Genomic DNA, 224,603 nt, shown 5'->3' with positions numbered 1-224,603 from the left:
CACCGTCTGGCCTCTCGACCCGTCCAGTGACCCAGTGGAGCATCTCTGCGCCGCCGGTAGAGGGGTTCTAGTCCCACACACAAATACCCGCAACCCCTTTTTATGAAAAAGTCATAAAAACCATGCTTTATTATGAAAATTAAATTATAACAACAACTTACCGGATACCTGGCGTGAGCTAAAACTGGCTAATCTGCATGATCTTCGCGAAAATTGGGTCACAGCCACAACCAACCCCCATATTTTAATCGAGTCGTGGGTTTGAAGTGGCGAGTCGATCCCGACTCAACTGATTCATACTATGCAAATGAGCTACAACTGCCCAAATGGCTACGCGTCGGGGAGGATCGTACCGAAATGCCCGCCATGGAAAAGGAGTGGAGCACCAGCGCCAACATTCACACGTTCGACCTCACCCACAACGATCGTATGATCGCCTCCTTCATGTATCGCGTGGCGCCGACACTCAAATCGAGCAAGGCATCCCTCTATGAGGGGCACGCCATTTTTGCACTCACTATATAGGTGCGGCTCAAAGGCATGTGGGGTCTTGGCAAACCGTCCACTTAACTCCTGCTGATCCTTGGCGAGAATATGGATGGCGTAGTGCTCAGCATGAATGAAATGCACTGCACGCTTGGAGGCGTTGGCTGGCGACCACAGTACAAGAGGCGGATCAAGCGAAACGGACGCGAAACTATTTGCCGTGATCCCCATGGCCCCTTGCGGAGTCGCAACGGTCACAATCGTCACGCCCGTACCAAAGAGGCCCAGTGCGTCCCGAAAATCGCGGGCTGTTTTACGGCTGGGAATAAAACTGCTCACGTTGTAAATCCTTGGGTCACGAAGGTCATATTATCTCTTTCCGTAAATTCACCCGCCTATTGTGAAGTATCAGAAATGCTTGAAGCAATGCAATCCTAACCACTCTGCGCATACCACCCGTTCTGGTTTTCCCTTGCCGACAAGTCGATTATCCTCCTAAGTCACCCCAACGCCACGCAAACACCGGACGGGAAAACATGACAAATCACCTATACCAAAACGATCTTCCCGACGGACTCGACCTTGGACCCGTGGTGGCGATTGATTGTGAGGCCATGGGATTGCATCCACACCGTGACCGTCTTTGTTTGGTACAACTGTCAGGGGGCGACGGAAACGCGCATTTGGTGCAGGTCGCCTTGGGCCAAACCGAAGCACCAAATCTGTGCAAGGTTCTGACCGACCCAGACGTTCTTAAACTGTTTCACTTTGGACGATTTGATATTGCTGCGATGCACAACGCCTTTGGCGCTCTGGCAGCACCAGTATACTGTACAAAAATCGCCTCAAAGCTGGTGCGTACATATACAGACCGTCACGGCCTTAAAAATCTGCTTCAGGAATTGTTGAACGTCGACGTATCCAAACAACAGCAATCAAGCGATTGGGGGGCGCCGAAACTTACGGACGCGCAAATCGCCTATGCTGCCTCGGATGTTTTGTATCTGCATCGCCTGCGCAACAAATTGAACAAGAACCTTGAGCGCGAAGGGCGCGCAGAATTGGCCCAAGCTTGCTTTGATTTTCTACCGCAACGTGCCCTCTTGGATCTCGCTGGCTGGCCGGATCAAGACATCTTTTCCCACTAGGCCACTGGCCGCAGCGTGTATTCCTCCCTATATCACTTGTGGTAACGCAGGAAAAAACGAGCACGATGAAGAGCAATGAAAAATAATACATACTCAATATTCATCTTCTGGGCAAAAATCACTTTGCCTTTGCTCGCGCTCGCCCTCCTGTCGACCGTGTTTTTGCTGGCGCGCCCTATTGATCCTGGCAATGCAATCCCTTTCGCGAAAGTAAACGTCGAGGAACTCGCGCGGGAAAAAGGGATCACGGCCCCCAACTATTCAGGGATTACCCGCGACGGGACGACCATCTCAATCTCAGCCAACTCTGCAAAACCGCAACCAAACGGCGACCGCAGCACGATCACCACCGAAGGCTTTAACGCAGAGTTCGAGTTACCAGAGGGGGCCATCGTTACTCTTGAGTCCGAAACTGGGGTCATAAATACCGACACTCAAAGCGCCCGCCTTGAGGGGAACGTTCGTGTCGTGAGTTCAGTTGGATATGTTGTGAGGTCCGAGCAAGTCGACGCGTCCATATCCGACGCGCGTTTTTCCTCAACAGTGCCGATTTCTGCCGTTGGCCCTGGGGGGAAAATCACCGCTGGATCCATGGAACTCGTTCGACGTAATGAGAACTATCTTCTGGTTTTCAAAGACGGCGTAAAACTGATATACGATCCGAAAGGTTAACTCGGGGTGATTTACATGCGCGCTATTCTAGCGATCTTCTTACTGATTGGCTTTGCTGGTTCAACTTTCGCCCAAGGCACCCAAATTCCTTTTGGGGGCTATGAACACAACGCGAGCCTTCCCGTCGAAGTTATTTCCGATGCTCTCGAAGTCGATCAAGAGACGGGCAACGCCACATTCGTTGGCAACGTGGTCATCGGCCAAGGCGAGATGCGCCTGAACGCGAGCAAAGTTGTTGTGGAATACAAGACGGGTGCGGATCAAACTGGCGGAAAAATCAGCCGCATGGTTGCAAGCGGCGGTGTGGTACTGGTGAACGGCCCCGAGGCCGCAGAGGCAGACGAAGCGGTCTATTCGATAGATAATGCAGAAATCACCATGAGCGGGAATGTGATCCTAACTCAGGGAAATAACGCGCTGTCGTCAACACAAATGGTGGTTGATCTCAATACGGGGCGTGCCCAAATGACTGGCCGCGTCAAAACAATCTTACAGCCGGAAAACTAGAGTATGGCCACTCCCCCAAATCTCACGCTCGCCTCTGAAAGCCGCGACCACGGCCTGTCGATCCGCAATTTGCGCAAAAGTTACCGCCGCAAAACCGTCATTCGGGATGTGTCGATGGAGCTTGCGCGGGGCGAAGTTATCGCGCTTTTGGGGCCGAATGGCTCGGGCAAAACGACGTGTTTCTATTCCATCGCGGGCCTAGTGACGCCGGAAGGCGGCCAAGTCATGGTCGACGGGGTTGAGATAACGCTCCTCCCTATGTACCGCCGTGCAAAAATGGGGATCGGCTATCTACCACAAGAAAACTCGATTTTTCGGGGGCTTAGTGTCGAAGACAACATTCTCGCGATTCTCGAAATCTCGGTCAAAAATTCCCATAAACGCCGCGAACGCCTCGAGGAACTCCTTAACGAATTCTCTATTGGCCATCTGCGCCGCGCGCCCGCCTTGTCGCTGTCGGGCGGCGAGCGTCGCCGTGTCGAGATTGCGCGCTGCCTTGCGGCCTCTCCTGAATTTCTCCTTTTGGACGAACCCTTTGCCGGCGTTGACCCTATCGCTGTTGGGGAAATCCGAGAACTCGTCAGTAAGTTGAAGGACCGCAACATTGGCGTGCTCATCACCGACCATAATGTGCGCGAAACTCTCGAAATTGTTGACCGCGCCTATATTCTTCACGACGGGAAAGTTTTGATGAGTGGCACGCCAGATGACGTCGTACGCGACGATAATGTCCGGCGCGTTTACCTCGGGAAAGACTTCCGCGTCTCTTAACTAAACCTTAACGAATCAAGGGTTTGTGCGGAATGCTGCCGCTCTCCCTCACACCCCTATTGACACTTAAACGAATTAAGCGCCCAATGTATGGGATGTATGAAGAACCCCCCATCCTTTGGGCTTTGGCGCCAAGATACAGCCGAAAAACAAGTGCCTATGGCGCACCTTGCATCACGCTACCATTCTTTACTCGAACGTAACGGCCTAGATTCTAGGCTGAAGCATCCAATTTTCGAACCTTGGAGGATAAATGCAGTACCAAATTAGTGGAAAACAAATCGATATCGGTGAAGCTCTTCAAACCCATGTCAAATCTGAAATCGGCGAAATTGTAAAAAAATACGCTGAACGTCCGACCGATGCTCTGATCGTATTTTCCAAAAGCGCAAACGAATATGTTTGCGAATCCACGGTACATCTCTCAACCGGCCTTACAGCAACCGCTAGGGGGCATGCCCATGAAATATATGCCGCTTTTGATTCATGCGGTGAGAAATTAGAGAAGCAATTACGGCGCTATAAACGTCGTTTAAAGGATCATCATCGGGTTAGAACACAGCCTGTTGAACTTTCCTCAGCTTCCACGTATATCCTCGCCGGATCAGAAGCATCAGAAGAACTGGAACCGGAAGACCTGCAACCGATGATCATTGCCGAAATGGAGACGAAAATTGCGTCTCTCTCGGTAGGGGAAGCGGTCATGCAAATGGAACTTTCGGGAACTCCCGTTCTGGTGTTTCGAAATGAAGGAAACAGTGGCGTAAATGTGGTTTATCGGCGAGAAGATGGTAACGTAGGCTGGATAGACCCCACAACAACGAGCTAGGAAATCACCTAGACGACGTCCCGAGCAGAAGTGACAAAAATGGATTTATCAAGAATACTTAAGCCTGAAGCGGTGAAAGTAATCGCAAATGTTACTAGCAAAAAACGCCTCTTCCAAGAGTTGGGAGAGGTTGGGCATTCTATCTATGCCTTCCCTGCAAACGAAGCGGTTGATGCGTTGCAGGAACGGGAAAGTCTTGGACCAACAGGAGTTGGACACGGCGTAGCCCTTCCACATGCTCGCCTAAGGGGTCTGGATTCAGTTGTAGGGGTTTTCTTGCGCCTCGATCGTCGCCTCGATTTTGACTCAGTCGACCGGCAGCCTGTCGATTTGGTTTTCGCTCTCTTCGCGCCAATCGACTCTGGTGTTGAACACCTCAAGGCGTTGGCGCTTGTTTCACGGACGATGCGTGATGCAAAAATTTGCGAGAAATTGCGCGCAAACGACGATCCGGCCACGCTGCATGCCGTTTTGACCGAGCTTCAGCCCGCCCGCGCAGCTTAAGCGCGCCAGGCTGAAAACCCAAATGTCATATAGTCGCGTTGGTAGGCTTCTTGCGCGGCGGCTTCGATTTCTGAATCATAGATATCTTCCAACAAATAGGGAAAATCCTCCCTTTCTGCGCGGCATTCGGGATTTTCAACGCCAACTCTGAATGCAAGGAACTCTAAATCCGTTTCCAATGTGTCTTCGCGCAACACCATATCAGGTGCCGCAAAAACTCCGAAACCCTGAACAATCGACGCCTGACTTGACCACGCCATGTCATTGCGGAGAGCCGTTTGCCCAGAGAGATTTGCCTTCAAAAACTTAAGAAAACTTAAGAAGGCCGCCCTGTGTTCGTTTCGGTTATATGCGGGCGCATTGATATCATCCGGAATAGGCACATTGTGGACACGCTTCAGTGTTTTTCGAATTTGCGGAAACGAACCGGGCCCCGAGTTTAAAATCGTCCGACAAAACGCTGCGTGCGCTCGGGCTACGGGATGGCGCAAAACCGTAAAACTACGATGACCCACGTTTTCGCGCTTCCACTGGCGAAGGCCCTTTTGGGTAAATTTCTCTTCCAAAACCCCGTTCCCAAGCTCTGTGAGCCAATTTCTGACCCGCGTATTGGGCCCAGATGGCATCGGCATAAAGAGAAGCGGAATACCATTCGCTATGACATACCGATTCACGCTCGCACCGCGAATGGGCTCAAAGTTTGGGGTGCGCGAAAGTCCGAAATGATCCACCGATTGCAGCGCGCATTCCATTTCTCTTGGATTAGAGACTTTTTCCAGCAGTGGGCTCGGGTTCTGCTTTTTCAAGTTTTTAGAAAGCCCTGCCAATTCCTGTTTAATGCCCAGAAACTTAGCCAACCCATTTATGACATCCAAATCACGAATATCTTCATATCCAATATAAAACGCTGTCTGGCCAGTTGCCTGAAGTGCATGAAGTATGCGCAGTTGAAAACTTTTCAGTCGACCGAGGAAGACTGTAAAGTCAGTGGCATCAAATTTTATCTTGGCCGTTTTGTGATGGGTGACATTCGTGAGTTTCCACTGACCTGTGGCCTTGGCAATTTTCCAACTGATGTAACTTTCCACCGGATTGCGCGTCAGAATGATCTTTGCACATTTTTGGTCCTGCAAGATTGGATCGATAACCCGTGGATCATGGTCGTGGAAAAACCTAAACCCCGCCAGACCGGGGGCGTCGACGATTTTATGGAGAAGCCCTAATGGATCCCGCTCACGCTCAGCGAGGGACATACCGAGCAGCTCATCCCTGTTCGGGTACCCGATAAAATGCGGATTGAAGGCCTCGCCAACACAGGTAAGGCCGTCATAGGCATTGATGTTCGTCTCTAGGAAATTCGACCCAGTTCGCATTTCCGCCAAGACAACGAAATAGTCAAAATTGCTATTCATAAGGCTCTATTTCACCAGGTAAGGCTTGCGCGTGGCCGCAGCGCTATGGCGAGGATCATTCCCAGAGGGGAAATCCCCCATCAAATAGGGGTGCATCCCCTGGTTTTTCAAGTTTTGCAAGAACTGGCTAAATCCAGTCAAATCGACCATACGTGGCGCCTCTGTAAGGCGCCGGTTTGAGCGCGATCCTATGTCATCAATGATCATTTGCAACGGCTCCATGGGTGACTGAATAAAATCCGCCATCGTATAGATATGAACGCGCGCCTTCGTGTAATATGACCGCAGAATATCCAAATGATCGGCCTCAATTTTCTGATGCTCCGCCGAGACTTTGCGGATTTCAGAAAAGTTCAGATTCGAGTTAAACAAGGGCACCGACCATGCTCCGGAAATCACGGTAACACTCGCGTTTGGGTCACGGGCGAGGAACCAACTGATGTCCTGAGAATCGCGCGGGCCGAACTGAAAAACCTGCCGTTCTCCCCGTGTATTCCAAAGTAGGTTTCGCAGGAAATCTGCTGGTGCGTAATCCCGAAGCTCAGCACTATCAGAGAGGCATCCCGCAAAGGTTTTCTCGCGCCCCGCATATTCAACGCGTTCAGGTCCGAATAGATGCCCATGAACACGCGCACCAGTCGCCCGCGCCATCCAATCCTCAAAGTCCAGAAAGAGGTCCGAAAACCCCTCCAAAATAGTATATTGGGCTGCAGTGACACCGTTTTCCCAGCCCTCGTTTGGAAGTCGACTTTGCATCACAAGGCCGGCACGCCCCTGCGTGCGACGCTCAACTGCTTTGGAGAAAATACGGTCAATTTTACCTGGGTTTGGTTCGGCGACCTTCATCGCATGCTCTGAATCCGTGAGGAGCGCGTCATAAAGCTTGTTCGCCTTTGCCCATATTTTCCGTGCCACAAAACAATCAGAGCGGCGCAAAAGCTGTAGGTGATCGTCGTAGAAAATGTGAGGCTTGCCCTGAAAATCAAACTTAGAAAGTGTGAGAGACCGGCTTTCAATATTGGATGAATAAATACGTGCAAGCGTCTGATAGTAACTTTCGTCCGGAATCCAAACCCGCTTAAAGTAGCGATCATATTTATCTCGATCTGGATCTTCCAAAATTGCTGAGAGTGTCTGACGTGTTAGGCACCACCACTGAGACCCCATATGTGGTACCAACCCGAGGGGAACGCGGCGTTTGAACCTTAGGAGCCGCTGAATCTTAACGTACTTATCAAAGGCGCGACGATTGTGTTTCCAAGAGAAGGGAAACCGCAGGGTAAACCGCTCTTTATCCAACCCGCCGACGGTCCATGGGACATCGTCAGTGGTTGCGCTTTCGATGAAATCCGTTCGCGGTCGCTCTTTTAAATAGTCTACCAACTCACTTACGGGCCGAAGTGGGAGGCATGATCCAGACGCAAGATATACATGGCGAACTTCCGGAAAATTCGCGAGCATCATTTCCGACGCGGTTTGGGACGCAGCAACCAACGACCACCGCCCCCATTCGCACCGATGTCGTTCACAAAACATAACGTCTTCAAGGTCCGCCAAAGCCCGCACGAGACTCTTATAGCCCTCCTGTCCGACCGACTTATCAACGTGAATAACGACGGGACAATCGCTGGCCTGCCAATGGCGAGCAAGTTGGGCTGCGCGGTGCAGGTCGTCGTGAACAAGCATGACAATGCCAACGCTCATGCCCAGTTCCCCTTCGACATCAAACCCAAAATTTCGAGCTGCCTCCAGTTGATGAATTTTTCACTCCATTTGCACCAAAGGTCGGGATCTTTCGCTAGATTGGCGGCGTAAGCTTTGTACTCATGACTATTGGCGTAATGCTGTTTGCGCTGAAGTTCTTCGCTCGCCTTCGAGCCAAACGTATCCAAAAACTTCGCATGCATCAGACAACCGCTTGCCTTTTCGCCACCCCATTCGTCGTAAACGAGGTTTAGCCCGCGCGGCAAAAGCATGTGACTACTGCTTTTGTAGGCGTATTTTTTGTCCCATTTCACCAATGGAATTTTATTTAACGCAGGCGCGCGTTCCGGTGCATCGGGGAAGAAACACCGCGCCCTCGGACCACCTTGAATCCACAGGTTTCCGTATTGGCTGTTCTTTTTGTAGGTGTAATTCCCACTGTCAAACCAGCTCGCAATTTCAAACGGGTCTTGACCAGAGCGATACGGAACGGCGTCGATGCGTCCCTTAGGATACATGTCTAGCAGTGTTGCGGAAAAACTCTTCACCGAGGATGCGTCAAGCCAATCCGTAAGGGCACTTATGGAGCGGGAATCGCAAAACGGGAAAACTAGAAACTCATCAACATCAACCACAAGACTCCAATGGCCGTGCGCGTATTTCATTTGTAGATGGTTCAACCAATCAACGCCAAAACGCGACCGTTTGTAACTGTGCTTTGTGGTCCATACCGAAACGTCCGGCTGATCGGCAAGAAACTCACGTGATCCATCATCGCTGTCGTTATCAACAAAGAAAAAATGGTTCACACCCATGTTTCTGTAATAACGCAAAAAATAGGACAGGCGGATTTTCTCGTTTCGTATCGTCGAGAAAGACAGGATATCGCCAGGTTTCATGAGCGCGGTGCGATCCACAACACTGCGCAGTTCGTTCTTTTTGCGCATCGCCCTCAAGCGCCACCTTTTGCGCTCAACACGCAATCGATATGATGTAGCTATGCCCAATACGTTCCCCAAAACATCACAAGTGTTTGTCTTACCTGCAAATCAATATCACGCGACCTTTAAGACCTTATTGAAATGCGCCTCCCATGTGGGCATTTTTTTTAGATCAAATTGTAACGCTGTTTTTTCTCGCTTTCTACGCGCAAGTTTTTGTATCGCTAGCTCCCATAAATAGCGATCTGAAGTGTCTGCGTAAATGGGTATATCACCCAAAAACTCGCGATAGACCGGCAAATCTCCGCAAATAACGGGGGTTTGCTGAAGAATGGCCTCCGCAGGAGGAAGCCCATAGCCTTCAGCAATCGAGGGGAAGAGCATGCCCGCTGACCGCTCCACAATCTGGGCAACGGCCCGATCCGACAAATTATTAAACTCGACCACGTTTCTCGGCTTTAAATCCAGTCGTTTGAACACTGCTTCGTTTTTCCAGCCGCGCGCCCCGATAATGACCAATTGCGGCGAATTCGTTTTATTTTCCAACCCTTCCCATATGTCCAGCAGTAGGGCGTGGTTTTTTCTAGGCTCAATGGTGCCAACCGTCACGAAATATCCCTTATTGGGGTCGATTTCCGGCGGAAGCGCGCCCTCTGGTGGCGTGGGTGTCGTAAGCCCCAAATGCGCTACGATAGATTTAGGCACTCTACCCATTTTTGAAAAATGGCGTGTCGCGTCCAATTTGCTTTGCTCGGAATTAAAAATCACGAGGTCGGCAAACAACGACACGCGGGACATTTTTTGTTTGAATTTCTCAACACTAACATCCCTTTGAAATTCTGGATAATCCAAAGGAATTGTATCGTGAACGAGTACAGAAATTTGTCCGCCGTTTGCTTGTATAGCGCGAAACACCACATCACTGATGTTGCTGTGCCCCACATTCAAATAGGAAAACCCACGCGGTAAAACATCGACCAAACGGCGCACGTCCTTGGCGGATGCGACGGCCAAGCGTCGACAATCTGACTGCACGCGCAGCTGAATAGGGCTTTGTTTGAACCGAAACAGACTCTTTAGATCGTGCCGCCCCCAAGGCGTTTTTCCAGTCATCCGAGAGAGAAGTTCAAGCGTGCCCTCCTCGCTTAGGAGGGTAAAGCCACCCGAAATTCGTATGAGGGAAAAGAGCGGTATCGGATCACGCAATAATGCATGCAAATAGGCCATTTCGACACGATCCACCCCTGTCAGTGGCCCACGCCCTACACGGCTCACGAGACGAGATAAGTCGAGCAATCTTGCAGGAGGATTATTTCGTGTAGTGTCCGTTTTGGTGCCAACGCCAAGCATCAGTAATCATCGCCTCCAAAGTTGACCTCGTCGGGGTCCATCCAAGTTCTTTTTCGGCTCTAACACTGCCAGAAACAAGCTTCGTGCAGTCCCCCGCCCGTCGCGGTCCCTCGAAAAAAGGGACTTCGCGATTGGTGACCATTTTTGAGTTCGAGATCACCTCCCGCACAGAAAATCCCACACCCGTTCCAAGATTGAAAACGCGATTACCCTTTTCTTCTTCCAGCCACTTAAGACCCAAAACATGCGCGTCAACAAGGTCGCAAACGTGAACGTAATCGCGAATGCAGGTGCCGTCCGGCGTATCATAATCAGTCCCAAAAACAGTCAAAGCGTCCCGCTTTCCGTCGATCGCATCGAGCATCAGCGGTACGAGGTGTGTCTCTGGCTGATGGAACTCCCCAACTTCGCCCTCGGGGTCCGCCCCTGCAACATTGAAATAGCGGAAAATGACATGGTTCAACCCGTAACTTGCCCCGAAGTTAGCAAGAATATCTTCAATTGCTCGTTTACTCGCGCCATACGCATTAATCGGGACTTGCGGGCAATTTTCATCGAGAGTTACGTCGTCTTGCTCGCCGTAGGTTGCGCAGGTGGATGAAAATACGAAATTCTTGCAGCCTGCCGCGACTGTCGCTTCGATCAATACCAAGCTGCCCGCGACATTGTTGTGCCAATATTTTCCAGGGTCAGACATGCTCTCGCCAACTTGAGAAAGCGCGGCGAAATGCATGACGGCAATGGGGTTATAGCGCGCGAAAACACTGTCTAACGCGGCCCTATCCGTCAATTCTCCGCGTTCAAATGGCCCGAATTTAACGGCGTCTTCCCACCCCGTGCACAGATTATCAAAGGTTACGGGATTATAGCCTGCGGCTTTCAATGCTTTGCACGCGTGCGAGCCAATATAGCCAGCACCGCCCGTGACCAAAACATTTGTCATCCAACCGCCCCTAACTGAGCAGCTTTGCGACGGGCCATCATCGACGTAATGTAGGCCAACAATTCATCGCGCAAATCTTCGCGGGCAAGACCGAACGCGACCGTAGCTTGCAGAAACCCTGCTTTAGAGCCGCAATCAAATCGCTCCCCCTTGAAGCGAAACCCATGGACATCTCGCCCATGGGTGATTTCTTCGGCGATCGCGTCCGTAAGTTGCACTTCACCGCCCGCACCCTGCTTCATCTTGTTCAAAGTTCGCAAAACATCTGGGGTGATAATATAACGCCCAATAACGGCAAGGTTTGACGGCTCTTCTCCTAGAGGGGGTTTTTCCACCATCCCCTTAGCCGAAACGAGCTGACCTTTGTCATCCAATATGTCCAAAATCCCATAAGACGACGTTTTCTCCGGCGGTACCTCCATAGCCGCAACCATGCATCCGCCCGTTTCTTCGTAGGCCTCGACCATCTGCTGCAAACAAGGGGTTTCGGCGGCGATAACATCGTCAGGAAGAATGACCGCAATAGGCTCGTTCGACACAAGGCGACGCGCGCACCAAACAGCATGTCCAAGCCCCATCGACTTGTGTTGACGGATGTAGGCAATCGCGCCGCTCTCCATGTTAGTGTCTTTTAGCACCTCAAGAAGTTCGTCTTTGCCCTTCTTGCGCAATTCATTTTCGAGCTGCGGAGCGTGGTCGAAATAGTCTTCCAGAGCGCCTTTGCCGCGCGACGTCACAAAAATAAACTCTTTAATCCCCGCAGCACGTGCTTCATCAATTGCATATTGGATCAGCGGACGGTCGACCAAAGTCATGATCTCTTTTGGCACCGATTTCGTCGCCGGAAGAAACCGTGTCCCCAGTCCTGCTACAGGGAAGATTGCTTTTGTAACTTTACGTTTCATATTCAACTCAGAAAATTGTTTTAAACAGTCACTCATGCCAAACGAGCTGGCCTTACTTTAACCGCTTAAAAGTAAAAAAGGAATGTACCTCTACATCATTCGGGGCGTGATAACACAGTTTTGCATCCATAGGACCCACAAATTCCCCACTCGGAATATATGTCACTCAAAAAGCGCGAAACTGATTGCTGCGCGCTACCTCGTCCCTAACCCGACTGCGAAAACCATAAATTTGGAAGTACGGCTGGTTTCGGTTCGACTTGCCGAAAATCCCTCCGTTTTGCTCCCAAAACCCGTCTTCGGTAAAGGTAATACGGTGGAAAAGGGAAGTTGGACTGAGAACCACCAATGTGACCCTATTCTTGGCCGATACAAGAATTTTTGCTTGTTTACGGAGGCGTTTTCTTTGCCAAATACGACCCGAAAGCACGTGATGGTTATACGGGGTCTGCATGAATTTTTCGAAAACCGCGCCGTTGGTCGGCAATTCCGGAAGCGAAATCAGTTTTGCATTCGAACCGGATTGATGCCCCGCCTCCAAAGACCGCATCAAGCCAAGCACATCACTTGGCTCTAGCGCGCCGCTTTGCATAAACCGAAGGAGACGCTTTCGTTGCTCAATACGCTCCACACGCCACGCCATTTGCGCATCAACTTGATCGGCATATTTGCGATGAAACAGCGCAATCGACCGGCCAATATCGAACAGAGATTTCGGCACCCGCTCGCTATTGCGACGCTTGGAAGGAAGGTACCCATGGTGGACCTGCGCAAGTGGAACGATTGCCGTGGATCGACCCGCAATAGCCAAGCGCATATTCACGTCAGTTTCATCCAGGTAGAACGCAAAAACAGGGTCAAACCCGCCCATTTTCATCAATATATCTCGCCGAAACGCACAGTTTGTACCCTCGGTTTTTACGGCCTGACACTCGGGCGGAGAAAAAACCATAGGGTTCCGACTTGGGACCCGCAGAGGGCGCGTGCGCCCAGCGGTATCAACACTGCTCGCGCGCCACTGAAACGAAATGCCGTTGCGCCCCCGAACATAGCCTCCGGCGGCGGCCACATTTGGATCCCCGAATGGTTCGGTTAGGCGCATCAGCCAACTCGGTTCGGGAACCGCATCGTCATCGATAAAGGCAACAATCTCTCCGGCGGCCATCGCGAGCCCCAAGTTGCGGGCTTGGGAAATATTGGCTTCGTCAAAAAACGCTGTCTTAATCTGCGCGCTAAACGGGAGGTCAGCCACAACATCCAGCCCAGCCACGTCCGCCACGACGATCACCTCGAAATCTGGGTGGTTAAGTTGAGAAACCCCCAAAAGACAGCGCGCGAGAGCCTTGGGGCGCTCGCGGCTGACGATAATAATGCTTGCGGCGGGTGTGCTCATTTAAGCCTTTTTCAACGCGACGCCCGGTGCATAGGCAATGAAAAACGGATTGGCGTATTCTGCTTTGCCATAGGTCAATGGGGTGTGGTTATCGAAACGGACAACATCGCCCCCTGCGCCGAGCAAAACGGCGTGACCCGCAGCTGTGTCCCACTCCATCGTGCGGCCAACGCGGGGGTAAAGGTCAGCTTCGCCTGTTGCGATCAAACAGAACTTAAGCGACGACCCCGCGCTCTTGCTGTCTTTGATGGCGTATTTGTTGATGTAATCCTCAGTCGCCTGATCACGGTGCGATTTGGAGGCAACGATCATCAAGCCAGAATTGTTAGGGTTAGAGACGGATATTGCCTTAGTTGGCCCCACTTTATCCTTGGCGAAGTCACCCGTTTCTTCCACGGATTTCCCATCAGCACCGGTATAGAATAGCCGGTTTTTCGCGGGGGCATAGACAACGCCGCGAATGGGTTTCCCGTCAACAACATAGGCAATATTTACCGTGAAATCACCACGGCGAAGGACGAATTCTTTTGTGCCATCGAGGGGGTCCACAATAATGAAAGTGTCCGCTTTCTGTGCATGGGAGTCCGCTTGCTCCTCCGTCACGAGCGTCACATCGGGAAATTCCGCGCGAATACCTGCGGAAATAATTGCGTCCGCCGCTTCGTCGGCTTCGGTCACTGGGCTGTCGTCCGATTTGGTTTTAACCTCAAAATCGTCTGAATTGTAGATTTCCATAATTTTGTCGCCCGCTTCGAGCGCCAGACGGCGAAAAACGAGGGTAAGGTGGTCAAAATCCAAAAGGTTTCTCCTAAAACAGTGTATTCTTGTGTTTCTTTATCGCCCCCTTAATATCTCATGGTAAAGGAACAGCAAGAATTCCTTGCGATAGTAGCGCAATTCATTCCTTACAGCCCTCGGCAGGACAGCTAAAATATGTTTCAGGTACAACCGCAAAAACACAAAGGCCTTCACACAGCCATTGCTATCCTCGAACTTATTTACCATTCGACCGTGCGCGAAGTTCGGAAATCACACGGAAATGCCCTTATCGGCCTCTTATTGAATATGATGCAAACCGTCGTGTTGGTTGTTGCATTCTATGTGATGTTTTCAGTTTTAGGCCTGCGAGGAAGCGCCATCCGTGGAGACTTCCTGTTGTATATCATGTCGGGAATTTTCCTTTTCATGACCCACACCAAGGCGATGGGCGCTGTTGTGGGTGCCCCTGGACCTACCTCTGCGATGATGCTTCATGCGCCGATGAATACTGTTGTCGCAATTTGCTCGTCTGCCTTGGCGGCGCTTTATATTCAAATTTTGTCGGTGAGTGTTGTCCTGTTTTTGTACCACACTGCGATAACTCCGATCACGATCAACCAACCCGCCGGTGCTTTTGCCATGTTGTTGTTGGCCTGGGCGACTGGTGTGTCAATTGGAATGGTGTTTCTCGCCGCCAAGCCTTGGGCTCCAGGCTTTATCGGACTTGCAGCCACGATCTATGCTCGGGCGAACATGATCGCCTCCGGCAAAATGTTTCTCGCCAAAACGCTCCCTGGATGGATGCTGTCCCTCTTCGACTGGAACCCCCTCTTTCACGTTATCGATCAATGCCGCGGCTTTGTGTTTATCAATTACATCGCGACGGTGAGTTCCATCAGTTACCCGGTCAAAGTCACCATAGCCCTCACGATGATTGGGTTGATGGGAGAGTTCTATACGCGCAAACATGCGTCGATCAGTTGGAGCGCTGGTAGATAGTCATACCTCCGCCACCACCTTTCGCTAAAAATTTAGCGAATTTTCTGTTGAAAGGGGTGACATGACTCGTTTTTTTCCGGAAAAAACTCGCTGCTTTTGGGTTCAACGGCTTGCAGGCCTAAGGACCCAGCCCTATATACCCAAAGAAGCTTGATCAGGGGCAACTCTGGTTACCAATTGAATCGGAGCCGAGATGCCTAGCATGGGTCCGCGTTCCGCAACATCGCCTAACTCAAAAGGGGTACTACAATATGGCTAAAGTCATCGGCATTGACCTTGGAACTACAAACTCTTGCGTCGCCATCATGGATGGATCGCAACCACGTGTAATTGAAAACGCAGAAGGTGCACGTACAACGCCTTCGATAGTTGCGTTTTCCGACGATGAACGTCTGGTGGGCCAGCCCGCAAAAAGACAAGCCGTCACAAACCCAGAAAACACAATCTTTGGTGTGAAACGCCTTGTTGGCCGTCGCGCTGATGACAAGCATTTGGCCAAAGACAAAGCGAACCTGCCCTTCGACGTGATCGATGGTGGCAATGGTGACGCTTGGGTCAAAGTTAAGGGTGACAAATACTCACCGAGCCAAATCTCCGCTTTCATCCTTCAAAAAATGAAAGAAACCGCCGAGAGCTATCTTGGTGAAGAAGTGACACAGGCGGTTATCACCGTTCCTGCGTACTTCAACGATGCACAGCGCCAAGCCACAAAAGACGCTGGTAAAATTGCTGGTCTTGAAGTGCTTCGGATCATCAACGAGCCAACCGCTGCGGCGCTGGCCTATGGTCTGGACAAAAAAGAAACACAAACCATCGCGGTCTATGACCTTGGTGGCGGTACATTCGACGTTACCATCCTAGAAATTGACGATGGCCTCTTTGAAGTGAAATCCACAAATGGCGATACTTTCCTTGGTGGGGAAGACTTCGACATGCGTATCGTGACTTACCTCGCGGGTGAGTTCAAAAAAGAGAACGGCGTTGACCTGACCAAAGACAAGATGGCGTTGCAACGTCTCAAAGAAGCTGCCGAGAAAGCAAAAATCGAGCTTTCCTCCGCGAGCCAAACTGAGATCAACCAACCGTTCATTTCGATGGATCCAAAATCCGGCCAACCCCTTCACCTCGTGCTCAAACTGACACGCGCGAAATTGGAAAGCCTTGTTGGCGATCTGATCAAAGCTTCATTGAAGCCTTGTAAAGATGCTCTCAAAGACGCTGGCCTCTCGACTGGTGACATCGACGAGATCGTTCTCGTTGGCGGTATGACTCGTATGCCAAAAGTCATCGAAGAAGTGTCCAAGTTCTTTGGCAAAGAGCCAAACAAAGGTGTGAACCCAGACGAAGTTGTGGCCATGGGCGCTGCAATTCAAGCGGGTGTTCTTCAGGGCGACGTCAAAGACGTTGTACTCTTGGACGTGACGCCTCTGTCGCTTGGTATCGAAACACTTGGTGGCGTGTTCACACGCTTGATCGATCGCAACACAACGATCCCAACCAAGAAATCGCAAATCTTCTCGACTGCCGAAGACAACCAAAACGCTGTGACGTTGCGGGTGTTCCAAGGCGAGCGCGAATTGGCAGCGGACAACAAAATCCTCGGTCAATTCAACCTAGAGAACATTCCACCAGCACCGCGTGGCCTGCCCCAGATCGAAGTGACCTTCGACATCGATGCCAACGGTATCGTTGAAGTGGGCGCCAAGGACAAAGGCACTGGCAAAGAGCACAAAATCACCATCCAAGCTTCGGGTGGCCTCTCAGACGAGGATATCGAAGCAATGGTGAAAGACGCTGAAGAAAACGCGGACTCTGACAAAGAGCGCAAAGAGCTTATCGAAGCACGGAACCAAGCCGAAAGCTTGATCCACAGCACCGAAAAAGCCATGGAAGAGCACAAAGATAAAGTCGATCCAACAACGATCGAAGCTATCGAACTCTCCATTGCAGCGTTGCAAGATGATCTTGAGACTGACAATGCTGAGAAAATCAAATCTGGGGTTCAGAACGTAACTGAAGCTTCGATGAAGCTGGGCGAGGCAATCTATAAGTCTAGCCAAGAAGAAGCCCAAGAAGAGCCTTCTGGGGTCGACGAAGCTGGTAGCAAAGGTGATGACGACATCATGGATGCCGACTTCGAAGACTTGGACGACGATAAACGCTCCTAATAAGGCGCTCGCCTTTAAAACCGGCCCGAAACAAGTCGGGCCGGTTTTTGCGTTCCCAAAGGGGATAATAACATGTCAAAACGTGACTTTTACGAAACTCTTGGCGTCGCCAAAGGTGCTTCAGCGGACGAAATCAAAAAAGGATTTCGTACGAAAGCCAAAGAGCTACATCCAGATAGCAATCCCGACAATCCCAATGCTGAGTCCGAATTCAAAGAAGCGAATGCAGCTTACGAGGTCCTGAAAGACGCCGAAAAGAAAGCCGCCTATGACCGTTATGGCCATGCAGCTTTTGAAGGCGGAATGGGCGGCGCGCGTCAGGGACATCCTGGACAGGGCAATGGCGATTTTGCCTCTGCTTTCTCCGATGTGTTCGACGACCTTTTTGGCGATTTTATGGGCGGACGTGGCGGCGGTGGCCCGCGCACCCGTGCCCAACGCGGGTCCGATTTACGCTATAGCATGCGCGTTAACCTAGAAGATGCCTACACAGGTTTGCAGAAAACGATCACGGTTCCTACATCTGTGGGCTGTGAAAAATGTTCTGGAACGGGCTCGGAAAGCGGCGTTGAGCCAGTTGCGTGCCCGACCTGCTCTGGCATGGGTAAAGTCCGCGCCCAACAAGGGTTTTTCACCGTCGAACGCACCTGCCCAACGTGCTCGGGTACCGGTCAATTGATCAAAAACCCCTGCACGGAATGTAGTGGTGCTGGACGGACAGAAAAGAACCGTTCCTTGTCCGTGAATATCCCAGCAGGCGTCGAAACTGGTAATCGCATCCGCCTTTCTGGCGAAGGTGAAGCCGGTTTGCGCGGCGGGCCAGCTGGCGACCTCTATATCTTTATCGAAGTTGAAAATCATACGATTTTTGAACGCGATGGGGTAAACCTTCAGTGTCGCATTCCGGTAAGTATGGTTTCTGCGTCGCTTGGTGGTGACATTGAGGTGCCAACAATTGACGGCGGACGCAGTCGGGTTAAGATCCCGTCGGGAAGCCAATCTGGTCGCCAAATGCGTCTTCGCGGCAAGGGTATGCCCGCACTTCGCGGTGGGCCAACCGGCGATATGTTTATCGAGTTGGCCGTTGAAACGCCGGTAAACCTCACAAGTCGCCAAAAAGAACTCCTTCGGGAATTCGGTGGCATTGAGGCCGATAATAGCCCCGAAGAGAGTAGCTTTTTCTCCAAAGTTAAAACCTTCTGGGACGGTATGAAGAGTTAACTCAAATTAACTAAATTTTTAGAGAATCGTTTCAAGTTAGACTTATGAACTTGAAACGATTCTTTTCCGAAAGACCCCTGCCTATGTTCGATATGGATCTGGATGAGGTGCGCCAGCCGAGGAACTCGCAAGCGCAGGGTAGAAAGCCCAGTCATCGGCAAGAGAACTCTCAAGAGAAACAGCCAAGCTATATTCGCGACCATCGTAAACGCTTGCGGGAACGGTTCCTCCTTGGCGGGGCCACTGCCCTCCCCGATTACGAAATGCTCGAACTTGTCCTGTTCCGCGCCATTCCCCGACAAGATGTAAAGCCGCTTGCCCGTCTTCTGCTCGAAACGTTTGGCGACTTCAATCGGGTGATTTCGGCTCCACGAGAGCGGCTTTTACCAATCCGAGGTGTCGGAGAGTCCGTCATTTGTGAGCTGAAAATCATTGAAGCTGCCGCACAACGCCTCGCGCGCAGCCGTATCATGCAGCAACATGTGATATCGGGATGGGACGCCATTGTGGACTATTGCCACACGACAATGGCCCACCGCGAGACCGAGCAATTCCGCATTTTGTTTCTTGATCGCAAGAACGTTCTGATTGCCGATGAAGAACAAGCACGCGGAACCGTGGATCATGTGCCCGTTTACCCACGGGAAGTCGTAAAGCGCGCGCTTGAACTCAACGCCTCGGCGATCATTCTGGTTCACAACCACCCGTCGGGTGATCCCACCCCATCACAAGCGGACATCACAGTCACAGCGCAAATCAATGACGCGGCGCTGGCTTTGGGGCTCACATTGCACGACCACCTTATCGTGGGAAAATCCCGTGAACTCAGTTTTCGGGCTGAGGGCTATCTGTAGCAGCAGAATTTTCGGATGCTTCCAAGGGAGGTTCAGGTTGCTCTGGCGGGCGGAGGGGCCCAAGCCAAGTCTCAACACGCCGGTTGACCCTGCTGCCCCATTCCGTTTCATCACAGGCCATGGGCATCGCCTCGCCAAACCCTTTGGACGTGACGCCCATGCGATTGGGATCAAACAAAGTCGCTTCCCGCAGCACTGCCGTCTCCACGACCTGTGCACGGCGAAGCGCGATTTTCCGGTTTGCCGCCGCTCCTCCGTCACCATCGCTAAATCCAACAAATGTCACGGAACGGTCGCCAAAGATGCCCGCCTCAAGGACCTCGGCCAAGCGTTCAACATTCGCACGTGACTGTGCATCCAGACGCGAGGAGCCCGGCTCAAACCGAAAGGTTGTTGTCACCCGCTGTCCGTCTCGCAACTCAGCAACCATTTCTTGGAGATCGGAAAGCGAGGTTTCATTGCCTGCCTGCAGGATTGCATTCGCAAGTCGCTCCCCCTGTGAATTCATCGGTATCTCCAACGGGGTTTGGTTCACAAAACCATCATCGGCCACAATTTGGGCGGCTTCTGGTGTAGACAAAAATGCAAAAAACTCGCGGATGACTTTCGGGAAGCGACGATTGGGGACATAAAGGAATAACGGGGCTGTAAGGGGATAGTCTTCCGTTTTTACAGCTTCATGTGTCGCCTGAAACGGAAACCCGCAGCCTCCCAAAAGCGACATAGGTACGCTATTTCCCAAACTTGAAAGGCCGGTCAAACCCAGCGCAAAGGGGCTGCGAGAAACGGCGTCGCTCAGTGCTTCGTCGCGGGTGTGGCGCTGTGCGGACGGTGCGAATTGCTGATCTAGCGTCAACATCTCGCTGGAGATTTTTTGGAGCAAACCTGCGCCAGCGTCCCTTAGATGAAGCTCAATGGGAACGTCGATTCCCCCCAATTCTTGCCAATTTGAAATCTCTCCTGACAAAACTTTGGAAAGTTGACCAAGAGAAATGGCGGCAACTGGATTATTTTTTGCGATGATCGGAATGACGCCATCAAGCCCGAGAATTCTTGCATTTTTCGCAAGATTGAGATTCCCGAGGCCCGTCTCAATGGCCTTTGATTGCTCGGCGGCGGTAGCCTCCCGAAGGGAAACCGCAAGATCGGCGTCCTCTGCGAGGAATTGCTCCATCCCGTAATCGGAAGTTCCTAGATCAAACTGAATACGAGCGACCGCCGTTCCGCCATCTTTTTGGGCCAGAACAATCGTGAAATCGGTGTCCGAGGTAACTTCACGCGCCGCATCATACCCGTGCTTTTGCGCAAACCGTTCAAAAAGAGACGGGAGCAGTATTCCAGCCACTCCCTGCGCTCCTGCGATGGAAAGTTCCGCAACATACCCTTCGAGGTTCGGACAGGCGGGCCCCGAACAGTAAACGCCCGATCCATCGAGGGTCAGGACACCATATTCAGTGTCGACGCGATAGAATTCACCGTCATAACTGACCAGAGCCCCAGATAAAGTAACGCCGCCATCAAGAGATGACAAAGTCACATCTTGGGAGTGCGCCAACAGGGGCGTAAATACGAAAAGTGCGGCGCAAACCGCCGCACGAAGGATGTTCATACGCATGCCCGAAATAAAATTTAGTTCAGAGCGATTTTTAGGTCCCGAAGCAGATTATTCAACACCAAAAAGTCGCCAATGGCGTCACAATCCGGCATTGTCAGCCCTAAATCAACCACTTCTACACCCGTTGTCGATTTTGGTTGCATTACTTTGGCCAAAATCTCGCGGCCACAGTTAAAGGAAGTGATTTCCGCTTCGACAGAAAGACGGACAGCACCGTCACGGCGAATAGCCCCAGACGGGAAACTATATACTTCTGCGTGCATTGAATCGGGACTATCCCCTTCGCCAATTTGCGTCATGAAACCACCAAGCGCTCCGGTAGCATAAGCAACTTTTCGAGAAGAATTCTTCCAAACATGTCCTGCTTGGCCATAGTCGGCGCCAAACTCCAGCGCATGTATTTCTAAGCCCGTGCGGCCCTTCCACTGTAATGCAACCCGCTCAAAATCGTCAAAATCACTCACGTGCAAGGTCGTTACCGCACTTTGACCACCCGCGAACGTGACAGAAATAGTGGGGTCTTTTGACATCGCTGGATGTGAAAGCTCGGCCAAACCGACCGTAGTGGTTACCCCCGTTACCGCAAGTTCCCCTTGGCGAAGCACAAACGTTTCGCTTGGCGCACAGCTCGCCGAAAGCTTCACTGTGATCATTGCCGCCGGGCCCGCTAGAGCTTCGAGCTTGGTGGAGCAAGGCACGCCATAGGCGCTGTATGTCGGCGCTTTTTTAACTGGGTTGGGGCCGAGGGTATCGAGCATCCGTGCCGATACATTCGACGTATAACTTTTCAATAGAAGATGCGCCATGGTCGCCTCGGGAGCAAAAGGCAACCCGTGAGGGTCGTTTGCAGGGGCAGACGTGTGTTGGACCGTTTTTGGATCCACCAACGAAACACCAGCGCCTGTGCTCACTTGATCGGAGTCGGAGGGTGCAAAAATCGCATTGTTGCCCTCACTGTTCTGAAGCGCATAGCCAATGGAAAACGCTGCGGCAAAGCTCGCAAGCACGTAAACGAAATTTCCCTTCAAACGCATGGCTTCCTCCAATCGATTTACTCGACTCCTATCATTCAACCCAAAATGAGGCCGAATTTGGGCGCACTTTGGGCCATTCTCAGATTGCGACAGGGATTGAGAGCCATGACTGGAGATTGCGCCGCCCAAGACTTGAGCGACGCGCTTCTTAGATTTTACCGTGGCAATGTTTGAATTTCTCACCAGAACCACAAGGACAGAGATCATTGCGCGCGGGGTCGCCCCACGTTTCTGGATTGTTTTCGTTAAACCCCTCAGTGGTCGCTTTCGGCAATGCGGCCTGTTGCGCTGCCACAGCCGCTTGCTGCTGGGCTTTGTATTGCTCCAGTTGTGCGCGCTGCATGGTCTCGATTTCTTCGCGCGAGGGCAATCGTGCGAGTTGCTCACTGACTTCTTCGCGCAAGGTGTCGAGCAAAATCTCGAACAGTTGGAAGCTTTCAGTTTTGTACTCGTTCAATGGATCCCGTTGCGCATACCCACGAAACCCAACGACCGAACGAAGGTGTTCCAAAGTCAGGAGATGTTCGCGCCACTTCCCGTCGATTGTCCGCAGCAAAATCTGCTTTTCGATCCCGCGCATTTCTTCTGGGCCAAAATCCGCAGCCTTGGCGGCCATAAATTTGTCGGCAGCATCACACAAACGTTCCCGCACATCGGAATCATCTACACCTTCTTCGCGGGCCCATTCGATCACCGGAGCATCCACCCCGATTTTCTTAAGGATCTCAGCATAGAGGCCCTCTGTATCCCACTGTTCGGCATAGGATTTCGCTGGCATGTGAATGTCGACCAGATCATCAATGACCTGATGGCGCATGTCCTGCACGATTTCAGAGAGGTCTTGAGATTCCATAATTTCACGGCGCTGAAAGAAGATCGCTTTGCGCTGGTCGTTCATCACGTCGTCAAATTTCAGAAGTTGTTTCCGTTGGTCAAAGTTACGGCCTTCGACTTTGGCTTGTGCTTTTTCGAGGGATTTATTGACCCAGGGGTGCACAATGGCTTCGCCCTCTTTCATCCCGAGGCTCGACAAAACTTTGTCCAAACGTTCTGAACCAAAAATCCGCATCAAATCATCTTCGAGAGACAAGAAGAACGACGAGCGGCCTGGATCGCCTTGGCGACCTGAACGGCCACGCAACTGGTTATCAATCCGGCGACTTTCGTGGCGTTCAGTTGCCAACACAAACAGACCACCGGCCTCTTTGACTTTTTCTTTCTCTGCTGCAATCTCGGCTAGAAGCGCCTCTTTATCTGTGTTTGGGTCGGCGTCAAGCGCCTGCTCCAGCCGTAGGTCGGCGTTGCCGCCAAGCTGAATATCGGTACCACGCCCCGCCATATTCGTCGCAATCGTCACCGCGCCAAAACGGCCTGCATCGGCAACAATCTGCGCCTCTTTTTCGTGCTGGCGTGCATTCAAAACGTTGTGTGTAACGCCCGCTTCTTTGAGTAGACCCGAGAGGAATTCCGACTTCTCGATCGAAGTTGTCCCCACAAGGATCGGCTGACCCTTTGCGTGCGCTTCTTCAATAGCGATGACAACGCCTGCGAATTTCTCTTTTGCGGTCCGGAACACTTGGTCATGCTCGTCAATCCGAACAATCGGGCGGTTTGTTGGCACTTCAACAACGCCGAGATTATAAATTTCGGCGAACTCAGCCGCCTCAGTAAGCGCGGTTCCCGTCATGCCGGCGAGTTTGCCATACAAGCGGAAATAATTCTGGAACGTCACCGAAGCATGGGTGACGTTTTCGGGCTTGATATCGACGCCCTCTTTGGCCTCAATCGCTTGATGCAAGCCGTCAGACAAACGACGCCCCGCCATCATCCGACCGGTAAACTCGTCGATCAACATCACTTCGCCATCGCGCATGATATAGTCTTTGTCGCGGGTAAAAAGCTTGTGAGCTTTGAGGCCTTGGTTGACGTGGTGCACCACGGTCGTGCTTTCCGGATCATAGAGCGATTGCTCGGCGGGCAAGATACCGTGCTCATGCAACAAGGCTTCGAGGAAATCGTTACCGTCTTCGGAGAAAGTAACGTTTTTGGTTTTCTCGTCGTGCGTAAAATGCTCTTCGGTCAAGCTTGGGATCAGCTTGTCGATGGAAATGTACAACTCGCTGCGATCTTGGGCAGGTCCGGAAATAATCAACGGTGTCCTTGCTTCGTCGATCAAAATGGAGTCGACCTCATCCACAATCGCATAATGGTGGCCGCGCTGTGCCAATTGGCCCAATTCGGACCGCATGTTGTCGCGAAGATAGTCAAACGCCAGTTCATTGTTCGTGGCATAGGTAATGTCGCATTTATACGCGGCTTTTTTCTCTTCATCCTGCTGCTGTGGATAGACCACACCCGTTGTCATACCCAAAGCACTGTAAACTTGGCTCATCCACTCGGCGTCGCGTTTGGCGAGGTAGTCATTCACCGTCACAATGTGAACACCCTCCCGCGTCAAGGCGTTCAAGTAGGCCGCGAAGGTCGCCATGAGGGTTTTCCCCTCGCCCGTTTTCATCTCAGCGATATTGCCGCGATGTAGAAAAATACCGGCCATCAACTGGGTATCAAAAGCCCGCAAACCCAACGCGCGTCGCGCGGCTTCCCGCACATTGGCAAAGGCTTCGGGGAGAAGGTCATCGAGCTTTTCGCCCTTTTGAGCGCGCTCGGACAGTTCCAGTGTTTTCTCTTTGATGCCTTCGTCGGTCAGGGCTTCAAATTCAGGCTCAAGATCATTGATCTTTTGCACAAGCGGGCGTGTCGATTTGACCAGACGATCATTCGGTGAACCAAAGACTTTTTTGGTGATTTTTCCGATACCCAGCATAAATTCTCCGCTTGAACACTTCTATTGGTTGGTTCGTTTGAACCTTGCCTTGATCCGCCTTAAAAGCGGGCTTATCAAGGGCCAAATGACTGGCACGAAACGACAAGGCACTTTGGCGATGTAAGGGTCCAACCGGACACTGTCAATGTTAGGGGGCCTAATGGACAAATCTAAGGGTGAATTGATGTTAAAACACACTAAAATCGGTATCTTTGCAGTACTTCTGGCGACCACGAGCGTCGCTGTTGCCCAAGACACACCTCCAAAACCCGAATGGGGAACGGTTGTGGCAACAGTGAATGGCATGGATATCACAATCGGCCATATGATTATCGCCCGTGAAACGCTGCCACAGCAATACCTCACCCTTGAAGACGGCGTTCTTTTTGAGGGGATCTTGGAAAACTTGATCCAACAAAACATCCTGGCACAATCCGTTAAAGGCAATGTTTCCCTTCGTGACCAAACTGCGATGGACAACCAGACACGGTCCTATATGGCGGGTTCCGCCGTTGACGCGGTTCTAGCAACGGCCGTCACGCAAGAAAAACTTGAGGCGCTTTTCAACGAGACATATATCGGCGGCGAACCCGAGATGGAGTTTAATGCGGCCCATATTCTTTTGGAGAAGAAAGAGGAAGCTGATCTTGTAGTCCAACTGCTTGACGCCGGAAGTGATTTTGCCGAACTCGCACGCGAGAAATCTACCGGTCCGTCCGGCCCAAATGGCGGCAACCTTGGATGGTTCTCGAAAGGGGCGATGGTTCCGGCATTTGAAGAAGCCGTTATCGCGCTTGAAGACGGTACCTATTCCGCACCCGTTGAGAGCGAATTCGGCTGGCACGTCATTCATCGAATTGAAAGCCGCGTACAAGACGCCCCAACTTTTGAGGACGTTCGCGACGAACTTGAAGCAGAGTTGCAACAACGCGCACTTGCAGAAGCCGTCGAAGCCCTCGAGGGTAACGCCGAAATCACACGCACCGAAGTGGTCATCGACCCCACTGTTCTCCAAGACCCAGAAATCGTCGGAAAGTAACCTATGACACTCTCTCCACTCGCGCCCAAGGGCGGTTTTCCTGATCTTCCGGTTATTGAAGGTGTAACCTTTGCCGCCATTGCTGCGGGTGTACGATATCAAGGCCGCGACGATGTGATGCTTGCTCACCTCTGCGCGGGCACGGCGGTTGTGGGCGTGTTCACACGTTCCGCAACCCGCTCCGCACCTGTCCTTGATTGCGAGGCCAAGCTCGGCGCAGACAGCGGCGAAGAGGCGGCGTTTGTCGTGAACTCTGGCAACTCCAATGCCTTCACAGGCGGTCGCGGTATTGCCACTGTGGATGCCGTTACCGCATCTGTTTCACAGATTTGCAACGTGCCTCAGAACCGTGTTTTCATGTCCTCTACAGGCGTGATCGGCGAACCGTTGGATCCAGCTCGTATCACCAACAAACTCGCTGAACTCAAGGCAGGCCTATCCCCAAACGAAGCCAGTCGCGCGGCGCGTGCCATCATGACGACTGACACCTTTCCCAAGGGCGCCTTTGCCACCGTCGACGGCATCACCATCAGCGGATTTGCCAAAGGGTCTGGCATGATCGCGCCCGATATGGCGACAATGTTGGTCTATATTTTCACCGACGCCAAAATCGCCCAACCACGACTTCAGAAAATCCTCAGCCGCCTGACGGACAAAACCTTCAACTGTATCACGGTCGACAGCGACACCTCCACAAGTGACACATTGCTTTTGGCGGCGACGGGCAAAGGCCCCGAAGTTACCGACGAAGCTGCCTTTGAAGCGGCCCTCCACGGTGTGATGCTCGATTTGGCGCATCAAGTTGTGCGCGATGGTGAGGGTGCTACGAAATTCGTCGAAGTTGCGGTAACGGGTGCCATGAGCGATTCCGACGCCCATCTCGTGGCCATGGCGATCGCAAACTCCCCATTGGTGAAAACCGCGATTGCAGGCGAAGATCCCAATTGGGGTCGTGTTGTTATGGCTGTCGGGAAATCTGGCGCCGCTGCAGATCGTGATCTGTTGTCGATCTCGTTTGGCGATATATTGGTTGCGGAAAAGGGCTGGGTTTCCCCGAGCTACACCGAGGAAGAAGGTGCGACCTATATGAAGGGCGATTCCCTCGTCCTCGCGGTTGATATGGGCATCGGATCGGGTGTGGCCACCGTTTGGACCTGTGACCTCACCCACCGCTATATCGAAATCAACGCGGATTATCGGTCTTGAGTGTGCTTCTCGTCTCGGCGGTCGCCTTGATTGACCGAGACAGTCGGGTCCTTCTGGCACAACGCCCCGAAGGGAAATCCATGGCCGGGTTGTGGGAATTCCCAGGCGGAAAAGTCGAAGCAGGCGAAACGCCTGAGGTGGCTCTCATTCGGGAACTGTCTGAGGAGCTTGGGATTGAAACTTGGCAAAGCTGCCTTGCCCCCCTTACCTTTGCCAGCCACGCCTATGAAAAATTCCACCTTTTGATGCCGCTTTTCGCGTGCCGCAAATGGCAGGGAACGCCGCGCCCTCAAGAAGGGCAAACGCTCAAATGGGTTAAGGCAGCGGACTTAAGAAGCTACCCGATGCCACCTGCGGACATTCCGTTGATCCCTATATTGCGCGACTGGCTTTAGCGCCTTTCCACGCAGACACATCCAGACATAAAAAAGGGCCGATCAACTTAATGATCGGCCCTTAAGTTTTGATTACAACAAGCCCTAGGCGAGGTTGCGTTCAACTGTTTCGCGCTCAAAGATCTCGATAACATCGTCAGGACGAATGTCTTCGTAAGCTTCAAATGCCATACCGCATTCTTGGCCCGAATTGACTTCTTTGACTTCGTCCTTGAAACGTTTCAGCGTTTTCAGCGTACCTTCGTGGATCACAATGTTGTCGCGCAGCAAGCGAACGCCTGCGGAGCGGCGTGCGACGCCTTCGGTAACGATACAACCCGCAACGCGGCCAATGCCAGTAACCTTGAAGACCTCTTTGATCGACGCATACCCAATAAACTTTTCGCGAATTTCCGCAGAAAGAAGACCAGAGGCAGCAGCTTTAACATCGTCCACAAGATCGTAGATTACCGAATAGTACCGGATCTCGACGCCCTTTTGGTTCGCAGAATTGCGAGCCGATGCGTTTGCACGCACGTTAAAGCCAATAACCGGTGCGCCGGAAGCTTCAGCCAAACCGATATCTGATTCCGTGATCGCGCCAACACCAGAGTGTAGAACACGAACCCGAACTTCATCGTTGCCGATTTTTTCCATGGCTTGAACGATTGCCTCTGCCGAACCCTGAACATCGGTTTTCACCAAGATCGGAAGCTCGGAAACGCTCTTGTCGTCTTTTGCCTTCGCCATAAGTTGCTCAAGAGTTGTCGCGGCACCAACGGCGGCGCGCTGCTCTTTAGCGGCATGGGCACGGTAATCTGCGATTTCACGCGCCTGAGCTTCAGTCTCAACAACATTCAAAACATCGCCAGCCTCTGGTGTTCCGTTGAGGCCAAGAACCTCGACAGGAACCGAAGGTCCAGCTTCTTTGATACGATCGCCTTTGTCATCCATAAGGGCGCGTACGCGACCCCATTGTTCACCAACAACAAAGATATCACCCTGACGCAAAGTTCCGTTTTGAACCAGAACCGTCGCAACTGGACCACGTCCAACGTCAAGCTGAGCCTCAATAACCGCACCAGTCGCCGAGCGTTTTGGGTTGGCTTTGAGGTCAAGAATTTCCGCTTGCAGCGAAATCGCCTCAAGCAAATCATCAAGGCCCGTTCCATTGATGGCCGAAACCTCAACGTCTTGTACGTCACCAGACATTTTCTCGACGATAACTTCGTGTTGCAGCAAAGCTACACGCACTTTGTCTGGATCTGCATCCGGACGGTCGATTTTGTTGATGGCAACAATCATCGGCACACCCGCCGCTTTCGCGTGATGAATGGCTTCGATTGTTTGTGGCATAACAGCATCGTCAGCTGCGACCACAAGGATAACGATATCCGTCACTTGTGCACCGCGCGAACGCATGGATGTAAAGGCCGCGTGACCAGGCGTGTCGAGGAAACTCATCAACGAGCCGTCTTCGGCCGTAACCTGATAAGCCCCAATATGTTGGGTAATCCCACCAGCTTCACCAGCCACAACTTTAGACTTCCGGATCGCGTCAAGAAGCGACGTCTTACCGTGGTCAACGTGACCCATAACCGTAATGACTGGAGGGCGCGCAACCAGATCGGCCTCATCATCCACAACTGCCGCGATGACGTCTTCCACGTCAGATGCAGACACGCGCACGATTTTGTGGCCAAACTCTTCGATGATCAACTCGGCTGTATCCGCATCAATGGTTTGATTTTGCGTTACCATCATGCCCATTTTCATAAGCGATTTCACAACTTCGCCGACGCGTTCGGCCATACGGTTCGCCAGTTCGGAAACAACGATTGCCTCAGGAACTTTAACATCGCGCACAATTTTCTCGCGCTCGACTTGACCGCCCATTGCTTTTTGACGCGCGCGCTCTTGCTTGCGCTTCATCGATGCCATGGAGCGATGACGATTGTCACCACCACGAAGCGCTTGATTTAGCGTCAGTTTGCCCGAGCGACGTTTGTCTTCAGCGGCCTTCGCTGCTGGCTTGTCGGCGCGGTTATCGCGATCCGTCTTGCGCGGTGCAGAGAATGGACGCGCCGGAGCCCCACGATGGGTGTTCGTCGTGTCCGTAGCTTCTCCCGCGGGAGTTGCCGCCGCACGTGGCGTAGGCTTAGCCGCTTGCGCAGCGCTTTCAGCACGCTCTTTCGCGATTTCCGCTTCTTTCTTGATGCGGTCCTCTTCAGCTGCTTTTTCTTTGATCCGCTCTTCGCGTTCCCGCTCTTCAGCTTCTTTGGCGTCGATATCCGCACGACGTTTGGCGCGCTCTTCAGCGCGAGCCAGTTCGTCGGCTTCGCGTTTCGCTGCGTCTTCAACTTCGCGGGCTTTCGCGAGTTTCAACGCCGCAAGACGACGGTCCATTTCGACATCAGAGATGCCTGCGGGACGCCGTGAAGGATCCCCTACAGACGCGCTGCTTACATTTGCTTTACCTGCACCAGGTTTTGGCACGACAACGCGTTTGCGTTTCGTTTCCACAACAACGTTTTTGGTGCGTCCGTGGCTAAAGCTCTGCTTTACGTTTCCAGGACGTCCTGCGCCAGTGCGCAGACCCAGTGTTTTTTTGCCGTCACTATCGCTCATGTGGTCTTCGTACCCTTCTCGGTGGATATTCCACCGCCATTTGCGCGCACGCCTCTAAGGCGTTTGGCTTCCTCTACCGCACTTTTGGTGAGTCCACCAGTCGCAAGCGCGCCATGTATCACAATTTCCCGTCCAAAGGCCATTCCCAATTCATGTGCCGTAAGCATATCAATATAGAGATCGCGATCGTGCGGGGGGCGGAGCTTGGATTTTCCGCGCTCTGACCCGTCTGAAGCCTGAATCAAAACCGAAGCTCTTTCGGTCTCAAGCCAGCCTTTAACTTTTTCATATCCTGTCACAGCCCGGCCAGCCTTGCGTGCCAGCGAGATGTGATCCACCAGCCGCCGCACAAGTGCCGCTTCGATGTCTTCTACTAGAGTTTCTGGCACCACGACCGCCTGTTTGGCGGCGCGGGCAAAAAGCCCTTTTTTCATTGCCAATGCCAACGCCTTGCGGTCAGAAAGAACCCAGATTCCACGGCCGGGCAATTTACCCGAAATATCCGCATAGATCTTGTTTTCCGGGCCCACAACAAAGCGGATCATCCCGCCCTTGGGCTGAACCTCACCTGTTGCGATACATCGCCGTTCGGGGTTTTCCCGTTCGTTTTTTCGACCGCCGCGCGCCATTTGCGAAATCCGAAGCCCTTAAGCCTCGGCCTCCTCTTCTGAATCATCCGCATCATCTTCGCCTTCTTCAGTAGCGAGATCAGCAGGATCAACCCAACCCAATGTAATCCGAGCCGTCATTACAAGCTTTTGTGCTTCTTCGAGCGACATGTCGAAAGGTTCAAGAACACCTTCGTCTTTCTTACGCTCGCCGTTCTCGGTCGTCCAGCCACCGGCCAGTTCCCAATCCGCACAAGTTGCGAAGTCTTCGAGGGTTTTGACACCGTCCTGCGCAAGCGCAAGGATCATTTGGGGTGTCAAACCGTCAAATTCAATAAGCGATTCCTCAACACCCAACTCACGTGCCGTATCGAGTGCTTTTTTGCTGGCCGCTTCGAGATAATCCCGTGCCCGCGCTTGAAGTTCGCTCGACGTATCTTCGTCGATGCCTTCGATCACGGTCAACTCGCTGACGTCCACATAGGCAACCTCTTCGAGGTTCGTAAAGCCTTCAGACACCAAGAGCTGGGCAAAGAATTCGTCCAGATCAAGCGCTTCCATAAAGAGACCGGTGCGCGCTGCAAATTCTTTCTGACGGCGTTCGGATTCTTCGGTTTCCGTTAGAATGTCGATGTCCAAGCCGGTAAGTTGGCTCGCAAGACGCACATTTTGACCACGACGCCCAATCGCCAAGGAAAGCTGCTCATCAGGCACAACAACCTCAATGCGCTCGGCTTCTTCGTCGAGAACAACCTTGGTAACTTCGGCTGGCTGCAACGCATTCACAAGGAAGGTTGGCGCGTCTTCATTCCAAGGAATGATGTCGATTTTCTCGCCTTGAAGTTCGTTTACAACAGCCTGAACACGGCTACCGCGCATACCCACACAGGCCCCAACAGGGTCGATGGAGTTATCATGCGAGATCACAGCGATTTTCGCACGCGAACCTGGGTCACGCGCAACGGCTTTGATTTCAATGATACCGTCGTAAATCTCTGGAACTTCCATTTTGAACAGTTCCGCCATGAATTGGGGGTCTGTCCGGCTGAGGAAAATCTGAGGCCCACGCACTTCGCGACGCACATCTTTGATGTAGCAACGAATACGGTCGTTCGGGCGATAGCTCTCGCGGCCGATTTTCTCGTTGCGACGCAAAATGCCTTCGCCAGCACCCACATCCACGATGACGTTGCCGTATTCTTCGCGCTTAACAACACCATTGATGATGGTACCAGCACGGTCTTTGAATTCTTCGAACTGACGATCACGCTCGGCTTCGCGAACCTTTTGCAGGATCACTTGCTTGGCGGATTGCGCCGCGATGCGGCCCATTTCTACGGGGGGCACTTCGTCGATGATTTCGTTGCCAATTTCTGGCGCTTCTAGAAATTCACGTGCTTGCGCAACGGTCACTTCGGCTTGGTGGTTTTCCACCATATCGTCGGCAACAACTGTACGAACACGGGTAAACTTGGACCTGCCTGTTTTACGATCGATGTGAACACGAATGTCCATTTCGGCGCCATAACGAGATTTCGCCGCACGGGCCAAAGATTCTTCAAGCGCCTGAACAACCAGTTCAGGATCGATCATCTTTTCGCGTGCAACCGCATCGGCGGTTTGCAAAAGCTCTAGCTGGTTGGCTGAAGTAATTGCCATGTCTACTGCTCCTCAGAAACGTCAGTTTCAGTTTCAATCTCGTCAAAATCGTTTTCGTTCACGATGCCCGCAGCTTTACGCTGCTTGAGCATTTCCGTAATCAACTCATCCGTCAGAATAAGCTTGGCATCAGCCAACCACTCAAACTTCAGGCCAATTGTGCCTTCAGTGACGGTGATCAAAACCTCGCCATCTGCCGTACCCGCCAAAATACCCTTAAAGCGACGACGGCCATCAATGGCATCGGTCAATTCAAGCTTGGCCTCATAGCCGTTCCAAAGGTCGAAATCTTTCAAACGTGTCAAAGGACGGTCAATACCGGGGCTGGAAACTTCAAGCGCGTAAACGCCATCAATCGGATCTTCCACGTCCAAAGTCGCCGAAACCTCGGTCGAAACTTTGGCGCAATCGTCCACTTCCATGCTGCCGTCTGCCTTTTGAGCCATAATTTGCAGCGTTTTTTCGTCGCCACCCATCAACCGTACGCGCACCAATTCATACCCCAAGTCTTCGATGACGGGTTGAATCATGCCGGCGAGACGGCGATCAATCGCGGAACTTGCAACGAGATCAGACAATTTGGCTCCTTGATGTTAGACACAAAAAAACGGGCTGCGCGGCCCGTTGTGAAGTTCGGTGGGCATCAAGTTTGGAACTTAACGCGCCGCTGTTGAAAGCCATATACGCAGGTTTATCTGAGTCTGCAAGGCCTTCCTTGCAGAACTCAACTTTCAAGCGATTTAAGCCGGTTTTTGCGCTATGATAAAAACCACGCCTTTTTTCGGCTCCCACAACTCAACAACCTCAAATCCGGCCTCTTCGTGCATTTGTATTAAGTACGCGGTGTCAAAGAACTGAAGGGGCGGTAGGAGCCCAATAAGCATACCCGCTTGCATCACTGGCTTCATGACGCGGTTCATATTCTTTAGACTCGCCGAACTCGACACAATCATTCCACCGGGCTTGAGCAAATCATAAACGTGGCCAATCACCTCTTTATGGTTAGGCAAAAGATGCAAAATATTCATTGCCAAAACCATGTCAACTGAATTGGGTTGGCGCGAAATCGAATCAATCGGCTCGCACGTAAAGGTGAGGTTTTTCAATCCAGACCCTTTGAGTTTTCCCTTGGCAATCGCCACCATGTTTTTGGAAAAATCCACACCTTCATATGTCTTCACAAGTGGCGCGTGCAAAAGAGCGGTCGACCCTGTCCCGCACCCGATTTCCAAGACATCCATGTCAGAGCGGAAACATGCGCGCGTTTTTTCAAGCTTTTTTTGATAGGACGCTTCGTCCGAAATCGGGGACTTGGCATAGTTTTTCGCCATGATATTCCAAAAACCTGCGCCTGCGGCCATGTGATAGCTCCAAAATATAATAAATACTCGTTATAAATAAGCTGCTTAGTAAGAAGTTCAAGATAGAGATCTGCCTAGAGGCCAAGCATTGCTTTTTGTGGTCCCAAACCATGCATAACCCGAGTTAAAGCCCGCGTAATCTCTGGCTCTGACATCGCGTGTCCAGCCATCGCAACCATGGTCAATTCGCACTTGGGCAACCGCGCGGCGATACGTTGTGCCGCCTCTGGGGGGCAAACCATATCCTGTCGCCCTTGAACGATTGAAACACCAATATGATCGATTTTCGACAAATCACGCTCAATTTGCCCGTCAATTTCAAGGAACCCTTTGTTCATGAAATAATGGTTCTCGAGCCGCGCAAAAGCGCGCGCATACTCTCCGGGTGCGCCACCAGAAGTCCCGTTAGAGCGGATTGTCGCGAGTGAATTTTCCCAAGCAGCCCATTCTTGAGCGTATTTCGTTTGAACCGCGATATCTTCGCCAAAGAGTCGTCGATGGTAGGCTGCGATCATATCGCCACGCTCGTCTTCGGGAATTATCCGCTCAAAAGCGTCCCAAGCTTCGGGGTAAAAACGCGCAGCACCGCCTCCATAAAACCAATCAAGTTCGCGCTGCGTTGAGAGATAAACCCCTCGCAACACAAGATAAGCAGCGCTCTGAGGGTGGGTTTGGGCATAAATCAACGCCAAGGTCGCCCCCCAACTGCCACCAAATACGATCCATCTGGAAATGCCCAGCGCGGTGCGGATCTTCTCCATGTCGCTAACCAAGTCCCAAGTTGTGTTATTTTCAACCGAGGCAAACGGGCGCGACCGGCCACAACCGCGCTGATCAAACAGGATAATCCGATAGACAGAAGGATCAAAAAAACGCCGCATCATCGGCGAACATCCCCCACCGGGACCGCCATGCAGAACCACAACAGGCACCCCAACAGGGTTGCCGCACTGCTCGACATATATTTCATGTCCATCACCGACATCCAACTTTTGCCGATGAAACGGTTCAATCGGCGGAAATAGATAGTCGGATGCGCTGTTTTGGCCTGAGATTCTGTCCATAGATTGACTATATAGTTGCAGGAGCCGCCTTGCCCATGGCAAATCGCATGAAATCCTTGGAGGGACATATGGAAACCGCCACCAACACCATCGATCCAAATGAAGTCGCCAAATTTGAAGCCATGGCCACCGAATGGTGGGACCCAAACGGGAAATTCAAACCCCTGCACATGCTCAACCCCTGTCGGCTTGATTACATCACGCGTCAAATCGGTGCGGAATTTGATCGGGATTTAACACAGGACCTGCCTTTCGCGGGCTTGCGGATTTTGGACATCGGCTGTGGCGGCGGGCTTTTGTCAGAGCCCATGGCGCGCCTTGGCGCGACTGTGGTCGGTGCGGATGCCGCCGCGGGAAATATCCCCGTTGCGCAGGTTCACGCCCAAGCTCAAGACCTTGCCATAGATTATCGCCACACGACGGCCGAAGCGATAGCCGACGCGGGCGAAACATTCGACGTCGTCCTCAATATGGAAGTTGTCGAGCACGTGGCCGACCCACAAGGATTTCTGAGAGCCTGTCATTCGCTGCTTAAACCGGGAGGTTTGATGCTCTGCTCTACGATCAACCGCAATCCGAAAAGTTTCATGATGGCAATTGTCGGCGCCGAACACATCATGCGTTGGCTGCCTAAAGGGACCCATGAGTTCAGTAAATTCATTACACCAGATGAGCTTTACAAATTGATCGAAGGCGCGAACCTATCGCCGGTCGATCGCAAGGGTTTCGTTTTTAACCCGATTTTGTGGACATGGTCGCTTTCGGACAAAGACCTCTCGGTCAACTATGTGACCGCAAGCGTTAAACCCGACTAGCTTTCGTCGCTCAACCGGACGCGTAATTCGCGCAGAATCGGAAGGGCGGCGCGCACTCTTTCGACTCCAAGGTCACCAACCAATCCAGCCACAGATGGGGCAATCGCGGTAAGGGCGGCTTCGCAGGCGCGTTTGCCCGATGGGCTGATCGCCACGAATTTACGGCGCGCGTCATCCCAATCAGGACGAATATGCACATGTCCTGCGGCTTCTAGCTTGCTCAAAGTATTGGACATCGCGCCGCGCGTGACGGAAAACGATTTGGCCAATTGTGCGGGCGAGCGTTCGCCACTTACATGCGATAAATGATTGAGGACAGTGAAATGCGACAGCTCCATCCCACGGGGCAACGCCTTAGCGAGACGGCTGCGCGCTAGCTGGTCAGCCATGAAAATCTCACTAAATAGAGATATTGCCAAGGAATTGTTAGAGTCGTTCATGTGGGGTTTGTAAACGCCACGTCATTGTTTAGCGAGGGAATTTTGCGCCTCATCTCATCGACTTGGCTCAAATCAATATCCACAATCGTAACGCCAGCCTCGTCCCCTGCATCCGCAAGAACCTCACCCCAAGGCGAAACCACGAGCGAATGCCCATAGGTTTTACGCTTGGAGGCATTCGATTGCAGGTGATCGCCACATTGCGCAGCGGCAATGATGAAACAGCCTGTCTCGATGGCCCGCGCGCGCAACAAAACATGCCAATGCGCCGCGCCAGAAACCGTCGAAAATGCCGCAGGTTGAAGGATGATTTTCGCACCCGCTTTCGCTAATGCGCGATGCAAATGCGCGAAACGAACATCATAGCAAATCGTCAAGCCCACCCCGCCAAAATCTGTATTGGCAACGACGGCCCGATCACCCGGACGGTAACCTGCGCTTTCTTTGTAGGTTTCGGTCGGTGAAATCTCGACATCAAACATATGGATTTTATCATATCGCGCGACAATTTCACCCTGTGGGTTGATCAAAAACGAGCGATTGGCAAAGCGCGTCTCATCGGGAAGTTTTATCCCAAGCGACCCAATGGAAATCCAAACCCCTGCATTTCTGGCTTCCTGTTGGAGCGCGGCAAGGGTGATATCATCCTCTTCGAACTGCAAAACAGCGACCTGATGCGCCCGCGAATTTGAAACACAATTCGTAACTTCGGGTGTGGCAATGAACTCGGCCCCTTGCGCAATTGCTTGTCGGACAAATCCCACCGTCTCCGGCAAATTATTCGCCGGAGTATCGTTTGAATTCAGCTGACAAAGGGCGATGCGCATTTAGCTGGCCAAAAGCGCGTCAAGTTTGCCGCCCTGCTCTAGCGCGAAGAGATCGTCACAACCTCCGACATGGGTTTCGCCCACGAAAATTTGCGGCACCGTACGGCCACCGTTGGCACGTTGAATCATTTCCTGACGTTTTGCCGGATCGCGCGCCACGTCAAATTCGATAAATGTAATGGATTTGCTGGACAAAAGCCGCTTGGCAGCATGACAAAATCCACAAGTATTTTTAGTGTATAGCTCGACGGTCTTCATGATATTTCCTTCGTTTTCGGAACTATACAGACACTTAGGTATCCTGTGCAACGCGCGCTAGGGTTATTACATTTACCTCGCAAGCCTGTGATGCGAAACAGGCCCTTGCCGCCGCGTCAAAGGTTGCCCCTGTGGTCAAAACATCGTCCACCAGCAGGATCGGACGTCCATCAATCAAATGTTGCCGTTTCGGATTTACAGCAATCGCCCCGCTGACAGTAGCATTGCGTTCCTTGGGGCTAAGCCCGTCCAAACTCACTGTTCGGCGCATGCGCTTAAGCAGGTCGGGGCAATGCTCCAATCCCAGCTGGGTGGCGATCCCGCGCGACAAAAGCGCCGACTGATTGTATCGCCGCTTCAGAAATCGAGACCAATGTAGGGGAATTGGCACAACAATTGTATCCTCGTCAACTATATCCTCTGCCGCCCGTGCCATCCACTTTGAGGCAGGTGCGGCAAGTTCTTGACGATCTCCATGCTTCAATCCAAGAACCAGCTTGCGGCCAGTGTCTCTATACACAAATGCCGCACGACCCCGATCCCAAACATGTGGATGATCGCGGCATCCGTCACACTGCAGAATTTCGTCTGGTGCACTGTCGCCAAGAAGGGGCACCCCACAACAATCGCAAATTGTGCCCGTAATGAAATGCGTATCTCGCCAACATGATCCACACAGCGCCCCCTCGGAATCGACAAGATCCCCACAAGAAATGCATTGAGATGGGTAGAACAGGCGCACAGGACTTTGCATTTCATCAAAACCTTTCTAAATTGCGCCCAGCAAAGGACGCCAAATGACCAACTCACCCCCAAAACTTACCGACACCAAAGCGCTCGCCCTGCATCGTAATCGCATCCGAGGAACGGACGCCTTGTTTTTGCAACAAGTGGCCGCCGATGAGATTGAGGAGAGACTGAGTGAGGTTAACAGATCGTTTACAAACCCCACTGTGGTGACCGGATTCCCGCAAATTTGGGAAAAAATGCTCCCAAACGCAAAAATAGTACCCGAAGAAGACGTTTTAGCGCTGGAGGTTGGCGCTCATGATTTGGTGATTCATGCCATGGGGCTGCATTGGGCGAACGATCTGGTGGGGCAGTTGGTGCAGTGTCGCCGTGGGTTGCGGGCTGATGGGCTGTTCCTTGGGGCGATGTTTGGCGGGCAAACACTTTCCGAGTTGCGCTCAGTTTGGGCCGAAGTTGAGACGAAATTGACGGGTGGGCTGTCGCCTCGCGTTGCGCCCATGGCGGAAATTCGTGATTTGGGCAGCCTGCTGCAACGCGCGGGTCTTGCGTTGCCAGTGGCGGATTGCGTCACAAAAACAGTGACCTACAAAAGTGCGCAGCATCTGATGCAGGATTTACGCGAGATGGGAGAAGCAAACGCCCTAGTACATCGCCACAAGAAGCCCGTCACTCGCAGGGAAATTGAGACCATAAACGAGGCCTACGCCGCTCACTTTCCGGCGGATCTAGGGCGCATTAGAGCCACATTTGAACTCGTGTTCCTTACGGGTTGGGCACCTGATGAAAGCCAGCAAAAACCGTTGCGACCTGGGTCTGCTCAGACGCGCCTTGCGGACGCCCTCAATACTGTAGAATTTGAGATTCCGCGCAAGACATGAACCCTGCGACGAAATCACCGGATTGACCACGCTTGTTAAAAACCTCATGTCTAGCCGAAGCGACAGGAGAGCCAGTATATGAAACCAGCCAACCACCCATCCTTGCCGAGCCGTAAAATTGGCGTTTTAGTTGCCAACCTCGGGACGCCTGATAATTACGATTATTGGTCTATGCGCCGCTATCTATCGGAGTTCCTGTCGGACAAACGCGTGATCGACTACCCCGCGTGGAAGTGGCAGCCTTTGCTTCAAACCATTATCCTGACGAAACGCCCGTTTTCATCGGGCGCGGCGTATAAAAGCATTTGGAACCACGAAGCAAACGAAAGCCCGCTTCTGACGATCACCAAAAACCAGACAAAAGCCCTGAAACAGAGCCTGTCTGACGTTTTTGGCGACACTGTTATGGTCGATTTCTGTATGCGATATGGCAATCCGTCGACTCAATCAAAAGTGGATGAAATGGTCGCCGCCGGTTGCGACAAAATTCTATTCTTCCCACTCTATCCACAATACGCGGGCGCGACATCCGCAACCGCAAATGATGCGTTCTTCGCCGCCCTTGCCAAACAAGTTTGGCAACCTGCGGCCCGCACCGTTCCTGCCTATTTCGACCACCCTGAATACATTGAGGCTCTCGCAGGCTCGATTCGGCAGGCGTATAGCAAAATGGACAGGAAACCCGACATTTTACTCGCGTCGTATCATGGAATGCCCGAACGTTATTTGACACAGGGCGATCCCTACCATTGCCAATGCCAAAAAACGACACGCCTTCTAAGGGAGGCTTTAGGTTGGGACGAAAGCCAAATCATGACGACGTTTCAATCCAAGTTTGGCCCAGAGGAATGGCTTAAGCCAGCGACAGTCGAAGAGGTTGCGCGACAGGCGCAGTCGGGAAACAAAAGCATTGCCGTCATTGCACCCGCGTTTTCGGCGGATTGTATTGAAACCCTCGAAGAAATTAATGAGGAAATTAAGGAAGCTTTTGTTCACGCAGGCGGTGAAGGTTTCACTTATATTCCCTGCCTGAATGATGATGCATCGCACATCGCCGCGCTTACAACGATCATTCAGGAAAACCTAGCTGGTTGGGTCGACAAATAAAAAAAGGCAGAGAAAACCCTCTGCCTTTTGCATTACAATAAAGGGAGAAATACGAAGTTAAATCAACAGAACTTGAGTTCCATTCTTGGTCAGACCAAAAAGGGTCTCGATATTCTCATTATAGAGCCCAATGCAGCCGTTGGACGATTTCCGGCCAATTTTGCGTGTGTCTTGGGTGCCGTGAATACGGTAATACTGCCAAGACAAATAGAGCGCATGCGTTCCGAGTGGATTATCAGGCCCTGGACCGATATAACGCGGCCATTCGGGGTTGCGCTTCAACATATTCGGCGTTGGCGACCAGCTTGGCCCATCAACTTTGCGGATAATGGACGTACGCCCAAGACGTGTGAGATCGTCCGATTGGGGCACAGATGTCGGGTACAATTTATAAACCGACAAATCCTCGGACCAGAAGTGCAAAGCCCGCGATTGTGTGTCGACCAGAATCGCACCGTTGCGCGTGTCGGAAAAATACGGCCGCCAGTCGAGGGACCGGAAACTTGATATATTATGCCGTACCGTATCGTCAATTTCTGGTTCAACAGCGATTTGCGCATAGGCTGGCAACGCCAAACTGCCGGCGAGTGCGACCGAAGTACCGATGAAATTGCGACGGTTCACAAACTTTTTCTTCTGTTCAGGCATACTTCGACTCACTTTTCTGTTCAGGTGCTATAATATGGCGCTAAAGTCGCAGTCGCAATTCAAACAAACGTCATCAGGCCAAAAATCGCCTAACTTCATTTGATTGCTTGGGAAATCGTTGCTAAAGACAGTGGATGTGAATTTGGGAAAAATGTCATGAAAATATCTGTGCTCATTGCGGCCGTGTCAATTGTTGCGCTCGCGGCATGCGAACCAACGAATGTGGTACGAATTGGAGCAGATGGTAAACCCCTTCCGCCAATTTATAAAGTTCCAAGTTCAGGTGAAGTAGAGTTTACCGTTTTGGACTCTGTAAACTTGTTGCGCCAATCTTCCGGAGCAGCCCCCCTGAGCCTGGATTCCAAATTGACCGCCGCGGCTGCGACACATGCTCGTGACATGGCGGTTCAAAATCGCGCATGGCATTTCGGCTCTGATGGATCGTCACCGCTAGATCGCGTTGCGCGCACGGGATACAACGGAATTCTTGCCGGCGAGAATATTTCAGAGACATATGAAACCGAGCTAGAAACACTTTCCGCATGGATGGGTACCGCCGACAGTCGCCGCGTCATTCTGGATCCCGAAGCTAAGGACATGGGCTTTTCGTGGTACCAAGAACCAAGCGGTAAAATATGGTGGGCAATGGTGACGGGCCGCAATAGTTTCGGCGACTTCAATTATACATTCGCCGAAAATTAAGGGGCGACGGTGATTATTGTGTTGAGCTTAACCATTCGGTAAATCTCGACCATCTCTTGATTAGAGACCGAGATACAGCCCCAAGTCCAATCGGTTCCGCGGAAATTTTTGTTGCGACTCTCGCCATGGATAAAGATATCTCCACCAGGGCTTTTGCCTTGGGCGCGCGCCTCTGCGACATCATTTACATTCGGATAGCTTAGCCCAATCGACAAGTAGAAATCGCTGTTGGGGTTCCGGCGATCGATGCGGTACGAACCCTCTGGCGTCTTGCCGTCGCCCTCAAATTCTTTGTCACCGATGGGCGCAAAGCCTAAATCGATATTGTAAGACTTGAGGATTTTGCCATTATTCAAAAGGAACATTTTTCGCGCGTCTTTATAGACCGCAATGCGGGTAACTTCTGGGCCAGTATACGGTTGGACCGCGCTGGAACAGCCTGCCAAAATCAATACCACTACGCCTAAAAGCGCAAAGATCACTGCCCGCATTTTTTTGCCTACTCGTTCTTCTTTTCTTTCCTGATACTACAAATTTTGCGCAACGCAAAGCCTTCCTATGCGCGCCGCTTCGAAAATTTTGCAACAATTTCCACGTGGGGCGACCACCGAAATTGATCCACAACTTGAACCCAATCTATCTCGTACCCAGCGTTTTTGAGAACTACTGCATCGCGTGCAAAGCTCACGGGATTACATGAAACCATCGCGATCGCTTTCACACCGCTTACCGCGACCTCGGCAATCTGAGCCTCTGCACCGGCTCGAGGAGGGTCGATAACGACCGCATCAAAACCCTTAAATTCATCTGGCAAAAGGGGCCGCCGAAAAAGGTCGCGCGCTTCGGTTGTAACGTGCTTTAGCCCTGTCGCGAATCGCCACCCTTGATCCAAGGCAGCGACCATTTCTGCGTCGCCTTCAACAGCATGAACTTCAGCTATCTTCGCGACCGGAAGAGAAAACGTGCCGCAACCGGAAAACAGATCAAGCACGCGCTTGGAGCCAGAAACAATTTCTAACACAGCAGAAACCAATGCTTTTTCGCCTTCGCTCGTCGCCTGAAGGAACGTACCGCTTGGAGGATTTACGCGCGCATTTCCAAACATTTGGATTGGTGCATTTATTTCGCAAACGATGTTATCGTCCCACGTGAGGCGCGCCAATTCATGACGGTTAGCGATCTGCGCGAACTCAACGCGGGCGGCCTCATCCAGTGGTTTGCCACCCTTCGCGACAACGTCAACACCGCCCAAAGACTGGGTAACAAGGAAGCTGATTTCGCCTTTGCGCGACGCACCGGCAACAGTTAATTCCGTTAACCCGGGTATGACTTTTTTGAGCGCCGGATCCAAAAGTTGGCAATTTGGGACCTCAATGATTGTCCCCGTCCCACGGGTATGAAAGCCAATCATTGCGCCATTTTTGGTTCGCTTGCCAGCCAGCCCAGCGCGCCGCCTGGATCCTGGAGGTGAGGTCTGAATGGGCCGAAATTCGGCTTCCAAGCCCTGCCCTTCCAAAGCTGTTTTCACGACGTCCTGTTTCCAATTTGCAACAAAATCATCCGACGCGTGCATTAAACTACACCCGCCACAGGACTTGTAGTGGCTGCAAATCGGCTTCACGCGGTCAGTAGAGGGAGTGAGGATTCGCGGCGTTGGCATCTTGCCATCAACGACATCACCCTCCACCACTTCTCCGGGCAAGGTCATGGGAACAAAAACGGGGCCTGCAGCGATGCCATCGCCCAAGTGTCCCAAACGTTCGATTGTTAATTTCACCTTGCCGTCTCCTCAATGCCGATAAATCCACCGGACTGTCGATTCCAAAACTGGGCGTACATCCCATTTTGCTCCAACAATTCCGAATGGGTTCCTTGCTCGACTACGCGCCCTTGATCAAGCACTATTATGCGGTCCATCTTTGCAATTGTCGAAAGGCGGTGGGCAATTGCCAACACGGTTTTACCCTCCATGACGTTTTCAAGCGCCGATTGAATGGCCGCCTCAACCTCAGAATCCAGCGCACTTGTCGCCTCGTCTAAAACCAAAATTGGCGCATCTTTCAAAATGGCTCGCGCCAAGGCCACGCGCTGACGTTGCCCCCCCGAGAGCTTCACGCCACGCTCCCCTAGGAATGCGCCATAGCCTTCCCGCCCTTTATAGTCGACGAGATCCTGAATAAATCCATGCGCTTCTGCCCGTTGGGCCGCATCGACAACCTCATGCTCGCCGGCATCAGGCTTGCCGTACATAATGTTATCCATGGCCGAGCGATTAAACATCGCTGTCTCTTGGGTCACCATACCAATTTGGCGCCGAAGGCTTTTCTGCGTCACTTTCGACAGGTCCTGCCCGTCAATCAAAACACGCCCCTTCTCAGGATCATAGAGCCGCAACAGCAAGGAAACCAACGTCGATTTCCCTGCCCCCGAAGCCCCGACAATCCCCAGCTTTTCGCCCGCGTGAATGGTAAGATTGGTCTTGGATATCCCGCCCGTTTTACCGCCATAGGCAAACGTCACGCCTTCAAATTGAATCTCTCCCCTTGGAACCGCGAGCTCTGTGGCGGTATCCGCATCAACCAACACTGGCCGCACAGTCAGCGTGTTCATCCCGTCTTCAATCTCTCCCACGTGGGAAAACACGCCCATTAACGTAAACGAAACCCAACCCGTCATTTGGGCAAACCGAATGGCCAAGGAACCGGTGGTGGCGATATCACCCGCGCTCGCGGTGCCCTGAGTCCAGAAAAACAGCGTGGCGCCAACCATCACAACGGGCAAAATACCTGCGATGATCATCAGTCCAAAACGAAATTGCGCAGAAAGATAGCCAAAGTGCGTGGCCTTTGCGCGAAACTCCTTCATCGCTTGGATCGCGGCACGATCTTCGTGATCAGCATGCGCAAATAATTTAACGGTTTTGATGTTTGAAATTGTATCAACAAGTTGCCCCGTGACCCCCGTGCGCGCGCCGGCGCGGGCGCGCGCACGCACCCTGACGCGTGGCAGAAAGTGTCGGAGAAACAACCAATACATGACAAGCCAAAGCCCAAATACCAATGTAATCCGGTAATCCACGTCGGTAATGACAACAGCAGCCCCAATCACAGAGGTTGCGGCGAACACTAATGTGTTGAGGGTTTCGACAACGACCTCTGTGATAGACCCCGCAGCCTGCATTTGCTTTTGGGAAATTCGACCGGCGAAATCATTGTCAAAAAAGGTCACCGTTTGACCCAAGGTCCAGCGGTTTAATCGCGTCAATACCTGCGTAAAAACCCCAGGAGCGATGACAACAGACTGCATAAGAGCCGATAGACCCAATAGAATTGGCCGCAAAACGATTAGGAAGAGTAGCGCTATCAATAAAAGGCTGGAATTTCCGGAGAAAAAACTACTTGGATCTCCAGCGAGCGCAGCATCAATCACCATCCCCAAAAATAACGCGGTCGAAACCTCGGTAATCCCCGCCAAGGAGGAAATCCCCGCTCCTATACCCAGAGATTTATAGCTGCCGGACAAACACCAGTTAATGAATTTTCCGAGCTTCCGCGGAGGCGGTGAAGACGCTTGTGCGAAAGGGTCGATCATCTCATCAAGTTTCATTTTATTCCCAAATTAACTGGCTGTAATTAAAAATCCTTCACGCGTTCAATAAGTGCGTGTCGCGACAATACAAAATCCGAATTAATCCATTCTTGTTCTAATTTTCTGAGAGCGTTGCCAAGCGCGGCCCCAGATAAGTTTGGCATTAAATCCGCCGCACTTACATTAAAAACCTGTGCCGCACCTCGAGCAACCTCAGATTTGGCATCAGGGTGCGGTGGTGTTTCAAAAACTGCGCTGCGCAAAAGCAGCACATCCAAAGCAGACCCGGCACCAAGCCGATACCCAAGCGCCGCAGCGCCGCTCGTTGAGCCGATCTCATTCCTCAAAGTATTATATTGCTTTGCATCTCTCTTGCTCAAACGCAGCGATTGTTCGATCTCCTGCCCGCCAAGGGTGGCTAGCCTTCTTATGGGGTTTGGTTTCACATCGTTTTGAGTTTCAAAGTGAATCAAAATCGGTAGTGTCTTTGCGTCCATACCCACAACAAGCGCGCTTATAACGCCAGATTGAGCCATAGCGGCCATGGCCGGCGCAGGATCAGCGGCCGCCAAAATCTTCAACATCTCAGCGCCGATACGTTCGTTGGCCAAAGTCTCTATTCCGGCCAAATTCGCGCTACAGGCCGCCAAACCTTCAGCATCAATTCCTGTATTTGGATCGCCGTACCACGCATAAAACCGAAAAAAGCGCAGGATTCTGAGATAATCTTCGCGAATGCGGTCTTCGGCGTTTTCGATGAACCTAACCCGACGCGCAAGTAGATCTGGCAACCCGTTCAATGGATCCACAACAGTCCCCGCTGAATCCGCATAGAGCGCGTTCATCGTGAAATCGCGTCGCCGCGCATCGTCTTTAATGTTGGTCGAAAACGCTACAATAGCCCGTCGACCGTCCGTTTCGACATCACGCCTAAATGTGGTAACCTCGTAAGGTGTTTTGCCCTGAACAAGTGTGACAGTTCCATGCTCAATACCTGTTTCAATGGCACGAATACCGTTCTCCTGCGCGAGCGCTAAAACGCGGGTTGGCTCTGCATCTGTGGCGATATCAATATCATTTGTCGCAACCCCCAGCAGGGCATTGCGAACGCATCCGCCTACAAAATACGCCTGATGGCCCCCACTCTTAAGCATCGTAAAAATGGCTTGTGTCTTTGGGTTATCTAACCAACTTCCCTCAATGCGCATTGTTTAAACCGTCCGCCATCCGCCGTAAAACACGCGCTGTCGCACCCCAGATATAATAGGGTCCGAACGGCACTGTATAATAATTTCTCTCAACACCACGCCAGCTCCTAGACTGTACTTGGTAGCGTTCAATATCAAGCACATGCGCAAGAGGGACTCGAAAAACTTCAGCCACTTCACCCTGTTCCGGATTTGGTACGAATTCGGCTCTAACAAGGCCTAAAACAGGCGTCATTGTAAAGCCAGTGACGGTTTCATGTGGTGGAATCTGGCCCAAAACTTCGACATTGTCGCGCAAAAGTCCAATTTCTTCCTGCGCCTCTCGCAGGGCCGTCGTAACGAGGGTGTCATCCTCGGCATCGCGCTTCCCGCCAGGAAAGGCAATTTGGCCGGGATGGTGCTTAAGGTGAGATGCCCGTTTGGTCAAAATAAGCTGAAACCCACGGTCCGTTTCAATCACAGGCACAAGGACAGCCGCTTCACGCAAGGGACGGTTCGGGGGCAAAACGACATTTCTATTGAGATCAAAGTCAGAGGAGCCGCCCCGTGAGGCGGCATCCAGAATTGCTTGTAGAAGGTCTCTAGGCACTTGCCTCATCCGCATTTTTCACGACATCGCGTCCAACAGTAGCTGGATCTAACACATAATGCGCGCCACAAAACTGGCAGTCCGCAGTAATAGACCCGTCATCCTTTGTCATATACGCAAGGTCTTTCGGCGAATAGATCGACAGGGTTGTCGCGACCCGCTCGGCCGAACACGTACAACCAAACTCGACCGGCTGAGGATCATAAACGCGTGGCGCTTCCTCATGAAACAACCGCACCAGTAGCTGGGTTGGTGACACGATTGGCCCAATCAGTTCTAGCTGTTCAACTGAATCCAACAGAATGTTTGCGCGGTTCCAATTGTCTTCTTCATCCGGATCCAACATATCCGTTGCCGTCAAAAGCCCTTGATCGCCATTCGCCTCATCTTTTTTCGCAAACGGACTCGCTTTGGGCATATGTTGCAGCATCATACCACCAGCCCGCCAGCCTTCAACGCCGCCCTTTTCTGTCGAACGCCCGAAGATCAATTCAAACCGCGTGGCAAGTTGCTCGGATTGCGCGAAATACGTTTCGGCACATTCCGAGAGAGAATTTCCAGCGATCGGAGTGATCCCCTGATAGGGTTTCGTTCCTGCGCCCTGATCGATCAGGATCGCAAAATATCCGCTACCAAGCTGCGCGAAGGCGGGGCCATTTGGGTCAACTCTCTCCGCATCATAGCTTGCATAGGCGCGCACACGTCCCGCATCGCCCTCCTTTGAAGGGCCGTAATAGTCGGTCGCAATCAAGCGGACAGGACCACCAGTTCCGCGGACTTGTAGCGACAGTTTCCAGTTCGATTTCATCGTTTGACCGATCAGCGCCGTCAATAACGTCATTTCCGCAACCAACGCCTCAATAGCTGGCGGATAGTCGTGCTGTTCCAAAACGGAATTCAACACGCCATCAAGGCGCGCGACGCGTCCACGGATGTCGGCGCGGTCAAGTTGAAAAGGGAGGACTGTGTCGTCCCAAGCAATTTTATTTCCAATAGTCATGGGGATTCCTTACGCTCGTTGCGTTGGCTTACAGCGACTATATAAGGGGTGCAATCAACAGTCCAAGGGTAGAATGATGATTAGACGGTTCGGAGAAGCGCCACTGCGGGGAAAAACCTATGTCTTACGACCCGGAGCCTATGGTATTTTGGCGCGTGGTAACAAGCTGCTTGTGACCCTACAATCTAAGCCTTACGTGGAATTTCAGCTACCTGGTGGCGGCATTGATTTCGGAGAAAACGGGATTGCCGCCTTGCATCGCGAAGTGCGCGAAGAAACCGGTTGGAAAATATCATCCCCTAAATTCGTCGGGTCTTTTCGACGATTTGTGTTCATGCCCGAGTATGAAATCTGGGCAGAAAAACTTTGTCATGTCTTCGCAGCCCAGCCCGTCTATCGATTGAGTGCGCCAACTGAACCTTTTCATACCGCTCATTGGATGACGATTAGAGAAGCGTCGTCCCTTTTGGGTAACGAAGGAGACAGGTATTTCGTTAGCCGTCTTGATCATTGAGTGAAACGGGTGGGGGGGGGCCGAATTCCACCATGGCTGCCGAAACATCATCGGGAAATTCATTTTCTCCCGCGTATTCTTGTAAATCCCAAACGAGAGCTTCTAGCATCGCTGGCCCTTGGACATGTCGGTTTCTCCACAGAAGTGCTTCCAAGCCTTCTTCTTCGAGCATCTCATCAAGGGTGTTGGGACACTCTGTGATACCATCAGAGAGGATCAATAACCGATCACCTTGCAACAATGTTGCGCGACATTCTTCATAGGTCGCCCCTTCAATAAGCCCTACTGGCATCCCCCCATTGCCGACATACTCTATTGTACCGTCCGCCCTTTGAATCGCGGGATGAGGATGGCCGGCTTGGGTTAAAACCACTTCACCCGTGACCAAATTCAAAATAGCGAGAACCAGCGTGAAGTAGTGTTCTGTATCCATTTCCTCTAGGCATAGGCGATTGAGAAGTTCTGTCGCCACGGCTGGTGGCCTTGCTGCAAAACCTCCTTTGCCATTTTTCTCTAACGCAACGTTTTGCTTGGGGGACGCACCAGAGAGATACCCCGCCAATCGAGCCGTCATAAGGGCCGATGTGATGCCGTGCCCCGACACATCAATTGCGTAAATTCCAATTTCAGTGTCGCTAATAGGAAACATACCGACCAAATCCCCGCCAACATGGCCAGAAGGCCTTAACAATAGAGATATTTGAGCGGTTTCGAAGCTTCGATATCTTTCCTTCACTAGGGATTGCTGAAGTTTTTTTGCTTCAATTAGGTCACGATCCAACGTGTCATAAAGCGCTGATATTTCGTCCAGAGTGCGCGAAACCAACGCATTTTTTTCAATCAGCTCGCGCTCCATGCTCAAAATTCGCTCAGCGGCAGTGATTCTCGCACGTAACTCATTGGATGAAACGGGCTTTGTTAGAAAATCGTCGGCACCAACTTCGAGGCCATGCGCAACCTCCTCCTTCTCACTTTTGGAGGTCAGAAGGATGAAGTACCCATATTTTTTCTTGTCCAATTGGCGGAATATTTGGCAAAATTCCACTCCACTCATTCCCGGCATCATCCAGTCACTTAGAATGAGATCTGCACTATGAGTCTGAAGGATTTCAAGGGCTTCATCGCCAGACCCAGCTTCCAGAACGGAGAAACCCCACCGCTTCAACATCGTTGAAAGGAGGCGGCGCTGTGCACGACTATCGTCGACCACCAAAATACGTTTTATTGCGCCCTCAACTGCTTTGGGAATGGCGGCTTTTTCTATGTTGCTAAACATAATTGCGGACATTTTTTTGGTCGCTCCTAAAGGTTCTACCTCCCCTCCTGACACATGCAACTTAACAGTCGATGAAATCTAAAATTCGATAGGATTTAGTAATTTCAGTTACGTATTATTAAGTTTAGTCCAATAAATATACTTCGATTGGATTGGTTCCGGCAATAATTAGAGATGAGTTTTTGGAGTAGACAATGATCGATTGGGATCGCGTAAATGAACTTCGAGAAGAAGTGGGCATCGAGGACTTTCAGGAGGTAGCCGACCTATTTCTGGAGGAAGTCGATGAGGTAATTGAACGGTTGAAGTCGACTAACGGTACAATCTCCCTCGAAGAAGAGATGCATTTTTTAAAAGGCAGCGCCCTTAACTTGGGCTTCACACTCATGGGACAAGTTTGCCAGCAAGGAGAAAAGGCGGCATCCGGTGGGCGAAAAGAGGAAGTCGATTTGCCTCGATTATTTAAGGCGTATGAAGACTCCAAAGTGGAGTTCCTTGCAAATCAGCCATAGCTGTCGCATCAAATTAGGAATTCTGCAAGCGTTTGATCGGACGTTATATCCCGATATGCAAACCCAGCCTTTTCCATTTTTCCCAACAAAATAGGAAAATTCCTGGCGCTTCTGGTTTCAATACCAATAAGCACGCTTCCAAAGTTTCGAGCAGACTTTTTCATATACTCAAATCGAGCGATGTCGTCGTCTGGCCCCAGCATAAGCAGGAAATCCTTGAGAGCTCCTGGTCTTTGCGGAAGCCGAAGAATGAAGTATTTTTTCACTCCCAAAAACCGTTGAGCGCGCTCTTTAACTTCGGGGAGTCGCTCAAAATCAAAGTTCCCCCCTGACGTCACACATATTATTGTTTTCCCTCGGATTTCACCCGCAATATCTCCCAGAGCATCGATAGACATAGCCCCTGCGGGCTCAAGAACAACTCCTTCTACATTCAACATTTCAAGAATGGTCGAACAAATGCGATCTTCGGGTACGGACAAGACGTTTTCCAACTCAACCGTTGAAAGAGCCACAAAATTCAACGCTCCAATACGTGCGACTGAAGCACCGTCCACGAAGTTATCTACTCGGCCCAAAGTGACCGGTGCTCCGGTATTGAGAGCGGCGGTTAGGCTTTTCGCACCTTCGGGTTCGATGTATTTAAGCAATGTTTCGGATGCCTCAGACGCAAAATACTTAGTAACCCCAGCAGAAAGCCCCCCTCCTCCCACAGGGAGAATCATCATATCAGGCGCACGACCGAGTTGGGCCAAAGCCTCTACGGCAACACTCGCTTGCCCCTCGATCACATCCTCATCGTCAAATGGTGCGAGGAAATGACCACCCGCCTGTGCGCAATACACCTGAGCCGCGGCTAAAGTCGCATCAAAATAATCGCCCACCAAACGGATTTCGACGAAATCCTTCCCAAAAATTTCAGTCTTCTGAATCTTTTGTTGCGGTGTTGTGACGGGCATATAGATCACGCCCTTCACCCCAAAATGCTGGCAAACAAACGCGACGCCCTGTGCATGGTTTCCCGCACTCGCGCATACAAACAACTCTTGGGCTGGATCATTGGCCCGCACCTTGGACATCGCATTAAACGCGCCACGAATTTTATAACTCCGGACGGGGCTTAAATCTTCGCGTTTGAGCCAAATATCGGCGTCGAATTTCGCAGAGAGGTGATCATTGCGCAATAACGGCGTCGCGGGAAAGAGCGCCCGCATTGCTTCGGTTGCCGCACGGGCTTTTTGGGAAAAATCGTTCATGCCCCAAGATGTCGCGCGAATTGCACTTCAGAGCAAGGCCCTAAGGCAATTCGCGTCCTTCAATCGCCATGCCGTAGATTGTGGTCAATATACTCACGCCGACCATCGTACTGATCCAACCGATCACACCATTCTGGATTATCGTGGAGATCAGCCCGGTGGGGAAAAGTAGCCCAGTTAACCAATAAAGCGCGACTGATACGGCAAATACAATAAACGCGAGCGTCAAAATTGCCCCGCGCAATTCACTCGTCGCGTTCCACGCTTCCCTCAACGACATAGATTTACCTAACGCCACCGCAGGAAGAACCGGAGAAAGGCGATAGAATACGGCAAAGGCTGGAATATAAAGAAGAAATATGAGTATCATTTCGGCATTTAGCCCAAGGGACATCAATAATGGCCTTAGCACGTACATTATCGCTCCTACTATAAATCCTATAATAAACATGACAACGAAACCGACCAATCCAATCAATATGCCCCGCCAAAAATAACTGAGCACTACGCGCCCTTCGAAAGGTGGCAATACCCCGCCGCTATTTTCCCCAAGCAATACATAGCGGTGCCAAGACACTGCAATCCAAAGGCCAGCCACAATGGAAATTATGATACCAGCCAAACTCGAGAGGAGTACTGGGGCAGTTAATTCGCCTCCTACTTCGGCCATTTCAACCAACGGCTTAAGAAGAAAATATTGTGCGACAAGAACCGCCGAATAGAGAACGCCAGAAATCTGCAGGGATGCTTTGAAATCACTAAAAACCATTCTTATAGAATGGGTAAACATTTTCCAGCCAAGCATGATCTCTCCAACAGATTTTTTTCAATGTGTTAGCCCTATCAGCCCCAAAACCTATCGGTCAACGCACATCACATTTTTCAAAACCCTTCCGCTTTCTTTCGCTAGACTTGCCCCACCGCGCAAAACCCTGTAACGCCACGGCGATACCCATATGGAGAAGATCATGTCTGCGCCCAAAACCGCCCCCAAGAAAGTTGTTCTGGCCTATTCCGGTGGCCTTGATACCTCGATAATCCTCAAGTGGCTTGAGATCGAATACGGTTGCGAGGTTATTACCTTCACCGCCGATTTGGGCCAAGGCGAAGAGCTTGAGCCCGCACGTGCGAAGGCCGAGCTTTTGGGCGTGAAGCCTGAGAATATTTACATCGAAGACCTGCGCGAAGAGTTCGTACGCGACTTCGTTTTCCCAATGTTCCGCGCAAACGCACAGTATGAAGGGCTTTACCTTCTGGGTACGTCCATCGCGCGTCCACTTATTTCCAAGCGTTTGGTCGAAATCGCCGCCTCAACTGGGGCCGACGCGGTCGCCCACGGAGCGACGGGCAAGGGCAACGATCAGGTCCGGTTTGAACTTGCCGCTTATGCGCTCAATCCAGAAATCAAAGTGATCGCCCCCTGGCGCGAATGGGATTTACAAAGCCGCACCAAGCTCATTGAGTTTGCGGAACTGCACCAAATCCCAATCGCCAAAGACAAACGCGGTGAAGCGCCTTTCTCGGTGGATGCGAACTTGCTGCACACGTCCTCCGAAGGCAAAGTCCTCGAAGACCCCGCCATTGACGCGCCCGATTATGTGTACCAGCGCACGGTTCACCCCGAAGATGCGCCAAACACGCCCGAATTCATTGAGATTACCTTTGAAAAAGGCGATGCGACGGCAATTGATGGCGTTGAAATGTCACCAGCAACAATCCTGACCAAGCTCAACGAACTAGGCGGCAAACATGGTTGTGGGCGCCTCGACCTTGTTGAGGGTCGTTTTGTTGGCATGAAATCCCGCGGTATTTACGAAACACCCGGCGGCACGCTTTTGCTTGAAGCGCACCGTGGCATTGAATCCATCACAATGGATCGTGGCGCGATGCACCTCAAAGACGAGTTGATGCCAAAATATGCCGAGCTCATTTACAACGGTTTCTGGTTCTCTCCGGAACGCGAAATGCTGCAGGCCGCGATCGACCATTCTCAAGAACACGTGACCGGAACGGTGCGCCTCAAGCTTTATAAAGGTCTTGCGCGCACCGTCGGCCGCTGGTCGGATCACAGCCTCTATTCCGAGAGTCATGTGACTTTTGAAGAGGATGCTGGCGCCTATGATCAAAAAGACGCAGCGGGCTTCATTCAGCTTCAAGCCTTGCGCCTAAAACTTATCGCAATGCGCAATCGCCGCGTTAAATCACTTAAATAATGTCATGGGCTGCCGAATTGATTTTGGCAGCCCATTTTTTCGACCTAAGTGATTTTAGAACCCCGACTCCCCATATTTCATCCAGTAAAGACTGCTCAAGCTTGCGTGACATTCTGTTTCAAGGGATTGCAATGATTCCAAAATGAGCAAAAAGATTGGGTAACGAGGAGATCAATATGAAAAACCTATCGTACAGCTTTAAATCCATCACGCTGGCAATTGCCTTAACGCTTGGGTTTATCCTTCACTGCGATCCCGCAAGTGCTGGAAAAAGCGAGACGCTTGTGGTTGCCGGTGGCTGTTTTTGGTGTGTCGAAAGCGATTTTGAATCGGTGTCGGGCGTAATAGAGGCGGTGTCCGGCTATACGGGCGGGACTGTCGCCAACCCGACCTATAAAATCGTTTCTAAGGGTGGATCCGGTCACTTTGAAGCGGTCAAAATCACTTATGACAGCGCAAAAATTGACCGTTCCAAATTGCTGGATCTCTTTCTGCGCTCCGTCGATGTTACGGACGCGGGAGGTCAGTTCTGTGATCGTGGCGACAGTTACCGCACCGCGATATTCGTCTCTAATCAGGCGGAATTGGACATCGCCAACGCCGCAATTTCCAAAGCTCAAACGGAACTTGGACAAAAGATTGTCACACCAGTATTGAACGCAAAGACCTTTTATGTGGCCGAAGCGAACCACCAGAATTATTACAAAGGCAACAAACGGGTTCTTACACGTTTTGGTCCTGTGAAGCAGTCCACTGCCTATGAAAAATACCGCAAAGGATGCGGCCGCGACGCCAAAGTCCTAGCACTCTGGGGTAGCGCCGCGCCGTTTGCGCAGGGCCACTAACTTTGCTGACTAAGGAAAACATCGACCTCTACACGTGCGGGAATGGCTTCAGCTGCACCCGCGCGGGTAACTTTGATCGCTGCCGCTGCTGACGCCAACTTCAAGGCCTGCGCGACGTCAGCTCCCTGATCGCGTGCCGCCGCGAAATACCCCGCGAATGTGTCCCCCGCGCCTGTGGTATCAACAGGAACAACCGAAAAACTTTCGACGTTTAAGTTTGATCCGTTTCCATGCCATTGAGCGCCTTTTGACCCGAGCGTCACAAGGGTCTCTGGGACTGGTAGGTTTTCAATATTCGTCCCTAACGCGGCACAAAGCTGTGCTGCTTCGCCTTCGTTCATCGCAAGCATCGAAACAAAAGGCAAAACTGCCCGCACCGCTTCAATGGAAAATGGCGCAGCGGAATACACGACCCGAATACCCTTTTTTTGGGCCAACTCCGCTGCAAACGCTTGGTGCGATGTCTCGTTCTGCAACAATAGAGTATCTCCCGCCTTCCCGGCCTCCAAAGCCCGTGAAATCTCGCTTTCACTGAGGGAAACATTGGCACCGGGAAAGAGAACAATCGCGTTCTCGGCGTTTGCATCGACATTGATAATTGCATGCCCTGTGGGTGTTTGAATTTGCGAAACCCCGTCTACATTAACGCCCAATTCCGCAAGCTTTTCCCGCGCCCAAACACCATCGGGGCCTACAGCACCAATATGAAAAACATCCGAACCCGCTCGCGCTGCGGCAACGGACTGGTTTGTGCCCTTTCCGCCCAAGCCAATCGAAAAACCCGTCGCCGCCAAAGTTTCCCCAGGTAATGGCAAATGCGGTACTGAATAAACGTGATCCGCGTTTATGGATCCTAGATTAAAGACCGTCATTTTTTCTCCTTACAGGCAGCAAGTATCGCCATGTTTAGAATGTCACTCGATGTGGAAACTGTTGAGCAAATCTGGATGGATTGGTCAATTCCGGTGAGGATTGGGCCAATTACGGTTGCTCCGGCCATCTCCTGCATCAGCTTCACCGAAATACTCGCGGAATGACGCGCCGGAACCACAAGGACGTTGGCGGGCCCTGACAAGCGACTGAAAGGATAATGCGACATGGCCTGTGGGTTCAGCGCCACATCGACGGTCATTTCGCCTTCGAACTCAAAGTCCACGCCACGTTGTTCTAAAACTTTCGGCGCTTGGTGCATTTTTTCTGCGCGTTCCGAAACAGGGGAACCGAAGGTCGAAAAGCTCACGAAGGCAACGCGGGGTTCTAGTCCAAGCGTCCGCGCAACTTCTGCGCCGCGCTCCGCAATCGTTGCCAAATCTTCCTGATCTGGCCACTCGTGTACCAGTGTATCTGTGATCAACACGATGCGCCCATTCAACAAAAGCGCCGTCACACCCACGGCACCATCCTCGGCACGCGCATCAAATACATGGTTGAGAAGCCCCAAAACATGCGCAGATTTTCGGGTCGCCCCTGTCACCAAACCATCGCCATGCCCATGTGCCAACATAAGCGCAGAGAAGACGTGGCGATCCCGCGAAGCAAGCCGGTTCACATCCTGACGATCATGACCGCTACGCTGTAACTTATTGTAAAGATAGTCTTTATAAGTATCCAGATGCGGGGTGTTCGCGGCATTAACAATCTCCAACTCGCCGAAAGCATCCCCCATTCCTACGGACCCCAAAAGCTCCTCCACACCACTTTCGCGGCCAACGACAAGCGCTTTACCGAGACCCGAACGTTGGTAATTAACGGCGGCGCGCAACACGCGAATATCGTCGCCCTCGGCAAAAATCATTCGGGCCTGACGGGCCTTAGCACGCGCATTAATTGAGCGCAGAATGTGGGCCGTTGGGTCCATACGGGCCCGCAGGCTTTCCTCATATCCGACCATATCGACAATCGGACGTCGCCCAACCCCCGTGTCCATCCCCGCTTTTGCAACGGCGGGCGGCACGACATAAATCAAACGCGGGTCAAACGGCGTCGGAATAATATAATCGCGCCCGAATTGAAGTTTCCGACCATAAGCCATCGCAACCTCGTCAGGAACTTCTTCGCGCGCCAGATCCGCGAGAGCATGTGCGCAAGCGATTTTCATTTCATCGTTGATGGCGCGAGCACGGATATCGAGCGCGCCTCGGAATAAGTACGGAAACCCCAGAACGTTGTTAACTTGGTTCGGATAATCGCTGCGGCCTGTGGCAACGATGGCGTCTGGGCGCACGGCGTGAGCTTCTTCGGGAGTGATTTCCGGATCGGGGTTGGCCATGGCGAAAATTACGGGATCTTTCGCCATACTCGCGACCATCTCTGGTGTCACAGCTCCCTTTGCGGACACACCCAAGAAGATATCGGCGTCCTGCATCGCTTCTTCCAAGGTCCGCAGGTCGGTTACGGCCGCATGGGCGGATTTCCATTGGTTCATACCCTCGGTACGGCCTTGATAAATAACCCCTTTTGTGTCGCACATGATGCAGTTATTGTGCTGCGCACCCATGGATTTTATCAACTCCAAACAGGCAATACCCGCAGCTCCAGCACCGTTCAAAACAATACGGACATCCTCTATTTTCTTACCAGATATTTTCAACGCGTTGATCAATCCAGCCGCGCAAATAACCGCTGTTCCGTGCTGATCATCATGGAAAACGGGAATATCCATTTCCTCTTTGAGGCGTTGCTCAATAATAAAACACTCGGGTGCTTTAATATCTTCAAGGTTAATCCCGCCAAAACTGGGCCCCATCAAACGCACAGCATTGATAAAGGCCTCGGGGTCCTCGGTGTCCAACTCAATATCGATCGAATTCACATCCGCGAAGCGTTTAAACAGGACAGCCTTGCCCTCCATTACAGGCTTAGACGCGAGCGCGCCAAGGTTCCCTAACCCCAAAACCGCCGTTCCGTTCGTAATAACCGCGACCAGATTTCCCTTGTTTGTATAGTCATACGCGGCATCTGGGTTTTTGGCGATGGCCTCGCACGGAACGGCAACACCGGGCGAATACGCCAAGGATAAATCGCGCTGGGTGGTCATAGGGGTAGACGGCGAGACATCAAATTTTCCCGGTCTGGGCTCCATGTGATATGCGAGTGCGTCGGCGTCTGTGATTGTCATTTTTGTGGACATTTGGGCCTGTATCCTTTTGCAAGACTTTCATCCAATACAACTTCGCGCCAAGCGTCAACATTCGCCTTTCGTAAGGACGGCTGGCTTTGTAGAGTCGGGCCAGAATTATCTGGGGACGAGGCCGTGAGCACTGCAAATACAACTGTGACACCAATGATGGCGCAGTATCTTGATCTGAAGGCGCAATATCCGAACGCGCTGCTGTTTTATCGCATGGGCGATTTCTATGAGATGTTCTTTGATGACGCGATTGCGGGGGCCGCAGCGCTGGATATTGCTCTGACCAAACGCGGAAAGCATGAAGGTAATGATATTGCCATGTGTGGCGTTCCAATACATGCGTCTGAAGGGTATCTTCATACCCTAATCAAAAAGGGATTTCGCGTCGCAGTTTGCGAGCAAATGGAAAGCCCGACAGAAGCCAAAAAACGCGGATATAAGGCAATTGTTCGGCGGGATGTCGTGCGGCTGGTCACGCCAGGAACCCTGACTGAAGACAGCTTGTTGGACGCGCGCAAACACAACTACCTTGCCGCTTTTTCTGAGGTTCGGGATCAGGCAGCCTTGGCTTGGGTCGATATTTCAACGGGTGCGCTGCATGTGATTGAAACAAACGCCACTCGATTGGGGCCAGAAATGGCACGTTTGATGCCGTCCGAACTGGTTGTTTCTGAGTCAAATATTGAGGATTACTTCGAATTAGAGACTGATTTTGGTCTTTCGCTCACGCCGCTTTCCCGAGCCAGTTTCGATAGCTCCGCCGCCGAACAACGCATTTTGGCGCTTTTCAAGGTTGGCTCTCTGGATGCGTTTGGAGCCTTTACCCGCGCTGAAATATCGGCTCTTGGCGCGATTATCGACTATCTTGAGATCACCCAAAAGGGCAAACTCCCTCTCCTTCGCGCCCCGCAAAAAGAGACAACTGGTGGAACGGTGCAGATCGATGCGGCGACCCGTCGAAATCTCGAAATCACGCAAAGCATGTCGGGGGGACGCGAAGGTTCTCTGCTTTCTGCAGTTGATCGCACCCTCACCGCAGGAGGGGGACGCCTTCTGACGCGTCGTCTTTCGGCCCCATCCACCGACCTCAAAACCATTCATGCCCGACAAGACGCCGTATCCTTTACACTTGAAAACGGCGCTGTGGCCGACAGCATCCGCGAAGCCCTTCGTCGCACACCCGATTTGGACCGCGCCCTTTCGCGCCTCAGCCTTGAGCGCGGTGGCCCTCGAGATTTGGCGGCCATTCGCAACGGGTTGAACCAAGCGGAGCAGATCGGGAAATCTTTGCCGTCGACCCTACCCGAACTACTCCAGGTGGCAGCGGACGCATTTAAAAATCACACTGCGCTAATTGATCTTCTCGAACAGGCTCTCGTTGCAGAACCGCCGCTCCTTGCTCGTGATGGGGGCTTTATCGCACCAGGATATAACGAAGACCTAGACGAAGCACGAAAGCTTCGGGACGAAGGGCGAAGCGTTATTGCTGCGCTTCAAGCTGAGTATATCGAGACTGCGGGGATATCCGCCTTAAAAATCAAGCACAATAATGTGCTTGGGTATTTCATCGAAACAACGGCGGCGCATGCGGATAAAATGCTCGCGGCTCCTCTCTCGGAAAAATTCATTCACCGCCAGACAACCGCGAACCAGGTCCGTTTCACGACCCTAGAACTTTCAGAAATGGAGACCAAAATTCTGAATGCTGGTGGACGCGCGTTGGAAATTGAAAAGCGGCTCTATTCTAGCCTAACACAGTCGATTCTTGCGGAATCCGGCCCCATAGGAAACGCCGCGTCGGCGCTTTCAGAATTTGATTTATCGCTGTCTTTTGCGGATCTTGCGACTGGCGAGAACTGGTGCAAACCCTTGGTCGACAATAGCCGGTGTTTTGAGGTTGTCGCAGGACGGCATCCCGTCGTTGAACGTGCGTTACGCAAGCAAAGCGGCGCGCCTTTCGTGGCTAATGATTGCCAACTGACAACGCAGGCTGATGGCGCGCAGATTTGGCTACTGACAGGTCCGAACATGGCGGGTAAATCGACGTTCCTTCGCCAAAATGCCCTTATTGCGCTGCTCGCACAGGTGGGCAGTTTTGTTCCTGCGGACGGTGTTAAAATCGGCCTTGTGAGCCAGATTTTCTCCCGCGTTGGCGCCAGTGACGACCTTGCGCGGGGGCGATCAACGTTTATGGTCGAGATGGTCGAGACCGCTGCGATCCTCAATCAAGCAGACGACCGCGCGCTTGTTATTTTGGACGAAATCGGGCGCGGCACGGCAACATATGATGGGCTTTCCATCGCTTGGGCAACGCTCGAACACTTACACGACGCAAACAAATGCCGCGCGCTGTTTGCCACGCATTACCATGAAATGACCGCTCTTTCGGACAAGCTAAAGGGGGTGGAAAACGCGACAGTCACCGTGAAGGAGTGGGAGGGCGACGTCATATTTTTGCACGAGGTCAAAAAAGGCGCCGCGGATAGATCTTACGGGGTTCAGGTCGCCAAGCTTGCAGGTCTTCCGGAGTCCGTCGTCAATCGTGCACGCGTTGTTTTGGATGCGTTGGAAAAAGGCGAACGGGAGGGCGGCAAACAAAGGGCGTTTATTGACGATCTTCCGTTGTTTTCAATCCAGCCCACCCCTCCGCCGGTCGTGCAAAACTCGAGCGAAATAGAGGAGGCATTGGCGGATATTCATCCAGATGAAATGACGCCGAGAGAAGCGCTTCAAGCACTGTATTTCCTGAAAGAAAAGGCGCGACCCATCTAAGTGTCGCGCCCTAAACTTCAATGGTTTTGCAATTATTTAGGCTGTGAACTCACACCAACATGAGCCGGACGCAAGAGCCGATCATGAAGCATAAAGCCCTCGGCCATCACCTGAATGATGTCGCCAGCAACCGTGTTTGGAACGGGCGCTTCAAACATCGCTTCGTGGCGTTGCGGATCAAATCTCTCGCCAACTCCTGGCAAAATCCGTTCAATTCCATGCTTGGCGAATACGTTAAGAAGCTCGCGCATCGTCAACTCGATACCTTCCAAAAGGGCCGCGTTCGTAGCGCGCTGACCTTCATCAATTGCATCAAGTGCACGTTTCATATTGTCATAAACGGGCAGCATATCGCGCGCGAGCTTAGACCCGCCATAATTCTCGGCTTCGCGACGATCCCGGTCCGACCGTTTCCGCGCATTTTCCGCGTCTGCAAGGGCGCGCATAAAGCGATCCCGGAAATCGTCCCGTTCTTTGGTAACAATTGAAAGCTCGTCCGCCTCAGCGTCCGCCTCCAAAATATCGTCCGCATAAAGTTCGGCCTCCACGGCCTCTGGATCATCTAAAAATTCGTCGTTTCTAGGCTCTGCCATCTTACTTTTCCTTAGCCTTGATCTGAAATCAGGCGACCAACAAGTTGTGCCGTGTAGTCCACAATCGGCACAATACGTCCATAATTTAAGCGCGTCGGTCCTATGACCCCTACCGCGCCCACAATTTTTCGCTCAGCGTTCATATACGGTGAAACCACCAAAGAGGAACCCGAAAGTGAAAATAATTTGTTTTCCGAGCCAATAAAGATGCGAACACCTTCGCCTTCTTGGGTTAATTCAAGAAAATCGGCAATATCCCGCTTGCGTTCGAGATCATCAAAGAGCGAACGTATACGCTCCAAGTCCTTTTCATCGACCTCCCCCTCAAGAAGATTCGACCGACCGCGCACGATGAGGCGCTCATGCCGTTCACCTTTATTCACCCACTGCGCCAAACCGTCCTCGACCATCGCGCGTGCGAGAACGTCGAGTTCCTGCCGTCGCGAAGAAATCTCTCGCAAGATTACGGCCGAAAGCTCACTCAGTGTCTTGCCTTCGGCGACCGCGTTGAGGAAATTTGCCGCTTCGCGCATCGAACTCGGCGTTTGCCCGTGCGGGGGTGTAAAAACGCGGTTTTCGACGTGTCCGTCGGCAAAAACCAGAACAACCAGCGCACGATCCGGCCCAAGGCTGACAAATTCAATATGCTTAATCGGCGCTTCATGTTTTGGCGACAAAACAAGGCTCGCTCCATGCGTTAGGCCCGAAAGTGCGGAACCGACCCGATCCAACATACTGGTCATATCGCGCTCATTACTTCCCAAAGTCTCGTCAATACGCCGCTGGTCTTCGGTCGCAAGGTCGCCAACTTCAAGAAGCCCATCTACAAACATACGCAGACCCGATTGGGTGGGAATACGACCCGCAGAAACGTGCGGACTTCCGAGCAGACCCAAAATTTCGAGATCTTGCATCACATTGCGAATAGTCGCAGCCGATACTTTCTCGGTCATACTCCGCGTCAAAGTGCGGCTGCCTACGGGTTCGCCATTTTTCAAGTAACCCTCAACAACCCGACGGAAAACCTCCCGACTTCTCGCGTTCATATCCTTAAGAATTTCGGATTGTGTATTCATAGTCTCCCGCATTCAGCCCACAATAGTTGGCGATCTACATTAGATGGGTTTATGGGAGAACGTCAATCGCCCTTGCAAAATCTAAGGAAAGCAGGGTATCTGGACACGCCCATAATAAAGGATTTTCCCATGCGCCCCTCTGGTAGAAATGTAGATCAAATGCGTTCGATTTCGATCGAAACCAATGTCACCAAGCATGCAGAGGGCTCCTGTCTGATTAAGTGCGGCGATACGCATGTGCTGTGCACCGCGACGATTGATGAGCGTGTACCGCCTTTCATGAAAAACTCTGGCCTTGGATGGGTAACGGCCGAATACGGCATGCTTCCACGCGCCACCAACACGCGCATGCAACGTGAAGCAAAAAAAGGCCAATCGGGACGCACGCAAGAAATTCAACGGCTGATCGGCCGCTCCCTGCGGGCGGGTGTAGATCGTGTTGCCTTGGGCGAACGTCAGATCACAATCGACTGCGACGTCATTCAAGCCGACGGCGGAACCCGTTGTGCGTCAATCACTGGCGGCTGGGTGGCGTTAAAACTTGCTGTAAACAAGTTGATGAAAATTGGTGACGTTATTTCCGACCCCCTCACTGATCCGGTTGCCGCCATTTCCTGTGGTATTTACGCCGGCCAAGAGGTTCTGGATCTCGACTATCCTGAAGATTCCGAAGCGGGCGTGGACGGAAATTTCGTTATGACCGGCTCTGGTAAACTTATCGAAATCCAAATGTCGGCGGAGGGTTCGGTCTTTTCGCGTCAACAATTGAATGGACTTTTGGACTTGGCCCAAAAAGGTGTTGATGAACTCGTCGCTGCTCAAAAAGCCGCCACAAGCTAATGCGCAGTTTGACCGAGAAAAAAGTCGTTCTTGCGAGCCATAATGCAGGAAAGTTACGGGAAATTGCAGCGCTGCTTCTGCCCTATGGCATCGAAGTTGTGTCCGCAGGTGAACTTGGCCTTGAGGAGCCTGCGGAGACTGAAGACACGTTCGAAGGTAACGCGCGGATTAAGGCGCATTTCGCAGCCAAAGCATCAGGCCTACCTGCGCTTTCGGATGATAGCGGATTGTCAGTCGAAGCCCTTAATGGCGCACCTGGTGTTTACACCGCCGATTGGGCCGAAACACCAAATGGCCGCGATTTTCCGATGGCGATGAAAAAGGTTTGGGACATGTTAGAGGCCGATGGCGCGCCGCACCCACGGAGCGCCGCTTTCAACTGCACGCTTTGTTTGGCGTGGCCTGATGGTCACGACGAAATCTTTGCGGGCAAAGTCGACGGCACGCTCTCATGGCCAATGCGCGGAGAACTCGGGTTTGGATTCGACCCCATCTTTACCCCAAACGGCGAAACTGAGACGTTTGGCGAGATGGACCCCGCTAAGAAAAACGATATGTCCCATCGTGCCAATGCCTTTGCAAAGTTTAAAAGTATTCTGGAGACTTCTGTATGAAGCGGATTTCGACCGGTTCCGACTTTGAAAAAACCTTTGGGTATTCTCGCGCCATCGTGAAGGGAAATTGGTGCTTTGTATCCGGCACGACGGGATACGACTATGCAACGATGGTGATGCCAGACAGCGTGGCCGAACAAGCCCGTAACTGCTTCGCAACCATAGGTGCGGCCTTGATCGAAGGCGGCTTTGAAATGTCAGATATCGTACGCGTTCAATACACCCTCACTGACGCTGCATTGATAGACGAATTGCTACCAGAGCTCGGCGCGGCATTGTCCGAAGTGCGCCCTGCGGCAACCATGATTATTTCCGACTTGATCAAACCGGAAATGAAGATTGAAATCGAAGTAACGGCGATGAAAGTTTGATATGGAAGATTGGCAGAACGGCGGTTTCGGGCTCTATGTCCATTGGCCTTTCTGCCAATCAAAGTGCCCCTATTGCGATTTCAACAGCCACGTCTCTGCAGAGGTAGATCAAAAACGTTGGCTTAGAGCCTATTTGGCTGAATTAGACAGGGTTTCCGCTGAAATCGGACCACGCATTCTAAATACAATTTTCTTTGGCGGCGGCACGCCGAGCTTGATGGACCCTGAAGTCGTCGGTGCAATTATTGAGCGCGCTAAGCACCTATGGCCTATAGCAAATGACATAGAAATTTCACTGGAGGCCAACCCCACTTCAATTGAAGCTGGGAAATTCATTGGTTTTCGGGACGGCGGTGTGAACCGTATATCTATGGGATTTCAGGCTCTGAATGACATAGACTTAAAACGATTGGGGCGCCTTCATTCCGTCCAAGAAGGAAAGCAAGCATTTGATATTGCTAGACAAAATTTCGATAGAGTGAGTTTTGACTTGATATATGCCCGTCAGGATCAAACGCTATATCAATGGAAAGCCGAATTGAAAGAAGCGCTGGAATTATCCATAGATCACCTTTCTCTGTACCAACTTACGATCGAGGACGGTACCGCCTTCGGAGATAGACTAGCGCGCGGAGGTCTACGCGGTCTTCCATCGGATGACCTCGCATCTGACATGTTTTTTGTCACACAAGAACTTTGTGACGCCGCTGGCTTGTCGGCCTATGAAGTGTCTAATCATGCCAGAATAGGGTCTGAAAGCCGCCACAACCTCATTTACTGGCGCTATGGAGATTACGTTGGGGTCGGGCCCGGTGCCCATGGTCGCTTAACTCTCGGGGGGCAAAAATTCGCGGTCGAAACTTTTCGGCAGCCTGAAAAGTGGCTGACTAGCGTCGAAACGCGTGGCACTGGTGAATCACTGAGAGATACAATTCCCCAGCTAGAGCAAGCAACAGAGATGCTAATGATGGGGCTTAGGTTGGAGGAAGGAATTTCTCTCGATCGATTTGCGTCGCTTTCTAAGAAAACTCTAAGTCGCATAAAAATTGACGACTTGGTCGATATGGGAATGCTTGTTAACAACGGCGAACGTCTCAGAGCCACGAAACAAGGGCGTGTAATACTCAACGCCGTTCTACGCGCGTTATTGGCGGATGTTTAATTGAAGACCGTATGGCTGATACTGGGTATCGCGGCACTAACGCTTGGAATTATCGGAATAGCTTTACCCCTTCTGCCAACGGTGCCGTTTCTACTTCTAGCGGCGTTTCTTTTTGCTCGTTCATCTGAAAATCTCCACAACTGGCTCATTTACCATCCGAAATTGGGAGCCCCCATTCAAGATTGGAACGAGCATGGATCAATCAATATAAGAGCAAAAATCTATGCAACTCTCTCGGTAATTTTCACCTTTGCGCTATCGGTGTTCTTTGACCTTAAGCCATTAGTATTAGGCATTCAGGCTGTTTGCCTCCTATGCGTAATGGCTTTCTTGTGGACCAGGCCTAGCGCGTAGACGACAATATACGGCAAATTTCGTCTAATTGCTCCAGGGACTTATACTTGATTGAGACTTTACCGCTCTCTTTTCCTGCCAAATGGTCGATCACTGTATCCATCCCTAACGCCGCCGAAAGATCCCCTTCGATTGCCACAGTGTCAGCATCCTTCGAAGCCTTTGGGGACTTTTGATTCTTAGTACTATTGTCCCAAATTTTTACGAGCTTTTCAGTTTGGCGAACGGATAGCCCTTCAGCTACAATTTTTTTAGCCAATTCAGAAGCATTCGGGGCCGTAATCAAAGCGCGCGCATGACCTGTGGTCAACGAGCCGTCACGAAGTAGGGCCAAAACATCCTCTGGAAGTTGAAGCAACCGAAGGAGATTTGCGATATAGCTTCTACTTTTCGAAAGGGCTGACGCCACTTTTTCCTGTGTATGCCCAAATCTGTCCATCAATTGCCGATACCCAATGGCTTCCTCGACCGGATTCAAGTCAGCACGTTGAATATTCTCGATTATAGCAACTTCCAACACCTCTGTGTCGTCGAGCTCGCGTATAATTGCCGGGACTTTATGCAGCTGCGCGATCTGAGAGGCTCTCCAGCGACGTTCACCAGCGACAATCTCATACAAACCCTGTTTTCTTGGGTTCGGGCGAACGATAAGTGGCTGAATTACGCCCTTTTCCGTGATCGATCTAGCCAGGTCCTGAAGCGCCTCTTCGTCAAAATGCCGACGTGGCTGATCTGGATTTGGTTCAATAAGCTCAATTGGAATCGTTTGCTCAGCCCTAACTGGTGCCTCTTTCTCATCTTGTGGCGCAGGAATGTTCACATCCGCCATGAGTGCAGAAAGTCCACGCCCAAGACCGCGTCGTTCATTTTTCTTTTGCACCATGTGTTAAACCTTTGTTTTTAAACTGTTATGCCTTGAAACAAGTTCTCGCGCGACTTCAAAATATGCCAAGCTCCCCTTGGAGTTCGGATCGTAATCTACAACGGGCATCGCGTAAGATGGTGCCTCGCTGACCCGAACATTTCGTGGAATGACCGTTTTGAACACAAGATCGCCCAAGTTTTCCCGCGCATCTGCTTCCACCATTTGCGATAGATTATTTCTCTTATCGTACATTGTCAGTACAATACCCTCAATGCGAAGACCGGAATTTGCGGTTTCCCGAACTTCGCGTACGGTCATCATTAATTGAGACAACCCTTCCAACGCAAAAAATTCGCTTTGTAGGGGAACGAGCACCGAGTGCGCGGCGACCATTGCATTCACGGTTAGTATATTCAGTGACGGTGGGCAATCAATAAGAACATAATCGTAGTCGTATGAGGAAATTGCCGGCTGCCGCAACGCATCGTGAAGCAGAAAACTGCGCTTCTCATTAGCTAAAAGCTCGATATCCGCAGAACTCAGGTCTGTAGTGGCAGGGATTATATCCATATCTTCGACGGCCGTAGCCTGAATAACTTCTGAAAGGGACGCATCATGTACTAAGAGATCATAGGTCGTAGAAATTCGCTTTTCGCTTCCAATTCCTAGACCTGTCGAAGCATTTCCCTGAGGGTCCAAATCAACTAGAAGCACCCTGTAGCCAGTTTTAGCCAGTGCCGCTCCCAAATTAATGGATGTTGTGGTTTTTCCAACGCCGCCCTTTTGATTTGCTATCGCAATTATTTTGGGCTGACTGTGACTCAAAGCGTTAGACATTCGTGATAGCTCCAACTCTTAATATCATTGCGTCACTATCTGTCTTACTTGAAATATCTTCCAGTTCAAAATTCCATCTTTTACGGGCATCTTCAACTTCTGACCTGTAGGAAGCCCCTTTGGGAAAAAGCGCGATCCCATTCGGGGCCAGATGCAGATTAGCAAATTCCAAAAGTTTATCCAATGGAGCTAATGCGCGAGCTGAAAGTGTCTGTGCTTCAAGAGAAGGGATATTTTCCACCCTCTGGGCAATAATTTCGAGGCTAATATCAGCGGTTCGCGCTGCGGCCCTTAGGAAGGCTGCTTTTCTCTGATCGCTTTCTACCAAAACGAATTTCAATTCCGGCGACACGTCACATGCGAGAATGGCGGCGACAATACCAGGAAACCCCCCACCGCTACCAATATCCACCCATTTTCCGGACTTATTGCCAAATTCCAACACTTGCGCACTATCTAGAACGTGGCGACCCCAAATATCATCCACTGATTTTTTTGAAATCAGGTTTATTTTCGGGTTCCACTTTTCAACAAGTGCTACGAAATTATCCAATCGGTCCATTGTTTCACGTGAAACATCGAAATGCTGTGAAAAGTTTTTCCGGCCCTCTTGATCCATCAGGCCTTTTTCCGATCTAACTGCCTTGCACGCGCCAAGACCAACGTCAATGCTGCGGGGGTCATCCCTCGAATTCTACTCGCGTGGCCAATCGATTGAGGTCGAATTTCAATTAGTTTAGCCCTAATTTCATTGGACAAACCTGCTAATGACGCAAAGTCTATATTTTCTGGAATTCTAAGGTTTTCATCCCGCTTTACAGCCTCGACATCCTTTTGTTGCCGAGAAATATATACCGAATACAACGCGTCGCGGGCAACTTGAATCTGTATTTCATCGTCAATATCGATCAGATCCGGTTGGAGAAAAACCAAATGCTCGAAATTGACACCCGCAATCGAAAGCATTTCTGATCCCGACCTACGGACACCGTCCTTATTAATATTAACTCCAAGTTCGGCGATCGCCCTCGATGTAACTGACATTTTTTCCAACCGGTTAGTAGCAGATTTCAAACGTTCAATTTTACCTTCAAAAACACTTCGACGAGCATTTCCGACACATCCGAGTTCAATACCAACAGGCGTGAGTCTCTGATCGGCGTTGTCAGCGCGTAAAGACAACCTGAATTCCGCCCGCGAAGTAAACATTCGATAAGGCTCAGAAACACCAAGCGTCACAAGATCATCGATCATGACGCCTATGTAGGACTCCGCCCGACTAAAAATTACTTCCTCCTCGTCAAAGGCTCGCCTTGCAGCATTCAATCCCGCAACAAGACCCTGTGCGGCCGCTTCCTCATACCCAGTAGTACCATTTATCTGCCCTGCAAGGAAAAGCCCCGGTACATCCTTAAGTTCCAAAGTATGTTTTAACGCCAATGGGTCGACGTAATCATATTCAATCGCATACCCGGGCTGAAGAATTGCAACCTTTTCAAGTCCAACAATCGATCGAACATACGCCTCTTGCACATCTTCGGGTAATGAAGTCGAGATTCCATTCGGATACACAGTGAAATCGTCAACACCTTCGGGTTCCAAGAAAATCTGATGCGATTTTTTGTCGGCAAAGCGAACGACTTTATCTTCGATTGACGGGCAATATCGTGGACCTACGCCATCAATATGGCCGCCATACATCGCGGAACGACCCAGGTTTTCGCGAATGATATCATGCGTTTTTTCGTTGGTATGGGTAATGCCGCAAGATACTTGTTTCGCGGACACACTTTTGGAGAGAAACGAAAACATAACCGGCTCATCGTCACCCGGCTGTTTTTCAAGAATATCCCAATTGATAGTTCGCCCATCTAACCGAGGGGGCGTGCCTGTTTTCAAGCGTCCCAGCGGCAACCCAAATGAGTCAATTCGCTCTGCAAGCTGAACACTGGGTTTATCTCCCATACGTCCACCTGGCCGGCGCACGTCGCCAATATGAATAACTCCACGGAGGAAAGTACCTGTAGTCAAAATGACCGACTTTGATGAGAGTTCGGATCCATCCTGAAGCACAATGCCAGCCACTTTATGGCCATCCATTACAAAATCAATTGCCTCTCCGATGACCACCGTCAAATTCTGGGTTGCCTGAATTTCCTTGAGCATTTCGTTGCGATAAATTTTTCTGTCTGCTTGCGCGCGCGGGCCTTGAACAGCAGGGCCCTTACCGCGATTGAGCAGTCGAAATTGGATCCCTGCCTTATCGGCAACGCGCCCCATGAGTCCGTCGAGAGCATCGATTTCGCGAACCAAATGCCCCTTTCCCAAACCACCGATCGCGGGGTTACATGACATAACGCCGATCCCACTTAAATTAAGTGTTACCAGCGCAGTTCGGGCGCCCATACGTGCTGATGCATGCGCAGCGTCTGTGCCCGCATGTCCACCACCAACAACAATTACATCAAAATCCGAATGTTTCACGTGAAACACTCCCTATTTACCAAGACAAAAACTGCTAAATATCTCATCCAGCAGATGTTCAACATCAACACGGCCAACAATCGCATCAAGCCGCCTCACCACAGACCGAAGTTCTTCAGCTGCAAATTCGGCCCGTTCAGACCCTTGCAATACCTCAGCTCGTGCCGATTCTAAAGCCCCAATTCCATGCTCAATCGCAATCCTATGCCGTTCATGGGTCGCGGTTACTGCACCTTGTGCACGTTCAGATAGAATACGCGATATCTGGTGAACGAGACTAGAAACACCCTGCCCCGTTTTTCCTGAAACACCCCCATTCCCAGAAAGGTCAGCCTTGCCAGAAATAAGAATATCATCGGGGTGCTGAATTAATCCTGGATAGCCAGATTTGTCTACAGATAAAAGAACGCGCAGGTCGGCACTATTGGCACGCTCGATGGCCCGTTCAATGCCAATACCTTCGACAAAGTCCTCTGTCTCCCGTAAACCCGCTGTATCCAAAATCGTAACCGCCAACCCCTCAAGGTCCATCCGAACTTCGATAACGTCCCGCGTTGTGCCAGCAAATTCTGAAGTGATCGCAGCATCCCTACCCGCCAGTGCGTTCAGCAAAGTAGATTTTCCAGCATTGGGTGGGCCGACGATAGCCACTTCAAACCCCTCACGAATACGCTCAGAAATATGGCTTCCTGCAGATTCGGCCTTCAACTCTTCCTGAACGCCATTGATTAGTTCAAGCACTTCTGGCGTTACATCAATCGGAACATCTTCATCGGCAAAATCAATAGTCGCTTCGAGTAGAGCTGCCGAACGGATAAGTTTCCGACGCCACTCCTCCGCTTTTGCGCCCAGCGCACCCGATAGAACTTTCAGCGCTTGCCTACGTTGCATCTCGGTTTCTGCATCGATCAGATCTGCTAAGCCCTCGACTTGGGCTAAATCCAAACAGCCATTTTCCAAGGCACGACGGGTAAATTCTCCAGGTTCTGCGAGGCGAAAACCCTCAAATTCAGAAAGGGATTTCAAAACCGCGCGAATAATTGCTTGGGAGCCGTGCAAATGTAATTCGGTAATATCCTCGCCCGTAAAACTTTTTCCCGCCGCGAAACACAAAACCAACGCTTCGTCCAAAAGCACCTTCTGGGAATCGACGAGTTTGCGAACTACGCCTTCCCGCATTTTTGGAATGCGCGCACCAAAATGGGTAAGCGCCGAATGCGCATCAGGTCCGGAAATCCGAACGATTGCGACGCCAGCTTTACCCGACGCCGACGCAAGTGCGTAGATCGTGTCCATATATACAACCCATTGTTTTAAAACAATAAGTGATGAAAACCAAAAAGGCTCAGGTATTCATCGAATCAAAGAAGTCGGAGTTTGTTTTGGTCTGTTTCAGCTTGGAAATCAGGAATTCAATGGCATCGGTTGTGCCCATTGGATTCAAAATGCGACGCAGAACAAAGGTTTTCTGGAGGTCTATTTTATTCACCAGAAGTTCTTCTTTGCGCGTACCAGACTTCAGAATATCCATCGCAGGGAAGACGCGTTTATCAGCCACCTTGCGATCGAGAACAATCTCGCTGTTACCCGTGCCTTTGAATTCTTCAAAGATGACCTCGTCCATACGCGAACCCGTGTCAATAAGCGCAGTCGCAATAATGGTCAGGCTTCCACCCTCCTCGATGTTACGTGCGGCACCAAAAAAGCGCTTAGGGCGCTGCAAGGCGTTCGCGTCGACACCGCCTGTCAGTACCTTACCCGAGGACGGTACAACCGTGTTAAAGGCGCGACCAAGTCGGGTGATGGAATCCAGCAGGATCACAACATCACGTTTATGTTCGACAAGGCGTTTGGCTTTTTCGATAACCATCTCGGAAACGGCGACGTGGCGGGTTGCAGGCTCATCAAAAGTTGAGGAAACAACCTCGCCTTTCACGCTACGCTGCATATCGGTCACCTCTTCTGGGCGCTCATCGATCAGCAAAACGATCAAATAACACTCAGGATGGTTTTTCTCGATACTGGACGCGATATTCTGCAGCAAAACCGTTTTACCAGTGCGCGGCGGCGCCACAATCAGGGAACGTTGACCTTTTCCAATCGGCGCAACCAAATCAATGATCCGCGCAGAGCGGTCTTTTGTGGTTGGATCGTCGGTTTCCATGATCAAACGCTCATCAGGATAGAGCGGCGTCAGGTTGTCAAAGTTAATCTTGTGACGATTGCGTTCAGGCTCTTGGAAATTGATTGACGTCACTTTTGTCATCGCGAAATATCGCTCTGTGTCGCCGGGAGCCTTCACAACCCCATTTACCGTGTCGCCGGTGCGCATGGAAAACGAGCGGATCATCTCTGGAGACAGGTAAATATCATCTGGGCCGGGCAAATAGTTTGCCTCTGGGCTGCGCAAAAATCCGAATCCGTCCTGCAAAACCTCAAGAACGCCGTCGCCCGACACTTCCCAATCATCATCCGCACGTTCGCGCAAAATGTGGAACATGATCTCGCCCTTGCGCATAGTAGAGGCGTTTTCGATCTCAAGCTCTTCCGCCATAGACAACAGGTCTTTGGGCTTAAGCGCCTTAAGTTCAGAAAGATTAAGGGTGTTCTCACTCATGGGGGGTACGTCCTTGTCCGGCCAAAGATTTGGCACGCGGGCATTTAGGTTATGGATACAGAAAGCAAACGACCGGACGGCCGCCTAGGGGCTAAATAGGACGCATTTTTGCTTAAGTCAATATTTTAGAATGGGCGCGCAATAATTGATACGACGATAATAACCATTAGAACCGTCGGAACTTCATTCAGCATCCGAAAATACCGACCGGATTTTACGTTTTCGCCAGCTTCAAAGGCGCGGCGATACTTTGATAGCATTCCATGCACGCCACTTAATCCCAAAACACTCGCAAACTTCGCATAGGGCCATACAGCGCTCCAATCAACAATACCTGGGGTAAGCGCGAGTAATATTCCAAACACCCATGTGGCGATCATTGCTGGGTTTATGATGACCTTGAGAAGGCGTCGCTCCATAAGTTGAAAAAGCGCATCTGTTTCACTGCCCTTCTTAACGCTTTCGACATGATAGACATATAATCGTGGTAAATAGAACATTCCAGCCATCCAAGCGATAACCGAAATTACATGCAGGGATTTCACCCAAGGGTAAATCGACTGGAGAATATCAAACATGGGCACCTCGAGGTTTCATATCCTCCCTATAATAATAATAAAGTATTTATAGAAGGATGATGATTAAGTAGGGGTCGCTCTTTCTGTGGATTATTGATTTCTCCCCAGTTTCATACAAGTTCAGATTCTTTGATAGTCTAAGCGTTCTTGCCTGTGGGTAAGTCCCATTGCGCCATATAATTAGTAGCATTTGAGAAGTTAAAATGTGGATAGCTTGAGTATAGAATGTAGACATCTCTTGCATTTTTCAGTTGTACACCGCGACAAGTTATCCTCATCCACAGTGCATAAATGCTTTGTGAACCTTGACAAACTCAGTGAGATTGCCTGTTTTCGAGAAGAGCCCCAGTTATCAACAATTCAACCCCTGATTAAACGGGGGATTCGCCCACAGGATCGTCCACATGCCCTCTCCACTCATTTTGGCCTCAGGCTCTCAAATTCGTGCTGAGATGCTCACGAACGCCTGTGTTGAATTTACCGCGCAAAAGCCGCGTGTGGACGAAGAGGCGATAAAAGCCGCTCTTGTTGCCGAAAAAGCAGCTCCAAGGGATATTGCAGACGCACTCGCCGAGTATAAGGCCCGCAAGGTCAGTCAGAAAAATCCAGATGCGCTGACGCTTGGATGCGATCAAGTTCTCGACTTCAAGGGAGCCATATTCAACAAGCCCACGACCAAGGACGAGGCCATTGCACAATTGCGAGCCATGTCAGGTCAGAAACATCAACTTCTCTCGGCGGCTGTCATCTATCTCGACGGGAAACCCTTGTGGCGGCATGTGGGTGTTGTCCGCCTGCAAATGCGCACTTTATCCGACGCCTATATAGAGTCCTATGTAGAGCGGAACTGGGAAGAAATTCGCCACTGTGTCGGCGGATATCAGCTTGAAAAAGAGGGCGTGCGCCTGTTTACCCGTATTGAGGGCGACTACTTCACCGTTCTCGGCCTGCCCCTACTCGAAGTCCTGTCCTTTCTAACCCTACGCGGAGACCTTCCTTCATGAGCGAGACCAGAATTCCCCTCGCCGGCGTCATTGGCGCCCCTATTGCTCACAGCCGCTCCCCTGCCCTTCACGGCTATTGGCTCAAAAAATATGGGATCGCAGGGCAGTATATCCCGATGCACATTGAACGCGCAGACCTTGGGGAAGCGATCCAAACCTTGCCCAAACTCGGGTTCGTCGGCATCAATGTGACGATCCCCCACAAAGAAGCCGTTCTGGAATTCGCCGACCTTGTTACGGACCGCGCGTCGCTCATCGGAGCGGCCAACACTCTGATCTTTCGCAAAGATGGCAAAGTGCATGCTGATAACACCGACGGGTACGGCTTTATCGAAAACCTGAAACAAGGTGCACCCACGTGGCAACCAAAACTCGGTCCAGCAGCTGTTATCGGTGCTGGTGGTGCAGCGCGCGCGGTGATTGCCAGCTTGCTTGAGGTTGGCGTTCCGGAAATTCTCCTCGCCAATCGCACCAAAAACCGATCAGAAGCGTTGCGAAGTGAGTTTGGGCAAAAGGTGACCGTGGTTGATTGGGTTCAGGCGGGCAACATGCTCGAAGATGCCGCTACCGTCGTAAACACGACGTCGTTAGGGATGACGGGTGGGTCGGAGTTTCGCATTCCTCTCGATGGGTTGCGCAAAGGTACGGTCGTAACCGACCTTGTTTATACCCCTCTGCGCACCAAATTCCTTGATGATGCCGATTTAATGGGTTGCCAGACCGTGGATGGCTTGGGAATGCTCCTGCATCAAGCCGCCCCTGCGTTTGAGCGGTGGTTTGGCGTGCGCCCTGAAGTTGACGATGAATTGCGCCGCGCAGTTCTAGAAGCGTGAAAAATCCCTTCATACTTGGTCTAACCGGCTCAATAGGCATGGGTAAATCGACAACCGCCCAAATGTTTGCTGACTTGGGGTGTGCCGTTTGGGATGCAGATGCGGCAGTTGCGCGCCTGTATCAAAAGGGCGGATTGGCCGCTGTACCCTTGTCCGAAATCCATTCTAAGGCGGTTGTAAACGGAGCCGTAAGCCGCGACCGCTTGAAGGAATGGATTGCCACAGACCCTAAGGCCCTGTCCCGCATCGAAGCGATTGTGCATCCGCTTGTGGCCGCTGATCGGCAAGCCTTTGTTGAACAAAATACCGCCGACATCATCGTTTTGGATATCCCTCTCTTGTTTGAGAACGGTACACAAATGCAGATGGACGCGGTTGCTGTGGTTTCAGTCCCGTCAGAAATTCAGCGCAAACGGGTTTTGGCTCGTGGTACGATGAGCGAAGATACATTCAACATAATCCTCTCCAAACAAATGCCCGATGCGCAAAAACGTGCGCGTGCAGATATCGTCATCCCAACCCTGAACATCGACGAGACAAGACAAATCGTTGCTGATATTGTAGAGCGGATAAAAAAAGGGACGTTCCATGCGTGAACTCGTGCTCGACACAGAAACCACAGGATTTAAGCCTGAAGAGGGCGACCGCCTCGTTGAAATTGGCATTGTCGAACTGATGAACCAATTGCCAACAGGCCGGACATATCACCAATATATTAACCCAAAACGGGATATGCCGCAGGGGGCGTTCGAGATTCACGGCCTGTCGATTGAATTCCTTTCAGATAAGCCAGTTTTTGCGGATATCGCGCAGGATTTCGTGGATTTTGTTGGCAATGACCGCATGGTCATTCACAACGCGGCTTTTGACATGAAGTTCTTGAACGCCGAATTGGGCTGGGTTAACCGCCCTCTCCTACCGATGTCACAAGCGCTGGATACTCTGGCAATTGCGCGCAAACGGTTTCCCGGATCGCCCGCCTCCCTCGATGCGCTGTGCCGTCGATTTGGCATCGATAATTCGTCGCGTACCCTTCACGGCGCACTTCTTGACTCTGAGATCCTCGCGGAAGTGTATTTGGAGCTTATTGGGGGGCGTCAGCCAGATTTCGCCCTAAAAACCAGCGAGCAATCGCAGAATGACGGGTCGAATGGAGATTCTTGGCGTCCTAAGCGGCGTGAAACAGCTTTGCCAAGCCGCCTTACCGAGGAAGAAGCCGCCGCCCATGTTGAATTTATCAACAAAATGGGCGACGGCGCTATTTGGAAAAAGCTCTGATTTAGGAAACTGGAGCGGGGCTTGCAGCCGCTTCAGCTTGTGCGCGACGAGTAAGTTCGGCACGGTAAAGAGCAAGAAAATCAATCGTTTCAAGGTTCAGCGGTGGGAAGCCACCATCCCGTGTAACGTCGCCAACAATGCGGCGCACATAGGGGAACAACATCCGTGGGCATTCAATCAACAAGAACGGGTGCAGCTGGTCTTCAGGCACATTGTCGATGTGGAAAATCCCGCCGTAATCAAGCTCCATAAGGAACATTGGCTCGCCAGATTCCTTAACATTGCTGGTGATTTTCAGCTTCATGGAAACTTCGAATTGCTTATCTACAGTCCGTTTTTTCGCATCTAGGTTCACTTGAACCTGCACATCAGGCTGCGAAGCGCTGGTAATTCCTTTTTGCGCCACGATATTTTCAAACGAAAGATCGCGGATGAATTGGGCTAAAACTTGCATCGCGGGTGCAGTCGGTGCCGCCGCCGCTGGCGCTTCTGGTGCACCGGTTGTTTCTTCGGTCATTCCTTAGTTCTCCTAAAAATCGTAAATTCTAATTTCATGTATCAGGTTGGTGGGCGACGCTCAATCCTTGGTCCCGTTTGAAGGCGGGTCAATATGGGGCGCATCTGGTTCAACGCGCGCATAATCGCCGTCAATGACTCCCTCTTCGTCGGACTTGTAGCGCGGATTGTTTGAGAAGCCCGACGTGCTAAAGCTCTGAACGTTCATCCGGGACCCGACGAATTTGATCACTAAAGCCCGAAACGGCGGCAGTAGGAGCAAAATCCCGATACTGTCCGTGAAAAATCCAGGCGTCACTAGGAGCGCCCCGGCCAGCAGGATCATCGCGCCGTTTGCAATCGGAACCGTGGGGTCGCGCATCTCCTGAAAGGACGCCTGAAGCGACGAAAGCGCCATTGCACCCTGCACCCGCATCAAATACGACCCTACAACAGCGGTCAGAATTACGATGCCAATTGTTGGCCATGTCCCGATAATTCCGCCAACTTCGAGAAAAAGTGTGATTTCAATTATCGGAATTGCGATAAAAGCGATTAAAAGCCACATAAGACCCCCTAAGACTTTGCTTGCACCAGTTGTTTCTAGTGCTTCGGTACCTTACATATGTTCTCACAAGGAAAGTTTCCAACTATTTCCATTTTGGACGAGGTTTCGATGAACGGTGGCGGACTGCAACTTCTGGTATTGGCTGGAATCGCGATATTTTTAATTCTCAAGCTGAAAGATGTGCTTGGGACACGCGACGGGTTTGAGCCCCCTCGCGAGGACACCCTTGCGCCGAAAGCTGTCAAAGGGCCAACTTTTTCGGTGATTGAGGGTGGGCCAGATCGCGACATCGTCGATCACACGGACGACGCCGACACAATCGCCGCGATCACTCAAATGAAAAAGATTGAACCAAATCTTTCGATTACAGAGTTTCTAGGCGGCGCACGCGGTGCGTATGAAATGATTCTAATGGGTTTTGAGCATGGGGATTTGGACGATATTGCACCTTATCTTTCTGAAGACGTTCACCAGAGCTTTGTGGATGTTATCGCGGATCGCGAAGATCGTGGTTTGACCATCGAAGCGCAGTTCATCGGCGTGCGTGACTTGGCGCTTGTTGGCGCTGAATTTGATCCGAAAAGCTCAGTTGGTGAAGTAACGATTAAGTTTACCGGAGAATTGACATCTATTGTACGCGATAATTCGGGTGAAATTATTGAGGGCGATGCGACCACAGTGAAACGTCAGAAAGATGTCTGGACGTTTGCTCGGACCTTAGGTGCCGCCGATCCCAACTGGCAGCTTGTACAAACGGGCGGATAACGCGTGATATCGCGGCTAAAAATAGGACTTGGGGTGCTTCTGGCACCCTTTGTTGTTTCTGAGGCTTCAGCCGAGGCGACCGCGCGTGTTCTATCGTTTGATTCTCTTTCTGGTTGGCATTCGGACAATCACCAAGCTGCCCTTGAAGCGTATCAAGGGACCTGTTCACGGATGGAGGATCAGGAATGGGCCAGCCTTTGCGCGTTTGCCCAATCGAATCCGGATGCAAAAGCTTTCTTTGAGTTGTTCTTTCGGCCCGTCATAATTGAAAACGGGACTCCAACCCTTTTTACGGGGTATTTTGAACCCGAATTAAACGGCGCGCGGTTTCAAGACAGTGTTTATCGCTACCCGTTGTATCGCAGGCCACAAGAACCCTTCCTTAATTACACACGCCAACAGATAGATGAAACGGGAGCGCTGCGCGGTCTTGAGATTGCGTGGGTCGATAATCCCGTCGATGTTTATTACCTGCAAATTCAAGGGTCTGGCCGTGTGAACCTGACCGACGGAAGCAGTATCCGCGTGGGCTATAGCGGCGAAAACGGGCACCCAAATCGCTCCATCGCTCAGACGATGATTGATCAGGGGATTATACCTCGTAGCCAAGCTTCAGCTGCGCGGATTCGCGATTGGTTTGGCCGAAACCCAGGTTTTGGGCAGCAGATTCTTTGGTCGAACCCCTCGTATGTCTTTTTTCGCAAACTGTCTCTACCGTCGCACAAGGGGCCGCACGGCGCGATGAGCCGTCCGCTTACATCTATGCGATCTTTGGCTGTTGATCCTCTATACACCACCCTCGGTGCGCCAGTTTGGATTGAAAAATCAGGCAGCCCAAGCCTTCAGCGGCTTATGGTCGCTCAAGATAAAGGTGGAGCGATTAAAGGTGCTCAACGCGCAGATATTTTCTTTGGCACGGGGGAGGTTGCGGGGAAAATTGCAGGGCAAACCAAAGATGGCGGCAGGATGGTTGTTCTGATGCCCATTCAACTGGCATTTGCCATGGCTCCGGAGGGGGCTCAGGAATGAAAAAACCTCGCGGCTTAAGGCCGGATGAAGAAGAATTGTGGCAAACGGTTGCCATTCAAACCAATCCGCTTCACCCCATCCGCCAACCACAATCGTTGAGCGACAGAACCGTGCAAGCCACGCGCAAACCGTTGAAAATAAACAAATCAGGGCTACGGGCTTTCCATATCGGTGAAACGGTAATCCCGCATGTTAAGGGGCATGCCCTGCTCCCAAGCCTCGCAGACCGTATTTCGCAAGCGCCCGTTCAAATGGATCACAAAACCTTTGGAAAAATGAAAAAAGGCAGGCTCTCGCCCGAAGGAAAACTGGATTTACACGGGATGACTATGGCCAACGCCCACCCCGCCCTAAATCGGTTTATTCTGGATGCATATGCCGATGGAAGGCGTCTGGTTTTGGTTGTGACGGGCAAGGGCAAGTACCGTGACGAGCCCGGCCCAATTCCTGTTCCCTATGGGGTTCTTAAGCATCAAGTACCACAGTGGTTGATGATGCCGCCCCTTCGCTCTGCCGTGCTCCAAGTCAGCGAAGCCCATCTCAAACATGGCGGCGGTGGTGCTTATTATGTGTACCTACGCCGCCACAGATAACAAAGGTGTGGCACGGAACATTCCGATCCATACCCCAACAATTGCGACGACAAAATAGATCGCAATTCCAATCATTTGTTGTGAAAAATCAATCCCTTGATCAATCAATACCCCCGACAATCCGGGCCCAATCGCCGATGCAGCAACCATAACGGCCGCCGCCATTGCTTTGATTGATCCAAGGTTGCGCGTGCCATAAAACTCGGCCCAAAACGCGGGCAAAAGCACGGACGCCGCCCCTTGGGATAGCCCTAAAAAGGACATAGCGACCGCCATTTCAAACAAGGTGCCGCTTTGCGCACCGAGTATGAATCCGACGATCATCGGGACGAGGTACACGGCCAAGATGCGGGGCGTTGAAAACCGGTCAATCGCCCAACCCGCGGCGATCATCGAAAGGGAGCTTACGACCGTGAAAATGGGGAAAAGTGCCACAAAACTAATATGAGAAAACCCTTTAACTTCGCTAATGTGCACCTGTTGAAAAAAGAATGTCGTTATGAAGCAGGGCGGCCCAGCAATCGCCAAGATCATCAGCCAAAAAAGCCAGTGCTTCAGCGTTTGGTTGCGCGTCCAATCCACACCATTCATCCCCTTGGAATGTTCCATTTTGGCGAGGGATTGTGGAGTTCGTTCGTTACTGAGGAGGGCAAGGACAATTGGAAGAATGATAAAGGTCAAGCCTGCAGCCAAAACCCACAATCCGCGCCACGACATCCACGTCATAAGGAACACGAAAACAATCGGGAGCGCGGCCTCGCCCGTTTTGAAGCCAAGCGAAGCAATCGCCAAGGCCCGCCCACGCGTTGCGACGAACCAGCGCGCCATTGAAACCATTGCAGCGTGCGCCAACATGCCCTGACCCGTGAATCGAAGAGCAAAGATCACGAAGATGAGGGCTGTCGCATTTGGAACCGTGGCCATCGCGAGGCATGCGAGCGCCAGCAGTGCAAATATACCCGCGCATAAAGTACGGATACGCCAACGGTCTACCAAACCACCCGCCCAAACCATCAGGATGGCAGAAGCAGACGTTCCAATAAGATAGATCCCACCCCAAGCCCCATGAGAAAGATCAAATTCAGCGCGTATTGAACCCGCGAAAATTGCGATGAAATAAGTTTGCCCGAAACTTGAGACAAATGCGATCAAAAATCCGGCGGAAAGCCAACGGGCGTTGGCCAGTAAAAAGGAGGGGTAAGTCATACCATAACTTTGCTGTAAGGGAGCCTACCTTGTGGCGCAAAGATCGCGGAGCGAAAAGCCCTAATTGTTAGCGCTCTCGGGTGACAGCACGATACGCGTTAGGTTGTTGATTGAAATCGCAACGCTCGGGAACGGGCCGGGAAGCGTTTTCCCACTTACCGAAAGAACGGCCTCACGCCCTTGAATGAGTTGAATAAACTCAAGCGCTTCCGGATTTTCGAAGGCTGCCAAGTGGTTGCTCTTTTGAATTCCATCCAGAGCCGAGATATCCCAAACAACTGTTTCCAAATGCGCGATTGGCGTTACATCCTGAATATTTCCGAGGCGAGCGGTCTCGCCAGACACGCGCGCCGAGAGTTGCAGGGCGCGGTCACGGGAGGACGTGAAAATCACAAAGAAATCGGGAAGTTTCCCAATGCGCGACGCCTGACTTACGAATAAATCGACATCGAGGTCAGGGGCAATTAAGGCGACCCCCTTGATCATACGCGTGACTGCGCCTTCGTCCTCAATGGCGATGCTGCGCAAGGTTTCCATCGTGAGGGCGGCCCCAAGCGAGTGCGCTACAATAACGATTTCAGAAGCGCCCGCGTCTTTTACAGTTTCGAGAAATTCCTGAAAGCTGTCGCGCGCCGTCAGAACTGCGTCGCGATCATGGGCGTATCCAAAAGCACTTCCGGTGCTAGGCCATGCGAAATGCGCAACAACAGCATCCACCGAAAAATCATTTGAAATTTGAGCGGCACGGTAAAGCCCGTCGCCAAATGTGTTGTAAAAACCATGTACATAGACGTACACGCGCTTTTTTGCGGGCGATTTTTCTATAATTTGCTTACGCAGGGATGCCTTGAACGCAGTGTCGTCCGCGTAGGTGTATTTAGCCGTAACTGCAAAATTCTTTTCGGGATTAGGTGTCTTACCCAATGGCCATTCAATTTTTCCAGGCTCATGCAGGGGTGGAATGGATACGTCGTAGCGCACGTAATTGGTGGCGGTCGCGAGTGAACTGTTGAAAGTTCCATCGTTGGTAGGATTGCGCGTGGTGCCCACATAGATCGGCACAACGGCCCCCACATCGGCGCGATCAGTGTAGCTCAGGTCGTTTTGAACTGCACAACCAGACAAAACGACCAACCATAAGGCAAAAAGAACGCGCATAGTTTTAACCTTATTAGTCCTAGAGGACGTAACGACTTATATCGGCCGATTTTGCCAGCGCACCAAGATGTTGTTCAACGAATTCGGCGTCGACCACAATATGTTCGTCAGCTCGGTCGGGTGCCGTAAACGAAAGCTCTTCAAAAACCCGTTCCAAAACAGTGTAAAGTCGGCGGGCCCCGATGTTTTCGATGGTCCGGTTCACCTCGGCCGCGATTTTTGCAAGCGCAGCGATACCCTCTGGGGCAAAGGTCACATTGACTTTTTCGGTCGCCATGAGAGCCGTGTATTGCAGTGTAAGTGCGTTTTCGGTCTCAGTCAGAATACGTACAAAATCTTCTTCGGTTAGGGCTCGTAACTCAACACGAATGGGGAGGCGTCCCTGAAGTTCTGGCAGAAGATCGCTGGGTTTGGCCACGTGAAAGGCACCGGATGCGATAAACAGAATGTGATCGGTTCTGACGGGGCCATGTTTTGTAGAAACGACGGTGCCTTCGATCAAGGGCAAGAGATCGCGTTGCACACCTTCGCGCGAAACATCAGCGCCCCGCGCGTCAGAGCGTGCGCAAACTTTGTCAATTTCATCCAAAAACACGATGCCGTTCTCTTCGACACTTTCAAGCGCGCGTTTTACCACGATTTCATCATCAAGAAGTTTGTCGGCCTCTTCACCGAGAAGCACTTCAAAGCTTTGAGCGACGGTTAGTTTCTTACGGGTGGTGCGCCCGCCCATGGCCTTCCCGAATAGATCGCCAAGATTCATCATTGACGCGCCACCGCCAGGTTGTCCGGGAATGTCGAAGCCTTGCATCGGGTTTGAAGTGTCCGCAACTTCGAGCTCTATAATGGTGCCGTCCAACTCGCCGGAGCGGAGTTTCTTGCGAAACATTTCGCGGGTTTGTTCGCGCGCATCGGTGCCGGCAATGGCTTCGATCACGCGCTCTTCTGCGGCTTCGCGGGCCTTTGCGCGGACGTCTTCGCGCATGAAATCGCGGGTTTGGGTAATAGCGCTGTCCATGAGGTCGCGAATGATTTGCTCCACGTCACGACCAACGTATCCAACTTCAGTGAATTTGGTGGCCTCAATTTTAATGAAAGGAGCCTTCGCCAGTTTTGCCAGACGGCGGGAAATTTCGGTCTTACCGACACCAGTTGGCCCAATCATCAGGATGTTTTTGGGGTAAACTTCGTCGCGCAGATCGTCCGACAACTGATTGCGGCGCCAGCGGCTGCGAAGCGCCACGGCAACGGCGCGTTTGGCGTCACTCTGGCCGATGATAAAACGGTCAAGTTCGGATACAATTTCGCGGGGCGTAAGGTCGGTCATACGGACTCCGAGTAGGGGGGAAAGCGGTTTTTAAGGGGAAAATCGGGAAGCTTTTGCATGAGGGTTGCGCGGATTTGCACCCACCATGTGCCGAGAATTGTAATGCCGCCACCAAGCAAGAGCAGAGTAGCAACGATAGAGATATCGCCGTCGGAGGAGTTTTGAATGGCCATGGAAATAAGGATCGCAATGTACCCAATTCCAGCGGTCAAAAAAGAGCGTCGGTCGATGATCAAAGCCAAGATTGTTACCAGCACGAGAGCGAGAGCCGTGAGCAATGCGCCCAAGGTACCACCCAGATTAAAAAGCGATAGCGCGATCACATTCACAAGGGCAGGGGCGGCCAATATGTGCAGCCAAAAGGCTGAAGATGCGTAGCGGCTGATGCGATAGGGGTCTTTTAGATCAAACCAAATACCGCCCGCAAATGCCAGAAGGCCGAAGATTAGCGATCCATAAGCCATGGCCGATCCTGCGCCCAAATCAAACAGCGACGTGGGTAAATCAAAGATGAAGCGCCGGTCGTCAGACACTATTCCTGCAATAGAAAGGACGCTGACAATTCCAAAAACACCAAGGACGAACATCGAAAACGGGAGTTTGAAATAGGAGAAATACCAAGCCATGCCCACCATGCCGACAAGGCCAATCGTTAATCCTTGGCTCGCATTTGGTGTGGTTGCTCCCGAAATCCCAAGGAAAGTTACCGTCGAGACGGCCAGAAACAAGCCAAATCCGGCAGATAACGCGATACTTGGCAGGCTCATGCGGCGTTTTTTCGTGAAGTAGATCGCGAAAAGTGCCGTGAGGACGACGCCCACTATCGGCACGAAAACCCCGCCGCCAATTAGCCATGTGATCGCCAGCAGGCCCGAGAATAACAGGCCCAAGCCGACGGTCACAAAAATTTCAGAGAAGCCGCGAAAAAACTCGAACGGCTCGTCTTCTCCGGAGAGGAAATCGCGCACGCCCTGACGCGATTGGGCCATGGTGATCAATTTCGACGCTTGCACTTCGTTGAGGACACCAGCGGCCACTGCGGCGCGCACATCATCTAGGGTCAACTCGGCCATTTATACAGCTTCGATGGTTTCAACGGTCAATTTACCGTTGGTATAAACACAAATATCGGCGGCGATAGACATCGCCTTGCGCGCAATCGCTTCGGCGTCCAGATCAGAATCCATCAAGGCTCGCGCAGCCGCGAGCGCAAAGTTTCCACCTGATCCAATGGCGGCTACGTTATGTTCTGGCTCCAAAACATCGCCCGCGCCCGTGATAACCAAAATATCGGTACCATCCGTCACGATCAGCATCGCTTCGAGTTTTTGCAGGTATTTGTCGGTGCGCCAGTCCTTTGCCAACTCCACACTAGCACGCGCCAATTGTCCGGGGGTTGCTTCGAGTTTGGCCTCAAGCCGCTCAAGAAGCGTAAACGCGTCCGCCGTAGAACCGGCAAACCCAGCCACAACATCATGTCCACCGGGCGACAAACGCCGCACTTTGCGCGCAGTCCCTTTGATAACTGTGGGTCCAAGACTGACTTGTCCGTCCCCCGCAATCACAACTTTACCGTCTTTTTTCACACCGATGATTGTGGTGCCGTGCCACCCTGGAAATTGATCGTCTGACATAAAACCCCTCGTCGTTTCTAGGTATATGGCCGTCTAGGGGCTATCCCACAAGTTCTTTGCTTGGAAATATTCCGAAGGCGACCTAAGTTCTGCAGCATGGACTCCTTGAAAACGCTACATATCTTCCTCGAAGAGGGCTTTAAAAAAAGCGCTGAAAATGGTGCCCACAATCTCATGAACCGCATTGAAACAGCGATGTCGAGTGTTGGGGTATCGGTCGATTACCATTTGAACACGGCCAAAAATAGAAATGCGTCGCAGGATTTTCAAGGGTATTCACTGTTTCACATGGAGGATCCCTTCCATGATCGCGCACTCAATCTTCGGCGGGCGTATTTTTATCCATTTTGGCGCATCGAGAAGGTCGCTGAGCGGTGGAATTTTCGGGTCGCAGGCATGCCTTACCCCGCCGAGAAACAAGAGCCCAACATGGTTAAAATGTTCGCAAACGCCATGCGAAAGCGGCATTTTGGCGATCAGCCTGTCACCCGTGAGGGGCATATTTTCATGCCATTGCAGGGTAAAATTTCGAAACACCGAAGCTTTCAATCCTGCTCGCCGCTTGAGATGATTGAACAAACACTCGCCACCGATGCTACGCGCCCAGTGATCGCCAGCCTGCACCCCAATGAGGTCTATTCAGAAAGTGAAATGGAGCGTTTGCGCGCGTTGGAAGGTATGCACGCTCGATTTCGGTTAAGCGACGCGCCATCGGACACGCTTCTGGCGTCTTGTGACTACGTCGTGACGCAGAACTCATCGGTCGCGCTGAAGGGGTTTTTCCTGCAAAAGCCAGCGGTTTTGTTTGCCCAGATTGATTTTCACCACATCGCAGGAAACGTGGGTCGCGTTGGGTTGGAGGCCGCGTTTCGACATGTGCACCAACCCGCGCAGAGTTATGACAGCTATCTCCTGTGGTTTCTGCGTAAAACCGCGATCAACGCGGGAAATGAGAATGCAGAAGCGCGCATTTTGGCCGCGATGCGAAAAAGTGGCTGGGAACTTTAACGAAAATGGGCGCCCAAAACGGACGCCCAATTAATACTCGAATTCAAGAAGGCTTAAAGGGCTTCGTCAATCCAGCTCTTCAATGCTGCTTTAGGGGCAGCGCCAACTTTGTTGGAGAAAACTTCGCCGTTTTTAAACAGGAACAATGCCGGAATCCCGCGCACGCCCATTTGACCGGGGGACTGTGGGTTTTCATCGACATTTACTTTAACGACTTTGATTTTGTCGCCGTATTCGGCGGAAAGCTCCTCAAGCGCAGGGCCGATTTGTTTACATGGACCACACCATTCCGCCCAAAAATCCACAACAACGGGGACTGTAGACTGGCGGACTTCGGCGTCGAAAGTTTGGTCGGTTACGGCAACTGTAGCCATCGGCTCTCTCCTAGAGGAAATTTGTTAGGTCTCAAACCTAGGTACGCGGCGCGGCATCGTCAAGGCATGTTCACACGCGCAAGGGCATCTGTCACCTTCGCGTGACTGAGCGGCATGAGGGTTGCGGTTTTAGTCCACAAAATCGCGGGTCGGAGTGTGTGGTTCGGATAAATCTGGCTTAGGGCGGAACAGTAGGCGCCCATTTGGCGCATCAATCCCTCGGGAACGTCATCAGCCGATGCAGGAACGACGGCGTTGGATTTAAAATCGATCACGTGGATTTCAGTTTCATCAATCACCAGTCTGTCGACCGAGCCCGAGATCTCTGCCGTCGTATAATTGCCCTGTGCCAATTCGGGTAGGGTGGCAAATATATTCACCTCCGAAAGAGCGTTGCCCGAGAATAGAAACGCCAAATCAGGGTGTTTCAAGCATTGCGCGGCTTCAGGCAATAGCTCAGTAAACATCTCGCCAACCAAAATTTCCGCCCGTGCGGGCCACTCATCCTCTGAAATCTCAGGAAGGTACTCCAACAAGAGGTGAATCAACGTGCCCCGTTCCTTGGCTTCTTCCTCACTCAACCCGCTAGGCCCAGCGAGCGCCTTTGCGCCACCTAGGTCTGATGGCGAGAGCGGTTTGACATTTTTTATGGGCGCGGGTGCGGGAGTAATTGCCCAGTTAGGCTTGATTGGAGAGTGCATTTCCGAAGCTTGTTTAGATGGCAATTGCGGCAGATCGTCCCAAGATAGGCTCTGATATCGAAGTCCCATCCCTGACGGGAACGTATGTGTCACCGCTCCCGCCTGTTTCATGCCTTCTTCGATCAATTGGTGCCACGCGAGGCCGTCTTTGTTCAGCTTGCCAGCGCCGCAGGTGATGAGCCATTTTTCGGCCCGCGTCATCGCCACATACAAAAGGCGCATTTTTTCTTGCGCTTGAAGTTCTTTCTTCGTGTCGATGGCATCGGCCATATTAGGCGGCATTTCGGTGGCCCGCATTTTCCACGTCACCAACCCATCCTCAAGCGGGATAAGCTCAGATTTCACAACATTTGCGCGTGCATGTGTGTCTGGAAGGATAACGATTGGTGCCTCAAGCCCCTTCGCCCCGTGCACAGTCATCACCCTGATCTGGTCGCTTGCGCTGTCCATTTGCCGTTTGATTTCAACCTCTTCAGATTGAAGCCACGTGAGGAAACCCGTAAGACTCGGGATTTCCATCTGCTCAAAACTCAACGCCTGACTTAAAAGGGCATCAATGCCATCCTCGGCTTCTGCCCCAAGGCGGGCAACCAAGTTTATGCGGCCTTTATGATCCGTCAAACAGCGTTCAATAAGTTCATAGGGGCGGAGAAAATCGGCCGAATCGCGGAGGTCTTCGAGGATAGAGACCGTTTCGGGGAATTCCTTTTTACGTTCCTGAAGCGCGCGCCAGAGATACTTTTGCGTCCGTTTCTGAGCTAGGTCATACAAATCTTGTTCGCTCCAACCAAAGAGCGGCGAGCGCAAAATCGCGGCGAGCGAGAGGTCATCCTCGGACGTGGCAAGGAAGGATAGAAGCGCGGTGATGTCCTTCACGGCAAGGCTTGCGCCAATCCGAAACCTGTCCGCCCCCGCAATTGCCAGCTTTTCAGCCTTACAGGCTTGGATGATTTCCGGAAAAATACCGCTCCGACCCTGCACTAAAATGAGGAAATCGCCCTCGGTAACTGGGCGTTGCGCATAGGTTCCTGAATTGCCGATTTCTTGCGGAATAGTGACGTTTTCATCGATCATCCGGCGAATTTCACCCGCGATCATCCGCGCGAGTTGAACATTGTGGTGATTTTGAGAAAGACGATCAACGGGGTCGGCCCAATGGCGATCATCCTCGTCCGAAACACTCTCAATGATCGGCCAGTGATCTACGCGGCCCGGCATCGCGTCCTTAAAGGCGATATGGGTCATTTCGCCACCAACTCCATGCCCTTCGCGTGCGGAAAAACTGTGGTCCACAACAGAAAGAACGGAACTGGACGACCGAAAGGAATGCTCCAATTGCAAACTCTGGAGGCCCACGCCAATTTGGGTCAAACGCGCGGCGAAGTGCTTTTGCATGCGGTCAAATTCGGACGGATCGGCACCTTGGAACGAATAAATTGACTGTTTTTTGTCGCCAACCACGAAAATTGTACGCGTTTGGTCTGAACGCGCGCCTGCACCGCTGGTGAATTCTTGGGCAAGGTTTTCAATAACGCTCCATTGCGCGGGGCTGGTGTCTTGGGCCTCATCCACCAAAATGTGGTCAATTCCGCCGTCCAAACGATACAAGACCCATTGCGCGACTAAGGGATCGGTCAAAAGATCGCGTGCTTTTAGAATGAGATCGTCAAAATCCAACCAACCCCTCCAGAGTTTCTTTGCCTGATATCGGGGTAAAAATGCGGCGGAAAATTCCTGCAGTGCGAGGGTTTTTCGCGCGGCATAGAGCCTGTTTTTGGTGTCGCGCGCATCCTCGATGCGCATCATGAAGTCATTCAAGCGATCCATGTTATCACTGAATTTTGCTTGGACAGCTTTGGTGGGAAAAGCATTGGATTTTGCAGAAAAGGGCTCTTTTGCGCTCGCGCCCGTCAAGAAAATACCTTCAAGCGTCGCGAGGTCAGCCGTAGAAAGATTGGCGAAATCTAGGCCGCACAGCCGTGCATGTGCTTTTTGGTCCGTGGACGACCCAGCCTCCAAGTAAGGCATAAGACTCGTCAGGAGGGCACCGTCATCCGGCAAAAACGTGCGTTTTTCCAGGTCGAGCAGCGAAAACCCTTCGGTCAATCCAAATCGCGCCCAGATACTATTAGCGTCCGGATTGGGAGGAAAACTTGCTGCATACTTGGAGATTTCAGAAGTGAACTTGGTCAAATCTTGATCCGTGAGTAATGCAGCGACGCCATCAACGGCCCATTGGTCGCCGGTAAGCACCATTTCATCGACAACTTCCTCCCGCAGAAGGTTGCCTGCCCGATCATCCATTTCGACAAACTGGGGCGAAACACCTGCCTCAAGAGGGAAGCGGCGCAGCAAGGAGGCACAAAAAGAGTGGATGGTTTGGATTTTCAATCCACCGGGAGCCTCGATTGCACGGGCAAAAAGGCGACGGGCCTCTTTCAGTTCAGCGTCGCCGACTTGCCCCTCGAACCCAAGTTTCTTGAGGTCGGCCTTTAGCTCCTCCGTCTCTAACATGGCCCAACTGCCCAAACGGGCAAACAATCGGTTCTGCATTTCGCTGGCAGCGGCCTTGGTATAGGTCAGGCACAGAATGTGTTGGGGAAGTACTTTATCGAGCAATAAGCGCGCAACGCGATCCGTTAAAACGCGGGTTTTGCCAGAGCCTGCGTTCGCCGAGAGCCACGTTGAATCTTTGGGGCTGGCCGCTTGGACTTGGCGTTCTGAGGCTTGATCACGGCGCATCATGATACCACCTCACGGTTGGGGGCGTCGCTTTCTTCCCACTCGCCAAAACGTGCAAGGTGGTCGTAATCGCCATAGTGGGCCACAACACTCGTAGCGCGACGCGAGGTATAACCTTGGTCGGGTGCGAAATAGGTTTCAATCAATGTGTGCAGCTCCGCCCAAATGTCGGTCGTAGAAGTTTCCTCGAGTTTCGCGTCGCGTTCTTCAGGGGATGAGCCGATGCCAATGTAACTCGCGCGTTGAACACTGTTTTCCGCAACGCCAAGGAAGGCACCGCGTTCAAGCATTGTCGCCTCAAGCAAGAGCTGTTTGTCGAAGAGATGTTCCACTTTTGCAGTGGGCGGCGTCGTTTTATAGTCGTAGATCACAGCGCGCCCATCGGGAGCAACATCGATGCGATCAGCGATTCCAGAAAGAGTGAAATCTAGTCTATCCAGCCTGATTTCGCCCCGTTTCTCAAAATAAGTTGGCGCGGCTTTGCTTTGCCTATCGTGCTCCGTTGCGACAAACCACTCGGCCAAGCGTCCCAATTTTCCCCGCCATATACGTTGCGCGGCGGGCCAAGGAACCTCAGCTTCTAGGATTGTGTCGGCCACCGCCATAAGGGAGGCGGTATTGAGTTTCGATAGGGGGATGTCGCGCACAACTGCCTCGAAAATACTATGCAGAACCGTTCCGCGCAGTGGCGCACTCGCAACTTGTCGCAGGGGATCCAGCGGTTTGAGTCGCAACACATGGCGCGCGTAAACGGCATAGGGGTCGCGAATAAGTGTCTTGATCTGGGTTACGGAAAGCTTTTTGGGCCGCGCATGGACTGGTGGTTGCGGGCAGGGCCGCTTAGCGCTTTCAATCCGTTTTTCTGGTGTCTCAAGTGCTTTGAAGAGGGCCAAATAGGTATTCCCACGACGTCGCATTTGATCAAGGGCTTCTTTGCCACCAGTTTTTGGCAAACCGTCCAAAAGGTTCACGAGTCTATTCACCCAGCGCGACGGAACCGTTTCACTTTCCGAACTGCGAATAGAGCGTGTAATCCAGACTTCTGGTGCACAAACGGCCTGTTGGAAATCGTGCGCTGAGAGCCCGATCCGCCGTTCGGGCAACAATAGACCCGCATCGGCACGCATTTTTCGGTTCAACCACGGATCGGGTTTTGGTGATTCCGGCCACACGCCTTCGTTCAAACCTGCAAGAATAACCAGATCTGCGCCCTGAACGCGGGCCTCAAGTGTTCCCCAGATCATAATGTTTGGATGAGGTTGAATCGGGTCGCGCACAACTTCTTTGTCTAGCACGGACCGAAAGAGGTCGACATAATCTCTGGGCGCAAAATCGCCGCCATAGCCCGCTTCAGACTTCAATGCTTCAACGGTTTGGAGCGCGCTTTCACCAGCTTTTTTCAACCACAACTGGCTTTGATGCTGTGGGGCGGGGCCGTTTGCGAGCCTTTCGGCGATAGCCAAATGAAAATCTAACTGCTCCGAAAGACTCCGCGTCCCAACGGTCGAAAGTTCAAATAAACATCCTATGATCCACTCGACCCAGAGGTTCGCGTTTTCGTCGCCCTTCAGCGTGGAGGCCCACAGTTGAAGGTCATCCGAGTGCGGGTGGGGCGGGCCAAATCTGCGCAGCTTGAGTTCCAACTCGCGTGTCAATTTGAGGTGCGCGCCCCGTTGCCCACTTCCCGTGTTTGTCAGCGGGTGTTTTAGCAAGGTGAGGAGAGCCTCTGATGTCAATTGCTGCCCCATTAGTGCGGAAATATGGCGTAAAAACCGACCGGGAGCGGAAAGAGCAAGTGGCGTGCCCGCGCTATCGTCGGGTTCAATTTTCCACTGCGAAAGGGCGGCGGTCACTTGTCGCGTCAACACACGATCAGGCGTTATTAGAGCCGCTTTCTGGCCCTTCTCAACAGCTTCTCGTAACCTAAGCGCAATAGCTCCCGCCTCCTCGCGGGACGAGGAGGCTTCGACCAAAGTGACGTTTTCGCAGGCTGACGCGAGGCTTGGTAGATGTTTGCCTTCGGACATCCACTGGTCGGTTACGGGGGCGGGACGCAGAGCCAGCGAAATGAGTGCATTGCGTTCTGGGCTTGGAGCAGGTGTTAGGCTCCACTGTGAAACACTGTCGCTGGTCACTTCAAACGACTGCAACAAATGGTGGAACCGATATTGCGGATGATCCTCGGCTGTTAGGGCGTCATCGAGCCCGGACCAAACCTCGGCGGGCATGTCAAAATCAAACCCCGGAAGCACAACCGCCCCGTTGGGAAGCTCTGCAATCGCGCGCATTAACTTATGGGTTGCCCCGCGCGATCCCGTTGAACCCGCAAGAATAATTGGGTTTTTGGGCGGATTATCTTGCCATGAAGAAATAAGCGCTTCGATAACGAGGCGTTGGCGCGCTTCTTTGTCCAGTGGTTCGGTGGTGTTGTCGAAATACCGGTCAACGATACCAATAAATTCAAGGGAACGCGCCCAATGTCCCGATTGATCAGACACATCAAGGGACGAAATGCGGCAGGGTTCCACGCCTTCGCCATGCATTTCATCCATCAAAGTCGCCAAACTGTCGGCGAGGTCATAGAGAGCATCGCGCGCGGCAAGGTCTGGTTGCTGATCAAGGAGTTGGGCGATGAGTTGGGTGAGTTCGAGCCGCCTTCTCAGGGGCGAAACCGCCTTTTCTATACCCGCCGCGGCCCCAAACGCGAGGTCCGTAACGAGGCCGATTTTTGGACATAGAATTGCACCTTGAGCAGCAAAAAGGCTGACAACCCGCCGCTTCATCCGCTCGGTATTGACGACTAACTGGACGCGCGCCAGTTCTTCTGGAGGCTTGTCGCGATATCGGTCCAGAAGGCCATGAACCAGTACCGCCGGGAAATCACATCCAGGGGCGATGCCATAGATGTTCGGCTTAAACATCGTGGGCACGTTTCAGGAGAGATTCGGCGATAGGCACACTCGAGGGTTGCCCGACGTCACACCATTTCCCTGAATAAGTAACGCCAAAAACGCGGCCGCTTTGCATGAGAAGATTCCAATATAGGTTTAGTGAAAATGCGGTTTCTGAAATTTCCGCAAGGCGGTCGGTTTTGATGATCTGTGCGCCCGTATAAAGGAGGGGGCCACCGCGCGTTAGGTGCCCATTTTGATCGGACGAAAAATCTCCACTTCCGTGGTGCCCAAAGGATTGAGTTAAGGGAACGAGCATCAATAACGCGTCCATTTGGGTAGGATTCCAAGCCTTTCGCAACAGGGTCAGCGGGTTGGGGCCGGACCAAATGGCGTCAGAATTAAGGGTAAAAACGGGGGCGTTCTGTAAAATTGGAAGGGCTTTGCGCAGGCCCCCACCTGTCTCAAGAAGTTGGGATTTTTCGTTCGAGAACTGAACGCCTTTTGGTCCGAAATGTTGGACGATACTGTCTGGAAGGTAATGAAGGTTCATCACGGTTTGAAGGTTTTCATCCTGCGCGAGTGCAAAAGCATAGTCGGCGAGTGGTTTGCCGTTCACCAAAATCATCGGTTTTGGAAGGGTTTCGGAAAGGGGCAACATGCGTGTGCCCTTGCCAGCCGTGAAAATCATGATCGATTTAGGCATCTGGACCCTCCAGACGGCAAAGCACCTCGGGCGATGGCGGCGGCAAGGTATCCATGAGGATCGCCTTCAAATTGGTAAGGTTAGGGTGCTCTAGATCACGCATCAAATGGCCCCAGACACGGGGTAAAAACTCTAGATATCGCCGCTTTCCTTTGTTAAGTGACAGATGCGCCAGAACACCCAAAATACGAAGGTTCCTTTGCGCGGCTTGAGCACAAAATCCCTCAAGGAAAATATCTGGATCAAGCTTTGAATGGTCGAGAAAGTGGTCGAGAACGAATTTGCGAGTCGTCTCGCTAACATCGCGGCGCGCGTCTTCCAACAATGATGCGAGATCATAGCACGAGTGTCCCACGTGTGCGTCCTGAAAATCCAAAACACCAACGCGGGCAACACCAAAGCGATCTGGAAGCCAGAGCAGGTTTTCTGCGTGGAAATCACGCAACAAAAGCTTGGGTTCTTTTGAATTAGACCTAACCAATACGCGCTCCAATTCGAGGGATATCGCGCTTTGAGCACTCGGATTTTCCTTTCCGGTTGCGCCCAAGAGATAGGCATCAAAAGCCGGAGCAATGGCCCTTGCCATGGTTGCTGGATCAAGCGTTGGTAGATTTTTTGGCGTCGGCGCTGTCTGAATTTCGAGGAGAAGGTTTGCAGCGCCAATGTAAAGGTCGGTCTCCATCTTTGGCTTTTGCAATAAAATATTGGCAAAGAGCTCGTCGCCGAGGTCTTCAAGGAGTAACTCTTCCTCAGATTGCGCCAAAATAACTGGTGCAGAGAGGCCGAGGCTTCGCAAGTGAATATCAATTTTGATAAAGTCCGCAACGCCGTCAGGACGATCATTGCGGGCGTCCATGTGGATCATGCTGCCAAATGCAGGGTGGCGCCAGCGCGCATATCTGCGACCGGATGCATCACCCGCGAGAGGCGTTACGGTCACACCACTTGGGCTAAAGAGGAGTTGTGCAAAGCGATCAGGCATTCAAAACCTCTGTCAAAATGTTCCAACGCGCCGAATGAGATTGAAATTTCAGAAGACGAACTTCATCGTTTTCGGGAACAAAAGTGATGTGCAGGGCGTCTTTGGGTTCTTGCCCCGCGAGCCTATCTGGCCATTCTATCAAACAAAGCGAGGCGTCGAATGCCTCTTCTAGACCAAGTTCCCATGCCTCGTCGGGATGGGCTAGGCGATACAAATCACAGTGCCAGATCTGAAACTTAGGCCCATCATAAACCTGAACAAGTGTAAAGGTTGGCGAGGGAATGTCTTCGGGATGGGTTAGAATTGACAGAATGAGGGATCGACTGAATAGGCTTTTCCCGGACCCGATAGGCCCTTCAAGAAGAATTGTGTCCCCAGACGTAAGATGCGGCGCTAGACGGTTGGCGAGCGCTTCTGTCTCCTCAGGAGAGGAAAGTGAAATTTGATGTGAAAACGGTAACATGTAGCGAATTTAACGCAGCCACATCCAACCGCAAGGGAGATCATGCTTCGATTTTGAAAAGAAGTGGCTCCTTTGGTTTTGAAGCTCTATCCGCGTGTGGGACCTCCTCCGTGTCGAGAGCTTTGGGTTCGATGGGTTCCAAAGGGGTAAGTGCAGGGCTGCTTATTACCGCAAATGCGATAAGGGTTCCTCCACCAGCGACTGGGGCAAGTCGGCAAGTCAAATTACCGCCTTCCAACAAGCGAAGTTTGAAGCTCTTTTCTTCGCGAGATCCATTTGTTGCGATGTAGCTTTGAATGGACGACCACAATGGGCTGTCCTCACATTTGGCGCGCCAGTGCGCCATTGCGTCAACCACACTCATTTCGCCGAGAGTGGTTCCTGGGTCGACACCCCAAAGGGATGTATAGGTAGAGTTTGACATCGTGAGCATTCCGTCAGATGCAAAAACTGCAATCGCCTCGCGGAAGCTGTCGAGAACGGCCTGTCCGATCTCGAGTTCACGCCTAAACCGCCGTGTGAGAGACACTTCTGCGGAAATATCCTCAAAAAGAAACGCGACAGCCCCATCCGGATGAGGGCGGCCCGTTACGCGATATGTTTGGCCCGACGGGAGCGTCCAAGTCTCAGAGTAGGTGCCATCGACTGCTGCGGCCTCAAGTGCGGAAATTTGAGCGCGCCAGCCTTTGTAGTTCTTAGGTTCGGGGATCACTTGCCCTTCGCGTAATTTATCCAAAAAACTAACCAGCGTTGGACGAAGGGATAAAAACATAGGCTGAAGGCCCGTGAGGTCGGTGAGGGCAGGGTTAAAGAGCGCGAGTTGACGTTTTTTATCGAAAATGGCCAATCCGGTCGGGAGGTGAGCAAACGTTTTTGTCAGCGTTTGAACGAAATCCCGCAAAGCGGTTTCGGCGCGAACAACCCCGTCGGCACTTGTAGCAAAATGCAATGACTCGTCGCCAATAGTTGTGCTGAAAACTTCATACCAACGACCATTGGTCTCTTCGGGGAATTTCACTGAAACACGATGCGCCCGTCCTTCAGGCGAGCCTTGGGCGAGCGAAACAGATTGGAAAAGTCGCGAGGGCGGCCAGGTTTGAACGGGCATCTCTGCACTGCCATCAAATTCTTGCGACAGGGTGAAGTAACTCGAATTAGCCCATGTAATCACGCCGTCGACTGTCTGCTGCCAGACGTAATACGGGGACATCTCGGCCGTCTTACGCAAAGTCTCCAACTCTCGCTTCATGGCATTCATACTGTGAGGGTCAACTACCGTTTCAGTGCTGGCGGTTGCGTCTTCGACCAGCTCAATTCGGGCCACACCGTTCCACCATTCAGCTCGGATTTCGGCAAAGTCGGCGGGATCGCTCGCTTGGATTGTGAGGGAACCCTCACTCGCCAGCTCTGCCATTTCGAGGGGCAAATCCGGGAAGCGGGTCTGGGCGAGAACGCAAAATTGGCGCCATTCTGATGACCCTTGCGGGCGGGAATTTAACAAGGCGCGGGCGCGTGACGTGGCATCGACCAATTTTTCGTCGTCGAAGAGAAAAACCAAGGAGTTTTCCGCCCCCTGAAGGAGTGCCCGATGTGATTGTTTGTTTCCACGACCGGAAAAGTAACCCACACCGAATACACCACATGCCGCGGCGAAAAATGAAGAGAGCGCCACCATTAAAAGGGTTTCTGAAGAGAGCACAGACAAGGAATCATTCCATTTGATGGGTACGGGAGGATATTCGCTCCGGAAAGGTTAACGCCTTATTAAGGTTTCTTAAAAAAGGAGTCTATGGCTATGCTTTTGGTACAAAAAGACTGTTTTCACCAAGACGCCCACGCGTTGCCTCCGCAGACGCAACAAGAACATCGAGAGGCCAGACAACTTGGATCACGGCACCACACTTAAGAGGCCGCTCTTGCTCGGTTAAAAAGGGGTCCGATCCGTTGGCAAAAATTAGTTCGGCCCCCGTGCGCTCAAGAAGTGTTTTCGCTATAAAGAGTCCGAGTCCCATCCCCTCATAACCCGGGCGGCGCGGTTTCACCCCTGCATCGCGGCGTCTGACAAAAGGCTCCCCAATACGGCCAATCAAATGCGGCGGAAAACCGGGTCCATCGTCCGCAATTCGAATTTGGATGCGGTTGTTCGTCCATGCGAGATCAATCCAAACATTTGCCTGTGAAAAATCCACCGCATTCTGAACGAGGTTCCTCAAGCCGTGAATAATCTCTGGACTTCGATGAATTTCGGGGTGTTCGCGCAGACCACTTGGGGCAGGGCCGATGTTGAAATGAATGTCACGACCGCGTTTCGTGTGAGGCTCTGCCGCTTCGCGCACCACGGCCTCAAATGGCGCAGTACGCATATGGAGGTCGTCTTTTCCTGCCCGCCCCATGGAACGCAAAATCTCGCGGCATCGGTCTGTTTGCTCGCCGATGAGCAAGGCGTCGGCCATAAGGTCAGAGCCGTCCTCAAGGTCGTCTAGCATCTCGGAGGCCGCGAGTTTTATTGTCGCGAGAGGGGTGCCCAATTCGTGCGCTGCTGCAGCCACAACCCCCCCGAGATCAGTCAATTTCTGCTCGCGAGCCAGTGCCATTTGCGTCGCCAAAAGTGCTTCGGACATGGAGTGAATCTCGCTGGTCACCCGCCGCGCATACATGGCGAGAAATACTGTGCCGATGACGATAGACAGCCAAAACCCAAACAGAAGGAAGGGATCGGCCTGAAAAATGCGACCCGCGCTGTTTTGAAGGGGGGTGCTCCGCAGAGCGACAAGGGTAGTGAGGCACAAAGCAACCGTGCCCAGAAGAATTGTGGAGTGGAGGGTTAAAACCGTTGCCGAAATTGTGACTGGAACGAGAATTAGAAGCGCGAAGGGATTGTGCAGCCCACCGGTTAAATAAATCAGTAGCATGAGTTGCGAAATATCGAAGAGCAACATCAAGACGGCTTGCCCCTCGCTGAGGCGTTTGTTCTCTGGGTAGACGAAAATCGCAATTAAATTTGCGATAACCGAGGCTGCAATCACTAAGTAACAAAGGCCCAAATCGAGCTGGATGTCGAACTGGCTCCGTGCAACCGAAATTGCAATTATTTGCCCCGCAATCGCAACCCAGCGCAGGACAATCAGCGTGCGCAGCCGAATCCAATCGCTGCGCGCGGATTGATTGATGAAGAGCGATTGTGTTTCGATCATTGGCACCCCATGTTGTGCGGCAAGTTGCACAGTTGATTGTCATGGTAAACACAGCGATCAAGCGGCGAAACCAAAAAGGATTGAACGATGGGTCGGATTTTTGCATTTGCTGCAGTTGGTGTTGCCGCTATTTTACTGGGCTCAACCGCCTATCTGAAAATGAGTTCGGGCGAATCCGAGTTTGAGCAATGCAGTGTGAACAAAATTGCCGGTGGTACGTCCTCCATTGGCGGGCCGTTCTCGCTTATTGACGAAACGGGCACCCGCGTTTCCGACACTGACGTTTTGACCAAACCGTCGATTATCTACTTCGGCTATACGTTCTGTCCCGACGTATGTCCGCTGGATTCTGCGCGCAATGCGGCAGCGGTGGATTTGCTGGATGAAGTTGGTATCGAGACCACTCCGATCTTTATTTCAATTGATCCCGCGCGCGACACGCCAGAGGTTTTGGCCGAATATACCGACGTGATGCATGATCGTATGATTGGCCTCACAGGGACCGAAGAGGACGTAAAAGCGGCGTCGCGGGCCTATAAAACCTATTACAAAAAGAACGAGGGCGATGACGAATATTATCTCGTCGATCACTCGACCTTCACCTATCTCTATCTGCCCGAACACGGGGTCGTGGAGTATTTCAACCGCGATGATACACCAGAGGATATGGCCAATCGAGTCGCGTGTTTTGTCGAAAACTCCTGATTTTCCATCCATTCAGGTTTAACGATATTTGACCTGCCTTGCGGTTCTGCATAGAACAGGGGGGCAGAGATAAAATTAGGGCGCTTAAATGAAAGATCGTGAATTGCAGGACATCGGCGAAGACAAATCTCTCATGCTCCTTGATGACGACGAACCGTTTTTGCGTCGTCTTGCGCGCGCAATGGAAAAACGCGGGTTTGTGGTTGAAATGGCTGGTTCAGTGGCCGCTGGGCGCGCGATCGCCACGGCGCGGCCACCCGCCTATGCGGTGATTGATCTGCGCCTTGAAGATGGCAACGGCCTCGACGTTGTCGAATTGCTACGCGAAAAGCGGCCAGATGCGAAGATCGTTGTTTTAACGGGGTACGGCGCCATTGCGACGGCCGTTGCTGCGGTTAAAATCGGGGCGACGGATTATTTGTCAAAGCCCGCCGATGCCAATGACATTCTTGGCGCTTTGTTAGCTAAAAAAGATGCGCTTCCCCCGCCGCCTGATAATCCGATGTCCGCAGATCGGGTGCGTTGGGAGCATATCCAGCGCGTATATGAATTATGTGACCGAAATGTGAGTGAAACCGCGCGGCGCTTGAGTATGCACCGGCGCACACTTCAACGCATTTTGGCGAAAAGATCGCCGCGTTAGGCTCTATATTTCGGCAAGAAGCTCTTCGTGACGCGCGGTGAAATCATTGCGTGCGAGGAGCGGTGAACGCAATTCAATCGCTAGCCCTTCTAAAACTGCGGCGTCTGGTTTGCCAAAGAGTTTGTCTGCCTCGCGTTCTGAGAAGCCAGCAATCTGGGTCGCTTCCATCCAGGCCGAGATTTTATCTGCTTTTTTAATCTGTTTCTTAACCGATACAGGGATCGACGCGGGCAGGCCAAACCGAAGATGAATCGCCGCAGTAAGTCGCGTGTCCAAGGCTTCGTAACCCGTTCCAACCGCGGATTTTACGGGGGAAATCATATCGCCAATGACGTACTCTGGCGCGTCATGCAAAAGCGCGGCCAGCTTCCATCTTGCAGGAGCGTTTGGCACAATGCGGCAAAACAAACGTTCGACCAGCAGGGAGTGTTCCGCCACAGAATAAGCGAAATCGCCTTTGGTTTGACCATTCCAACGTGCAACAAACGCAAGGCCATGCGCAATATCAATGATTTCGATATCCATCGGCGTTGGGTCGAGCAAGTCCAGCCGACGACCAGAAAGCATGCGTTGCCACGCGCGGGGTTGATTTGCCATTGTTTTGCCTCTGTTTTACACGCGCTCAATCTTGTTATGGCTAGACCCCGACCTGCCAAAAGTAAAGATGCTCGGTTTTGAGCCGTGCTGGATCACGCGGGTTTGTTGGGCCTCTGTTGCTTAGACGCGATTGTGGTGGTATCTGGCGTTCAACTAAATTTATGAGGAATCAGCCCCATGGCGAACGACTATATCATCAAAGACATTGCCCTTGCAGAATATGGCCGCAAGGAATTGGACATCGCAGAAACCGAAATGCCTGGCTTGATGGCGCTGCGCACTGAGTATGGCGAGAGCAAACCGCTCAAAGGCGCGCGCATTGCCGGTTCGCTTCACATGACGATCCAAACAGCGGTTTTGATCGAAACTTTGGTGGCCTTGGGTGCCGATGTGCGCTGGGCGTCGTGCAATATTTTCTCAACTCAAGACCACGCTGCCGCAGCGATCGCCGCTGGTGGTACACCCGTTTTCGCAATCAAAGGCGAAACGCTGGAAGAATATTGGGATTACGCGGACAAAATTTTTGATTTTGACGGCGGCACATGTAACCTCATTCTCGACGATGGCGGCGACGCAACCATGTACATCCTTCTGGGTGCGCGCGTCGAAGCTGGCGAAACCAACCTTCTCGATGTCCCAACAAGCGACGAAGAAGTGGCATTTTTCGCACAAATCAGAAAACGTCTTGCCGCTTCGCCCGGTTGGTTCACAAAGCAACGTGATGCGATCCAAGGTGTTTCCGAGGAAACAACAACCGGCGTTCACCGCCTCTATGACTTGGTGAAAACTGGCCACTTGCCGTTCCCCGCGATTAACGTGAATGACTCCGTCACCAAGTCGAAATTCGACAACAAATACGGCTGTAAAGAGAGCCTCGTTGACGGTATTCGCCGCGCAACAGACACAATGATGGCCGGCAAAGTGGCGGTTGTTTGTGGCTATGGCGACGTTGGCAAAGGCTGTTCAGCTTCCCTTTCGGGCGCGGGCGCACGCGTCAAAGTTACTGAAATCGACCCTATTTGTGCGTTGCAAGCGGCGATGGATGGCTATGAAGTTGTCCTTCTCGAAGATGTCGTTTCGACGGCCGATATTTTTGTGACCACAACAGGCAACAAAGACATTATCCGCATCGAGCACATGCGTGAAATGAAAGACATGGCGATCGTTGGCAACATCGGCCACTTTGACAATGAAATCCAAGTTGCGGCGCTCAAAAACCACAAATGGACCAATATCAAAGACCAAGTGGATATGATCGAAATGCCGTCTGGCGCGCGTTTGATCCTTCTTTCCGAGGGACGTTTGCTTAACCTTGGAAACGCGACGGGTCACCCTTCCTTTGTGATGTCCGCAAGTTTCACTAACCAAGTTCTGGCGCAAATCGAGCTTTGGACGAAGGGCGACGACTATAAAAACGACGTGTATATTCTGCCGAAACATCTGGACGAGAAAGTTGCGCGTCTTCACCTTGACCGCATCGGTGTGAAACTGTCGAAATTGGCTCCGGAGCAGGCAGCCTATATTGGTGTCAGCGTTGATGGGCCGTTCAAACCCGAGCATTACCGCTACTAAAACAGCTGTCGCGGTATAATTCATCAGTATTTTAAGGCGCCCCACGCAAATTGGGGCGCCTTTTTGCGTTCTCGTCCAATTGGTGAAATTTTTTCTTTGTGATTATCCCCGACTTGGCTACCGTGTCGTAGGGCCGGAAAAGGTTCATTTTAACGGGTGCTGCCCAGAAATTGATGGAGTTTGACTGTGGGAAAACGGGACGATCTAATTGCGAAATACGCGGACGACTTGAAAAATAAATGTGGGGTAACGCCCGATATGGATCTTTTGACAAAAGTGACCATCGGATGTGGTCCGGCAATCTACAACGCCGACGCATCAACTGTTGCAGGCTCTCAGGACTCCGAACTTGAAACGGTAAAAAACAATTTCCTCATCAAAAAGCTCTCGCTCGCTGAAGGTCCGAAATTGATGGAGGCCATTCAATCCGTCATCGAAACCTACGGTAAATCCGAGCGCACCAAATATCGCGTTGTTGTGTATTACTTGCTGGTAAAACATTTTGGAAAAGAAGCTGTCTACGGGTAATCCGCAGAAGCTATTATTAAAAGGCGTTCTCATCTACGGGTGCGCCTTTTTAGTTAATAGAACTATAACATGTTGAATTTTAACAGTTATCCCTAAAAACATACTTGCCACATGGGGCAGGGCGGTCTAGGGTTGGTCTATCCCGTCAGGACGACAGGAACCTAACATAACACGTGTGGTGCAAAGTGGAGCGCGTGGGGTGATGGAGGGTTCCGAGGGGTCGGAGCCCTCCTTTTTTATTTGAGGGCTGCAGCCATCAATCGATACACGATCTGGGCGGCAGTAAAATCCCAAGCAATTTCGCCATTTGGAGCAAGCTCTACCACGTCGATCCCCACACATTTCCGGCCTTTGAGGGCATGTTCAACCAGTTGTAGTGACTGGTAATAACTAAGTCCCCCAGGAACGGCGGTACCTGTGGCGGGCATCTGTGACGGGTCCAAACCATCCACGTCATAGGAAATATACACATGCTCGGGAAAATCTTCAGGCAGGTCGATCGCGTGGATATTGTTGGTAACAAGCTCTTCTGCATCGACGAAGAAAACTTTGTTCCGCGCCCGACTTTCAACTTCCTGTTCACACAGTGCGCGAACGCCGAATTGCGCCAGTTGAATGCCCTCTTCGCTTAGCAAATGCATTACGGACGCGTGCGAGTGTTTTTCCCCCTGATAGGCAATCCGCAGATCTGCGTGCGCATCGATTTGGATAATCCCTATTGGTTTCTTTAACGCACGCGCAACGCCCATGACGGCACCATAGGATAGTGAGTGTTCGCCTCCCAAAGTGACCGGAATTTTGCCATTCTGAACGGCAAATTCGGTGCGCTGTGTTAGGCGTTCCATGATTTTGGGCAAAGGGCCGCTGCAATCCACATCTGGTTCGGTAAAAATTCCTTCTGAACATGGGATAATCCCTAAGCAAAGCCGCTCCAATTCATTGCTCGCCTCGATGATGGCGGCGGGGCCGGCCTGCGTGCCCGCACCATAGGAAACCGTGCGCTCCAACGGCATCGGAATGACGCGAAATAGCGCCGTCTCATCGCGTTCGGAGGGGCTGAGTTCGCTCTCAAGAAAAATGCTCATGTTATGATAGCCTGTTGCGAAAATTGTCGTAAGAGAACTGCTTCACCATGGTCAATTCGTCGGTTTCGGAATTCCAAAGCGCAATCGACGGTAGGGCTACACCGTTGAAGGTGTTGGTTTTAACCATGGAATAATGGGCCTGATCCAAAAACGCGACCCGATCACCAATGGCAAGCGGAGTTGTGCGGCCATAGTCGCCAATAACATCCCCCGCGAGGCAAGAGGGGCCACCCAATCGATAGATGTGTCCGCGCGGATCTTCGTTAAGCATTGCAGGTCGATATGGCGCTTCGATCACGTCGGGCATGTGACATGTGGCCGAAATATCGGTAATCGCAAGCGCCATTCCGTTTGTGGGCAAGTCTAGAACTTCGCCGACAAGTATTCCCGCATCAAGGGCGACGGCCTCGCCTGGTTCCAAGTAGATGTCGAGACCCGTTTTCGCCCTCAAATCTCGTATAAATTGGATAAGCGACGTGCGATCATAGTCGCCCCGCGTGATATGGTGACCACCGCCGAAATTGAGCCATTTTAAGCGCGAAACATAAGGTAAAATCTGCGCCTCTACAGCCGACCATGTGCGTTCAAGAGGGGAGAACCCCTGTTCGCAAAGAGTATGAAAATGCAGTCCGTCCACCCCCTCTAGACATGCAGAAGTCAGTTGGGAAATTGGCATTCCCAAACGTGAATTTGGCGCACAGGGGTCGTATTTTGGAATTTCGCCCTCTGAGTGTTCCGGATTGATACGCAATCCAACCAAAACCTCTCGTGATAAGCCTCTAACCTGTGGCAGAAAGCGATCTTTCTGTGCCGCAGAATTGAAGATTATGTGGTCGGAAAGAGCGAGAATATCAGCGAACTCGCTCTCTTTGTAGCCCGCACAATAGGTCGCAACTTCGCCACCATATTCTTCACGCGCTAGGCGCGCCTCATAGAGGCCTGAGGCGCATGTCCCATGCAGATATTGACGGACCATCGGCGCCAAGGCGAACATCGAGAAGGCCTTGAGTGCCGACAGAATATGTGCGCCGGATTGATCCGCAACCTCAGCCAAAATCGCCAAATTGCGTGCGATGGCGATCTCATCCACCACGAAACACGGGCTGGGAACGCGTGACAAATCAAAATGCGAAAAGGCACCTGCGTCGCCAGCTTGTGTTTGCATGATTTGAGCCATGTTTAGAACTCCACAGGGCCGCTAAGTTCGTGAACTTCCCACGGGAGGCCTTGCTCGTTGAGCATGTCCATAAAGGCGTCTGGGTCCAACTGCTCTGTATTCCAAACGCCTGGCTCGCGCCAAATTCCCTTGAGAACCATAGCCGCGCCGATCATGGCTGGAACACCGGTCGTATAGGAAACCGCTTGGCTTCCAACTTCGGCGTAACACTCCTCGTGGTCGCAGATATTGTAGATATAATAGGTTTTTTCTACGCCATCTTTGAGGCCCGTTGCGATATCCCCGATACAGGTTTTGCCCTTGGTCAATTCGCCCAAATCGGACGGATCTGGCAACACGGATTTAAGGAATTGTAGCGGGATAATTTCTTGGCCGTTATGGATGATAGGCTCAATGGACGTCATGCCAATGCCCTCAAGAACGCGCACGTGATTGATATAGGCATCGCCGAACGTCATCCAAAACCGCGCCCGTTCGATTTCGGGGAAGTGGGTTTTCATGCTTTCGAGTTCCTCATGATACATGAGGTACATGTTTTTCTCGCCTACCTCTGGGAAATCAAAGGCAACTTTGTGGGTCATAGCGGGACTTGTCACCCAATCGCCATTTTCCCAGTGACGCGCGTCTGCGGTGACTTCGCGGATGTTGATCTCGGGGTTGAAATTGGTGGCAAACACCTTGCCATTATCGCCGCCGTTGCAATCAAGGACGTCGATTTGGCGAATGGCATCCAACTTGTGCTTTTTGAGCCAAGTCGCGAAAACGGAGGTTACCCCTGGATCAAAACCAGAGCCAAGAATGCAAGTTAGACCCGCAGCCTTGAACTTGTCCTGATAGGCCCACTGCCAATGGTACTCAAATTTGGCTTCGTCCTCTGGCTCATAGTTGGCGGTGTCCAGATAGTGAATTCCTGCCTCAAGACAGGCATCCATCAGCACCAAATCTTGATACGGAAGTGCAAGATTGACCAGCAATTCCGCGCCAGTTTCGCGGATCAAAGCCACAACGGCCGGAACATCCATTGCGTCCACTTGGGCCGTCTTGATCGTGACTCCTGTGCGGGATTTTACGCCAGCCGCGATCTCATCGCACTTGAAAAGGCGCCGTGAAGCCAAGGTGATCTCGGTGAAAATATCCGAATTCATTGCCATTTTATGCACAGCGGCGGACGAAACGCCGCCCGCGCCGATTACCAATGTTTTGCCCATGACGTCTCTCCTCGTCTCGTTGTTATTCATAGTAAGTATAGCCATTAATGCTGTCGCGGTAAGCCGCCAAAAGTGTTTTGCGGTCTTTGGGATTTAGGCGCTTGTGAGAAATCTCGTTGTCGATCCGTGCACGGAACGCATCGACACAATCGCGCGGGTCGTATTCGACATAGGACAGGACCTCGGCAATCGTGTCGCCTTCCTGTTCGTGCAAAAGGTCGAAACTTCCGTCGTCGCGCAGGTCGATTGTCGCCACATTGGTATCGCCAAATAGGTTGTGCAAATCGCCCAGAGTTTCCTGATAGGCCCCGACGTAAAAGACGCCAATGTAATAGGGTTTGCTTTCGTCCAGAGTATGAACGGGAAGCGAAGGCGAAATTCCGTCCGCAAGGATGAACTTGTCTATTTTTCCGTCGGAATCACACGTGATATCCGACAAAACCGCGCGTCTGTCGGGGGCAACATTGAGCATTTGTAGTGGCACCAAAGGATGAACTTGGTCGATTGCCCAAACATCAGGGAGCGATTGAAATAGCGAGAAATTACAGTGATAGATATCCGCCAACTGCTCCAAATGTGCATCGACATCTGGGGCCGTGCCCACTTCGGGCGCAAGACTTTTGATCTTGGACATGAGGTGGAGATAAATACGCTCTGCGCGCGCCATTTGGCGCAGGTCAATATATCCCCGCCGAAACAAGGCCCGCAATTCGTTGCGATAAAAGCTGGAATCATTAATGCACTCTTGAAGGCGTTGTGGCTCTAAATAGCCAGAAACCGCAGCAAGGTCGGAAACAAAGTGATGATCCTCAGCCGCAGGTACGGTTGGGTTGTGAGAGTCGTAAAGTGTGGCCTCAAGGACGTTAAAAATGAGCATCGACGAGGTCGCAACAACGGCCCGACCGCTCTCGGTAACAAGAATTGGGTGCGGGATTTTCGCTTCATCCAATGCATAGGACACGGTCTCAACAATGTTCGTGCAATATTCGTCGACCGAATAGTTGATCGAGTTTTCGTTGGTCGATTTCTCGCCCGTATAATCAACACCAAGTCCGCCGCCCAAATCGAGGTGTGTCAGGGGCGCTCCTTCGCGTGTGAGTTCCACGAAGTAACGGCATGCTTCGCCGGTAGCGCGACGCACGTCATTTACGTCCGGAATTTGACTGCCCAAATGGCTGTGCTGAAATTTGAGACAGTGAATGAGGCCCGCTTCTTTGAGGCTATCAACAACGTCAACAAGTTGGTCTGTGTGCATCCCGAAGGTCGAACGATCGCCGGAACTCTCTGCCCAATTCCCAGAAATTCGGTTGGAAAGTTTCACCCGAACGCCAAGTTGTGGCTCCTCGCCCAATTCTTTAACCACGGCAAGAACCGTCTGTAATTCCTTCGGGCTTTCCAAAACAATCACGGTGTTGAACCCGAGTTTACGCGACAAAATGGCAAGACGGATGAATTCCGCGTCTTTAACACCGTTGCAAACAATAAGCGCGTCGTGCGCCAAAGGTTGGGCGAGGGCGATCACCAATTCAGGCTTGGAGCCCGCTTCAAGGCCATGGGAGTATGGCTTGCCGAATTCAACAATCCGGCTGATAACCTGTGCTTGCTGGTTCACTTTGACGGGGAAAACCGCACGATATTCGTTTTTATATCCAGCACGTTTGATCGCGGAGGCAAAACTTTCGTTGAGTGCGCGGATACTGCTTTCCAGAAACGAGCTTACACGCAACAAAAGGGGTGCATGAACGCCGCGTTCTTCGAGGTCCTGCAAAATCACAGGTAAACTCACCATAGGCGCGTTTGGCTTGAGGGGGTTGCGAAGCCCAAGATCGCCATTGGGAAGCACGCCAACTAGGTCCTTACCCCAGCGTTCGATCGCATAAACAGAATTTGCGGCAGTGTTGTCATGGGTCAAGGCAGTGTCCAATTCCGTCAGAGTTCCAGTTTCTTCGCTCAATATAACCTTAATTTCGTATTGCAATCGGAAAACTTCGCAAACCTCAAAAAGGCACTCCAGCCATCTCGCAGATGATAGTCCATTCAGCCTCTGTTACGGGTTGAACCGAGAGACGCGTATTCTTGACCAAAGCCATGTTTTCAAGGCGCGGGTCCGCTTTGCACGTGGCGAGGGTAACAGGTTTTACTACAGGTCTCACGGCGCGAATATCCACACATTCCCAGCGCGGATCGTCGGTTGTGCTGTCTGGATGCGCGAGGGCACAGACCTCAACGATGCCGACAACGGCCTTTTCCTTGAGGGAGTGATAAAAGAAACCCAAATCGCCAATTTCCATCAGACGCATATTGTTGCGCGCCTGATAATTGCGCACTCCGTTCCATTCCTCGCCCACACCGCCTTTGGCGACCTGATCGTCCCAACTCCACGCATTAGGCTCTGATTTGAACAGCCAATACGCCATTAGCCAATGACCCGATTCCAAAGCTGCAGGTCAACAGATTGAAACAGGCCCGCCTTGGCATAGGGGTCTTGGTCGGCCCATGCTTGAGCGTCTGCGATGGTTTCAACATTCAGGATAACAAGCGAGCCGCACATGTCGCCATTTTCGTCCAGAAATGGACCTGCTTGGGCGACACCGGTGGACTTAAGATAGGCCACGTGCGCGTTTCTGTTGGCTTTGCGTACGTCGAGGGAGCCAAGTTTATCCTTGGCGATTAGGGCTACGAACATGTTATTCCTCCTTTAAAGGGCGCGCGATGAGGGCTTCCATCGCTTGGGAAACTGTTAGACGTTGAGCCAAAATTGCGGCCACGGCATTTGTGATGGGCATATCGATACCATGTTTTTTGGCCAGATTAGAGACAGCTTCGGCGGTTTTTGCGCCCTCAACCGTCAATCCGGAATCAAATTCCGTTTTTGCGCCGAGTGCAAACCCAAAACTAAAATTCCGACTTCTTGCGGATGTGCAGGTAAGCGCCAAATCCCCGAAGCCAGAAAGGCCAGCGAGGGTTTGCGGCTTGGCACCGAGGGCAATTGCGAGGCGTTGGATTTCGGCATACCCCCGAGTCATAACGGCGGCGCGGGCGCTTTCCCCGAAACCGGCCCCAATGGCCGCGCCACTCGCAATGGCAATAACGTTTTTAAGGGCTCCACCGAGTTCAGCGCCAACCGTATCGGTTGTCCAATAGAGCCGCAGGGCGGGTGTCGAAAGCATTTCCTGTAGCGGTTCCAAACAGGTTTTGGGGCCAGCCAATGTGAGGGCGGTCGGGAGGCCCGCGGCGATATCTACGGCAAAACTGGGCCCCGTCAAAATACAGGCCTGAGCTGATGGGATTGTTGACGCAATGGTTTGCACCGGACCTAAACCCGTTGCGAGGTCTACGCCCTTGCAGCATGCAACCAGCGTTTTTCCATCCAACAATGTCGCATGCGAATGAAGGAAGGCGGCGAGTTTTTGGGTTGGGATGACGAGAAGAATGGTGTCCGCTTGGCATGCCGCCTCTAGGTCGGATGACACGGTCAAGGTTTTGGGAAAACGGGCCTTCGGAAGGCGCGCGGCGTTCATCCGTGTCGTTTGCATTGTCTTCACTGCGATTTCATCACGCGCCCACAGCGTAACGTCGGTGCGCGCATTGGACAATGTAATCGCTAACGCTGTGCCAAAGGCGCCAGCACCTAAAACAGAAATACTCACGCTTTGGCCCCTTTCTTGCCAGACCCAAGCATTGAACCACTTTTGGTGTCGAGTGGCCATCGAGGGCGAGCGGCGAGGGTCATATCATCCTCGTGACCTGCCCGAAATCTCTCAAGCCCAGTCCAAGCGATCATCGCGGCGTTATCCGTGCATAGGGCAAGCGGAGGCGCGATGAAACGCGCACCGTTTTCCGCAGAAACAGTCTCTAATGCAGCTCGAATTTCCATATTGGCCGAAACGCCTCCCGCAACAGCAAAGGCCGGCAAACTTGGGTTTTCAGACAAGTAAACTGCAAGGGCACGGCGTGTTTTCTCTATCAACACCGCCGTGACCGCCTGTTGAAAACCCGCGCTCAGGTCGGCTTGATCTTTCTTGGTAAGCCCGCCCTTGTCGGAAACCACGGAATCACGGGCGCGGAGAACTGCCGTTTTTAACCCAGAGAACGACATGTCGCATCCCGGTCGATCAAGAAGCGGGCGTGGAAAACGAAAACGCGCCGGATCACCGGAAAGCGCACATTTCTCGATGTTCGGACCACCAGGTTGCGGTAGTGCCAAAATCCGCGCGATTTTGTCAAAGGCCTCACCAGGAGCGTCGTCGATGGTGCCCCCTAGGCGGGTAAATTCGTTTTCGCTGCGAACAATCAAAAATTGGCAGTGCCCTCCCGAGACCAGCAGCATGAGATAGGGGAAATCGAGGGAATCCGTCAGGCGGGGGGTCAAGGCGTGCCCCGCAAGATGGTTGACGCCAATCAGCGGCAAGCCCGCTGCTACTGCGATTCCTTTGGCGCACATGACGCCCGAAATGACACCGCCAATGAGACCGGGGCCGGATGTTACGGCAATTGCGTCAAGGTCAGAAAAGCTGAGACCTGCAAGGCTCATGACATCTTGGACGCAGTAATCGAGCTTTTCTACATGCGCACGTGCGGCGATCTCGGGGACCACACCACCAAAATCCTTGTGAAGGTCGGCCTGTCCGACCACTACTTGCGACAAAATCTGTGGGGCGCTGCCAACTTCGTGGCGTACAATTGCCGCGGCGGTATCATCGCAGCTGCTTTCGATTCCCAGCACTGTGAGTTGCTTTGGCATTGGCGCTCCTTTCTATTCGCAGGTAACATTCCCGCTCAATCTAAACAATCCAGTAGTTCGTCAATGATTTCAAAACATCCAGCCCTATTACTTACACGTCCGATCCGAGCTGCCCAAGACTTTGCTAACAGGCTAAATCTTGGACCTGAAGAGGACGTGACTTACTCACCTCTTATTGAGATCGAATATTTGCAGTATGATGTGGGGTTTGAAGCTGCGATTTTTTCATCCCGAAACGGAGTCATTGGAGCAGGGGCCGGCGCTGGAAGGCCCGCATATTGCGTCGGCGACATCACGGCAGAATTCGCGAGAAAGGCTGGCTTTGACGTGCGAGAGGTCGGCGAAACAGCCTCCGCTCTCGTGCAAAAAATAGTCTCTAACCGGCCAGAAATGGAGCTCGTTCACCTACACGGCGCGTTTACGCGTGGCGATGTTGCTGGTCGATTAAAATCTGCCGGGGTCAGGTGTTTAGAGCAAGTTGTGTACATGCAAAATGCGTTGCCGTTGACGCAAAAGGCGCAATCCATTTTAAAAGGGGAAAATATTGTGGTGGCTCCGCTGTTTTCGCCACGAACGGCCGAGTTGTTTTCTGAACAAATTCAAAACCTCGCTCTTCCTCTTGCGCGCACTCATAAAATAAAGATCGTTGCGCTGAGTCAAAATGTAGCCAGCCAACTTCCAACACCTTTTCGCAAAAATATTGTTGTACCTCGGCTACCAACCGGAGATATGATGCTTCAAATTGTAGCGCGATATTTCTGCGATTGAACCTCGCAACGCGCGCGTCGACCTAACTTGATTGTGATATGCGTCACGGATGGCTATTGTTAATGTGACGCTAGAAAGGGACTTTTCGTGACCAATAAGACTTCTCCCGAAAACGCACAAATTGAAGAAACGAACGCGGAATCTGAACCTGTTGTCGAAACGGTCGATATTGAAACGGTCGAAGTTGAAGCGCAGGATGAGGCTGTCATTCCAGATATCGAGCCAGATGAAGACGTGGCATCGGAAAAGCCGGATGCCGACGAGCATATCGAGCCAGTCGCCAAAAAAAGGGCAGGGGTTCCCGCGTTTATTGGTGGCGCGGTTGCTGCAATACTTGGGTTTGGTGTTGCACAATTCGTGCCCGAAGGGTGGCCTGTTGCAGGCATAGATACTAGTGAAATGGACGCCAAGATTGCATCCCAATCAAACGAAATAGTTGAACTCAGACGAATGATTGAGACACAAGCGAGCGCGTTGGGAAGCAAAGTCGATAGCGCGGAATACACCACTGAACTGACGGCGCTTTCTCAAGAAAGCAAGCAGGATGTTGTAGGCGTAAATGCTGAACTTGATGCATTGAGTGCGAGTGTCGAACAGCTTTCGGTGAGGTTAACCGACCTTGAGAAACGCCCGATTTCTAGCAATGATGCATCTGATGCTGCGGTAGCTGCTTACGAGCGGGAATTGACAGCTATGCGTGAAACATTGGCGGCGCAAAAATCCCAGATTGAAACCGTTGCCAAAGAGGCGGAAGCCAAGATATCTATGGCCACAAGCCAAGCCGAAGAGCTTCAGGCTGGGGCAACTGCGATCGCTAATGCGGCTCTATTAAGGGCTGGAATGTCCAATATTAATTCGGCGATTGAAGGCGGTAACTCTTTTGACGCCGCTTTGGCTGATATTACAAAAGCAACCGGAAAAGAAGCATCCGCTCAATTGCAAGCCGCTTCGATTTCCGGCGTGGCGACCGTGGCGGACCTGAGGAGAGCGTTCCCATCTGCGGCACGCGCCGCTATTGCTGCAGTTGCGTATGAAACGACGGACGAAAGTGCGATTGACCGATTGGGCGCCTTTTTGCGCAGTCAAACTGGAGCGAGATCATTGGAACCGCGTGCCGGCGATGATCCTGATGCCATCCTTTCTAGGGCCGAGGCTGCAGTTGGGGATGCAAACCTCCAAGAGGCGCTTTCAGAAATTGCGTCCCTCCCTTCAGCGAGCCAAGAAGCAATGGCGGATTGGGTGAAGTCCGCAACTTACCGATTAGAGACACAAGCCGCCATCCAAACCTTCGTTTCCTCAATTTCAGAAAATTAAGAGAGCCCTCATGATTTGGTCACTAGTTAAAATTCTATCTTTTGTGGTTCTTATTGCTGCGCTCGCGCTGGGCGCTGGAATATTAGCTGAGTCGAACGAGGGAATTCGGATTGCGGTCGCAAACACTGAATTTACGTTGCAGCCGTTGCAGGCGGCAATCGTTTTGGCAGCTCTCCTTGTTTTGGTGTGGCTCCTGATCAAAATCGTAGGACTTATTGTGGCCGTCATACGTTTCCTGAGTGGCGACGAAACCGCGATTTCGCGGTACTTCGATCGCAACCGTGAGCGTAAGGGATATGAGGCACTGGCGCAGGGAATGATGGCGCTTTCGTCGGGTGAAAGTCGCGTTGCGATGGCGAAGGCAGCACGTGCTGACAAGTATCTAAACCGGCCCGAATTGACGAATCTATTGACGGCGCAGGCCGCTGAAATCTCTGGTGATACTCAAAAAGCTGAGGAAGTTTACAGGCGGTTGCTTACTGACGAGCGCACGCGTTTCGTTGGCGTGCGTGGGATAATGAAACAGAAACTTGCACAGGGAGATACAGTCACAGCGTTGGCCCTTGCGGAAAAAGCTTTTGCCTTAAAACCACGACACACAGAAACCCAGAACACGTTGTTGCAGCTTCAGACCGAAAAGCACGACTGGCAAGGCGCGCGCCGCACCCTTAAATCTCAGCTCAAGACAGGGGCGATTCCAAGAGATGTTTATAAGCGACGCGACGCTGTATTAGCGTTGTCCGAAGTCAGTATCCTTTTGGATGAAAAGTCAACGATCGAGGCACGTGAAGCCGCGATTGCCACACAAAAACAATCTCCCGACTTAATCCCGGCGTCAGTTTTAGCCGCGGATGTCTATATGGAGCAGGGCAAACCAAAGCTTGCCGCGCGGTTGTTGAAAAAAGCGTGGGCTGCTCAACCCCATCCCGATTTGGCGGCAGCCTTTGCTCGAATTGATCCAAACGAAGATGCAAAAGCGCGGTTGAAGCGATTTGAGGCCCTCACCACACAGCGCACAGGCCACCCCGAGACGATAATGCTTTTGGCGGAACTCCTTATTTCTGCGGAAGACTTTCCCACGGCGCGGAGAAAAATGGGGACATTGGCAGAAACTTCACCGTCCTCCCGTAGTTTGGCATTGATGGCGGCGATTGAACGGGGTGAAGGCGCGGACGATGCGACTGTTCGGGGATGGCTTGCAAAAGCAGTTACCGCCCCCCGAAGCGAGGCATGGGTTTGCGATAACTGTGGGCAAGTGCACGGTGTTTGGGTGCCAGTTTGTACCAAATGCAATAGCATTGATACATTGAGTTGGAAAACGCCATCGGAACCCGAAAGTGAATCAACAAATTCTGCTTCAATGCTGGCGCTCATTACCGAGAGTATTCGTAACGACGACTTGGATGCAGAGGAAGACGTTCAGGATGCGGAAATAGTCCCAGATGAACCAAAGACCTTTGATTAGAGACTGTTTAGAGATTGCACCGCCGCGCGAGCAATCACATATTCTTCGTCTGTTGGGATCGTCAATACTTGAACGGGTCCTGTACCGATCTGCGAAGAATTTCGGGCGTTTCTAATGGGGTCTACGAAGAGGCCGAGATAACCAAGACCGCTGGTTATACGTTGCCTAAGAACGGCGGAGTTTTCTCCAACACCTCCGCAAAAAACAAAGGCATCAAGACCCTCAAGAACTGCGGTTAAAGCCCCAATTTCCCGTCGGGCACGGAATACATAATAATCCAACGCTTCCTTGGCTGCCGACGCATCAGACGCCAGTAGCTTACGCATATCACCGGAAATTCCGGACAAACCTTTCATACCACTTTGATGGTACAAAAGATGCGTAACCTCCTGTGGGGTCATTCCTCTTTGCTCAATGAGGTGGAGAATTACTCCGGGATCAATTTGTCCGCAGCGGGTTCCCATCGGTAGGCCATCAAGAGCCGAGAAGCCCATCGAAGACGCGCGGCTTTTTCCGTTTTTGATCGCACACATAGACGCACCGTTCCCTAGGTGAGCGATAATGATCCGCTTGTCTTTGAGGTCTGGATAGCGACGCATGAGTTCTTCGGTTACAAATTCATAGCTCAACCCGTGAAATCCGTAACGGCGAATACCTTGATCATAGAACTCTCGGGGCAGCGCGAAAGTGTCATTTACCCACGGGTGCTCGCGGTGAAAGGCGGTGTCAAAGCAACCGATTTGAATCGCAGACGGAAAGGCGATTTGCGCGACTCGTACACCCGCGAGATTGAATGGTTGGTGGAGTGGCGCAAGGGGAGTCAGGTCGCCCAGTGCTTCCATTGTTTCGGGTGTGAGGATTTCGGGAGCACCAAATCGGGTACCACCATGTACGATCCGATGGCCGACAGCGACAATATCCAGTTTCGCGAAATCGCTGGATAGTCCCGACAGAACTGCGTCCAAGGCACTTTGTGGTGTCGCCGCTTGGACGGGAGTATTGGTCTTCTTGCCACCTCGATTGAGGATAAGTTCAGCGGCACCTGCAATATTGTCGACCATGCCGAACAAAATGAGTTTAGGCTCTTTTAGGGCGCGATAGAGACTGAACTTCAGTGTGGATGATCCAGCATTGAGCGTAAGAACCGCCTTCATTTGAACTGAGAAGCTCTATAAAGGGACGCGAGCGCCGAGGAGGCAATACGGCTGCGGATTCCGTCAGCGCGGCTGGTTAAAATTATGGGGACGCGTGCGCCCAAAACCAGTCCCGCTGATTCCGCACCCGCAAGATACGTAAGCTGCTTGGCGATCATATTTCCGGATTCTAGGTCTGGGGCGACAAGAATATCCGCGTGGCCGGCGACATCGGAAATGATCCCTTTCGCCTTGGCAGCTTGGAGTGAAATAGCGTTGTCAAATGCCAGAGGGCCATCGACGATGCCACCTATTATCTGGCCACGCTCCGCCATTTTACAAAGCGCTGCAGCTTCAATTGTTGATGGTATGCGCGGATTAACCGTTTCGACGGCTGACAAAATGGCAACTTTAGGGACCGATATTCCAATCGCTATCCCAAGATCTATCGCATTTTGCACAATGTCGGCCTTGGTCAATAAGTCGGGCGCGATATTGATTGCAGCGTCGGTGATAAGGAGTGGTTTGGGATAAGCTGGCACGTCCATAAAGAATACATGGGTCATACGGCGCTCTGTTCGCAAACCCTCCGTTTTGTCCAATACGGCGGTCATTATTTCGTCAGTGTGTAGCGCACCCTTCATCAAGGCCTGAGCATTTGCTTCGCGGACAAGGCGAACCGCACGCTCGGCCGAATCGTGACTATGCTCGGAGTCAACAATTCTAACCCCGTCCAACGAAAGACCTTCTTGATCGGCCACGCTCCGAATTCGCTTCTCTGGGCCAACTAGAATGGGCACAATGAGCTTAAGATCCCACGCTTTAAGGGCTCCAGCTAAGGACAGCGCATCACAAGGATGGATTACGGCGGTCACGACGGGATCAAAGGATTTTGCTTTTTCCAGCAAATGGTCAAGATCGGCACCAGCCCGCTGTAAGGGGAATTCCTGAATGTTCATACTTAGCCCTCAATTGCCCATGTTTGAGCGTAACAATACGTGTCTTACGCTGGGTTTTCGTGCGTTTCTTGTCACGAAAACCAAATCCCATCCACCCAATATTTGGTAACAGTATAGCCGATAGTTCAGGTCGCAAGGCAAGAAATTGGCTAGTTGGGCAACAGAATTGAACCGTGTTCTTGCGAGGGTTGAATTCAGTGTGTGTCTTTTCTGAACCTCTGATAGACCAAGCGTACGAAAATATGAGTTTTAAAGTTAGGAATTGACGTGAAGATTTGTGTAGCTGGGATTGGGTATGTGGGCTTGTCAAATGCGGTCTTATTGGCACAAAATAACGACGTGATCGCTGTGGATTTGGACATATCACGCGTGGAGGCGGTGAACGCGCGCCGAAGCCCAGTTGAAGACGCGGAACTTCAGGAATTTTTGAGCAATAAGCAACTTTCACTGTTGGCAACAGACAATCGGAATCGCGCCTATAGTGATGCCGACTATGTCATTGTTGCGACGCCAACCAATTACGATCCCTCGACAAATTTCTTTGATACATCCACAGTTGAGGCGGTTATCAAGGAAGTCATTTCCGTGAACACCACGGCAACCATTGTTGTAAAATCAACGATACCAGTGGGTTTTACAAAGAGAATTTCAGCCAAGTTAGAGACTAATCAAGTTGTTTTTAGCCCCGAATTCCTACGGGAAGGTAGTGCGCTTTATGATAACCTTTACCCCAGCCGAATTGTTGTCGGTGAAAAGAGCGAACGGGCAAAGATATTCGCTGATCTGCTGAAGGAAGGCGCTATAAAAGAGGACATCGAGACCCTTTTTACCGGCGCATCCGAAGCAGAAGCGATCAAACTTTTTGCTAATACGTTTTTGGCGATGCGCGTTGCCTATTTTAACGAATTGGACAGTTACGCCTTGGCTTCGGGAATGGATGCACGTCAGATTATTGAAGGTGTTGGCTTGGATCCACGCATTGGCAGCCATTACAACAACCCGTCGTTTGGATATGGCGGGTATTGCCTACCCAAAGACAGCAAGCAATTGTTGGCAAACTATTCGGAAGTTCCGCAAAACTTGATTCGTGCCATTGTGGATGCGAACCGCACCCGCAAAGATTTTGTCGCCGATCAAATCATCGCACGTGGCCCTAAAGTTGTCGGTATATATCGCCTTGTTATGAAAACAGGCTCAGACAATTTTCGCCAAAGTTCGATTCAAGGGATCATGAAGCGGATTAAGGCCAAGGGTATCGACGTAATTGTCTATGAACCCGCTTTGCATGAAAATGAATTTTTCCATTCCAAGGTTTTCTCGGACTTTGAGGAATTCAAAAGATGTTCCGATGTGATCGTGGCAAATCGAACATCCAGCGAGCTTCTTAGCGTCGCTGACAAAGTGTTTACGCGTGATCTTTTTGGCTCTGATTAGGATCTATTCTGTGGAATACGGCTAGTATTCGACAATCCAAGGCGGGGTTCGGCCCTGAATCACGTGGTTATAATGCTTTATCGCATCTTCAATACCGTCGTAGTAAAAAAGGCGGCCTTTCTCTAGGACCGCACCAGCCGAACACAATTTCCTTATCATCGGCAGGGAGTGAGACACAACAATTGCGCCGCTTGTCTTCATGCGTTCCTGAAAAAGCGCGGAACTTTTTGTTTGAAACGCCGCGTCGCCAACAGATGTGACCTCATCCACGAGGTAGGTATCGAATTTGATTCCCATCGACACGCCAAATGCTAAACGCGACCGCATTCCCGAGGAATAGGTTCGAAACGGTAGGTCGAAATGCACGCCCAATTCGGCGAAATCCTTAACAAATTCGGTCAATTTTTCCGTATCCACGCCGTAAATACGGGCAACGAACCGTGCATTTTGAGACCCTGTGAGTTCCGGATGAAAACTTCCTGCAAAACCAACCGGATAGGAAATTGACCCCGTTGAACTTATCGAACCCAAGGTTGGCCGTTGCGTGCCAGAAATCATTTGCAGCAACGTGGATTTGCCTGCTCCATTTCGCCCCAAAAGCCCAATCGAAACACCAGACGGGAAGACCGCGTTAATGTTTTGCGCAACAACTTTAGACTTTCCATTAAGAAAGAAAGTCTTGCTGAGATTCGAAAGCTGAATCATAGAATTACCGGCGATCTCGGATGGAATATAGGACCAGCGTTAGAATTGCCCAGATCATGAATAAAAACAGGGCTGCTAGACCTAACAGTAGCTCGCGCTTTGGATGAAGGGCTGTTTCTGCCAAGGTTGGTTTCACATAGGCAGCCAAATACCGGCTCTGACGGCTGGCCTCGGCCAAAGCAAAATCATAGGCCTGCAAGGCGGCAAGATAGGATTTCTCGGCAAACTCACGATCAACAATCAGGCTTTCAAATTCGCCGATCATTGTGGAAAAATCTTCGCCACCTTGGCCGGTTGGATTGGACCCAAACTTCCGCCGCTCATCATTGATCCGCGCATGAATAACGTCGATTTTTCGCTGAGCGAGGGTGATCCTAGGGTCGGTTTTCGACGCAATGTCACTGAGCAAATCAAGTTCGATAAGCGCGTCCGAAAGCCGTTGTTGAAGGGCATTCATTAAGCCCGTTTGCACCACGATTTCCGTTTCCGGATCGGCGATTTGATTTTGCAGCCTAAATTGGGTCATTTTCTCCCGTGCGATTTTCAGGCGCGCGATGGATTTGTCCAGCTCTTCGCGGGCGTAACGCGTTGTGTCTTCTCTGGCAATCGCGCTAAGCGCGTTAATCATTCGCGAGTTTTCCTCAAAAATCGCCCGTGCGATATTTTGGGCGTCTTGCGGAGTAAAGGCCCGAACTTGGAGTTCAATAAGTTGTGTGCCGGTATCGTAGTTTACGCGGATCATGCGTTGCCAATACTTCACCAGATCTTCTATTGAACCTTCCGGATCAAACGAGAAAATCGGATCGGTTTCGGGAATAGAGAATAGCTTTCGTAGGTCGAGTTGTGCGTCAATGGTTTGGACCATGATTTGGCTCTGGATGAATTCATAGAGAATATCCGCGTCGCGGGAGCCCGATCCGGAGAGACTACCCAAGCCACCCAATATATCCAGTGGCGATTGCGCTTCTTCTGTTCGAACCGAAAACCCAACGGTTGATACGAACTGATCTTCTGCACGTTGATAAAGGTAAGCAGCCCAGAGGCCCACTGGCACAACAACAATAAGGGCGAAAAGGACAGCGATAAGCCCATGCCGCCGCTCTAGTTTGGCTCTGTTTGCTGGCGGCGCTATGGTAACCACGGTTGGCTTTGGTGTTGCCGCCGCTGGTTTGGGAGCGGCAGGATTTGCCTTGGGTTGTGCTGGAGTCGTAGGGCGAATGAGGCTCGTCCCTTGATTCGGGTTTGCATTCTTGGGGGCCGCCGGCTGAGCAACGGGACCGGATCCCGGATTTACCTTCTGTGTCGACACTGGATTCCCCATCTGATCATTTGCCTATTGATAACACTTCCTTCATATCTATTAAAAGGGAAACCATAGAACAAAAAAGGGTGGATCGGTGGCATTCTTCGCGAAAGGCCTGCATGCGAGAAGGCACAAGACGGCCCGTACGGTTGGCGCATTGTTGCTTCGAGAAATGGCGACCAGCTATGGCCGATCGCCAGGGGGATATGCTTGGGCGATCCTTGAACCCGTCGCGGGTATTGCCCTGTTGTCGATCGTCTTCTCCGCGGCATTTCGCGCTCCCCCCCTCGGGACGAGCTTCCCCCTTTTCTATGCGTCCGGTTTTTTGCCTTTTGTTTTCTATCTCGGCCTCTCATCAAAGGTTGCGGCCTCGATTCAGTTTTCTAAATCCCTTTTGAGCTATCCGGCGGTTACCTATTTTGATGCCATACTCGCACGTTTCTTGCTCACGAGTTTGACCCATATAATGGTATTTGCCCTCGTGATATGGGGCATTATTTGGTTTGGCGATATGCGACCAATTCTCGATCCCTTTCATATAATCAACGCGATGTGCATGGCGGCAGCCTTGGGGCTTGGGGTTGGAACATTAAACTGTTTTCTTATGTCGATGTTTCCAATCTGGGGGCAAGCTTGGGCCATTGTAAACAAGCCCCTTCTCATCATTTCTGGGGTATTGTTTCTTTTTGACTCAATTCCTCGTCCGTTTAATGAGTTTTTGGTATTTAACCCCCTTGTTCATGTAGTGGGAGAAATGCGGCGCGGCTTTTACACGAATTATCAGGGCAGTTATATCGAGCCTCTTTACGTCTATTTGGGGTCATTCGCGGCTTTTGGCATTGGGCTTCTCTTGCTCAACCGTTACAACCGCACTATTCTCAATGACTGATGAAAAATCTGAATTTTTCACCATCGCAAATTTTCGGGACGGGCCTTTTGGATTTTCACACTATTGAGACACTAAAGCGGAGGTTTAAGGCCTCTTTTAAAGTCGCTTTCATGACGCCGTCAGCGGTTAAATACGTGAATATTTTGAAGCGCAGTCCAGAGTTTGACCGCGGGTTCTATTTGCGTACAAACAGTAATATCAATCGTTTTTACCATCGGTTCCCTGAACGGCATTATGTGCTTTATGGCGAGAGTTTGGGGTTGCGTCCCAACCCAGATTTCGCTCCCAGAGATTACCTGCGTTTGAATAAAGATATTGGCCCTGAACATAGACAGGCCCTGCGGCATTATCTGGAGCGCGGCAAAAACGAAGGACGTGCGACTGCTGTGCGCCCGGGTGCGTCCTCGCGAGATGGGAAGAAAATTGCAGTTGTCAGACCCTTGATCGAGGGCCAAAAGGCCAAGTTTGCCATCGTCATCCACGTGTTTTATCATGACTTGTGGTCAGACTTTAAGGCGCGTCTGTTGGATCTAGATATCGAATTTGACCTGTTTGTGACAGCGACCTTTGATCCGAGTGAAACGGATGAAATGTTCGCCGATATTCGCGCGACTTTCCCGTCTGCGCGTTGTTTTGAGTTGCATAACCACGGTCGCGATATCTTCCCTTTTGTCTATCTCGCGAATTCGAGTGTTCTGGACGGTTATTCCGCGATTTGTAAGTTTCATACCAAGAAATCCCCGCATCGAACCGATGGCGAAAAATGGCGAGATCACTTGATTTCGGGTCTTCTAGATGGGCAAAACACGTCCCTTATCACCGATGCATTCTTGGCAGATGAGACCGCAGGCTTCCTTGTTGCAGACGGTCAACATTTTACCGAAACGCGCTGGTGGGGGTCTAATTTCGAGCGGACAAAAGCGATGTTGGCGCGGGTCGAAGTTCCTATCACAGAGAAGGGGATTTCATTCCCAGCGGGGTCCATTTATTGGTTGAAGCCCGAAATATTGTCTATGATAAAAGGGATGCGCCTGACAGAGGACGATTTCGAATATGAGTTGGGCCAGGTCGACGGAACACTCGCCCATGCGTTTGAACGCGGTGTCGGGTTCTTGGCTACAAATGGGGGGCAAACCACGCGTCAAACCTCCGAAATCATGGCGAGACCTGTTGCTGACCCATTGCCATTGCCTGAATTTACCTCCTGTTTTTATCTGCCGCAGTTCCATCCAACTGAAATGAATGACAAATGGTGGGGCAAAGGGTTTACCGAATGGACGTCGACCGTCGCTGCTAAACCCCAGTACAAAACCCACCAACAACCCGTTTTACCCGCCGATTTAGGGTTCTATGATTTGCGATTGCCGTCGGTCATGGGGCAACAGGCCGAGTTGGCCAAGGATGCCGGGATCGACGCGTTTTGTGTCTATCACTACTGGTTTGATCGGACGCGTATCTTAGAAACGCCGATGAATAACCTCCTTAACGCCCCAGAAATTGACTTCCCATTCTATCTTTGTTGGGCCAACGAAAGCTGGCGGCGCAATTGGGATGGCCTCTCGGGCGAAATCCTTCTGGATCAATCCTATGGTGAAGGTTTTGAAGAGCGCTTGGTCGAGGACAGCCTCCCATATATGCGGGACGCTCGCTATCAACGGCCAAATGGTCGCGACCCAAGATTCGTGATTTATCGCCCCGAAGACATGCCGAACCCCGTTCAAAATGTGGCTCTAATGCGGCAAGCTTGGCGCGATTCTGGAATTGGTGAAGTGGAGTTGGGCGCGGTACGGTTCCATATTTCGGGCGATCAATCTGTCGCCGAAGACGTTTTTGATTTCTGGATTGAAATGCCGCCGCACGGAATGGTCGTTGAAAAAGATTTGATCGAAATTGATAGTCTTGATTCCGAATATTCAGGCTCTTTTTCAGGCCTTATCTATAGCTATGGCGGTGTGATTGAAAACAGCGCGAAGAAATCCTACGTGCGTGGCCTCCCTGCCAATACAATTGCCGGGGTTATGCCAAGCTGGGATAATACCGCACGTCGTGGGGCTGCCGCGCATATGGCATATGGGGCCAACCCGCAATCATTTGATCGTTGGTTGAAGTCGATACGCGCCCATCGCCTTGAAGGGTCCTATCGGAACGAGTTGTTTATCAACGCATGGAACGAATGGGCCGAAAACGCCATATTAGAGCCTAGTAAGCATTATGGATCTGCATATTTGGAAACGGCGAAACGCAATATCAAACCGCGTAGCCTCGGCTAAAAACACCTGCCCATATCAGATTGCTTTATGGCGTCTGAGGGAGATTTTGCGACCGGTCGCTGAGCGATAAAGAAACTCGATTAGCACAGAGGCCACGATCATCGCGCCTACAATTACGAGGTGGCTACGTGTTGCTGGGTTTTCAGCGACTTTCCAGCATAGCGCACCCAAGGCTCCCGCAGTGGTGAAGGCCGCAAGGCCAGATATCCACGCCCGAGCGCCCGTTTCTTTGGCCAAACGGACACTCGCGACATTCACGAAGAAAAACAGGAGCAAAAAACCGGCGCTGCCCGCTGTTGCAATGGCTTGCAGGGGAATGAAATTGGCAACGATTAGTGCCAGAGCCGCGCAAATGATGGCCCCCTCGGAATGTTCGTTTCTGATTGTTCGTTCGATTTCCTTAGGCAACTGCCCCGTTTTGGCAATGACATAGGCTAAGCGACCTGTACTAAAAAACGTTGCATTGATCGCCGAGCTTGTGGCCATTAAGGCGGCCACGACGATAGCAATATATCCGGTCTTGCCCAGAACCTCTCGGCCCGCAGCGGAAAGAGCCGTGTCCCTATTGGCGCCGACCTGCTCAAGGCTCATATGTCCCAAAACAACGCTCACAATCAGGACATAGAGGGCAATGACAATGAGCACTCCGCCAATGTAGGCAATCGGTAAGGAGCGGCGCGGGTCGGCCACATCTTTGGAAGCATTGGCGATCAGCTCAAACCCCTCAAAATTCAGAAAAATCAGCATACTGCCTGCAATGAGAGCGACGGGCGTCACGGCGCCGACGGGGTCCAATCGTGTCCAGTCCATCGGTGTGAGGAAACCCGCAATGATGAAACCGACCAACAGGACCATTTTGATGATATTGAACACGTTTTCGGATTTGATGACGAGTTTAGCTGCCAGAACGTTCAAGCCGACAAGGCCGATTATGACGCCGCTGGTTAATAAATGTATCAGGAAATTTTGCGACTCATGAGGAAAAAGATCCGCGCCATAACTTCCGAAGGCATAGGCGTAAATCGCCAGCAAAACCACGTAGCTCAGCAGGAGGAGGATATTGGCGGCCCCTGTGAATAAACCCGTACCAAAACCGCGACAGAGGAAATCAACAGTGCCGCCCTCGCCCGGATAGGCCAGCGTCAATTTCAGATAGGAATAGCTGGTCAGCAAGGCCACAATCCCAGCAATGACAAAGGCAAGTGGTGCGGCCTGTTTGGTCAACTCAATCGTCAACCCCGTTACAGCAAAGATTCCGCCGCCGACCATTCCGCCGAGGCCAATCGACAAGGTCGACAGTGTTCCAAGTTTTTTAGAGTTCGGATTTACTGTCTCAAAAGGGGTCTTAGGCATTGGGTGATGTGTCCATTAATCATGCGGGCTCAACTTGATCCTGCAATGTATTCAAATAGGTAGCAAGTCTGAAACACTTGATTGGAGAGGTCGCTTCCGTGCACAAGTATTAAGAAATGCGGCAGTGTTTCAATAGGGGCGCAACAAAGGGAAGTTCTCCCGAAAGACCCCCCCTATGTCACACGGCCTATTGTCCGCTCAATGAGGTCGTTGACCAATTTTGGTGTCTCGATTGAAGAAGAATGGCCTGCGCCCTTTAGGACGAATAGTTCCGACCCCTTAATCGCCGCATGAAGGCGTTCAGATTTTTCAAGGTCAGTGGCTACATCCTCCTCTCCAACCCCGATCCCGACGGGCAATTTAACATTGTTCAGAAGTTCGGCACAGCCATCGCGCTCAATCACACCCGACACTGCCCGCGATATACCAATGCGATGATTGCCTGCAATCGCATCCGCCCACCGTTTCTTTTCCTTCACCCGAGCCGCGTCGTTCAGGAATGTCTGCCCGAACATGATCGGCAAAACGCGCCCCGTTACGGCCCACAAACCGATCCAGCGGGCAACAAAATTGAGCATACGGTATTTCGGTCCGTTCTCGATCGGTTCAGGGTCCGCGGAGGTATCGAGCAGGGTGAGCGTTTTCAACAATTCCGGATGTTTTGCGGCCAATCGCATGCCAACAAATCCACCCATACTCAAACCAACAAAGTGACAAGGCGCGACCCCAAGATGCTCAATGAGGGCCGCAGCATCTTGGGTGAGTGTGTCGATATCGTATCCCCCTTTGGTCACACCACTCTGCCCCTGACCACGGTGATCGAAAGTAATACAGCGATATTGTTCCTGGAAATGGGCGATTTGTTCCTCAAACATGGCGCCACTAAATAAAAGGCCGTGTGAAAACACGATTACTTCGCCAGCCTCGCCGGTGTCGGTAAAATGAATATGGGCACCGTTTAGATCAACGTGAGGCATTTTGCTCCCTCCCTAGGATTGACGCTTTGTAGCACATTGGACCGTGTCAGAGGCCATTGAATTGTCGCTAGGCCTGCGAGGAAGAATAACCTCACTATATCGTTTTTTCAGGAATGAATCACCTTTGCGGAAGCATCGCCCTAAAAGCGGGGATACTGTGGACGTTCGATGCGGCTAAAATCGATCGGCACATCCCACGCCCTCTAGCACCGTCCCTGTAGAGTACCTGTGTTACCAAATCTTCGGTCCATTGTCCGGCGGGACCGTTTTTGTCCTGCCGCGCTACAAAGCGAGTCATGCTTTGTCCCAGAATGCCAAATTCCGTGATTTGTTTGCCACGGGCGAGGTCGCTAGTAAGCGTTGCCCGTGAGGCAGAGGCGATCCATCAAGGTGTCAATTCTGTTTCCACGAACCCAAATCGACGGCTTTGTGAGTTATAAACTTCACCAAGGAATTCGCGGTGAACACCGCCGCCTAATCCGCGTACGCGTTCTCCCAACAACTAGGGGAAGGATGGTATGACAATTTCAGGAACCAGACAGTGGGGGGTATAGGGATGCATGAAATGCCCCATCCAAGCTGGTAGACGTTTGCCAGCATTGCTAAAGTGCAGTGCTGCGCGCCTTAATCCAACTGAACACAAGAATTTTGTACGAGCGGTAAGGGACAAAACGACCGGTCGGGTAGCCGACGTGTTCATGAAGCTGATCGCCGTAAGGTGCATTCAGTTCCAAAAGACTGACTAAATACGATCATTCAGGCACTGCGTTTGTGTTCGTCTTGTGTACCGATTGATGTTGCAGAGATACCTCAAATTGGGATACATTCCTCTAGAGAGTTTTCGTACGCCTCAGAAGACCAAACGCCGCTGTCTTTATAAAAAGACGCGGCGTTTTCATTTTCAGCTAATGAACAGAAAAAGTGCAAATTTTCGAAACACATTATGATGTTTCTCTGCGCGTTGATGGGATTTCAAGCGATTGTCTTGGCTTGATTTTGTTGGTGACCCCGGGTGGGTTCGAACCACCAACCTGCCCCTTAGGAGGGGGCTGCTCTATCCAATTGAGCCACGAGGCCACTTGTTTTGAATTTGTATAGATCGGTCACGCCAATTAACAGGCGATTTTACGACTATTTTTCAAGTTGCTTTCTAAGCTCGTTGAGTTGTGCGTCAAAAGACTCTGGGGCGTCTTGTAGGGTTTTGAGGATGTCGTTTATTTGAGCTTGTGTGGCAGTTGAGAGATCACTGTTTTTGAGGTCTGCGACGGCTTTTTCAAAATCGAAACTGTCGTCCGAAATAGTTCCAGACTCCCTCCATTTAGCGAGTTCAATTTCAAGCTTAACTTTGGCGTCGTCCGAGAGTTGTTCGACATAGCGCGCCATGCCTTCAGCCTTGTCGGACGCGCCTTTTGCGATAGAGGTTCCAACGTCTCCGACTACATCTTTTGCTGCATCGCCAGCATCCTCAAGCGCACTTTTTAAACGTTGCTCTGATGTTGGTTCTGGTTTGTTCAACAGAAAATATCCGGCAACTACAATTGCGGCCCCGAGAACCGCGCCTAAAACAACTTTGATCATTTCAAACTCCCAAAAATATAATTTCTATTTGTCGCTGGCATCGGCAGTAATCTGGTGAACATGGATGTCGCGTTGAGGGAACGGAATGGAAATACCCTCGGCCTCAAATGTGGTCTTGGCGCGGGCAAGCATATCCCAATAGACGGTCCAATAATCTTCGGTTTTGACCCATGAGCGGCAGAAAATATTGACCGAACTGTCGGCCAATTCGCCAACGAACACATCTGCGGCCGGATCTTTGAGCACCAATTTATTGTCCTCAAGCAATTTTTTGAGAATCCCGATCGCATGGTCGGCACTGTCGGAGTAGGCAATTCCAAACACCATATCAACGCGTCGCGTATCGGAGGCATTGACGTTGGTAATAACATCGCCCCAGATTTTGGAGTTCGGAATGACGATGATTTGGTTGTCAAAGGTGCGGATTTTTGTGGAAATTATCGACATTTCAACCACAACTCCAGAGGTGCCAGCGGTATGAATATAGTCGTCCGTGTCGAAAGGCTTGAGGATCATAATCATCAAGCCACTCGCTAGATTTCCGAGCGTGTCTTGAAGGGCAAAAGCGAGAATAAAGGATAGACCACCAAGGAGGGCGAACAGTGGCCCAACATTGACGCCAAAAGCCGCAAGAACAACCATGATGCCAATGGCAAAAGCTAGCCAGTAAACAACAGTAAGAATGAACGCTTTTAGGAGGTTCGAAAGATGCGGGATTTTCTCGAGCCCGCGCTGTGTCACGCGGCGAATGAATTTCGCAACAAAGGCCAGCACCCAAACGGCAACAATAAGCGTACCGATTTTGATGAGAATTCCAAGCCCGCCGTCGCGCGCGATCATCCAGTTTCCAGCAGTGCGCAATAGGGTAATGGAATCAGTAGTTTGGAGGCTGCTCTCTTTAAGGCCAATTAAATAATTCTCATGGCTCTCCAAGTCTTCAGCGGCCCCCCCTTTTCGGCCCCAAGCTTTGAGAACACTTTGGTATTTCCGCTGAAGTGCAAATTGCTCGGTCGTCATGGTGGACAATTGCGTACGAAGGGCGTCGATTTCCGTGGCGCTGGCAGTCAAAACCTTCAGATTAATGTTGGCAATTTCGTCCATTTGCGCATGGACGATGCCCTGCCACGCGTTCGCGACTTCGGCCAATTCCTCAGATGTTAAAGGCACCATCAGAATGGAGAGAACCTGTTGATCCGTTTCCGCGCTTTGAAGCTCTGTGCTGATCGAAACAGTTTCGGTAGTTTCTTGGGCTGAAATTGTCGTAGCCAACGAAAGGAAAACGGCCGTGAGACAAATCAAAAGCCGTCTGGATAGGGTCGACATAGAAAATTCCTGTCACAAAATTTGAACGGGTATAGAAGGAGAAAATAACCGAGTTTCGGGGGTTATAGCATTTGAATGACGTCTTTTTCAATCGAGAGCAAATAACCCCGTCGAGCAACGTTCTTAACCAATAAATTGCTGACCATTTGGTTGCCCAGCGAATCGCGCAGCCGTTTTATTCGTGTTGCGCCCGCGGCCTCGTCGCAATCGACCTCGTTGCGCCCCGAAATAACGGCTTCGATTTGGGCCCCTGTCATGACATCATCGTCCATCCTCGCTTCAGCCAAAACCGAGAGGGTTTCGATTGCGGCGGGGGTAAGGACAAATTCCATATTGTTGAGGTAAACCGTGTTTTCCTCTCGGCTAATCAGGAGGGAATTTACTTGAATTCCCGAGCGCTCAACCTCGCCCATGCGGCGATTCAAAAATAGGATCGTCAGCAAGAAAACGAGCGAAACGACCATCATAATTGAAGCAAAAACCAGTAAGATGAGGATCGTGACACGATAGGAATTCAGCGTATCCGAAAAGGCTGTTCCCGATTGGGCAAGGATTTCTAGAAGCTTAATTTCCGCCCCGGACGTAAGATCATTGTTGGCAATAAAGATACTTTCAACACGCGCGTTGAACGCATTGGCATCGGGGAGGTTCGACAACAAAAGTGCCGCCGCACCTGCGAGGAGTACGACGACAACGATTGTTCCAATCAGAATGACACGGTTGCCAGAATGAGAGGCTTTAGTAGCGAAGGAAGTAGGCACCCGCGCTCGCTTTCTTACCGTTCAAGGCGGCATCGTCAAAAACACTGATGACCGTGAGAAGTGTCCAGCCGTCTTTGCCGATCCGTTTTGCAATTACCGACCCCGCGGCCGATTTTTCGCAGGTATCATCCGTTAATTTCACAACCCCGTAATGGAGTCGCAAAGGGTTATCTTGCTTGGCTTTATAGTCCGCATAACAAGCGGCAGAGGCGGGTGCGGCACCAAGAAGCGCAATCGCGAAGATTATGTGTTTCATCATTTCAAAACCATGCGCCAATTGTGCGTGTTATTCAATATCACAGGTTCGGTTATCCCCTAACAATCAGGTGATATTGAGAGACTTCACCCAAATGCGCAAAATTATTTCATCGCAATTTCCGTATTGCACCTAAATAAAGGAATTTTGAAATGATCCGCAATCTTCGAACGCTTCTCTTGGTCGCTGTTTTGGCTGTTCCGTCGTTCTCGGCTCCGGCTCAAGCGAATGAGGATTTGAAAAAGTTCCTCGCGGCCATTGCTGTGATGGGCATTATTGGCGTGGTCGCCGAGCGTGAGCGTGACAACAAACCAGTTGCCGTTCCGGTGAAGCCAATTCCAGAACAAATCTACAAACCAAACCGGCGTTGGACGGATAACAATAAACGGTTGCCGCAGAATTGTTATAGGTCCTTCCGGACAACGGATGGCAATAGGTCCTACTATGTTGAAGACTGCCTGAACAAGCACTTTAGACACGCACAGAATCTTCCTAAGCAATGTGAAATTAAGCTTAAGAATAATGGTAAAGGTAAGTGGAAGGGCAAGGGGCATGGTAAGGGAAAAGGCAAGGGCCACGATAAGCACGTTAAGGTCTATAGCCCCAACTGTTTACAGCATAACGGATACTATACTCAGCGCCGCGAATACTAAGGTGTCAAACGGGTGGGGAAAATTCCCCGCCCTTTTTGCTTGCCCGCCGCCCAAGAATGGGCAATCCAAGGATATGAACAGCAAACCTCCCAAACCCGTCCCCGACTTTTCCTATGAAATGGCTGCGTTGAAGCGCGGCGCCAAGTTCATCGCAGGGGTTGATGAAGTGGGGCGCGGACCACTCGCGGGGCCCGTAACGGCGGCGGCGGTCATTCTTGATCCAAATGACATCCCAGAAGGCTTGAATGACAGTAAGCTCCTGACAACCAAGAGACGCGAAGCACTGGAAGCAGTGATCTTCGCAAAGGCGCAAGTGTCGATTGCGCATGCCTCGGTGGAGGAAATCGACGAGATCAATATTCTGCGTGCGAGTCACCTCGCTATGGTGCGTGCGATTGCGGGCCTCAATGTTGTTCCCGATCACGTTCTGATCGACGGCAATATGATTCCCCGCGACCTTACCTTGAGTTCGGAGGCAATTATCAAAGGTGATCGCAAATCAGTATCGATTTCGGCGGCCTCAATTGTCGCAAAAATATGCCGCGATCGCCTCATGGTGGATTTAGCGCAACAGCATCCGGGTTATGGCTGGGAGACAAACGCGGGATATGGATCAAAAAGCCACATGTCTGCGCTTCTAAAACTTGGGGTTACCCCACACCATAGACGTTCCTTCAAACCAGTACACAATATCTTGTATCAAGACTAAAAGTTAAGTGATTGATTCAAAAAAGAAATTGACGACGAATCCATTATGACTCATTCTTGGTCTCAATAAGTAAGCGCAAAAATGCGCAACATATGAGGCAGTAATGAAAAACAATACTAAAGCAAAAGAGGCTTTCGAGCTGCCTCTTAACCAGATACTTGACGGCGATTGCATCGATGTGATGAACAGTCTTCCTGAAAACTCTGTCGATCTTATTTTCGCAGATCCCCCTTATAATCTTCAGCTGAAAGGCGATCTTCACCGCCCCGACAACTCAAAAGTCGACGCTGTGGATGATGATTGGGATAAATTCTCCTCATTTGAAACCTATGACCGTTTCACTAAGGCATGGCTCGCAGCTGCTCGACGTATCCTCAAGCCAAATGGCGCGATCTGGGTTATCGGCAGCTACCACAATATTTTCCGCGTTGGCGCTGCCATGCAGGACGCTGGCTATTGGATTTTGAACGACGTTGTTTGGCGCAAATCCAACCCCATGCCGAATTTTCGCGGCAAACGTCTGACCAATGCACACGAGACAATGATCTGGGCGTCCAAAGAGGAATCCAGCAAATATACCTTCAACTATGAGGCGCTCAAGTCGCTCAATGAAGGTATTCAAATGCGGTCCGATTGGGTTTTGCCGATCTGTAATGGCCATGAGCGTTTGAAAAATGACGAAGGTACCAAAGCGCATCCAACGCAAAAGCCCGAAAGCTTGTTGCACCGCATTTTGGTGTCCACAACAAACCCCGGCGACGTTGTTTTGGACCCGTTCTTTGGAACAGGGACGACTGGCGCTGTAGCCAAGAAACTTGGCCGTGATTACATCGGAATCGAGCGCGAAGCCGACTATCGCAAAGTCGCCGAGAAACGCCTCAAGAATATCCGCAAGTTCGACAACGAGAGCTTGCAGGTTTCGACATCGAAGCGCGCCGAACCACGTGTTCCTTTTGGCCAATTGGTCGAGCGCGGCATGCTTCAGCCTGGCGAAGAACTCTATTCGATGAACAAGCGCCACAAGGTCAAGGTCCGTGCAGACGGCACATTGGTTGGCGTCGATGTTAAAGGCTCAATTCATCAGGTTGGGGCCGCATTGGAAGGCGCTCCTAGCTGTAATGGTTGGACATATTGGTGCTTTAAGCGCGACGGCAAACAGGTCCCGATTGACTTGTTGCGTCAGCAAATTCGCGCGGAAATGACCGAACGCCCCAACTAAACTAGATATACTAATTACCGCCTGTGTCTGTGGACTTGCTCCACAGCGCAACCTTGCCCTGTCGTGCAAGCCTCTGGCCCATGCGACAGGGTTTTTTTCGTGTTTTTTACCGTGGCATCGGATTTGTGCCATCCTTATAGGCCGACCAATCTTCGATGCCCGGATAGTAATGATTGCGCCACGCGCGAACGTGCGGATTCATCTTACGACGCCAAAGCGGCGGGATCATCGCAACGGCCGTCATAACCGGATACCCGTAGGGAAGTTGCGGCGCATCCTTCTGGCTGTAATTCTGGAGCAGGGGGAAACGGCGGGATGGTTTATAGTGGTGGTCACTGTGCCGTTGAAGGTTAATTAAGAGCCAATTACTGGCCTTGTGGGACGCATTCCAACTGTGGTGCGGCCTCACATGCTCGTACTTCCCACCGCCAATATGGGCGCGTGTCAGGCCGTAATGCTCGATATAATTGGCCAGTTCCAATTGCCAAATCGCGACGCCTGCTTGCATGAGAAACAACCCCAGCCCAACAAAACCACTTAACGAAAACGCCAGCACCAGAAAGAAAACCTGAAGTGCAGCATAGCGCCAAAACGGGTTGCGGAGATGCATGACGGACAGGTCGCGCCGCGCCAACATCGCCTTTTCGGCCCTCCATGCGGACGGCAAACATTGTCGTAGAACGCGCGGATAATATTGGTGAAATCCCTCATTGTATCGCGCAGTAACAGGGTCGCGCGGGGTGCCAACATAAATGTGGTGCACCAAAAGGTGTTCGGAGCGGAAATGACTATACAGAACCATCGCGAGAAGAATATCGGCCGACCAACGTTCTAGCCGGCTTTTTTGGTGCATGAGTTCGTGCGAATAATTGATCCCGATTGTACCCGAAACCACACCAACACCAAAGAAGAGCACGAGCGTTTCAAGAGTCCCCAAATGATCGGCGCGAGGTACATAATATATGAGGCCAAACACTACACAAAATTGAATCGGTAGCCAGATCAACGTGATGAGGCGATACCAGAACAGGTCACTATCAGGCGTCAATGGATTTGCGTTTTCCGTGGTCCGCCCAAAAATTGCGTCCAGAACTCCAAACAGGAGCCAGCCATAAAGCGGCAGTAAAATAACCCAAAATCCGCCAAACACAGCCCCCAAAATGGCCAAGGGAACCATCCCTAGCGAGAGCCAAAACGGTAGCGCAGATTGAAATTTTGAGACAGTTTCGGCAGGGATCATGTTGAGCTCCGTGAACTAAAAAGTTCTAGATGTTATGCGGTTTTGTCGCGCAGGCCTTGTGCAAGGTCAAATGCCTTGCGCATGACAGTGGGTAAATCATTGGCGCTAAAGGTGGAGGCGTCAACAAAAACGCCACGTAGTGGGGCGGCTTCGAGGGGAACCTGCGCGACCTGTACTGCCAATTTAAGGTGGAAATGGGTAAAAGTATGACCTACTTCGCCATTCAGGGGGGTCCAAAAAGTTGAAATTGGCGGATCGACATTCTCTGGGTTTTCGCTCCATTCATTTCCCGGCCAGCCAAGCATACCCCCTAACAATCCTTTATCGGGGCGCTGTTCCAAAAGCCACGCGCCATCTTCGCGCTGGGCCAAATAGACTGTGCCGAACCGAGTCGGCTTGGGTTTTTTCGGCGTTTTCTTGGGCAGTTCGGCGGCGATTCCTAATTTTTGGGCACGGCATTTTTCTGTCCATGGGCAAGGCGCGCAGGTTGGATTGCGAGGAGAACAAAGGGTCGCGCCCAAATCCATAACCGCCTGTGCGTAATCCCCCGCGCGTTTCTGGGGCGTTAGTTTTGTTGCGAAGTCCCTTAAGGCGGGTTTGGCCTCGGGAAGTGGGACGTCATGGGCAAAGATACGCGCCATAACCCGCTCAACATTTCCGTCAACAACAACTTCGGCACGATCAAAGGCAATCGATGCAATCGCCGCAGAGGTATACGGTCCAATTCCCGGAAGACTCTCAAGTTCGGCGCGGGTGGATGGAAAAATACCGTTATAATCCGCGACAACACTGCGCGAACATTTTAGCAAATTTCGGGCCCTTGCGTAATATCCAAGGCCCGCCCATGCGGCCATCACATCGGCGTCTTCTGCTGCTGCCAAATCGCGCACAGTTGGCCAAAGCGTTGTGAATTTTATGAAATAGGCCTGAACTGCGGCCACTGTGGTCTGTTGCAACATCACTTCCGAAAGCCAAATGCGATAGGGATCCGCCCGTATTCCCGCAATCGACGCCGCTGGCGCCACACGCCATGGCATTTCGCGTGCATTCAGGTCGTACCATGCCAAAAGATCGGCGGATTTCGGCAGGTCACGCATTGTTTATCCAATCGTTATCGCTATTTCACTGGCGCACGTCGCCATGGCGCATAGAATAGCAGGCAACACAGGGATGAACAGATGAAGCCGCAAACGCGCTATCAAAAACCTGGCCGCAACATGAAGGGCTTTCAGCGCACTTCGAGTTTGCTTCAGGGGCAAATCCGCAAATCGGCGGAGAAGCGTGGCTTTGCTGTGACGCGGATGTTGACGCATTGGGCCGAAATCGTGGGTGAAGAGACAGCCAAGATCGCCCGTCCTGTGGATGTAAAATATGGTCGGGGTAGTTTTGGCGCGACTTTGACGCTGCTGACGACTGGCGCGCAAGCACCGATGTTGGAGATGCAAAAGGAGCAAATCCGAACCCGCGTAAACCAAGTTTACGGCCACGCGGCGATTTCGGCGATTCGGATTACCCAAACTGCGCGGAGTGGATTTTCCGAAGGGAAGATCGATTTTGCCCATGCCCCCAAAACAACACCCACTCCCGATCCACAAAAAGCTGCCGTTGCAAAATCATTTGCAGCGCCAGTCCAAAACGCCGACCTGCGAGCTGCTCTTGAAGCTCTGGGCGCGAACGTCCTTTCCAGAAAACAAAAATAGGTGACCAAATGAACCGTCGCGAATTTACTTCCGCACTCGCCCTTTCGATCATTCCCGCGATGGGAGGCTCCTTTGCCTTTGCACAGGATGCAGAAACCGCCCCAATGACGGGCATCACAGAAATGGTCTTGGGATCACCCGAGGCGCCCATCGAAATTATTGAGTACGCCTCCTACACATGCCCGCATTGCGCGAATTTCCACACAAGCACGTTCCAGAAAATCAAAGAAAACTATATCGATACAGGCAAAGTTCGCTTTGTCTATCGGGAAGTTTATTTTGATCGGTACGGTCTTTGGGCGTCCATGGTTGCACGTTGTGGCGGCGAAGAACGGTTCTTTGCTATTACCGAAACGCTCTATAACAATCAGAAAACTTGGGCGACCGGCGAGCCAACCGAAATTGCGGAAAACTTGCGCAAAATCGGACTGGTTGATGGCTTAGACAAGGATGCACTCGACGCCTGCCTGGCAGATGGCGAGCAAGCAGAGGCCCTTGTTGCTTGGTTCCAGGAAAACGCGACTCGCGATGAGATCACGGGAACGCCTTCCTTTATGATCAACGGGAAGAAGTTTGAAAACGCAACCTATCAAGAGTTTGCAGACCACCTCGACGGGTTGCTCTAAAATATGTCCCAGCCGCCATTAACTGGCCTAAAAGTCATTGAATTGGCCCGCATTTTGGCGGGCCCTTGGTGTGGCCAGATATTGGCGGATTTGGGCGCAGAAGTCATTAAAGTCGAAAGTCCTGAGGGCGATGATACACGCCGTTGGGGCCCACCCTATATCGAACACAATGGCGAAACCTCGGCGGCGTATTTCCATGCGACGAACCGTGGGAAATCCTCAATTTGTATTGATTTCCGAACAGCCGAAGGTCAGGCACAGGTACGTGATTTGGTCCGAAGCGCGGATATTGTGATTGAGAACTTCAAGGTTGGCGGGCTCAAGAAATACGGGTTGGACTACGCCAGTCTTGCCGAAATCAATCCACGTCTGGTGTATTGTTCGATCACGGGTTTCGGTCAAACGGGCCCCTATTCTGGACGCGCGGGCTATGACTATATCATCCAAGGCATGTCGGGCCTTATGTCGGTCACAGGTGACCCTGAGCACCACCCTCAGAAAACAGGCGTGGCGATTATTGACGTTTTTACAGGGGTTTACGCCAGTACGGCCATCCTTGCGGCGATCCATGAGCGGGAGAAAACGGGGTTAGGGCAACAGGTCGATATGGCGCTTTTGGATGTTGGCACCGCAATCCTAGCCAACCAGTCGATGAACTATTTCGCGACGGGTATCTCGCCGAAGCGGCTTGGCAACGCGCACCCAAATCTTGTTCCCTATCAAACGTTTGGGTGCTCGGACGGTCACATAATCGTCGCCGTCGGAAACGATAGTCAGTTTGTCAAATTCTGCGAATTGCTTTCTGTTCAAACCCTTGCCTCTGACCCGCAATACGCCACGAACAGCGCGCGTGTGACAAATCGAGAGGCGCTTGGCGCGTTACTCGAAGTTCACACACTCAAAATGACAAAGGCCGAACTTCTTGCCGCGTGCGAAAATTTCGGTGTGCCGGCGGGGCCGATCAATACGATTGAGGACGTTTTCAACGATCCACAGGTTAAGCATCGCGGCCTTAAAATTTCGCCTGAGGGCGTCTCTGGGGTACGAACACCAATTACGTTTTCGAAAAGCCAATTGGCGCTTGATCAAGCTTCGCCCAAACTAGGAACCACCAAGATACCCTAGTCTATTCCTGCGGATTTCAGGGCTTCGACCAAAGCGGTCGCGTCCTTAATTTCCAAACGAACAGGCAAGGTCAGAACCTTTTGTCGAAAGGCGCTGGGTAAACGAACGGCGTCTTTCTCCGTTGTGATTAATTGCGCCCCTAGTGTTGCTGCATCGAACTCAAGACGACGCATTAGCGCTTCACTGAGGGGCTGATGATCGGCGAGGGCGACGGTCTTTATCAGTTCAACCTCTTGGGACTTGAGTGTTTCAAAAAACTTCTCGGGGTGACCAATTCCGGCGAAGGCCAAGCACCGAAGGCCGGAAAAATCCATCCCCATTTGCAAAACAGTCAGCTCTCCTTCTAGACGTGGCACTCCGACTGCGTGACCCCATGCTTTAGTGAATTGCTCTTGGGCGGCGGAACTTCCAACAGATATCACCATATCGGCCCTTATTAGACCCACATGAAGAGGTTCGCGCAGGGGGCCGGCCGGTATGACACGACCATTGCCGAACCCTAATGCAGCGTCCACAACGACAATCGAAAGATCCTTGGCAACGGAGGGATTCTGGAAGCCATCGTCCAAAATAAGAACATCGATATCAAGGGTTTCGGCGAAACGCGCGCCAGCGGCGCGGTCTTTAGCAACAATGCAAGGCGCGAAGGCCGCGAGCAGCATTGGTTCGTCGCCCACCTCGCTAGAGGAGTGTCCGTTCGGGTCAATGAGTACCGGCCCTTCAAACTTGCCACCATATCCGCGTGACAAGAGCGCGGGTTTTCGGCCCATGCCCTGAAGGAGTTGGATCAGAGCAATAGCGGTCGGGGTTTTACCCGTGCCACCAATATTGATGTTACCCACACAGATCACAGGCATCTTTGGGCGGTAGCCATTGGTTTTTGAGAGGCGACGCGCCGTGCCCGCCGCATAGAGTTTTCCCAGCGGCGCGAGCAATTTGTCGCGCCACGAATTCTCAAATGGGCGGTACCAAAACAGCGGTTGTTTCATCAAAAAGCTCCGATATCTTCGAGCATCGTTTCAATACGAGCAACGGCCAAATCCGTGGCGCGCGCCCCTTTGGTCGTCAAATCCCATGCGGAATGCGCCATCGCCGCGGATTGGTCTGGCGCAAGGAGCGAAAGAAGTCCATTGGTCAGTTCAGTTGTGGTGCCAACCTGTCGCGCTCCCCCCTCCGAATTCAAAGCCTCATATACTTTGCGATGCGTCCCTAGGTTCGGTCCATGCAAGATAGCAGAGCCAAGGCCAGCGGCCTCAAACGGTGACTGAATCGCGTGTCCTGCAGCAAGGCTGCATCCGAGGAAACTCACAGTTGCAAGACGATACCAAAGCCCTCGTTCGCCATCTGTGTCAGCAATGTAGATTTGGGTTTCGTCATCTGGAATCTCGCCAAGCGAACGCAGTTTCACCCGAAGTCCCTTCTGAGCAAACTCATCTGCAAGGTCAGACCCCCGTTGGCTTGAATCGGGCGACAGAATGAGCAACAAGCGATGTGCCGTTCGGCTCGCTGTCATATGCGCATTCAAAACGATGCTCTCTTCCACTTTGGGAATATTGCTCGCAAACCAAACTGGCCTGCCAACGAGGACTTTCGCGAGGTGAGTGCGATCCTCTTCATTGCAGGGCAGTGTCGTGCTCACTTCCTCTATAGGGCCAGAAATTGTGATCCGGCTCCCCTCAATTCCCAAAGCGGAAAGCGCTTTTGCGGAGGAGGCATCCACTGTGTCAATGTAATTGAAACGCCGCAACACCTCCCGCATGACCGACCGTTGGCCCGAGAACCGGTCGCGCACACCAGAAAAGCTACGTGCGTCGAGTTTTGCATCGATGAGAAACAGAGGAATTCGGCTATTGGAAGTGCAAAGAACGGTGATTGGACCGGTATCAATTCCCGCAAAAACAGCCAAATCTGGCTTCCAGTGTTTCAGGAAATTCTCGACGAAAATAGGGACTTCTGCGGGCGAAAACTGATGAAAGCAGTGACGAGGAAGCGCGTCGGTCGTAAAAGGAATTCTGTCATTGCGCGGGGTGGTCACAAGGAAATGCACCGAGGGCCAGTCCTCGCTCAATTGTCGAATGAGTTTTGTAAGAGCATGTGCCTTCGCGACGTCAGGAGCATGTAGCCAAACGAGAACCCCTCGCGGTCTTTCGACGCTGGCAATCCCCATTTCTTCGGCGGCACCGGGTGAGTTTTCGCTCTCGAGCGCGATCTGCACTTCTGCAGTACGCCGCGTTTGGGCCTTCATAAAAAGAGAGAGCGAAAACGACATTCCGGGTCGACTTTAACCCAGCTCTTCGGTCGAGGAAGCAGCTATCTCCTCATCGCGAAGACGATGAATATGCGCGATAAAGAAACGCATATGGGCGTTGTCGACCGTGCGCTGGGCTTCGGATTTCCACGCATCATAAGCGCTCGCGTAGTCGGGGAACATGCCTACGATTTTAATGTCATTCACATCTTTGAAAACGTTTTTGGTCGGGTCAACCAATTCGCCCCCGAATACTAAGTGTAGGCGTTGTGTCATGTGATCCTCATCGTGGTTTTGGGAATTGGAAACAGTCTAAGGGAGATCGGTTCAGGGGGAAAGGGACTTAGCGCGGAGCAAGTCGCGAAATTATGCCCGCGTGAATTTCTGGTGGGGCTGCAACCATTCCATGCAGCATCGGGCGCGGATTGTTAAAGAGAGCGCGTTGGCCAATTTGGTCGGTAACACATGCACCAGCGCGTTCAGCGATCAAGCTTCCAGCGGCTACATCCCACTCCCATGTATCGCGCAAAGTGAGCATAACATCAAAGCGTCCATGCGCGATCAAGCAAAGGCGATACGCTAAAGAACTCCGAAAATGGTGGTCAAACTGTGGAACGGGGCCCTGCCAAAGGTGGGCCGAAAAATTTGTTTTAGCTGCAAGTGTTGTTGCGCCATCAATTTTTGAACGTGTGCTCGCGTCAATTTTATCCCTATTTAGGGTCGCATTTCCATGCTTTGTGGCGCAATAGAGCCGATCTAGGGCGGGCAAATACACTGCGGCGGCGGTTACGACTCCGTTTTTAGCAATGGCCAGAGAATGGGAAAACGCAGGAGAGCCTTCGATAAAGGCGCGCGTGCCATCTATCGGATCAATGATGAAGACGTGTTCGCAATTTAGGCGATCCGTTGTGTCTTCAGTCTCCTCTGAGAGCCAGCCATAATTGGGTCGCGCATGCGTCAATTCTGACTTGAGCATTCTATCGATCGCCAAGTCGGCCTCGGTTACAGGGCCCGCACCGCCGGATTTTTCCCAAACTTCAGGTGTTTTTTTCCAGTATTTTTTTGCAATCTCTCCGCTCGCGTATGCGGCGTCGATAAGGAGATCAATGTCAGCCACCAGCTAGGGTCATCCCGTCGAGCAACAACGACGGAACCACACGCGATAAATGCGTACGAGCGTCATTTGCGGGTGTGAATGTGCGCAGCATGTCCTTGAGGTTTCCCGCAATGGTACATTCATTCACGGCGTATTGAAGTTCGCCGTTTTCAACCCAGAACCCAGACGCGCCACGGGAATAATCCCCTGTGTTAGCGTTGATCGAACTGCCGATCATAGAGGTGACAAGGAGCCCTGTGCCCATTTCGGCTAGCAACTCATCTCGGGTCATATTCCCTTGCGTTAGGGTCACATTTCCAGAACTTGGCGAAGGCGGTGAAGAGGTTCCGCGTGATGCGTTTGCGGTGCTTTCCATGCCCAACGCGCGTGCGTTTGCAAGGTCGAGCGTCCAGCCCGTCAATATGCCGTCCTCAACGATTGCGCGGCGTTGTGTGAGCAGCCCCTCGCCATCAAAGGGCCGACTTCCTGACGTACGCGCGCGGTGTGGGTCTTCAATGAGGGAGATACCTTTTGGCAAAACCTGTTCGCCCAAGCTGTCGCGCAAAAAGCTTCCACCGCGGACGATGGCACTCCCGTTGATCGCACCCAAAAGATGTCCAATGAGGGTGGCAGACACACGCTCGTCGAACAAAACGGGGAAGAATCCTGTCTTTGGTTGGCGCGCGCCGATGCGTTCTACGGCGCGTTGTCCTGCGATTTTTCCGATGTGCTCGGGGCTGTAAAGATCGGAGAAATAGGTGCGACTATCTCCGTAATAGTCTCGCTCCATGTCCGAACCAGAACCAGTAATTGCGACCGTGGACACAGAGTAGCCGCTGCGTGCATAGCCGCCCGAAAACCCATTGCTTGTGGCTAGGTGAACACGGCGATTTCCATAGCCAGCCGATGTCGCTTGAACTTGGCTGACGCCTTCGACGTTTTGTGCGGCGGCCTCTGCACGTTGCGCTAACTCTTGGAGTTCCTCGGGGCTGGGTGGCGCGGCGGGATCGTTCATATCGAGCGCGTCGACATTCCAATCCGTTGCCAATTGATCCAGTGAGGCGAGGCCGATATGGGCGTCCTCGGGGGCTTCTTTGGCCATTGCGACGGCGCGCTCGGCCATTTGGGTAATCGTATAATCGCGGGTATCGCTGGCCGATACACACGCTTGTCGCTGTCCGATCAGTACACGCAAACCGATGTCTACGCCTTCGGAACGCTCAGCATGTTCAAGCTTCCCTTTAAGAACGTCGATTGTGGCGGACGACCCGTCAACTGCAATTGCATCCGCACCATCCGCGCCCGCGATTTTGGCGGCTTTGAGCAAGGCGTCGGTGAATTTGGCAAGATCATCGGTGGGGGAAGCTGTTGATTTGCTCATTTGGGGCTCGCTTTTGTGGGTCTATGCGCAATGAGGTAGCCCTGTGTGCGCTCAGGTGCAAGGGTGGGCCACGAAAAAGGCCGCCAAGTTTCCCTAGCGGCCTTTGAATGTCTCGATCTAGAAACGCCTATTTGATGCGTTGACCGTTGGCCAAGATCGATCCGTCGGCATTGACTTCGATCTTGGAAACAAGCTCGTCCTCGCCCTCGCCTGCATTGGCAAAAAGACCCGTCATCATCCGCGCGCCCATGGCTTGCTCTTCTGGAATGAGGCCCATGGCAACCAATTTGTCGAGGAGGGCATTGCCGCCCACAAGTTTCAAATTAAGCGCACCCGTTGGCGCAGGAAGGCCGTCGAATGTTTCGAGGTCGTCATTGTTGAAGGTAAAGGCTCCATCGCCGGTAAACTCGGCACCCGCCAAGGTTAGTTGGAGCGCATCAATGTTGAAGCTGTGCAATTCACCCGGGAACTCATCGCCTGACATCTCTTCGGCTTCTTCAAAATCAAACAAGTCGAAATCAAGATTAAGTTTGCCAGAAAGATCAACAATCAACGTTGCCGGATCGTGCGGTAATGTGCCCGCGGGATCGATCATACTCCAAAGTGCTTCATCAACGGACAACCCAATAAGCTTCATAGTTAGACCCACATCATCGGGTGTATCCGACTTAGAAACAGGCATGGTGAATACATTATTGGTTTCTTCAACACTAAAGGAAATCGGAAGGGGCATTTGAGCTGGAACGATAGTTACCTGAGTACCTTTGGAACTCGTTTCTACGCCAAGGCCTCCTTGGGAAAGGGCGTATTTTGCCGAACCTTCCGCGGTTGAACCTTTAAGGTCAAAGCCTTCGCTCTCGTCCGTAACAACAATATCGAACGTTGCACCACTGTGGCCAAACGAAATGTTCCCGCCGAATCCAGCGGCAAATGCGGCTGCAAGGTCTTCGTAGTTGATTTCTTCTGGAATCGCGTAATCAAACGCTTCTGTAAAGCCTTTCAGATTGACCATCGCAGTAACCATCTGCGCGCCACCTTCGGGGTCTTTAATATCAACCTCAATGTCCGTTTCGGCAACATCAAATGTGCCAACCATTTTGAAGAGGGAGCCCTTTGTGAAGGCATAGGAACCTGCCAATTCGCTGAAGGTCACCAGCGCTTTTGGGGAAAACGCAACATCACCTTGCTTGATGTCCTTGAGGGCAAGAGCATAGGTTGTGGCCGAGAAATCATAGTTGGTCGTTGTGTCGTCGCCACTTGCGATGATGCTCATGTCCTGGGATGTCAAAAGAAGCGTGACGACCACGTCATCAACTTCCGCCATAATCGGAAGCTCGTCAGGAATGTGGATGGAAACAGTCCCGTCGGAAAGTTGCTCAAATCCGAACGACAGGCCAGTCACAACAACAGACTCGTCATCTTCGACGGGCACGGTCAAGACAATGTCAGCAATGTTCAATGTTTCGCCGTCTTGGCTCTCGCTGCCGACGTCCATTGAATAGCCGAGATTTTCGTAGGTGGTTTTGAGGTCGTTCCAAACTTGCTCAGAGGTCACATCTGCAAACACAGCACTGCTCAACAGGGCCGATGTCGCCGTCGCAACGCTAATTATTTTCAAATATGTCATTGTGATTCCTTCGATTCAAAAATTGCTTGGGAATACATTGTACTGAAGCGCCCAAATTCGCAAGCGGCACGGGGCCTTTCTTTGAAAATTGCATTGGTTTAAGTTGTAGAAAATTTGCGAGGAGAGAACATGAGTGTTGCTGGAAAAACAGTTGTAATTACGGGGGCAAGTCGCGGGATTGGTGCGGCGGCGGCGCGGGCTTTTGCTCAGGCGGGTGCAAATGTTGTGCTCCTTGCCAGAAGCGGGAATGCGATCGCCGAAATCGCACAAGAGATTGGCGAGAAAGCCTTGGCGATCCAATGCGACGTGAGCCAGTTTTTAGAAGTTTCCGCGGCGATTGCGTCCGCTCAGGCGAAATTTGGGGCCGTGGATGTTTTGATCAACAACGCGGGAGTCGTCGACCCTATTGGCTCCCTTTTCGAGTCTAACCCTCAAGAATGGGCGCGCTCTATCGATATAAATGTCAAAGGGGCCTATCATTGTATCCGTGCAGTGATGCCGCACATGCTTGCTGCCAAGGCGGGTACGATTTTGAACGTGGGTTCGGGGGCGGCGCATGGTCCGATGGAAGGGTGGAGCGCCTATTGCACGGGCAAAGCGGCGACCTTCATGTTGACGCGCGCAACCCATTTGGAAGGCCACGAAACGGGTTTGCGGGTCATGGGCCTTTCCCCCGGAACGGTCGCGACAGATATGCAGGTCAAAATTAAAGCCAGCGGCATTAATCCGGTCAGTAAGTTAAACGTCTCGGATCACGTCCCTGCCGAATGGCCTGCCAAGGCGCTCGTTTGGATGTGTTCCCCCGCATCAGACCCACATTTGGGGCAGGAACTTTCCCTTAGAGAGGCGGGACTTCGCGCCACTCTCGGTCTGGAATAGCGCAATGATTGATGTCTCCCAGCTAGAGGGCGTTTGGACGGTAACCCTCAATCGGCCGCAAAAAGCCAACTCGCTAACGCGCGAGATGCTGGAAAATTTGATCGGCATTGTCCGTCAAGCGCGGGATGCGAAAGCCGTTGTCTTTACGGGGACAGGAGTTGTTTTTAGCGCCGGTGCCGATTTGGACGAAGCCCGCGCAGGTCTGGCTGAAAGCCTACTTTGGGAGGAGCTTTCTGGAGAAATTGCCGCTTTGCGAGGCCTTACGATATGCGCCCTAAACGGGACGATTGCGGGGGGCGCCTTTGGCATGGCGCTGGCCTGTGACATTCGGATTTCAGTGCCGGAGGCGCGGTTTTTTTATCCCGTCATGAAGCACGGTTTCCTTCCACAGCCCTCCGATCCCAAACGCATGGCCGCCCTTATTGGTCCGTCACGCACGAAGCTTGTTTTTCTATGCGGACAAAAACTGACGAGCGAGCAGGCCTTTTCGTACGGCCTCGTGGACCAAGTCGTTTCTCGGGAGCATTTATTTACGACGGTTGAATCCCTTTGCGCGGACGTGATATCTGCCAAGCCAGAGATTGCCTTTGCAATCAAATCAACTTGCCCGAACGGCGAAAAGGAATCTTCGAGATGAAAACGGCATTGGTTATCGGCGCAGGCCCAGCAGGGCTTATGGCGGCCGAAATATTGGCGGATTCGGGGTTTTCTGTCACCGTTGCAGAAACCAAGAAAAGCCCCGCGCGCAAGCTTCTTATGGCGGGAAAGTCTGGTCTGAATATCACCAAGAACGAGACGGATGAACAGTTTTTGGCGACTTTTGGCGACATGCCTGAAGCGTTGAAATCTGCCATGACCGCGTTTGGTCCCCGCGAAGCAATGGCGTGGGCGCAGGGGTTAAATCAGGTTGTTTTCACTGGCTCAACGGGCCGTGTATTCCCAAGATCGATGAAAGCTTCTCCACTTCTTAGAACGTGGCTGGCACGGATGGGGGGCAAGGGCGTTACTTTGGAACTGGGTTGGAAATGGGTTGGTTGCGCGGGGCCGTCGTTTCAGTTTGAGACAAGCGCAGGCGCAAAAGAGGTTGCGGCGGATGTAACGATTTTGGCCTGTGGTGGCGCGAGTTGGGCAAGATTAGGCTCTGATGGGGCGTGGTCCGAATGGATAGATACGCCGCTTGCGCCATTCAAGCCCGCGAACATGGGGTTTGTTGTGGATTGGTCGTCGCATATGGAGCGCCACTTCGGAAGCCCTGTTAAGCCAGTTGGATTGATCGTTGGTGGCAAAACCCATCGCGGGGAAATTGTTGTGTCGCGTACTGGGCTCGAAGGGGGCGGTATTTATACCGTGTCCACCGCGCTTCGCGATGGAGAGACCCTGACGCTTGATCTTTTGCCCGACCTTACAGGCGATCAAATCCGCAAGCGCTTGGCAAGGCCTCAGGGCAAAACGAGTATGGCCAACTTTTATCGCAAAGTTTTGGGCTTAACGCCGGTGAAGATGGCTTTGCTACAGGAGTTTGCGCGCCCGTTGCCAACGGGCAATGCATTCATTTCAGTGCTTAAGGCGCTTCCCGTGCCGCTGAACGGACCTCGGCCGCTGGATGAAGCTATTTCCACGGCAGGTGGCGTGAAATTTGATGGGATGACAGAGGATCTCATGCTTAAAAACCGCCCAGGTGTATTTTGTGCGGGTGAAATGCTGGATTGGGAAGCGCCCACGGGCGGGTATCTGATTACAGCATCTTTAGCGACTGGAAAACTGGCGGCGGAAGCTGCGGTTCGGTGGGCCGAAAGCGGCTCTAACCTGGCTACTTAAGGCCGCCAAGCATGGAGAGGCGCACCAAAGTGCGCTCCACCAGCGCCATAGTTGGCGCGCGACTTGTGGAGCGTAGCTGAAGGTCGGTATCCAAGAGCATAGAGAGCGCGGCTTCCAAACGACGTGTGCCCCATTTCTGGGCTTGTCGCAGCATACGGTCGCGACGCGCCCCAAAAACGGGGGGACGCAGGCGGCCGATGCCTGCTGCCGGTCCACCCGGATCGGCGCTAGCTGCGTGAAGTGTTCTGAAATGTCGTGTCGCGCCAATGCACAATCCAACGGGTTGAACGCCTTGGGCTTCGAGTTTTTGCATGATTGGCCCAATTTCCGCACTGCGACCTTCCGCGACAATATTTAAAATATCGTCGAGTGCAGCCTCCGTGGATGAGGGGGCACAGGCGGCAACATCTAGCGGAGTCGCAGACTCGGAACTGCTCAGCATATAGAGAGCGAGTTTCTCCATCGTTTGACGGAAATCTCCCGGTCCGATTTCCTTGGAAAGCGCCGTGAGGGCTTCCATTGCGTCCGGACTTACCCGCGTTAGACCCACTTTTGCCAAGTCGGCTTCGATCTCCGCACGGCTTGGAGGATCATCATAGATACCTGCCGCATAGGCATTGCCGTGCCCTTCGAACAGCTTGCGCAGGGCGGATGTGGCCTTGAGCTGTCCGGCCGTTACGATGACCTGCGCATCTCCGGGTTGCCATTCCGCTAGGGCGGCGGCGACGGGTTTGACAAGGGCATCAGTGCAACCCTCAACAAAGGCCACGCGTGCACCCGGGAAAAAGCTTTGGGATTTTACGGCATCGAGAAGCATGGCGGGGTCTTTGCGCATGTCAGAAGCCGGAATCCGAAAGAGGCGCATTTCGTCGTCGCCAGTGGGGCCAATCAGGGCCAAGATAACTTCTTGGCGTTTTAGGGCCACACGCATCGCGTCCGCTCCGTAAATCAACAGGCCCGTTCGTTTCGGGTCGGGCTTGGTGAAATATCCGGTTGCGTCGCGCGGCGAAAGCTTCACGGGAGGAAGCTCCCTGAATTGAGGATAAGATGCTCGGTTATATCATCCCCAAGGACGATCATGAGACGTTCAAAAGCCGCCTCACTCGCGGTACGCGTGCTGACAGGGTTGGATGTGGCGCCGAAACTTGTGAAATTCTTGGCGACGCCTTCGGTGAGAACATTCTGGGTATTGAGGTCGCGTAGGGCGAAGGCAACTTCACCGAGCACGTTATAGCGCGTGGTTTCTTGGTTCGGCGTGATGCCAAGCGGGTCGATGCTGGTTTCAATCAGATATGAGAGGCCAAAGCGCGGATCGGTTGCCCTACCAAGGCGGTCTTCGAGGTGTTTCGTGAGGTCAAAGCTGTTTTTGTCAATCGGCGCGTCAACGAGAACAGATCCCCGTAGACCTTGGGCACTGCCGGTAGGGCCGTACACCGGCTCAAAACCACAGCCCGATGCGAGGGCTGTGGCGGAAAGAAAAAAGAAACGGCGATTAAGCGACAACATTCACAATCCTACCTGGTACAACGATGACCTTTTTAGGGGCTTTCCCCTCAAGAATTCTGATCACAGCTTCATCCGCCAAAGCCAGTTTTTCAACCTCTTCTTTGGGCATGTCCGCAGGTACCGTGATTTCGGAGCGGCGTTTGCCATTAACTTGGATCGGAAGCGTCACCACATCGTCGACCAAAAGCGCGGGATCGGCTTTGGGCCATGGCGCTTGGGCAACGAGGCCTTCGCCACCGAGCATTTGCCACATATCCTCGGCCAAGTGGGGCGTCATGGGGGACATCAGTTGAGCCATGATCTTGAGGGCTTCGCGGCGCGCAGCAGTAGATGCTGTGGATTTCGCAACCGTATTGGTGAAACCATAGAGCTGGGCGACGGACGTGTTGAAGGCGAATCCATCGATTCCGGCGGTGATCGCCTCAATTGCTTTATGGGTGGCTCGCAGGAGCGCCTCGTCGGAGCTGCCGTCGGCAGCCGCCTCCTCGGCGCTCTGTCGGTTTTCATCCGCCAGTCGCCAAACGCGACCGAGGTGTTTTGAGGCAGCCTCAGCGCCAGCGGCGGTCCACTCGACATCGCGCTCGGGCGGGCTGTCGGACATGACGAACCAGCGGGCGGTATCGGCGCCAAAGCTTGTGATAATGTCGTCTGGATCAACCACGTTCTTTTTGGATTTCGACATTTTCGCCGAGGGGATAATCTCGACTTCGGTGCCATCGGCCAATTTTCCGTCGGTCACATCTTCGGGCAGGTGATAGACTTTGCGCCCATTCCCATCGAGAGTTTGGTAGATTTCGTGCGTTACCATCCCTTGCGTAAAGAGCGCGTTGAAGGGTTCAATCGCGCTTTCGGGTAAGTGACCACAGATTTGCATCGCGCGTGCAAAGAAGCGCGCATAGAGAAGGTGAAGAATCGCGTGCTCGATCCCACCGATGTATTGATCGACGTTCATCCAATAGGCTGCGTCTTCGGCATTCGTCGGTGTTGGAGAATTGGGCGAAGTGAAACGCGCGTAATACCAAGAGCTATCGACAAACGTATCCATTGTATCGGTTTCTCGCAGGGCATCCGCGCCACATTTCGGGCAGGAACAGTTGCGCCATGTCGGGTGACGGTCGAGCGGATTGCCGGGGAGGTCAAAGCTGACATCCTTGGGCAATTCAATCGGCAGGTTTTCCTTTTTCTCAGGGACGACACCGCAGGCTTGGCAATGCACAACCGGAATCGGGCATCCCCAATAGCGTTGACGGCTTAGGCCCCAATCGCGCAGGCGGAATTTGGTGACGCCTTTGCCGAGGGATTTCGCTTCCATGAATTCGATGGTTTTAGCCACGGCCTCTTCGCCTGTGGCCTCGGTGAGGCCTGCGAAGTGGTCGACCCAGCGCACTTTTTCGGATTTGAGCGGGGTGAGGGCTGTGTTGCCAACGGGTGCCTCATCATCCAGTGCAAAGAAGGTGTTGGTGACGGCTAAGTCATACTTGCGCGAGAAATCGAGATCGCGTTGATCGTGCGCTGGGCAACCGAAGACCGCACCAGTGCCGTAGTCCATTAGAATGAAATTTGCGACCCAAACCGGCAATTCCCAATCAGGGTTGAGCGGGTGGCGCACTTTTAGGCCAGTATCAAAGCCACGCTTCTCGGCCTTTTCCATGTCGGCCTCTGACGTGCCAAGGCTGCGGCATTCTGCGGTAAAGGCGGCCAACGCAGGGTTGTCGCCTTCGAGCGCTTGGGCCAGCGGGTGATCGGCGGAAATGCCAACGAAACTCGCGCCCATCAATGTATCGGGGCGGGTTGTGTAAACGGGAATGTCTTTGATGTCGCCTTGAGGGGTGGTCAAATCAAAGGCGAACTCAAGGCCGCGCGATTTGCCGATCCAGTTGGCCTGCATGGTGCGGACCTTCTCGGGCCAATTGTCCAAATCATCCAACGCAGTCAGAAGTTCGTCGGCGTGATCGGAAATCTTGAAGAACCACTGTGTTAGTGATTTACGCTCGACGGGCGCATCGGAACGCCAGCCCTTACCATCAATCACTTGCTCATTCGCCAGAACTGTCATGTCTACTGGATCCCAGTTCACAACCGCTTCCTTACGATACACAAGGCCCTTGCCCATGAAATCGATGAACATGCTTTGCTGCTGGCCGTAATATTCCGGATCACAGGTGGCAAATTCGCGGGTCCAGTCAATCGAAAGGCCCAAGGGCTTCATTTGGGCCCGCATGTCGGCGATGTTTTGATAGGTCCAATCGGCTGGATGGCCACCAATCGCCATAGCAGCGTTTTCGGCGGGCATTCCGAAGGCGTCCCAGCCCATTGGGTGCAAGACCGAGAAACCACACGACGCTTTATACCGCGCAACCACGTCGCCCATCGTATAATTCCGCACGTGACCCATATGAATACGCCCAGACGGGTAGGGGAACATCTCGAGGACGTAGTATTTTTCCTTCGCAGGGTCGCGTTTGGCGAGGAATATTTCGGCCTCGTCCCAAGCGTTTTGCCATTTGGGTTCGATTTCGGAGGCGATATAGCGTGACATGAATGAGTCCTTTACGTGCAAAACGCCGAGCTCTTCTGCGGGTTGCAGGGCTCGACGTATGCGAATGACGGGTTAGGTCGGCAAGCGCCTTCCAAGATTAGAGATTGCTGTCGCGCAACCGAAGTTGGCGCGCCCGCGTAAGAATAGCGTCTTCGATCGCACGCTGGGTTTCGGCGGAAACTGCGCGACCTCCGCTCGATTGAAGGGCGACATTAAGAGAACGCGCATCCAAAGCAGGGTCTTGGATATAAACGGCAGCGCGATAGGATTGGCTGCCACCCGGAGGTGTGCCGTATCCCGTGATGAAAATGCCTGAAAAGGGATCGACATCCTGAACGGGCAAGAAGTCGAGAATCTCAAGCGCCGCATTCCAAAGATATTTATTCACCTCAATTTGGGTGTTTGGATCCGTGTTGTTGGCAAAAATATCCCAAACAGTGCTGGGTGGCGTGTCTTCATAACTCTCTTGGAAAGGGGATCGCTCAGGGATTGGCTCAGAATCGCATGCGGAAATGCCCACGACCAAAAGAATCGATGAAAACCATTTGAAAAATTTGCTCGCTACCATTTTGGCTTCCCCTTATTGCTTCAGGGGATTTAGTAACCAACCACCAAAGGCGGAGCAAGGTTTTTCAGTTTTTTAAGCCATACTATAAAGAGAACAATATCGTTCGCCCTGTTTGGAGTCCCCAAAGAAGCTGAAAATTGACTGTGGCAAACCTGCATCAGCCTTAAAGGGTTTGTTAAAGCGATGCATCGGGAACTTGCAAAACCGGAGCCGAAAGGCGATTGAACAGCATACTCAGTTCGGATTTCCCTGAATTGAGGTGCACTCTTTAATCTCTTACAAGGGAAAAACGAAATGAAAAATCTTCTTATTGCTACGACTGCACTCGTTGCAACCGCTGGCGTCGCAGCCGCTGACATCTCCGTATCCGGTGACGGCCGCATGGGTTTGGTATACGATGACCGTGACACTTTCGGTCTTCCTGGCGATTCCAACATCAAAATGAGCAGCCGTATTCGTATCGGTTTCTCCGCATCCGGCGAAACTGACAACGGTCTGTCTTTCGGTGGTTTCATCCGCGCTGACAACTCTGGTGCCGGTTCTGCTGGTCGCGCTGGTTCCGTATTCATCTCCGGTTCTTTCGGTAAGCTCTCCATGGGCGACGTTGACGGCGCTGCTAAAGCTGCTGTTGGTCAAGTTTCCGGTATCGGTTACACAAACTTGAGCGACATCAACGAAATCACGTACCTCAACTCCGGTACTGATGTGAATGGCGACGGCAGCAACGATACACTGTACCCAACTCCTTCGGCTCTTTATGAGTACGCAGCTGGTTCCACAGTATTCTACGTTGGTATCGGCCAAATCGGCACCCAAATCGGTACTGTTTCCGTTCCAGGTCAGCTTCTTCCAGCTGTTGGTGAAGTAGGTCAGTCCTACTCGGTTGGTGCTAAATGGTCTAACGACAATGGCCTTACAATCGCTGGTGGTTATGAAGCTACGAACGACGTTGCTGGTACAGGCGACGCGAGCGATTGGGTTCTTGGTGCTCAATGGACTAACGGTACATGGGGCGTTAAAGGTATTTACCTTCAAGGCGAATGGGCTGGCTTCGGCGACGTTCAACAGTACGCTGTTTCCGGTGACTGGACTTCTGGTGCGACGACTGTAACTGCTTTCTACACTAAGAAAGACCTTCAGGACTTCGATACTACCTCTGAGTCCTACGGCCTTGGTGCTGCATACGACCTCGGTGGCGGTGCTACACTTGCCGGCGGTATCGCTAGCGTGAGCCCAATCAACGACGCTGACACATACACAGTTGGTGACCTTGGTATCAAATTCAACTTCTAATCCATCCGGATTATTGTGAATTGGAAAGAGCGGGCTTCGGTCCGCTCTTTTCTTTTTGTCCAGACTGTGGCTCATTGGGGTGAACTCAAAAGGCCATATTATGTCTCTGAAAAACACCCTTTCCAAAATTCAGTCCGCAGAATCTAGTGCTGGACGTCCTACTGGATCCACCAAGCTTATTGCGGTTTCCAAGGTGCAACCACTTGAGCGCGTGCGCGCCGTCCTAGATCAGGGGCATCGGGTTTTTGGTGAGAACAAAGTGCAAGAGGCCGCCGGAAAATGGCCTGACCTGCGTGCAGAATACGGCCCCGTAGAAGTGCATCTTCTTGGCCCCCTCCAAACAAACAAAGCCCGTCAAGCGATGGAGCTTTTTGATGCTATCCACACCCTAGATCGCCCAAAACTGGCCACCACGCTAGCGCGATTAACCAAAGAGGTTGGTAGCTGCCCGAAATTGTTTGTCCAAGTTAATACAGGTGCGGAAGAGCAAAAAGCGGGTGTCTCTGTCGACGAGGCGGACGGTTTTATCGAAATGTGCGTAGGGCATGGTTTGCCGGTCGTTGGCCTCATGTGCATCCCCCCTGTTGACGAAGATCCAAGCGTACACTTCGCCCTACTAGCGGAAATAGCGGCGCGAAATCATCTATCTGAGCTTTCGATGGGGATGAGTGGCGATTTCGAAGTTGCCATAAAAGCAGGCGCAACCTACGTCAGAGTTGGTTCTGCAATTTTCGGCGCGCGCAGCTACAACTAGGCCTTTACTACAATTCTGCTATTGGGTGCCCATCGCGCCAATATCCATTGCAAATTCTGCCGTGAAAAAGCGATGCACCCTTCGGTCGGGTGCCGCGGTTTCCGCCATTGGTGCACAAAAATTGCCGACCCCAATCCGGGGGTAGCCTGTGGGTAATTGTAATCCGTGTATAAAACCACATCATATAGGGGGTCGGCGCGGAACAGCGTCTCGTGGCTAAATTTATAAAACCGTTGAGTTTTTCGGCTATTATATTCTGGATCACGCGAGTCGTCCGACCATATATCGGCTGGGCCGATCGCATCCATTGGAAATGGAACGTGTGGCCGTCGAAGCCGCGACTGTCGGAATCCTCCTCCAACTAGACGCATTTCCTGTCTCGGCGTCCCGCCATCCCCCTCACGTTTATTGGCGACAAAACCGCCTTTCCCGATGGAGCAGGGAATACGCCGCCCCATAAACCGCGCCCCCCAACGGGTCACGACAAGGTCGGATGGCTTCACAGCAGATGCCCGGATTTTGCGGCTTTCGTCGCAAGATAGGCGTGATTATGTGCGTTTTCGCCAACCCTCAGCGGCACGCGTTCGACAACTTGAATGCCGTTCGCCTGCATCATTTCAACTTTAGCAGGGTTGTTCGTGAGGAGGTTAACGCTTTGAAACCCCATGCGTTTTAGGATTTCCGCGCCAATGCGAAAGTCGCGCTCATCATCCTCAAATCCAAGGCGATGATTGGCCTGAACAGTGTCAAACCCCTGATCTTGAAGGGAATAGGCGCGCATTTTATTGGCAAGACCAATCCCGCGCCCTTCCTGATTGAGATAGAGCAAAACACCCGCCCCATTCTCGCCCATCGCTGCAAGAGCTGCGCGCAGCTGCGGACCACAGTCGCATTTTAAACTGCCGATAAGGTCACCCGTAAAACACGCAGAATGCAGGCGAGAGAGCACGGGTTTCCCACGATCTGGGCGACCAATTTCCACGGCATAATGCTCTTCACCGCCATCAAGTGGGCGGAAAACATGCAGGCGCCCCGCTTCGGAAACCTCTAGGGGGACGCGTGCCGAAGCTACCAAAGTAAGAGGCGACATTGCATCAATTTCCGCTTCAGCGTCCTCAAGGGGCACATGGGTTAAATCGTTTTCGTGGGCGAACGCGAGGCCGTTTTCAATTGGCAATAGAACGGCGGACGGCAGTAATCGCGCGGCCTTGGCCAACCCGATTGCGGATTTTGCAATGCAACTTCCGCCCTCACGAAGGGTTTTGAGGGGCCCTTTCATCGGCGCTCTCAGGTCGTTTTCTGGATCGGCAACCGCATATATCCATTTTGTGTCGGCATCGCTCGGAACGACTATTCGTGCAACTTGCGAGTCATAAGCGCGCGCCTTGAGTGTCTCGGCTCTGCGGGTTGTTATGGCCAAAAGAAGAGGCACGCTCAATTCGCGAAGGTCCGAAAGGCGGGCAGGGGTCAATGTTTCTGACGCAATGACAAGTGCCGACTCGCCGGCTTTGGATAGGACGATTGGTGCGCCCATTCGAAGGTCTGCACGGGCACGGGCAAGCCGCTCGGAGAGGGTTGGGGTCAGGGGCATTCGCAAAACTCTGTTACAACATTCATCTGATATGTAACCATTCTGGGTGGGAATTGAAACATAAGGCTGGTTTTCCACACGTCACCGTGATTATTCCTGCCAGCCTCTTGTTTTGCGCCTCTCAGAGGAACAACTCTTATCACAAGCAACGGAGGTTTCCCCATGGTAGCGCTCAAGAAAATACTACTGGTCGACGATGATGACGACCTACGTGAAGCTCTTTCAGAGCAATTGGTTATGACCGAAGACTTTGATGTTTTCGAGGCAGATTCGGGTGCTACGGCGATGGTGAAAGCCAAAGAAGCCATTTATGAGTTGGTGATATTGGACGTCGGCCTACCTGATACCGATGGCCGTGAACTGTGTCGCTTGATGCGCAAGCAAGGGATTAAATGCCCGATTGTGATGCTTACCGGACATGATAGCGACGCGGATACGATCCTTGGACTCGACGCAGGTGCAAATGATTACGTCACCAAGCCGTTCAAGTTTCCCGTCCTTTTGGCCCGTATTCGTGCGCAATTACGCCAGCACGAACAGAGCGAAGATGCGGTTTTTCAACTGGGTCCATATACATTCAAGCCCGCGGTCAAAATGTTGATTACCGAGGACGAAAAGAAGGTGCGCCTGACCGAAAAGGAAACAAACATCCTTAAGTTTTTGTACCGCGCCACGGGCAGTGTCGTAGCGCGGGATGTTTTGTTGCATGAGGTTTGGGGCTATAACGCAGGGGTCACAACCCACACGTTAGAGACACATATCTATCGGCTGCGGCAGAAAATTGAACTTGATCCAAGCAATGCGCGCCTTCTTGTTACCGAAAGCGGTGGGTATCGCCTCGCGTCCTAAAAGTTCCCGGCGACTGGGTTAAGTCGCACCTCCCTGTTGACTTGCCCGGGCCTTGTGCCCGGGTTTTTTTATGCAAATAGCGGTGCGGCTTGATAGGCCTTTAGGCTCGGTTTGGCGGCACTGAATGCGCTCCAATCCTCCTCCAGTTCTGGGAACAACGCATAGAGTTCATTCTGAACTTCGGTGGCCATTCCTTCACATACTTCCGCACCAGGCAAAAAGCTTTCGGACGGTAGGCCTTCGGAGAAAATAACTTCGTGATTGTCAAATAATAGGTGAATATAGGTAACGCCGTCGGTTGGGAGGTGCCGAGAAATTGTCGTACCGTTTACCAAATGCTTGGCTGCAACCAAGACTTCGTCCTCGCCATAAAACAGTTCGGCACGCCAATCGGAAATCAATACACGATGCTGTGGCGAGACGAGAAGATCACGCTTTGGTACGCCATTCCCAAGAGCCCCTTTTTGAATCAAAACAGGCTCGAACACGGGGTATAATGCTAACTCATCACGCGAAAAATTGACTTCGCCCTTCCAGCGCAGAGGCTTTAACCCGTGGTCCAATGTCTCCACCAAGTCACCTGATGAAAGCGTCTCAATCGCGCGGGGACCGCTGGCGGTCTCGATTAAAGTTTTCGGTGTGAAACAGGCGGGGGATGCGTAGTCTTCGTAGTTTGTAACACCTGGCGTTGGCCCCTCAGATGCAGAAATAACCGTAAGAGGAACCCCAACAGGTGGAAACCCACCAACCGGACCGATAAAAGCCAAACCTTCGATCGTTCCGTAAGTATTAGCATCACCAGGTTCCCGAATGTTCATCGCAATTATGGTGTAATTGTTTCCATCGGGATCTTGGACTTGGAACTGGAATTCAGCCTCAATAATCGCGCCCGCGTTATAGTCCGTACCGGCGTAAGTTATATCCTCGCTCAGCGACTGGCCTTCATCGTTATCGTCGAATGACCCGTTTCCATCGGTGATGTCGATGGTTTCCCAAAATTTGGAATTCAAGGTGATCGTTTCCCCAATCAAGTGGGTCCCGTCACCTTGGCTAATGCCGGAAAGGGATTCGCCTCCGGATACCGAAATTTGATCGTCTGCTAACGTATAGAGTATTGGCATGTTTTTTCCCATTCGTCCTGATCACGTGCATTTCTAGCAAGGATTCAAGGTGAAAATTGGAGGCCTTTGAGGCAACAAAGGGGCATTAGCCGTTATTTTGGTTAATATTCGGAAACAAATGGCGAAGTAATTGCATAGAACTTGCGGGAGTAAACTCGAAATCCGGCGGTTACGGCTTCGAGAAATCCTTTTGGGTGGTTATTCCGTCAGCTCCACCCTATTCTTGGGAAACGAAAATTTTGGAGCGCTACATGTCTTTTACTCTCTGTACTTGGAATATCAATTCTGTGCGTCTTCGCGAACCTATCGTACTGAAATTACTCGAGGAACAGGCGCCGGACATTTTGTGTTTGCAGGAATGTAAAAGCCCTGTGGATAAAATTCCGACCGAGGCTTTTCACGCGCTTGGCTATACGCATATGGTGGCAAACGGCCAAAAGGGGTATAATGGGGTTGCGATCCTTTCGCGCCTTCCGCTTGAATTGGTCGGGATGCACGATTTCGCCAATCTTGGGCACGCACGACATGTGGCGGCGAAACTGGAAAATGGCGTAACGATTCATAACCACTATGTCCCAGCGGGCGGCGACGTGGCAGATCGTTTGGTAAACGAGAAATTCGGTCAAAAACTCGACTACCTCGCTGACATGCGGGATGATTTCCGCGCCAATATGCCAAAAAAGTCCATTTTGGTCGGAGATTTAAATATTGCCCCACGGGAAGACGATGTTTGGGATCATAAAAAACTTCTGAAGGTCGTGAGCCATACGCCAATCGAAGTTGAAAAGTTCGAAGAGACCCGAGAATCTGGCGATTGGCATGATGTGACACGGGCCGATATTCCAGAGGGTAAAGTCTATAGCTGGTGGAGTTATCGGGCCAAGGACTGGTCGGACGCAGACAAAGGGCGGCGTTTGGATCACATTTGGGCGACGGGCGATATTAAAAGCGCGGGTCACAGCAGCCGAATTGCACGCGATGCGCGCGGGTGGGAGAAGCCGAGCGACCACGCGCCAGTCTTTGCAACCTTTGACCTTTAGGGTCGTAACCCCCATATAGATAGAAATGACGTTAATTGGATTGTGATCGATGCTTGAATTTGGAAAAACAGATGCGCCTGCCGAACCTACGGATGAGACCCTAATCAAGGAGTCTTCTGAGGCCAACTTCTTGGAAGATGTGATCGAAGCCAGCAAAGAGGTTCCGATCATCGTTGATTTCTGGGCGCCGTGGTGCGGCCCGTGCAAAACGCTTGGGCCAGCACTCGAGGCTGCGGTGACCAAAGCTGAGGGCGCCGTCAAAATGGTAAAGGTCGACGTTGACCAGAACCCCGGAATTTCCGCTCAATTACAGATTAAATCCATCCCTACAGTTTACGCTTTCTGGCAAGGACAGCCAGTGGACGGATTTCAGGGGGCACTCCCCCCCAGTGAGATTGACCAATTTGTTGAGCGAGTCGCCGCAATGGGGCCCGGTGCGCCCGATGGTGGACTCGCAGATGCGGTCGAGGCTGCCGAGGCAATGTTTGAAGCTGGCGAATTTGACGATGCCCTGCAAACATTCGTAGCGATCACCGAAGAGGATCCCATGAATGTGCAATCCTTTGCGGGTATTATTAAGTGCCATTTGGCGCTTGGCGAAGTAGAAGAGGCCGAGGCTGTGCTAAACGGTATTCCGGCGGAAATATCCGAGAGTAAAGCTATTGAAGCGGTACGGGCGAAAGTAGATTTAGCGAAGCAAGCAGCAAACGCAGGTCCGGAAACTGAGCTTTCTGCCGCTGTGGAGGCCAATCCAGACGATCATCAAGCCCGTTTCGATCTGTCCACAGCGCTACTTGCTGCAGGTGATGCCGAAGGGGCTGTGGAAGCTCTTTTGGAGCTATTCAGGCGGGATAGAGACTGGAACGACGGCGCTGCCAAATCTCAAATGTTTACCATTTTTGATGCCTTGGACATGAAAGATCCGATCGCTCTGAATGGGCGGCGCAAACTGTCCTCAATGATTTTTGTGTAATCGAAAACCGGAGCGAGTTCAAAACAATGAAATTGCCCGTCAATTTTCCAGAGACCTTACCGCTCTTTCCAATTGATGGGGCGCTGCTCCTTCCGCGCGGGAGGCTGCCTCTGCAAGTCTTTGAGCCGCGTTTTTTGGCGATGGTTGATGATTGCCTAAAGACGGATGACCGTATGATCGGCCTCATCCAGACCGAGAAAGGTAAAGGCGAAACGACGTATCAGAATGTTGGCTGCGCCGGTCGGATCGTCGGTTTTTCAGAAACTGCCGATGGGCGGTACATGATTACACTTTCGGGTGTGTCACGGTACCGACCTTTGGACGTTCGCGAGAGTTTTAAACCCTACTTAGTCACGACGCCAAGCTGGACGGGTTTTGAACGAGATGTGGCTGGACCAGAGCATGATCCAGAGTTTCCGCGGGATGATTTTATTCCGTTGCTTCAAAAGTATTTTCATATGCAAGAATTGGAAACCGATTGGGAAAATTTGTCGGGAGCCGAGGACGAATTGTTGATCAATTCCCTGTCGATGCTCTGTCCATTTGAGCCAGAAGAGAAGCAAGCACTATTGGAAGCTGTGGATTTGAAAACACGTCGAGAAACGCTTCAGGCTTTGATGGAAATGGCCATTCATGCAGGGTCAAAGAAGGAACAAATACAATGACAAATGAAGGATTTTTTGACCCGAAAATGCTCGAAAGCTTGGTGTGCCCTCTGACGCAAGCGCGGCTCGACTACGACGCCAAAAATGCGGAGCTCATCTCAAAACCGGCCAATCTGGCCTTTCCGATCCGCAATGGCATTCCTGTAATGTTAATTGATGAGGCGCGCGAACTCGATTAAATCGGGCGTCCTTGCAGCAGTTTGGGAACGTCTCCCGTTAGGCCCGCAGCTTCGCGCATTAAGCGTCGCCGCGCACCCGGAATGGCATTGACCAAACCTAGTCCCAAATCCCTTACGGCCCGAAGCGCAGAATTATCGTTTGAAAATAAAGCGTTGAATCCGTCTGTCGCACCCGCAAGGGCTGCCGTATCAAAGCGTCGCCATTGTTGATACCGCGCCAAAACATCAGAGGCACCGAAGTCTTCTCCGCGACGTTTGGCTTCTATAATTACTTGCGCTAATGCGCCGACATCTCTCAAGCCAAGGTTGAGACCCTGGCCCGCGATTGGATGCACCGCATGTGCCGCGTCTCCAATGAGGGCCAAACGTTGGGCAACCATTTTTGGGGTGACCGAAAGGGTAAGGGGATAGGAAAACCTTCCACCTGCCAACGAAATATCTCCCAGAAAACTCCCAAACCTTGGGCGCAACTCTTCCAGAAAATCGGCGTCCGAGAGCGCCTTGATCCTATCGGCATTCTCGTGCGTTTCGCTCCAGACAATGGAAGAAACATTTCCCGGAAGGGGTAAAATCGCCAGCGGCCCCGACGGCATGAAAAATTGATGCGCACAGCCCTCGTGTGGAAGGTCATGCGCGACGGCGGCAACCAAGGCGGTCTGGCCGTAATCTTTGATGTCTCTGGTAATTCCCGCTCGCTCTGCGGTCTGGCTTTTTTTGCCATCCGAACCAATGAGGAGGCGGGCAGCAAGGGTTTTTCCTGAGGCTAATGTCACAGTGGCACCGGTTGCCGTCTGTTCTTGGGAAACAACGGTTTCACCCGAAATAGTCTCTATTCTGGGTTCTTTTTTCAACGCATCCAAAAGTGCGAACCTTAGAAAGCGATCCTCAATCATATACCCCATAGGGCCTTCTTCGAGTTCACGATGATCAAAGTGCAGCACAAATGGAGAAGGACCTTCGCCCGCGCGCCCATCGGTGACTTTTACATCCAAGATTGGTTGGGAATGATGCGCGATCCCCGACCAAACTCCCAAAGCGCTTAGTAGTTTTTGTGAGGACAACGCCAACGCATATCCGCGCCCGTCAAAATCATTCGCTTTTCGAACTTGGGTTGGGAGGGCGTCAACGAGGATGACACTCATCCCACCTTGAGCGAGGGCCAAAGCCATTGACGCGCCGTTTAGCCCGCCGCCTACAATCAGGATATCGGAATCAAATTTCATAAAGGTATATTGGCGCTTTTAGCGGGATTGTCCATGTGGTCGGTCGTCGCTAGAGTCGCAAATTGCAAATATGGTATTAGGGGTGGAAAAATGGATTGGCTAAAAGCGACGGCCTCGGATTTGGGGCGAGCGATTGGGAGCGGTGATATTGACCCCGTTGAACTCGCTCAATGCTATCTTGATGCCATTAATACGCACCCTCTAAGCGCCAAGATCTATACACAGGTAACACGCGAACGCGCGTTGGCCGAAGCTGCGGAATCGGCAAAAAGGGCACGAGTTGGCGCGCGTTTGGGTCTGTTGGACGGTGTACCCGTCAGTTGGAAAGATCTATTCGATAGTGCTGGGGTGGCGACCGAAGCGGGGAGCGATTTACTCGCTGGCCGTGTGCCTGAAAACGATGCCGAAGTGCTGAAAGTCGCAACGTTTGGCGGGTCTGTTTGCCTTGGAAAAACGCATATGTCCGAGTTGGCGTTCTCGGGACTTGGGCTAAACCCAGTGAAGGAAACCCCTCCCTGTGTGAATGATGCGGAGGCTGTCCCCGGTGGAAGTTCGTCGGGGGCTGCGACATCGGTGGCTTATAGGCTTGCCCCTATTGCGCTTGGTTCTGATACGGGAGGGTCAGTGCGGATTCCGGCCGCTTGGAACGATCTGGTCGGCCTTAAAACCACATCTGGGCGGATATCTTGTAAAGGCGTCGTGCCTCTTTGTGCGCGGTTTGATACCGTGGGGCCGCTGTGTCGGTCGGTTGAGGATGCGGCGCAGGCTTTGGCGCTCATTGAGGGGCGAAAACCTGTTGACCTTGGGGGCGTGGGGCTTGGAAATGTTCGTCTAGGTGTGCTGCAAACCATTGCGCAAGCGGACGTGGAAGATAAGCCAGCTCTTGGCTTCAGTCAGGCTCTAACTCGCCTGAATTCGGATGGAGCACATGTTGAGGATGTCGTTTTTCCCGATTTGCATGAGGCGATGGTGCTCTCCCCGATACTGTTTTCTAGCGAGGCATATGGGACATGGAAGGACGTTATCGAAGACACCCCCGAGAAAATGTTTCCCGAAATTTTGGAGCGTTTCCGAAGCGGGGCAACTTTTCTCGCATCCGACTTTGTTGCAGGTTGGCGCAAGATTGATGAAATTCGCGCAAAGTGGAATTTGGAAATGGCAGGGTATGACGCGATTGTCCTACCCACTGCTCCGATCCTTCCGCCAAACCAAAAACGTCTTCTCTCGGACCATTCATACTATTCTTCACGGAATTTACTGGCATTACGAAATACCAGAATTGGGAATTTGCTTGGACTATCGGCTCTAACGTTGCCCACAAGTGTGGCGTCGGCTGGATTTATGTTGATGGGAAAGCCCATGGGCGAAGAGGCGTTGCTCAGAATTGGGCGTGCCGCGGAAATTGCACTTGCTCAATAGGCTGACCTAAATGCCACATGCATATGGCCAAGCTGCGGATAACAACGGCGTTTTTCTGGACCAAATCCCTTTGCACAGGTAGTCTCGAAACATACGGGGCGCTTATGATCCCGACATTGAGGCATATATGGTTTTTCCAGAGCGGTTTTCGAATCTGCCAGAATACGCATTTCCGCGTTTAAGAACGCTATTGGACTCGCACGCACCCGGCGGCGAGCCATTTGCTATGACCATCGGCGAGCCGACACATCCGTTCCCAGCCTTTGTCACCGACGTAATCGCTGAAAATGCTGCGGGTTTTAACCGATATCCTCCAAATGATGGAGCGCCAGAACTCTTGGCCTCGATCGCTGGATGGATTGAGCGGCGATATAATGTTGACCTGCCCAGTTCTCAGATTATGACTGTGAATGGCTCACGGGAAGGGCTGTACAATGCGGCGATGGCGCTTTGCCCCGAAAGTAAAAACGGCATTCCGGTCGTGCTTATTCCTAACCCGTTTTATCAAGTTTACGGGATTGGCGCGATTTCGGTGAACGCGGAATCCATTTATGTTTCTGCCGAGCTTGAGACGGGGTACATGCCAAATTACGCTGGATTAGAGCCTGAAACTCTTCGCCGTACGGCCCTCGCGTATATCTGTTCGCCGTCTAATCCACAGGGCGCAGTTGCAAGCCGCGCCTATTGGAAAGAACTGATTACCCTTGCCGAGAAGTATGATTTTCAAATTCTAGCGGATGAGTGTTACTCCGAAATATATCGGGTTGATGCACCGGTTGGTGTTCTTCAAGTTGCTGCAGAAATGGGTGCTGATCCTGAGCGCGTCGTGATTTTTCACTCCTTATCGAAGCGATCAAACCTGCCTGGTTTGCGGTCTGGATTTATTGCGGGTGGCCCAGAGACGATGGCGCGTTTGAGCTTGCTTCGGGCCTATTCTGGCGCCCCTTTGCCTCTGCCACTTCAAATGGCGGCCGCAAAAGTTTGGGATGACGAAGCACATGTAGTTGCAAACCGAATGCTCTATGCGGAAAAATTCGATATTGCAGATGAAATATTCGACGGCATCGAAAATTACGAATCTCCCGAAGCCGGTTTTTTCCTTTGGCTTCCGGTTGAGGATGGCGAGGCGGCAGCGTTAAAGCTTTGGCGCGAAACGGGTGTACGGGTTCTTCCCGGCGCTTATCTTAGTCGCGACGTTAACGGATATAATCCGGGTCAGGGGTACATTCGTGTCGCCCTCGTGGCCCCAAAAGAAGAGGTGCGGGCGGGTCTGAAGAAGATCCGAAACTGTATCTATAGCGAAGGATAGTAGAGTATGGCGTATCAAACACGGCAACGAGACCCATTGTTGGACTCCAATGTAACGGCCGCCATCGAAAGACGTGGCAAAGAGCTCATTGGTGTCGCAATGGTCGTTGCAGGCCTGTTGACGACGTTGATACTTGCGTCTTACTCGCCCACAGACCCGAGTTGGTTTTCCGCAACAAGCGCCCCGATCCAAAACTGGTTGGGTGGCTTTGGTGCGGCGATCGCGTCGCCACTTTTCATTATCGCAGGCGTCGCGAGTTGGGGTGTTCCCATTGCGATGCTTGTTTGGGGCGTGCGATTTGCGGCGCATCAAGGCGAAGAGCGCGCAATCTCACGGTTGATTTTCCTACCGATTTGGATTGCGATTTTTTCGGTTCATGCCGAAACTTACGCGCCATCCGTAAGCTGGGATCATAGCTTTGGGTTGGGCGGTATGTTCGGCGAAATGGTATCCGGAGGATTGCTCAACGCAGTTGGCGTCACAACAACGGTCGGTTTCAAACTGTTTTCGCTGATTTCTGGCGTGGCAATGTTGGGGGCTGCTGTCTTTGTATTGGGCTTCACCAAACCTGAATTGCGCGTTATCGGCCGGTTCCTCCTCGTGGGTTTGATCATGGGGTACGCGCGCCTAATGACCCTCATGGGGCGTGGTGCGAATGAAGCTGTTCTGGCCGCGAAACGTGTTCAAGAGAGCCGGAACGAGCGCCGTGAAATGGCGGCTCGCATTGCGGAGGAAGACGCGGTTTTCGAAGAGCATCTAGACGGTGATTTTAACGTACAGCCCGTGGTTGCTCGCCCTCAAAAAGCTCATCGGCCGGCACAGGTTGTGCGTGCGGAACCTGTTCTTTCGGCACCGAAATCGCGTGCCGCCCCTGCACGTGACATCCAAGAACCCGCACAGGTCTTGGCCGCTCCCGCCCCCATGGCTGCACCGACACATGCGGCACCTGCTCCTAAACCGGGTTTGTTTGCGCGCGTACCTTTGCTGAAAAAACGTAGCCCTGCGCCTGTTCAAGACATGCCCGCTGCCAAGGTTGAGGCGTCGGGTGATATGGACGACGAGGCTCGAATCAAAGCGCGAATTTCTGAGATCATCAAGTCTCGTGTGCGTCATGCGCCGCGTGCCAGTGTTCGGGCAGAGCCCAAAATGCTACGATCCCAAAAACCGGCCCCCTTGGTTTTGAACTCTCCTGCCGCAGTCGAAAATTTTGCAGAATACGAAACCGAAGAGGCCGTGTTAGAGACTGATACCTATGAGTATCCGCAGGAGGTAGAACCGCAGATTACGCCTGATATCGCCCCGACGCCGCCACCTGTTGCCAGAGTGGCCGCACCCCAACTTCCTTCTGCGCCGATCACAAAACCTATGGTTCAACACGGCGCACGCAAACCGATCCTTCCTTCCCGTCAGGCGCAAGCCGAAGCGCAGCCTGCATTGCAATTTGACGAATCTGCGACCGAGTTTGAGTTACCGCCCCTCTCGCTGTTGGCCAGCCCAGGTTCGGTTCAGCGCCACATTTTGTCGGATGAAGCGCTCGAAGAAAACGCGCGGATGCTTGAAAATGTATTGGACGATTATGGCGTGAAAGGCGAAATCGTCGCCGTTCGTCCCGGCCCAGTTGTCACAATGTATGAACTTGAGCCTGCGCCCGGTTTGAAAGCCAGCCGTGTTATCGGCCTTGCGGATGATATTGCGCGCTCAATGTCGGCGCTTTCCGCGCGCGTTTCCACCGTACCTGGTCGCTCGGTTATTGGGATCGAGTTGCCCAACGTAAACCGTGAAATGGTTGTGCTGCGCGAAATTCTTGCGGCGCGGGATTTCGGCGATTCCAGCATGAAATTGCCGCTTGCTTTGGGTAAGGATATTGGCGGGGAACCGATCGTAGCCAACCTCGCCAAAATGCCCCACCTTTTGATTGCGGGGACGACCGGCGCAGGTAAATCCGTGGCAATCAACACGATGATTTTGTCACTGCTGTATAAGCTGACGCCCGAAGAGTGCCGCCTGATTATGATCGACCCGAAAATGCTTGAGTTGAGTGTTTATGATGGCATCCCCCACTTGCTTAGCCCCGTCGTAACAGACCCTAAAAAGGCCGTTGTGGCCCTGAAATGGGTCGTTGGCGAAATGGAAGAACGCTATCGCAAGATGTCCAAAATGGGCGTTCGGAATATTGATGGCTATAACGGGCGCGTTAGTGACGCTCTTGCGAAGGACAAAATGTTCAGCCGAACCGTGCAAACGGGCTTTGACGATGAAACTGGCGATCCAACTTTTGAAACCGAAGAATTTGCGCCAGAAAAAATGCCCTATATCGTTGTTGTTGTTGACGAGATGGCAGACCTTATGATGGTCGCGGGCAAAGAAATCGAAGCCTGTATCCAGCGGCTTGCCCAAATGGCACGTGCTTCGGGTATCCACTTGATCATGGCCACCCAGCGTCCGTCTGTTGACGTTATCACAGGGACGATTAAGGCCAACTTCCCGACCCGTATCTCGTTCCAAGTGACAAGCAAGATTGACAGTCGTACGATTCTTGGCGAAATGGGCGCCGAGCAACTTTTGGGTATGGGCGACATGCTTTATATGGCTGGCGGCGGTAAAATTAACCGTATTCACGGCCCGTTCTGTAGCGATGAAGAAGTCGAGGAAGTTGTTAACCACCTCAAGGCCTATGGCACGCCTGAATATATGTCCGGTATTGTTGATGGGCCTGCAGAGGGTGCGGAGAGTGAAATCGACCTCGTGCTTGGCCTTGGTGGGAACACCACAGGTGAAAACGCGCTCTATGACCAAGCGGTTGCGATTGTGTTGAAAGATCGGAAATGTTCGACCTCTTATATCCAACGTAAATTGGCCATCGGCTATAACAAGGCTGCGCGTCTTGTTGAGCAAATGGAAGACGAAAACTTAATTTCCGCAGCCAACCACGTTGGGAAACGCGAAATTTTGGTGCCCGAACAATAGATAACGGCAGAACAACGCTTTGTGATTTCGGCTGGGTAGTAATCTGGCCGAAAGCAGTTAAGTATAAACGCATGAAACATTTACGCTTCCTTTTAGTACCCGTTTTGGCCGTCAGCATGGCTTTGCCTGCGGCTGCCGAGAAAATCTCTCTCAAGGAGATTTCCAACTATTTCAATAGCTTCTCAACTGCTCAGAGTCGCTTTAGCCAAGTGAATGCCGATGGTTCAAAATCATCGGGCAATATGTTTATGCAAAGGCCGGGCAGGGCGCGGTTTGAGTATGATAAGCCCGATGACACGCTGGTGATTGCTGGTGGGAGCCAAGTGGCCATCTTTGACCAAAAATCCAACACGGGACCTGAGCAGTATCCGCTCAACCGTACGCCATTAAGCATTATTCTTGCGAAAAATGTGAACCTTGGCGGAGCGAGAATGGTGGTTGGGCATGGCACACGCGGCACAGATACCGTTGTGCGCGCCCAAGATCCGAAAAACCCCGAATACGGAAGTATTGATCTCATCTTTGAAGCGAATCCGACGCGCCTTATCGAATGGATAATTAACGACGCGGCGGGGAATGCGGGCACGCGCGTTATTTTTGGCGATTTCAAGACTGGCGTGAGTTTACCCGCCAGCCTCTTTAATATTACGCTCGCCTCGAGAGAGCGATAGTCTGTGCGGCCTAAATCTTGCCGCACTGCCTAAGTTGAGCTTCGTAAAGCCTCGAACGGTCGTCGACGCTTTGTGAAACTCTAATGAGCCATGCTTTGGAATTATGCGATCCGCGCGCATAGCCGGCTCTGCCTTCATGGTAGGCAAGATACTGGTTGCGCGCATCTGCTTTGGAAATCCCGAGCTTGCGCGCACTTTCGTCCATGTACCAACCCATGAAATCGACAGCGTCAGAAAAATCGTCGCGCTTAGCGCTGCGACGTCCAGTAGACGCGCGATACTCATCCCAAGTCGCATCCAGCGCCTGACTATAGCCATAGGCAGAACTTTGACGGCCCATAGGTATGATACCCAGTGCATACTGATGTGGCGTGCGCGCATTGCCGATGAATTTGCTCTCTTGGTAAAGAGTCGCCATTTGCACGTTTATTGGAATATCCCAGCGCCGCTGGGTTTTTTTCATGGCCTTGTAATATTTACCGCGCTGATTGAGGATTGAACAGGCGTCGTTTAAATTGCGTGGGGCGGAATTATCACCCCCACCGCATGCGGCGACCAGAATCATCAATACTGTTGCGCGAAGAAGTCTGCTCATATGCCCCTCGCTTTTTTTCAAACAGGATAACGTAAATTCACCCATTTGGAAATAACAATCAGTTGATTTTAGATCAGGAATCCAAGCGCGAGGGGAATCACGGCGACAGAAATGAGGGTTGAAACCACAACAAGGCCAGCAACGGCATTGGAATCAGCCCCATATTTCTCGGCTAGCATGTAGGAGGTGACAGCAACGGGTGTCCCGACTTGCAGGATCAAAACCGCCAGTGCCACATGTGGGAGGTCCAGCCAAACACCGATTCCCGCAGCCACACCGATACAAATCGCAGCCTTAAGGAGGGAAAGCCAAAACGCCTGCCCCAACCGCCCCGGCTTTAATCGCGCGACTGCGACACCAAGCGTTATGAGCATCATCGGAATGGCCATTTGCCCCACAAGCTCAAGCGCGTTCGTCAAAAATTTCGGGGTTTCCCAGCCTTGCCACATGAAGATCGCACCAAGTAGTGTGGCGCCGACCATCGGCTCCTTAAGGACTTTGCTCAAATTGCCCCCACCAGAGACAATCCAGACCCCAAAAGTGAAACTCCAGATCGCCATTACTGCAAAGACTACAATGGCATAGGCGAAACCTTCTTCGCCAAACGCAAAGAAGGCAAGGGGGAGGCCAACGTTACCTGTATTGCCGAAAATGAGGGAGGGGAGGAAGCTGCGGACGTCCAATTTCAACGCGCGCACAACGAGATAAAAGACCAGCGTCAAAACGGCATAGGTAACGATCGATGCGACGAGCAATAGCGACAGCGCCGACGGGTCAATCTTGGTTTGCATCAAAGCGACGAAGATCAATGCGGGGATCGATATTGTCATGGCCATGCCGGTTACAAACTGTACGCGGTACTCAAATCCGAGCCGCACCCAGACGTATCCGATGCTTGCTAAAATGAAGACAGGAGCGACAATTTCGAGGACTGTTAAAACTACGTCCACAGTCTGTTTCCAGCATTTTGCGTCTCTATCATGGACAATCCCCGTCTCCATTGTTTAGTAACCTTATGGGGAGCTATTAAGCTATGCTGAAGACACGTGCAAAATATTATCTTGGCCAAGTTGTTCGCCATCGCAAACATCCGTTTCGCGGTGTGGTTTTCGATGTCGACGCTATGTTTGCAAATACCGATGAGTGGTATGAGGCGATCCCTGCCGAGAGTCGCCCCAACAAAGATCAGCCATTTTACCATCTGCTGGCCGAAAACGATAAGAGCTACTACGTCGCCTATGTTTCCGAGCAGAACCTCATTGCGGATTATACGGGGATTCCGATAAGCCACCCTGATTTGAGTGACATGTTCGGTGATTTTGAAGACGGAAGCTATCCGCTTCAGTTCCAGCTCAATTAACCCCTAATACCCCAAAGCACAGCCATCTTTACGGGGATCGGATGCGCCCTGAAGGACGCCTCGCTCCCAATCAATGAGAATCGCTTGGGCACCGCCGATTGCAGTATCCGGGGTGGATAAAGTGTGCCCCAATGCTTCGAGTTCCTGCTGAACTTTCGCAGAATAGCCGCGCTCGATGTTCATAACCCCAGCGTCGCTAAAACTGCGCGGCGCATCTATTGCTGCCTGTGGGTGCATGCCAAAGTCCGCTGTGTTCGAGACGAATCGCGCGTGTCCATTGGGTTGATACGCGCCGCCCATAACCCCGAACGGCATGATAACTTTGCCGTTCTGTTTGAGCATACCCGGAATGATCGTGTGCATGGGGCGTTTGCCGCCCGCGGCCTCATTTGGGTGGCCTTTGTTCAGCGTGAAACCCGCGCCACGGTTTTGAAAGAGGATGCCGAATTTATCCGACGCAAGGCCGGATCCAAAGCTGTGAAAGATAGAATAGATCAACGAAACAGCCATGCGATTACGATCGACGACCGTAATGTAAATGGTGTCCTTGTGAACGGATTCTGAAAGCGGGGCGGCCGCGGCCATCGCGCGCTTAGGGTCAATCAACGCGGCGAGTTGTTCTGCTGTCTTTGCGGCTAACATGTGGTCCAACCGGCCTACATAATCCGCATCAGAAAGGAACCGGTTACGTGCGTCATAGGCAAGTTTGGCGGCTTCGGCCTCAACATGCGCGCGCTGGCTACCGAATGGATCCATTGATGCGATATCGAAATGACTGAGAATATTGTTCATCAGAATGGCGGTTGCGCCTTGGCCATTGGGTGGATGCTCGAACAATTCGAGATGTTTATAGGTTCCCGAAAGCGGGGTCGTGTACGCGCTGGATTCTGTTTCAAAATCGTCCAGAGTATGGGTTCCGCCAAGCGCTTGTAGGGAGTCGACCATGTCTTGGGCAACTTCTCCGGTGTAAAACGCATCGCGTCCGTCCAAGGCGATTCTACGCAGGACTTCTGCTTGTTGTGGCGCTCGGAAAACTTGCCCAACTTCAGGGGTTTTCCCGTCGATTAGGTAGTAGTCGCGGGCAACACCCTGCAGGGAGTCCTCAGCGATCTTCCAGTCCATTTGGGTGCGTGGTGCAACCGGAATACCCGCAGTTGCATAGTGAATCGCGGGGGCCAATGAACCCGCTAATCCCATTTTTCCATAATCTTTTGAAAGCCGACAAAAGGCGTCGATCGCACCCGGAATTGTGATAGATGCGACGCCCCCGACGGGCATTGTCTTGTGCCCCTCTGCGCGCAATATTTCTGCGGATAATCCGACTGGCGCGCGGCCCGAGCCATTTAGGGCGATGATATCGTTGCCGTCTGCGGGTTTAACCAGAACGAAACAGTCGCCGCCTATTCCTGTCATTTGGGGTTCGCAAACGCCAAGGACAACAGCGCCCGCGATCGCAGCATCAACCGCATTTCCACCAGCTTCCAAAATTTGGCAAGCGATTTTCGCCGCTAAAGGGTGCGAAGTGGCACACATACCGTTTTCGGCAAAAACTGGGGAACGTCCGGGTAGTTGAAAATCACGCATGCTGGTCTCCTCACGTTAGAAACGGAGACTAGAGCGGCTCTGGCGGTATTCCAAGTTCGAAATGGGGGGAAGTAGTGCCTCGACGCTGCGGTACTGGGTGGGGGCTGTAAATCACAGCGTCGAGGGAAGCTTTATGCAGCTACAAGTTCAATATGCTGGTCATTTCAGGCGACGTTAAGGTGCGAATAGGGCAATTTTGCGGCATTTGGCACACTCGGTAAATTGGATACGCTTATTTGGGCGCATTGAACGCTCTATTGCTAGAAAGCTGAAAGCTCAAATGATTGCTTGCGCCAATTCTATTGTACACAAGGTTCTCGGCGATCTCATGGATGATGAGCCAACCCCATCCTCCCTCAGGAAGATCATCAAGCGCACAATCCAAATTCGTCTGAGTCGCTTGTGGGAGGGAATAGTGTGGCATAGGATCGCCGTGATCGATGATTTCTATCGACAGGTGTAAACCTTTCGCAGAAATAGAAATGAGGATTGGTCCAGGATCTCCATTTGCATAGGCATGTTCAACAATATTGTTCATGACCTCAGCCAAAACCAATTCGGTTACACTACAGTTCTCGCCCGAAAACCCAAAAGCCATTAGCTGCTCGAGTATATTTTCGAGCGCTGATCTGACTGCCAATGCATTTCCCGGAAGGGTAATACTAATGTGCTGCATACCCAAGTCTTCTGGCATAAAGAGGAGCTCACTCAATGGACATTTATAACTTAGGAGGCGCGCGAAGTTGCAGCCTCAGCATTTGGGTGGATGATAAACACTGTGTCCATTCGCGTAAGTTTAAACACTTTTTCAACAGCTCCGGTTAGGCCGGCAATTTCAAGGATGCGTTCGCTCCCAAGTTGCTTCATGGCGGCAACAACTGCACCGAGACCACTACTGTCGAGGAAATTCACATTCGACAGGTCAAGAATGACTCGTTTAAAACCGTTTTCCGTAACTTCCCGCATTTTATCTTTGAATTGAACGGCGACCGCCGAGTCGATTCGTTGTGCATCGACGGTGGCGATGAGGGCGTCGTCTACTACTCTGGATGAAATTTCCAAAATCTTGCTCCATGTGTTGGTTGCGATTAGACTAGGCGCCAATCGTTACCATTCGGTATGCATAATCCAGCGAATGCCAAAAAAGGGAAATTCCCATGAAAGAAGTTGTAATTGTCGGGGCCGCCCGCACGCCTATGGCCGGTTTGCAGGGGGATTTTGCGGAAGTTCCCGCATCCGAGTTAGGAGGAGCCGCGATTGCGGCCGCTCTAATTGGGTCGACGCTCACGCCAAATGATGTGGACGAGCTTCTTATGGGATGCGTTTTGGGCGCGGGGCAGGGCCAAGCACCCGCACGCCAAGCCGGTTTCGCCGCAGGTTTGGGCGAGGCCGTCCCCGCGACGACGCTCAACAAAATGTGCGGATCGGGTATGAAAACCACTATGGTTGGCTTCGACCAAATAGCACTGGGCCAAAGTGATGTCGTGATTGCCGGTGGCATGGAGAGCATGTCTCTCGCGCCCTATCTGCTGCCTAAAATGCGCAGCGGTGCCCGTATTGGTCATGGCCAAGTTATGGATTCTATGTTTCTGGATGGCCTTGAAGACGCCTATGATAAGGGTCGTTTGATGGGGACATTTGCCGAGGATTGCGCAGAGAAATATCAGTTTACCCGCGAAGCCCAAGACGATTTTGCGTTGACGTCCTTGTCTCGTGCCGTTGCAGCGCAGGAAAACGGCGGTTTTACCAATGAAATTGCACCGGTTACAGTGAAAACGCGCCAAGGCGAGACAATCGTATCAAAAGACGAGCAACCCGCAAAAGCACGTCCAGAAAAAATTCCAACCCTGCGCCCTGCGTTTCGAAAAGATGGAACCGTGACTGCGGCGAATGCCTCCTCGATTTCCGATGGTGCAGCAGCGCTGGTCCTGACGAACTCCGAAACAGCTGCTGCAAAAAACTTACCCGTGCGCGCGCGGATTATGGGGCATGCGAGCCACGCCCAAGCCCCTGGATGGTTTACCACCGCGCCCGTACCCGCTGCGCAAAAACTTCTGGCCCGCTTGGGGTGGAGCGTTGACGATGTGGATCTTTGGGAGGTGAACGAAGCCTTTGCCGTTGTCCCGATGGCTTTCATGGCGGAAATGGGAATCCCGCACGACAAGCTCAATGTGAACGGCGGTGCCTGTGCGCTGGGCCATCCGATTGGCTCTTCTGGCGCACGGATCATCGTGACGCTGCTCAATGCTATGGAAGCGCGTGGCCTTAAACGGGGTGTTGCTGCGATTTGTATCGGTGGAGGCGAGGGCACAGCCATTGCAATCGAGCGACCATGACGGCGGATTATGCAACCTTAGCGAAATCCATCGCCAGCTTAACCGAGGGCGAAGAGGACGAAGTCGCGCTAATGGCGACGGTTGCCTGTGAGTTTCACCATGCGGATACGCGTTTCGATTGGACGGGATTTTACCGAAATGTGGGCAATGATTTACTCAAGATTGGGCCGTACCAAGGGGGGCACGGGTGCCTGCAAATCCCGTTTTCGCGTGGCGTTTGCGGTGCTGCGGCCCGCACCGGCGAAGCGCAACTTGTGTCGGATGTGAATGCGTTTGAAGGGCATATCGCCTGCGCCAGCAGCACCCAGTCTGAATTGGTACTTCCTGTATTTGGCAAGGGCGGTCGACTGATAGGTGTTTTCGATATCGATAGTAATTTGCGCGATGCATTTTCACAGGCGGATTCAGTATCTATTGCAGCGATTTTGGCAGATGTTTTCAGGGATATTTGAGGAGAGTTTCAATGCGGGGAAGTTGTTTATGCGGCGGTGTTTCGTTTGAACTCGAGGGCGAAATGCGCGATCCAATCGCGTGTCATTGTAGCCAATGCCGCAAAACGTCCGGGCATTACTGGGCGGCCACGGCGGTACCATCCAACAAGCTCAAACTTCTTTCCGACTCAAGCCTTGCTTGGTATCGATCCTCTGATTATGCGCAACGCGGTTTTTGCAATAAATGCGGTAGTTCCTTGTTTTGGAAAATGGAGGGGGAAGATAAAACTTCCATTGGCGCGGGCGCATTAGAAGCTCCTACCGACTTCAAAATCAAAACCCATATTTTTACCGAGGACAAGGGCGACTATTACGAAATCGAAGAAGGTCCTGAACAACTGGCCAAGTACTAGATTTCCCGCTATCACCCCCTCATGAGTGATGCATATAACCCGCCCCAAGATCCGCTAGATGTCCTTCATCTTGACCACCACCTGATTGTGGTAAACAAACCCGCAGGCTTGCTCTCTGTTCCGGGCAAGGGCGAGCATCTCGCCGACTGTCTTATTGCGCGGGTACAGGCGGCCTTTGCGGATGCCCTTTTGATCCACCGCTTAGATCGCGATACATCGGGTGTGATGGTTTTCGCTCTGACGCGTCACGCGCAACGCCATATCGGCCTGCAGTTCGAAAAGCGGCAAACCAAGAAAACCTACGTGGCCCGCGTCTTTGGGCTTATGAAGGAAAAAACCGGAACCGTGGATTTACCGCTGATTGTGGATTGGCCAAACCGTCCCCTTCAGCACGTGAATTATGAAACGGGCAAGCAGGCCATCACGGACTGGAAAGTCGTGAAATACGAAGAAAACGCAACGCGAGTTCGCTTGTTTCCGAAAACGGGCCGCAGCCACCAATTGCGGGTGCATATGTTGGAAATCGGCCATCCAATTTTGGGTGATCCGTTTTATGCAACAGGGGAAGCCCGCGATGCGCCCCGCATGATGTTGCACGCAGAGGAGTTGCGATTGCGCCACCCCGAAGGAGGACAAGGCCAACGATTTCGGGCTGTTTGTCCCTTTTGAAAAACGACTGGGCGCCCCCATAGAACTCTTGGGTTTGCGCCCTTATATATAAACTAACAACCATTTAACAGGAGACCCACATGGCACTTCGCATTAACGATATTGTTCCAGATTTTACGGCTCAAACCAGCGACGGCGAGATTTCATTCCACGATTGGATTGGCGATTCTTACGCTATCTTGTTTAGCCACCCAAAAGATTTCACCCCCGTTTGCACGACCGAATTCGGCGCAGTTGCGCAATTGGCCGACGAATGGGCCGCGCGCAATACCAAGGTGATTGGTGTTTCCGTGGATGGCGTCGAAGACCACAAGAAGTGGAAGAACGACATTTCCAAATACGCTGGCGTACCAGCAGGATTTCCAATTATTGCTGACGAAGGTTTGGCCGTTTCCAAAGCTTTCGACATGTTGCCCGCCGAAGCTTATTTGCCTGATGGCCGCACCCCTGCGGATAGCCAAACAGTGCGCTCGGTTTTCATCATTTCTCCCGACAAGAAGCTTCTGTTGTCCATGACTTACCCAATGAACGTTGGCCGCAACTTTGCGGAAGTTTTGCGCGCACTTGATGCGTTGCAAACGGCGGCGGGCCACGGCGTGGCGCTTCCAGCAAACTGGACGCCGGGCGGCGATGTTGTCATTCCCACGAGCGTAAGTGACGCGGATGCCAAAGCTAAATTCGGCGAATTCACAACACACTTCCCGTATCTTCGTACCGCGCAACTTCCAAAATAAGAACGCGCTATTAAGAAACAAAAAAGGCCCCAGAGTAATCTGGGGCCTTTTCTCTTTTTCGGAAGAGAGAAGCTTAACCTTCGCTTTTCTCTTCTACGATTTCTGCGCCAGTTTCCTGATCGACAACTTTCATCGACAGGCGAACTTTGCCGCGCTCATCAAAGCCCAAAAGCTTAACTTTTACGTCTTGGCCTTCTTTGAGAACGTCAGATGGGTGGTTCAAACGACGGTTCTCGATTTGAGAAACGTGCACCAGACCATCGCGTTTTCCGAAGAAGTTCACGAATGCGCCAAAGTCGACGATTTTCACAACTTTACCGTTATAAACAGCGCCAGTTTCAGGCTCTGCAACGATTGAGTAGATCATGTCGTAGGCTTTTTTGATGGCTTCTGCGTTTGCGGATGCGATCTTGATAATGCCATCGTCGTTGATGTCGACTTTTGCACCGGACATTTCAACGATTTCACGGATCACTTTACCACCAGAACCGATCACTTCGCGGATTTTGTCTGTTGGAACCTGCATGGTCTCGATGCGTGGAGCGTGGGCCGAGAATTCGCTGGCTTCTGTCAAAGCTTTCGCCATTTCACCAAGGATATGGATACGGCCGTCTTTGGCTTGAGCCAAGGCTTTTTCCATGATCTCTGGCGTGATGCCTGCGATTTTGATGTCCATCTGCAGGGAGGTAATCCCAGCTTCAGTACCGGCAACTTTGAAGTCCATGTCGCCAAGGTGATCTTCGTCGCCGAGGATGTCGGTGAGGATCGCGTAGGAGCCATCGTCTTCAAGGATAAGACCCATTGCAACACCAGCAACCGCTGCTTTCAACGGAACGCCAGCGTCCATCATCGACAAGGAACCGCCACAAACGGAAGCCATCGAAGAGGACCCGTTGGACTCAGTGATTTCGGATACAACGCGCAGGGTGTATGGGAAATCAGTCGGAGCCGGAAGAACCGCCTGAAGCGCACGCCAAGCCAACTTACCGTGACCAATTTCGCGACGGCCAGTGAAGCCAAAGCGACCAACTTCGCCTACGGAGTAGGGTGGGAAGTTGTAGTGCAGGATAAAGTTGGAACGGTATGTGCCAGTCAGCGCGTCGATCATTTGCTCGTCGTCGCCGGTGCCCAATGTAGTTACAACGAGGCCCTGAGTTTCGCCACGTGTGAACAGCGCGGAGCCGTGTGTACGTGGAAGGAAGCCAGTTTCGGAAACGATTGGACGTACGGTTGTTGTGTCGCGGCCATCGATACGACGGCCCGTTTTAACAACGTCACCACGAAGGATCTTGCTTTCAACTTTCTTGAGAGCGGAACCGAGGTTCTCGTCTGCAAGTTGTTCCTCAGTGAGGGCAGCTTTGATCGTATCACGTGCAGCAGCAACCGCGGTTGTACGCTCTTGCTTGTCAGTGATTGCATAAGCAGCACGCATTTGCGTTTCGCCAGCCGCCATCGCAGCATTGAACAGATCGGAGTAATCTGGTGCTTGGAAGTCGAACGGTGGTTTCGCACAATCTTCGGCCAATTCAATGATCAAGTCGATCACAGGTTGGAACGAGTCGTGGGCAAATTTAACCGCACCGAGCATCTCAGCTTCGGAAAGCTCATACGCTTCGGATTCAACCATCATCACGGCGTCTTTTGTACCGGCTACAACAAGGTCGAGGCGCTGCTCGGGGTTGTTGCGAAGCTGGTGCATGTCATCGCACGATGGGTTCAGCGTGTATTCGCCATCAACGAAGCCAACGCGTGCAGCAGCAATTGGGCCCATGAAAGGAGCGCCAGAGATTGTCAAAGCAGCAGAGGCCGCGATCATTGCGACAACATCAGGGTCGTTAACAAGGTCGTGCGACAGAACTGTACAGATCAACAGAACTTCGTTTTTGAAGCCTGGAACAAACAAAGGGCGGATCGGACGGTCAATAAGACGGCTTGTTAGTGTCTCTTTTTCCGTAGGACGCGCTTCGCGTTTGAAAAAGCCACCCGGAACTTTACCAGCGGCATAATATTTTTCACCGTAGTGAACAGTCAAAGGGAAGAAGTCTTGACCCGGCTTTTGCGTTTTAGCAAAAGTAACGTTGGCCATAACCGAGGTCTCGCCCAAAGTAGCGATAACCGAACCGTCGGCTTGGCGGGCAACTTTACCCGTTTCGAGTGTGAGCGTTTCATCGCCCCACTCCATGGATTTCTTAGTTTCAGTAAACATTCATCGTTTCCTAATAGGGAGCATGCTGGGCGTTCCCAGTCTCCCGTTTCAATGGCGGCCGCATTGCCGCCGACTCCCTTATCATTTCTTTCACGGCGCCGGAGTCAGGGAGCCACGTCTCAGATGCACGGCGCATACAGGAAAATAGGGCGTTTGGGAACAGGAATTCTGTTTGTCGGTCAGGCAAGGGGATATTGCGCAATCATTCGCTCAAAAGTCCGTAGCCTTTAGCCAAACGTCAACGGGTTACGTCTCCTTTCAAGTGACCGCTGCTTGGCGCTTCAAAAGTTCATTTTGGCATCTTATGGAACCGTTTTGCGAACGCTTTAAAGTCCTGTATCAGTGATACGAGCTAGTTTTCATTTGGAGGTATCTACATTGTCTTATTTTTTACGCCTGCTAATCGCAGGAATCATCACTTGCACCACTTTTTTGTCAACTTTTCAAACAGCTAGTGCTCAGAGCACAGAGAGTGAAACAGAAATGGAAAACCAGTTTTTGTTATGGTCCACGGAACGTTTCAATGGGCTGGTCAATGGGAGCCTTTGAGCACAATCCTCGAGGCCGCCGGATACGAGGTGATTGAAGCGTCGCTGACGGGGCTTGGTGAAAAGGAGCACCTGCTGTCTAAGGAAACTGGTTTGATGACACATATATTGGACGTGTCCAACATAATGAGCTGGCGTGACCTGAAAAATGTAATTCTGGTTTCTCACAGCTATGGAGGTCCAGTCATAACAGGCGTGGCGGCCTATGAACCGGATCGTGTTAAACACCTTGTTTTCATCGATACAGTGCCGCTGGATCACGGCGAAAACCTCATAGATGGGTTTGGACCTGATGTTTATGATGTGGCCAAAAAAGCTGTCGACGAAGCAGGAGACGGTTGGGTCATTCCTTCTGATACACTTCGGGAGGCGAAACCGACGATGCGCCCACACCCTTGGAAGTCTTACATTGAGAGAATTGATCTACCTGAAAATACACCCGATTTTTCAGGGACAATTATCGTTGGCACAGAAGGTGATGTCTTTAACCATATGCGCAAAGTCCAAGCCCCAGAACGCGCTGAAAAACGAGGATGGCCGGTGATAACTCTTGAAGGACCCCACCCGCTAATGGAGGTCAGCCCTTCGAAGGAAGAGGTTGCAGAAATATTGCTCAATATAGCAGAAAACTAAAAACCTTATTTGGCTTGCCATAGAACGAAAAACGCCCGCGACACAATGCGCGGGCGTTTTCCTAATTCGGTGGTACGAGGCTTAGCGGCGAAGGCCGAGGCGTTTGATCAAGTCTTGGTAACGCTCTTCGGATTTGCCACGAAGATAGTCCAAAAGTTTGCGACGCAAAGCAACCATTTTCAAAAGTCCACGACGACCGTGGTTGTCTTTTTTGTGGGTTTTAAAGTGCTCTGTGAGTGTCGCGATGCGCGAGGAAAGGATAGCAACCTGTACTTCGGGCGAACCTGTGTCGCCTTCTTTGGTTGCGAATTCAGTCATGACGCGTGCTTTGTCTTCTGCAGTAATCGACATCGGGGTCTCCTTGATTAAAGGGTGAATGGCACAAGCCGGGATGTCGTCCAGCAAAGCCCGTGGAGTATATCCGTCGCAAAACCCAGAAGGATTCGGCAGCGAGATTTGGCGCGTATAGGAGGATTCTTGAACGAAAGAAAGGAAAAACGTTTTGAGTGCCTTGGGTAGGGGCGCTTGGTGACAGGAAGTTAAGTGCCGATCATGCTAATTTGTGAAACATCAAAGGAGGTGTTTCCAAGTAATGTCGCGATTACAACCCCGTCCAATAGGACCATGCTGTTTCCATCTTCGGTTTCGACGCTCACCTCTGGAATTTCGTCGTCCTCAGAATAGTGGACAACAAGTGTGTCTTCTTCCGAGTTGAAATCTGTGATTGTTGCTGCGGAGCCTTCAGCAAACCATTCTCCAAGGGCAAAGGTATCTTCGCCTGCGCCTCCCGTACCATAGTCACTGTTGCCCAAGACCAAAAGATCGTCGCCTTCACCCCCATTTAGGAAATCGCGTTCATCGGTGTCCTCACCGGTTTCCTCGCCCATCACAACGCCAACAATATGGTCGTCGCCATCGTTGCCCATGAGTGCGTCTTGCCCAAGCCCGCCAAACACGTAATCATTCCCAAATCCGCCCTCAAGTGAGTCGGTACCGTCGCCGCCATTTAGGCTATCGTCGCCTTCGCCGCCGATAAGCGTGTCATCGCCTGCACCGCCAGAAATAATGTCGTTGTCGCCATATCCGAAAAGTTCGTCGCTTCCGGTGCCGCCATAGAGTACATCGTCGCCACCTTCACCATGAACAACATCATGGCCGATTCCGCCATAAATTAGGTCATCCCCGTCAGCGCCATAAAGTCCGTCGTCGCCATCGTTTCCATGAATTTCGTCGTCGCCCTCACCGCCATTCAGGAGATCGCCTCCGGATCCACCGTCAAGAAGGTTGTCACCAGTATCGCCGGAAAGTGTCACAGGTAGCGAGTCGTCTTCGTCCGATTCGTCATCGTCGGTAACGTCGATATCACTCGACATTATCCCCTCTGCCATGAATCCCATGAACAGCGCGCCAAATAGGCCGATAAGACCAAACATAATACAACCCTCAAACACCGGTCCAAATTGAACCAAAAACCCCAAACAGAGGTTATCCCACGGGATGCTAAATTTGTGTTAAGCGGCTTTGAGGAAATCGCAACCACTAGCGGGTTTATACACTCTAAATGCTTCTTATACGGATTACGCCTGCAATTCCCAGAGGGTTGGTTGCACCGTGTAAGCTATATAGAGAGGGTGTTTTGGGTGTCCAGCCTTGGACAAGCCAAGATGGAAAAGCGTGTGATTCTTGAGCATCTCCGCAACGACTGGCCCACGATTTAAGTGAGCACCGTGGGTGCCCCACGCACAGACAATCGTGTCTGCCCACGCGCATCCGTCAAGAATTGTGCGGTCGTTCTCGGGGCCAACAGGATCGGTTGCCGCCCGCATTTTGCGCGGATCCGTATCGCGCCACGCAAAAATGTTGGCCACGCGAAACCCGCCATACCCCAGCGCCCGTGCGCGCCGTTCGCAGCGTTCAACCGTTGGATCGTTTTGCACTTCAGTGGCGGTCGAAGGATTGAGCATGATAAAGAAAACACGCGCGGCGGCCTCGTCCCACACGCGCGTTAGGGAATAGCGATAGGCCTCGCAATCGGAATACACAGCCACGGACGACGCATCGCCTTTTTGATGTATCCGTGTGAGTGTCATTGCGGCAGGTTAAAGACGCGACTCGGGTGCAGTTCACCCGCTTTGTAGCGCCCAACGGCAACAGCTTTGCCTTCAAAAGACGCCCAGCATTCGTCGCCATATTCCACAGTCGCAGCCAGAACCATTCCGGGATTGCCATTGCGCAAACGCGCCGCCCCTTCGGGGGTGCATTTCACCTCCGGCAGATCGGTCAAACCCGTCTCTAACGGTAGGATATAAGTGTCTAACTTGCCGGATTTAGCCAATTCATCGATTGTGGCGACGGAAATGCCATCCTCTGCATCAAACGGACCCGACCAGATGCGACGCAAGTCGCGGACGTGGCCATAGCATCCTAGGGCCTCGCCCAAATCCCGCGCAATGGCGCGGACGTATCCGCCTTTGCCACAGGTCATTTCAAGCGTCACATGGTCGGCATCGGGGCGGTCCACGAGAACAAGTTCCTCTACCCACAAGGGACGCGCCGAAATCTCGAATTCCGCATCATCACGCGCCAATTTATAGGCCCGCTCGCCGTCAATTTTCACAGCGGAAAACTTTGGTGGAACCTGCATGGTTTCGCCAACAAAGGGCAACAGCGCCTCTTTGATTGCGGCGTCATCGGGCCGGATATCGCTTTCTTTGATGATCTCGCCTTCGGCGTCATCGGTGTTTGTGGCTTGTCCCAACCGAACCGTAAACGCATAGGCCTTGAGGGCATCCGTGATGTAGGGGACGGTCTTGGTGGCTTCGCCGAGCGCGATCGCCAAAACGCCTGTGGCTTCGGGATCAAGCGTTCCTGCGTGGCCTGCCTTTTGGGCATCCATCGCCCAGCGCAATTTGTTCACGACGGCACTCGAACTAATGCCTGCGGGTTTATCCACAACAACCCAACCCGAAATATCACGACCCTTGCGCTTGCGCCCCATGAGACTGTCCTATCTTTGTTTCAAGTCGCGCGACCTACCGTTGTCTGGAGGCAGCGTCAATGTGTGATTGGGTTAACGGTCAACGACCAGCCCGACCATTGGCCCCATCGGGAACCCTAAATCGTTGCGGGAATTGGCGGGACTATAGAGGCGCGAGATTTTTCCGTCGAAGAACAATGCGTTTGGCAATCCGAGATCGTCGCGGAAAAAGCGGGCGAAATCGTGGAAATTGACGCGCTGATCCGAAATCACGAACACGGCACGCTTCCCGTCCGCACTGGTACCGACACCGTTGCGGTAATGTTTGGAAGAACCGTTGGGGATTAGGCGCGGATGCAATTCATTGTCGATAACAAGCATCGGCCCCGATTGGGTCGCAAATTGGCAGGAAGGTTGCTTGGCCTCATAGTCATCGCTCGTGTAAACCTGCAACTCGGACGCACTGATGCAAAACACGCCGTTAGGGGAGAGGCCAAAATTGCCGTATCCGCCACCATGTTCAAGTGATGCTTCCTGTTGTCCATCTTCTATATAGAGCCCGACGGGATTGCGATCCTGATGAAACATGCCCGCATTCATGGCAAAAGCGAGCTTTTTCCCCTCTGGCAGCTGGCCGTTGGCTGCGCCAAAGGACCCTAGGATATCGCCTTGGTCATCTTTGAGGAATAACCGCAGGTCCTGTCCAAGGGTAGCTTCGCAGGTCGTATACTTGATGCCTTCAAAGCTCTTTTCCACACAGTCAGCGAAAGCTGGTGTGACAAGTCCAACGAGCCAAAAGACTATGGCGACTCTAAGCGTCTTCATCGCCTGCATCATCGGGAACGGCCAGATCGCGCTGCACGTTGTCTTGATCCAAAAGGCGACGTGTTTCGTCCATCCGATCAAACGTGGTGTCGATTTCATAGCGAATTTCTGGCGAGTGTTTGAGGGCCATCTTTTTGGTCACAACCATCCGCAATTCGTGGCGGTTTTGGCGGAGGGACGAAAGCGCCTCTTCTTGGCCTTGCCCACCAAGTGGAAGCACATAGGCCGTTGCGAGACGCAAATCAGGCGTGACGCGAACCTCGCTCACGGTAATGGACATGCGATTGAGGTCTGGATCGTGGATATCACCACGCATCAAGACTTCAGAAAGGGTACGACGGATCAGCTCGCCTACGCGGAGCTGACGTTGTGAGGGGGCCCGACCGGCGCGATTTTGGTTCTTTGCCATGGAGAGCACTTAAGCATGATTGACCTCAAGGGCAACAGGGCTTTGCTTTGGACGGCGCATGGCGTTAAACGGGGGAAAGATCAGATAATGAGGGTGCATCATGAGCCAGAAAACAAAAATCGCCATCACGGGTGCCTCTGGGCGCATGGGGCAGATGTTGATTAAGTCCGTATTAGAGACTGATTCCGCCGAACTTTCGGGTGTTATTGAACGCTCGGGCCATGATTGGGTCGGGCAGGATGTTGGCACAGCTATGGGCGGAAAGGCGCTTGGTGTGCTTGTGTCGGAAGATTCCGCGCAAGTTATTGCCGCCGCCGACGTTGTGATTGATTTCACCGCACCTTTGGCAACGCTTGCTTTTGCTAAGGTCGCGGCGGACAGTGGAACCGCTCATGTGATTGGCACAACTGGTCTGTCGGATCGGGATATTGCGGACCTCAATGCATTGGCCGAACGCACGGCGATTGTACGTGCGGGCAACATGAGTCTTGGGGTCAATCTTTTAGTGCAACTGACCAAGAAAGTCGCGGCGGCGCTGGGCGAAGATTTTGATATTGAGGTTGTTGAGGCGCATCACCATCACAAAGTCGATGCCCCATCCGGAACGGCTCTAATGCTGGGCGAAGCGGCGGCCGAAGGGCGTGGCGTTAACCTTGCGGATGTGTCTGATCGGGGTCGCGATGGCATCACGGGCGCGCGCAAGCGGGGCGATATTGGTTTTGCGGTTGTGCGCGGTGGCGACATTGTTGGCGAGCATGATGTGATGTTTGCAGCCCCCGGCGAGCGCGTTGTGCTGCGCCATATCGCGACCGACCGCAAAGTCTTTAGTCGTGGCGCGATTACGGCGGCGCTTTGGGCGGCCAAACAGAAACCTGGCGCGTATGATATGATGGATGTGCTTGGCCTCTAGGTTCTAGAAGTCGACTGCAATCCCATTGCGTTCCCAATCCCCGAATCGCACAGGTTCGGGGCCATCACGCCCACCCAGTTCCTTGGCGAGGTCGAGTTTCTGCTTTTTGCGGCGCTCTGCGGCCTCAACTAAGGCCCGTTTTGCGGCTTCGGGCAGATCAGCTTGCTCACTCATGTCAGTAGTCCTTGTTTTGGGCTTGGGCATGATATAACTCAGCCCGCATGTCACAGCAAACCCCCAATTCCGCTTCCCTGCAGGGCCTACCTGCCCGTCGCGCCGCCGTTCAACTCTTAAACGCCGTTACGGTGGAGCAACGACTCATGTCTGAGTTGATGGGGCCGAAGGGTCCCTTGGCCAAGCTTGAACCCGCCGATCGCGCTCGCGCCCAGCGCCTTGCGACCAATACGTTGCGGTTCATGGATCGCGCAGATCGCCTTTTGGGGCCTTTCCTGCGTAGCCGTCCAGCCTCTGAAGTGCACAACATTCTGCGCCTCGCTGTGGTCGAGATTTTTGTCGAAGGCGCGCCCTCCCACGGGGTCGGGAACGCCTTGGTGACGATTGCCCGTGAAGAGCGCGAAACAACCCACGGCGCAGGTATGGTCAACGCGATTGTGCGGCGCTTGGGTGACATGCCGATGTCCGATTGGGAAAAGCTTCCCGTCCCGCGTTTGCCTAAATGGCTTCGTAAACCCTTGATTGGGGACTACGGCAAGGCCACCGTTGAGGCGATGGAGCTTGCGCATTCCAAGGGCGCGCCGCTCGATTTGTCGTTCAAGGAAGGTGCGGTTTTGCCCGAAGGCACCATGCTAGAGACTGGTAGTCTGCGCATTACGGACGCTGGACAGGTGACCTCACTTGCTGGTTTTACCGAAGGTGGTTGGTGGGTTCAGGATGCGTCGGCGGCTTTGCCCGTGGCCATTCTTGCTCCCAAAGCTGGCGAACGCGTGCTGGAACTCTGTGCGGCCCCCGGTGGGAAGACGATGCAACTCGCGGCGGCTGGAGCTGTAGTGACGGCGTTGGATATTTCCGAAGCACGGATGGCGCGTGTATCTGAAAACCTGACCCGTACTGGATTGAACGCCGAGATTGTCGTTGCGGATGCGCTGGAATTCAAATCTGAGCTGTATGACGCGATCCTTTTGGATGCGCCCTGTACGGCGACGGGGACTATTCGTCGTCACCCCGATCTTCCCTACGCAAAAGACGGTGGTGAATTCCCCGAACTCTTTAAGCTTCAGGAGAATATGATCGATCACGCGCTGAGTCTGCTTAAGCCAGATGGGCGGTTGATTTATTGCACCTGTAGTATCCTGCTTGATGAGGGTGAAATTCAAATTGAAGACGCTTTAAAGAGGCATCCGAATTTGTCGATTGATCGTGCGGCATTAGAAGTGCAAGGCGTTGATCCCGCTTGGATTTCCAAAGAAGGCGGCCTTCGTATCCGTCCAGACTACTGGGCCGATCGTGGGGGTATGGATGGCTTCTATATCGCGGTTCTGCGCCTGAACGGTAAATCTTCCTAAAATCATCGGTGACACCAAAGCCCGCGCGCCGTATGCTGTGACAACAATAATAGAAACGTCATTACAGGCGAGGCAGGCAGGGTGGCAAACACCGAAGGGATTTCGGCGCGGAGAACGCGCATCGCGAACCGGATTCAGGCGCGCGTAAGTGTGTTGTCACGTCCGGCAACGGGCTTTGTGTCGCAACCTGAGCCTCGCACGATCGGCTCATTTGCGCGGGGACGTCAGCTTATTGCGGGCAATTTCCTCTTCGCGGGTTTCCTTGTTGAAGCACCTAAAACGCCGATTTGGGATTTGCCCATGCCCGACAAAAGCTTCGAGCAAGACTTGCACGGCTTTACGTGGCTCGATGATCTCGCGGCTGTTGGCGATATTGAGGCGCGTAAAAGGGCACAAGAATGGACCACCGATTGGATAAATCGATACGGTCGCGGCAAAGGCTCGGGATGGACGCCCGATATGACAGGGCGTCGCGTTATTCGGTGGATCAATCACGCGCTGTTTTATCTAAATGGGCAAAATAGTGCTGCATCCGAAGCGTATTTCAGTGCCCTCGCGCAGCAAACAGCCTTTCTCTCCCGACGTTGGCAAGCCGCAGAGGCCGGGTTGCCACGGTTTGAGGCTCTCACAGGTTTGATTTATGCGGGGTTGGCCCTGACGGGAATGGAACGGCACGTGAAACCAGCGATGGATGCCTTGGCCAAAGAATGCGTGGATCAAATCGACCTGCAGGGTGGTATCCCAACCCGCAATCCCGAAGAACTTCTGGAGGTGTTTACGCTTCTGACTTGGGCGGCATCTGCGCTCTCGGATGCGGGGCGAATGGCGGCACGCGAGCACCTCAAAGCTATTGAACGTATTGCTCCGACCCTGCGCGCATTGCGGCACTCGGATGGTGGATTGGCACGGTTTCACGGCGGTGGACGCGGCCTTGAGGGGCGGTTGGACAATGCGCTTGCGGCATCTGGGGTTCGGGCGAAATCCCTCACGACTCTGTCGATGGGATTTGCGCGATTACACGCGGGCCGCACCAGTGTGATCGTTGATACAAGTGAGCCGCCGATGGGCAAGGCGTCTTCGGATGGGCATGCCTCAACGCTTGCGTTTGAACTCACCTCCGGACGGCGTCCACTGATTGTAAATTGCGGTAGCGGAGTTAGTTTTGGCGAAAGTTGGCGGCGCGCTGGGCGGGCCACGCCTTCGCACTCAACCTTGAGTTTGGACGGGTTTTCCTCGGCGCGCCTTGGCAAACAAACGCTGGTCGCAGGGCGTAATCAACAGAGCTTAGTGGATGGGCCAAAGGACGTGAAATGCCAGCAATCGACAGGACAATCGGGCATGAAGCTTGGCGCGAGCCACGACGGGTATTTGGCCACGCATGGTATCCTGCATCAGCGCCGTTTGGACCTTGGGTTTGATGGTCGCGGCCTTGCGGGGCAAGATTCCCTGCTGGCTGAATCGCATGTCAATAAACGCTTGTTTGACGCGCGGATGGATGAGGTGAAATTGCAGGGGATACGGTTTTCCTGCCGATTCCATTTGCATCCAGACGTCGAGGCCGCGCTTGATATGGGCGGAACAGCGGTGTCGCTTGCGCTCAAGAGTGGTGAGATTTGGGTGTTTCGACACAACAGTTCTGCCCAATTATCGCTTGAACCAAGCGTTTACCTCGAAAAAACGCGATTAAAACCGCGTGCGGCAAAACAAATCGTTCTATCTGGGCGCGCAATGGACTATGCGACGCGTGTCACATGGTATCTCGCCAAGGCACAGGACACGCCAAATAGTCTGCGTGACCTTGCTACGGATGAGATACTCAAGCTGTAATTTGCCACTCTGGGGATGCAAAACATGACCGATCAAACACCCGTGCGCCGCGCGCTTCTTTCTGTTTCCGATAAAACTGGCCTTGTTGATTTGGGCCGTGCATTGGCCGAGCGGGGAGTCGAACTTTTGTCGACGGGCGGGTCCGCCGCTGCGTTGCGCACTGTGGGACTGACCGTCAAGGACGTTGCCGAAATTACTGAATTTCCTGAGATGATGGATGGTCGGGTTAAAACCCTGCACCCACGCGTACACGGTGGTCTTTTGGCCCTGCGCGACAATCCGGACCACATTGCTGCAATGGAAGAGCACGGTATCGGACCAATCGACCTCTTGGTCGTGAACCTCTATCCGTTTGAAGAAACTGTTGCCAAGGGTGCGGACTATGACACTTGTATCGAGAATATCGATATCGGTGGCCCTGCTATGATCCGCGCCGCGGCGAAAAACCACGGATTTGTCACTACGATTGTCGATGTCCAAGACTACGATGCGTTGATTGCCGATATGGATGCCAACGACGGGGCGACAAGTGATGCGTTCCGCAAAGCCTGTGCTCAAACGGCCTATGCGCGCACGGGGGCTTATGATGCTGCTGTGTCGACTTGGATGGCGGCAGCAATTGGCGTGGAAACACCCCGTCGTCGAGCCTTTGCTGGTACATTGGCACAGGGGTTGCGCTATGGCGAAAACCCGCACCAACATGCCGCATTTTACACCAATGGTGTTGAGCGCGCAGGCGTTGCCACAGCGACCCAGCATCAGGGCAAAGAACTGTCCTATAACAATATCAACGATACCGATGCGGCCTTTGAATTGGTGGCGGAATTTGACCCCGCGCAAGGTCCTGCCGTGGCGATCATCAAACACGCTAACCCCTGTGGCGTTGCCCGTGGGACGAGTTTGGTTGAGGCGTATAAAGCCGCTCTTGCCTGTGACAGCACGTCGGCGTTTGGCGGTATTATTGCATTGAACCAGCCGCTTGATGGCGCGACAGCCGCAGAAATCGCCAAGATTTTTACCGAAGTTGTCATTGCGCCGGAAGCCGACGACGAGGCAAAAGCGATCTTCGCGGCCAAGAAAAACCTGCGCTTACTAACAACCGGCGGCTTGCCGGACGTGCGCGTTGGTGGCCTGACATATCGCCCAGTTGCGGGCGGCATGCTGGTTCAGGACAAAGACGTTGGGTTTGTGGACTTCGCTGACCTGAAGGTCGTGACAAAGCGCAAACCAACAGACGCCGAAATGGCGGATCTTTTGTTTGCATGGAAAGTTGCGAAGCACGTGAAATCAAACGCCATCGTCTATTGCAAAGACGGCGCAACCGTCGGTGTGGGCGCAGGCCAAATGAGCCGCGTAGATAGCTGCCGTATCGCGGCCCGCAAAGCCGAAGATATGGCCGAAGCGCTGGGCCTTGCTCAACCGCTCACAATCGGATCGGTTGTTGCGTCGGATGCATTTTTCCCCTTCTCGGACGGGCTATTGACCGCTGCCGCCGCCGGTGCAACCGCTGTTATTCAACCTGGCGGATCTATGCGCGACGATGAAGTGATTGCTGCCGCCGACGAAGCAGGTCTAGCGATGGTCTTCACTGGTATGCGTCACTTCCGCCACTAAATCGAGGGTCCAGCACATGCGTATTTTGTTTCTATTTACCTTCTTCACGCTCCTTCTGGATCAAGTGAGTAAATGGGGCGTTGTGCAGGGGTTGGACCTCAAATCAGTTCATGAAATCGATGTTCTCCCACCCTTCGTTAATTTTCGTATGGCGTGGAACGACGGGGTTAATTTCGGCCTAGGCGGTGGCGGACATATTGCGAAGTATATCTTGATCGCTTTGGCGCTGGGAATTTCCGCTTGGGTTTTCGTTTGGGTCTGGCGCGAACGGCCAAATCGCATTGGCATGGCGTCGGCTGGTTTGTTGATTGGCGGGGCTTTGGGCAACGTGATTGACCGCGTTCTCTATGGCGCCGTGGCGGATTTCTTGAACATGAGTTGCTGTGGGTTTGAAAATCCCTATTCCTTTAACGTAGCAGATATTGCAATCTTTGCTGGCGCTATTGGGCTTATCCTTTTTACGGGCGGGAAAAAGGGCGGGTGACGCGGGGATTCCTTTGCGCTAAAGATAGCCACAGATTTAAGGAGAAGAGCATGTTCACGCGGGCTGGTATAGCTTTGGCAAGTCTTATTGCCCTGCTTGGTGTCGCGAGTTGTGGCAGCAGTGATAATCCGAAATTGCTTAACCTTGCGGCCTCGAATGATGGACCGGACGAGTTTTCTGTTCTCCCGACGAAACCGCTTCAAACCCCTCCAAACTATAGGGATCTTCCCGTTCCGACACCTGGGGGGAGCAACATTACTGACTTGACGCCATCAAGTGATGCAATTGTCGCCTTGGGCGGGAAGCCAAACGGTGGCTCGGCGGGATCAGCGGCCTTAATGAACTACGCGCTTCGATATGGCGTTGAAGCAAATATTCGCCAAACGCTTGCCAAAGAAGATTTGAGCTGGCGGAAAGCAAACGACGGGCGCCTTTTGGAGCGCTTGTTCAACATAAACGTCTATTTCAAAGCCTATAACACAATGTCATTGGATCAGTACCAAGAGCTTGAAAGATGGCGGGCCGCAGGGCGCAAGACGCCGGCGGCTCCTCCCAACCCAAACATTGAATAGATGACGACTTCTCACGTCTTCGTATGGAGGCTTGATGGTTTGCAAAGAGTGATTACCCTATTTAGGGACCCCAACGGAGAAACTTTATGACTCGCGTTTTTAGTGCGCTAGCTGGCCTCGTCCTTCTTTCCATCCCAACAGTTTCAACGGCAGAACAACTCACAACATATACGCTCGATAACGGCATGGAGGTTCTTGTGCTTGAAGACCACCGCGCACCCGTCGTTGTGCAAATGGTATGGTACAAGGCTGGGGCTGCTGATGAGCCCGCCGGAAAATCGGGAATCGCGCACTTCTTGGAGCATTTGTTGTTTCAAGGAACCGAGACCCTCGCCCCTGGGGAGTTTTCCAAAACGGTCAGCGCCCACGGCGGCACCGATAATGCGTTCACAAGCTGGGATTACACGGGGTATTACCAACGTATAGCGGCGGACCGCCTTGAATTGGTGATGCGGATGGAGGCGGATCGTATGCGCAACCTTCAGCTTTCCAACGACGATGTGTTGCCCGAGCGCGACGTGATCCTTGAAGAGCGCAACCAACGTACCGAAAATGATCCGGGGTCCCTGTTTTCAGAGGAACGCCGCGCGGCGCAGTATATGAATCACCCCTATGGGATTCCTGTGATCGGCTGGAAGCATGAAATGGAATCGCTCACGCTTGAGGATTCGCTCGCGTTTTATCGTCGGTATTATGCCCCCAATAACGCGATCCTGATTGTTGCTGGTGATGTTGATCCAGAGAATGTTCACGCGCTCGCGCAAGAATACTATGGTGTCCTAGAGCCTACGGTTGATTTGCCCGAACGGGTGCGTCCAATCGAGCCCCCCCAACGCAGCGAACGTCGCTTAACGTATTCCGATCCGCGCGTCGCACAGCCCTATGTTATGCGCACCTATTTGGCACCAGAACGTAATGCAGGCGCCCAAAAAGACGCCGCTGCGCTTGTTATGCTATCGGAAATTCTAGGTGGAACAGGCGCGACGTCGGTGCTTGGGAAAAAACTACAATTCGATACGAAAAACGCGATCTATGTTTCCGCGTTCTATGAGGGCATGTCCCTTGATGAGACGACATTCGGTTTGGTGATGGTCCCAGTTCCAGGCGTTTCTTTGGAAGAAGCGGAAGACTTACTCGATACCGCTGTGGCCGAATTTATCAGCGAGGGTGTTGATCCTGAGCAACTTGATCGGATTAAATTGCAATTGCGCGCAGGCCTTATTTATGGCGAAGACGATGTCGCCAGCGTGGCCCGCCGCTATGGCGAAGCTTTGACGACAGGCCTCACGGTTGAAGACGTGCAAGCGTGGCCGGATGTCCTCCAGTCCATCACGGAACAGGATATTCTCGAGGCCGCAGAAAAAGTGTTCGATAGAAGCAATGCGGTGACTGGTTTTCTAACAAATGAAGGGGAGGCAAGCCAATGATGCGTGCTTTCAAAACGGCTCTTGTGGCTTTGACTTTGGCAACCCCTTTGCGCGCCGAAGTGGCCATCCAAGAAGTGGTTTCGCCTAAGGGAATTACCGCGTGGTTGGTCGAGGAGCATTCAATCCCTTTCACCGCGATTGAGATTTGGTTCAAAGGTGGCGCAAGGCTTGATGAACCCGGAAAACGCGGTGCGATCAACCTTATGACGGGCCTCCTTGAAGAAGGCGCTGCGGGTTTGAACGCCCAAGAGTTTGCGACCGCCCGAGAAGAACTTTCCGCTTCGTTTGGATATACGGTTTTTGACGATACCCTCGTCGTTTCCACGCGGTTTCTAACGGAAAATCAAGACGAAGCGATTGAGTTATTGCGCACGAGCTTGTTAGAGCCGGACTTTAATCCGGATGCTATTGAACGTGTGCGCGGCCAAGTCGAATCCATCATTCGAAGCAACGAGAAAAGCCCGAACGATATTGCGTCCGAGACTCTCAATAGAATGGCTTGGGGCGATCATCCCTATGCGACGCCTCGCGTTGGAACGCTCGAAACGGTTGCGGGAATAACTCGCGATGACCTGATTAAAGCCAAGGCGAACACCCTCACTTTGGACCGTATCTATGTCGGTGCCGTGGGAGATATTTCGCCTGAAAAACTTGGCGAAGTTATAGATACACTCCTTGGCAGTTTGCCCGAAGTTGGCCCTGATCTTCCTGAGCAAGCAGTTTATGGCTTACCCAAAGGTGGCGAGACTGTCGTGCCTTTTGATACCCCGCAATCCGTGGCACTTTTTGCCCACGAAGGGATCGCCCGCGATGACCCAGACTTCTTTCCGGCCTATGTGCTGAACCAAGTGTTGGGTGGCAGTGGATTGGGTTCAACTTTGATGGATGAGGTCCGTGAAAAGCGCGGATTAACCTATGGCGTATCGTCATTTTTGGCGCCGCGTGATCAAGGTGCGCTCATCATGGGGCAAGTTGCGTCTGCCAACGAACGGATCGGCGAAGCGATTGCCGTTATTCGTGATGTCTGGGCGGATATGGCCGAGAACGGCGTGACGGAACAACAGCTTGAAAACGCGAAAACCTTCCTCACAGGGGCTTATCCACTGCGGTTTGATGGCAACGGAACCATCGCAGAAATCATGGTTGGGATGCAGGCCGAAGACTTGCCAATTGATTACATCGCGACGCGGAACGACAAGGTAAATGCCGTGACGATGGAGGATATCAAGCGTGTCGCTAAGCGGATTCTGCGCCCAGACGATTTGCATTTCGTGGTTGTCGGGGAGCCTGTAGGCGTGGGGCTTGGTCAGTAACCAACCCGTGTTTTCTGCATAGTCGAATCGGCCTTAGGCATGCTAATCCTAGTGGTATGCCTGATGGAAACCCCAATATGAGCCCAAATAGTACCGCCACGATGCCTGTAATCCGTCAACTCGACGACTCCGCAATCAATCGGATTGCGGCGGGTGAAGTGGTGGAGCGGCCAGCATCTGCGGTTAAAGAGCTGGTTGAGAATTCAATCGACGCGGGGGCCACCCGAATTGAGATCACCTATGCTGATGGAGGCAAGACCTTTATCCGCGTGGTGGATGACGGATGTGGGATTCCAGCACAAGATTTGCCTCTCGCGATGGCGCGGCACGCCACGAGTAAAATCGACGGCAGTGATCTTCTTAACATTCATACATTCGGTTTTCGCGGAGAGGCGCTGCCTTCCCTCGGTGCAGTTGGGCGCCTGAAAATTACGAGCCGCCCAAAAGGTGAAGAGGCCGCGACGATTTCGACCGCAGGAGGTGTTCAATCCGCCGTAAAACCCGCGGCCCTTACGTCGGGAACGGTCGTAGAATTGCGTGACTTGTTTTATGCCACTCCTGCGCGGCTGAAATTTATGCGGACCGACCGCGCAGAAGCGGGTGCGATCACGGATGTCGTCAAGCGTTTGGCGATGGCGGAACCACACGTTGGGTTTATCTTGCGGGATGCATCGGGCGGCGGGGCCGAGCGGGTTACCTTTCGCGCGGATCCAGAAAACGGTGACCTTTTTGATGCGCTCCATGCGCGTTTGCGCAAAATTCTGGGTGCGGAATTTGCTGAGAATGCGCTGCTGATTGATGCCGAACGCGAAGGTATTTCGCTGACGGGTTATGCGGCCCTTCCGACCTATTCGCGCGGGTCGTCCGTTGCGCAATTCCTGTTTGTGAATGGTCGCCCCGTTCGGGATAAAATGCTCGTTGGGGCGTTGCGGGGCGCGTATTTCGATTTCCTTTCGCGCGACCGTCACCCTGCGGCAGTTCTGTTTCTAGAGGTCGAGCCAACACGGGTTGATGTGAATGTTCACCCCGCAAAATCCGAGGTCCGATTCCGTGAACCCGGTGTGGCGCGTGGGTTGATCGTTTCGGCCCTCCGTCATGCATTGGCGCAAGCGGGGCATCGCGCGAGTACCACCGTTGCGAATGCAACACTCGGGGCGTTTCGCCCTGAAACGTCTGAACCAAGCGCCGGAGCGCCGCGGATTTACCAGATGGACCGTTCCGCCCCCGGCGCATCTTACGGGGCGTATACCGCACCGCCTCCCTCCAGCAATTTTGGGTTCGCGGAAGGCGGGTTTTCGGCTCCTTCAGCCCGAGTAGAGCCGCTTATTGAGGACGCGCATGAGGTTGCCAGCCATAACGCGCTTCCTTTGGGAGCCGCTCGGGCACAAGTGCATGAAAATTATATCGTGGCGCAAACCAAAGACGGCATGGTTATTGTTGATCAACATGCAGCGCATGAGCGATTGGTTTACGAGAAGCTGAAAAAGCAAATGGCGCAGAATGGTGTCGCGACACAGGCCCTTTTAATCCCCGATATTATCGAGCTTTCCCAAGGGGGCGCAGAAGAAATCCTCTCAGTTTCTGAAGAACTTAAAACGTTTGGGCTGGTGATCGAACCCTTCGGCGCGGGCGCAATTGCGGTGCGGGAAACCCCTGCGATTTTAGGGACAGTGAATGCGCGCGGGATGATTCTTGATATTCTGGACGAGCTTTCCGATTTGGGGGACAGCCATTCCGTTCAGGCGCGGATTGAGGCGATCCTGTCGCGGGTGGCGTGTCACGGGTCCATCCGTTCGGGGCGCCGTATGCAAGCCGATGAAATGAACGCGTTGTTGCGCGAAATGGAAGCCACGCCACATTCTGGCCAATGCAATCATGGTCGCCCAACATATGTCGAACTTAAGCTGTCGGACATTGAGCGACTGTTCGGACGCACATGATTACCATCAACGATATTGACTATGCCTATTCAGACCCACGCGTAATCGCGTCGTTTGTGGGGATATGTATTGTCGTGCTTGTGCTTGTGATGCTCGGAAAAATGGTCCGCGCGAGCGGGCAGGCGGCCAAACTGACCGGCCCGATGATGAACCAATTGGGGCAACTTTCCTATGCCGTCGAAAACTTAGGGAACGGGCAGGAACGGCTTGCGGGTGGGTTGCAATCCAGTGCCGAAACACAGGCGTCGTCGCACAATCAAATTCTACAAACGATGGAAATGCGTTTGGCAGCGGTGCAACAGAACATGCAGGAACGCTTGCATGATAGCTCTGTGAGAGCGGCACATACGATGGCTGAAATGCAGGAAAAACTTAACGCTTCCGTTCATGGTAGTTCGGTTCGGACCACGAAATCCCTGACGGAATTGCAGGAGCGGTTGGCGACAATCGACAAAGCGCAGGCCAATATTGAAAAATTGTCGGGCGACGTTTTGGGGCTACAAGATATCTTGTCTAATAAGCAGACGCGCGGCGCGTTTGGCGAAATTCAGCTCAATGATATCGTGACCAAGGCCTTGCCTTCGGATGCCTATACCTTCCAAGCGACCCTATCGAACGGCAAACGTGCAGATTGTCTGATCCACCTTCCCAACCCTCCCGGTCCGATTGTTGTCGATAGCAAATTCCCGCTTGAGGCCTACGAAGGCTTGCGCAATGCGGAAACAAAACCTGAGCGCGAAATTGCGGCACGGGCGATGCGCACTTCCGTTCGCGCTCATATTAAGGCGATTAGCGAGAAATACATCGTTGAAGGCGAAACCGCGGAGGGGGCGCTTATGTTCCTACCGTCTGAATCCGTATATGCAGAACTCCACGCCAACTTCCCTGAAATCGTGCGTGAAGGGTTTGCGGCGCGGGTTTGGATCGTATCTCCGACGACTTGTATGGCGACGCTTCACACCATGCGCGCTGTCCTAAAGGACGCCAGAATGCGGGAACAAGCAGGGGCAATCCGCAAGGAACTGGCGCTTTTGCATGGAGACGTTGATCGTTTGGGAACGCGGGTTGAGAGTCTTGATCGCCATTTTGGACAGGCCGCAAAAGACATCTCTGAAATCAAGGTCTCGGCGGACAAAGCGGGGCGTCGCGCTCAGCGTTTGGACAATTTCGATTTCGAGGAAATTGCACCCGATCCAGAGGTGGTTGCCCCGCTGATTGCTGAGTGATCAGCGAGGAAAATCTTGTTATAGCGCGGATTTGAGCGCGAGGAATTGCGCTTGTGGCTCAATTGCTGTCATCCAGTTCTCAACCAATTTCAGATCCTTCGGCGCGGCGGAAACACCAACAGGAAGTTCGCGATTGAGAATGGATTCGATCGCCAGCGTCATGGTGACGGACACAAGGCGCGACATCGCCGAACCGCGCGCATCGCCCCACGCATCCAGCACATATGTTTTGTGATAAACGGGGATACCGTCGCGCTCCGCTTCGAAATCGACGCACATAACTGTGCGATCAGGTTCGTCCTTCTCATAGGCGTGATCGCGCCACATCTGATCTGACATCTCCTGCAGGCGTGCGTCGCCTTCTGGCCCACTCACGGAGCCAATCTCGTTGAAAACGTCGGCCCAAGCATCTGCCCAACCATTGAGGCGAAGTGTGCCACGTTCGAATTCCTTGACCTTCCAATGTTCGTCAAAATGGTACTCTTCCATGAAGGGCAGCGAGTCGCGGTTTGGGTAAACTTCAAAGGTCTCAGGTGTGGGAAGCGGGGCCACATAGTTTCGAATGGCATCCCATGAGTGGGTCATATTGAGAGGTGTGAAATTGCGGATGGAGCGACTTGGCGCGATAAGGGCCTTGAGCACGCCAATTGGCGACCAGCTAAATTTGTACCGAAACGCATTTGAGATTTTAGGAACACCACCACAAAAGCTTTTGAATGAAATAACGTTGTTCACGTCATAGGCATCCGATGCGCGATAGTCGGCCACAAGGTGGTGGGCCATTAAATGGTCTATCCCCGGGTCGAGGCCAACTTCACTGACTAAACACAGGCCCTTCGCACGCGCTTCGGTGTCCAGTGCCGCCATTTCGGGCGAGATATAGGAGGAGCAAACGAAATGCGCGTTCTCTGCGAGGCAAATTTTTGCGACGGGTAAATGAAAGTCGGTTGGCAGCATGGAAACGGCGATGTCTCCCGCTTTGAGGTCCGCTTGGAGCGCGTCAAAAGCGAAAATCTTGATGTTTTGGGTCAAGTCGCCGACAGCTTGGTCGGCCTCCTCAAATGTGCGGTTCCAAACGGTCACGTCATGGCCTGCTTCAAGTATGCGACGAAGTCCGGGGACGGATGAGAGGCCGGTTCCACACCAATGAATTGTCATAATGGCGTCTCCTATTTATGTGTATTGAAAGTGGTTTCCGCCCGTGCCCAAACACCAGTCGACAGGTCAGTTAGGGTCAAGAGGGAAGGCAGCAATTGAGACGCATAGTCCATCGAACTTTCGACGGGCAGCATGGAAGGTAGGTTGTCGATTGCCGTTACATCGAGCACAGGGTTGGTTGCAACCCGCAGGGCCGGCTCTTCCCATGAGGTTGTCCGATCATAGACTTTGATTGGTGAAAAATCGCTGTCAGGATCACAAGCAATGTCGCCAATGACCGAGAGTTTGCGGGGCGCGGTTTTGGCGCTTTCCGGTACGAAAATAGGCGTGCCGGGGCGTGCGAGGATGCAGTTCAGGAAGATTTCATGGTCAAGCACTTCTGGGAAAGGTCCACCCGATGCAGTCTCGGCCATATCCCATTTTGTGACGTAAACTCCGAGCGCTTCGCATAGGTCCGCAGCCCCCGTTCCAACCCGCCCAAGAGCGCCAATCACGAGAGCAACAGGGGGTGTAAATCCGCGCAGTTCAGAGCCTAACTCAGCCAAAAGTGCGTCTTTTCCAGCATATGAGTGTACCGCAGCGCAGGCCTCTCCGCGCTGTTGGGCTGTCCAGCATTTGAGACTAACAGCTGCGCCCGCGAACCCCGCCCAATAACCAAAGGCCGCAACGCGACGTCCGTCCATGTCCACGAGGTATTCAAGATCATAGAGCGTTCCGCCACCGGCGATAAAGCGGTCCAGTAGGATACGGCCAGAGGGTTGGCCTTTGTAGGCATGACCGAACATAATGTGTTTATGGGATAGGGGGGTGCCGTCATCAGGAAGCTCTTTGAGGCCGAAAATGATGGCATCGGACGGCGCTGTTGGCCAGCTATTCTCGGGGGCAATTTCGCATCCAGCGTCAATGTACCCTTGAAGCGGAATAGCACGTACGGAGCTTTTTTCCACCGTCACACGCAGGCCAGCTTTCTTAAGTTCGGCCGCACCTTCTGGCGTCAAGCCAACACGATCTTCATTCTCGCGCTGCTCTGCGCGCACCCATAAATGTGTCATCGTCACCTCCCTGTTTGACACAGGAGTAGGACAAGAATGTGCAATGGGCAATCGTAGTGATTGGGTGAAAGTTTCGTGTTGGGTACGCGGAGGCGCATATCGGCTACGAAATGGCGGAAAAAGGTGGGGATGTGTCGCAGAAAGTGTGGGCAGGGGGCATGGGTTTAGGAGTAAGCTGGCCGTAATAGGGAGAATGGCATGTCGGATACAGTCAGTTTTATACTCGATGGGCGCAACGTTGTTGCACATGAAGGCGAGAGCATTTGGACCGTCGCAAAGCGTGAAGGCGTGGACATTCCGCATTTGTGTCACAAGCCCGCCAAAGGCTATGATCCCGATGGAAACTGTCGGGCCTGTATGGTCGAAATCGCGGGCGAACGTGTTTTGGCGGCAAGCTGTGTACGACGCCCCACCGAAGGCATGGAGATAGAATCAGAGTCTATTCGGGCCCAAAACGCCCGAAAGATGGTGATTGAGCTTCTAGTGGCCGACCAACCCAAACGAGAGGTTGCCCATAACAAATCCTCGGAGTTTTGGAAGCAAGCCGCGTCGCAGGGTGTGTCCGAGAGCCGCTTTCCCCAGCTGGAAAAACCGCGCATTCCCTTGCTAGACAACTCCCATGTTGCAATGAGCGTGAACCTTGATGCCTGCATACAATGTGGCCTTTGCGTGCGCGCCTGTCGTGATGTTCAGGTCAATGATGTGATCGGCATGTCGGGGCGCGGGCATGATGCCTATCCGACATTCGATTTGGCCGATCCCATGGGCAATAGCACCTGTGTGGCCTGCGGTGAATGTGTGCAAGCTTGCCCAACTGGGGCGCTTATGCCTGCGGCGGTTTTGGATGGCGCACAGACAGGTGATTCCGAGGATTACGACAGTGAAGTTGCCAGCGTCTGTCCCTTTTGCGGCGTAGGGTGTCAGATTTCCTTGAAAGTCAAAGATGGGCGCGTGAAATTTGTCGAAGGGCTGGATGGGCCAGCAAATGAGGGGCGGCTTTGCGTGAAAGGGCGGTTTGGTTTTGACTATATCCATCACGCGCACCGCGTCACAAAACCGCTGATCCGTCGCGAGGATGCCCCAGAAAAGGGCCTCAACGTCGACCCTGCCAATCCCCTCACGCATTTTCGCGAAGCAACATGGGACGAAGCATTGGACGTGGCGGCAAACGGGTTGGCGCATCTGCGCGATACCCATGGCGGTGCGTCGGTCGCCGGATTTGGCAGCGCGAAATGTACCAACGAAGAAGCCTACTTGTTCCAAAAAATGATCCGCCAAGGATTTGGCCATAATAACGTCGATCACTGCACCCGTCTTTGCCACGCATCCTCGGTTGCGGCTCTCATCGAAAATGTCGGCTCTGGCGCGGTCACGGCCACCTTTAACGAAATCGAAAATGCCGATGTGGCGATTGTGATTGGCTGCAATCCCGCCGAAAACCATCCCGTTGCGGCGACCTATTTCAAGCAGTTCACCAAGCGCGGTGGCAAACTGATTGTTATGGACCCGCGCGGCCAATCCCTAAGCCGTTTTGCTACCCATATGCTGCAGTTCCGTCCCGGTGCGGATGTTTCCCTACTCAACGCGATTATGCATGTGATCGTTGAGGAAGGACTTTACGACGCCGCCTATATCAGCAGTATGACCGAGAATTGGGAGGCGGAAAAGGCGCATCTTGCCGACTTCTCTCCAGAGAAAATGGCCGACATCTGTGGGATAGATGCCCAAACTCTTCGCGACGTGGCACGCACATTCGCCGCGGGGAAAGCGGGTATGATCTTCTGGGGGATGGGGGTTAGCCAGCATATTCACGGCACGGACAACTCGCGCTGCTTGATTTCGCTGGCGCTTATGACAGGAAATGTCGGTAAATCTGGCGCGGGGCTGCATCCCTTACGCGGCCAAAATAACGTGCAAGGCGCTTCGGATGCTGGGCTAGTACCAATGTTCCTGCCCGACTATCAAAGTGTGACGGATGACGGGGTTCGCTCCGCTTTTACCTCGGTTTGGCAGAGTGGCGATTTTAGCGCTGAAAAGGGCCTGACCGTGACCGAAATTATCAATGATATCCACGCGGGAAACACACGAGGAATGTATATTCTGGGTGAGAACCCCGCGATGTCCGATCCAGATGTGACACACGCCAGAGACGCGCTGGCGAAACTTGAGCATTTGGTCGTTCAGGATATTTTCGTCACCGAAACGGCCAATTACGCGGATGTCATTCTTCCCGCGAGCGCCTTTGCCGAAAAAACCGGAACCGTGACCAACACCAATCGACAGGTGCAAATGGGGCGTCCCGCCGTTGCCCCTCCTGGGGATGCGCGCGAAGATTGGTGGATCGAAGTTGAGCTGGCAAAACGATTGGGATTGAATTGGACCTACACGCATCCGAGTCAAGTTTTCGCGGAAATGGCCCTCAATATGAAAAGCCTTTCGAATATCACTTGGGCAAGGTTAGAGACACAAAACGCTGTAACTTACCCCAGCCTCTCGCCTGAAGATCCCGGTCAGGCCATTGTGTTTGGCGATGGTTTCCCGCGCGACAATAACCGCGCCAAATTTACGCCTGCGGATGTGATTGCCCCTGACGAGGCACCAGATGCTGAGTATCCGATGATTTTGATAACGGGTCGACAGTTGGAGCATTGGCATACTGGATCAATGACCCGCCGAAGTAAGGTTTTGGATGCGGTGGAGCCAGAGGCGAACTGTTCCCTGCACCCCAAAACGCTGCGTGCGTTGGGTATTACTGCGGGTGATTTCATTCGATTGACCACTCGTCGCGGAACCGTTGCACTGATGGCGCGGGCGGATCGTGCGGTTGCCGAGGATATGGTATTTTTGCCGTTTGCATTCGTTGAGGCCGCCGCAAATATCCTGACAAATTCAGCGATCGATCCTTACGGAAAAATTCCGGAATTCAAGTTTTCTGCGGTGCGAGCGGAAAAAGTCGTGATGTCGGAGGCGCTCTAAAAGCGGCTCAATTTCGTTTCGCTAGGCATTAATCGCATGTCATTTGGCTTGGGGGACAAAAGACGTCTTGGAAATTTGGAATTGGTACCTATGTACATTTCAACTGGGGTGTAAAATCCTATTTTGAGTGAGGCCAGCGCGCTTGCAGTAATCGCGCGCAAAAAAGTGCCCAATGAGGAACCAGAATGAGAAACGACTGGGATGATCTGCGCACTATTTTATTTATGGTGCGCCACGGATCTTTGTCCTCCGCAGCACAGGCGTTGGGTGTGAATTATACGACGGTATCGAGACGAATTGCCCATGCTGAAGAGCAATATGGCACGCGACTTTTTGATCGACTCCCGCAAGGGTATGTTCCAACCGATGCGGGCCGGGAAGCGGCAGAATTTGCCGAACGGATGGAAACCTCCGAAACGGAATTTCGTCTCAAGGTCGCGGGACGAGAGGCGCAACTGTCGGGAAGTCTCAAAGTTACGGCACCGCAACTTTTGTTTGGTCGTCACCTCGCGACGGTCTTGGATCAGTTCCTAAATCTGCACCCAAATGTGAACCTTTCCATTCGCGCAAGCAATGAGGTGTTGAACCTCAATCGTCGTGAGGCGGACCTTGCAATTAGGATAAGCGATTCCCCCGGTGATACGCTGATGGGGCGGCGATTGACGGGGCAGCAGACGGCATCTTTCTGTACGCGTGAAGTGTATGAACGGATTGAGGCGGATCCAGCAAAACGAGTTAACTGGCTCGCCTTCTCCCACGCTATGGCCTCACCATTGGATTCCTATCCAAACGGCCGTATTAGGCTCGTTTTTGACGATATGGCTGCCTTGTTGGAGGCGACGAAAGCGGGCTTGGGTGTCGCGCGGTTGCCTCTCTTTTTGGGGCGCGAGCAAAACCTCATTCTGGTGCCATATCTTCCTCCGCAACCCTTCCTCGACATCTGGGTCGTGGCGCATAAAGATTTGTGGGCCAACGCGAAAGTAGTGGCTTTTAAAGAGCTTCTGGTTGCGTTTTTTCGCAAGAATAGGGCCTTATTTGAGGTCGCAAGTTAGTCCCAAGTGACATCGCCAAGAAAAATATATCCGGCACCATAAATCGTTTTGATAAGCTGAGGGTTTTTGGGGTCTTCGCGCAACTTCGTGCGTAGCCGCGAGATGCGGACATCCATCGCGCGATCAAAGCTTTCGCCTGCCGCGCCGCCAAGGTTTTCCTGCATCTGTGCGCGGGAAATAAGGCGTTTGGGGCTGTTGAGAAACATGCGCAAGACTTCGCCTTCTGCATGTGAAAACGGCGTTTCTACACCATCTTTATCGCGCAAAACGTAGCTGTCAAATTGCGCTATCCACCCCGAGAAATGTGCCGTCTCGGAAACACGTCCGACGGGCTTTGTGCTCCGCATACGGGCACGCACACGGGCGACCACCTCGGAAGGATCAAAGGGCTTGATGATATAATCATCCGCCCCAAGTTCGAGACCCGTGATGCGATCCTGAACCTGCGCGCGGCCAGAAATGATGATGATTGACGCACCGCTTTCCAGAGCAAGACGGTGCACCAAAGCGAGGCCGTCCTTGTCGGGAAGTCCCAAATCAACGAGGCATACATCGGGCGACGAGGTTTTTAGAGAGGCTTCAAATTCTGTTGCTCTGGCGAAACTCGCTGTGCGGTATCCAGCCTCTTGGAGGGCTTCGGAGAGCATGCGGCGGATTTCTGGCTCGTCGTCGAGAATTGTCACGAGAGGCTTGGTCATGTGGGGTCCTTTGCGGCAAGGAAAGCCGTTAATTGCTTTCTATCGAAAGGCTTCTGAAGGACAGGATAGCGTGTAATCGCAATGTTGTGTAGCGGATCGTTTGGGGGGCGTGAGGTCATGAGATACTTTGGAACGGTTAGACCCAACGCGCCCAATTTATCCATTAGTTCGAGGCCCGTCCCTTCGCCGCGGAGAGAAATATCGGAAATTACCATCCCGACGCCAGACAGTTGAGCGAGTTGTAACGCTTCCTGCACCGTTTCGGCTTCGATAACAACGTGGCCTTCCGTAATCAACATATCGCGTACAGAGAGGCGAATTTCGGGCGAGTCTTCGACCAGAAGAACCATGGTTGGACTGACGGTTTTTGGTGCGGCCCTGAGCGGGAGTTTAATGGTGACGCGCGCGCCTCCATCGGTGTTTTCCAGGGCCACTTGCCCACCTGCTAGCTTGGTGAGATCATAAACCATAGAGAGGCCGAGCCCTGATCCTTCGCCGCCTTTTGTGGTGAAAAAGGGGCTTAGACCGTTGATTAGAGCCTCTTTTGAAAATCCACTCCCCGAATCCGCGACTTGAATCTCGAGCCACGTATCCTGTTCGGCTCGCGCGGTTATTTCAATGCGTCCTGAGTTGGCCCCGATTGCATCGCGAGCGTTGAGCACCAAATTGAGCAGTGAGTCCTGAAGGGAGCCTGCGTCCAACATAAGAGGCTCTAACAGGCCCACATGGGACGTGGTTAGGTGCACGTCTTGATCGAGGCTCGGAGTCGCCAAGACTACGATCTCGCGCAAGAGATTGGGAACATCACAGGGGGCAGGGTGCATTGGGCGCGGTCCTGACATTTTACCGATGTTATCAAGCAAAACACCGCCGCGTCGGGCCGCTCCTTGAGTGGCGGTGATCAGCTCTTTGGCGTCGTCGGGTAAACCCATGCGGGCCAATTGGGCCTGCATACCCAAAATAATCGTCAGTAAGTTGGCGAAGTCATGCGCCAAACCAGACGTCATTTGAGCGGCGAGTTCCTTTTTATGGGTTTGGGAAAGCGCTGCGCGGGCTTGGGTTTCTTGCGTGATATCCATAGAAAGAATGTACACGCCCGTGATCTCATTTTCCCGTATATCCGGCGTAAATGCGACCCTAATGCGGCGGGTAGAGACTTCATCAGTGAATTCAAACACGGAGGCTTCGCCTGCAAGCGCGCGCTCTAAATACGGCCCCGTTTTCGCATAGGCGGCCTCGCCGAGGGCCACGCGCATATGCAACCCGAGGATATTGTTTGGACGCCCCGGCATCACCGACGACAGGCGCCGATTAGAATAGGTGTACAGCCCGTCCGGATCCAAATGCGCAATATGCGCTGGCATCATCTCGGTCGTGAGGCGCGTTCGGGCCTCAATTTCGGTGAGTTCGCGTTTTGCTTGCTCAAGCGCACCGATCGTCGCTGCCAATTCGCGGTTGGTTGTTCCGAGTTGCTCGGAGTGGCTCAAGACCTGATCCGAGAGGGTTTCGGACCGTGCGCGTAAAAGGGCTTCTTGGCGTTTGATCGGCGTGATGTCGGTATAGACCGTGACCCAGCCCCCCTGCGGCAGGGGCGCCCCTTCAATGGAGACAACTTGACCGTTGGACCGTACCCGTTCGATGTAATGGGGCTCAAAGGCGAGCGCCACGTCTACGCGTTCTTGCACAAAGCTCTCAACGTCATCGACTTCGCCGTATTCCAAGCGCTCGGTGAGATATCGAATGGTGTCGATAAATGTCGCTCCGGGGGTCACGAGCCATTCGGGAAGGCTAAACATTTCCTGAAAGCGCGCGTTACAGACGACCAGTTTCAAATCGGCATCATAAATCGAAAGTGCCTGTTGAATAAGGTTCAAACCGGCTTGGGTATAGCGCGCGATGGAGGCTTTTGATTGTATCATACCCTATCGCTATCAGGGGATTTCCCTCTGGAGAAGCCCCAACGTTGCGTTGTTACAATTCGAAATAGTTCGGAAATAGTCAGGAACAATTTGACCGCTAGATAAAAAGGGCCACGCTAGAGCGAGAGAGAATCGCAAAAGCGACTGTGACCGTCGGGGGGAGCTGACGGTAGGGAGGAATACGCATTGGCCCAATCGAATTCAGCGTTGCCAAAGGCAGCTGAGAACTTGCAATCCATACCTGCGCTTTTGGCGCGGAACCTAAAGGTATTTCCAAAAAGCCCCGCCTTTCGTGAGAAAGAGTATGGCATTTGGCAAACCCAAACATGGGCGGACGTCGCAGCAGATGTTGAGGCATTGGCGCTAGGGCTTATTAATATTGGTGTGAACACAGGCGACTTTGTGGCGATAATCGGTCGCAATCGCCCGAGTCTTTATTGGTCGATGGTTGCGATTCAAGCGACCGGTGCGATCCCCGTTCCCCTTTATAATGACGCAAACGCCGAAGAAATGGCCTATGTTTTGGGGCATTGTGGTGCGCGGTTCGTGATCGCAGGCGACCAAGAGCAAGTCGATAAAGTTATTCAGGTTCAAGAGGGTCTGAAGCAATTTGAGCACATGATTTACCTCGATCCACGGGGAATGCGGAAATACGACCACTCGAAATTGCATGAATTTTCGCACGTGATGTCGCAAGGACTTGCCGCACGTGACGAATTGGCACCCGAACTGGCCAAGCGTGCGGCATTGCTTAATTACGACAGCATATGCGTTATGCTCTATACGTCCGGAACGACAGGCAAGCCCAAGGGGGTTGTTCTTTCAAACCGCAATATCATCGAAACCTCCAAGGCCTCGTCCCAGTTTGACAACTTGAATGTTGATGATGAAGTGCTCGCATATTTGCCAATGGCATGGGTTGGGGATTTCATCTTCTCGATCGGTCAGGCGTTTTGGACGGGTTTCTGTGTAAATTGCCCAGAAAGCCCCGACACAATGATGACGGACCTTCGCGAGATTGGTCCGACGTATTATTTCGCGCCGCCGCGGGTTTTTGAAACGCAATTAACCAGCGTCATGATCCGCATGGAGGATGCTGGGAAATTTAAACAGTGGCTTTTCCACAAATGTATGGGGTTGGCGAAACGTGTTGGCCCCGCGATTTTGGACGGAAAAGAGGTTAGCAGTATTGACCGCCTGAAATACAAATTGGGCGAGGTTCTGATTTATGGGCCGTTGAAAAACACACTTGGCTTTAGCCGCGTTCGCGTGGGTTATACGGCGGGCGAAGCGATTGGGCCGGAAATTTTTGAATTTTATCGCTCCCTCGGCATCAACCTCAAACAACTTTACGGTCAGACCGAGGCCAGCGTGTTCATAACGCAGCAACCCGATGGCGAAGTGCGCAACGATACCGTGGGCGTCCCAAGCCCCGGTGTGGAAATCCGTATTGCCGATACGGGCGAGGTTTTCTATCGCTCGCCAGGTGTTTTTGTTGAGTATCTTAAAAACCCCGAAAGCACGGCGGAAACCAAAGACGCTGAGGGCTGGGTTGCCACAGGCGACGCGGGCTTCATCGAGAAAAAATCCGGTCATTTGCGTATTATCGACCGTGCAAAAGACGTGGGAAAAATGGCGACAGGGGCGATGTTCGCACCGAAGTTTGTTGAGAATAAACTGAAGTTCTATCCCAATATCCTCGAAGCCGTGGTCTTTGGCGCAGGGCGGGACATGTGTACGGCCTTTATCAACATCGACCTAACGGCGGTGGGAAATTGGGCTGAGCGCAACAACATCGCCTATGCTTCCTATCAAGAACTTGCGGGGCATCCCCAAGTCTTGGAAACCATCCGCGATCACATTGCCGAAGCGAACAAAAGCATCGCCCAAGATGAAATGCTTGCGGGATGCCAAGTCCACAGATTCCTCGTTTTGCACAAAGAGCTCGACGCGGATGATGGCGAGATGACACGGACGCGCAAAGTGCGTCGTCGGGTTATCGAAGAGAAGTTCGTTGACCTCATTGATGCGCTTTACGATGGTTCGGATGAAATTTTCACCCGCACAGAAGTGACCTACGAAGACGGTCGCAAAGGCGAAATAAGCGCAACACTCTCGCTATTGGATGTGGCCGTGCAGCCACTAGACGCAAAGGTGGCCGCAGAATGACCACGAATGATATCGGATATGTAACCGCAGATGGCCGTCAAATCGGCGGCGTCATGATGGAAATGAAAAACATCACCCTGAAATTCGGCGGCGTTGTTGCGATCAAAGACATCAGTTTTGACATTCGCGAAGGCGAAATACGCGCGATCATTGGCCCCAATGGGGCGGGCAAGTCGAGCATGCTTAACGTGATCTCTGGGTTCTATAATCCCCAAGAAGGTGACGTGCTGTTTCACGGCAAAAAACGTCCTCAAATGCGCCCGTATAAAGTTGCCCAGCAAGGGATCGCGCGCACATTTCAAAACATCGCCTTGTTCGAGGGCATGAGTGTTTTGGACAACGTCATGACAGGCCGATTGACCCATATGAAATCGAGTCTTTTCAGTCAGGCGATTTGGTGGGGCAAGGCGCAGGCCGAAGAAGTTGCCAACCGCGAAAAAGTCGAAGAAATTATCGATTTCCTCGAAATCCAAAGCATTCGCAAAACCCCCGTCGGGCGTCTGCCGTATGGTCTTAAGAAACGGGTTGAGTTGGCACGTGCGCTGGCCGCCGAGCCGAAACTTTTGCTGCTTGATGAACCGATGGCGGGCATGAACGTTGAGGAGAAAGAGGACATGAGCCGCTTTATCCTCGATGTGAACGATGAATTTGGCACAACGATTGCCCTTATTGAGCACGATATGGGCGTAGTGATGGACCTTTCTGACCGCGTTGTGGTGATGGATTACGGCAAGAAAATTGGCGACGGGACACCCGAAGAAGTGCGCAACAATCAAGAAGTGATCGACGCCTATTTGGGGGTCTCCCATGACTAAATCACCCGCCGTTTCGACAATACATTTCGTGGAGAACGCCAATGCCTGAACAATTCCTTTGGGCCGCTGAGGTCATGGTGAACGGGCTGATGGCTGGGGTGCTTTATGCCCTTGTTGCGCTGGGCTTTGTGCTTATTTTTAAGGCGTCTGGCGTCTTTAACTATGCTCAGGGTGTTATGGCACTTTTTGCCGCGCTGACCCTTGTGGGAATAATGGACGGTCAAGTTCCGTTCTCGCATCTCATCAACGCGGTTTTCGGAACCGATATCCATGAATTTGGGTGGCATGTACCAGCCGTTCTCGCGATTATTCTAACCGGCGTTGTGATGGTCGGGCTGGCAATTCTTGTGGAGCGGTTCGTGCTGCGGCATCTGGTCAACCAACCCGATATCATCCTGTTTATGGCAACGATTGGCCTCGCCTACTTCATGGAAGGCATGGGCGACCTGATGTGGGGCTCCGAAATCAAGGCGTTAAACGTGGGCCTTCCACAGGGCATTTCCGAAACCGTCGAAGAGGTGACCTACAACTGGTTTGGCTATGGCTTCTTCATCGACCGTTTGGACATTGTTGCGACGGGTATTGCTGCGCTCTTGGTGGCTGGACTTACGCTTTTCTCGCAATATTCGAAACAGGGTCGCGCCTTGCGCGCAGTTGCCGACGATCATCAGGCCGCTTTGTCGGTAGGCATATCGCTGCGCTTTATCTGGATCCTCGTTTGGTCGATCGCTGGGTTTGTCGCGCTTGTCGCGGGAATGATGTGGGGCGCAAAATCAGGCGTGCAATTCTCGCTTTCGTTGATCGCTCTCAAAGCCTTGCCCGTCTTAATGCTCGGCGGATTTACATCCATACCCGGCGCGATTGTGGGGGGCCTAATTATCGGCGTGGGCGAAAAACTGTTTGAGTTTTCCATCGGTCCGATGGTCGGTGGCGCCACCGAAAACTGGTTTGCCTATGCGCTTGCGCTGGTGTTCCTCGTGTTCCGCCCACAGGGGCTGTTCGGCGAAAAAATCATCGAGAGGGTGTAAATATGACCTTGGATTTTACCATCTTGAAAAACGGGGAGGGGTCTGATGCTCTATCGTGAAGCCGGTGATTTTAAGACCACCTACAGTGAAGATAACCAGACCTTTCCGATCAAATTTGATCGCATCGGCTACTACGTCATTATGTTTGTGGCGTTCTTGGTTATCCCGTTTTTCATCAATGATTACTGGGCCAGCGCTGTTTTCGTTCCGTTTCTGATCTATGCAATCGCCGCGATTGGACTGAATATTCTTGTTGGATACGCCGGTCAAGTGAGCTTGGGAACGGGCGGTTTTATGGCCGTTGGGGCATATTCTTGTTACAAACTGATGACGTCCTTTCCCGATGTTTCAATCCTCGTTCACGTTGTTATCTCGGGTATAATCACGGCGCTGGTTGGTGTTCTATTTGGCCTGCCGAGCCTACGCATCAAAGGGTTCTACCTTGCTGTTGCCACGCTCGCGGCGCAATTTTTCCTCGTGTGGCTGTTTAATAAAGTTCCATGGTTCTACAACTATTCGGCTTCGGGCCAGATTTCCGCGCCCGAAAGAACTGTTTTCGGCATCGAAGTGACGGGTGCAAATACGGACGCCTGGGCGAAATACCTTGTCTGTCTGATCTTCGTGACGGCCTGTGCATGGCTTGCGCGCAATCTCACACGCGGCACAATCGGGCGCACATGGATGGCGACGCGCGACATGGATATCGCTGCGGAAATCATCGGGGTGAACCCCCTCAAGGCCAAATTGACGGCCTTTGCTGTTAGCTCATTCTTTGTAGGGATTTCAGGCGCGCTCTTTTTCTCGGTCTATCTGGGGTCGGTTGAGGTTGGTGAAGTCTTCGGTATTAACAAGAGTTTCCTTGTGTTGTTCATGATTATTATCGGCGGTTTGGGGAGTGTTTTTGGAAGCTTTGCGGGTGCGGCCTTTATGGTTTTGATGCCGGTGCTTTTGAAAAATGTACTCGTGGGCGGCTTGGGCTGGCCCACCGATATTGCGGCGCATTTTGAACTGGTGATTGTAGGGGCACTGATCATCGTGTTTCTCATCGCTGAACCACATGGCCTCGCGCAACTTTGGCGCGTGACAAAAGAAAAACTAAGATTGTGGCCCTTCCCGCATTAAATGGGGCGGCGCAAATAGATCGAGGGGAAAACCCTCGGCACAACTCGAACATTGTACCCTAGGGAGGACTTAAAACGATGAAAATGAAACTTGCTACTATGGTAACAGCCGCTGCATTGTCTGCTGCTGTCCCCGCGATGGCGGACCTTATGTTCCCATCGCTCTCTTACCGCACCGGCCCCTATGCCGCTGGTGGTATTCCTTTTGCGGATGGTTATGCCGACTACTTCACGTTGCTTAACGAGCGCGATGGCGGTATCGGCGGCGTGAAAGCGAACGTGGTCGAATGCGAAACTGGCTATAACACCGAAAAAGGCGTTGAATGCTACGAGAGCACCAAGGGCGAGGGCGCGTTGATCTATCAACCCTTGTCCACAGGCATCACCTATCAGTTGATCCCCAAAGTGACCGCCGATGGAATCGCGCTTCACACAATGGGCTATGGCCGGACCTCAGCTAAAAACGGCAAGATTTTCAGTAACGTCTTCAACTATCCCGCAAATTATTGGGATGGCGCTTCGATCGCGGTAAACCACTTGCTCGACATGAACGATGGTAGCCTCGAGGGCAAAAAAGTTGCGCTTGTTTACCACAACTCTGCCTACGGCAAAGAGCCGATCCGCACCCTTGAAGAACTTGCCAAGAAGTACGGATTTGAGCTGACCCTTTTGGCCGTTGACCACCCTGGTCAGGAGCAAAAATCGCAATGGCTGCAAATCCGGCGCGAAAAACCCGACTATGTTTTGATGTGGGGTTGGGGCGTTATGAACCAAGTTGCGATCCAAGAAGCGGCAAATATTCGCTTCCCAATGGAGAACTTCGTTGGCGTTTGGTGGTCTGGTGGCGAGCATGATGTGCTACCGGCTGGCGATGGGGCGAATGGCTATAAAGCGGTGACCTTCCACAATGTTGGCAACGATTTCCCAGTTTTCGATGACGTTCAGAAATACGTTGTGGATACCGGCAAAGCGGCTGGTAACGGCGATCAAATCGGCACGGCGGTCTACAACCGTGGTTTCTATGCGGCGATGCTCGCGACAGAAGCGGCTTTGAACGCACAGAAGATAGCGGGCAAAGCCGACATCAATGCGGCGGATATGCTTAAGGGCATGGAATCTCTTGAGATCACCGAAGCGCGTATGGCCGAACTCGGGATGCCCAACTTTGGTCCATCGTTTACTGTCACCTGTGAAAACCATGGCGGCCCAGGTCTTGGCGCGATCCAACAGTGGGATGCGTCGACAAAAACTTGGTCGCTCATTAGTGATTTCGCACCTTCTGATGGCGAAATCATCGACGCACTGGTCCTTGAAGATTCGATGGCCTATGCGGCGGAAAACAACATCGAAGAGCGTTGTAACTAAACACAAATCCCTTTGGCCACGGCGTGTGTTGTGGCCAAAGGGTACTTATTTAATTGAGAAAATGGTGAATACAATGCTGGACGCCACACCTACACCCCAAGCCGAACCTCTTTTGGAGGTGAATAACATTGAGGTGATTTATAATCACGTTATCCTCGTGCTCAAAGGGGTGAGCCTGACTGTTCCCAAAGGGGGAATTACCGCCCTATTGGGAGGGAACGGAGCTGGAAAAACCACCACCTTGAAGGCCATTTCCAACCTGCTGCACAGCGAACGTGGCGAGGTTACAAAGGGGTCTATCCATTATCGTGGCGAGAGGGTTCAAGACCTTACGCCGTCGGATTTGGTGAAAAAGGGCGTGATTCAAGTCATGGAAGGCCGGCATTGTTTTGAGCATTTGACGATCGAAGAAAACCTGATGACGGGCGCCTATACGCGCCGCGATGGCAAAGCCGCCGTCGCCGCCGATCTCGAGATGGTCTACAATTATTTCCCGCGGCTCAAAGAGCGACGCAAAAGCCAGGCTGGATATGCCTCTGGCGGCGAGCAGCAAATGTGCGCCATTGGCCGCGCCCTCATGAGCCGTCCCGAGACCATTTTGTTGGACGAGCCGTCAATGGGCCTCGCCCCACAGCTCGTGGAACAGATTTTTGGGATCGTGAAATCGGTCAACGAAAACGAAGGCGTGAGTTTTCTTCTGGCGGAGCAAAACACCAATGTGGCGCTGCGTTTTGCGCATTACGGATACATCCTTGAAAGCGGTCGCGTTGTTATGGATGGCCCTGCTTCCGAGTTGCGGGAAAATCCGGACGTGAAGGAATTTTATCTGGGGATGTCCGATGACGGGCGCAAATCCTTCCGTGACGTGCGGAGTTATCGCCGGCGCAAGCGGTGGTTGAGTTAATGCGGGGCGACCGGATGCGATATTACGACGAACTAGAGGCGCGCAGTGCAGATCAACGTGCGGCGGGGATCGCACGGGCTTTGCCAGCTCAACTTGCTTCAGCCCAAAAGGCACCTGCGATTGCGGCATTGTTGGCGGGCATTGATGTGTCTAGTATTGCATCGGTTGCCGACTTGGCAAACCTTCCTGTGACGCGCAAGTCCGAACTGGTTTCTGGGCAATCCAAGAGCGCGCCTTTCGGGGGATTTACCACAGTGGGAGCCTCAGACTTCGAGCATATTTTCCAGAGCCCAGGGCCGATCTATGAGCCGGGCCGTCTTGGTGGTGATTGGTGGCGTATGGGGCGCTTTTTGCATGCCGCTGGAGTGGGGCGTGGAGACATCATCCAGAACTGCTTTAGCTATCATTTGACACCTGCTGGGATGATTTTTGAGAGCGGTGCGCGCGCCGTAGGTGCTACGGTGTTGCCCGCCGGAATTGGTCAGACGGAACTTCAGGTGAGGGCAGCGCATGATATCGGCGTCACCGCTTATGCCGGGACGCCGGATTACCTCAAAGTGATCTTGGACCGCGCTGAGACGGAGGGTCTAGCGTTAAAAATTAAGCGTGCTGTCGTCGGTGGCGGAGCCCTTTTCCCGAGCCTTCGACAGGAATATGCGGACCGTGGGATCACGTGTTTGCAATGCTATGCAACGGCGGACCTCGGAAATATCGCCTATGAAAGCGAGGCGATGGATGGGATGATTGTCGACGAAGGCGTGATTGTTGAAATCGTCATCCCGGGGACGGGAATACCCGTTGCGGCGGGGGAGGTTGGCGAGGTTTTGGTGACGACACTCAATCCCGATTACCCGTTGATCAGATTCGCCACAGGCGATTTGAGCGCGGTTTTACCGGGAGAAAGCCCATGTGGCCGAACGAATATGCGGATTAAGGGCTGGATGGGGCGTGCGGACCAAACGACCAAGATCAAGGGTATGTTTGTGCGACCTGAGCAAGTCGCGGACTTCGTGGCCAAGCATCCGGAAGTTCAGAAAGCCCGCGTGATTGCCACGCGCAAAGACGAGCAGGATATTCTCACTGTAAAAGTCGAGGCAACTTTTGGCGATGCCGCTGTGCTTGCTGCCAGCGTTATTGAAACGCTCAAACTGCGCGGGAACATTGAAATAGTTCCCGTTGGAAGCTTACCTAACGACGGAAAAGTGATTGACGATCAGCGTAGCTACGACTGATTTCTCAGAGACAAAAAAAGGGGGCCCTGCGACTTGCGGGCCCCCTTTTTTGTCGACAATTTAGCAGATCCTAAGAGTTTCCGTAGAGTACGCGGACTTGCTTGTAGCTCATAAGTTTGCGCTCTTTCTCATCCCAAAGGCGGAGTTTCACGCACGCGATACTTTCTAGAATCGTGAGGCGCTGGTTGACGCTGAGGTCGGGATGGTCACGCATAACTTCCGTCAGGCGATAGAAGGGAATGCGAGAATAGAGGTGGTGCACATGATGCAAGCCGATATTTGCGGTCAGCCATTGAAGGACCGCCCCCAATTCATAGTGGGAACTGCCGTGCAGCGCGGCGTCGTGCATTTCCCAATCTTCGGCCACATCCCAATGCGTGTCTTCAAACTGATGCTGGACGTAAAAGAGCCAAACGCCCCCCATCGCGGCAAGCAAAGTTGTTGGCAAAAAGATCATTAGGATTGGAGCCCAACCGCCAAAATAGACAATAACACCAAGGATCAATGCGATTGCGACGTTGGTTCCCATCGCGCTTGTCCAATATTTGCGGGATTTCATGAATCCGATGGGCAAGCGATATTGAAGGTAGAAAACATACGCAGGACCGATGACAAACAGAACCAACGGGCTGCGGTAGAGGCGATAGGCGAATTTTCCCCATGCCGAGCGTGCCTTATATTCTTCAACAGTCAGCGTCATGACGTCGCCCATGCCGCGTTGGTCTAGGTTTCCCGAGGCGGAGTGGTGAATAGCGTGCGTGCGCTTCCAGACGTCATAAGGTGTCAAAGTCAAAACGCCGAGCGCACGTCCAACCCAATCGGAAACTTCTCTGTTGGCGAAGAACGCGGCGTGGCCGCAATCATGTTGAATTGCAAACAGGCGCACAAGGAACAAGCCATTCACGAGCGCAATTGCGGCAGCCAGCCATGGGCTGACGGACAAAGCCAACCAAGCCAATGCCCAAAGGGCAAAGAAGGGTACCAATGTTACCGCAAGTTCAAATAGGCTGCGCCAAAGAATAGGCTCGCGGTACTTTGCGAGAACGCGAAGCCAATCGCGGGCTGTATCAACCTTTTTAGGTTCAGCCGACACGTCCGACTGCGGGACGGGCTGGGAAGCGAGTTGGTTCATGCTGCTCTCTTTTTATTACGTGCTCGTTGGGGGCAATGTAAGGGTGTGAAGCATATATTGCCATCTATTTGTATTTGTTTTCTTAACAAAAGGGCTATTTCACGCCGACAATCGCGGCCCAAAAAAAAGCCGCCCAAAAAAGGCGGCTTTTTTTCTAATTTATAGAGGGGGTTAGCCCTGGCGCGCTTTAAAGCGGGGTTGCGTTTTGTTGATCACATAAACGCGGCCCTTGCGACGTACTACGCGGCAATCGCGATGACGGTTCTTGAGCGAGCGGAGCGAATTCCGGACTTTCATGGCCTTCTCCTTTTATCGCGGCGCGTGGCGCCTCGGGTTACAATCGGCCCCTTGCGGGGGAATTTGGTACATCACTCTGACGAATCAGAAGTAATGGTGGGCACGACTGGGTTCGAACCAGTGACCCCTTCGATGTCAACGAAGTGCTCTACCACTGAGCTACGCGCCCAAATTTTTGCGGTGCCTTTTGCGCCCTAAACAAATAGGACGCGGAAAAACCGCGTCAACTGGCGCTGTCTATAAAAGGAGTCGTGGCGGTGTTCAAGGCCTTTGGTGCGGAATTATTTCGGTCTATAGTGATTGTAACGGGGGGCTTAAATGATCAAAACCACTTTTTCGCTTAAAATGCCTGAAAATAAGGAAACTTCGGTGGTTTTTGCCGTGCCACATAGTGGCCGCGAGTATGATCGAAAGTTCAAAAGAAAGTCGATTCTCGACGAAAAATCGATTCGAACCTCGGAAGATGCGTTCGTGGACATGCTTTTTGATACAGCACCGAAGTATGGAGCCGTGTTTCTGGCGGCAAAATTTCCGCGTGCGTTCGTTGATTTGAACCGAAATGTTGACGAACTTGATCCGGCGCTGATCGAAGGCCTGAAAAAGAACACGACTAATCCGCGCATCGCATCGGGGCTGGGCGTTATCCCGCGCGTCGTTTCGGGCGGGCGCGCAATTTATCGCGGCAAGATTACCCATGATGAGGCGGTAAAGCGGATTGCCGATTATTGGCACCCATACCACGACATATTGCATCGCATCATGGCGCACAATCTGTCGGAATTTGGTCAAGCGGTATTGGTGGATTGCCATTCGATGCCGCATGAAGCGTTGGATGCCATTGCGCGTTCGGGTGCGCGGCGTCCCGATGTTGTGATTGGGGACCGCTTCGGGGCTTCGGCCAGCGAAGCGATAGTTTGTCAAATTGAAGAAATATTTCGGGCGCAAGGCCTACGCGTTCTGCGCAATATGCCGTTTGCGGGCGCCTATATTACAAAAGAATATGGCCGTATCAGTGCGAACCAACACGCGGTTCAAATCGAGATTGACCGCTCCCTTTATATGAACGAGCAGATGATCCGCCCGAATGGGAATTTCAACGCGTTTCGCAAGATGATGCAGGATGTGACGGTGCAGATCGCCGATATCGGGCGCGTTGAAGCGCGCATGGCGGCGGAATAGTCAGCGCAAAGAGCGCCCCTTCATGATAGCATCTTTGCCAAAGCGTGCCCGGATTTCATCGGCGGCCCGCTCGGCGCGGCCGCGTCTGATGGCTTCGGGATCGAGCAGGTCACCCGTTAAATCGGCACCGGCCTCTGGAATAAGATCGCTGATCCCTACACCAATGAGGCGGTATGGTTTGTGATCGGGAACAGCGTCGAATAAGTCTCTGGCAGTGCGATAAATTTTGTCGGCCATTTGCGTGGCATCGCGCAGGGATACGCGGCGGGACAGCGCGGTAAAATCGGCGCGTTTCAGCTTGAGAGTCACGACCTTGCCCGCCATGTTTTTGGCTTTGGCGCGGTCGCTGACTTGCTCGGCCAATCGCCACATGTGGCCGTCCAGAAGGTCGACATCGGAAATATCGTCGAGAAAAGTAGTCTCTTTGGAAATGGATTTCACCGAGGCATTGGCGGTTATGCGGCGATAATCTTGGCCGCGGGCCAGATGCCACAAGCGATCGCCCATGTTGCCGAAACGCGCGGTCAAATCCACGCGCTCCCACCGCAAAAGATCATCAAAGGTGCGCAGTCCCGCCTTTTCCAGCGAAATCTGAAATGCAGGGCCGACGCCCCAAATCATGCGGATCGGTTTCCCTGCCAAAAACGCGGGTGTCTCGGCTTTGCCGATCACGGAATACCCGCGTGGTTTGTCCATATCACTGGCCACTTTGGCGAGAAACTTGTTGTGCGACAGTCCGATAGACCCCGATAGCCCCAACTCCTCGTCCATGCGTTTCACCAGACGCGCGAGCATAACGGCGGGGGGGCGGCCATGAAGTCGCTGCGTGCCTGAGAGATCGAGGAAGGCTTCATCCAGCGAAAGCGGTTCTATTTTCGGGGTCAACTCGTCCATCATCGCGCGGATCGCACGGCTGGCCTCAACATAGGCGTCCATGCGCGGCTTCACGACTTCGGCTTCGGGGCAAAGCTTGAGGGCCTGAAACATCGGCATCGCGGATCGCACACCCTTGAGCCGCGCAATATAGCAAGCGGTGGAGACAACGCCCCGTTTCCCGCCGCCAATAATTACAGGTTTGTCCCGCAACTCCGGATTGTCGCGCTTTTCAACGCTGGCATAAAACGCGTCACAGTCCATATGGGCGGTCGAAAGGTCGAAAAGCTCGGGATGGACTAGAACACGTGGGCTGCCACACTCCGTACACCGCAACCTAAGGGATGTCGGTGTCTCAAAATAGGATAAACAGTTTCGACAAAGGGCTGGCATGAGGTTAAAATAAGCCCATGGCTAGAATTACACAATGGACGCATTTTGGTGTTTTGCGCTTTGATCCGTGAGCAGTTCAGCCCATAACGAGTACAACAAAAGGAATTTATTATGAATATAGAACAGATTGTGCTCGATTTATTGAGCGGTAACATCGTCGTGCTTTTGCTTGCGGGCCTTGTAATCATACTGATTTTCAAAGGAATTAAGATTGTTCCCCAGTCGGAAAAGTATGTGGTTGAGCGACTCGGGCGTTTGAAAGCCGTTTTAGGGCCTGGAATCAACTTTATCGTTCCGTTTCTGGATACTGTGCGCCACAAGATTTCGATCCTTGAGCGCCAACTTCCAAGCGCATCTCAAGATGCCATTACGGCGGACAACGTTTTGGTACAGGTCGAGACCAGTGTTTTCTACCGCATCATTGAGCCAGAAAAAACCGTTTACCGGATTCGCGATGTGGATGCGGCGATTGCTACAACAGTTGCTGGGATTGTGCGGTCGGGAATCGGAACGATGGAACTGGACGAAGTTCAATCCAATCGTCAGCAATTGATTTCCCAAATCAAAACCCAAGTCGAAGACGCGGTGGATGACTGGGGTATTCAGGTAACTCGGGCAGAAATTCTGGACGTGAACTTGGACGAGCAAACCCGCCAAGCCATGTTGCAACAGCTGAATGCAGAGCGTGCACGTCGCGCCCAAGTCACCGAGGCTGAGGGCACCAAACGCGCCGTTGAACTTAATGCCGATGCGGAACTTTACTCCGCCGAGCAGCAAGCCAAAGCGCGCCGGATTTCGGCGGATGCCGAGGCCTATGCCACGGAAGTTGTTGCGATGGCGATCAAGACCCACGGCATTGAGTCCGCGCAATACCAAGTGGCGCTCAAGCAAGTTGAGGCCCTCGCAATCATTGGCAAAGGTGAAGGGCAGCAAACGATTATCCTGCCCTCAAGTGCAATTGAAGCCTTTGGCAATGCGTTTAATTTGCTGAAAGGGAAAGTGTAATGAACTGGACCGACTGGTGGGTTTGGATGGCAGCAGGGGTCGCGCTCGCGATCCTTGAGGTCATCCTGCCGGGGGCGATTTTCCTTGGGTTTGCTGTCGGGGCTTTTATGGTCGGGCTGTTATTTTTGCTCGGCATCCCGCTTGGCGGAGTCTACACGACTTTCCTCGTTTTCGCCGTTATCTCGGCCCTCGCGTGGTTTGTGCTGCGCAGGTACCTTGGAGTGCGTAAGGGGCAGGTCAAGTTTTTTGACAAAGACATCAACGACTAGGCATTGCGCTTCACGTCCTTGATGGACGCAAGAATGGATCGGGCGGCGGCCGCAGGGTCGCTTGCTTGCCAAATCGGACGGCCGACAACGATGTAATCGGCCCCGTCAGTCAAGGCGTCGCGCGGTGTTGCAACGCGCTTTTGATCACCCAAATCCGCACCCGCTGGCCGAACGCCGGGAGTGACAATGAGGCGGCCCTTGGCTTGGGGCAACGCTCGGATCAAGGCGGCCTCTTGGGGGCTTGCGATTACGCCGTCGGCGCCAGCTTCAAGCGCTTTTGCTGCCCGTTCCACCACCAAATCTTGAATATCGCCTGCTTTTATGAGGCCTGCATCAAGGTCGGCGCGATCAAGAGACGTCAGGATCGTTACCGCGAGAATTTTCAAATCACTTCCCGCCTTGCCTTCGCCCGCCGCCCGAACAACATGCGGGTCGCCGTGCACCGTTAGGAAATCGAAATCATACTGGGCAATTCCGCGTACAGCCGCCTCGACCGTCGCGCCAATGTCAAAGAACTTCATGTCGAGGAAAATGCGTTTGCCATGCTCTTGTTTTAGCTCATTAGCCAAGGCCAATCCGCCACCCGTCAGCATACCAAGACCGATTTTATAGAAGTCCACGGTAGGGTTGAGTTTCGCGCAAAGTTCAAGGCCTGTCACCACGTTAGGGACATCGAGGGCAACGATAAGGCGATCATCAGACATGGGAATGCTCCGGTTGGCAAAGGGTTGGGCCTCTCTTACGCGGCCCGTGCGGGTCCATCAAGCGGGGCAGGCGAAAAATCCACCGTTAGGCCTTGATTAGAGCCCGTCTGAGTACCATTTTAAGATCAGGCGAATAGGGAACTGTGCTGCAATGGCGGGCGGTTCGAATATGAGTGCTAATCAGGAGACTAAAATGAATATTGAAAAGTTCACCGAACGGTCGCGCGGATTTATTCAGGCGGCACAAACAATTGCAGTACGCGAAAATCATCAACGTCTTTCACCGGAGCATTTGCTCAAGGCGCTATTGGATGACGATCAGGGTCTTGCGGCTAATTTGATTACCGCCGCTGGCGGGGACCTAAAACTTGTAGACGAGTCGCTTCAGGTTGCTTTGGGGAAATTCTCCAAGGTCACGGGCGATGCCGCACAAGTCTATATTGACCCGCAGACTGCCAAAGTTTTGGCCGAGGCGGAAAAATTGGCCAAGCAGGCTGGCGACAGCTTTGTTCCGGTTGAGCGCATTTTGACGGCCCTCGCGATCACCAAATCCAAAGCCAAAGAGGCGTTGGATGCTGGGGGGGTGACTGCGCAAAAACTCAACGAAGCGATCAATGATGTTCGCAAGGGACGCACCGCAGATAGTGCGAGTGCCGAAGATAGTTATGAGGCGCTCAAAAAATACGCGACCGACCTGACACAGTCTGCCAAGGAAGGTAAAATTGATCCGATTATTGGGCGCGACGAAGAAATCCGCCGTACAATGCAGGTCTTGAGTCGTCGCACAAAAAACAACCCCGTTTTGATTGGGGAGCCGGGCGTCGGGAAAACGGCGATTGCCGAAGGACTCGCCTTGCGGATTGTAAGTGGCGACGTGCCCGAAAGTCTTCGCAACAAAAAGCTCATGTCACTTGATATGGGCTCGCTGATTGCGGGTGCGAAGTATCGTGGCGAATTTGAGGAGCGCCTTAAAGCGGTCCTGAACGAAGTCACGGCGGCAGCGGGTGAAATTATCCTGTTTATCGACGAAATGCACACCCTTGTTGGGGCCGGTAAATCGGACGGTGCGATGGACGCAAGCAACCTTTTGAAACCTGCTCTCGCACGGGGAGAGTTGCATTGTATCGGCGCGACAACCTTGGCGGAATACCGCAAACACGTTGAAAAAGACGCCGCCCTTGCACGTCGTTTTCAACCCGTTTTGGTGGAAGAGCCTACTGTCGAGGATACAATCTCGATCCTGCGCGGGATCAAGGAAAAATATGAGCTTCATCACGGCGTTCGCATTACCGACAGCGCGCTTGTTGCTGCTAGTACCCTAAGCCACCGCTATATTACGGATCGGTTTTTGCCCGACAAAGCTATCGATTTGATGGACGAAGCCGCGAGCCGTTTGCGCATGGAGGTGGACAGTAAACCTGAGGAACTCGACACCCTTGATCGCGACATTTTGCAAAAGCAGATTGAAGTGGAGGCCTTACGGTCCGAAGACGATCAAGCGAGTCAGGATAGGCTGGAAAAATTGCTCGTCGAGCTATCTGGTTTGTTGGAAAAATCCTCCGAGATGACGGCAAACTGGCAAGCAGAACGCAGCAAACTGGCCAATGCGCGGGATATAAAAGAACATTTGGATCGCGCACGGGCGGAGCTTGAAATCGCTAAACGTGAAGGCAATCTCGCCAAAGCTGGGGAGCTGTCGTATGGTGTCATCCCTGATCTTGAAAAGCGTTTGGAACTTGCCGAAGCGAGCGAGAGCGAGTCGATGGTTGCCGAAGCGGTTCGTCCAGAACAAATCGCCAGCGTGGTTGAGCGTTGGACCGGAATTCCGACCTCGAAAATGCTTGAAGGCGAGCGCGACAAGCTGCTGCGTATGGAAGAGGGCCTTGGGCGGCGTGTCATCGGACAACGCAAGGCCGTAAAAGCGGTTTCGAATTCCGTGCGCCGTGCACGGGCAGGTTTGAATGACGAAAACCGTCCCCTTGGGTCGTTTCTATTCCTTGGGCCCACTGGTGTGGGGAAAACCGAACTTACGAAGGCGGTGGCAGAATTCCTGTTTGATGACGACAACGCGATGACGCGGGTTGATATGTCGGAATTCATGGAGAAACACTCGGTTGCGCGTTTGATCGGGGCACCTCCGGGCTATGTTGGCTATGAAGAAGGCGGTGTTTTAACCGAGGCCGTGCGGCGCAAACCGTATCAAGTCATCCTTTTTGATGAGGTCGAGAAAGCGCACCCTGATGTCTTCAACGTCTTGTTACAGGTTCTGGATGACGGGATTTTAACGGATGGTCAGGGGCGTCGCGTTGATTTCAAGCAGACGTTGATAATTTTGACGTCGAATCTTGGGGCGCAAGCGTTGAGCCAACTGCCAGATGGTGCGGACGCAAGTGATGCCAAGCGGGATGTGATGGATGCGGTGCGGGCGCATTTTAGGCCTGAATTCCTCAACCGATTGGATGATATCGTCATATTTGACCGTCTTGCACGCGAGGATATGAGTGGAATTGTGGAGATCCAGCTTGGTCTTTTGAACAAACGTCTGGCCACACGATCCATTACGCTCGAACTTGATCTGGCTGCGAAAAAGTGGCTAGCGGATGAGGGGTATGATCCGGTCTTTGGGGCGCGTCCTCTTAAGCGCGTGTTTCAACGTGCCTTGCAAGATGAGCTTGCTGAGATGATCTTGGCTGGCGACGTTCTGGATGGGGATACCGTCAAGGTTTCGGCGGGCAGTGATGGCTTGATTGTGGGCGATCATCTGTCTCCATCCGAAAAACGGCCACCAGAGAGTGCGGTTGTCCATTAACTGCACACAATAGCGCCAGGTCAAACCCAGCCAGATTGGCTGGGTTTTTCTTCGGTCAAATTAAGAGTGCAGAAGTATTTGACTTGTATCGGAACTTTTCCCCCCGCATCATTCGCCAAATATATTTGGAGAGATTTAATGATGCGATTCATGGGGTGGGCGGGACAGGCGCTCGAAATTTTGGCACTATTGTTCGTCTTCATCATTGGCTTTTTTGTACTTATGGCGCTGGTCATGTTTGTGATCGACAAGGTGCAAAAAGAGGACGCGGTTCGCAGGAATTATCCGGTCATCGGGCGCTTTCGGCATTTATTCACAACTCTAGGCGAATTTTTTAGACAGTATTTTTTCGCGATGGATCGCGAGGAGCTTCCATTTAATCGCGCGCAACGAGAATGGATCGATCGCGCAGCCAAAGGCGCGAGCAACACGGTCGCTTTTGGGAGTACACGCAATTTGTCGGTTGTCGGCACACCGATTTTTGTCAATGCCGCGTTTCCCCCGCTTGATGATCAAATCACCAAAACTGAGCCAATGGAAATTGGCCCCTTTGCACGCACTCCTTATATTGCTCCATCGATTTTCAATATCTCGGGGATGAGTTTTGGCGCTTTGTCTAAGCCAGCGGTTCGCGCGCTCAGTCGTGGTGCGGCCAAGGCTGGAATTTGGTTGAATACGGGGGAGGGTGGTGCGGCGCCCTATCACTATGAGGGCGGCTGTGACATTGTTTTCCAAATCGGTACTGCGCATTATGGCGTGCGAAGCGAGGATGGAAGCCTGAGTGACGAAAAGCTACGCGAAGTTGCCTCGCACCCTCAAATCAAGATGTTTGAGTTAAAATTGGCGCAGGGGGCAAAGCCGGGAAAAGGTGGTATTTTACCCGCGTCTAAAGTGACGGCGGAGATAGCGAGTATTCGTGGGATTCCCGAAGGGGAGGCCAGTATTTCGCCGAACCGACATGCCGCGGTCGCAAATTGGGGCGAATTGCTCGATTATATCGGTCATATTCGAGAGGTTTCGGGCAAACCCGTCGGATTCAAAACGGTCGTTGGGAGCCCAGATGCAATTGAAGAGTTGTTTAAGCTGATTGTCGAACGAGGCCCTGAGTGCGCACCGGACTTTATTACTATTGATGGAGGGGAGGGTGGGTCCGGCGCAGCCCCCATGCCGTTGATTGATCTGGTTGGGATGAGCGTTCGCGAAGCGCTGCCAAAGGTTTCCGCTTTGCGCGATTCCTATGGGTTGAAAGAACGCATTCGCATCATTGCGAGCGCCAAACTGGTTAATCCTGGGGATGTGGCATGGGCGCTGGCCGCAGGAGCGGACTTTGTTACATCGGCGCGGGGCTTTATGTTCAGCCTTGGTTGCATTCAGGCCTTAAAATGCAACAGAAATACCTGCCCGACCGGAATTACAACGCATGATCCGCATTTGCAGCAGGGTTTGGTGCCGGAAGAAAAGTACAAAAAGGTGGCCCGTTATGCAGAAGGTATCATCCATGAGGTTGAGACCATCGCGCATTCCGTTGGTGTTCTAGAGCCGCGACAAATCCAACGTAGCCATGTGCGTTTGGTGATGGCGGATGGCTCAAGTCGGCGCATGAGCCAAATTCACCCGAATAAGAGCGAAGCTGAACGCTCCGCTCTTTGAGATGGCTTTATTCTAGCAAGCCAATATTGATGCCAAAGGTCACGCCGCCAAGCAATTCACCGGTCGCAGGGTCGGAAATAGCGGAAGAAACCTGAACCAGATAGGCCCCAGTGCTTTCGTCTAGTTCAACCTCACTAGTGTGAATTGAGCCGCTGCCCTTGCCATATGTCTCTTGGTACTTCGCTTCATCGCCCTGCCAGTAGTCGGACGTGAGCCCGCTTTGACCTACGTTCAGGCCAACCATATCAAACACGAAAACTTCGGATACCACCCCATTAGACGACAACTGTTTTTCAATCAGGTATTTTGAGATTTCCCGCGCCATAACTTCAGATTGAATCGGGGTTTCAGTTGCACCGACTTCGGCACGCCAAAGATTGTCTAGGTTAATAATATCTGCTTCGACGAGAGTCGCGTGTGCCGCATTCTGCGCGCGCAGAGCGTCAATCACTGTGGGGTTTTCGACCCATGCGGCAAGTGTGTTTTCTAGGACGCCTGAGATATTGGCTTCAGTGTCGATTGCCTGTGCGCCGTGTGCGAGCAAACTGAAAGCAAGGGCTGATGTTACGAAGAGACGTTTCATACGGTGTTCCTTAAAATAGGGATTCAGAACCGTAATTTGCTCATGAAACTCTTAATCAACACCTAAAGCGGTTTCCACATCCGTATAAAATTGTAGCAATCAAGGCAGACAATTCGCAAAGGTGGGGCGAATATTTCAACGAATGCCGAAAACACCGAATATTCTCACGCCCACCAAACAAATTCGTGAGTTCTGTCTATTTATCTTTTTGTTGGGGCCTTTTCGATTAACTCTAGGAGAAATTGCTGGAGGTTCAAATGGCACAACGTTTTAAAACTAATCTCAAATGGTCCGACGTGACCCCGCGCGCAGATTTCCTTAATCGGCGCCAAGTCATGGCAGGAATGGGCGCGGCAGGGTTGATCGCGGCAAGTCCGGTGAGCGCGAAAATCGCCACTGTTGCGAGCGAGTACTCATCAAGTGAGAAGCCAAACAGCCTCAAGGACATCTCTAACTACAACAATTTCTACGAGTTCGGCACCGGTAAAGGGGACCCTGCGAAATATGCGGGGCGTCTAACTGTGGACCCGTGGAGTGTAAAAATTGACGGTATGGTCGACAAACCTGGGACCTATGACCTCGCTGATTTGACCAAGGGTATGACGCTGGAGGAGCGGATTTACCGTTTCCGTTGCGTCGAGGCATGGGCGATGGTGATCCCGTGGGTTGGGTTTGACTTGTCCTCGCTCCTTCAGCGCGTCGGAGTTCAGTCGGGTGCAAAGTATATTGCGTTTGAAACCCTTGAACGCCCCGACGAAATGATCGGCCAGCAAAGCCGGACCATTCCTTGGCCTTACCGTGAAGGTTTGCGCATGGACGAGGCGATGAATCCGCTTACGATTTTGGCGACGGGCCTTTATGGCGATGATTTGCCCAATCAGAACGGCGCGCCGATGCGTCTGGTTGTGCCGTGGAAGTATGGCTTCAAGTCGATCAAATCGATTGTGCGCATCACTGCGACCAACAAACAGCCCGAAACCAGCTGGAATATGATCAACGCGCGTGAGTATGGTTTCTATTCCAATGTGAATCCAACTGTGGACCACCCGCGTTGGAGCCAAGCGAGTGAACGCAAGATTGGTGGGCTTATCGCCAAGCGCCAAGAGACCCTCATGTTCAATGGTTATGAAGAAGAAGTGGCCGGACTATATAAGGGCATGGACCTCAAGAAAAACTACTAAACGATATTGAGCATCGGCAAGCGGGTTCACCCAAAATTGCCGATGCGAACCACGCCCTATATACAGAGAGACGCTGCGCGCATGTTCGACCCAATTCAAACGATCAATCAAACCGCGCGCAAAATTCCCGCGTGGAGCCTGTATTTTCTGGGTCTCGTACCCGTTTCATTTTTGGTTTTTCAATTATTCGCGGGAAACCTTGGGGTTGATCCGGTTAAACGGCTTGAGCATGAACTCGGGGAAATCGCGCTGCAACTCCTCATAGCGGGATTGGCGATTACGCCGTTGCGGACCAAGCTTGGCATCAACCTGATCAAATTTCGCCGCGCCATCGGACTTTTGGCCTTTGCCTATGTCGCCATGCATCTGGCGGTTTGGCTCTTCCTTGATATGCAGCTCCTCCTCACGCAAATCCTAAAGGACATCGTAAAGCGCTGGTACATTACCATTGGGATGCTTGGATTTGCCTTGATGATTCCCTTGGCGATCACGTCCAACAATCTCTCCTTGCGGAAGCTGGGTGGGGCGAGGTGGCGCAACCTGCACAAGCTCACCTATGGTGCGGCGTTGGCGGGTGGGCTTCATTACGTGATCCTTGTGAAGGGGTGGCAAGTTGAACCGATGATCTATCTGGGTATCATCATAGTACTTTTGGGTCTCCGTCTGCCGCAATTGCGCAGATTGAAGCTCGCATAGGGTTGTAGGTCTGGTAGTTCCCGAAGTTTCGACCTTCCCTGGTTGTGTTGGGATTCAACCGAGCCGAAAACGCCCCCATTTTCATTTCCAATGAGTGAGTCGGGTGACTCGACAAAGACTCACGTGACAATTCCGCGAAGCCACACCTTGAGTCTGTGGATAACTGTTGATTTGGAGTGTTTTGGTTGGATTTCTTGCCGTGGTTGTCTGGAATTCGGGTGTTGGTCCGCGATTTTTCACACCATTTTTCTTCGTTTTACTGAGGAAACGTGCGCTTTTTGAAGTTTTTATGACTTTTTCATAAAAAGGGGTTGCGGGTATTTGTGTGTGGGACTAGAACCCCTCTACCGGCGGCGCAGAGATGCTCCACTGGGTCACTGGACGGGTCGAGAGGCCAGACGGTG

The 224,603-nt window shown here is 52.3% G+C and carries 212 protein-coding genes, 2 tRNA genes and 1 pseudogene; 98 read left to right on the top strand and 117 right to left on the bottom strand.

What is annotated here, in order from left to right; translation table 11 throughout:
- Nucleotides 1-330: 330 nt before the first annotated feature.
- Complete coding sequence (locus AB9F29_RS09355; RefSeq protein ID WP_335586935.1) at nucleotides 331-825, bottom strand: flavin reductase family protein; 495 nt, start codon at nucleotides 823-825, stop codon at nucleotides 331-333.
- A gap of 197 nt (nucleotides 826-1,022) precedes the next feature.
- On the opposite strand from AB9F29_RS09355, the gene AB9F29_RS09350 reads away from it, so the two are divergent.
- From AB9F29_RS09350 to AB9F29_RS09325, 6 genes are all read left to right on the top strand, one after another.
- Nucleotides 1,023-1,634 (top strand): ribonuclease D, encoded by a 612-nt coding sequence (locus AB9F29_RS09350; RefSeq protein WP_039002807.1) that lies wholly within the window; start codon nucleotides 1,023-1,025, stop codon nucleotides 1,632-1,634.
- 75 nt (nucleotides 1,635-1,709) lie between these two features.
- Entirely contained in the window at nucleotides 1,710-2,306 is a 597-nt protein-coding gene (gene lptC, locus AB9F29_RS09345; protein WP_335586933.1) for an LPS export ABC transporter periplasmic protein LptC, read from the top strand.
- 15 nt (nucleotides 2,307-2,321) lie between these two features.
- Nucleotides 2,322-2,813 (top strand): LptA/OstA family protein, encoded by a 492-nt coding sequence (locus tag AB9F29_RS09340; protein ID WP_335586932.1) that lies wholly within the window; start codon nucleotides 2,322-2,324, stop codon nucleotides 2,811-2,813.
- Between the two features lie 3 nt (nucleotides 2,814-2,816).
- Nucleotides 2,817-3,584 carry an LPS export ABC transporter ATP-binding protein gene (gene lptB / locus AB9F29_RS09335; RefSeq protein ID WP_039002811.1) on the top strand — a complete coding sequence of 256 codons (768 nt, stop codon included), beginning with the start codon at nucleotides 2,817-2,819 and terminating at the stop codon, nucleotides 3,582-3,584.
- Nucleotides 3,585-3,837: 253 nt separating this feature from the next.
- Nucleotides 3,838-4,413, top strand: coding sequence for a ribosome hibernation-promoting factor, HPF/YfiA family (gene hpf / locus AB9F29_RS09330; protein ID WP_039002812.1), 576 nt, complete (start codon nucleotides 3,838-3,840; stop codon nucleotides 4,411-4,413).
- Between the two features lie 39 nt (nucleotides 4,414-4,452).
- The gene (locus tag AB9F29_RS09325) at nucleotides 4,453-4,917 is read left to right on the top strand and encodes a PTS sugar transporter subunit IIA (protein WP_039002921.1); all 465 of its coding nucleotides are present in this window, start codon (nucleotides 4,453-4,455) and stop codon (nucleotides 4,915-4,917) included.
- Here the strand turns inward: AB9F29_RS09325 and AB9F29_RS09320 are convergent.
- The 8 genes from AB9F29_RS09320 to cysQ form a co-directional block, all read right to left on the bottom strand.
- The gene (locus AB9F29_RS09320) at nucleotides 4,914-6,329 is read right to left on the bottom strand and encodes a nodulation protein NodH (protein ID WP_369755436.1); all 1,416 of its coding nucleotides are present in this window, start codon (nucleotides 6,327-6,329) and stop codon (nucleotides 4,914-4,916) included. The two genes, AB9F29_RS09325 and AB9F29_RS09320, sit on opposite strands and share 4 nt — an antisense overlap.
- Nucleotides 6,330-6,335: 6 nt before the next feature.
- Nucleotides 6,336-8,033, bottom strand: a complete 1,698-nt coding sequence (locus tag AB9F29_RS09315; RefSeq protein ID WP_369755435.1) for a beta-1,6-N-acetylglucosaminyltransferase — start codon at nucleotides 8,031-8,033, stop codon at nucleotides 6,336-6,338.
- On the bottom strand, nucleotides 8,030-8,980 hold the full coding sequence (locus AB9F29_RS09310; protein WP_369755434.1) for a glycosyltransferase family 2 protein: 951 nt from the start codon (nucleotides 8,978-8,980) through the stop codon (nucleotides 8,030-8,032). Before AB9F29_RS09310 ends, AB9F29_RS09315 begins: the two co-directional genes overlap by 4 nt.
- A 108-nt stretch (nucleotides 8,981-9,088) precedes the next feature.
- Nucleotides 9,089-10,201 carry a glycosyltransferase family 4 protein gene (locus AB9F29_RS09305; protein ID WP_369755433.1) on the bottom strand — a complete coding sequence of 371 codons (1,113 nt, stop codon included), beginning with the start codon at nucleotides 10,199-10,201 and terminating at the stop codon, nucleotides 9,089-9,091.
- Between the two features lie 82 nt (nucleotides 10,202-10,283).
- Nucleotides 10,284-11,267: a UDP-glucose 4-epimerase GalE gene (gene galE, locus AB9F29_RS09300; RefSeq protein WP_369755432.1), complete on the bottom strand. Its 984-nt coding sequence runs from the start codon at nucleotides 11,265-11,267 to the stop codon at nucleotides 10,284-10,286.
- The gene (locus AB9F29_RS09295; protein ID WP_335583883.1) at nucleotides 11,264-12,172 is read right to left on the bottom strand and encodes a UTP--glucose-1-phosphate uridylyltransferase; all 909 of its coding nucleotides are present in this window, start codon (nucleotides 12,170-12,172) and stop codon (nucleotides 11,264-11,266) included. The genes galE and AB9F29_RS09295 overlap by 4 nt, the downstream gene beginning before the upstream one ends.
- A 166-nt stretch (nucleotides 12,173-12,338) precedes the next feature.
- Nucleotides 12,339-13,565 (bottom strand): glycosyltransferase family 2 protein, encoded by a 1,227-nt coding sequence (locus tag AB9F29_RS09290; RefSeq protein WP_369755431.1) that lies wholly within the window; start codon nucleotides 13,563-13,565, stop codon nucleotides 12,339-12,341.
- Nucleotides 13,566-14,363 carry a 3'(2'),5'-bisphosphate nucleotidase CysQ gene (gene cysQ / locus AB9F29_RS09285; protein ID WP_369755430.1) on the bottom strand — a complete coding sequence of 266 codons (798 nt, stop codon included), beginning with the start codon at nucleotides 14,361-14,363 and terminating at the stop codon, nucleotides 13,566-13,568.
- 135 nt (nucleotides 14,364-14,498) lie between these two features.
- Here cysQ and AB9F29_RS09280 point away from each other — a divergent pair, with 135 nt between their 5' ends.
- From AB9F29_RS09280 to radC, 4 genes are all read left to right on the top strand, one after another.
- Complete coding sequence (locus AB9F29_RS09280) at nucleotides 14,499-15,323, top strand: ABC transporter permease (RefSeq protein ID WP_369755429.1); 825 nt, start codon at nucleotides 14,499-14,501, stop codon at nucleotides 15,321-15,323.
- A gap of 251 nt (nucleotides 15,324-15,574) precedes the next feature.
- A complete protein-coding gene (gene dnaK, locus AB9F29_RS09275) occupies nucleotides 15,575-17,491 on the top strand; it encodes a molecular chaperone DnaK (RefSeq protein WP_039002822.1) in 1,917 nt (638 codons plus the stop codon).
- Nucleotides 17,492-17,563: 72 nt separating this feature from the next.
- Nucleotides 17,564-18,712 (top strand): molecular chaperone DnaJ, encoded by a 1,149-nt coding sequence (gene dnaJ, locus AB9F29_RS09270; RefSeq protein WP_369755428.1) that lies wholly within the window; start codon nucleotides 17,564-17,566, stop codon nucleotides 18,710-18,712.
- 44 nt (nucleotides 18,713-18,756) lie between these two features.
- Nucleotides 18,757-19,566 (top strand): DNA repair protein RadC, encoded by an 810-nt coding sequence (radC, locus tag AB9F29_RS09265; RefSeq protein WP_369755427.1) that lies wholly within the window; start codon nucleotides 18,757-18,759, stop codon nucleotides 19,564-19,566.
- Here radC and AB9F29_RS09260 read toward each other — a convergent pair.
- From AB9F29_RS09260 to secA, 3 genes are all read right to left on the bottom strand, one after another.
- Nucleotides 19,538-21,175, bottom strand: coding sequence for a phosphate ABC transporter substrate-binding/OmpA family protein (locus tag AB9F29_RS09260; protein WP_369755426.1), 1,638 nt, complete (start codon nucleotides 21,173-21,175; stop codon nucleotides 19,538-19,540). The genes radC and AB9F29_RS09260 overlap by 29 nt on opposite strands.
- 20 nt (nucleotides 21,176-21,195) lie before the next feature.
- Nucleotides 21,196-22,215 (bottom strand): hypothetical protein, encoded by a 1,020-nt coding sequence (locus tag AB9F29_RS09255; protein ID WP_335583891.1) that lies wholly within the window; start codon nucleotides 22,213-22,215, stop codon nucleotides 21,196-21,198.
- A 148-nt stretch (nucleotides 22,216-22,363) separates the two neighbouring features.
- The gene (gene secA / locus AB9F29_RS09250) at nucleotides 22,364-25,039 is read right to left on the bottom strand and encodes a preprotein translocase subunit SecA (protein ID WP_369755425.1); all 2,676 of its coding nucleotides are present in this window, start codon (nucleotides 25,037-25,039) and stop codon (nucleotides 22,364-22,366) included.
- 160 nt (nucleotides 25,040-25,199) lie between these two features.
- On the opposite strand from secA, the gene AB9F29_RS09245 reads away from it, so the two are divergent.
- Genes AB9F29_RS09245 through AB9F29_RS09235 form a run of 3 tightly spaced genes read left to right on the top strand, consistent with a single transcriptional unit; the run spans nucleotide 25,200 to nucleotide 27,679 of the window.
- Nucleotides 25,200-26,078, top strand: a complete 879-nt coding sequence (locus AB9F29_RS09245; protein WP_369755424.1) for a peptidylprolyl isomerase — start codon at nucleotides 25,200-25,202, stop codon at nucleotides 26,076-26,078.
- Between the two features lie 3 nt (nucleotides 26,079-26,081).
- Nucleotides 26,082-27,284 carry a bifunctional glutamate N-acetyltransferase/amino-acid acetyltransferase ArgJ gene (gene argJ, locus AB9F29_RS09240; protein WP_369755423.1) on the top strand — a complete coding sequence of 401 codons (1,203 nt, stop codon included), beginning with the start codon at nucleotides 26,082-26,084 and terminating at the stop codon, nucleotides 27,282-27,284.
- Nucleotides 27,281-27,679, top strand: a complete 399-nt coding sequence (locus AB9F29_RS09235; protein WP_335583895.1) for a (deoxy)nucleoside triphosphate pyrophosphohydrolase — start codon at nucleotides 27,281-27,283, stop codon at nucleotides 27,677-27,679. Before argJ ends, AB9F29_RS09235 begins: the two co-directional genes overlap by 4 nt.
- Before the next feature lie 84 nt (nucleotides 27,680-27,763).
- Here the strand turns inward: AB9F29_RS09235 and infB are convergent, their stop codons facing one another.
- From infB to pip, 6 genes are all read right to left on the bottom strand, one after another.
- Nucleotides 27,764-30,286: a translation initiation factor IF-2 gene (gene infB / locus AB9F29_RS09230; protein ID WP_369755422.1), complete on the bottom strand. Its 2,523-nt coding sequence runs from the start codon at nucleotides 30,284-30,286 to the stop codon at nucleotides 27,764-27,766.
- Nucleotides 30,283-30,915 (bottom strand): RNA-binding protein, encoded by a 633-nt coding sequence (locus AB9F29_RS09225; RefSeq protein WP_335583897.1) that lies wholly within the window; start codon nucleotides 30,913-30,915, stop codon nucleotides 30,283-30,285. Before AB9F29_RS09225 ends, infB begins: the two co-directional genes overlap by 4 nt.
- 18 nt (nucleotides 30,916-30,933) lie before the next feature.
- On the bottom strand, nucleotides 30,934-32,553 hold the full coding sequence (gene nusA / locus AB9F29_RS09220; RefSeq protein ID WP_335583898.1) for a transcription termination factor NusA: 1,620 nt from the start codon (nucleotides 32,551-32,553) through the stop codon (nucleotides 30,934-30,936).
- Nucleotides 32,554-32,555: 2 nt separating this feature from the next.
- The gene (rimP, locus tag AB9F29_RS09215) at nucleotides 32,556-33,083 is read right to left on the bottom strand and encodes a ribosome maturation factor RimP (RefSeq protein WP_369755443.1); all 528 of its coding nucleotides are present in this window, start codon (nucleotides 33,081-33,083) and stop codon (nucleotides 32,556-32,558) included.
- 210 nt (nucleotides 33,084-33,293) lie between these two features.
- On the bottom strand, nucleotides 33,294-33,914 hold the full coding sequence (locus AB9F29_RS09210; RefSeq protein WP_369755421.1) for a class I SAM-dependent methyltransferase: 621 nt from the start codon (nucleotides 33,912-33,914) through the stop codon (nucleotides 33,294-33,296).
- 74 nt (nucleotides 33,915-33,988) lie between these two features.
- On the bottom strand, nucleotides 33,989-34,978 hold the full coding sequence (gene pip, locus AB9F29_RS09205) for a prolyl aminopeptidase (RefSeq protein WP_369755420.1): 990 nt from the start codon (nucleotides 34,976-34,978) through the stop codon (nucleotides 33,989-33,991).
- A 35-nt stretch (nucleotides 34,979-35,013) separates the two neighbouring features.
- Between pip and ubiG the strand changes: the two genes are divergently transcribed.
- Entirely contained in the window at nucleotides 35,014-35,793 is a 780-nt protein-coding gene (ubiG, locus tag AB9F29_RS09200; RefSeq protein ID WP_369755419.1) for a bifunctional 2-polyprenyl-6-hydroxyphenol methylase/3-demethylubiquinol 3-O-methyltransferase UbiG, read from the top strand.
- On the opposite strand, the gene AB9F29_RS09195 is transcribed toward ubiG, so the two are convergent.
- Genes AB9F29_RS09195 through AB9F29_RS09180 form a run of 4 tightly spaced genes read right to left on the bottom strand, consistent with a single transcriptional unit; the run spans nucleotide 35,790 to nucleotide 38,072 of the window.
- A complete protein-coding gene (locus AB9F29_RS09195; protein WP_039002833.1) occupies nucleotides 35,790-36,233 on the bottom strand; it encodes a MarR family winged helix-turn-helix transcriptional regulator in 444 nt (147 codons plus the stop codon). The two genes, ubiG and AB9F29_RS09195, sit on opposite strands and share 4 nt — an antisense overlap.
- Nucleotides 36,230-37,060, bottom strand: a complete 831-nt coding sequence (locus AB9F29_RS09190; RefSeq protein ID WP_369755418.1) for a carbon-nitrogen hydrolase family protein — start codon at nucleotides 37,058-37,060, stop codon at nucleotides 36,230-36,232. Before AB9F29_RS09190 ends, AB9F29_RS09195 begins: the two co-directional genes overlap by 4 nt.
- Nucleotides 37,061-37,318 carry a glutaredoxin 3 gene (gene grxC / locus AB9F29_RS09185; protein ID WP_039002835.1) on the bottom strand — a complete coding sequence of 86 codons (258 nt, stop codon included), beginning with the start codon at nucleotides 37,316-37,318 and terminating at the stop codon, nucleotides 37,061-37,063. It abuts the gene before it with no gap.
- Nucleotides 37,319-37,352: 34 nt separating this feature from the next.
- Nucleotides 37,353-38,072 carry a ComF family protein gene (locus AB9F29_RS09180; protein WP_369755417.1) on the bottom strand — a complete coding sequence of 240 codons (720 nt, stop codon included), beginning with the start codon at nucleotides 38,070-38,072 and terminating at the stop codon, nucleotides 37,353-37,355.
- A 43-nt stretch (nucleotides 38,073-38,115) separates the two neighbouring features.
- Here AB9F29_RS09180 and AB9F29_RS09175 point away from each other — a divergent pair, with 43 nt between their 5' ends.
- The gene (locus tag AB9F29_RS09175; RefSeq protein WP_369755416.1) at nucleotides 38,116-38,946 is read left to right on the top strand and encodes an SAM-dependent methyltransferase; all 831 of its coding nucleotides are present in this window, start codon (nucleotides 38,116-38,118) and stop codon (nucleotides 38,944-38,946) included.
- A 78-nt stretch (nucleotides 38,947-39,024) separates the two neighbouring features.
- Nucleotides 39,025-40,053 (top strand): ferrochelatase, encoded by a 1,029-nt coding sequence (gene hemH / locus AB9F29_RS09170; RefSeq protein WP_369755415.1) that lies wholly within the window; start codon nucleotides 39,025-39,027, stop codon nucleotides 40,051-40,053.
- 57 nt (nucleotides 40,054-40,110) lie between these two features.
- Here the strand turns inward: hemH and AB9F29_RS09165 are convergent, their stop codons facing one another.
- Entirely contained in the window at nucleotides 40,111-40,701 is a 591-nt protein-coding gene (locus AB9F29_RS09165) for a L,D-transpeptidase (RefSeq protein ID WP_369755414.1), read from the bottom strand.
- Between the two features lie 156 nt (nucleotides 40,702-40,857).
- Between AB9F29_RS09165 and AB9F29_RS09160 the strand changes: the two genes are divergently transcribed.
- Nucleotides 40,858-41,403: a CAP domain-containing protein gene (locus AB9F29_RS09160; protein WP_369755413.1), complete on the top strand. Its 546-nt coding sequence runs from the start codon at nucleotides 40,858-40,860 to the stop codon at nucleotides 41,401-41,403.
- Here the strand turns inward: AB9F29_RS09160 and AB9F29_RS09155 are convergent.
- The 6 genes from AB9F29_RS09155 to AB9F29_RS09130 all read right to left on the bottom strand — a co-directional run bounded on the left by AB9F29_RS09155 (nucleotide 41,400) and on the right by AB9F29_RS09130 (nucleotide 47,788).
- On the bottom strand, nucleotides 41,400-41,894 hold the full coding sequence (locus AB9F29_RS09155) for a murein L,D-transpeptidase family protein (protein WP_369755412.1): 495 nt from the start codon (nucleotides 41,892-41,894) through the stop codon (nucleotides 41,400-41,402). The genes AB9F29_RS09160 and AB9F29_RS09155 overlap by 4 nt on opposite strands.
- 65 nt (nucleotides 41,895-41,959) lie before the next feature.
- A complete protein-coding gene (locus AB9F29_RS09150; RefSeq protein ID WP_369755411.1) occupies nucleotides 41,960-43,180 on the bottom strand; it encodes a class I SAM-dependent RNA methyltransferase in 1,221 nt (406 codons plus the stop codon).
- Nucleotides 43,177-45,009, bottom strand: a complete 1,833-nt coding sequence (locus AB9F29_RS09145; protein ID WP_369755410.1) for an ABC transporter ATP-binding protein — start codon at nucleotides 45,007-45,009, stop codon at nucleotides 43,177-43,179. Before AB9F29_RS09145 ends, AB9F29_RS09150 begins: the two co-directional genes overlap by 4 nt.
- Before the next feature lie 26 nt (nucleotides 45,010-45,035).
- Complete coding sequence (locus AB9F29_RS09140) at nucleotides 45,036-46,199, bottom strand: CCA tRNA nucleotidyltransferase (protein ID WP_369755409.1); 1,164 nt, start codon at nucleotides 46,197-46,199, stop codon at nucleotides 45,036-45,038.
- On the bottom strand, nucleotides 46,189-46,797 hold the full coding sequence (locus AB9F29_RS09135; protein WP_052274901.1) for a CoA pyrophosphatase: 609 nt from the start codon (nucleotides 46,795-46,797) through the stop codon (nucleotides 46,189-46,191). The genes AB9F29_RS09140 and AB9F29_RS09135 overlap by 11 nt, the downstream gene beginning before the upstream one ends.
- Nucleotides 46,781-47,788 carry an Hsp33 family molecular chaperone HslO gene (locus AB9F29_RS09130; RefSeq protein ID WP_369755408.1) on the bottom strand — a complete coding sequence of 336 codons (1,008 nt, stop codon included), beginning with the start codon at nucleotides 47,786-47,788 and terminating at the stop codon, nucleotides 46,781-46,783. Before AB9F29_RS09130 ends, AB9F29_RS09135 begins: the two co-directional genes overlap by 17 nt.
- Before the next feature lie 76 nt (nucleotides 47,789-47,864).
- Between AB9F29_RS09130 and AB9F29_RS09125 the strand changes: the two genes are divergently transcribed.
- Complete coding sequence (locus tag AB9F29_RS09125) at nucleotides 47,865-48,302, top strand: NUDIX hydrolase (protein ID WP_369755442.1); 438 nt, start codon at nucleotides 47,865-47,867, stop codon at nucleotides 48,300-48,302.
- On the opposite strand, the gene AB9F29_RS09120 is transcribed toward AB9F29_RS09125, so the two are convergent.
- The gene (locus AB9F29_RS09120; RefSeq protein ID WP_369755406.1) at nucleotides 48,283-49,590 is read right to left on the bottom strand and encodes a PP2C family protein-serine/threonine phosphatase; all 1,308 of its coding nucleotides are present in this window, start codon (nucleotides 49,588-49,590) and stop codon (nucleotides 48,283-48,285) included. The two genes, AB9F29_RS09125 and AB9F29_RS09120, sit on opposite strands and share 20 nt — an antisense overlap.
- A 182-nt stretch (nucleotides 49,591-49,772) precedes the next feature.
- Here AB9F29_RS09120 and AB9F29_RS09115 point away from each other — a divergent pair, with 182 nt between their 5' ends.
- Nucleotides 49,773-50,090, top strand: a complete 318-nt coding sequence (locus tag AB9F29_RS09115) for an Hpt domain-containing protein (RefSeq protein WP_335583913.1) — start codon at nucleotides 49,773-49,775, stop codon at nucleotides 50,088-50,090.
- Nucleotides 50,091-50,098: 8 nt separating this feature from the next.
- Here the strand turns inward: AB9F29_RS09115 and ilvA are convergent, their stop codons facing one another.
- Nucleotides 50,099-51,346, bottom strand: coding sequence for a threonine ammonia-lyase IlvA (gene ilvA / locus AB9F29_RS09110; protein WP_369755405.1), 1,248 nt, complete (start codon nucleotides 51,344-51,346; stop codon nucleotides 50,099-50,101).
- Between the two features lie 40 nt (nucleotides 51,347-51,386).
- On the bottom strand, nucleotides 51,387-52,151 hold the full coding sequence (locus AB9F29_RS09105; protein WP_369755404.1) for a hypothetical protein: 765 nt from the start codon (nucleotides 52,149-52,151) through the stop codon (nucleotides 51,387-51,389).
- 163 nt (nucleotides 52,152-52,314) lie between these two features.
- On the opposite strand from AB9F29_RS09105, the gene AB9F29_RS09100 reads away from it, so the two are divergent.
- Complete coding sequence (locus AB9F29_RS09100; protein WP_369755403.1) at nucleotides 52,315-53,559, top strand: argininosuccinate synthase; 1,245 nt, start codon at nucleotides 52,315-52,317, stop codon at nucleotides 53,557-53,559.
- A 176-nt stretch (nucleotides 53,560-53,735) separates the two neighbouring features.
- Nucleotides 53,736-54,404, top strand: coding sequence for a peptide-methionine (S)-S-oxide reductase MsrA (gene msrA / locus AB9F29_RS09095; protein WP_369755402.1), 669 nt, complete (start codon nucleotides 53,736-53,738; stop codon nucleotides 54,402-54,404).
- On the opposite strand, the gene AB9F29_RS09090 is transcribed toward msrA, so the two are convergent.
- On the bottom strand, nucleotides 54,401-55,276 hold the full coding sequence (locus tag AB9F29_RS09090; RefSeq protein ID WP_369755401.1) for a ribokinase: 876 nt from the start codon (nucleotides 55,274-55,276) through the stop codon (nucleotides 54,401-54,403). The two genes, msrA and AB9F29_RS09090, sit on opposite strands and share 4 nt — an antisense overlap.
- Nucleotides 55,273-57,534, bottom strand: a complete 2,262-nt coding sequence (locus AB9F29_RS09085; RefSeq protein WP_369755400.1) for an NADP-dependent malic enzyme — start codon at nucleotides 57,532-57,534, stop codon at nucleotides 55,273-55,275. The genes AB9F29_RS09090 and AB9F29_RS09085 overlap by 4 nt, the downstream gene beginning before the upstream one ends.
- A 153-nt stretch (nucleotides 57,535-57,687) precedes the next feature.
- Between AB9F29_RS09085 and mutS the strand changes: the two genes are divergently transcribed.
- The gene (gene mutS, locus AB9F29_RS09080; protein WP_369755441.1) at nucleotides 57,688-60,306 is read left to right on the top strand and encodes a DNA mismatch repair protein MutS; all 2,619 of its coding nucleotides are present in this window, start codon (nucleotides 57,688-57,690) and stop codon (nucleotides 60,304-60,306) included.
- Between the two features lie 32 nt (nucleotides 60,307-60,338).
- Here mutS and AB9F29_RS09075 read toward each other — a convergent pair whose 3' ends face one another.
- A complete protein-coding gene (locus tag AB9F29_RS09075; RefSeq protein WP_335583920.1) occupies nucleotides 60,339-60,899 on the bottom strand; it encodes a nucleotide exchange factor GrpE in 561 nt (186 codons plus the stop codon).
- 11 nt (nucleotides 60,900-60,910) lie between these two features.
- Nucleotides 60,911-61,975, bottom strand: a complete 1,065-nt coding sequence (gene hrcA, locus AB9F29_RS09070; protein ID WP_369755399.1) for a heat-inducible transcriptional repressor HrcA — start codon at nucleotides 61,973-61,975, stop codon at nucleotides 60,911-60,913.
- 129 nt (nucleotides 61,976-62,104) lie between these two features.
- Between hrcA and rph the strand changes: the two genes are divergently transcribed.
- From rph to AB9F29_RS09045, 5 genes are read left to right on the top strand one after another with little or no spacing between them, the layout of a single operon-like run.
- Nucleotides 62,105-62,815 carry a ribonuclease PH gene (gene rph, locus AB9F29_RS09065; RefSeq protein ID WP_039002935.1) on the top strand — a complete coding sequence of 237 codons (711 nt, stop codon included), beginning with the start codon at nucleotides 62,105-62,107 and terminating at the stop codon, nucleotides 62,813-62,815.
- On the top strand, nucleotides 62,815-63,429 hold the full coding sequence (gene rdgB, locus AB9F29_RS09060) for an RdgB/HAM1 family non-canonical purine NTP pyrophosphatase (protein ID WP_369755398.1): 615 nt from the start codon (nucleotides 62,815-62,817) through the stop codon (nucleotides 63,427-63,429). Before rph ends, rdgB begins: the two co-directional genes overlap by 1 nt.
- Entirely contained in the window at nucleotides 63,426-63,800 is a 375-nt protein-coding gene (locus tag AB9F29_RS09055; protein ID WP_039002862.1) for a RidA family protein, read from the top strand. The genes rdgB and AB9F29_RS09055 overlap by 4 nt, the downstream gene beginning before the upstream one ends.
- A 1-nt stretch (nucleotide 63,801) precedes the next feature.
- Nucleotides 63,802-64,962 carry a radical SAM family heme chaperone HemW gene (gene hemW / locus AB9F29_RS09050; protein ID WP_369755397.1) on the top strand — a complete coding sequence of 387 codons (1,161 nt, stop codon included), beginning with the start codon at nucleotides 63,802-63,804 and terminating at the stop codon, nucleotides 64,960-64,962.
- Nucleotides 64,963-65,316, top strand: coding sequence for a YbaN family protein (locus AB9F29_RS09045; RefSeq protein WP_335583925.1), 354 nt, complete (start codon nucleotides 64,963-64,965; stop codon nucleotides 65,314-65,316).
- Here AB9F29_RS09045 and AB9F29_RS09040 read toward each other — a convergent pair.
- The 7 genes from AB9F29_RS09040 to hemJ all read right to left on the bottom strand — a co-directional run bounded on the left by AB9F29_RS09040 (nucleotide 65,306) and on the right by hemJ (nucleotide 72,697).
- Entirely contained in the window at nucleotides 65,306-66,199 is an 894-nt protein-coding gene (locus AB9F29_RS09040) for a ParB/RepB/Spo0J family partition protein (protein ID WP_369755396.1), read from the bottom strand. The genes AB9F29_RS09045 and AB9F29_RS09040 overlap by 11 nt on opposite strands.
- A 3-nt stretch (nucleotides 66,200-66,202) precedes the next feature.
- The gene (locus tag AB9F29_RS09035; protein ID WP_039002868.1) at nucleotides 66,203-67,018 is read right to left on the bottom strand and encodes a ParA family protein; all 816 of its coding nucleotides are present in this window, start codon (nucleotides 67,016-67,018) and stop codon (nucleotides 66,203-66,205) included.
- Nucleotides 67,011-67,637 carry a 16S rRNA (guanine(527)-N(7))-methyltransferase RsmG gene (gene rsmG, locus AB9F29_RS09030; RefSeq protein ID WP_369755395.1) on the bottom strand — a complete coding sequence of 209 codons (627 nt, stop codon included), beginning with the start codon at nucleotides 67,635-67,637 and terminating at the stop codon, nucleotides 67,011-67,013. The genes AB9F29_RS09035 and rsmG overlap by 8 nt, the downstream gene beginning before the upstream one ends.
- Nucleotides 67,637-69,502: a tRNA uridine-5-carboxymethylaminomethyl(34) synthesis enzyme MnmG gene (mnmG, locus tag AB9F29_RS09025; RefSeq protein WP_369755394.1), complete on the bottom strand. Its 1,866-nt coding sequence runs from the start codon at nucleotides 69,500-69,502 to the stop codon at nucleotides 67,637-67,639. Before mnmG ends, rsmG begins: the two co-directional genes overlap by 1 nt.
- 12 nt (nucleotides 69,503-69,514) lie before the next feature.
- Complete coding sequence (mnmE, locus tag AB9F29_RS09020; RefSeq protein WP_369755393.1) at nucleotides 69,515-70,798, bottom strand: tRNA uridine-5-carboxymethylaminomethyl(34) synthesis GTPase MnmE; 1,284 nt, start codon at nucleotides 70,796-70,798, stop codon at nucleotides 69,515-69,517.
- A 49-nt stretch (nucleotides 70,799-70,847) separates the two neighbouring features.
- Entirely contained in the window at nucleotides 70,848-72,119 is a 1,272-nt protein-coding gene (rho, locus tag AB9F29_RS09015; RefSeq protein ID WP_335583930.1) for a transcription termination factor Rho, read from the bottom strand.
- 125 nt (nucleotides 72,120-72,244) lie between these two features.
- The gene (gene hemJ / locus AB9F29_RS09010; protein WP_335583931.1) at nucleotides 72,245-72,697 is read right to left on the bottom strand and encodes a protoporphyrinogen oxidase HemJ; all 453 of its coding nucleotides are present in this window, start codon (nucleotides 72,695-72,697) and stop codon (nucleotides 72,245-72,247) included.
- A 404-nt stretch (nucleotides 72,698-73,101) separates the two neighbouring features.
- Here hemJ and AB9F29_RS09005 point away from each other — a divergent pair, with 404 nt between their 5' ends.
- From AB9F29_RS09005 to dnaQ, 4 genes are read left to right on the top strand one after another with little or no spacing between them, the layout of a single operon-like run.
- Nucleotides 73,102-73,701, top strand: coding sequence for a nucleoside triphosphate pyrophosphatase (locus tag AB9F29_RS09005; RefSeq protein ID WP_369755392.1), 600 nt, complete (start codon nucleotides 73,102-73,104; stop codon nucleotides 73,699-73,701).
- On the top strand, nucleotides 73,698-74,534 hold the full coding sequence (locus AB9F29_RS09000; RefSeq protein WP_369755391.1) for a shikimate dehydrogenase: 837 nt from the start codon (nucleotides 73,698-73,700) through the stop codon (nucleotides 74,532-74,534). The genes AB9F29_RS09005 and AB9F29_RS09000 overlap by 4 nt, the downstream gene beginning before the upstream one ends.
- Nucleotides 74,531-75,130: a dephospho-CoA kinase gene (coaE, locus tag AB9F29_RS08995; RefSeq protein WP_369755390.1), complete on the top strand. Its 600-nt coding sequence runs from the start codon at nucleotides 74,531-74,533 to the stop codon at nucleotides 75,128-75,130. Before AB9F29_RS09000 ends, coaE begins: the two co-directional genes overlap by 4 nt.
- Nucleotides 75,123-75,812, top strand: a complete 690-nt coding sequence (dnaQ, locus tag AB9F29_RS08990) for a DNA polymerase III subunit epsilon (protein WP_369755389.1) — start codon at nucleotides 75,123-75,125, stop codon at nucleotides 75,810-75,812. The genes coaE and dnaQ overlap by 8 nt, the downstream gene beginning before the upstream one ends.
- A gap of 1 nt (nucleotide 75,813) precedes the next feature.
- On the opposite strand, the gene secB is transcribed toward dnaQ, so the two are convergent.
- Entirely contained in the window at nucleotides 75,814-76,329 is a 516-nt protein-coding gene (gene secB, locus AB9F29_RS08985; protein ID WP_039002881.1) for a protein-export chaperone SecB, read from the bottom strand.
- Between the two features lie 60 nt (nucleotides 76,330-76,389).
- Nucleotides 76,390-76,875, bottom strand: coding sequence for an FxsA family protein (locus AB9F29_RS08980; protein ID WP_335583935.1), 486 nt, complete (start codon nucleotides 76,873-76,875; stop codon nucleotides 76,390-76,392).
- A gap of 108 nt (nucleotides 76,876-76,983) precedes the next feature.
- Between AB9F29_RS08980 and AB9F29_RS08975 the strand changes: the two genes are divergently transcribed.
- From AB9F29_RS08975 to AB9F29_RS08965, 3 genes are read left to right on the top strand one after another with little or no spacing between them, the layout of a single operon-like run.
- On the top strand, nucleotides 76,984-77,640 hold the full coding sequence (locus AB9F29_RS08975; protein ID WP_335583936.1) for a Tim44/TimA family putative adaptor protein: 657 nt from the start codon (nucleotides 76,984-76,986) through the stop codon (nucleotides 77,638-77,640).
- A 33-nt stretch (nucleotides 77,641-77,673) separates the two neighbouring features.
- Entirely contained in the window at nucleotides 77,674-78,669 is a 996-nt protein-coding gene (locus AB9F29_RS08970) for a murein transglycosylase A (protein ID WP_369755388.1), read from the top strand.
- Complete coding sequence (locus tag AB9F29_RS08965; RefSeq protein ID WP_369755387.1) at nucleotides 78,666-79,262, top strand: Smr/MutS family protein; 597 nt, start codon at nucleotides 78,666-78,668, stop codon at nucleotides 79,260-79,262. Before AB9F29_RS08970 ends, AB9F29_RS08965 begins: the two co-directional genes overlap by 4 nt.
- Here the strand turns inward: AB9F29_RS08965 and AB9F29_RS08960 are convergent.
- The 5 genes from AB9F29_RS08960 to hslV are packed head-to-tail and all read right to left on the bottom strand — an operon-like array spanning nucleotide 79,245 to nucleotide 84,587.
- Complete coding sequence (locus AB9F29_RS08960; RefSeq protein WP_369755386.1) at nucleotides 79,245-80,468, bottom strand: MFS transporter; 1,224 nt, start codon at nucleotides 80,466-80,468, stop codon at nucleotides 79,245-79,247. The two genes, AB9F29_RS08965 and AB9F29_RS08960, sit on opposite strands and share 18 nt — an antisense overlap.
- 60 nt (nucleotides 80,469-80,528) lie before the next feature.
- Complete coding sequence (locus tag AB9F29_RS08955) at nucleotides 80,529-81,626, bottom strand: alpha/beta hydrolase (RefSeq protein WP_369755385.1); 1,098 nt, start codon at nucleotides 81,624-81,626, stop codon at nucleotides 80,529-80,531.
- Between the two features lie 19 nt (nucleotides 81,627-81,645).
- Nucleotides 81,646-82,953: an ATP-dependent protease ATPase subunit HslU gene (gene hslU, locus AB9F29_RS08950; protein ID WP_369755384.1), complete on the bottom strand. Its 1,308-nt coding sequence runs from the start codon at nucleotides 82,951-82,953 to the stop codon at nucleotides 81,646-81,648.
- Nucleotides 82,950-84,026, bottom strand: coding sequence for a hypothetical protein (locus AB9F29_RS08945; protein ID WP_369755383.1), 1,077 nt, complete (start codon nucleotides 84,024-84,026; stop codon nucleotides 82,950-82,952). The genes hslU and AB9F29_RS08945 overlap by 4 nt, the downstream gene beginning before the upstream one ends.
- On the bottom strand, nucleotides 84,027-84,587 hold the full coding sequence (hslV, locus tag AB9F29_RS08940; protein ID WP_039002891.1) for an ATP-dependent protease subunit HslV: 561 nt from the start codon (nucleotides 84,585-84,587) through the stop codon (nucleotides 84,027-84,029).
- 174 nt (nucleotides 84,588-84,761) lie between these two features.
- Here hslV and AB9F29_RS08935 point away from each other — a divergent pair, with 174 nt between their 5' ends.
- Nucleotides 84,762-85,595 carry a hypothetical protein gene (locus AB9F29_RS08935; RefSeq protein ID WP_369755382.1) on the top strand — a complete coding sequence of 278 codons (834 nt, stop codon included), beginning with the start codon at nucleotides 84,762-84,764 and terminating at the stop codon, nucleotides 85,593-85,595.
- 53 nt (nucleotides 85,596-85,648) lie between these two features.
- Here AB9F29_RS08935 and trxA (AB9F29_RS08930) read toward each other — a convergent pair whose 3' ends face one another.
- From trxA (AB9F29_RS08930) to regB, 8 genes are all read right to left on the bottom strand, one after another.
- Complete coding sequence (gene trxA / locus AB9F29_RS08930) at nucleotides 85,649-85,969, bottom strand: thioredoxin (RefSeq protein ID WP_039002893.1); 321 nt, start codon at nucleotides 85,967-85,969, stop codon at nucleotides 85,649-85,651.
- A gap of 59 nt (nucleotides 85,970-86,028) precedes the next feature.
- Entirely contained in the window at nucleotides 86,029-89,415 is a 3,387-nt protein-coding gene (addA, locus tag AB9F29_RS08925) for a double-strand break repair helicase AddA (RefSeq protein ID WP_369755381.1), read from the bottom strand.
- The gene (gene addB, locus AB9F29_RS08920) at nucleotides 89,412-92,333 is read right to left on the bottom strand and encodes a double-strand break repair protein AddB (RefSeq protein ID WP_369755380.1); all 2,922 of its coding nucleotides are present in this window, start codon (nucleotides 92,331-92,333) and stop codon (nucleotides 89,412-89,414) included. Before addB ends, addA begins: the two co-directional genes overlap by 4 nt.
- Nucleotides 92,326-93,009: a nucleotidyltransferase family protein gene (locus tag AB9F29_RS08915; RefSeq protein WP_369755379.1), complete on the bottom strand. Its 684-nt coding sequence runs from the start codon at nucleotides 93,007-93,009 to the stop codon at nucleotides 92,326-92,328. The genes addB and AB9F29_RS08915 overlap by 8 nt, the downstream gene beginning before the upstream one ends.
- Nucleotides 93,002-93,991 carry an aminoglycoside phosphotransferase family protein gene (locus AB9F29_RS08910; RefSeq protein ID WP_369755378.1) on the bottom strand — a complete coding sequence of 330 codons (990 nt, stop codon included), beginning with the start codon at nucleotides 93,989-93,991 and terminating at the stop codon, nucleotides 93,002-93,004. Before AB9F29_RS08910 ends, AB9F29_RS08915 begins: the two co-directional genes overlap by 8 nt.
- Entirely contained in the window at nucleotides 93,984-94,454 is a 471-nt protein-coding gene (gene tsaE / locus AB9F29_RS08905) for a tRNA (adenosine(37)-N6)-threonylcarbamoyltransferase complex ATPase subunit type 1 TsaE (protein WP_335583947.1), read from the bottom strand. Before tsaE ends, AB9F29_RS08910 begins: the two co-directional genes overlap by 8 nt.
- Before the next feature lie 40 nt (nucleotides 94,455-94,494).
- Entirely contained in the window at nucleotides 94,495-96,012 is a 1,518-nt protein-coding gene (locus AB9F29_RS08900) for a PAS-domain containing protein (RefSeq protein ID WP_369755377.1), read from the bottom strand.
- 235 nt (nucleotides 96,013-96,247) lie between these two features.
- Entirely contained in the window at nucleotides 96,248-97,648 is a 1,401-nt protein-coding gene (gene regB / locus AB9F29_RS08895) for a sensor histidine kinase RegB (RefSeq protein ID WP_335583949.1), read from the bottom strand.
- A gap of 87 nt (nucleotides 97,649-97,735) precedes the next feature.
- Between regB and AB9F29_RS08890 the strand changes: the two genes are divergently transcribed.
- Nucleotides 97,736-98,353 carry an SCO family protein gene (locus AB9F29_RS08890; RefSeq protein WP_369755376.1) on the top strand — a complete coding sequence of 206 codons (618 nt, stop codon included), beginning with the start codon at nucleotides 97,736-97,738 and terminating at the stop codon, nucleotides 98,351-98,353.
- A gap of 88 nt (nucleotides 98,354-98,441) precedes the next feature.
- The gene (locus AB9F29_RS08885; RefSeq protein WP_369755375.1) at nucleotides 98,442-98,996 is read left to right on the top strand and encodes an ActR/PrrA/RegA family redox response regulator transcription factor; all 555 of its coding nucleotides are present in this window, start codon (nucleotides 98,442-98,444) and stop codon (nucleotides 98,994-98,996) included.
- A gap of 3 nt (nucleotides 98,997-98,999) precedes the next feature.
- Here AB9F29_RS08885 and AB9F29_RS08880 read toward each other — a convergent pair whose 3' ends face one another.
- Nucleotides 99,000-99,593 (bottom strand): HD family hydrolase, encoded by a 594-nt coding sequence (locus AB9F29_RS08880; RefSeq protein WP_335583951.1) that lies wholly within the window; start codon nucleotides 99,591-99,593, stop codon nucleotides 99,000-99,002.
- A 177-nt stretch (nucleotides 99,594-99,770) separates the two neighbouring features.
- On the opposite strand from AB9F29_RS08880, the gene ahcY reads away from it, so the two are divergent.
- On the top strand, nucleotides 99,771-101,165 hold the full coding sequence (gene ahcY, locus AB9F29_RS08875) for an adenosylhomocysteinase (protein ID WP_335583952.1): 1,395 nt from the start codon (nucleotides 99,771-99,773) through the stop codon (nucleotides 101,163-101,165).
- Nucleotides 101,166-101,351: 186 nt separating this feature from the next.
- Nucleotides 101,352-101,693, top strand: coding sequence for a DUF2853 family protein (locus AB9F29_RS08870; RefSeq protein ID WP_335583953.1), 342 nt, complete (start codon nucleotides 101,352-101,354; stop codon nucleotides 101,691-101,693).
- Between the two features lie 236 nt (nucleotides 101,694-101,929).
- Here the strand turns inward: AB9F29_RS08870 and speB are convergent, their stop codons facing one another.
- From speB to tsaD, 8 genes are read right to left on the bottom strand one after another with little or no spacing between them, the layout of a single operon-like run.
- Nucleotides 101,930-102,778, bottom strand: a complete 849-nt coding sequence (gene speB, locus AB9F29_RS08865; RefSeq protein ID WP_369755374.1) for an agmatinase — start codon at nucleotides 102,776-102,778, stop codon at nucleotides 101,930-101,932.
- Nucleotide 102,779: 1 nt separating this feature from the next.
- On the bottom strand, nucleotides 102,780-103,955 hold the full coding sequence (nspC, locus tag AB9F29_RS08860; RefSeq protein ID WP_369755373.1) for a carboxynorspermidine decarboxylase: 1,176 nt from the start codon (nucleotides 103,953-103,955) through the stop codon (nucleotides 102,780-102,782).
- Nucleotides 103,956-103,957: 2 nt separating this feature from the next.
- The gene (locus AB9F29_RS08855) at nucleotides 103,958-105,163 is read right to left on the bottom strand and encodes a saccharopine dehydrogenase family protein (RefSeq protein ID WP_369755372.1); all 1,206 of its coding nucleotides are present in this window, start codon (nucleotides 105,161-105,163) and stop codon (nucleotides 103,958-103,960) included.
- A 22-nt stretch (nucleotides 105,164-105,185) separates the two neighbouring features.
- Entirely contained in the window at nucleotides 105,186-107,117 is a 1,932-nt protein-coding gene (gene speA / locus AB9F29_RS08850) for a biosynthetic arginine decarboxylase (protein WP_369755371.1), read from the bottom strand.
- Nucleotides 107,118-107,160: 43 nt separating this feature from the next.
- Nucleotides 107,161-107,580 (bottom strand): EVE domain-containing protein, encoded by a 420-nt coding sequence (locus AB9F29_RS08845; protein ID WP_369755370.1) that lies wholly within the window; start codon nucleotides 107,578-107,580, stop codon nucleotides 107,161-107,163.
- Nucleotides 107,580-107,849 (bottom strand): YciI family protein, encoded by a 270-nt coding sequence (locus AB9F29_RS08840; RefSeq protein WP_369755369.1) that lies wholly within the window; start codon nucleotides 107,847-107,849, stop codon nucleotides 107,580-107,582. The genes AB9F29_RS08845 and AB9F29_RS08840 overlap by 1 nt, the downstream gene beginning before the upstream one ends.
- 1 nt (nucleotide 107,850) lies before the next feature.
- The gene (locus tag AB9F29_RS08835) at nucleotides 107,851-108,813 is read right to left on the bottom strand and encodes an NAD(P)H-dependent glycerol-3-phosphate dehydrogenase (protein WP_369755368.1); all 963 of its coding nucleotides are present in this window, start codon (nucleotides 108,811-108,813) and stop codon (nucleotides 107,851-107,853) included.
- Nucleotides 108,810-109,907, bottom strand: a complete 1,098-nt coding sequence (gene tsaD, locus AB9F29_RS08830; protein ID WP_369755367.1) for a tRNA (adenosine(37)-N6)-threonylcarbamoyltransferase complex transferase subunit TsaD — start codon at nucleotides 109,905-109,907, stop codon at nucleotides 108,810-108,812. The genes AB9F29_RS08835 and tsaD overlap by 4 nt, the downstream gene beginning before the upstream one ends.
- A gap of 63 nt (nucleotides 109,908-109,970) precedes the next feature.
- Between tsaD and AB9F29_RS08825 the strand changes: the two genes are divergently transcribed.
- The 3 genes from AB9F29_RS08825 (at nucleotide 109,971) to AB9F29_RS08815 (ending at nucleotide 113,454) form a co-directional block, all read left to right on the top strand.
- On the top strand, nucleotides 109,971-110,675 hold the full coding sequence (locus AB9F29_RS08825) for a uroporphyrinogen-III synthase (protein WP_369755366.1): 705 nt from the start codon (nucleotides 109,971-109,973) through the stop codon (nucleotides 110,673-110,675).
- A gap of 87 nt (nucleotides 110,676-110,762) precedes the next feature.
- The gene (locus AB9F29_RS08820) at nucleotides 110,763-111,989 is read left to right on the top strand and encodes a COG4223 family protein (protein WP_369755365.1); all 1,227 of its coding nucleotides are present in this window, start codon (nucleotides 110,763-110,765) and stop codon (nucleotides 111,987-111,989) included.
- A gap of 10 nt (nucleotides 111,990-111,999) precedes the next feature.
- Nucleotides 112,000-113,454 (top strand): heme biosynthesis protein HemY, encoded by a 1,455-nt coding sequence (locus AB9F29_RS08815; RefSeq protein ID WP_369755364.1) that lies wholly within the window; start codon nucleotides 112,000-112,002, stop codon nucleotides 113,452-113,454.
- Here the strand turns inward: AB9F29_RS08815 and AB9F29_RS08810 are convergent.
- Nucleotides 113,451-114,608, bottom strand: a complete 1,158-nt coding sequence (locus AB9F29_RS08810; protein ID WP_369755363.1) for an acetate/propionate family kinase — start codon at nucleotides 114,606-114,608, stop codon at nucleotides 113,451-113,453. The two genes, AB9F29_RS08815 and AB9F29_RS08810, sit on opposite strands and share 4 nt — an antisense overlap.
- Nucleotides 114,605-115,546 (bottom strand): bifunctional enoyl-CoA hydratase/phosphate acetyltransferase, encoded by a 942-nt coding sequence (locus AB9F29_RS08805; protein ID WP_369755362.1) that lies wholly within the window; start codon nucleotides 115,544-115,546, stop codon nucleotides 114,605-114,607. The genes AB9F29_RS08810 and AB9F29_RS08805 overlap by 4 nt, the downstream gene beginning before the upstream one ends.
- Nucleotides 115,547-115,813: 267 nt before the next feature.
- Between AB9F29_RS08805 and AB9F29_RS08800 the strand changes: the two genes are divergently transcribed.
- Entirely contained in the window at nucleotides 115,814-116,980 is a 1,167-nt protein-coding gene (locus tag AB9F29_RS08800; protein ID WP_369755361.1) for a nucleotide sugar dehydrogenase, read from the top strand.
- A 21-nt stretch (nucleotides 116,981-117,001) separates the two neighbouring features.
- Here the strand turns inward: AB9F29_RS08800 and AB9F29_RS08795 are convergent, their stop codons facing one another.
- Together AB9F29_RS08795 and AB9F29_RS08790 are read right to left on the bottom strand one after the other, a co-directional pair.
- Entirely contained in the window at nucleotides 117,002-117,685 is a 684-nt protein-coding gene (locus AB9F29_RS08795) for an ABC transporter ATP-binding protein (protein ID WP_369755360.1), read from the bottom strand.
- 4 nt (nucleotides 117,686-117,689) lie between these two features.
- Nucleotides 117,690-118,994 (bottom strand): hypothetical protein, encoded by a 1,305-nt coding sequence (locus AB9F29_RS08790; protein WP_369755359.1) that lies wholly within the window; start codon nucleotides 118,992-118,994, stop codon nucleotides 117,690-117,692.
- 88 nt (nucleotides 118,995-119,082) lie between these two features.
- Between AB9F29_RS08790 and AB9F29_RS08785 the strand changes: the two genes are divergently transcribed.
- Nucleotides 119,083-119,877, top strand: coding sequence for an ABC transporter permease (locus AB9F29_RS08785; protein WP_335583969.1), 795 nt, complete (start codon nucleotides 119,083-119,085; stop codon nucleotides 119,875-119,877).
- 110 nt (nucleotides 119,878-119,987) lie between these two features.
- Complete coding sequence (locus AB9F29_RS08780) at nucleotides 119,988-122,147, top strand: glycoside hydrolase family 99-like domain-containing protein (protein WP_369755358.1); 2,160 nt, start codon at nucleotides 119,988-119,990, stop codon at nucleotides 122,145-122,147.
- A 15-nt stretch (nucleotides 122,148-122,162) separates the two neighbouring features.
- Here AB9F29_RS08780 and AB9F29_RS08775 read toward each other — a convergent pair whose 3' ends face one another.
- From AB9F29_RS08775 to AB9F29_RS08745, 7 genes are all read right to left on the bottom strand, one after another.
- Entirely contained in the window at nucleotides 122,163-123,500 is a 1,338-nt protein-coding gene (locus tag AB9F29_RS08775; RefSeq protein ID WP_369755357.1) for an APC family permease, read from the bottom strand.
- A gap of 173 nt (nucleotides 123,501-123,673) precedes the next feature.
- Complete coding sequence (locus AB9F29_RS08770) at nucleotides 123,674-124,477, bottom strand: alpha/beta fold hydrolase (protein WP_369755356.1); 804 nt, start codon at nucleotides 124,475-124,477, stop codon at nucleotides 123,674-123,676.
- Between the two features lie 1,000 nt (nucleotides 124,478-125,477).
- Nucleotides 125,478-125,554: transfer RNA gene (locus AB9F29_RS08765), tRNA-Arg, on the bottom strand.
- A 54-nt stretch (nucleotides 125,555-125,608) separates the two neighbouring features.
- The gene (locus AB9F29_RS08760) at nucleotides 125,609-126,055 is read right to left on the bottom strand and encodes a hypothetical protein (RefSeq protein WP_369755355.1); all 447 of its coding nucleotides are present in this window, start codon (nucleotides 126,053-126,055) and stop codon (nucleotides 125,609-125,611) included.
- Between the two features lie 24 nt (nucleotides 126,056-126,079).
- Nucleotides 126,080-127,378, bottom strand: coding sequence for a mechanosensitive ion channel family protein (locus tag AB9F29_RS08755; RefSeq protein ID WP_369755354.1), 1,299 nt, complete (start codon nucleotides 127,376-127,378; stop codon nucleotides 126,080-126,082).
- A 62-nt stretch (nucleotides 127,379-127,440) separates the two neighbouring features.
- On the bottom strand, nucleotides 127,441-128,139 hold the full coding sequence (locus AB9F29_RS08750; protein ID WP_039003342.1) for a response regulator transcription factor: 699 nt from the start codon (nucleotides 128,137-128,139) through the stop codon (nucleotides 127,441-127,443).
- Nucleotides 128,117-128,395 (bottom strand): hypothetical protein, encoded by a 279-nt coding sequence (locus tag AB9F29_RS08745; protein WP_369755440.1) that lies wholly within the window; start codon nucleotides 128,393-128,395, stop codon nucleotides 128,117-128,119. The genes AB9F29_RS08750 and AB9F29_RS08745 overlap by 23 nt, the downstream gene beginning before the upstream one ends.
- 152 nt (nucleotides 128,396-128,547) lie before the next feature.
- Between AB9F29_RS08745 and AB9F29_RS08740 the strand changes: the two genes are divergently transcribed.
- From AB9F29_RS08740 to AB9F29_RS08730, 3 genes are all read left to right on the top strand, one after another.
- Nucleotides 128,548-129,048: a hypothetical protein gene (locus AB9F29_RS08740; RefSeq protein ID WP_369755353.1), complete on the top strand. Its 501-nt coding sequence runs from the start codon at nucleotides 128,548-128,550 to the stop codon at nucleotides 129,046-129,048.
- Nucleotides 129,049-129,121: 73 nt separating this feature from the next.
- Nucleotides 129,122-129,757, top strand: a complete 636-nt coding sequence (locus AB9F29_RS08735) for a ribonuclease HII (RefSeq protein ID WP_369755352.1) — start codon at nucleotides 129,122-129,124, stop codon at nucleotides 129,755-129,757.
- Between the two features lie 103 nt (nucleotides 129,758-129,860).
- On the top strand, nucleotides 129,861-130,976 hold the full coding sequence (locus AB9F29_RS08730) for a site-specific DNA-methyltransferase (RefSeq protein ID WP_039003344.1): 1,116 nt from the start codon (nucleotides 129,861-129,863) through the stop codon (nucleotides 130,974-130,976).
- A 106-nt stretch (nucleotides 130,977-131,082) separates the two neighbouring features.
- Here the strand turns inward: AB9F29_RS08730 and AB9F29_RS08725 are convergent, their stop codons facing one another.
- Both AB9F29_RS08725 and AB9F29_RS08720 read right to left on the bottom strand, forming a co-directional pair.
- Nucleotides 131,083-132,216, bottom strand: coding sequence for an alkane 1-monooxygenase (locus AB9F29_RS08725; RefSeq protein ID WP_369755351.1), 1,134 nt, complete (start codon nucleotides 132,214-132,216; stop codon nucleotides 131,083-131,085).
- A 32-nt stretch (nucleotides 132,217-132,248) separates the two neighbouring features.
- Nucleotides 132,249-133,313 (bottom strand): A/G-specific adenine glycosylase, encoded by a 1,065-nt coding sequence (locus AB9F29_RS08720; protein WP_369755350.1) that lies wholly within the window; start codon nucleotides 133,311-133,313, stop codon nucleotides 132,249-132,251.
- 81 nt (nucleotides 133,314-133,394) lie between these two features.
- On the opposite strand from AB9F29_RS08720, the gene AB9F29_RS08715 reads away from it, so the two are divergent.
- Genes AB9F29_RS08715 through AB9F29_RS08705 form a run of 3 tightly spaced genes read left to right on the top strand, consistent with a single transcriptional unit; the run spans nucleotide 133,395 to nucleotide 135,667 of the window.
- The gene (locus AB9F29_RS08715; RefSeq protein ID WP_369755349.1) at nucleotides 133,395-133,916 is read left to right on the top strand and encodes a DUF721 domain-containing protein; all 522 of its coding nucleotides are present in this window, start codon (nucleotides 133,395-133,397) and stop codon (nucleotides 133,914-133,916) included.
- Nucleotides 133,917-133,924: 8 nt separating this feature from the next.
- The gene (locus AB9F29_RS08710; RefSeq protein ID WP_335583982.1) at nucleotides 133,925-134,542 is read left to right on the top strand and encodes a DsbA family protein; all 618 of its coding nucleotides are present in this window, start codon (nucleotides 133,925-133,927) and stop codon (nucleotides 134,540-134,542) included.
- Nucleotides 134,543-134,545: 3 nt separating this feature from the next.
- Nucleotides 134,546-135,667, top strand: a complete 1,122-nt coding sequence (locus AB9F29_RS08705) for a CaiB/BaiF CoA transferase family protein (RefSeq protein ID WP_369755348.1) — start codon at nucleotides 134,546-134,548, stop codon at nucleotides 135,665-135,667.
- On the opposite strand, the gene lpxK is transcribed toward AB9F29_RS08705, so the two are convergent.
- The 6 genes from lpxK to AB9F29_RS08675 all read right to left on the bottom strand — a co-directional run bounded on the left by lpxK (nucleotide 135,664) and on the right by AB9F29_RS08675 (nucleotide 142,019).
- On the bottom strand, nucleotides 135,664-136,656 hold the full coding sequence (lpxK, locus tag AB9F29_RS08700; RefSeq protein ID WP_369755347.1) for a tetraacyldisaccharide 4'-kinase: 993 nt from the start codon (nucleotides 136,654-136,656) through the stop codon (nucleotides 135,664-135,666). The genes AB9F29_RS08705 and lpxK overlap by 4 nt on opposite strands.
- Nucleotides 136,656-137,936 carry a 3-deoxy-D-manno-octulosonic acid transferase gene (locus AB9F29_RS08695; protein ID WP_369755346.1) on the bottom strand — a complete coding sequence of 427 codons (1,281 nt, stop codon included), beginning with the start codon at nucleotides 137,934-137,936 and terminating at the stop codon, nucleotides 136,656-136,658. The genes lpxK and AB9F29_RS08695 overlap by 1 nt, the downstream gene beginning before the upstream one ends.
- A gap of 12 nt (nucleotides 137,937-137,948) precedes the next feature.
- Nucleotides 137,949-138,191 carry a DUF4170 domain-containing protein gene (locus AB9F29_RS08690; protein ID WP_039003351.1) on the bottom strand — a complete coding sequence of 81 codons (243 nt, stop codon included), beginning with the start codon at nucleotides 138,189-138,191 and terminating at the stop codon, nucleotides 137,949-137,951.
- 67 nt (nucleotides 138,192-138,258) lie between these two features.
- On the bottom strand, nucleotides 138,259-139,032 hold the full coding sequence (locus AB9F29_RS08685) for an inositol monophosphatase (RefSeq protein ID WP_369755345.1): 774 nt from the start codon (nucleotides 139,030-139,032) through the stop codon (nucleotides 138,259-138,261).
- Nucleotides 139,025-140,392 carry a TldD/PmbA family protein gene (locus AB9F29_RS08680; RefSeq protein ID WP_369755344.1) on the bottom strand — a complete coding sequence of 456 codons (1,368 nt, stop codon included), beginning with the start codon at nucleotides 140,390-140,392 and terminating at the stop codon, nucleotides 139,025-139,027. The genes AB9F29_RS08685 and AB9F29_RS08680 overlap by 8 nt, the downstream gene beginning before the upstream one ends.
- Nucleotides 140,393-140,519: 127 nt before the next feature.
- Nucleotides 140,520-142,019, bottom strand: a complete 1,500-nt coding sequence (locus AB9F29_RS08675; RefSeq protein ID WP_369755343.1) for a DUF2125 domain-containing protein — start codon at nucleotides 142,017-142,019, stop codon at nucleotides 140,520-140,522.
- A 129-nt stretch (nucleotides 142,020-142,148) separates the two neighbouring features.
- On the opposite strand from AB9F29_RS08675, the gene AB9F29_RS08670 reads away from it, so the two are divergent.
- The 3 genes from AB9F29_RS08670 to AB9F29_RS08660 are packed head-to-tail and all read left to right on the top strand — an operon-like array spanning nucleotide 142,149 to nucleotide 144,716.
- Nucleotides 142,149-142,898 carry an SDR family oxidoreductase gene (locus AB9F29_RS08670; RefSeq protein ID WP_369755342.1) on the top strand — a complete coding sequence of 250 codons (750 nt, stop codon included), beginning with the start codon at nucleotides 142,149-142,151 and terminating at the stop codon, nucleotides 142,896-142,898.
- A gap of 4 nt (nucleotides 142,899-142,902) precedes the next feature.
- Complete coding sequence (locus AB9F29_RS08665) at nucleotides 142,903-143,535, top strand: enoyl-CoA hydratase/isomerase family protein (RefSeq protein ID WP_369755341.1); 633 nt, start codon at nucleotides 142,903-142,905, stop codon at nucleotides 143,533-143,535.
- Complete coding sequence (locus AB9F29_RS08660) at nucleotides 143,532-144,716, top strand: TIGR03862 family flavoprotein (protein ID WP_369755340.1); 1,185 nt, start codon at nucleotides 143,532-143,534, stop codon at nucleotides 144,714-144,716. The genes AB9F29_RS08665 and AB9F29_RS08660 overlap by 4 nt, the downstream gene beginning before the upstream one ends.
- Here AB9F29_RS08660 and holA read toward each other — a convergent pair.
- From holA to AB9F29_RS08640, 4 genes are all read right to left on the bottom strand, one after another.
- The gene (holA, locus tag AB9F29_RS08655) at nucleotides 144,709-145,734 is read right to left on the bottom strand and encodes a DNA polymerase III subunit delta (protein WP_335583991.1); all 1,026 of its coding nucleotides are present in this window, start codon (nucleotides 145,732-145,734) and stop codon (nucleotides 144,709-144,711) included. The genes AB9F29_RS08660 and holA overlap by 8 nt on opposite strands.
- Nucleotides 145,731-146,222, bottom strand: coding sequence for a hypothetical protein (locus tag AB9F29_RS08650; RefSeq protein ID WP_335583992.1), 492 nt, complete (start codon nucleotides 146,220-146,222; stop codon nucleotides 145,731-145,733). The genes holA and AB9F29_RS08650 overlap by 4 nt, the downstream gene beginning before the upstream one ends.
- Nucleotides 146,209-148,761, bottom strand: coding sequence for a leucine--tRNA ligase (gene leuS / locus AB9F29_RS08645; RefSeq protein ID WP_369755339.1), 2,553 nt, complete (start codon nucleotides 148,759-148,761; stop codon nucleotides 146,209-146,211). The genes AB9F29_RS08650 and leuS overlap by 14 nt, the downstream gene beginning before the upstream one ends.
- A 97-nt stretch (nucleotides 148,762-148,858) precedes the next feature.
- On the bottom strand, nucleotides 148,859-149,329 hold the full coding sequence (locus tag AB9F29_RS08640) for a DUF3576 domain-containing protein (RefSeq protein ID WP_335583994.1): 471 nt from the start codon (nucleotides 149,327-149,329) through the stop codon (nucleotides 148,859-148,861).
- Nucleotides 149,330-149,623: 294 nt separating this feature from the next.
- Between AB9F29_RS08640 and AB9F29_RS08635 the strand changes: the two genes are divergently transcribed.
- Together AB9F29_RS08635 and AB9F29_RS08630 are read left to right on the top strand one after the other, a co-directional pair.
- The gene (locus AB9F29_RS08635) at nucleotides 149,624-150,622 is read left to right on the top strand and encodes a porin (protein ID WP_369755338.1); all 999 of its coding nucleotides are present in this window, start codon (nucleotides 149,624-149,626) and stop codon (nucleotides 150,620-150,622) included.
- 100 nt (nucleotides 150,623-150,722) lie between these two features.
- Nucleotides 150,723-151,376, top strand: coding sequence for a YggS family pyridoxal phosphate-dependent enzyme (locus AB9F29_RS08630; RefSeq protein ID WP_369755337.1), 654 nt, complete (start codon nucleotides 150,723-150,725; stop codon nucleotides 151,374-151,376).
- Here AB9F29_RS08630 and AB9F29_RS08625 read toward each other — a convergent pair.
- Nucleotides 151,373-151,834, bottom strand: a complete 462-nt coding sequence (locus AB9F29_RS08625) for a L,D-transpeptidase family protein (protein WP_335584056.1) — start codon at nucleotides 151,832-151,834, stop codon at nucleotides 151,373-151,375. The genes AB9F29_RS08630 and AB9F29_RS08625 overlap by 4 nt on opposite strands.
- Nucleotides 151,835-151,875: 41 nt before the next feature.
- Complete coding sequence (gene ribA / locus AB9F29_RS08620; protein ID WP_369755336.1) at nucleotides 151,876-152,967, bottom strand: GTP cyclohydrolase II; 1,092 nt, start codon at nucleotides 152,965-152,967, stop codon at nucleotides 151,876-151,878.
- A gap of 162 nt (nucleotides 152,968-153,129) precedes the next feature.
- On the opposite strand from ribA, the gene AB9F29_RS08615 reads away from it, so the two are divergent.
- Nucleotides 153,130-153,816: a response regulator transcription factor gene (locus AB9F29_RS08615; protein ID WP_039003364.1), complete on the top strand. Its 687-nt coding sequence runs from the start codon at nucleotides 153,130-153,132 to the stop codon at nucleotides 153,814-153,816.
- Between the two features lie 68 nt (nucleotides 153,817-153,884).
- Here AB9F29_RS08615 and AB9F29_RS08610 read toward each other — a convergent pair whose 3' ends face one another.
- The gene (locus AB9F29_RS08610; RefSeq protein WP_369755335.1) at nucleotides 153,885-154,937 is read right to left on the bottom strand and encodes a Hint domain-containing protein; all 1,053 of its coding nucleotides are present in this window, start codon (nucleotides 154,935-154,937) and stop codon (nucleotides 153,885-153,887) included.
- 251 nt (nucleotides 154,938-155,188) lie between these two features.
- On the opposite strand from AB9F29_RS08610, the gene xth reads away from it, so the two are divergent.
- Genes xth through AB9F29_RS08590 form a run of 4 tightly spaced genes read left to right on the top strand, consistent with a single transcriptional unit; the run spans nucleotide 155,189 to nucleotide 157,794 of the window.
- Nucleotides 155,189-155,977 (top strand): exodeoxyribonuclease III, encoded by a 789-nt coding sequence (gene xth / locus AB9F29_RS08605; protein WP_369755334.1) that lies wholly within the window; start codon nucleotides 155,189-155,191, stop codon nucleotides 155,975-155,977.
- Between the two features lie 49 nt (nucleotides 155,978-156,026).
- Entirely contained in the window at nucleotides 156,027-156,950 is a 924-nt protein-coding gene (gene trxA, locus AB9F29_RS08600; RefSeq protein ID WP_369755333.1) for a thioredoxin, read from the top strand.
- Nucleotides 156,951-156,976: 26 nt separating this feature from the next.
- Entirely contained in the window at nucleotides 156,977-157,615 is a 639-nt protein-coding gene (locus AB9F29_RS08595; protein WP_369755332.1) for an LON peptidase substrate-binding domain-containing protein, read from the top strand.
- Nucleotides 157,612-157,794: a Trm112 family protein gene (locus AB9F29_RS08590; protein WP_335584002.1), complete on the top strand. Its 183-nt coding sequence runs from the start codon at nucleotides 157,612-157,614 to the stop codon at nucleotides 157,792-157,794. The genes AB9F29_RS08595 and AB9F29_RS08590 overlap by 4 nt, the downstream gene beginning before the upstream one ends.
- Here the strand turns inward: AB9F29_RS08590 and AB9F29_RS08585 are convergent.
- The gene (locus tag AB9F29_RS08585) at nucleotides 157,791-159,017 is read right to left on the bottom strand and encodes a UbiH/UbiF/VisC/COQ6 family ubiquinone biosynthesis hydroxylase (RefSeq protein ID WP_369755331.1); all 1,227 of its coding nucleotides are present in this window, start codon (nucleotides 159,015-159,017) and stop codon (nucleotides 157,791-157,793) included. The genes AB9F29_RS08590 and AB9F29_RS08585 overlap by 4 nt on opposite strands.
- 90 nt (nucleotides 159,018-159,107) lie before the next feature.
- Here AB9F29_RS08585 and AB9F29_RS08580 point away from each other — a divergent pair, with 90 nt between their 5' ends.
- The 4 genes from AB9F29_RS08580 (at nucleotide 159,108) to AB9F29_RS08565 (ending at nucleotide 165,383) form a co-directional block, all read left to right on the top strand.
- Nucleotides 159,108-160,436: an amidase gene (locus AB9F29_RS08580; protein WP_369755330.1), complete on the top strand. Its 1,329-nt coding sequence runs from the start codon at nucleotides 159,108-159,110 to the stop codon at nucleotides 160,434-160,436.
- Nucleotides 160,437-160,563: 127 nt separating this feature from the next.
- Complete coding sequence (locus AB9F29_RS08575) at nucleotides 160,564-161,745, top strand: aminotransferase class I/II-fold pyridoxal phosphate-dependent enzyme (RefSeq protein ID WP_369755329.1); 1,182 nt, start codon at nucleotides 160,564-160,566, stop codon at nucleotides 161,743-161,745.
- 6 nt (nucleotides 161,746-161,751) lie between these two features.
- Nucleotides 161,752-164,712 (top strand): DNA translocase FtsK 4TM domain-containing protein, encoded by a 2,961-nt coding sequence (locus tag AB9F29_RS08570; RefSeq protein WP_369755328.1) that lies wholly within the window; start codon nucleotides 161,752-161,754, stop codon nucleotides 164,710-164,712.
- A 71-nt stretch (nucleotides 164,713-164,783) separates the two neighbouring features.
- Nucleotides 164,784-165,383 (top strand): outer membrane lipoprotein carrier protein LolA, encoded by a 600-nt coding sequence (locus AB9F29_RS08565; protein ID WP_039003372.1) that lies wholly within the window; start codon nucleotides 164,784-164,786, stop codon nucleotides 165,381-165,383.
- 10 nt (nucleotides 165,384-165,393) lie between these two features.
- Here AB9F29_RS08565 and AB9F29_RS08560 read toward each other — a convergent pair whose 3' ends face one another.
- Both AB9F29_RS08560 and AB9F29_RS08555 read right to left on the bottom strand, forming a co-directional pair.
- Nucleotides 165,394-165,978: a lytic transglycosylase gene (locus tag AB9F29_RS08560; RefSeq protein WP_039003373.1), complete on the bottom strand. Its 585-nt coding sequence runs from the start codon at nucleotides 165,976-165,978 to the stop codon at nucleotides 165,394-165,396.
- Between the two features lie 68 nt (nucleotides 165,979-166,046).
- Nucleotides 166,047-166,928 (bottom strand): AEC family transporter, encoded by an 882-nt coding sequence (locus tag AB9F29_RS08555; protein WP_335584008.1) that lies wholly within the window; start codon nucleotides 166,926-166,928, stop codon nucleotides 166,047-166,049.
- A gap of 83 nt (nucleotides 166,929-167,011) precedes the next feature.
- On the opposite strand from AB9F29_RS08555, the gene hspQ reads away from it, so the two are divergent.
- The gene (gene hspQ, locus AB9F29_RS08550; RefSeq protein ID WP_039003375.1) at nucleotides 167,012-167,338 is read left to right on the top strand and encodes a heat shock protein HspQ; all 327 of its coding nucleotides are present in this window, start codon (nucleotides 167,012-167,014) and stop codon (nucleotides 167,336-167,338) included.
- A gap of 3 nt (nucleotides 167,339-167,341) precedes the next feature.
- Here hspQ and AB9F29_RS08545 read toward each other — a convergent pair whose 3' ends face one another.
- The 3 genes from AB9F29_RS08545 to AB9F29_RS08535 form a co-directional block, all read right to left on the bottom strand.
- Nucleotides 167,342-168,922, bottom strand: coding sequence for a gamma-glutamyltransferase family protein (locus tag AB9F29_RS08545; RefSeq protein WP_369755327.1), 1,581 nt, complete (start codon nucleotides 168,920-168,922; stop codon nucleotides 167,342-167,344).
- Between the two features lie 232 nt (nucleotides 168,923-169,154).
- Nucleotides 169,155-169,598, bottom strand: coding sequence for an ATP-binding protein (locus tag AB9F29_RS08540; RefSeq protein WP_369755326.1), 444 nt, complete (start codon nucleotides 169,596-169,598; stop codon nucleotides 169,155-169,157).
- Between the two features lie 50 nt (nucleotides 169,599-169,648).
- Entirely contained in the window at nucleotides 169,649-169,984 is a 336-nt protein-coding gene (locus AB9F29_RS08535) for an STAS domain-containing protein (protein ID WP_335584011.1), read from the bottom strand.
- Nucleotides 169,985-170,079: 95 nt separating this feature from the next.
- Here AB9F29_RS08535 and AB9F29_RS08530 point away from each other — a divergent pair, with 95 nt between their 5' ends.
- The 5 genes from AB9F29_RS08530 (at nucleotide 170,080) to AB9F29_RS08510 (ending at nucleotide 173,505) form a co-directional block, all read left to right on the top strand.
- A complete protein-coding gene (locus AB9F29_RS08530; protein WP_369755325.1) occupies nucleotides 170,080-171,258 on the top strand; it encodes an acetyl-CoA C-acyltransferase in 1,179 nt (392 codons plus the stop codon).
- Nucleotides 171,255-171,710 (top strand): GAF domain-containing protein, encoded by a 456-nt coding sequence (locus tag AB9F29_RS08525; RefSeq protein WP_369755324.1) that lies wholly within the window; start codon nucleotides 171,255-171,257, stop codon nucleotides 171,708-171,710. Before AB9F29_RS08530 ends, AB9F29_RS08525 begins: the two co-directional genes overlap by 4 nt.
- 11 nt (nucleotides 171,711-171,721) lie before the next feature.
- A complete protein-coding gene (locus AB9F29_RS08520; RefSeq protein WP_369755323.1) occupies nucleotides 171,722-172,102 on the top strand; it encodes a GFA family protein in 381 nt (126 codons plus the stop codon).
- Between the two features lie 21 nt (nucleotides 172,103-172,123).
- Complete coding sequence (locus tag AB9F29_RS08515) at nucleotides 172,124-172,771, top strand: RluA family pseudouridine synthase (protein ID WP_335584015.1); 648 nt, start codon at nucleotides 172,124-172,126, stop codon at nucleotides 172,769-172,771.
- Nucleotides 172,772-172,851: 80 nt separating this feature from the next.
- On the top strand, nucleotides 172,852-173,505 hold the full coding sequence (locus AB9F29_RS08510; RefSeq protein ID WP_335584016.1) for a peroxiredoxin: 654 nt from the start codon (nucleotides 172,852-172,854) through the stop codon (nucleotides 173,503-173,505).
- A 73-nt stretch (nucleotides 173,506-173,578) separates the two neighbouring features.
- Here the strand turns inward: AB9F29_RS08510 and pnp are convergent, their stop codons facing one another.
- Nucleotides 173,579-175,711, bottom strand: coding sequence for a polyribonucleotide nucleotidyltransferase (pnp, locus tag AB9F29_RS08505; protein ID WP_369755322.1), 2,133 nt, complete (start codon nucleotides 175,709-175,711; stop codon nucleotides 173,579-173,581).
- Between the two features lie 500 nt (nucleotides 175,712-176,211).
- Between pnp and AB9F29_RS08500 the strand changes: the two are divergent.
- A pseudogene (locus AB9F29_RS08500) lies at nucleotides 176,212-176,892 on the top strand (alpha/beta fold hydrolase); the annotation flags it as partial.
- An 81-nt stretch (nucleotides 176,893-176,973) separates the two neighbouring features.
- Here AB9F29_RS08500 and rpsO read toward each other — a convergent pair.
- From rpsO to rbfA, 6 genes are all read right to left on the bottom strand, one after another.
- The gene (rpsO, locus tag AB9F29_RS08495; RefSeq protein ID WP_335584019.1) at nucleotides 176,974-177,243 is read right to left on the bottom strand and encodes a 30S ribosomal protein S15; all 270 of its coding nucleotides are present in this window, start codon (nucleotides 177,241-177,243) and stop codon (nucleotides 176,974-176,976) included.
- 188 nt (nucleotides 177,244-177,431) lie between these two features.
- The gene (locus tag AB9F29_RS08490; RefSeq protein ID WP_369755321.1) at nucleotides 177,432-178,325 is read right to left on the bottom strand and encodes a calcium-binding protein; all 894 of its coding nucleotides are present in this window, start codon (nucleotides 178,323-178,325) and stop codon (nucleotides 177,432-177,434) included.
- A 144-nt stretch (nucleotides 178,326-178,469) separates the two neighbouring features.
- Complete coding sequence (locus tag AB9F29_RS08485) at nucleotides 178,470-178,982, bottom strand: DUF1643 domain-containing protein (protein ID WP_335584021.1); 513 nt, start codon at nucleotides 178,980-178,982, stop codon at nucleotides 178,470-178,472.
- Nucleotides 178,979-179,890 carry a tRNA pseudouridine(55) synthase TruB gene (truB, locus tag AB9F29_RS08480; RefSeq protein ID WP_369755320.1) on the bottom strand — a complete coding sequence of 304 codons (912 nt, stop codon included), beginning with the start codon at nucleotides 179,888-179,890 and terminating at the stop codon, nucleotides 178,979-178,981. The genes AB9F29_RS08485 and truB overlap by 4 nt, the downstream gene beginning before the upstream one ends.
- 72 nt (nucleotides 179,891-179,962) lie before the next feature.
- Nucleotides 179,963-180,694, bottom strand: coding sequence for a phosphodiester glycosidase family protein (locus AB9F29_RS08475; protein ID WP_369755319.1), 732 nt, complete (start codon nucleotides 180,692-180,694; stop codon nucleotides 179,963-179,965).
- Entirely contained in the window at nucleotides 180,681-181,103 is a 423-nt protein-coding gene (gene rbfA / locus AB9F29_RS08470; RefSeq protein WP_039001155.1) for a 30S ribosome-binding factor RbfA, read from the bottom strand. Before rbfA ends, AB9F29_RS08475 begins: the two co-directional genes overlap by 14 nt.
- A 100-nt stretch (nucleotides 181,104-181,203) precedes the next feature.
- Here rbfA and dapB point away from each other — a divergent pair, with 100 nt between their 5' ends.
- Nucleotides 181,204-182,013, top strand: a complete 810-nt coding sequence (gene dapB / locus AB9F29_RS08465; protein WP_369755318.1) for a 4-hydroxy-tetrahydrodipicolinate reductase — start codon at nucleotides 181,204-181,206, stop codon at nucleotides 182,011-182,013.
- 3 nt (nucleotides 182,014-182,016) lie between these two features.
- On the opposite strand, the gene AB9F29_RS08460 is transcribed toward dapB, so the two are convergent.
- Nucleotides 182,017-182,187 (bottom strand): DUF1674 domain-containing protein, encoded by a 171-nt coding sequence (locus AB9F29_RS08460; protein ID WP_369755317.1) that lies wholly within the window; start codon nucleotides 182,185-182,187, stop codon nucleotides 182,017-182,019.
- 47 nt (nucleotides 182,188-182,234) lie between these two features.
- Between AB9F29_RS08460 and AB9F29_RS08455 the strand changes: the two genes are divergently transcribed.
- The 9 genes from AB9F29_RS08455 to AB9F29_RS08415 all read left to right on the top strand — a co-directional run bounded on the left by AB9F29_RS08455 (nucleotide 182,235) and on the right by AB9F29_RS08415 (nucleotide 193,939).
- On the top strand, nucleotides 182,235-183,536 hold the full coding sequence (locus AB9F29_RS08455; RefSeq protein ID WP_369755316.1) for an RsmB/NOP family class I SAM-dependent RNA methyltransferase: 1,302 nt from the start codon (nucleotides 182,235-182,237) through the stop codon (nucleotides 183,534-183,536).
- Between the two features lie 81 nt (nucleotides 183,537-183,617).
- Nucleotides 183,618-185,363, top strand: a complete 1,746-nt coding sequence (locus tag AB9F29_RS08450) for a heparinase II/III family protein (protein ID WP_369755315.1) — start codon at nucleotides 183,618-183,620, stop codon at nucleotides 185,361-185,363.
- Nucleotides 185,364-185,387: 24 nt separating this feature from the next.
- The gene (purH, locus tag AB9F29_RS08445) at nucleotides 185,388-186,977 is read left to right on the top strand and encodes a bifunctional phosphoribosylaminoimidazolecarboxamide formyltransferase/IMP cyclohydrolase (protein WP_369755314.1); all 1,590 of its coding nucleotides are present in this window, start codon (nucleotides 185,388-185,390) and stop codon (nucleotides 186,975-186,977) included.
- A gap of 16 nt (nucleotides 186,978-186,993) precedes the next feature.
- A complete protein-coding gene (gene lspA, locus AB9F29_RS08440; RefSeq protein ID WP_369755313.1) occupies nucleotides 186,994-187,461 on the top strand; it encodes a signal peptidase II in 468 nt (155 codons plus the stop codon).
- Nucleotides 187,462-187,511: 50 nt separating this feature from the next.
- A complete protein-coding gene (locus AB9F29_RS08435; protein ID WP_335584031.1) occupies nucleotides 187,512-188,033 on the top strand; it encodes a DUF3035 domain-containing protein in 522 nt (173 codons plus the stop codon).
- 86 nt (nucleotides 188,034-188,119) lie between these two features.
- Complete coding sequence (locus AB9F29_RS08430; RefSeq protein ID WP_369755312.1) at nucleotides 188,120-189,460, top strand: M16 family metallopeptidase; 1,341 nt, start codon at nucleotides 188,120-188,122, stop codon at nucleotides 189,458-189,460.
- Entirely contained in the window at nucleotides 189,460-190,773 is a 1,314-nt protein-coding gene (locus AB9F29_RS08425) for a M16 family metallopeptidase (protein WP_369755439.1), read from the top strand. The genes AB9F29_RS08430 and AB9F29_RS08425 overlap by 1 nt, the downstream gene beginning before the upstream one ends.
- Nucleotides 190,774-190,829: 56 nt before the next feature.
- Complete coding sequence (gene mutL / locus AB9F29_RS08420; protein WP_369755311.1) at nucleotides 190,830-192,713, top strand: DNA mismatch repair endonuclease MutL; 1,884 nt, start codon at nucleotides 190,830-190,832, stop codon at nucleotides 192,711-192,713.
- Nucleotides 192,710-193,939 (top strand): DNA recombination protein RmuC, encoded by a 1,230-nt coding sequence (locus tag AB9F29_RS08415; protein WP_369755310.1) that lies wholly within the window; start codon nucleotides 192,710-192,712, stop codon nucleotides 193,937-193,939. Before mutL ends, AB9F29_RS08415 begins: the two co-directional genes overlap by 4 nt.
- An 18-nt stretch (nucleotides 193,940-193,957) precedes the next feature.
- On the opposite strand, the gene AB9F29_RS08410 is transcribed toward AB9F29_RS08415, so the two are convergent.
- Both AB9F29_RS08410 and AB9F29_RS08405 read right to left on the bottom strand, forming a co-directional pair.
- Nucleotides 193,958-195,097 carry a saccharopine dehydrogenase family protein gene (locus AB9F29_RS08410; RefSeq protein WP_369755309.1) on the bottom strand — a complete coding sequence of 380 codons (1,140 nt, stop codon included), beginning with the start codon at nucleotides 195,095-195,097 and terminating at the stop codon, nucleotides 193,958-193,960.
- 11 nt (nucleotides 195,098-195,108) lie between these two features.
- The gene (locus AB9F29_RS08405) at nucleotides 195,109-196,149 is read right to left on the bottom strand and encodes a saccharopine dehydrogenase (protein WP_369755308.1); all 1,041 of its coding nucleotides are present in this window, start codon (nucleotides 196,147-196,149) and stop codon (nucleotides 195,109-195,111) included.
- A 198-nt stretch (nucleotides 196,150-196,347) separates the two neighbouring features.
- On the opposite strand from AB9F29_RS08405, the gene fdhF reads away from it, so the two are divergent.
- Both fdhF and AB9F29_RS08395 read left to right on the top strand, forming a co-directional pair.
- The gene (gene fdhF, locus AB9F29_RS08400; protein WP_369755307.1) at nucleotides 196,348-199,125 is read left to right on the top strand and encodes a formate dehydrogenase subunit alpha; all 2,778 of its coding nucleotides are present in this window, start codon (nucleotides 196,348-196,350) and stop codon (nucleotides 199,123-199,125) included.
- 185 nt (nucleotides 199,126-199,310) lie between these two features.
- Nucleotides 199,311-200,177 (top strand): LysR family transcriptional regulator, encoded by an 867-nt coding sequence (locus tag AB9F29_RS08395; protein WP_369755306.1) that lies wholly within the window; start codon nucleotides 199,311-199,313, stop codon nucleotides 200,175-200,177.
- On the opposite strand, the gene AB9F29_RS08390 is transcribed toward AB9F29_RS08395, so the two are convergent.
- Together AB9F29_RS08390 and AB9F29_RS08385 are read right to left on the bottom strand one after the other, a co-directional pair.
- Nucleotides 200,174-200,875, bottom strand: a complete 702-nt coding sequence (locus AB9F29_RS08390; protein ID WP_369755305.1) for a response regulator transcription factor — start codon at nucleotides 200,873-200,875, stop codon at nucleotides 200,174-200,176. The two genes, AB9F29_RS08395 and AB9F29_RS08390, sit on opposite strands and share 4 nt — an antisense overlap.
- The gene (locus tag AB9F29_RS08385; RefSeq protein WP_369755304.1) at nucleotides 200,872-202,794 is read right to left on the bottom strand and encodes a PAS-domain containing protein; all 1,923 of its coding nucleotides are present in this window, start codon (nucleotides 202,792-202,794) and stop codon (nucleotides 200,872-200,874) included. The genes AB9F29_RS08390 and AB9F29_RS08385 overlap by 4 nt, the downstream gene beginning before the upstream one ends.
- A gap of 186 nt (nucleotides 202,795-202,980) precedes the next feature.
- Between AB9F29_RS08385 and AB9F29_RS08380 the strand changes: the two genes are divergently transcribed.
- From AB9F29_RS08380 to AB9F29_RS08350, 7 genes are all read left to right on the top strand, one after another.
- Nucleotides 202,981-204,963, top strand: a complete 1,983-nt coding sequence (locus AB9F29_RS08380; protein WP_369755302.1) for an AMP-binding protein — start codon at nucleotides 202,981-202,983, stop codon at nucleotides 204,961-204,963.
- A complete protein-coding gene (locus AB9F29_RS08375; RefSeq protein ID WP_369755301.1) occupies nucleotides 204,960-205,778 on the top strand; it encodes an ABC transporter ATP-binding protein in 819 nt (272 codons plus the stop codon). Before AB9F29_RS08380 ends, AB9F29_RS08375 begins: the two co-directional genes overlap by 4 nt.
- Nucleotides 205,779-205,819: 41 nt before the next feature.
- Complete coding sequence (locus AB9F29_RS08370; RefSeq protein ID WP_335584039.1) at nucleotides 205,820-206,806, top strand: branched-chain amino acid ABC transporter permease; 987 nt, start codon at nucleotides 205,820-205,822, stop codon at nucleotides 206,804-206,806.
- A 45-nt stretch (nucleotides 206,807-206,851) separates the two neighbouring features.
- Nucleotides 206,852-207,928, top strand: a complete 1,077-nt coding sequence (locus AB9F29_RS08365; RefSeq protein WP_369755300.1) for a branched-chain amino acid ABC transporter permease — start codon at nucleotides 206,852-206,854, stop codon at nucleotides 207,926-207,928.
- 77 nt (nucleotides 207,929-208,005) lie between these two features.
- Nucleotides 208,006-209,292, top strand: a complete 1,287-nt coding sequence (locus AB9F29_RS08360) for an ABC transporter substrate-binding protein (protein WP_369755299.1) — start codon at nucleotides 208,006-208,008, stop codon at nucleotides 209,290-209,292.
- A gap of 73 nt (nucleotides 209,293-209,365) precedes the next feature.
- Nucleotides 209,366-210,196 carry an ABC transporter ATP-binding protein gene (locus tag AB9F29_RS08355; RefSeq protein WP_039001189.1) on the top strand — a complete coding sequence of 277 codons (831 nt, stop codon included), beginning with the start codon at nucleotides 209,366-209,368 and terminating at the stop codon, nucleotides 210,194-210,196.
- Between the two features lie 14 nt (nucleotides 210,197-210,210).
- Nucleotides 210,211-211,428, top strand: a complete 1,218-nt coding sequence (locus AB9F29_RS08350) for a phenylacetate--CoA ligase family protein (RefSeq protein ID WP_369755297.1) — start codon at nucleotides 210,211-210,213, stop codon at nucleotides 211,426-211,428.
- 70 nt (nucleotides 211,429-211,498) lie between these two features.
- On the opposite strand, the gene AB9F29_RS08345 is transcribed toward AB9F29_RS08350, so the two are convergent.
- From AB9F29_RS08345 to AB9F29_RS08335, 3 genes are all read right to left on the bottom strand, one after another.
- The gene (locus AB9F29_RS08345; protein ID WP_335584043.1) at nucleotides 211,499-212,560 is read right to left on the bottom strand and encodes a fatty acid desaturase; all 1,062 of its coding nucleotides are present in this window, start codon (nucleotides 212,558-212,560) and stop codon (nucleotides 211,499-211,501) included.
- A 171-nt stretch (nucleotides 212,561-212,731) separates the two neighbouring features.
- Nucleotides 212,732-212,857 carry a type B 50S ribosomal protein L36 gene (gene ykgO / locus AB9F29_RS08340; protein WP_008282420.1) on the bottom strand — a complete coding sequence of 42 codons (126 nt, stop codon included), beginning with the start codon at nucleotides 212,855-212,857 and terminating at the stop codon, nucleotides 212,732-212,734.
- A gap of 94 nt (nucleotides 212,858-212,951) precedes the next feature.
- Nucleotides 212,952-213,026: transfer RNA gene (locus AB9F29_RS08335), tRNA-Val, on the bottom strand.
- A 149-nt stretch (nucleotides 213,027-213,175) separates the two neighbouring features.
- On the opposite strand from AB9F29_RS08335, the gene AB9F29_RS08330 reads away from it, so the two are divergent.
- Nucleotides 213,176-214,036, top strand: a complete 861-nt coding sequence (locus tag AB9F29_RS08330) for an N-formylglutamate amidohydrolase (RefSeq protein WP_369755296.1) — start codon at nucleotides 213,176-213,178, stop codon at nucleotides 214,034-214,036.
- On the opposite strand, the gene AB9F29_RS08325 is transcribed toward AB9F29_RS08330, so the two are convergent.
- Nucleotides 214,037-215,302 (bottom strand): DNA polymerase IV, encoded by a 1,266-nt coding sequence (locus tag AB9F29_RS08325; RefSeq protein ID WP_369755295.1) that lies wholly within the window; start codon nucleotides 215,300-215,302, stop codon nucleotides 214,037-214,039.
- A gap of 111 nt (nucleotides 215,303-215,413) precedes the next feature.
- Here AB9F29_RS08325 and AB9F29_RS08320 point away from each other — a divergent pair, with 111 nt between their 5' ends.
- Nucleotides 215,414-216,307: an SPFH domain-containing protein gene (locus tag AB9F29_RS08320; RefSeq protein WP_039001177.1), complete on the top strand. Its 894-nt coding sequence runs from the start codon at nucleotides 215,414-215,416 to the stop codon at nucleotides 216,305-216,307.
- Nucleotides 216,307-216,576 carry an NfeD family protein gene (locus AB9F29_RS08315; protein ID WP_369755294.1) on the top strand — a complete coding sequence of 90 codons (270 nt, stop codon included), beginning with the start codon at nucleotides 216,307-216,309 and terminating at the stop codon, nucleotides 216,574-216,576. Before AB9F29_RS08320 ends, AB9F29_RS08315 begins: the two co-directional genes overlap by 1 nt.
- Here the strand turns inward: AB9F29_RS08315 and pyrF are convergent.
- Entirely contained in the window at nucleotides 216,573-217,280 is a 708-nt protein-coding gene (pyrF, locus tag AB9F29_RS08310) for an orotidine-5'-phosphate decarboxylase (protein WP_369755293.1), read from the bottom strand. The genes AB9F29_RS08315 and pyrF overlap by 4 nt on opposite strands.
- Before the next feature lie 193 nt (nucleotides 217,281-217,473).
- On the opposite strand from pyrF, the gene clpB reads away from it, so the two are divergent.
- Together clpB and AB9F29_RS08300 are read left to right on the top strand one after the other, a co-directional pair.
- Nucleotides 217,474-220,089, top strand: coding sequence for an ATP-dependent chaperone ClpB (gene clpB / locus AB9F29_RS08305; RefSeq protein ID WP_369755292.1), 2,616 nt, complete (start codon nucleotides 217,474-217,476; stop codon nucleotides 220,087-220,089).
- Between the two features lie 150 nt (nucleotides 220,090-220,239).
- Nucleotides 220,240-221,739 carry an FMN-binding glutamate synthase family protein gene (locus tag AB9F29_RS08300; RefSeq protein WP_369755438.1) on the top strand — a complete coding sequence of 500 codons (1,500 nt, stop codon included), beginning with the start codon at nucleotides 220,240-220,242 and terminating at the stop codon, nucleotides 221,737-221,739.
- A 7-nt stretch (nucleotides 221,740-221,746) separates the two neighbouring features.
- Here AB9F29_RS08300 and AB9F29_RS08295 read toward each other — a convergent pair whose 3' ends face one another.
- A complete protein-coding gene (locus AB9F29_RS08295) occupies nucleotides 221,747-222,322 on the bottom strand; it encodes a hypothetical protein (RefSeq protein ID WP_369755291.1) in 576 nt (191 codons plus the stop codon).
- A gap of 257 nt (nucleotides 222,323-222,579) precedes the next feature.
- Here AB9F29_RS08295 and msrP point away from each other — a divergent pair, with 257 nt between their 5' ends.
- Together msrP and msrQ are read left to right on the top strand one after the other, a co-directional pair.
- Complete coding sequence (msrP, locus tag AB9F29_RS08290; RefSeq protein WP_369755290.1) at nucleotides 222,580-223,503, top strand: protein-methionine-sulfoxide reductase catalytic subunit MsrP; 924 nt, start codon at nucleotides 222,580-222,582, stop codon at nucleotides 223,501-223,503.
- An 81-nt stretch (nucleotides 223,504-223,584) separates the two neighbouring features.
- Nucleotides 223,585-224,199 carry a protein-methionine-sulfoxide reductase heme-binding subunit MsrQ gene (gene msrQ, locus AB9F29_RS08285; protein WP_236940029.1) on the top strand — a complete coding sequence of 205 codons (615 nt, stop codon included), beginning with the start codon at nucleotides 223,585-223,587 and terminating at the stop codon, nucleotides 224,197-224,199.
- Nucleotides 224,200-224,603 lie beyond the last annotated feature (404 nt).

The sequence above is a fragment of the Falsihalocynthiibacter sp. S25ZX9 genome, from assembly GCF_041205405.1.
Taxonomy (GTDB): domain Bacteria; phylum Pseudomonadota; class Alphaproteobacteria; order Rhodobacterales; family Rhodobacteraceae; genus Falsihalocynthiibacter; species Falsihalocynthiibacter arcticus.
This window is presented reverse-complemented; position numbering and strand designations above follow the sequence as displayed.

Excerpts from the sequence above, each read along its gene's own strand:
- dnaJ (WP_369755428.1), top strand. The coding sequence starts at position 17,564 with ATGTCAAAACGTGACTTTTACGAAACTCTTGGCGTCGCCAAAGGTGCT.
- AB9F29_RS09085 (WP_369755400.1), bottom strand. The coding sequence starts at position 57,534 with ATGTCCACAAAAATGACAATCACAGACGCCGACGCACTCGCATATCAC.
- AB9F29_RS08690 (WP_039003351.1), bottom strand. The coding sequence starts at position 138,191 with ATGACACAACGCCTACACTTAGTATTCGGGGGCGAATTGGTTGACCCG.
- msrQ (WP_236940029.1), top strand. The coding sequence starts at position 223,585 with ATGTTCGACCCAATTCAAACGATCAATCAAACCGCGCGCAAAATTCCC.
- AB9F29_RS08735 (WP_369755352.1), top strand. The coding sequence starts at position 129,122 with ATGAACAGCAAACCTCCCAAACCCGTCCCCGACTTTTCCTATGAAATG.
- AB9F29_RS08650 (WP_335583992.1), bottom strand. The coding sequence starts at position 146,222 with ATGTTGTCGCTTAATCGCCGTTTCTTTTTTCTTTCCGCCACAGCCCTC.
- AB9F29_RS09255 (WP_335583891.1), bottom strand. The coding sequence starts at position 22,215 with ATGCGTTTGAAGGGAAATTTCGTTTACGTGCTTGCGAGCTTTGCCGCA.
- AB9F29_RS08640 (WP_335583994.1), bottom strand. The coding sequence starts at position 149,329 with ATGGTAGCGAGCAAATTTTTCAAATGGTTTTCATCGATTCTTTTGGTC.
- AB9F29_RS08670 (WP_369755342.1), top strand. The coding sequence starts at position 142,149 with ATGAGTGTTGCTGGAAAAACAGTTGTAATTACGGGGGCAAGTCGCGGG.
- dapB (WP_369755318.1), top strand. The coding sequence starts at position 181,204 with ATGAGCCAGAAAACAAAAATCGCCATCACGGGTGCCTCTGGGCGCATG.
- AB9F29_RS09145 (WP_369755410.1), bottom strand. The coding sequence starts at position 45,009 with ATGAAACTTGATGAGATGATCGACCCTTTCGCACAAGCGTCTTCACCG.
- AB9F29_RS08510 (WP_335584016.1), top strand. The coding sequence starts at position 172,852 with ATGGCACTTCGCATTAACGATATTGTTCCAGATTTTACGGCTCAAACC.
- truB (WP_369755320.1), bottom strand. The coding sequence starts at position 179,890 with ATGGGGCGCAAGCGCAAGGGTCGTGATATTTCGGGTTGGGTTGTTGTG.
- AB9F29_RS09005 (WP_369755392.1), top strand. The coding sequence starts at position 73,102 with ATGCCCTCTCCACTCATTTTGGCCTCAGGCTCTCAAATTCGTGCTGAG.
- AB9F29_RS09035 (WP_039002868.1), bottom strand. The coding sequence starts at position 67,018 with ATGTCTAACGCTTTGAGTCACAGTCAGCCCAAAATAATTGCGATAGCA.
- AB9F29_RS08935 (WP_369755382.1), top strand. The coding sequence starts at position 84,762 with ATGAACCGCATTGAAACAGCGATGTCGAGTGTTGGGGTATCGGTCGAT.
- AB9F29_RS08540 (WP_369755326.1), bottom strand. The coding sequence starts at position 169,598 with ATGCAGCACATTAGTATTACCCTTCCGGGAAATGCATTGGCAGTCAGA.
- AB9F29_RS09310 (WP_369755434.1), bottom strand. The coding sequence starts at position 8,980 with ATGCGCAAAAAGAACGAACTGCGCAGTGTTGTGGATCGCACCGCGCTC.
- rbfA (WP_039001155.1), bottom strand. The coding sequence starts at position 181,103 with ATGGCAAAGAACCAAAATCGCGCCGGTCGGGCCCCCTCACAACGTCAG.
- hemW (WP_369755397.1), top strand. The coding sequence starts at position 63,802 with ATGGAAGATTGGCAGAACGGCGGTTTCGGGCTCTATGTCCATTGGCCT.
- AB9F29_RS08325 (WP_369755295.1), bottom strand. The coding sequence starts at position 215,302 with ATGCCAGCCCTTTGTCGAAACTGTTTATCCTATTTTGAGACACCGACA.
- AB9F29_RS09340 (WP_335586932.1), top strand. The coding sequence starts at position 2,322 with ATGCGCGCTATTCTAGCGATCTTCTTACTGATTGGCTTTGCTGGTTCA.
- AB9F29_RS08955 (WP_369755385.1), bottom strand. The coding sequence starts at position 81,626 with ATGCGCGTTCTTTTTGCCTTATGGTTGGTCGTTTTGTCTGGTTGTGCA.
- lptC (WP_335586933.1), top strand. The coding sequence starts at position 1,710 with ATGAAAAATAATACATACTCAATATTCATCTTCTGGGCAAAAATCACT.
- AB9F29_RS08720 (WP_369755350.1), bottom strand. The coding sequence starts at position 133,313 with ATGCGTGACCTGCCGAAATCCGCCGATCTTTTGGCATGGTACGACCTG.
- AB9F29_RS09115 (WP_335583913.1), top strand. The coding sequence starts at position 49,773 with ATGATCGATTGGGATCGCGTAAATGAACTTCGAGAAGAAGTGGGCATC.
- AB9F29_RS08530 (WP_369755325.1), top strand. The coding sequence starts at position 170,080 with ATGAAAGAAGTTGTAATTGTCGGGGCCGCCCGCACGCCTATGGCCGGT.
- AB9F29_RS09245 (WP_369755424.1), top strand. The coding sequence starts at position 25,200 with ATGGACAAATCTAAGGGTGAATTGATGTTAAAACACACTAAAATCGGT.
- msrP (WP_369755290.1), top strand. The coding sequence starts at position 222,580 with ATGGCACAACGTTTTAAAACTAATCTCAAATGGTCCGACGTGACCCCG.
- AB9F29_RS08520 (WP_369755323.1), top strand. The coding sequence starts at position 171,722 with ATGCGGGGAAGTTGTTTATGCGGCGGTGTTTCGTTTGAACTCGAGGGC.
- AB9F29_RS08580 (WP_369755330.1), top strand. The coding sequence starts at position 159,108 with ATGGATTGGCTAAAAGCGACGGCCTCGGATTTGGGGCGAGCGATTGGG.
- AB9F29_RS08630 (WP_369755337.1), top strand. The coding sequence starts at position 150,723 with ATGTCTCTGAAAAACACCCTTTCCAAAATTCAGTCCGCAGAATCTAGT.
- dnaK (WP_039002822.1), top strand. The coding sequence starts at position 15,575 with ATGGCTAAAGTCATCGGCATTGACCTTGGAACTACAAACTCTTGCGTC.
- rho (WP_335583930.1), bottom strand. The coding sequence starts at position 72,119 with ATGAGTGAGAACACCCTTAATCTTTCTGAACTTAAGGCGCTTAAGCCC.
- AB9F29_RS08385 (WP_369755304.1), bottom strand. The coding sequence starts at position 202,794 with ATGATACAATCAAAAGCCTCCATCGCGCGCTATACCCAAGCCGGTTTG.
- AB9F29_RS08545 (WP_369755327.1), bottom strand. The coding sequence starts at position 168,922 with ATGCGTGATTTTCAACTACCCGGACGTTCCCCAGTTTTTGCCGAAAAC.
- AB9F29_RS08365 (WP_369755300.1), top strand. The coding sequence starts at position 206,852 with ATGCTCTATCGTGAAGCCGGTGATTTTAAGACCACCTACAGTGAAGAT.
- speB (WP_369755374.1), bottom strand. The coding sequence starts at position 102,778 with ATGAGCATTTTTCTTGAGAGCGAACTCAGCCCCTCCGAACGCGATGAG.
- AB9F29_RS08515 (WP_335584015.1), top strand. The coding sequence starts at position 172,124 with ATGAGTGATGCATATAACCCGCCCCAAGATCCGCTAGATGTCCTTCAT.
- lpxK (WP_369755347.1), bottom strand. The coding sequence starts at position 136,656 with ATGAAACAACCGCTGTTTTGGTACCGCCCATTTGAGAATTCGTGGCGC.
- AB9F29_RS09055 (WP_039002862.1), top strand. The coding sequence starts at position 63,426 with ATGAAGCGGATTTCGACCGGTTCCGACTTTGAAAAAACCTTTGGGTAT.
- infB (WP_369755422.1), bottom strand. The coding sequence starts at position 30,286 with ATGAGCGATAGTGACGGCAAAAAAACACTGGGTCTGCGCACTGGCGCA.
- AB9F29_RS08390 (WP_369755305.1), bottom strand. The coding sequence starts at position 200,875 with ATGACCAAGCCTCTCGTGACAATTCTCGACGACGAGCCAGAAATCCGC.
- hslV (WP_039002891.1), bottom strand. The coding sequence starts at position 84,587 with ATGTCAGACGATCAATTTCCAGGGTGGCACGGCACCACAATCATCGGT.
- nspC (WP_369755373.1), bottom strand. The coding sequence starts at position 103,955 with ATGGCTCAAATCATGCAAACACAAGCTGGCGACGCAGGTGCCTTTTCG.
- AB9F29_RS08575 (WP_369755329.1), top strand. The coding sequence starts at position 160,564 with ATGGTTTTTCCAGAGCGGTTTTCGAATCTGCCAGAATACGCATTTCCG.
- ubiG (WP_369755419.1), top strand. The coding sequence starts at position 35,014 with ATGGCAAATCGCATGAAATCCTTGGAGGGACATATGGAAACCGCCACC.
- AB9F29_RS08590 (WP_335584002.1), top strand. The coding sequence starts at position 157,612 with ATGACAAATGAAGGATTTTTTGACCCGAAAATGCTCGAAAGCTTGGTG.
- AB9F29_RS09190 (WP_369755418.1), bottom strand. The coding sequence starts at position 37,060 with ATGCGCATCGCCCTTTGTCAGCTGAATTCAAACGATACTCCGGCGAAT.
- AB9F29_RS08915 (WP_369755379.1), bottom strand. The coding sequence starts at position 93,009 with ATGCCTAAATCGATCATGATTTTCACGGCTGGCAAGGGCACACGCATG.
- AB9F29_RS09225 (WP_335583897.1), bottom strand. The coding sequence starts at position 30,915 with ATGGCGCGCGGCGGTCGAAAAAACGAACGGGAAAACCCCGAACGGCGA.
- AB9F29_RS08410 (WP_369755309.1), bottom strand. The coding sequence starts at position 195,097 with ATGACAATTCATTGGTGTGGAACCGGCCTCTCATCCGTCCCCGGACTT.
- AB9F29_RS08960 (WP_369755386.1), bottom strand. The coding sequence starts at position 80,468 with ATGACTTACCCCTCCTTTTTACTGGCCAACGCCCGTTGGCTTTCCGCC.
- argJ (WP_369755423.1), top strand. The coding sequence starts at position 26,082 with ATGACACTCTCTCCACTCGCGCCCAAGGGCGGTTTTCCTGATCTTCCG.
- dnaQ (WP_369755389.1), top strand. The coding sequence starts at position 75,123 with ATGCGTGAACTCGTGCTCGACACAGAAACCACAGGATTTAAGCCTGAA.
- AB9F29_RS08625 (WP_335584056.1), bottom strand. The coding sequence starts at position 151,834 with ATGGGGCGGCGTATTCCCTGCTCCATCGGGAAAGGCGGTTTTGTCGCC.
- pip (WP_369755420.1), bottom strand. The coding sequence starts at position 34,978 with ATGGACAGAATCTCAGGCCAAAACAGCGCATCCGACTATCTATTTCCG.
- pyrF (WP_369755293.1), bottom strand. The coding sequence starts at position 217,280 with ATGTCTGATGATCGCCTTATCGTTGCCCTCGATGTCCCTAACGTGGTG.
- AB9F29_RS08485 (WP_335584021.1), bottom strand. The coding sequence starts at position 178,982 with ATGACACTCACACGGATACATCAAAAAGGCGATGCGTCGTCCGTGGCT.
- AB9F29_RS08660 (WP_369755340.1), top strand. The coding sequence starts at position 143,532 with ATGAAAACGGCATTGGTTATCGGCGCAGGCCCAGCAGGGCTTATGGCG.
- addA (WP_369755381.1), bottom strand. The coding sequence starts at position 89,415 with ATGATGCGCCGTGATCAAGCCTCAGAACGCCAAGTCCAAGCGGCCAGC.
- lspA (WP_369755313.1), top strand. The coding sequence starts at position 186,994 with ATGCGTATTTTGTTTCTATTTACCTTCTTCACGCTCCTTCTGGATCAA.
- AB9F29_RS09315 (WP_369755435.1), bottom strand. The coding sequence starts at position 8,033 with ATGAGCGTTGGCATTGTCATGCTTGTTCACGACGACCTGCACCGCGCA.
- AB9F29_RS09175 (WP_369755416.1), top strand. The coding sequence starts at position 38,116 with ATGACCAACTCACCCCCAAAACTTACCGACACCAAAGCGCTCGCCCTG.
- msrA (WP_369755402.1), top strand. The coding sequence starts at position 53,736 with ATGAAAAACCTATCGTACAGCTTTAAATCCATCACGCTGGCAATTGCC.
- AB9F29_RS08490 (WP_369755321.1), bottom strand. The coding sequence starts at position 178,325 with ATGTTTGGTCTTATCGGCCTATTTGGCGCGCTGTTCATGGGATTCATG.
- AB9F29_RS09135 (WP_052274901.1), bottom strand. The coding sequence starts at position 46,797 with ATGAGGCAAGTGCCTAGAGACCTTCTACAAGCAATTCTGGATGCCGCC.
- tsaE (WP_335583947.1), bottom strand. The coding sequence starts at position 94,454 with ATGTTACCGTTTTCACATCAAATTTCACTTTCCTCTCCTGAGGAGACA.
- hemH (WP_369755415.1), top strand. The coding sequence starts at position 39,025 with ATGAAACCAGCCAACCACCCATCCTTGCCGAGCCGTAAAATTGGCGTT.
- AB9F29_RS09295 (WP_335583883.1), bottom strand. The coding sequence starts at position 12,172 with ATGAAACGTAAAGTTACAAAAGCAATCTTCCCTGTAGCAGGACTGGGG.
- tsaD (WP_369755367.1), bottom strand. The coding sequence starts at position 109,907 with ATGCCAAAGCAACTCACAGTGCTGGGAATCGAAAGCAGCTGCGATGAT.
- AB9F29_RS08315 (WP_369755294.1), top strand. The coding sequence starts at position 216,307 with ATGAACTGGACCGACTGGTGGGTTTGGATGGCAGCAGGGGTCGCGCTC.
- hspQ (WP_039003375.1), top strand. The coding sequence starts at position 167,012 with ATGCTGAAGACACGTGCAAAATATTATCTTGGCCAAGTTGTTCGCCAT.
- AB9F29_RS08810 (WP_369755363.1), bottom strand. The coding sequence starts at position 114,608 with ATGAAGGCGGTTCTTACGCTCAATGCTGGATCATCCACACTGAAGTTC.
- rsmG (WP_369755395.1), bottom strand. The coding sequence starts at position 67,637 with ATGGATCAAGAGGGCCGGAAAAACTTTTCACAGCATTTCGATGTTTCA.
- AB9F29_RS08360 (WP_369755299.1), top strand. The coding sequence starts at position 208,006 with ATGAAAATGAAACTTGCTACTATGGTAACAGCCGCTGCATTGTCTGCT.
- mnmE (WP_369755393.1), bottom strand. The coding sequence starts at position 70,798 with ATGGACACGATCTACGCACTTGCGTCGGCGTCGGGTAAAGCTGGCGTC.
- AB9F29_RS08405 (WP_369755308.1), bottom strand. The coding sequence starts at position 196,149 with ATGACACATTTATGGGTGCGCGCAGAGCAGCGCGAGAATGAAGATCGT.
- AB9F29_RS09280 (WP_369755429.1), top strand. The coding sequence starts at position 14,499 with ATGTTTCAGGTACAACCGCAAAAACACAAAGGCCTTCACACAGCCATT.
- AB9F29_RS08745 (WP_369755440.1), bottom strand. The coding sequence starts at position 128,395 with ATGAAACACATAATCTTCGCGATTGCGCTTCTTGGTGCCGCACCCGCC.
- AB9F29_RS08880 (WP_335583951.1), bottom strand. The coding sequence starts at position 99,593 with ATGGCAAATCAACCCCGCGCGTGGCAACGCATGCTTTCTGGTCGTCGG.
- AB9F29_RS08560 (WP_039003373.1), bottom strand. The coding sequence starts at position 165,978 with ATGAGCAGACTTCTTCGCGCAACAGTATTGATGATTCTGGTCGCCGCA.
- AB9F29_RS08395 (WP_369755306.1), top strand. The coding sequence starts at position 199,311 with ATGAGAAACGACTGGGATGATCTGCGCACTATTTTATTTATGGTGCGC.
- AB9F29_RS08595 (WP_369755332.1), top strand. The coding sequence starts at position 156,977 with ATGAAATTGCCCGTCAATTTTCCAGAGACCTTACCGCTCTTTCCAATT.
- AB9F29_RS09290 (WP_369755431.1), bottom strand. The coding sequence starts at position 13,565 with ATGAGCACACCCGCCGCAAGCATTATTATCGTCAGCCGCGAGCGCCCC.
- AB9F29_RS08965 (WP_369755387.1), top strand. The coding sequence starts at position 78,666 with ATGAAAAAACCTCGCGGCTTAAGGCCGGATGAAGAAGAATTGTGGCAA.
- AB9F29_RS09210 (WP_369755421.1), bottom strand. The coding sequence starts at position 33,914 with ATGGCCGCAGGCGCAGGTTTTTGGAATATCATGGCGAAAAACTATGCC.
- AB9F29_RS08885 (WP_369755375.1), top strand. The coding sequence starts at position 98,442 with ATGAAAGATCGTGAATTGCAGGACATCGGCGAAGACAAATCTCTCATG.
- rdgB (WP_369755398.1), top strand. The coding sequence starts at position 62,815 with ATGCGCAGTTTGACCGAGAAAAAAGTCGTTCTTGCGAGCCATAATGCA.
- AB9F29_RS08425 (WP_369755439.1), top strand. The coding sequence starts at position 189,460 with ATGCGTGCTTTCAAAACGGCTCTTGTGGCTTTGACTTTGGCAACCCCT.
- AB9F29_RS08415 (WP_369755310.1), top strand. The coding sequence starts at position 192,710 with ATGATTACCATCAACGATATTGACTATGCCTATTCAGACCCACGCGTA.
- AB9F29_RS08525 (WP_369755324.1), top strand. The coding sequence starts at position 171,255 with ATGACGGCGGATTATGCAACCTTAGCGAAATCCATCGCCAGCTTAACC.
- AB9F29_RS08890 (WP_369755376.1), top strand. The coding sequence starts at position 97,736 with ATGGGTCGGATTTTTGCATTTGCTGCAGTTGGTGTTGCCGCTATTTTA.
- AB9F29_RS08435 (WP_335584031.1), top strand. The coding sequence starts at position 187,512 with ATGTTCACGCGGGCTGGTATAGCTTTGGCAAGTCTTATTGCCCTGCTT.
- AB9F29_RS08710 (WP_335583982.1), top strand. The coding sequence starts at position 133,925 with ATGAACCGTCGCGAATTTACTTCCGCACTCGCCCTTTCGATCATTCCC.
- AB9F29_RS09040 (WP_369755396.1), bottom strand. The coding sequence starts at position 66,199 with ATGGTGCAAAAGAAAAATGAACGACGCGGTCTTGGGCGTGGACTTTCT.
- AB9F29_RS08975 (WP_335583936.1), top strand. The coding sequence starts at position 76,984 with ATGAACGGTGGCGGACTGCAACTTCTGGTATTGGCTGGAATCGCGATA.
- AB9F29_RS09075 (WP_335583920.1), bottom strand. The coding sequence starts at position 60,899 with ATGGCAGAGCCTAGAAACGACGAATTTTTAGATGATCCAGAGGCCGTG.
- AB9F29_RS09000 (WP_369755391.1), top strand. The coding sequence starts at position 73,698 with ATGAGCGAGACCAGAATTCCCCTCGCCGGCGTCATTGGCGCCCCTATT.
- AB9F29_RS09195 (WP_039002833.1), bottom strand. The coding sequence starts at position 36,233 with ATGAACGACTCTAACAATTCCTTGGCAATATCTCTATTTAGTGAGATT.
- AB9F29_RS08705 (WP_369755348.1), top strand. The coding sequence starts at position 134,546 with ATGTCCCAGCCGCCATTAACTGGCCTAAAAGTCATTGAATTGGCCCGC.
- AB9F29_RS08370 (WP_335584039.1), top strand. The coding sequence starts at position 205,820 with ATGCCTGAACAATTCCTTTGGGCCGCTGAGGTCATGGTGAACGGGCTG.
- AB9F29_RS08760 (WP_369755355.1), bottom strand. The coding sequence starts at position 126,055 with ATGATCAAAGTTGTTTTAGGCGCGGTTCTCGGGGCCGCAATTGTAGTT.
- AB9F29_RS08730 (WP_039003344.1), top strand. The coding sequence starts at position 129,861 with ATGAAAAACAATACTAAAGCAAAAGAGGCTTTCGAGCTGCCTCTTAAC.
- secA (WP_369755425.1), bottom strand. The coding sequence starts at position 25,039 with ATGCTGGGTATCGGAAAAATCACCAAAAAAGTCTTTGGTTCACCGAAT.
- pnp (WP_369755322.1), bottom strand. The coding sequence starts at position 175,711 with ATGTTTACTGAAACTAAGAAATCCATGGAGTGGGGCGATGAAACGCTC.
- nusA (WP_335583898.1), bottom strand. The coding sequence starts at position 32,553 with ATGGCAATTACTTCAGCCAACCAGCTAGAGCTTTTGCAAACCGCCGAT.
- AB9F29_RS09090 (WP_369755401.1), bottom strand. The coding sequence starts at position 55,276 with ATGACGGTCTTTAATCTAGGATCCATAAACGCGGATCACGTTTATTCA.
- AB9F29_RS08430 (WP_369755312.1), top strand. The coding sequence starts at position 188,120 with ATGACTCGCGTTTTTAGTGCGCTAGCTGGCCTCGTCCTTCTTTCCATC.
- clpB (WP_369755292.1), top strand. The coding sequence starts at position 217,474 with ATGAATATTGAAAAGTTCACCGAACGGTCGCGCGGATTTATTCAGGCG.
- AB9F29_RS09320 (WP_369755436.1), bottom strand. The coding sequence starts at position 6,329 with ATGAATAGCAATTTTGACTATTTCGTTGTCTTGGCGGAAATGCGAACT.
- AB9F29_RS08695 (WP_369755346.1), bottom strand. The coding sequence starts at position 137,936 with ATGTCGTTTTCGCTCTCTCTTTTTATGAAGGCCCAAACGCGGCGTACT.
- galE (WP_369755432.1), bottom strand. The coding sequence starts at position 11,267 with ATGACAAATGTTTTGGTCACGGGCGGTGCTGGCTATATTGGCTCGCAC.
- AB9F29_RS08375 (WP_369755301.1), top strand. The coding sequence starts at position 204,960 with ATGACCACGAATGATATCGGATATGTAACCGCAGATGGCCGTCAAATC.
- hrcA (WP_369755399.1), bottom strand. The coding sequence starts at position 61,975 with ATGAATACACAATCCGAAATTCTTAAGGATATGAACGCGAGAAGTCGG.
- secB (WP_039002881.1), bottom strand. The coding sequence starts at position 76,329 with ATGACCGAAGAAACAACCGGTGCACCAGAAGCGCCAGCGGCGGCGGCA.
- grxC (WP_039002835.1), bottom strand. The coding sequence starts at position 37,318 with ATGAAGACCGTCGAGCTATACACTAAAAATACTTGTGGATTTTGTCAT.
- AB9F29_RS09260 (WP_369755426.1), bottom strand. The coding sequence starts at position 21,175 with ATGAACATCCTTCGTGCGGCGGTTTGCGCCGCACTTTTCGTATTTACG.
- AB9F29_RS09130 (WP_369755408.1), bottom strand. The coding sequence starts at position 47,788 with ATGACTATTGGAAATAAAATTGCTTGGGACGACACAGTCCTCCCTTTT.
- AB9F29_RS08610 (WP_369755335.1), bottom strand. The coding sequence starts at position 154,937 with ATGCCAATACTCTATACGTTAGCAGACGATCAAATTTCGGTATCCGGA.
- AB9F29_RS09120 (WP_369755406.1), bottom strand. The coding sequence starts at position 49,590 with ATGTCCGCAATTATGTTTAGCAACATAGAAAAAGCCGCCATTCCCAAA.
- AB9F29_RS08840 (WP_369755369.1), bottom strand. The coding sequence starts at position 107,849 with ATGTTCGTAGCCCTAATCGCCAAGGATAAACTTGGCTCCCTCGACGTA.
- AB9F29_RS08585 (WP_369755331.1), bottom strand. The coding sequence starts at position 159,017 with ATGAAATTTGATTCCGATATCCTGATTGTAGGCGGCGGGCTAAACGGC.
- leuS (WP_369755339.1), bottom strand. The coding sequence starts at position 148,761 with ATGTCACGCTATATCGCCTCCGAAATCGAACCCAAATGGCAAAACGCT.
- AB9F29_RS09125 (WP_369755442.1), top strand. The coding sequence starts at position 47,865 with ATGATTAGACGGTTCGGAGAAGCGCCACTGCGGGGAAAAACCTATGTC.
- AB9F29_RS09160 (WP_369755413.1), top strand. The coding sequence starts at position 40,858 with ATGAAAATATCTGTGCTCATTGCGGCCGTGTCAATTGTTGCGCTCGCG.
- AB9F29_RS09305 (WP_369755433.1), bottom strand. The coding sequence starts at position 10,201 with ATGGCCTATTTGCATGCATTATTGCGTGATCCGATACCGCTCTTTTCC.
- lptB (WP_039002811.1), top strand. The coding sequence starts at position 2,817 with ATGGCCACTCCCCCAAATCTCACGCTCGCCTCTGAAAGCCGCGACCAC.
- mutL (WP_369755311.1), top strand. The coding sequence starts at position 190,830 with ATGCCTGATGGAAACCCCAATATGAGCCCAAATAGTACCGCCACGATG.
- AB9F29_RS08770 (WP_369755356.1), bottom strand. The coding sequence starts at position 124,477 with ATGCCTCACGTTGATCTAAACGGTGCCCATATTCATTTTACCGACACC.
- AB9F29_RS08635 (WP_369755338.1), top strand. The coding sequence starts at position 149,624 with ATGAAAAATCTTCTTATTGCTACGACTGCACTCGTTGCAACCGCTGGC.
- trxA (WP_039002893.1), bottom strand. The coding sequence starts at position 85,969 with ATGGCTACAGTTGCCGTAACCGACCAAACTTTCGACGCCGAAGTCCGC.
- AB9F29_RS08780 (WP_369755358.1), top strand. The coding sequence starts at position 119,988 with ATGACGCCGTCAGCGGTTAAATACGTGAATATTTTGAAGCGCAGTCCA.
- AB9F29_RS08675 (WP_369755343.1), bottom strand. The coding sequence starts at position 142,019 with ATGACATATTTGAAAATAATTAGCGTTGCGACGGCGACATCGGCCCTG.
- xth (WP_369755334.1), top strand. The coding sequence starts at position 155,189 with ATGTCTTTTACTCTCTGTACTTGGAATATCAATTCTGTGCGTCTTCGC.
- AB9F29_RS08945 (WP_369755383.1), bottom strand. The coding sequence starts at position 84,026 with ATGGCCGAGTTGACCCTAGATGATGTGCGCGCCGCAGTGGCCGCTGGT.
- AB9F29_RS09180 (WP_369755417.1), bottom strand. The coding sequence starts at position 38,072 with ATGCAAAGTCCTGTGCGCCTGTTCTACCCATCTCAATGCATTTCTTGT.
- AB9F29_RS08570 (WP_369755328.1), top strand. The coding sequence starts at position 161,752 with ATGGCGTATCAAACACGGCAACGAGACCCATTGTTGGACTCCAATGTA.
- AB9F29_RS08615 (WP_039003364.1), top strand. The coding sequence starts at position 153,130 with ATGGTAGCGCTCAAGAAAATACTACTGGTCGACGATGATGACGACCTA.
- AB9F29_RS08680 (WP_369755344.1), bottom strand. The coding sequence starts at position 140,392 with ATGAGCAAATCAACAGCTTCCCCCACCGATGATCTTGCCAAATTCACC.
- AB9F29_RS08715 (WP_369755349.1), top strand. The coding sequence starts at position 133,395 with ATGAAGCCGCAAACGCGCTATCAAAAACCTGGCCGCAACATGAAGGGC.
- rph (WP_039002935.1), top strand. The coding sequence starts at position 62,105 with ATGCGCCCCTCTGGTAGAAATGTAGATCAAATGCGTTCGATTTCGATC.
- ribA (WP_369755336.1), bottom strand. The coding sequence starts at position 152,967 with ATGCCCCTGACCCCAACCCTCTCCGAGCGGCTTGCCCGTGCCCGTGCA.
- ykgO (WP_008282420.1), bottom strand. The coding sequence starts at position 212,857 with ATGAAAGTCCGGAATTCGCTCCGCTCGCTCAAGAACCGTCATCGCGAT.
- AB9F29_RS08320 (WP_039001177.1), top strand. The coding sequence starts at position 215,414 with ATGAATATAGAACAGATTGTGCTCGATTTATTGAGCGGTAACATCGTC.
- AB9F29_RS08355 (WP_039001189.1), top strand. The coding sequence starts at position 209,366 with ATGCTGGACGCCACACCTACACCCCAAGCCGAACCTCTTTTGGAGGTG.
- AB9F29_RS08805 (WP_369755362.1), bottom strand. The coding sequence starts at position 115,546 with ATGAACATTCAGGAATTCCCCTTACAGCGGGCTGGTGCCGATCTTGAC.
- AB9F29_RS08350 (WP_369755297.1), top strand. The coding sequence starts at position 210,211 with ATGCGATATTACGACGAACTAGAGGCGCGCAGTGCAGATCAACGTGCG.
- AB9F29_RS09105 (WP_369755404.1), bottom strand. The coding sequence starts at position 52,151 with ATGCTTGGCTGGAAAATGTTTACCCATTCTATAAGAATGGTTTTTAGT.
- AB9F29_RS08665 (WP_369755341.1), top strand. The coding sequence starts at position 142,903 with ATGATTGATGTCTCCCAGCTAGAGGGCGTTTGGACGGTAACCCTCAAT.
- AB9F29_RS08910 (WP_369755378.1), bottom strand. The coding sequence starts at position 93,991 with ATGCCTGATCGCTTTGCACAACTCCTCTTTAGCCCAAGTGGTGTGACC.
- AB9F29_RS08855 (WP_369755372.1), bottom strand. The coding sequence starts at position 105,163 with ATGGGCAAAACATTGGTAATCGGCGCGGGCGGCGTTTCGTCCGCCGCT.
- rimP (WP_369755443.1), bottom strand. The coding sequence starts at position 33,083 with ATGATTCAACCCGTCATCGAAGACTTGGGGTATGAATTGGTGCGCGTA.
- rpsO (WP_335584019.1), bottom strand. The coding sequence starts at position 177,243 with ATGTCGATTACTGCAGAAGACAAAGCACGCGTCATGACTGAATTCGCA.
- hpf (WP_039002812.1), top strand. The coding sequence starts at position 3,838 with ATGCAGTACCAAATTAGTGGAAAACAAATCGATATCGGTGAAGCTCTT.
- AB9F29_RS09325 (WP_039002921.1), top strand. The coding sequence starts at position 4,453 with ATGGATTTATCAAGAATACTTAAGCCTGAAGCGGTGAAAGTAATCGCA.
- ilvA (WP_369755405.1), bottom strand. The coding sequence starts at position 51,346 with ATGAACGATTTTTCCCAAAAAGCCCGTGCGGCAACCGAAGCAATGCGG.
- radC (WP_369755427.1), top strand. The coding sequence starts at position 18,757 with ATGAACTTGAAACGATTCTTTTCCGAAAGACCCCTGCCTATGTTCGAT.
- AB9F29_RS09350 (WP_039002807.1), top strand. The coding sequence starts at position 1,023 with ATGACAAATCACCTATACCAAAACGATCTTCCCGACGGACTCGACCTT.
- AB9F29_RS08740 (WP_369755353.1), top strand. The coding sequence starts at position 128,548 with ATGATCCGCAATCTTCGAACGCTTCTCTTGGTCGCTGTTTTGGCTGTT.
- AB9F29_RS08825 (WP_369755366.1), top strand. The coding sequence starts at position 109,971 with ATGATTTCAAAACATCCAGCCCTATTACTTACACGTCCGATCCGAGCT.
- AB9F29_RS08455 (WP_369755316.1), top strand. The coding sequence starts at position 182,235 with ATGTCACAGCAAACCCCCAATTCCGCTTCCCTGCAGGGCCTACCTGCC.
- AB9F29_RS08300 (WP_369755438.1), top strand. The coding sequence starts at position 220,240 with ATGGGGTGGGCGGGACAGGCGCTCGAAATTTTGGCACTATTGTTCGTC.
- AB9F29_RS09165 (WP_369755414.1), bottom strand. The coding sequence starts at position 40,701 with ATGCCTGAACAGAAGAAAAAGTTTGTGAACCGTCGCAATTTCATCGGT.
- AB9F29_RS08845 (WP_369755370.1), bottom strand. The coding sequence starts at position 107,580 with ATGGCGTATTGGCTGTTCAAATCAGAGCCTAATGCGTGGAGTTGGGAC.
- hslU (WP_369755384.1), bottom strand. The coding sequence starts at position 82,953 with ATGACCGACCTTACGCCCCGCGAAATTGTATCCGAACTTGACCGTTTT.
- AB9F29_RS09140 (WP_369755409.1), bottom strand. The coding sequence starts at position 46,199 with ATGCGCATTGAGGGAAGTTGGTTAGATAACCCAAAGACACAAGCCATT.
- ahcY (WP_335583952.1), top strand. The coding sequence starts at position 99,771 with ATGGCGAACGACTATATCATCAAAGACATTGCCCTTGCAGAATATGGC.
- AB9F29_RS09100 (WP_369755403.1), top strand. The coding sequence starts at position 52,315 with ATGTCTGCGCCCAAAACCGCCCCCAAGAAAGTTGTTCTGGCCTATTCC.
- AB9F29_RS08775 (WP_369755357.1), bottom strand. The coding sequence starts at position 123,500 with ATGCCTAAGACCCCTTTTGAGACAGTAAATCCGAACTCTAAAAAACTT.
- AB9F29_RS08795 (WP_369755360.1), bottom strand. The coding sequence starts at position 117,685 with ATGATTCAGCTTTCGAATCTCAGCAAGACTTTCTTTCTTAATGGAAAG.
- AB9F29_RS08330 (WP_369755296.1), top strand. The coding sequence starts at position 213,176 with ATGATCAAAACCACTTTTTCGCTTAAAATGCCTGAAAATAAGGAAACT.
- AB9F29_RS08980 (WP_335583935.1), bottom strand. The coding sequence starts at position 76,875 with ATGTGGCTTTTAATCGCTTTTATCGCAATTCCGATAATTGAAATCACA.
- trxA (WP_369755333.1), top strand. The coding sequence starts at position 156,027 with ATGCTTGAATTTGGAAAAACAGATGCGCCTGCCGAACCTACGGATGAG.
- fdhF (WP_369755307.1), top strand. The coding sequence starts at position 196,348 with ATGTCGGATACAGTCAGTTTTATACTCGATGGGCGCAACGTTGTTGCA.
- purH (WP_369755314.1), top strand. The coding sequence starts at position 185,388 with ATGACCGATCAAACACCCGTGCGCCGCGCGCTTCTTTCTGTTTCCGAT.
- AB9F29_RS08345 (WP_335584043.1), bottom strand. The coding sequence starts at position 212,560 with ATGAACCAACTCGCTTCCCAGCCCGTCCCGCAGTCGGACGTGTCGGCT.
- AB9F29_RS09155 (WP_369755412.1), bottom strand. The coding sequence starts at position 41,894 with ATGCGGGCAGTGATCTTTGCGCTTTTAGGCGTAGTGGTATTGATTTTG.
- AB9F29_RS08565 (WP_039003372.1), top strand. The coding sequence starts at position 164,784 with ATGAAACATTTACGCTTCCTTTTAGTACCCGTTTTGGCCGTCAGCATG.
- regB (WP_335583949.1), bottom strand. The coding sequence starts at position 97,648 with ATGATCGAAACACAATCGCTCTTCATCAATCAATCCGCGCGCAGCGAT.
- AB9F29_RS08725 (WP_369755351.1), bottom strand. The coding sequence starts at position 132,216 with ATGATCCCTGCCGAAACTGTCTCAAAATTTCAATCTGCGCTACCGTTT.
- AB9F29_RS08460 (WP_369755317.1), bottom strand. The coding sequence starts at position 182,187 with ATGAGTGAGCAAGCTGATCTGCCCGAAGCCGCAAAACGGGCCTTAGTT.
- AB9F29_RS08815 (WP_369755364.1), top strand. The coding sequence starts at position 112,000 with ATGATTTGGTCACTAGTTAAAATTCTATCTTTTGTGGTTCTTATTGCT.
- mutS (WP_369755441.1), top strand. The coding sequence starts at position 57,688 with ATGATGGCGCAGTATCTTGATCTGAAGGCGCAATATCCGAACGCGCTG.
- hemJ (WP_335583931.1), bottom strand. The coding sequence starts at position 72,697 with ATGTTTGATATTCTCCAGTCGATTTACCCTTGGGTGAAATCCCTGCAT.
- addB (WP_369755380.1), bottom strand. The coding sequence starts at position 92,333 with ATGTTTAAGCCGAACATCTATGGCATCGCCCCTGGATGTGATTTCCCG.
- AB9F29_RS08755 (WP_369755354.1), bottom strand. The coding sequence starts at position 127,378 with ATGTCGACCCTATCCAGACGGCTTTTGATTTGTCTCACGGCCGTTTTC.
- AB9F29_RS08475 (WP_369755319.1), bottom strand. The coding sequence starts at position 180,694 with ATGAAGACGCTTAGAGTCGCCATAGTCTTTTGGCTCGTTGGACTTGTC.
- AB9F29_RS08295 (WP_369755291.1), bottom strand. The coding sequence starts at position 222,322 with ATGAAACGTCTCTTCGTAACATCAGCCCTTGCTTTCAGTTTGCTCGCA.